The 230686-nt window shown below is 26.7% G+C and carries 167 protein-coding genes, 11 tRNA genes, 2 other RNA genes and 1 pseudogene (1 of these 181 cut by a window edge); 116 read left to right on the top strand and 65 right to left on the bottom strand.

The window, feature by feature from the left end:
* The 18 genes from glsA to hpt form a co-directional block, all read left to right on the top strand.
* A protein-coding gene (glsA, locus tag SAM46_RS03330) for a glutaminase A (RefSeq protein WP_078747100.1) crosses the window boundary here: on the top strand, window positions 1–485 show its 3' portion. It extends 451 nt beyond the left edge of the window; the window shows 485 of its 936 coding nt (coding positions 452–936); its start codon lies off the left edge, out of view; the stop codon is at window positions 483–485.
* Between the two features lie 16 nt (window positions 486–501).
* Window positions 502–1890 carry a glutamate decarboxylase gene (locus SAM46_RS03325; RefSeq protein ID WP_078747101.1) on the top strand — a complete coding sequence of 463 codons (1389 nt, stop codon included), beginning with the start codon at window positions 502–504 and terminating at the stop codon, window positions 1888–1890.
* A gap of 203 nt (window positions 1891–2093) precedes the next feature.
* Window positions 2094–2170 (top strand) — tRNA-Arg (locus tag SAM46_RS03320).
* Window positions 2171–2304: 134 nt separating this feature from the next.
* On the top strand, window positions 2305–4137 hold the full coding sequence (locus SAM46_RS03315; protein WP_078747102.1) for an ABC transporter ATP-binding protein: 1833 nt from the start codon (window positions 2305–2307) through the stop codon (window positions 4135–4137).
* 12 nt (window positions 4138–4149) lie between these two features.
* Entirely contained in the window at window positions 4150–6033 is a 1884-nt protein-coding gene (locus tag SAM46_RS03310; RefSeq protein WP_235645894.1) for an ABC transporter ATP-binding protein, read from the top strand.
* 133 nt (window positions 6034–6166) lie between these two features.
* Window positions 6167–6478, top strand: coding sequence for a hypothetical protein (locus SAM46_RS03305; protein WP_078747103.1), 312 nt, complete (start codon window positions 6167–6169; stop codon window positions 6476–6478).
* A 284-nt stretch (window positions 6479–6762) separates the two neighbouring features.
* Window positions 6763–6837 (top strand) — tRNA-Cys (locus tag SAM46_RS03300).
* Window positions 6838–6842: 5 nt separating this feature from the next.
* A tRNA-Arg gene (locus SAM46_RS03295) sits at window positions 6843–6919 on the top strand.
* Between the two features lie 79 nt (window positions 6920–6998).
* Window positions 6999–7072: transfer RNA gene (locus tag SAM46_RS03290), tRNA-Gly, on the top strand.
* 210 nt (window positions 7073–7282) lie between these two features.
* Window positions 7283–8905 carry a hypothetical protein gene (locus SAM46_RS03285; protein WP_078747104.1) on the top strand — a complete coding sequence of 541 codons (1623 nt, stop codon included), beginning with the start codon at window positions 7283–7285 and terminating at the stop codon, window positions 8903–8905.
* Window positions 8895–10046: a tRNA uracil 4-sulfurtransferase ThiI gene (thiI, locus tag SAM46_RS03280; protein WP_078747105.1), complete on the top strand. Its 1152-nt coding sequence runs from the start codon at window positions 8895–8897 to the stop codon at window positions 10044–10046. Before SAM46_RS03285 ends, thiI begins: the two co-directional genes overlap by 11 nt.
* A gap of 193 nt (window positions 10047–10239) precedes the next feature.
* Window positions 10240–11355, top strand: a complete 1116-nt coding sequence (gene mnmA / locus SAM46_RS03275) for a tRNA 2-thiouridine(34) synthase MnmA (RefSeq protein WP_078747106.1) — start codon at window positions 10240–10242, stop codon at window positions 11353–11355.
* Window positions 11356–11366: 11 nt separating this feature from the next.
* A complete protein-coding gene (alaS, locus tag SAM46_RS03270; protein WP_078747107.1) occupies window positions 11367–13991 on the top strand; it encodes an alanine--tRNA ligase in 2625 nt (874 codons plus the stop codon).
* Window positions 13979–14416, top strand: a complete 438-nt coding sequence (gene ruvX / locus SAM46_RS03265; RefSeq protein ID WP_078747108.1) for a Holliday junction resolvase RuvX — start codon at window positions 13979–13981, stop codon at window positions 14414–14416. Before alaS ends, ruvX begins: the two co-directional genes overlap by 13 nt.
* Window positions 14416–15072 (top strand): BC85_0335 family putative methyltransferase, encoded by a 657-nt coding sequence (locus tag SAM46_RS03260; RefSeq protein ID WP_078747109.1) that lies wholly within the window; start codon window positions 14416–14418, stop codon window positions 15070–15072. The genes ruvX and SAM46_RS03260 overlap by 1 nt, the downstream gene beginning before the upstream one ends.
* Window positions 15073–15113: 41 nt before the next feature.
* Window positions 15114–15611: a transcription elongation factor GreA gene (gene greA, locus SAM46_RS03255; RefSeq protein ID WP_078747110.1), complete on the top strand. Its 498-nt coding sequence runs from the start codon at window positions 15114–15116 to the stop codon at window positions 15609–15611.
* A gap of 183 nt (window positions 15612–15794) precedes the next feature.
* Window positions 15795–16451 (top strand): deoxynucleoside kinase, encoded by a 657-nt coding sequence (locus SAM46_RS03250; RefSeq protein ID WP_078747111.1) that lies wholly within the window; start codon window positions 15795–15797, stop codon window positions 16449–16451.
* Window positions 16444–17019: a hypoxanthine phosphoribosyltransferase gene (gene hpt, locus SAM46_RS03245; RefSeq protein ID WP_078747112.1), complete on the top strand. Its 576-nt coding sequence runs from the start codon at window positions 16444–16446 to the stop codon at window positions 17017–17019. Before SAM46_RS03250 ends, hpt begins: the two co-directional genes overlap by 8 nt.
* A 167-nt stretch (window positions 17020–17186) precedes the next feature.
* Here hpt and SAM46_RS03240 read toward each other — a convergent pair whose 3' ends face one another.
* Both SAM46_RS03240 and SAM46_RS03235 read right to left on the bottom strand, forming a co-directional pair.
* Window positions 17187–18836, bottom strand: coding sequence for an IS1634 family transposase (locus tag SAM46_RS03240; RefSeq protein ID WP_318635582.1), 1650 nt, complete (start codon window positions 18834–18836; stop codon window positions 17187–17189).
* Between the two features lie 162 nt (window positions 18837–18998).
* A complete protein-coding gene (locus SAM46_RS03235) occupies window positions 18999–19766 on the bottom strand; it encodes a hypothetical protein (RefSeq protein ID WP_078747294.1) in 768 nt (255 codons plus the stop codon).
* Window positions 19767–19924: 158 nt separating this feature from the next.
* On the opposite strand from SAM46_RS03235, the gene secA reads away from it, so the two are divergent.
* From secA to SAM46_RS03190, 9 genes are all read left to right on the top strand, one after another.
* Window positions 19925–22744, top strand: coding sequence for a preprotein translocase subunit SecA (gene secA / locus SAM46_RS03230; protein ID WP_078747292.1), 2820 nt, complete (start codon window positions 19925–19927; stop codon window positions 22742–22744).
* Window positions 22745–22769: 25 nt separating this feature from the next.
* Window positions 22770–23519 (top strand): hypothetical protein, encoded by a 750-nt coding sequence (locus SAM46_RS03225; RefSeq protein WP_078747290.1) that lies wholly within the window; start codon window positions 22770–22772, stop codon window positions 23517–23519.
* Between the two features lie 137 nt (window positions 23520–23656).
* The gene (locus SAM46_RS03220) at window positions 23657–25693 is read left to right on the top strand and encodes a S8 family serine peptidase (protein ID WP_078747288.1); all 2037 of its coding nucleotides are present in this window, start codon (window positions 23657–23659) and stop codon (window positions 25691–25693) included.
* Window positions 25693–26775: a hypothetical protein gene (locus SAM46_RS03215; protein ID WP_078747287.1), complete on the top strand. Its 1083-nt coding sequence runs from the start codon at window positions 25693–25695 to the stop codon at window positions 26773–26775. Before SAM46_RS03220 ends, SAM46_RS03215 begins: the two co-directional genes overlap by 1 nt.
* A 194-nt stretch (window positions 26776–26969) precedes the next feature.
* The gene (locus SAM46_RS03210) at window positions 26970–28589 is read left to right on the top strand and encodes an ABC-F family ATP-binding cassette domain-containing protein (protein WP_078747285.1); all 1620 of its coding nucleotides are present in this window, start codon (window positions 26970–26972) and stop codon (window positions 28587–28589) included.
* Window positions 28589–29269, top strand: a complete 681-nt coding sequence (locus SAM46_RS03205) for a 16S rRNA (uracil(1498)-N(3))-methyltransferase (protein ID WP_078747283.1) — start codon at window positions 28589–28591, stop codon at window positions 29267–29269. The genes SAM46_RS03210 and SAM46_RS03205 overlap by 1 nt, the downstream gene beginning before the upstream one ends.
* Window positions 29270–29454: 185 nt before the next feature.
* The gene (rplM, locus tag SAM46_RS03200) at window positions 29455–29889 is read left to right on the top strand and encodes a 50S ribosomal protein L13 (protein ID WP_078747282.1); all 435 of its coding nucleotides are present in this window, start codon (window positions 29455–29457) and stop codon (window positions 29887–29889) included.
* A 2-nt stretch (window positions 29890–29891) separates the two neighbouring features.
* Window positions 29892–30290, top strand: coding sequence for a 30S ribosomal protein S9 (rpsI, locus tag SAM46_RS03195; protein WP_078747281.1), 399 nt, complete (start codon window positions 29892–29894; stop codon window positions 30288–30290).
* A 60-nt stretch (window positions 30291–30350) separates the two neighbouring features.
* A tRNA-Ile gene (locus tag SAM46_RS03190) sits at window positions 30351–30427 on the top strand.
* A 116-nt stretch (window positions 30428–30543) separates the two neighbouring features.
* Here the strand turns inward: SAM46_RS03190 and SAM46_RS03185 are convergent.
* Window positions 30544–30687 carry a hypothetical protein gene (locus SAM46_RS03185; RefSeq protein ID WP_318635581.1) on the bottom strand — a complete coding sequence of 48 codons (144 nt, stop codon included), beginning with the start codon at window positions 30685–30687 and terminating at the stop codon, window positions 30544–30546.
* Window positions 30688–30818: 131 nt separating this feature from the next.
* On the opposite strand from SAM46_RS03185, the gene SAM46_RS03180 reads away from it, so the two are divergent.
* On the top strand, window positions 30819–32468 hold the full coding sequence (locus SAM46_RS03180) for an IS1634 family transposase (RefSeq protein WP_318635580.1): 1650 nt from the start codon (window positions 30819–30821) through the stop codon (window positions 32466–32468).
* A 161-nt stretch (window positions 32469–32629) separates the two neighbouring features.
* Here the strand turns inward: SAM46_RS03180 and SAM46_RS03175 are convergent, their stop codons facing one another.
* The 4 genes from SAM46_RS03175 to SAM46_RS03160 all read right to left on the bottom strand — a co-directional run bounded on the left by SAM46_RS03175 (window position 32630) and on the right by SAM46_RS03160 (window position 37803).
* Complete coding sequence (locus SAM46_RS03175; RefSeq protein WP_318635579.1) at window positions 32630–36064, bottom strand: SGNH/GDSL hydrolase family protein; 3435 nt, start codon at window positions 36062–36064, stop codon at window positions 32630–32632.
* 145 nt (window positions 36065–36209) lie between these two features.
* Window positions 36210–36285 (bottom strand) — tRNA-Lys (locus tag SAM46_RS03170).
* Between the two features lie 6 nt (window positions 36286–36291).
* A tRNA-Leu gene (locus tag SAM46_RS03165) sits at window positions 36292–36377 on the bottom strand.
* Window positions 36378–36588: 211 nt separating this feature from the next.
* A complete protein-coding gene (locus SAM46_RS03160) occupies window positions 36589–37803 on the bottom strand; it encodes an IS30 family transposase (RefSeq protein WP_318635578.1) in 1215 nt (404 codons plus the stop codon).
* Window positions 37804–38055: 252 nt separating this feature from the next.
* Between SAM46_RS03160 and SAM46_RS03155 the strand changes: the two genes are divergently transcribed.
* The 17 genes from SAM46_RS03155 to SAM46_RS03075 all read left to right on the top strand — a co-directional run bounded on the left by SAM46_RS03155 (window position 38056) and on the right by SAM46_RS03075 (window position 59666).
* Window positions 38056–38610 carry an inorganic diphosphatase gene (locus SAM46_RS03155; protein WP_318635577.1) on the top strand — a complete coding sequence of 185 codons (555 nt, stop codon included), beginning with the start codon at window positions 38056–38058 and terminating at the stop codon, window positions 38608–38610.
* A 262-nt stretch (window positions 38611–38872) separates the two neighbouring features.
* On the top strand, window positions 38873–39904 hold the full coding sequence (locus tag SAM46_RS03150; protein WP_318635576.1) for an IS30 family transposase: 1032 nt from the start codon (window positions 38873–38875) through the stop codon (window positions 39902–39904).
* A 401-nt stretch (window positions 39905–40305) separates the two neighbouring features.
* On the top strand, window positions 40306–41154 hold the full coding sequence (locus SAM46_RS03145; RefSeq protein WP_318635575.1) for a hypothetical protein: 849 nt from the start codon (window positions 40306–40308) through the stop codon (window positions 41152–41154).
* A gap of 109 nt (window positions 41155–41263) precedes the next feature.
* Window positions 41264–42094 carry an IS3 family transposase gene (locus tag SAM46_RS03140; RefSeq protein WP_318635574.1) on the top strand — a complete coding sequence of 277 codons (831 nt, stop codon included), beginning with the start codon at window positions 41264–41266 and terminating at the stop codon, window positions 42092–42094.
* 473 nt (window positions 42095–42567) lie between these two features.
* Entirely contained in the window at window positions 42568–42951 is a 384-nt protein-coding gene (locus SAM46_RS03135; protein WP_318635573.1) for a hypothetical protein, read from the top strand.
* Between the two features lie 47 nt (window positions 42952–42998).
* Window positions 42999–43820: an IS3 family transposase gene (locus tag SAM46_RS03130; protein WP_318635572.1), complete on the top strand. Its 822-nt coding sequence runs from the start codon at window positions 42999–43001 to the stop codon at window positions 43818–43820.
* A gap of 582 nt (window positions 43821–44402) precedes the next feature.
* The gene (locus tag SAM46_RS03125) at window positions 44403–45842 is read left to right on the top strand and encodes a BMP family ABC transporter substrate-binding protein (protein ID WP_078747048.1); all 1440 of its coding nucleotides are present in this window, start codon (window positions 44403–44405) and stop codon (window positions 45840–45842) included.
* A gap of 160 nt (window positions 45843–46002) precedes the next feature.
* Window positions 46003–48204 carry an ATP-binding cassette domain-containing protein gene (locus tag SAM46_RS03120; protein ID WP_078747049.1) on the top strand — a complete coding sequence of 734 codons (2202 nt, stop codon included), beginning with the start codon at window positions 46003–46005 and terminating at the stop codon, window positions 48202–48204.
* A 2-nt stretch (window positions 48205–48206) separates the two neighbouring features.
* Window positions 48207–50231 (top strand): ABC transporter permease, encoded by a 2025-nt coding sequence (locus SAM46_RS03115; protein WP_078747050.1) that lies wholly within the window; start codon window positions 48207–48209, stop codon window positions 50229–50231.
* Window positions 50231–51190, top strand: coding sequence for an ABC transporter permease (locus SAM46_RS03110; protein ID WP_235645891.1), 960 nt, complete (start codon window positions 50231–50233; stop codon window positions 51188–51190). Before SAM46_RS03115 ends, SAM46_RS03110 begins: the two co-directional genes overlap by 1 nt.
* Window positions 51191–51231: 41 nt before the next feature.
* Window positions 51232–52389: a hypothetical protein gene (locus SAM46_RS03105; protein ID WP_078747051.1), complete on the top strand. Its 1158-nt coding sequence runs from the start codon at window positions 51232–51234 to the stop codon at window positions 52387–52389.
* A gap of 19 nt (window positions 52390–52408) precedes the next feature.
* Window positions 52409–53377: a bifunctional oligoribonuclease/PAP phosphatase NrnA gene (locus SAM46_RS03100; RefSeq protein WP_078747052.1), complete on the top strand. Its 969-nt coding sequence runs from the start codon at window positions 52409–52411 to the stop codon at window positions 53375–53377.
* Complete coding sequence (locus tag SAM46_RS03095; protein WP_078747053.1) at window positions 53377–54351, top strand: bifunctional oligoribonuclease/PAP phosphatase NrnA; 975 nt, start codon at window positions 53377–53379, stop codon at window positions 54349–54351. Before SAM46_RS03100 ends, SAM46_RS03095 begins: the two co-directional genes overlap by 1 nt.
* Before the next feature lie 119 nt (window positions 54352–54470).
* On the top strand, window positions 54471–56351 hold the full coding sequence (locus SAM46_RS03090) for a DUF262 domain-containing protein (protein ID WP_078747054.1): 1881 nt from the start codon (window positions 54471–54473) through the stop codon (window positions 56349–56351).
* Window positions 56352–56366: 15 nt separating this feature from the next.
* Complete coding sequence (locus SAM46_RS03085; RefSeq protein WP_078747055.1) at window positions 56367–58379, top strand: MAG1210 family protein; 2013 nt, start codon at window positions 56367–56369, stop codon at window positions 58377–58379.
* Between the two features lie 8 nt (window positions 58380–58387).
* The gene (locus SAM46_RS03080; RefSeq protein WP_078747056.1) at window positions 58388–59059 is read left to right on the top strand and encodes a LemA family protein; all 672 of its coding nucleotides are present in this window, start codon (window positions 58388–58390) and stop codon (window positions 59057–59059) included.
* A 286-nt stretch (window positions 59060–59345) separates the two neighbouring features.
* Entirely contained in the window at window positions 59346–59666 is a 321-nt protein-coding gene (locus SAM46_RS03075; protein ID WP_143826113.1) for a hypothetical protein, read from the top strand.
* 74 nt (window positions 59667–59740) lie between these two features.
* On the opposite strand, the gene SAM46_RS03070 is transcribed toward SAM46_RS03075, so the two are convergent.
* The 5 genes from SAM46_RS03070 to gltX all read right to left on the bottom strand — a co-directional run bounded on the left by SAM46_RS03070 (window position 59741) and on the right by gltX (window position 66493).
* Entirely contained in the window at window positions 59741–61990 is a 2250-nt protein-coding gene (locus tag SAM46_RS03070; protein ID WP_143826114.1) for a bifunctional metallophosphatase/5'-nucleotidase, read from the bottom strand.
* Between the two features lie 225 nt (window positions 61991–62215).
* Window positions 62216–63043: a hypothetical protein gene (locus SAM46_RS03065; protein ID WP_078747058.1), complete on the bottom strand. Its 828-nt coding sequence runs from the start codon at window positions 63041–63043 to the stop codon at window positions 62216–62218.
* Window positions 63024–64559, bottom strand: a complete 1536-nt coding sequence (locus tag SAM46_RS03060; RefSeq protein WP_078747059.1) for a hypothetical protein — start codon at window positions 64557–64559, stop codon at window positions 63024–63026. Before SAM46_RS03060 ends, SAM46_RS03065 begins: the two co-directional genes overlap by 20 nt.
* An 88-nt stretch (window positions 64560–64647) precedes the next feature.
* A complete protein-coding gene (locus SAM46_RS03055) occupies window positions 64648–65082 on the bottom strand; it encodes a hypothetical protein (RefSeq protein WP_078747060.1) in 435 nt (144 codons plus the stop codon).
* Window positions 65072–66493: a glutamate--tRNA ligase gene (gltX, locus tag SAM46_RS03050; protein WP_078747061.1), complete on the bottom strand. Its 1422-nt coding sequence runs from the start codon at window positions 66491–66493 to the stop codon at window positions 65072–65074. Before gltX ends, SAM46_RS03055 begins: the two co-directional genes overlap by 11 nt.
* Before the next feature lie 168 nt (window positions 66494–66661).
* On the opposite strand from gltX, the gene SAM46_RS03045 reads away from it, so the two are divergent.
* The 4 genes from SAM46_RS03045 to SAM46_RS03030 all read left to right on the top strand — a co-directional run bounded on the left by SAM46_RS03045 (window position 66662) and on the right by SAM46_RS03030 (window position 79314).
* A tRNA-Lys gene (locus SAM46_RS03045) sits at window positions 66662–66737 on the top strand.
* A gap of 322 nt (window positions 66738–67059) precedes the next feature.
* The gene (locus SAM46_RS03040) at window positions 67060–68679 is read left to right on the top strand and encodes a YitT family protein (protein WP_235645892.1); all 1620 of its coding nucleotides are present in this window, start codon (window positions 67060–67062) and stop codon (window positions 68677–68679) included.
* 352 nt (window positions 68680–69031) lie between these two features.
* Window positions 69032–73348 carry a hypothetical protein gene (locus SAM46_RS03035; RefSeq protein ID WP_078747062.1) on the top strand — a complete coding sequence of 1439 codons (4317 nt, stop codon included), beginning with the start codon at window positions 69032–69034 and terminating at the stop codon, window positions 73346–73348.
* 254 nt (window positions 73349–73602) lie between these two features.
* The gene (locus SAM46_RS03030) at window positions 73603–79314 is read left to right on the top strand and encodes a GA module-containing protein (RefSeq protein WP_078747063.1); all 5712 of its coding nucleotides are present in this window, start codon (window positions 73603–73605) and stop codon (window positions 79312–79314) included.
* A 55-nt stretch (window positions 79315–79369) separates the two neighbouring features.
* On the opposite strand, the gene SAM46_RS03025 is transcribed toward SAM46_RS03030, so the two are convergent.
* The 10 genes from SAM46_RS03025 to SAM46_RS02980 all read right to left on the bottom strand — a co-directional run bounded on the left by SAM46_RS03025 (window position 79370) and on the right by SAM46_RS02980 (window position 87347).
* A tRNA-Thr gene (locus tag SAM46_RS03025) sits at window positions 79370–79444 on the bottom strand.
* A 1-nt stretch (window position 79445) separates the two neighbouring features.
* Window positions 79446–79817, bottom strand: a transfer-messenger RNA (tmRNA) gene (gene ssrA, locus SAM46_RS03020).
* A gap of 15 nt (window positions 79818–79832) precedes the next feature.
* Entirely contained in the window at window positions 79833–80267 is a 435-nt protein-coding gene (gene smpB / locus SAM46_RS03015; protein ID WP_078747064.1) for an SsrA-binding protein, read from the bottom strand.
* Between the two features lie 20 nt (window positions 80268–80287).
* The gene (locus SAM46_RS03010) at window positions 80288–80983 is read right to left on the bottom strand and encodes a UpaP162 family type II restriction enzyme (RefSeq protein WP_078747065.1); all 696 of its coding nucleotides are present in this window, start codon (window positions 80981–80983) and stop codon (window positions 80288–80290) included.
* Window positions 80983–81951, bottom strand: a complete 969-nt coding sequence (locus SAM46_RS03005; protein WP_078747066.1) for a DNA cytosine methyltransferase — start codon at window positions 81949–81951, stop codon at window positions 80983–80985. The genes SAM46_RS03010 and SAM46_RS03005 overlap by 1 nt, the downstream gene beginning before the upstream one ends.
* 442 nt (window positions 81952–82393) lie before the next feature.
* The gene (locus tag SAM46_RS03000) at window positions 82394–83524 is read right to left on the bottom strand and encodes an IS30 family transposase (protein WP_318635571.1); all 1131 of its coding nucleotides are present in this window, start codon (window positions 83522–83524) and stop codon (window positions 82394–82396) included.
* 427 nt (window positions 83525–83951) lie between these two features.
* Window positions 83952–84305 carry an IS30 family transposase gene (locus SAM46_RS02995; protein WP_318635570.1) on the bottom strand — a complete coding sequence of 118 codons (354 nt, stop codon included), beginning with the start codon at window positions 84303–84305 and terminating at the stop codon, window positions 83952–83954.
* A 204-nt stretch (window positions 84306–84509) separates the two neighbouring features.
* Window positions 84510–84980: a hypothetical protein gene (locus tag SAM46_RS02990; RefSeq protein ID WP_318635569.1), complete on the bottom strand. Its 471-nt coding sequence runs from the start codon at window positions 84978–84980 to the stop codon at window positions 84510–84512.
* Window positions 84981–85251: 271 nt separating this feature from the next.
* On the bottom strand, window positions 85252–87135 hold the full coding sequence (locus tag SAM46_RS02985; RefSeq protein WP_272936861.1) for a DUF262 domain-containing protein: 1884 nt from the start codon (window positions 87133–87135) through the stop codon (window positions 85252–85254).
* A gap of 11 nt (window positions 87136–87146) precedes the next feature.
* Window positions 87147–87347: a GmrSD restriction endonuclease domain-containing protein gene (locus tag SAM46_RS02980; RefSeq protein WP_143826131.1), complete on the bottom strand. Its 201-nt coding sequence runs from the start codon at window positions 87345–87347 to the stop codon at window positions 87147–87149.
* A 184-nt stretch (window positions 87348–87531) separates the two neighbouring features.
* On the opposite strand from SAM46_RS02980, the gene SAM46_RS02975 reads away from it, so the two are divergent.
* Entirely contained in the window at window positions 87532–90021 is a 2490-nt protein-coding gene (locus SAM46_RS02975; protein WP_078747199.1) for a valine--tRNA ligase, read from the top strand.
* Window positions 90009–90839 carry a bifunctional 5,10-methylenetetrahydrofolate dehydrogenase/5,10-methenyltetrahydrofolate cyclohydrolase gene (locus tag SAM46_RS02970; RefSeq protein WP_078747198.1) on the top strand — a complete coding sequence of 277 codons (831 nt, stop codon included), beginning with the start codon at window positions 90009–90011 and terminating at the stop codon, window positions 90837–90839. Before SAM46_RS02975 ends, SAM46_RS02970 begins: the two co-directional genes overlap by 13 nt.
* Window positions 90840–90883: 44 nt before the next feature.
* Here SAM46_RS02970 and SAM46_RS02965 read toward each other — a convergent pair whose 3' ends face one another.
* The 5 genes from SAM46_RS02965 to argS all read right to left on the bottom strand — a co-directional run bounded on the left by SAM46_RS02965 (window position 90884) and on the right by argS (window position 97186).
* Window positions 90884–92836 carry a DNA topoisomerase subunit B gene (locus SAM46_RS02965; protein WP_078747197.1) on the bottom strand — a complete coding sequence of 651 codons (1953 nt, stop codon included), beginning with the start codon at window positions 92834–92836 and terminating at the stop codon, window positions 90884–90886.
* Window positions 92837–92972: 136 nt separating this feature from the next.
* Window positions 92973–94307 carry a thermonuclease family protein gene (locus SAM46_RS02960; protein WP_078747196.1) on the bottom strand — a complete coding sequence of 445 codons (1335 nt, stop codon included), beginning with the start codon at window positions 94305–94307 and terminating at the stop codon, window positions 92973–92975.
* Window positions 94308–94350: 43 nt separating this feature from the next.
* Window positions 94351–95217 (bottom strand): class II fructose-1,6-bisphosphate aldolase, encoded by an 867-nt coding sequence (gene fba / locus SAM46_RS02955; RefSeq protein WP_078747195.1) that lies wholly within the window; start codon window positions 95215–95217, stop codon window positions 94351–94353.
* Between the two features lie 9 nt (window positions 95218–95226).
* The gene (gene rpoE, locus SAM46_RS02950; protein ID WP_143826130.1) at window positions 95227–95484 is read right to left on the bottom strand and encodes a DNA-directed RNA polymerase subunit delta; all 258 of its coding nucleotides are present in this window, start codon (window positions 95482–95484) and stop codon (window positions 95227–95229) included.
* Between the two features lie 46 nt (window positions 95485–95530).
* Window positions 95531–97186: an arginine--tRNA ligase gene (gene argS / locus SAM46_RS02945; protein ID WP_078747193.1), complete on the bottom strand. Its 1656-nt coding sequence runs from the start codon at window positions 97184–97186 to the stop codon at window positions 95531–95533.
* A gap of 165 nt (window positions 97187–97351) precedes the next feature.
* Between argS and SAM46_RS02940 the strand changes: the two genes are divergently transcribed.
* The 10 genes from SAM46_RS02940 (at window position 97352) to SAM46_RS02895 (ending at window position 109983) form a co-directional block, all read left to right on the top strand.
* Complete coding sequence (locus SAM46_RS02940) at window positions 97352–98581, top strand: class I tRNA ligase family protein (RefSeq protein ID WP_078747192.1); 1230 nt, start codon at window positions 97352–97354, stop codon at window positions 98579–98581.
* 7 nt (window positions 98582–98588) lie between these two features.
* Entirely contained in the window at window positions 98589–99389 is an 801-nt protein-coding gene (rlmB, locus tag SAM46_RS02935; RefSeq protein WP_078747191.1) for a 23S rRNA (guanosine(2251)-2'-O)-methyltransferase RlmB, read from the top strand.
* Between the two features lie 795 nt (window positions 99390–100184).
* The gene (locus SAM46_RS02930; RefSeq protein WP_078747190.1) at window positions 100185–100973 is read left to right on the top strand and encodes a hypothetical protein; all 789 of its coding nucleotides are present in this window, start codon (window positions 100185–100187) and stop codon (window positions 100971–100973) included.
* Window positions 100974–101039: 66 nt separating this feature from the next.
* Window positions 101040–101474, top strand: coding sequence for a hypothetical protein (locus SAM46_RS02925; protein ID WP_078747189.1), 435 nt, complete (start codon window positions 101040–101042; stop codon window positions 101472–101474).
* A 36-nt stretch (window positions 101475–101510) separates the two neighbouring features.
* Entirely contained in the window at window positions 101511–102191 is a 681-nt protein-coding gene (cmk, locus tag SAM46_RS02920; RefSeq protein WP_078747188.1) for a (d)CMP kinase, read from the top strand.
* Window positions 102191–103501, top strand: a complete 1311-nt coding sequence (gene der, locus SAM46_RS02915; RefSeq protein WP_318635568.1) for a ribosome biogenesis GTPase Der — start codon at window positions 102191–102193, stop codon at window positions 103499–103501. The genes cmk and der overlap by 1 nt, the downstream gene beginning before the upstream one ends.
* Before the next feature lie 172 nt (window positions 103502–103673).
* Window positions 103674–104351, top strand: a complete 678-nt coding sequence (locus SAM46_RS02910; protein ID WP_318635567.1) for a hypothetical protein — start codon at window positions 103674–103676, stop codon at window positions 104349–104351.
* Window positions 104352–104438: 87 nt separating this feature from the next.
* The gene (locus SAM46_RS02905) at window positions 104439–105998 is read left to right on the top strand and encodes an IS1634 family transposase (RefSeq protein WP_318635647.1); all 1560 of its coding nucleotides are present in this window, start codon (window positions 104439–104441) and stop codon (window positions 105996–105998) included.
* Window positions 105999–106208: 210 nt separating this feature from the next.
* A complete protein-coding gene (locus SAM46_RS02900; RefSeq protein ID WP_078747008.1) occupies window positions 106209–108587 on the top strand; it encodes a S8 family serine peptidase in 2379 nt (792 codons plus the stop codon).
* Window positions 108577–109983 carry a hypothetical protein gene (locus SAM46_RS02895; RefSeq protein ID WP_078747009.1) on the top strand — a complete coding sequence of 469 codons (1407 nt, stop codon included), beginning with the start codon at window positions 108577–108579 and terminating at the stop codon, window positions 109981–109983. Before SAM46_RS02900 ends, SAM46_RS02895 begins: the two co-directional genes overlap by 11 nt.
* An 86-nt stretch (window positions 109984–110069) precedes the next feature.
* Here SAM46_RS02895 and SAM46_RS02890 read toward each other — a convergent pair whose 3' ends face one another.
* From SAM46_RS02890 to SAM46_RS02860, 7 genes are all read right to left on the bottom strand, one after another.
* A complete protein-coding gene (locus SAM46_RS02890) occupies window positions 110070–110552 on the bottom strand; it encodes a hypothetical protein (protein ID WP_078747010.1) in 483 nt (160 codons plus the stop codon).
* The gene (locus tag SAM46_RS02885; RefSeq protein ID WP_078747011.1) at window positions 110545–110961 is read right to left on the bottom strand and encodes a hypothetical protein; all 417 of its coding nucleotides are present in this window, start codon (window positions 110959–110961) and stop codon (window positions 110545–110547) included. Before SAM46_RS02885 ends, SAM46_RS02890 begins: the two co-directional genes overlap by 8 nt.
* Window positions 110948–111895, bottom strand: a complete 948-nt coding sequence (locus tag SAM46_RS02880; RefSeq protein ID WP_078747012.1) for a hypothetical protein — start codon at window positions 111893–111895, stop codon at window positions 110948–110950. The genes SAM46_RS02885 and SAM46_RS02880 overlap by 14 nt, the downstream gene beginning before the upstream one ends.
* Window positions 111889–112818, bottom strand: coding sequence for a hypothetical protein (locus tag SAM46_RS02875; RefSeq protein ID WP_078747013.1), 930 nt, complete (start codon window positions 112816–112818; stop codon window positions 111889–111891). The genes SAM46_RS02880 and SAM46_RS02875 overlap by 7 nt, the downstream gene beginning before the upstream one ends.
* 108 nt (window positions 112819–112926) lie before the next feature.
* Complete coding sequence (locus tag SAM46_RS02870) at window positions 112927–113745, bottom strand: TIGR00282 family metallophosphoesterase (protein ID WP_078747014.1); 819 nt, start codon at window positions 113743–113745, stop codon at window positions 112927–112929.
* Window positions 113746–113806: 61 nt separating this feature from the next.
* Window positions 113807–114349: a hypothetical protein gene (locus SAM46_RS02865; RefSeq protein WP_143826111.1), complete on the bottom strand. Its 543-nt coding sequence runs from the start codon at window positions 114347–114349 to the stop codon at window positions 113807–113809.
* Between the two features lie 26 nt (window positions 114350–114375).
* A complete protein-coding gene (locus SAM46_RS02860) occupies window positions 114376–116973 on the bottom strand; it encodes a DNA topoisomerase IV subunit A (protein ID WP_078747016.1) in 2598 nt (865 codons plus the stop codon).
* A gap of 459 nt (window positions 116974–117432) precedes the next feature.
* Here SAM46_RS02860 and dnaX point away from each other — a divergent pair, with 459 nt between their 5' ends.
* From dnaX to rsmI, 6 genes are read left to right on the top strand one after another with little or no spacing between them, the layout of a single operon-like run.
* Window positions 117433–119688 carry a DNA polymerase III subunit gamma/tau gene (gene dnaX / locus SAM46_RS02855; protein ID WP_078747017.1) on the top strand — a complete coding sequence of 752 codons (2256 nt, stop codon included), beginning with the start codon at window positions 117433–117435 and terminating at the stop codon, window positions 119686–119688.
* Window positions 119689–119710: 22 nt separating this feature from the next.
* The gene (locus tag SAM46_RS02850; RefSeq protein WP_318024792.1) at window positions 119711–120001 is read left to right on the top strand and encodes a YbaB/EbfC family nucleoid-associated protein; all 291 of its coding nucleotides are present in this window, start codon (window positions 119711–119713) and stop codon (window positions 119999–120001) included.
* A 2-nt stretch (window positions 120002–120003) separates the two neighbouring features.
* Window positions 120004–120588 (top strand): toprim domain-containing protein, encoded by a 585-nt coding sequence (locus tag SAM46_RS02845; RefSeq protein WP_078747018.1) that lies wholly within the window; start codon window positions 120004–120006, stop codon window positions 120586–120588.
* A gap of 10 nt (window positions 120589–120598) precedes the next feature.
* Window positions 120599–121255 (top strand): dTMP kinase, encoded by a 657-nt coding sequence (gene tmk, locus SAM46_RS02840; RefSeq protein WP_078747019.1) that lies wholly within the window; start codon window positions 120599–120601, stop codon window positions 121253–121255.
* The gene (locus SAM46_RS02835) at window positions 121245–122171 is read left to right on the top strand and encodes a DNA polymerase III delta subunit-related protein (protein WP_078747020.1); all 927 of its coding nucleotides are present in this window, start codon (window positions 121245–121247) and stop codon (window positions 122169–122171) included. The genes tmk and SAM46_RS02835 overlap by 11 nt, the downstream gene beginning before the upstream one ends.
* Entirely contained in the window at window positions 122164–122871 is a 708-nt protein-coding gene (gene rsmI / locus SAM46_RS02830) for a 16S rRNA (cytidine(1402)-2'-O)-methyltransferase (protein WP_078747021.1), read from the top strand. Before SAM46_RS02835 ends, rsmI begins: the two co-directional genes overlap by 8 nt.
* Before the next feature lie 135 nt (window positions 122872–123006).
* On the opposite strand, the gene SAM46_RS02825 is transcribed toward rsmI, so the two are convergent.
* From SAM46_RS02825 to SAM46_RS02815, 3 genes are all read right to left on the bottom strand, one after another.
* The gene (locus SAM46_RS02825; protein ID WP_078747022.1) at window positions 123007–124572 is read right to left on the bottom strand and encodes a DUF2130 domain-containing protein; all 1566 of its coding nucleotides are present in this window, start codon (window positions 124570–124572) and stop codon (window positions 123007–123009) included.
* A 98-nt stretch (window positions 124573–124670) separates the two neighbouring features.
* Window positions 124671–125369 carry a ribonuclease HIII gene (locus tag SAM46_RS02820; protein WP_078747023.1) on the bottom strand — a complete coding sequence of 233 codons (699 nt, stop codon included), beginning with the start codon at window positions 125367–125369 and terminating at the stop codon, window positions 124671–124673.
* Window positions 125369–126277 carry a Cof-type HAD-IIB family hydrolase gene (locus tag SAM46_RS02815; RefSeq protein ID WP_078747024.1) on the bottom strand — a complete coding sequence of 303 codons (909 nt, stop codon included), beginning with the start codon at window positions 126275–126277 and terminating at the stop codon, window positions 125369–125371. Before SAM46_RS02815 ends, SAM46_RS02820 begins: the two co-directional genes overlap by 1 nt.
* A gap of 359 nt (window positions 126278–126636) precedes the next feature.
* Between SAM46_RS02815 and pyrH the strand changes: the two genes are divergently transcribed.
* Both pyrH and frr read left to right on the top strand, forming a co-directional pair.
* Complete coding sequence (pyrH, locus tag SAM46_RS02810; RefSeq protein WP_078747025.1) at window positions 126637–127356, top strand: UMP kinase; 720 nt, start codon at window positions 126637–126639, stop codon at window positions 127354–127356.
* On the top strand, window positions 127356–127907 hold the full coding sequence (frr, locus tag SAM46_RS02805) for a ribosome recycling factor (RefSeq protein WP_078747026.1): 552 nt from the start codon (window positions 127356–127358) through the stop codon (window positions 127905–127907). Before pyrH ends, frr begins: the two co-directional genes overlap by 1 nt.
* A 49-nt stretch (window positions 127908–127956) precedes the next feature.
* Here the strand turns inward: frr and SAM46_RS02800 are convergent, their stop codons facing one another.
* The 3 genes from SAM46_RS02800 to ftsY form a co-directional block, all read right to left on the bottom strand.
* Entirely contained in the window at window positions 127957–128382 is a 426-nt protein-coding gene (locus SAM46_RS02800; RefSeq protein WP_078747027.1) for a hypothetical protein, read from the bottom strand.
* A gap of 334 nt (window positions 128383–128716) precedes the next feature.
* Window positions 128717–128941, bottom strand: coding sequence for a sigma factor-like helix-turn-helix DNA-binding protein (locus SAM46_RS02795; RefSeq protein ID WP_078747028.1), 225 nt, complete (start codon window positions 128939–128941; stop codon window positions 128717–128719).
* Window positions 128934–129974, bottom strand: coding sequence for a signal recognition particle-docking protein FtsY (gene ftsY / locus SAM46_RS02790; protein ID WP_078747029.1), 1041 nt, complete (start codon window positions 129972–129974; stop codon window positions 128934–128936). Before ftsY ends, SAM46_RS02795 begins: the two co-directional genes overlap by 8 nt.
* A 151-nt stretch (window positions 129975–130125) precedes the next feature.
* On the opposite strand from ftsY, the gene SAM46_RS02785 reads away from it, so the two are divergent.
* Window positions 130126–130210, top strand: a tRNA-Leu gene (locus SAM46_RS02785).
* A gap of 163 nt (window positions 130211–130373) precedes the next feature.
* On the opposite strand, the gene SAM46_RS02780 is transcribed toward SAM46_RS02785, so the two are convergent.
* From SAM46_RS02780 to SAM46_RS02765, 4 genes are all read right to left on the bottom strand, one after another.
* Window positions 130374–130637, bottom strand: a complete 264-nt coding sequence (locus SAM46_RS02780; RefSeq protein ID WP_078747030.1) for an HPr family phosphocarrier protein — start codon at window positions 130635–130637, stop codon at window positions 130374–130376.
* A gap of 65 nt (window positions 130638–130702) precedes the next feature.
* On the bottom strand, window positions 130703–132217 hold the full coding sequence (locus SAM46_RS02775; protein WP_078747031.1) for a phospholipase D-like domain-containing protein: 1515 nt from the start codon (window positions 132215–132217) through the stop codon (window positions 130703–130705).
* A gap of 46 nt (window positions 132218–132263) precedes the next feature.
* Window positions 132264–132518, bottom strand: coding sequence for a DUF2188 domain-containing protein (locus SAM46_RS02770; RefSeq protein ID WP_078747032.1), 255 nt, complete (start codon window positions 132516–132518; stop codon window positions 132264–132266).
* 2 nt (window positions 132519–132520) lie between these two features.
* A complete protein-coding gene (locus SAM46_RS02765; protein ID WP_078747033.1) occupies window positions 132521–132961 on the bottom strand; it encodes an RpiB/LacA/LacB family sugar-phosphate isomerase in 441 nt (146 codons plus the stop codon).
* Window positions 132962–133055: 94 nt separating this feature from the next.
* Between SAM46_RS02765 and SAM46_RS02760 the strand changes: the two genes are divergently transcribed.
* The 12 genes from SAM46_RS02760 (at window position 133056) to SAM46_RS02705 (ending at window position 144743) form a co-directional block, all read left to right on the top strand.
* A complete protein-coding gene (locus SAM46_RS02760) occupies window positions 133056–135080 on the top strand; it encodes an Mbov_0121 family peptidase domain-containing ABC transporter (protein ID WP_078747034.1) in 2025 nt (674 codons plus the stop codon).
* Window positions 135058–135441, top strand: a complete 384-nt coding sequence (locus SAM46_RS02755; RefSeq protein ID WP_078747035.1) for an MAG1140 family protein — start codon at window positions 135058–135060, stop codon at window positions 135439–135441. The genes SAM46_RS02760 and SAM46_RS02755 overlap by 23 nt, the downstream gene beginning before the upstream one ends.
* 144 nt (window positions 135442–135585) lie before the next feature.
* Window positions 135586–135984 carry an rRNA maturation RNase YbeY gene (gene ybeY, locus SAM46_RS02750; protein WP_404824657.1) on the top strand — a complete coding sequence of 133 codons (399 nt, stop codon included), beginning with the start codon at window positions 135586–135588 and terminating at the stop codon, window positions 135982–135984.
* Window positions 135985–136023: 39 nt separating this feature from the next.
* The gene (cdd, locus tag SAM46_RS02745) at window positions 136024–136422 is read left to right on the top strand and encodes a cytidine deaminase (RefSeq protein ID WP_078747036.1); all 399 of its coding nucleotides are present in this window, start codon (window positions 136024–136026) and stop codon (window positions 136420–136422) included.
* A gap of 2 nt (window positions 136423–136424) precedes the next feature.
* Window positions 136425–137306, top strand: a complete 882-nt coding sequence (era, locus tag SAM46_RS02740; protein ID WP_078747037.1) for a GTPase Era — start codon at window positions 136425–136427, stop codon at window positions 137304–137306.
* An 89-nt stretch (window positions 137307–137395) separates the two neighbouring features.
* Complete coding sequence (locus SAM46_RS02735; RefSeq protein ID WP_078747038.1) at window positions 137396–138424, top strand: heat-inducible transcriptional repressor HrcA; 1029 nt, start codon at window positions 137396–137398, stop codon at window positions 138422–138424.
* Window positions 138425–139282: a nucleotide exchange factor GrpE gene (gene grpE, locus SAM46_RS02730; RefSeq protein ID WP_078747039.1), complete on the top strand. Its 858-nt coding sequence runs from the start codon at window positions 138425–138427 to the stop codon at window positions 139280–139282.
* 138 nt (window positions 139283–139420) lie between these two features.
* Window positions 139421–141229, top strand: a complete 1809-nt coding sequence (gene dnaK / locus SAM46_RS02725; protein WP_078747040.1) for a molecular chaperone DnaK — start codon at window positions 139421–139423, stop codon at window positions 141227–141229.
* Between the two features lie 156 nt (window positions 141230–141385).
* Window positions 141386–142681 (top strand): glucose-6-phosphate isomerase, encoded by a 1296-nt coding sequence (locus SAM46_RS02720; RefSeq protein ID WP_078747041.1) that lies wholly within the window; start codon window positions 141386–141388, stop codon window positions 142679–142681.
* The gene (locus SAM46_RS02715; RefSeq protein WP_078747042.1) at window positions 142681–143385 is read left to right on the top strand and encodes a pseudouridine synthase; all 705 of its coding nucleotides are present in this window, start codon (window positions 142681–142683) and stop codon (window positions 143383–143385) included. The genes SAM46_RS02720 and SAM46_RS02715 overlap by 1 nt, the downstream gene beginning before the upstream one ends.
* 44 nt (window positions 143386–143429) lie before the next feature.
* On the top strand, window positions 143430–144275 hold the full coding sequence (locus SAM46_RS02710) for an MAGa3780 family membrane protein (protein ID WP_078747043.1): 846 nt from the start codon (window positions 143430–143432) through the stop codon (window positions 144273–144275).
* Window positions 144276–144311: 36 nt separating this feature from the next.
* Window positions 144312–144743: a hypothetical protein gene (locus SAM46_RS02705; RefSeq protein WP_078747044.1), complete on the top strand. Its 432-nt coding sequence runs from the start codon at window positions 144312–144314 to the stop codon at window positions 144741–144743.
* A 47-nt stretch (window positions 144744–144790) separates the two neighbouring features.
* On the opposite strand, the gene SAM46_RS02700 is transcribed toward SAM46_RS02705, so the two are convergent.
* On the bottom strand, window positions 144791–145804 hold the full coding sequence (locus SAM46_RS02700; RefSeq protein WP_318635565.1) for an IS3 family transposase: 1014 nt from the start codon (window positions 145802–145804) through the stop codon (window positions 144791–144793).
* Between the two features lie 237 nt (window positions 145805–146041).
* Here SAM46_RS02700 and SAM46_RS02695 point away from each other — a divergent pair, with 237 nt between their 5' ends.
* The 6 genes from SAM46_RS02695 to SAM46_RS02670 all read left to right on the top strand — a co-directional run bounded on the left by SAM46_RS02695 (window position 146042) and on the right by SAM46_RS02670 (window position 151036).
* A complete protein-coding gene (locus SAM46_RS02695) occupies window positions 146042–147463 on the top strand; it encodes an HsdM family class I SAM-dependent methyltransferase (protein ID WP_143826144.1) in 1422 nt (473 codons plus the stop codon).
* Window positions 147456–147950 (top strand): restriction endonuclease subunit S, encoded by a 495-nt coding sequence (locus SAM46_RS02690; protein WP_159442420.1) that lies wholly within the window; start codon window positions 147456–147458, stop codon window positions 147948–147950. Before SAM46_RS02695 ends, SAM46_RS02690 begins: the two co-directional genes overlap by 8 nt.
* Window positions 147928–148482, top strand: coding sequence for a restriction endonuclease subunit S (locus SAM46_RS02685; protein ID WP_078747356.1), 555 nt, complete (start codon window positions 147928–147930; stop codon window positions 148480–148482). Before SAM46_RS02690 ends, SAM46_RS02685 begins: the two co-directional genes overlap by 23 nt.
* 108 nt (window positions 148483–148590) lie before the next feature.
* Window positions 148591–148971: a YigZ family protein gene (locus tag SAM46_RS02680; RefSeq protein ID WP_318635564.1), complete on the top strand. Its 381-nt coding sequence runs from the start codon at window positions 148591–148593 to the stop codon at window positions 148969–148971.
* A complete protein-coding gene (locus SAM46_RS02675; protein WP_078747358.1) occupies window positions 148964–150340 on the top strand; it encodes a M17 family metallopeptidase in 1377 nt (458 codons plus the stop codon). Before SAM46_RS02680 ends, SAM46_RS02675 begins: the two co-directional genes overlap by 8 nt.
* A complete protein-coding gene (locus tag SAM46_RS02670; protein ID WP_078747359.1) occupies window positions 150341–151036 on the top strand; it encodes a PQ-loop domain-containing transporter in 696 nt (231 codons plus the stop codon).
* A gap of 134 nt (window positions 151037–151170) precedes the next feature.
* Here the strand turns inward: SAM46_RS02670 and SAM46_RS02665 are convergent, their stop codons facing one another.
* Window positions 151171–152184 carry an IS3 family transposase gene (locus tag SAM46_RS02665; RefSeq protein WP_318635563.1) on the bottom strand — a complete coding sequence of 338 codons (1014 nt, stop codon included), beginning with the start codon at window positions 152182–152184 and terminating at the stop codon, window positions 151171–151173.
* Between the two features lie 332 nt (window positions 152185–152516).
* On the opposite strand from SAM46_RS02665, the gene SAM46_RS02660 reads away from it, so the two are divergent.
* From SAM46_RS02660 to SAM46_RS02645, 4 genes are all read left to right on the top strand, one after another.
* A complete protein-coding gene (locus SAM46_RS02660) occupies window positions 152517–154937 on the top strand; it encodes a S8 family serine peptidase (RefSeq protein WP_078747337.1) in 2421 nt (806 codons plus the stop codon).
* A complete protein-coding gene (locus SAM46_RS02655; protein ID WP_078747338.1) occupies window positions 154924–156366 on the top strand; it encodes a hypothetical protein in 1443 nt (480 codons plus the stop codon). The genes SAM46_RS02660 and SAM46_RS02655 overlap by 14 nt, the downstream gene beginning before the upstream one ends.
* 67 nt (window positions 156367–156433) lie before the next feature.
* Window positions 156434–158902, top strand: coding sequence for a S8 family serine peptidase (locus SAM46_RS02650; RefSeq protein ID WP_078747339.1), 2469 nt, complete (start codon window positions 156434–156436; stop codon window positions 158900–158902).
* Window position 158903: 1 nt separating this feature from the next.
* Window positions 158904–160805, top strand: coding sequence for a hypothetical protein (locus SAM46_RS02645; protein ID WP_078747340.1), 1902 nt, complete (start codon window positions 158904–158906; stop codon window positions 160803–160805).
* Between the two features lie 282 nt (window positions 160806–161087).
* On the opposite strand, the gene SAM46_RS02640 is transcribed toward SAM46_RS02645, so the two are convergent.
* Complete coding sequence (locus SAM46_RS02640; RefSeq protein WP_318635562.1) at window positions 161088–162299, bottom strand: IS30 family transposase; 1212 nt, start codon at window positions 162297–162299, stop codon at window positions 161088–161090.
* Window positions 162300–162818: 519 nt separating this feature from the next.
* Here SAM46_RS02640 and SAM46_RS02635 point away from each other — a divergent pair.
* A pseudogene (locus tag SAM46_RS02635) lies at window positions 162819–164045 on the top strand (IS256 family transposase).
* A 119-nt stretch (window positions 164046–164164) separates the two neighbouring features.
* On the opposite strand, the gene SAM46_RS02630 reads toward SAM46_RS02635, so the two are convergent.
* On the bottom strand, window positions 164165–169678 hold the full coding sequence (locus tag SAM46_RS02630) for a hypothetical protein (protein WP_078747349.1): 5514 nt from the start codon (window positions 169676–169678) through the stop codon (window positions 164165–164167).
* Between the two features lie 274 nt (window positions 169679–169952).
* Complete coding sequence (locus SAM46_RS02625) at window positions 169953–170825, bottom strand: IS3 family transposase (RefSeq protein ID WP_318635646.1); 873 nt, start codon at window positions 170823–170825, stop codon at window positions 169953–169955.
* 513 nt (window positions 170826–171338) lie between these two features.
* On the opposite strand from SAM46_RS02625, the gene SAM46_RS02620 reads away from it, so the two are divergent.
* The 3 genes from SAM46_RS02620 (at window position 171339) to SAM46_RS02610 (ending at window position 174066) form a co-directional block, all read left to right on the top strand.
* On the top strand, window positions 171339–172715 hold the full coding sequence (locus tag SAM46_RS02620) for a leucyl aminopeptidase family protein (protein WP_078747006.1): 1377 nt from the start codon (window positions 171339–171341) through the stop codon (window positions 172713–172715).
* 69 nt (window positions 172716–172784) lie between these two features.
* Window positions 172785–173108, top strand: a complete 324-nt coding sequence (locus SAM46_RS02615) for a hypothetical protein (RefSeq protein ID WP_078747005.1) — start codon at window positions 172785–172787, stop codon at window positions 173106–173108.
* Between the two features lie 10 nt (window positions 173109–173118).
* Window positions 173119–174066 (top strand): hypothetical protein, encoded by a 948-nt coding sequence (locus tag SAM46_RS02610; RefSeq protein WP_318635561.1) that lies wholly within the window; start codon window positions 173119–173121, stop codon window positions 174064–174066.
* A 77-nt stretch (window positions 174067–174143) separates the two neighbouring features.
* Here SAM46_RS02610 and SAM46_RS02605 read toward each other — a convergent pair whose 3' ends face one another.
* Complete coding sequence (locus SAM46_RS02605) at window positions 174144–175298, bottom strand: YitT family protein (RefSeq protein WP_078747003.1); 1155 nt, start codon at window positions 175296–175298, stop codon at window positions 174144–174146.
* 154 nt (window positions 175299–175452) lie between these two features.
* On the opposite strand from SAM46_RS02605, the gene mnmE reads away from it, so the two are divergent.
* Genes mnmE through rsmA form a run of 3 tightly spaced genes read left to right on the top strand, consistent with a single transcriptional unit; the run spans window position 175453 to window position 178397 of the window.
* Entirely contained in the window at window positions 175453–176811 is a 1359-nt protein-coding gene (gene mnmE / locus SAM46_RS02600; RefSeq protein ID WP_078747002.1) for a tRNA uridine-5-carboxymethylaminomethyl(34) synthesis GTPase MnmE, read from the top strand.
* 1 nt (window position 176812) lies between these two features.
* Window positions 176813–177625 carry a TatD family hydrolase gene (locus SAM46_RS02595; RefSeq protein WP_078747001.1) on the top strand — a complete coding sequence of 271 codons (813 nt, stop codon included), beginning with the start codon at window positions 176813–176815 and terminating at the stop codon, window positions 177623–177625.
* A complete protein-coding gene (gene rsmA / locus SAM46_RS02590) occupies window positions 177615–178397 on the top strand; it encodes a 16S rRNA (adenine(1518)-N(6)/adenine(1519)-N(6))-dimethyltransferase RsmA (protein WP_078747000.1) in 783 nt (260 codons plus the stop codon). The genes SAM46_RS02595 and rsmA overlap by 11 nt, the downstream gene beginning before the upstream one ends.
* An 18-nt stretch (window positions 178398–178415) precedes the next feature.
* Here rsmA and recO read toward each other — a convergent pair whose 3' ends face one another.
* Entirely contained in the window at window positions 178416–179093 is a 678-nt protein-coding gene (gene recO, locus SAM46_RS02585; RefSeq protein ID WP_078746999.1) for a DNA repair protein RecO, read from the bottom strand.
* A 132-nt stretch (window positions 179094–179225) separates the two neighbouring features.
* On the opposite strand from recO, the gene SAM46_RS02580 reads away from it, so the two are divergent.
* From SAM46_RS02580 to SAM46_RS02560, 5 genes are read left to right on the top strand one after another with little or no spacing between them, the layout of a single operon-like run.
* Window positions 179226–179549, top strand: coding sequence for a hypothetical protein (locus tag SAM46_RS02580; protein WP_078746998.1), 324 nt, complete (start codon window positions 179226–179228; stop codon window positions 179547–179549).
* Window positions 179539–181179 (top strand): DAK2 domain-containing protein, encoded by a 1641-nt coding sequence (locus tag SAM46_RS02575; RefSeq protein ID WP_078746997.1) that lies wholly within the window; start codon window positions 179539–179541, stop codon window positions 181177–181179. The genes SAM46_RS02580 and SAM46_RS02575 overlap by 11 nt, the downstream gene beginning before the upstream one ends.
* A complete protein-coding gene (gene plsX, locus SAM46_RS02570) occupies window positions 181179–182186 on the top strand; it encodes a phosphate acyltransferase PlsX (protein WP_078746996.1) in 1008 nt (335 codons plus the stop codon). Before SAM46_RS02575 ends, plsX begins: the two co-directional genes overlap by 1 nt.
* A complete protein-coding gene (rnc, locus tag SAM46_RS02565; protein WP_078746995.1) occupies window positions 182164–182871 on the top strand; it encodes a ribonuclease III in 708 nt (235 codons plus the stop codon). The genes plsX and rnc overlap by 23 nt, the downstream gene beginning before the upstream one ends.
* Before the next feature lie 9 nt (window positions 182872–182880).
* Window positions 182881–185814: an SMC hinge domain-related protein gene (locus SAM46_RS02560; RefSeq protein WP_078746994.1), complete on the top strand. Its 2934-nt coding sequence runs from the start codon at window positions 182881–182883 to the stop codon at window positions 185812–185814.
* 75 nt (window positions 185815–185889) lie between these two features.
* On the opposite strand, the gene SAM46_RS02555 is transcribed toward SAM46_RS02560, so the two are convergent.
* The 4 genes from SAM46_RS02555 to ychF form a co-directional block, all read right to left on the bottom strand.
* On the bottom strand, window positions 185890–186828 hold the full coding sequence (locus SAM46_RS02555) for an SPFH domain-containing protein (RefSeq protein ID WP_078746993.1): 939 nt from the start codon (window positions 186826–186828) through the stop codon (window positions 185890–185892).
* Between the two features lie 79 nt (window positions 186829–186907).
* A tRNA-Trp gene (locus tag SAM46_RS02550) sits at window positions 186908–186981 on the bottom strand.
* A gap of 12 nt (window positions 186982–186993) precedes the next feature.
* Window positions 186994–188265, bottom strand: coding sequence for an HNH endonuclease signature motif containing protein (locus SAM46_RS02545; protein ID WP_078746992.1), 1272 nt, complete (start codon window positions 188263–188265; stop codon window positions 186994–186996).
* Between the two features lie 687 nt (window positions 188266–188952).
* Window positions 188953–190053 carry a redox-regulated ATPase YchF gene (ychF, locus tag SAM46_RS02540; RefSeq protein WP_078746990.1) on the bottom strand — a complete coding sequence of 367 codons (1101 nt, stop codon included), beginning with the start codon at window positions 190051–190053 and terminating at the stop codon, window positions 188953–188955.
* Between the two features lie 105 nt (window positions 190054–190158).
* Between ychF and SAM46_RS02535 the strand changes: the two genes are divergently transcribed.
* The 4 genes from SAM46_RS02535 (at window position 190159) to SAM46_RS02520 (ending at window position 208664) form a co-directional block, all read left to right on the top strand.
* A complete protein-coding gene (locus SAM46_RS02535; protein ID WP_078746989.1) occupies window positions 190159–191802 on the top strand; it encodes an MAG5620 family putative phospho-sugar mutase in 1644 nt (547 codons plus the stop codon).
* A 30-nt stretch (window positions 191803–191832) separates the two neighbouring features.
* Entirely contained in the window at window positions 191833–193197 is a 1365-nt protein-coding gene (hisS, locus tag SAM46_RS02530; protein WP_078746988.1) for a histidine--tRNA ligase, read from the top strand.
* Complete coding sequence (aspS, locus tag SAM46_RS02525) at window positions 193181–194893, top strand: aspartate--tRNA ligase (RefSeq protein ID WP_078746987.1); 1713 nt, start codon at window positions 193181–193183, stop codon at window positions 194891–194893. The genes hisS and aspS overlap by 17 nt, the downstream gene beginning before the upstream one ends.
* Before the next feature lie 289 nt (window positions 194894–195182).
* Window positions 195183–208664, top strand: a complete 13482-nt coding sequence (locus tag SAM46_RS02520) for a GA module-containing protein (protein ID WP_078746986.1) — start codon at window positions 195183–195185, stop codon at window positions 208662–208664.
* Window positions 208665–208718: 54 nt separating this feature from the next.
* On the opposite strand, the gene SAM46_RS02515 is transcribed toward SAM46_RS02520, so the two are convergent.
* The 7 genes from SAM46_RS02515 to SAM46_RS02485 all read right to left on the bottom strand — a co-directional run bounded on the left by SAM46_RS02515 (window position 208719) and on the right by SAM46_RS02485 (window position 215315).
* A complete protein-coding gene (locus tag SAM46_RS02515; RefSeq protein ID WP_078746985.1) occupies window positions 208719–209219 on the bottom strand; it encodes an adenine phosphoribosyltransferase in 501 nt (166 codons plus the stop codon).
* A 2-nt stretch (window positions 209220–209221) separates the two neighbouring features.
* Complete coding sequence (gene infB / locus SAM46_RS02510) at window positions 209222–211027, bottom strand: translation initiation factor IF-2 (protein ID WP_078746984.1); 1806 nt, start codon at window positions 211025–211027, stop codon at window positions 209222–209224.
* On the bottom strand, window positions 211011–211298 hold the full coding sequence (locus SAM46_RS02505; RefSeq protein WP_078746983.1) for a YlxR family protein: 288 nt from the start codon (window positions 211296–211298) through the stop codon (window positions 211011–211013). Before SAM46_RS02505 ends, infB begins: the two co-directional genes overlap by 17 nt.
* Window positions 211285–212940 (bottom strand): NusA N-terminal domain-containing protein, encoded by a 1656-nt coding sequence (locus tag SAM46_RS02500; protein ID WP_078746982.1) that lies wholly within the window; start codon window positions 212938–212940, stop codon window positions 211285–211287. The genes SAM46_RS02505 and SAM46_RS02500 overlap by 14 nt, the downstream gene beginning before the upstream one ends.
* Before the next feature lie 9 nt (window positions 212941–212949).
* Entirely contained in the window at window positions 212950–213381 is a 432-nt protein-coding gene (locus SAM46_RS02495) for an LSm family protein (protein ID WP_078746981.1), read from the bottom strand.
* 118 nt (window positions 213382–213499) lie between these two features.
* A complete protein-coding gene (locus SAM46_RS02490; RefSeq protein WP_143826109.1) occupies window positions 213500–214051 on the bottom strand; it encodes a hypothetical protein in 552 nt (183 codons plus the stop codon).
* Window positions 214052–214286: 235 nt separating this feature from the next.
* Window positions 214287–215315, bottom strand: coding sequence for a S66 family peptidase (locus SAM46_RS02485; RefSeq protein ID WP_078746979.1), 1029 nt, complete (start codon window positions 215313–215315; stop codon window positions 214287–214289).
* A 195-nt stretch (window positions 215316–215510) separates the two neighbouring features.
* On the opposite strand from SAM46_RS02485, the gene secDF reads away from it, so the two are divergent.
* Both secDF and obgE read left to right on the top strand, forming a co-directional pair.
* Window positions 215511–218108 carry a protein translocase subunit SecDF gene (secDF, locus tag SAM46_RS02480; RefSeq protein ID WP_078746978.1) on the top strand — a complete coding sequence of 866 codons (2598 nt, stop codon included), beginning with the start codon at window positions 215511–215513 and terminating at the stop codon, window positions 218106–218108.
* Between the two features lie 91 nt (window positions 218109–218199).
* A complete protein-coding gene (gene obgE, locus SAM46_RS02475) occupies window positions 218200–219465 on the top strand; it encodes a GTPase ObgE (protein ID WP_078746977.1) in 1266 nt (421 codons plus the stop codon).
* 36 nt (window positions 219466–219501) lie between these two features.
* On the opposite strand, the gene trmB is transcribed toward obgE, so the two are convergent.
* From trmB to SAM46_RS02460, 3 genes are all read right to left on the bottom strand, one after another.
* Window positions 219502–220113 (bottom strand): tRNA (guanosine(46)-N7)-methyltransferase TrmB, encoded by a 612-nt coding sequence (gene trmB / locus SAM46_RS02470; RefSeq protein ID WP_078746976.1) that lies wholly within the window; start codon window positions 220111–220113, stop codon window positions 219502–219504.
* A 91-nt stretch (window positions 220114–220204) separates the two neighbouring features.
* Entirely contained in the window at window positions 220205–221479 is a 1275-nt protein-coding gene (locus SAM46_RS02465) for an HNH endonuclease signature motif containing protein (protein WP_078746975.1), read from the bottom strand.
* On the bottom strand, window positions 221454–222524 hold the full coding sequence (locus tag SAM46_RS02460; RefSeq protein ID WP_078746974.1) for a DNA cytosine methyltransferase: 1071 nt from the start codon (window positions 222522–222524) through the stop codon (window positions 221454–221456). The genes SAM46_RS02465 and SAM46_RS02460 overlap by 26 nt, the downstream gene beginning before the upstream one ends.
* A 111-nt stretch (window positions 222525–222635) precedes the next feature.
* Here SAM46_RS02460 and rsmD point away from each other — a divergent pair, with 111 nt between their 5' ends.
* The 6 genes from rsmD (at window position 222636) to SAM46_RS02430 (ending at window position 230665) form a co-directional block, all read left to right on the top strand.
* On the top strand, window positions 222636–223181 hold the full coding sequence (gene rsmD, locus SAM46_RS02455) for a 16S rRNA (guanine(966)-N(2))-methyltransferase RsmD (RefSeq protein ID WP_078746973.1): 546 nt from the start codon (window positions 222636–222638) through the stop codon (window positions 223179–223181).
* Window positions 223169–224482, top strand: a complete 1314-nt coding sequence (gene rlmD / locus SAM46_RS02450) for a 23S rRNA (uracil(1939)-C(5))-methyltransferase RlmD (RefSeq protein WP_078746972.1) — start codon at window positions 223169–223171, stop codon at window positions 224480–224482. The genes rsmD and rlmD overlap by 13 nt, the downstream gene beginning before the upstream one ends.
* A 39-nt stretch (window positions 224483–224521) precedes the next feature.
* An RNA gene (gene rnpB / locus SAM46_RS02445) (RNase P RNA component class B) lies at window positions 224522–224812 on the top strand.
* A 396-nt stretch (window positions 224813–225208) separates the two neighbouring features.
* Window positions 225209–226240, top strand: a complete 1032-nt coding sequence (locus SAM46_RS02440) for an IS30 family transposase (protein WP_318635560.1) — start codon at window positions 225209–225211, stop codon at window positions 226238–226240.
* Window positions 226241–226631: 391 nt separating this feature from the next.
* Window positions 226632–228335, top strand: coding sequence for a site-specific DNA-methyltransferase (locus SAM46_RS02435; RefSeq protein ID WP_078747144.1), 1704 nt, complete (start codon window positions 226632–226634; stop codon window positions 228333–228335).
* On the top strand, window positions 228329–230665 hold the full coding sequence (locus SAM46_RS02430; RefSeq protein ID WP_078747143.1) for a DEAD/DEAH box helicase family protein: 2337 nt from the start codon (window positions 228329–228331) through the stop codon (window positions 230663–230665). Before SAM46_RS02435 ends, SAM46_RS02430 begins: the two co-directional genes overlap by 7 nt.
* The last annotated feature ends 21 nt before the right edge of the window (window positions 230666–230686 follow it).

The following is a 230686-nucleotide window of genomic DNA, read 5'->3' as shown; positions in this document are numbered from 1 at the left end:
TATTATCTAATGATGTTAATACATCTGAACAGAATACTAACTTTCATAATAGAGCTATTGCATGATTGCTTTATTCAGCTGGTAACATGTATTGCGATCCAATGGAAGCTTGTGAAGTATATACACAACAATGTTCAACATTAGTGACATCAAAAGATTTAGCTATTATGGCTTCTACACTCGCAAATAAAGGTATAAATCCAGTTACTAAAGAACAAGTCATTTCAAGCAAAAATGTACCACATATTTTAGCTGAAATGACTATGGAAGGTTTATACGATAGATCAGGGGATTTTGCCTATATGGTAGGATTACCTGGAAAAAGCGGTGTTGGCGGAGGCTTAATAGCTGTAGTTCCTGGAAAATTAGGAATAGCAGTATTTTCCCCGCCATTAGATCCATATGGTAATAGTGTAAGGGGATTCAAAATTATTAAAGAATTTTGTAATAAATTGAAGCTTAACTTATATCTAGATAACGAATAAAAGGAAGGAATAAAATATGCCTTTGCATAAAACAAGACACAATGAAAAAGACAGTATTTTCGGGTCAAGATTAGCTGATATTCAGCTACCTAAATACCAAATGCCTGATGGTGAATCAGATCCTGATACTGTGCTTGAAATTGTAAAAGATGAATTGTTTTTAGATGGTAATGCAAGACAAAACTTAGCAACATTTTGTCAAACATGAGAAGAAAAACAAGTTCATGAATTAATGGATATTTCAATTAATAAAAACTTAATTGATAAAGATGAGTATCCACAAACAGCTGAAATAGAACAACGTTGTGTTTCGATGATAGCTGATTTATGGAATGCGCCAAAAGATCAAGAACCAATTGGTACTTCAGGAATCGGTTCATCTGAAGCTTGCATGCTTGGTGGTATGGCAATGCTAGAAAGATGGAAAGCAAAAAGAATTGCTGAAGGAAAAAGCACAGATAAACCCAACCTTGTATGTGGACCAGTGCAAGTTGTTTGAGAAAAATTCTGTCGTTATTGAGATATCGAAATCCGTCAAGTTCCAATGGAAGAAGATAGATTCTATATGGATGCAGAAAGTATGGTCAAATACATTGATGAAAACACTATTGGTGTTGTTTCAACATTTGGATTAACCTTTACTGGAGCATTTGAACCAATCTATGAATTATCGCAAGCACTAGATAAGCTAGAAAAAGATACAGGATTAAATGTAGATATGCATATAGATGCTGCTTCGGGAGGATTTTTAGCTCCATTTACAGCGCCTGATATCTTATGAGACTTTAGAGTCCCTAGAGTAAAATCCATTTCTGCCTCAGGACATAAATTTGGTTTAGCACCACTAGGAGCAGGATGAATTATTTGAAGAGATAAATCTGAATTACCTGAAAAATTAATTTTCCATGTTAATTACTTAGGTGGAGATATGCCTGTCTTCCAAATTAATTTCTCTCGTCCAGCTGGTCAAATTATTTCGCAATATTACTTATTCCTTAGATTAGGAAAAGACGGTTATAGAAAAATCCATATGAATTGTTATGATACAGCACAATATATTGCTAAAGAAATTGAAGCAATGGGATATTTCGGATTAATCAATGATGGTTCTCCACAACATGGTATTCCAGCAACAACTTGAAGATTTAAAAAAGGTGTTGATTTAGGTTTCAATTTATATGATTTAGCTGAAAAATTAAGAGTTCGTGGATGACAAGTCCCAGCATACTCAATGCCAGCAAATGCTCAAGATGTTATTGTGCAAAGAGTGCTAGTTCGTCAAGGATTTGGACGTGATATGGCTTCCATATTGATTAACGATATTAAAAAAGCTATTCAAGAACTTAAAGTGCATAAACCAACTGTTTCACTTGATGAAAAATCTGGTGGATTTAAACACACATAGTTCTATTTAATTCTGGTTTTAATTAACCAGAATTTTTCTTTTTAAATTTTTCAGAAGATAATAAATACTTAAAAAATCATAATAATTAACTTTTATTACTTGAAAGTAGACTTTTTAGTATTTAATAAATGAATTAAATTTTCTAAATAAAAATATAAATACAACTAGACTTTTTAAAAAAGTGTGTAAAATATATATAGCGTGGTCGCGTAGCTCAGCTGGATAGAGCACGAGCCTTCTAAGCTTGTGGTCGGAGGTTCGAATCCTCTCGTGATCGCCATTTTTTTATACCCTTTTTTTACATTCAAAAAGGAAAATTTGATAAATAATTTCATTTTCACATTAATAACATTTTTGTAAAAAATGTTATACTTTAGCATAAAATTTAATAAGTAAAAGAAAAAAGGAGAAAAGATGTGAAAAATGTTTAAGATTTTACCTAACAAAATCAAAGCACAATTTGGTATTGGTATCTTAATAGTTATCATCAATGTTGCTTTGACAATGATGCTTCCTATTTTACTTTCTCAATTCTTACCATTAGTAATTGAACCACATAGTGATGTTACTCATCCAATACAATTAAGAATCTTTGATTTTGTTGTGTATGAATCTAAAGACTGAAATCAAGTATTTACTGTGTTGCTTGTTACATTCCTGATAACATTGTTTTTAGCTGCTTCCACTTCGTTTGGATATGTGCTAATTATTATTTGAGCAGGAGAAAAAGCTTCAAACTTTTACAGAAATACATTATTTAGAAAATATCAAAAACTTAGTTTGAAAGATATTGCTCAACTTACAAACGAAAGTCTAATTACACGTATTAATGATGATGTTGCCTTATTTTGAGACTTCTTAATTGGTTCATCAATATCTTTAATTAAAGCTCCGCTATACATAATTGTTGGACTAGTGTTTGCATTTATGACTGATGTGCCTTTAACATTTTCTATTATCTCAGTTATTCCACTGTTAATTATTGTTATTGCTTACATGTTTATCAAAGTTAATCCACTAATTAAAAGAAATAGAAAAAATCTTGACTGAATTACTAAAGAAGTTGATGAATCAATAAATGGAGCAAGATTTATTAAAGCTAATAACTTACAATGAAAACAATATGAAAAATTTAATAAAGCAAATGGCGCATGATTAAAAACAGAAAAAAGAAGTTTTCAATACTTTGCGATTGGTATGCCTGCATTCTTTGTTATCATCAACATAATAGTTGTTATTATTTATGCTATCGGTAAGACACAAATGGATGCTTTAGCAGCTACTGAAGCTGGATTAAGAAGTGAAAATGGTGCACAATTAATTGCGAAGTTAAATGTTTTCATTGAGTATGAAGTTTTAATTGCTCAAGGGATTATTATGTTTTCGCAATTTCTTGGATCATTTTTCAAAGCTAAAATATCAGCCGGAAGAATTGTGGAAGTTCTTGATAAACAATATGATGATTTACATGTTGAACAAGGATTAATGATTACTGATAATAAAAATGATATTTCTCAATATTCAATTGAATTTAGAAATGTTAATTTTAAATACTTCCAAACTTCAGAAGATTATTCTGTTAAAAATCTTAACTTCAAAATTAATGGTGGAGAAACTTTAGGAATAATTGGACCTACTGGTTCAGGAAAAAGTACTATAGCTAATTTAATTGTTAATAATATGAAATATGAAGAAGGAAACATTTTAATTAATAATAAAGAAGTTAAAGATATTAATACAAAAAACCTACACGAAAGTGTTGGAATTGTATATCAAGAAGCTTTATTATATTCAGGAACAATTTTATCAAATCTAACATTTGGTAAATCTGATGCAACTGAACATGAGATAAATAAAGCTTTAAAAGCTTCTTGTTCAAATAACTTTATCATGACTTTTGAAGATAGATTAAAACACCCAGTTGTACAAAGAGGTAAAAACCTTTCAGGTGGGCAAAAACAACGTTTATCAATTGCTCGTAGTTTAATTATTGAACCTAAAATACTTATTTTAGATGATTCCACATCAGCTCTTGATAACTTAACAACTAAATCTTTAATTAAAAATATTAAAGAAGAATATTCATGTACTACAGTTATTATTTCACAAAAGATTAATTCAATTAAACATGCAGATAAAATTTTAGTAATGGATAAAGGTGAAATAATTGCTCAAGGCACTCATGATGAATTATTACAAAAATGTCAATGATACTATGACATTAATATGAATCAATTAGAACAATAGAAAGGGGGTCTTATGGATAATATGTACGAAGGTCGTCAAATAAGCAAAGAGCTTAATAAAAACAAAAAAATGAAGTCTGATGTCAAAGTTTTTCAAACATTTAAGACTCTGCTTTCTTATATTTTAAAAGATAAAAAAAGAATGGCAATTGCTTTAACATTTAGTTTTATTAACTCAATATGTTACATTGTTGGTAGCTTTATGATTGGGTTAATTGTTCAATTATACTTTTCTCCATATTTAGGAACACAAGCCACAGGAAACATAAAAGATTTTGATACAGTTGGTTTTGTAATTAGCTTACTAGCTTTAGCATTATCATTTATTTTATATGGTGTATTCCGTTACTTAGAGCAAAGAGTTTACATTAAACTTTGTTTTGAAGCAGGTGCTAGATTACGTGGACAATTAATGGGAAAACTATTTCGTTCACCAATTAGTTTTTATGATAAAAATAAAACTGGTAACTTAATTTCAACATTAGTTGTGGATATTAATAATGTGGCTAATTCATTATTTCAAATGATGGTGCAAGCTGCTACATCTACATTTAATATCTTAATTTCCATTGTTGTAATGAGTTTGGCTTCTGAACTATTAACTTTAATTGTTATCCCGGTATCATTAATAATGTTTGCTCTAGTTTTCTTACTTATTAAAAAATCACAACCTTATTTTATTAATGTACAAAATGCCTTTGGTAGATTAAATGCCTTTGTTGAAGAAATGCTAGTTAATACTAAGGTGACAAATTCATTTGATCAACAAGCTTATATATATTCAGAACTTGAAAAAATTACTAGAAACATTCGTAATTCTGCCTATAAAGGTGATATTATTGCTAAATCATTTGATACATGATATGGATTAATTTCTAACTTAATTATTTTAGCTATTTCAGCTATTGCTGCGGTATTCTACCTAAATAAAGTAAATGTATGATCATCTTTTAGCTTTATGGTTAATCAAGATGGTTCTCCGACAGCTGGTTTAATAGTGCTATACATTATGCTTAATTGAAACTTTATGGGACCATTTCAAAGTATTTTATCTTCTACATTTAATGCTCAAGTTGGAGTGGCTTCAACATCACGTATTTTCAAATTATTACAAGTAGAAGTTCCTACAAGGGAATATGAAATTATTAAAGTTGATAAAATTCAAGGTAAAATCGATTTCAATGATGTATATTTCAAATACAATCCAAATGCTTTAGAATACCAATTAAAAGCTGCGACATTTTCAGTTCAACCAGGTCAAACTGTTGCTATTGTAGGACCAACTGGTGCTGGTAAAACAACTATTATTAGTTTACTTTCAAAATACTATGATTATCAACGCGGATCAATTAAAATTGATGGTAATGAGCTAAAAAGTCTTGATGTGGTATCTCTAAGAGATAACATGACAATAGTGTTACAAGATTCATTCTTATTTAATGAAACAATTTTAGATAACTTAAGAATGACTAATCCTAATGCAACTATGGAACAAATTCAAGAAGCTGCTAAATTAACTCATGCGCATCACTTTATAATGAACATGTCAAATGGTTATGACACCATGATAGAAAATAATGGTGCCAACTTATCACAAGGACAAAAACAATTAATTTCATTAACAAGAGCGATTTTAAGTAACAAGAATTTATTAATTCTAGATGAAGCAACATCTAATATAGACTCAAGTACCGAACAAATAGTTCAAAAAGCAATGCTTAAATTAATGGAAAACAAGACCACTTTTGTTATCGCACACCGTTTAAGTACAATTAAAAACGCTGATATGATAATTGTTGTTGATAATGGATTAATTATTGAAAAAGGAACACACCAAAGCTTATTAGAGAAAAAAGGATTCTACTACAATCTTTATACATCACAATTTGATAAATAATATGCAAGCGGATATACCGCTTGTTTTCATTCAAGATATTTGCTCATAGTAAGTATCCCACAGCAAGCAGAAAAAGAATTTTCTGCTTGATTTTTTTGAAATAATAATTACAGCAAAATTCACGGAGGTATATATGGAAAAGAACAAAGCTTTACAAATATGAGAAAAATTTTATGGTAATAAAGAATCTGCAATGGACCCTTATGGATTCGAAATATATAAGGCAAATTTTATTTTAACGGTTTCAAATAACATGCCACCACATTCATGAAATATAGATCATTTAATACCACAAAGCTCAAATGGTAAAGATGAAGAATACAATCTTTATCCTATTTCTGCAAAAGTTAGTAAAAAGGAAATAAAACAGCGTTCAAAATTAATGATCAATATTATACAGTCAAAAAAATGGCAAGAATTACAAATAAGAAAGTACCAACATTAATAAAAATACATTACAAAAAAAATAACAAAGTAATAAAAGATGAATATTTTGATTTAAAAGACCATCAATGAAAAAAATACTAAATAAATATGATATTTAATGGCATCGCAAGATGTCATTTTTATTTTTATACCAGTTTATTTCTTAAGATAACATATATAAAATTAATTAAAATACCTTGTCATAGTGCTAAAAGTATTAGTTTGAAAAATAAATATTGATATTTAAAATTAACAAAAAATATTAGTAAAACAAAAAATATGTATTATAATAATAAAGCACAAGGCACCATAGCCAAATGGCCAAGGCATGAGTCTGCAAAACTTTGATTACGGGTTCGAATCCCGTTGGTGCCTCCATTAATGCGCCCGTAGCTCAACTGGACAGAGTGTTAGGTTACGGCCCTAAAGGTTGCGGGTTCGACTCCTGCCGGGCGCGCCAATGACTTGCTTTGTGTAAAAAATTAAAAAAATATTATCAAAGATTGTTATTCGTGCTATAATATTAACACAAATAACTTGCGAGTGTAGTTTAATGGCAGAACTTCAGCCTTCCAAGCTGACTATGAGGGTTCGATTCCCTTCACTCGCTCCATTTCACGCAAGTGACCTTAACTCCGAAAGGAGTTTTTCTTTTTTCTGACTTATATTGTATATTTTGATAAACTTTAATTACTATGTAATTAAAGTCATTACATGTTTATCAAATAACAATTAATGAGGTAATATGAAATTTAAAAATCGTAAAAATTCATATGTTTTAAGTTTTTACCGGAATAAAAAAAATTAGATCAGAAAGGAAGAAATGAATAACGATCAAGTAAGTTCTGCTGTGAATAGCGGAAGTAATAATCTAGCATTAATATTGTTTATTATATTTATGATCGTAGCAGTATTTTTAATACTGTTTATTTCAACAGCCCTTTTTAGAAATATATATTTTAAGAAAAATACAATTTTTCTAGAAAACCTTAAAGTTCAATTACAAAGAGATGCCACAAAAAATAAAGATGCAATTCAAAAATGTGCTATATTAGCAAAAAACGAAAAAACTTTTGAACCAATATGTGATTCATTAAAAGTTAAAAACACTGATATTACTACAATGAAAGATAATATCTTGCAACATTCATTTAAAATTAAATCTATTATTGAAGAGAAAAAATGGCTCAAAGCATTTAAAGGAAAACAAGAACTTAAAAAGCTGTTATTAGATTATTCTAAAGAAAAAGCTAACTTTAATAAAATAGCCGAACAATTTGAAATAGGTTGAAAAATTATTGATGATGTCTTTACTAACTATTTGGAAATAGTTGATTATTATAAAGATATATTAAATAAGAATAAAGTTATAACAAGTAATCTAAATGCTGAATTATTAGATAAAGTACAAAAATTAGCTAAGCGGTTAAGTGAGCTTGATAATTCAAAATACAAAGGGCAATTTTCGCAAGCTGATAAAAAAATTGATGAATTGAGAAGTAGGTTAGCCGATTTAAATAATTTAATTCTAGGAGCTAGCAGAATTGAATATTACTTATATAATTCGTTACCTAATAAATTAAATAACGCAATTAAGAAAGAAAAGCAAGATAAAATTGTTCAAGAATACAAAAAGATTAATCAAGTGTTAGACGAAGTGACTAAAAATTGAACTAATTATGATTCTGAAAAGTTAGCATCAAATATCAAATTAATCTACATGGAATATTGAAAAGTATTTCATAATGTTATCTTATTGCAAAAGATTGATAAGTTTTTAAAATCAATTGCAAAAGATTTAAATTTAGTCTATTCAAATCGAAAGAAACTATATAATGAAGTAGCAAAAGTAACATCTAAATTAAATAAAGCTTACTTTAATTTAGAAGCTAAAGCAAAAGCATTAAATAGCAATAAGATTTTAGATGTTAAGAAAAATACACAAGATTTCATTCAAGCAACTAAAGATTTTGATATAGCTTATACTAATATTAAATTAGAACTATATCGAAATGGTAAAGTTAAAATAGAAAGAGAAAATTCAATTAAAAAAGCAATTGAAATTTACTTTAATGTAGTAGAAAATGATTTTTTATATGAAGATGAAATAATCACAAGAATAAAAGCAGAAATTATAAATCAGTATGAAACTAATATTAAAAAATATAAATCTTGAGCTAAGCATGAATTAGTATGAAATGATTTTATACATAATTTAACATTCTTAACTAATGCTATTGCAACAAATGAAAAATACTATCAAATGTATTCAGAAATTTGCATTGAAGTAGCTTCAAATGAAAAATTCTTAATTACAAACGAAAAAATAAATTCATATAAGGAATATATACAACAAATAAGAATTCAAATTCAGCAAAATAACAATTATAAAGAAGCATATAACAGTCTAAAAAGATTTTTGATTAAGGAGAAATATGTACAGTAAAATCTTAATAAGATACGGGGAATTAGTACTTAAAAAGAAAAACCGTAAAACATTTATTAATACACTAGCTAATAACATTAAACACATAGTAGGTGAGGCTCCACAAGTGGAATTTGACAGAATGTATTTATCTTATTCACAACATAATATGGATAAATTACAATATGTTTTTGGAATCTCATCTTATTCACCTGTTGCAGTTGTGGATAATGAAATTGAAGTATTAAAATCAACAGCATTAAAATTAATTGATCCAATGGCTAAAACATTTAAAGTGTCTGCAAGACGTAATTTTAAAAAGTTTGAATATTCTTCAGATCAAATTAACCACATTTTAGGTGGAGAAATTTTAAAGAATTCAAATTTAAAAGTCGACGTACATAATCCTGATCAAATTTTTTATGTAGAAGTTAGAAACGGAAGAACATATATGTTTTCTCAATACTATGCTGGACTTGGTGGACTGCCAGTAGGAGTTTCTGGTAAAGTATTACATCTAATATCAGGTGGATTTGATTCACCTGTTGCTGCTTACAGTATGATGAAAAGAGGAATTAAAGTTGATTTTTTAACATTTATTACACCACCTCAAACTGATGAAAGAACTATTGAAAAAATTACTAACTTAGTTAAAGTTTTAAATCAATATCAAGTAACATCAAATTTAATAATTGCAAATTATGCAAATTTAATGAATTATATTTCGTTCGTATCTAAAGAATCATACAAAATCACATTAATGAGAAGAAGTTTTTATCGTATAGCCGATATTTTATGTGATAAATATGGTCAATTAGCAATATCTAATGGTGATAATTTAGGACAAGTAGCTTCTCAAACATTAGAATCACTTTCTACAATCGGAAATGCAACAAACAAACAAATATTAAGACCATTATTAACTTATGATAAAAATGAAATTATTAATATAGCTAAAAAGATTAATACATATGATATTAGTATTATTCAAGCAAATGAAACTTGTGAATTATTTGCACCTAAAGAACCGGTAACAAAACCATCAATTGAAGAAGCAGTGAAATTAGAATCAGAACTAAATAGAATATTTGAATTAGAAGAAGATTTAATCAAAAATAAAATCGAAATTAAAAAAATTAAGTTATCTGATACTGAAATTTAGAAATAATCAAAATGCACATTAATAAAAATAATAGAGAAAATATTTAAAGTAATACACTCTGTGTATTTCTTTTTATATCTATGACATAGTATAGAAAAATATATATAGTTTTAGTTATAAAATTCCATTAAATATGATATTGTTATAAAATTTATTTATAAATTTTACCTATAAGAAAAAAGGAGGGATATAAATGCAAAAAAGAGTAGTGATTGGTATGTCCGGTGGAGTGGATTCTTCAGTAGCTGCATACTTATTAAAACAACAGGGATATGAAGTTGTTGGTTTATTTATGAGAAATTGAGACAGTATTGTAAATAATGATATTTTAGGTAATGCTGATATTTCTCAAGATATTTGTCCGCAAGAACAAGATTATCAAGATGCATTAGCTGTAGCAAAAGCTTTAGATATTCCTCTACACAGAGTTGATTTTGTAAAAGAGTATTGAGACAATGTATTTCAAAATTTTATTGAAGAATACAAAAAAGGTCGAACACCTAATCCAGATATTTTATGCAACAAATATATAAAGTTTAATGCTTTTGCTAATTATGCATTTAATGAACTAAAAGCAGATTATATTGCTATGGGTCATTATGCAAATGTTAAAAATGGACATTTATATAGAGCAAAAGATCAAGATAAGGACCAAACTTATTTCCTTGCGCAATTAACAAATGAACAGTTATCAAAAGTTATAATGCCACTAGCTGATTTAACCAAACCACAAATTAGAGAAATAGCTGCTCAATTAAATCTGGTTACAGCAACTAAAAAAGATTCAACAGGTATTTGTTTTATTGGCGAAAGAAACTTTGGACAATTTTTACAAAACTATATCCCTGCACAAGATGGAAATACAGTAGATATAACAACAGGTAAAATCATCGGTAAACATGTGGGTTGTTTCTACTATACAATAGGACAACGTAAAGGATTAAATTTAGGCGGCATGGCTGAGCCATATTATGTATGCGGACATAATGTTAAAAAGAACATTTTATATGTTGCCCCTAATTCTAGACCCGAATATTTAATATCAAATAATTTAATTGCAAGTAATTTAACATTAAACAATAATAACTTTGATGTAAATAACTTATCTGCAAAATTCAGATATAGACAAAAAGACATCAAAGTTAATATTGAATTTTTAGATGATAAAAAAATTAGAGTATTTTACCCAGAAACAGCAAGCGCAGTAACACCTGGACAACAAGTTGTTTTATATGATGGAGATAAATGTATAGGTGGAGCAATAATTGATGAAATCTATATGGATGATATTAAAAAAGATTATATTTAAAAGAGGTTAACATGAATTCAAAAGAAATTAGAGAAAAATGATTATCATTTTTTGAATCAAAAGGGCATTTTATTGTTCCTTCAAAAAGTTTAGTTCCACAAAATGATCCATCATTACTATGAATTAATAGTGGTGTAGCTACTTTAAAAGATTATTTTGCTGGTAAAAAAGTTGCTCCAGCCAAAAGATTAACAAACTCACAAAAAGCAATTAGAACTAATGATATAGAAAATGTTGGTATTACAGCACGTCATCATACATTTTTTGAAATGTTGGGTAACTTTTCAATTGGGGATTATTTCAAAAAAGAAGCTATTGCATTTGCTTCAGAATTCTTATTAGATGTATTAAAGTTAGATAAAGAAAAATTATATTTTACTTACTACTATGAAGATTTAGATACTAAAAATGAATGAATGTCTAATGGATTTAGTGAAGATCACATGATACCAGGATCTAAAGAAACTAACTTTTGAGAAGTAGGTTCAGGTCCTTGTGGTCCAAATACTGAAATTTTCTATGACCGTGGGGAAAAATATGACAATCGTGGATTAGAGTTACTAAAAGAAGATATTGAAAATGACAGATATATTGAAATTTGAAATATTGTTTTCTCAACATATAACTCAAATGGTGAGGGACAATATACAGAATTAAAACAAAAAAATATCGATACTGGGGCCGGACTTGAAAGAATTGTTTCAATTATGCAAGATGCTCCAACTAACTTTGATACTGATTTATTCTTACCTATCATTCATGAAATTGAAAAATATACTGAATTTAAATATGATATTAATAATTACTTTACTAAAGAGCCGGAACAAATGTTTATTAACTCATGCTTCAAAGTAATTGCTGATCATATGAGAACTGTAACTAATGCAATAGCTGATGGAGCTAAGCCTTCTAATGTTGGACGTGGATACATTTTAAGAAGATTAATTCGTAGAAGTGTATATAAAGCAATGCAACTAAAAATATATGATACCTTCTTATATAAATTAGTCGGTGTGGTAAAAAATACTTTACCTTTTGAATATGATGTTGAACCTATTAAGCAAATAATTAAAGATGAAGAAATTACCTTTTCTAGAACAATTGAAAATGGTAGAAACTTACTTGAAAATTACTTAAAAGATGAAATTGCAATATTCCCTGGTGATGTAGCATTTAAATTATTTGAAACATACGGTTTCCCTGTAGAATTAACTGCTGAAATATTAGCCCAAAAGAATATTGATATTGATTATGATTGCTATGAAAAAGCTAAAAAAGAGCATGCTGATGCATCAAGAAATACAAAACTTTCTGGTATGGATAAAGTAATTAATTCATTAACTATTTTAAAATCAAAAGTAGATAAATTCGTTGGTTATGAGACAACTCATAATGTTTCTGAAATCTTATACTTATTAGATACTGAAAAAGAAATTACAAAAGGTAACGGAATTTCTTATGTTGTTTTAAAAGAAACTCCTTTTTATGCGACAAGTGGTGGACAAAAACATGATCGTGGATACATGAAACAAGGAAATAATAAAATTTTAATCCTAGATGTATTCAAAGATAAATTTGGAAACCATATTCATAAAGTTGAAGGTAATATTGAAAATGATTTACCAGTAGAATGTTTTGTCGACGAGACAATTCGTCTTGGATTAGAACGTAATCACTCAGGAACTCACTTAATGTTTTGCGCTCTAAGAACTGTGCTAGGTGATCAAATTAAACAATTGGGTTCAGATAATAATGAAGAGCGTTTAACATTTGATATGCCAGCTGATACTAAACCAACTGATGAAGAAATTAGAAGAGTTGAAAAATTAGTTAGAGAATACATTGCGAAAGATGCAAAACGTGATTATTTAAATATGACTACTGAACAAGCGAAAGAAATGGGTGCTATTATGACTTTAGAAGAGTCAGAATATATGAATCCGCAAAATGTTCGTATTGTTAAATTCGATGGAATTACAGCTGATTTATGTGGTGGAACACATTTATCAAATACTGCAAAATTAGAAAACTTTAAGATTACTAATGTTGATAAAAAAGCTGCAGGCATTTATAGAATTAGAGCTATTTCATCAAACACTTTAGTAAATGAGTACCTCGAAGAAGAAGTTGATAAATTACTTGTTGAAGTTGAAAAAATGCTTGATAAGAATGCTAAATTAAATAAAGACTATACATATGAATTAAATATTCCAGAAGATAAAGAACAAGCAATTGATTATTTAAATGCCACATTAGAAAAATTAAGAGAAGATAATAAGCAAATCCAAAAAGATTTAGCTAATAATTTTGAATTTGATTATGAAAATATTGAATTTCTTGATATTAATGGTCACAAACTTTATATAAATCAAGATGTAGATAAAGCTAATATTAAAACAGTAGCTTCTACATTAAGAGAAAAACATAATGATATTTTAGTTGTACTTACGTCAAGTGATGCAAATTCTATGCTAGTAGTAGCTTCTAAGCAATATAATTCAAATGCTATAGCACAACAATTATTCAAACATCTAAATGGTCGTGGTGGTGGAAATGCTATTTTATCAATGGGTAAAGTAGCTTCTACTAATGATTTACTTGACTTTATTCAAAATGAGTTAACATGAGAAAATTAGGACTTGATTTAGGTATTAAAAGTTGTGGATTTGCCATAACCGATGAAAGCGAAATTATTGCAACCGCTTTAGAAAACTATTTGTTCGAAGAAAATAATTTTGATTCAGCACTAGACCGAGTGAAATATTATTTAGAACAATATAAAGGTAAAATTGATGGAATTGTTTTAGGATATCCACTAAAGATCAGTGGAGACAAAAGCGAACGTACTTACATGGTTGAGAATTTTAAAACAAAATTAGAAAATGAACTTAATTTACCTGTGTTATTAGTAAATGAGCAATATTCGACTAAAAGAGCTAATGAAGCAATGATGCAAGCTGGATTAACTCAACAAAAAAGAAAAACACATAAAGATAAGCTTGCAGCTTTAATAATTTTGCAAGATTATTTAGATTACTATCGAAACAAGTGAGGTAAATAATGTCATATGAAGTTAAATTAGCATTAGGAATATCTGCTGTTATAATAGCAGTTATTGCATTTGGAATTTATATCGGAATGCAAATATGAGTTAAAAAATATCGTGCTAAAATATTGAAAAAAACTCAAGAAGAAGCAATGATACAAATTAATTCAATGAGAAATGATATTGGTGAATTACCATTTCCTGTGAAAGATTACTTAAAATCAAAAGCTAATGATATTGATGTAGAAGGTATTATTAATACTGTTTATATAAATAATTACAAAAATGTTTTAGTTATAAATAATAATGATTTATTTCCCGTAGTTGCAATTGCTTCAAAAGTTAAAGCAAATACATATGTTTACTATAATGAAACAAATTATGATCAATTACAAGATATCCAAAATCGTTTTCCAGAGCATGTACCAAATCTTATTAAAACATATGATGATAGTGTTGATTTAGATTGTTTAGTTATAATGCATTCACAAGAAGATATCAATGATATTTTTGATAGATTTAATAAATTAATGGATAAAGGTATGATTCTTGTTGCGTTTAGCAATCCTAGAAGTGAAATAAAAAGATTACTAAGCTACCTAAAAATGACAGATATAAGATATGAGGTTTCTTTCTTAAGTTCTAAATATCTTTTTGTTGTAAAAAAATAATTTAAGGTAAAATATAATAAATAATTGAAAAGAGGATTTTTATGTCAAATAATGAACAATTAAGAAAAGTTTATTTATCTCAAGAAACATTAGATAAATACAAAAAAGAATATGAATATTTAATTAATGTTGAAAGACCAGCTGTGCAAGCTGCCTTAAAAGAAGCTAGAGCACAAGGTGACTTGTCAGAAAACGCTGAATATGATGCAGCCAGAGACAAGCAAGGAGCTATTGAAGGCCGTATTTCTGAATTAGAACAAATTATTGATAATGCTGTTTTAATCGAAGGAAATGAAAGACAGCAAGCTCAAGAAGTTGTTACAATCGGATCAACTGTTGAATTCACAGTAGAAGCAACAGGTGAAAGAAAAAGAGTAACAATCATGGGTGTTCACGATGCAGATCCTTTTGATGGTAAAATTTCAAACAAAAGTCCTCTTGCGGTTGCTATGCTAGGACAAAAAGTTGGAGCTGTTGTTGAAGTAAATACAGCTACAAAATATAATATTCAAATTAATAGTGTGGAATTTAGCGTATAGCTAAATTTTTTTATTTATTAGAAAAAATCCTATTACACAAACAATTTAATTTACCTATGTCATAGTGATATTAGTATCAAAAAGCAATTCATTAATATAATCAAAATATATCTTAATTTGCTTTTTTCAAATTCAGTAAATAAAATGGTTTATAATAAGCAAAATAATAATTCAGGAGGATATATGATAATTGGAATTTCAGGAATGATAAGTAGCGGAAAAAGTACATTAACAACTAAATTACTTCAACATTACTCAAACTCAATACTATTAGAAGAATATTCAGAAAATGATGAGGTTTTTACTACAATGTTAGATTGATTTTATCAAAAGAGACCTAATTTAGATTTATCATTTCAAGCTTATGTAGTAGAAAATCACTTAGCTAATGTTGATAAAGCAATAGCAAAATTTAATGAAATGGGATTAAATGCTAAAGAAGATTTCTTATTTTTAGATCGTTTTAGTGCAGAACATTATGTTTTTGCTCTAGTTAATTTGAAAAATTTACCTAAAAAAGTAATGAAAGCATATGATGCATTGTTTAAAGCATTAGTGTCGCAAAAGGAATTGCCGGAATTTGTTATCTTCCTTGATGTTACATATGAAAACTTTGCAAAAAGATTATTTGCGCGTGGTAGAAAAGTCGAAATTGATAACTACGAGACAAATAAAGCTTATTTTAAGGAATTATACGAAGTATATAAAGATGCCTTTATTAAGATAGCTGATGCATATAATATAAAATATGCTATTATTGATACTAATAATTTAACTGAAGAACAAGTTTTTACTAAAGCGGTTAAATTAATCAAGGAGTATAAAGAAAATCATGCTTAAAATATTTAACAAAAAGAAAAATACTAAAATGCATCCAATGGTAAAAAAGGTATTATTTGACCGTGAATTTATTGAAGATAAGATTTTAGATTGTGCTAATTGAGTTAATGAAACATATAAGGAATCACAAGATTTAATCATAGTTGCATTATTAAAAGGTTCAATACCTTTTTTAGCACAATTAATCAAAGATGTTGAAGTAGATCATAAACTTGATTTTATGACGGTAAGTACTTATGCTGGTGGACATGCAAGTAGTGGTAGTGTAAAAGTCATAATGGATTTAGCAAATGATATTGAAGGAAAAGATGTCTTAATTGTTGAAGATATTATTGATAGTGGGATAACTTTACAAAAAGTATGTACAATGTTACAACATAGACATCCAAAAAGCTTAAAAGTTATTACTTTAATGGATAAACCATATAATCGTAAAGTAGATTTCGAAGCAGATTATCATGGTTTTATTGTTCCTGATGAATTCCTTGTGGGATTTGGTTTAGATTACGATGAAAAATTAAGAAACCTACCTTACATTGGAGTATTTGATCAAAGTTTTATTAAGTAAATAATGAAAAAATGAGACAGCTATGTTCTCATTTTTAATTTACTTTTATTCCTTAGAGAAAGTAGTAAACACTTATTTAGGACTATCAAATTTTCCTAAGTTTCCAAGTTATAACGGAATAAAAAACGAACATTTCTACCGTATAGACTTGTTCGTTTTTTCATGCTCTAAATTACTTGTACAAATTTATTAAATATCGTTTTTATTAGTTCAAAATCTTGTATTAATGAATTATTTTCACTATTTTTTATGTAAATTTCGTCTACAACATTACCATCTACAACTTTTACAAATTTTTGTGCAGATTTTATCGCTTCTATTGTTCTTTTATTTGTAAATTTATCTATAACACCATAATCATTTAATGATTTATTTATTGTATACAGCAAATATTTGAAAATAACTAATGAAATAAAACATAACAAGAAATGTCCATTTATATGTGCATCAGTTCATACATACATAGGTCTAACTTCAAGTGAATTTTTTAAAGTTCTAAAGTTTTCTTCTATTTGTCATTGCTTTGCATAAATTTCCACTATCTCTTGTGCTGATAAATCTCTTCTTGATGTTTCATAAATATAAAATCCATCAAATTGTTTATCTTCATTTAGCTTGATTAAATCTAATTCGTATCGTGCATCACCATTTCTTTTAAAGAATCTATATTTTTTGTGGCCTAATAACTTTGAACCTTCTACATAACCATCTTTATTTTTTAATTTATTGAAATTATTAATCAATATATCTCTATCAGCTTTATCTTTTAAAGCTCGTTTCCTGCTATATGTTATGATTTTTCTTCTCTGATGACCATTAGGTCTCTTTTTGTTATATAAAGATGCTACTGTTTGTTCCTTATATTTAAATTCTTCAGTTCCTATATAATCAGTTTCGTTTAAAACATATTCTTTAAAATCTTTTGGACCTGATTTTAATCTGTATGAAATAACATAATCTATACCTTTTTGTTCTAAAAATCTTAAATTTGCAGTTACAGACATTCCTTTGTCAGCAACTATTGTTACATTTTTTATGTTATAAATTTTGCTCATTTCTATTACAAAAGGAATAAATGTTTTTGAATCTGTTGTATTACCTTTAAATAATTTGTAATGAATCGGAATCCCATTTTCATCTGTTGCTAAACCAATAACAACTTGATCTTCTTTAAATTTACCATCTTTTGAATAACCAGGATATCTCAAACCTGTTCTTCTAAAACTTTCAAAATAAGCTGTTGAAGAATCATAAAAAACTAATTCAATATTTCTAGATGTATTCTTTGTTATTTTTTCGTTTAATTGTTTAAGAATTTTGCTTTCATTGTTGTTCAAAATATCAAGCAATGTGTAATAACTAGATTTTTTATAATCTGGTGTATTTTGGTATTGAAACTTATTTTTATATGTAGAAATTAAGCTATCTGCATTCAAAATTCTTGATGAAACTGTGTACTTTAGTAATCTGTTTAAATCTTTATGTCTTGTTTTTGGTAATGCACTAAATATTTCAAATTTATCAATTAAATCATAAAGAAGATTAATTCCGTAATTAATATTATATGTTTCAGACTTTGAACTATTTAAATCAAACATAATTGCTTGTTTAATTTTGTCTTTTGATTCACTTATTGATAAATTCTTTATTGAATTTTTAATTACATTAATAGGATTTGAATTTAATTCTTGTAATTTTTCCAATCTTCCTAATCCTATTTGATTACTATAACCTTTTCCATATCCATTTGATGTGGCTATCGAAATATATGTATGGTCTTTTCTTTTATGTTTTATGACTATAAATTTACTTTCCATACTCCTATTTTATCATATTATACAAGTAATACAAGTAAAAAAATGAATAATTTATGGGATATGAAAAATTCCATATACCAAAGGTATATGAAATCTTATTTAATTTCTAAAATCAATATTTTGAGTCCGTAACTTGGAAACTCAGGAGAAAGTAGTAAACACTTATTTAGGACTATCAAATTTTTCATCTTCAAAAGCGAATCAAAACTTGTCTTTTCAAAATGTGAAAGGAAATCTTTTGCAAAAAGCAACAAATATATTAGTTGAGGTTTTGATTTTTTCATTATGAAATTGCGCACAATAAATGTATATATTTATGATTTTGAAACTATATGATAGGACAATTAAAACAATAAATATTCCAATGAGTACGACAAAAATAGTATTGAATCTACTATTTGGCGCTTTTGTAGTCATATATCTAGAAGCTATAGCGAAAAATAGAAATAGAATTATTATTTGTAAATTATAAATTAGTCGAATTGCTAATTTGAGTTTCCAATTCTTAATATTTAAATATTGATTAGTTCTTATATATTGATCAAATGTAAAATCGTCTTGATTAGCCATAAAATATTTGTTAATGATTTTCATATCACTGTCATTTAGTTTTACATCTACTCATCGAGTTAATAAGGATCTAAACGGCTCATTCTTTTTAATAAATTTATTTAAAGCTACATACATAAACGATTCATATATTATGTAGATAGCATATGGAAATAAAATTCCAATTCATACCATTGATAAAATAAATAATACAAATAGAGTTTCATTTTCATATAAGTTAGCTTTTTCATTGCTTGATAATTGAGCAACTGGTCACAGTGAAGCAACATAAATAAAGCAAATTATAAATATCGCAAAAGCTCAATTAAGCATTTTTAATTGCTTAATTTTATTGTGTAAAATAGTCGATTTGTCTCTCATAAATATTCCTCTTGAATAAGTATTTAAATTATAAACTTTTGCTAATTTATATAACTTGAATAATGATGTATTTGAATACTACAAAAATTAATTTTCTAGCTTATTTTTGTAGTATTCTTTTTTATTTTTAATAAAAAAGCAAGTATAATTTAAAAACTATGAGTAACTTAAGTAAGATTTTTGATTTTAAAACAACAGAAATGAGAATTGCTGAAAAAGCTTTAAAGAAAATAAATCAATTAGAACCAATAGTTGAAAAAATGACTGATGAAGAATTGAAATCTAAAACTCAATTCTTTAAAGATTTATTAGCTAAAGGTTATACATTAAATGATATTCGTAATGATGCCTTCGCAGTAGCTAGAGAAGCGACAAAAAGAATACTAGGAAAACGTCCTTATGATGTTCAAATTCTAGGTGGATTACTTCTTGATTTGGGTTCTGTAGCTGAAATGAAAACAGGAGAAGGAAAAACTATTACCTCTATTGCTCCAGTTTATCTAAATGCTTTATTAGGAAAAGGAGCTATTGTTTCAACAGTTAATGAGTATCTATCAGAACGTGATGCCTTGGAAATGGGGCAAGTATTTAACTTCTTAGGATTAACAGTTGGAATTAATAAAGCTCAAATGAATCCATTTGATAAAAGAAAAGCATATGCAGCAGATATTACTTATTCTGTGCACTCTGAATTAGGATTTGATTATCTTAGAGATAATATGGTTAAAGATGGTTCAGAAAAAGTACAAAGAGGATTGCAATTTTGTTTAATTGACGAGGTCGATTCAATTTTAATTGATGAAGCTAAAACTCCTTTAATTATTTCTGGTGGAGATGCAGAAGATACATCATCATATTTTGCAGCTGACCAATTTGTTAGAACTTTAAATAAAAATGATTACTTAATTGATGAAGAATCAAAAGCAGTTACTCTAACTCATGCTGGTATTGAAAAAGCTAATAAGTTTTATCACACACCTAATTTTTACAACATTGAAAACTCTGAAACAGTTCACTTAGTGCAAAATGCTCTAAGAGCACACAAAATAATGAGAATTGATGTTGAATACATTGTTCGTGAAGGAAAAATTGAATTAGTTGATGCTTTCACTGGACGTATTATGGATGGACGTAGTTATTCAGAAGGGTTACAACAAGCTATTCAAGCTAAAGAAATGGTTGAAATCGAACCAGAAACTAAGACTCTAGCAACCATTACTTATCAAAACTTCTTCAGAATGTTCAAGAAATTATGTGGAATGACTGGAACTGGAAAAACTGAAGAACAAGAATTCATTGATATCTACAATATGCGCGTAAATGTTGTTCCAACTAATAAGCCAATTGCTAGAATTGATGAACCAGATTCAATTTTTGCTACCGCTCAAGACAAATGAAATGCTGTAGTAGAAAAAATTGTTGAACTATATCAAAAAGGTCAACCAGTGCTTGTGGGTACCGCTCAAATTGAAGATTCTGAAATAGTTCACAAAATGCTAATTAATCGTGGAATTCCACACACAGTTCTTAATGCTAAGCAAAATGCTTCTGAAGCTGAAATTATTTCGCGTGCTGGAGAAGTTGGTTCTGTAACGATAGCAACCAACATGGCCGGCCGTGGAACAGACATAAAACCAACAGACGAAGCATTGCAACGCGGTGGATTATATGTTTTAGGTACAGATAAAGCTGAGTCTCGTAGAATCGATAACCAATTAAGAGGACGTTCTGGACGTCAAGGTGATATCGGAATTAGTAAGTTTTATGTTTCAATTGATGACCAATTAATGCAAAGGTTTGCAAATTACGAAAGCTTTAGAGAAGCTTATGCAGATTCTAAAGGTAAAGAAGTTACAAATAAACAGCTTCGTTTCGCTTTCAATCATGCTCAGAAAAAAATTGAAGGATTTAATTATGATTCACGTAAATCAGTCCTTAATTATGATGATGTTATTAGACAACAACGTGATTTAATATATGCTCAACGTGACTTAATTTTATATAGTAAAGATATTATTTTCATTGTGCAAAGAATGATAGCTTCGGCAGCTAGAAGTATTGTACGTAGAGGTGAATATAGATTACATAATAATACATATAATTACAATGCACTTGTTACTTTCTTAAACGAGAACATCGGAAGTTTAATTAAATTTAATTTTGACTTACATGAAATATCAAAAGTACATGAAAGTGACTTACCTGAATATATTGCTAACATAGTTTTAACAGTATATAAACAATGACAAGAAAATGCTTTTGAAAACTCAAGTGAAACAGAAATTTTAACATTATTAAAAAATACTATATTACAAACACTTGATGAAAAATGACAATACCATATCAATAAAATGGATAAGTTACGTTCAAATGTTAATTTAGTGCAATATTCACAAAAGAATCCATATCAAATTTACACTGAAGAAGGGACTAAAGCTTTCGATGCAATGGTAGATGATATAGCATATGGTGTTTTATTAAGAATATTTTCAAACAGAATCGGAATGAAATCATTGATTACAAAAGAAATGAGATCAGACCCTATATTCCAACAAGTTATATCAACTATTCCGATGGATCCGTTCCGTTCAATAGAAGAGCAAGAACAAACATTAATTGATGTTTATAATTCAATTAAACGTAGATTAGAAGAGATTGAAAAAGAAAAAGAATTAGAAATGCAAGCAATGCAACAAGCAATGCAAGATGCAGAGATAGAATTGCAAAATGCATCCCAAGAAACAAGCTTTTTAGAACAAGATATTAATAATAATATCTCGGTAAAATCTCTTGATGAAGCTAGTTTAAAATCAAATAATTTTGTAAATAAAAACATGGAAAAAACATATAATTTATATATGGAAAACTCCATAAAAAAGGATAATCAGCACAAGATAAATCGTGCCAATGTACTTTATCCTAATAGACGGTTTGCTCGCAGACCTAGAAAATTTATAATTAAATATGTAACTCAATAATAGAGTTATTTAGAATGGAGAAATAATGAAAAGATGTCTTAGATGTTCAAGAAATTTCAGAAACTGTAAGCACGTTAGACAATGAGGCTTAACAGAAGAAGAATTTCAATTATTCAACCAAGTCCCAGTACACGAAAGTGTCTCAGAGGATGTAATTATTGAAAAAATCAAACAAAATGAACCAATTAACATTGATGAATTAATCGAAAAAATAGAATGTAAAGCACAATGTGAAACAAGTTGTACATGTGAAAACAAAGAAGAATGTACATGTAATTGTGATAATAAATGTGGTTGTGAAGAAGAAAAAGAAGAAGAAATGGTGCAAGATTATCTAGGAACAAAAGAAATGGAAGATGTTGTAGAAAAAGTTGTTGAAGATAATCATGATGAATTCTTATCTATGGAAACAAGAGAAGAAAATGTTATGGAACCAATTGGTGGAGCATGTTGTGGTGGTAACTGTAAAGCAAATGAAAATGCTAATACAGTTAAAAGACATGTTGATGCTAAGAAATCACAATGTGCAATTCTTGCTTATCAACAAAAATTAGCTCAAGAAGAAGCTTGCAACGAAAAATGCCCGAAAGAAGAGATGTGTGGAGAATCATGCGACACAAAAGAAGAAGTTTGTGATGGAACATGTCCTTCAAAAGAAGCAGAATGCACAGTCGAAAATGTAGCAGTAGATACAAAAGAATGTGAATGCTACACATTACACAAAGTTGCTCTTGACTATGTTGATTACTTTGTAGAATTCAAAAACAGATTATAGTAAAAAAGAAAGATTCGTCCTTGCGACGAATTTTTTGTTCCAGATTTGTTCCACATTTTGATAGCATATTGCAAAAATCAAAATAAAAATTAATATAATTTTTATATATAAATAAAAATAAAAACGAGGTAAATAAAATGAAAAACAAATTAAAAAAGAAATTTTTATTCACTGCAATAGGTGTTATGCCACCAATTGCTTTAACCACACCAATGGTGGCTGCCGCAAGCAACGTATCTACTACAATTAAATTAAATAAAAATTCAAATTTATCAATGGATGAAAATTTGTACAATGAATTGACTAATATGTATAAAGCATATTATCATCGATTAGGTATAGATGAACAAGAAAATATCACATATAAATCAGAAAAATCTGATAGTGATAAAGTTGGAATTATTGAAGTAAATGATATTGATGAAAACTTATTAATGTCTAAAAATCCTAATTTTACTTTTAATAAAATGCAAAAAAATTACTTCAAAAAAGATTATCATGCAGCTTCTGTTGCATCAATTATTGGAACAGATATGGGTATAAATCCTAATGCTAATATATATTTTGCTGCACTAAACTATAAGGATCATACGAAAGATAATTTAGATAAATTAGTAGAATCTATTGAATATATGAAAGAAAACAATGTAAAAATTGTTAATTTAAGTCTCGGATTATTTTCTGAAGTTCTATTACCATTAATGTTTAGTGAATATGAAGTTGAGGATATGGAAAATAATGCATATGAGGATTTTGTGTTTGATTTATTTCGAGCTATTAATTTCATAAAAAAAATTAATACAAATGAATCTGTTTTGGAAGAAGTTTTTTCAAGATTTAGCAGAATTTTTCATAAGTATATTATAGAAGATGACATGATTTTTGTTATTTCAGCGGGAAATGATGAAATGTTATTAGAAGATTTTATTGGATATCCTAAAGATTGATATAGATACTTTATCTCGGATTATGAAGCTGATATGTTTCAAAAATCTGATATAGATCATTTTGTATATGATAATTTCGGAATAATATGAGAATTGTATACAAAAAAAGGTGCGTTTTTAGATAAAGTAAAAAATGCATTTAATAAATATATTGATTATAAGGACTATGGAAACATAATATTTGTCGGTTCAGTAACATATGAAAATAAAGCCTCTGCATTCAGCTCACATGGTTTAGAATCAGAAACATTACCATTAATTAGTGCATATGGAGATTCATACATAAATGATGACAAAAATATAAAAGACCATAAAAGAATGGATGTATTTAATAAAACAGCAAATTTTGCACCGAATAAAGCGTTTGTTGAATATTTAAGAGATTTTCAAGGAACAAGTATGTCTGCTCCAATGATAACTGGTTTATTATCATTATTGCAATCAAATAAATCAAAATCTCTATCAAACACTGAAGCATCAGCATTACTAGTAGCAAGCGCAGGGAAAACATGAGAGACTGATAACGGTTCAAAACACAGTAATGGAGCAAAAGTAAAAATAGGTTTTGGTGTTCCTAATTATAGAACAATGTCATATTACTCAGATAATTGATATATTACAAAATTTAAAGATAAAATGTATGCAGAAGATATTTTCTATAATGATGAAACAATAGATTTATCAGAAAATCCGAAACGTTTATGACATGAAACAGATTTCACAAACCAAGTAGTAATAGCATTTAAACATTTTACTTATGAAATGTTTATTGAAAAATTAAAAAATAAAAAAATGGATAATGATGTATCAGTTGCATTAATATCTTACTTTTCAAGCAAAAAAGAAAAAATGATGAGAAACAACATTTTTGATTTACATGTGCAAGCAGATATTGAATTTAGGTATCCATTCTATCATACATATAACTACTTTTATATTTATACAAGAGACTACAAAAAGAATTTAGTTTCTAATTCCGATAACTCATATATTGAGAAAGTTGAATTTGATTTATATTCAGATTATGTTTATAATGAAGATGAAGTATTAAAGGATGTTCGAATAACAATAAAGCTTCCACAATTAAAAGAGCTTAGAGAATTTATTGAAAAAATATTCAATTTTAAATCAGCAGATGATAGATGAAAAATATATCAGAATGCTGCTGAACTATATATTCAATGCATCAAGGAAACAGATCCTGTAATGATAGCAGGAGGTAAATAATGAAAAAATGAATATTGTTATCATCGTCTTTAATTACAACATTACCTTTAATTGCTTCACAGTGTAGCAATTCACAGCACAATGAGAAATCACAACCAGATGAAATCACAAAAGTTGGTGAATCAAATATTCAACCTTATTTACGTGCATATATCAATAAGGATAATATAAGCAAAAGAGTTGATGATGTCGAGTATTACAGCAAAGTATTAAATGAATTTATAAATTCAATGTTTAATACATCGACTAAGAAAAATATTGATGAATTACTTAAAGAAGTTTCTACAAATATATTAGAAAACAGTGATGTCGAATTATTATTAACTATTTTTAAAAAACCATCATCAATAAACAAACTAATAAATAATTCTCTTAAGGGACATGAATTATCTATTGGCATAAGTAATAATAGCACAATAACAGGGGTTCAAAAACTATTACAACAAGATAAAATCACTACCTTGGAATTATTAACATTAAAGTTTATGATGAAAAATATAAACTCATTAAAAACAAATTACAATAGCGATCAACCAATCTTATATACAGATATATTTAATAAATTTAATGTCATTACATTTGATGATGAAAATGTGCAAAAAATGTGAGAAATCATTTCATTATTGCTTATAGCTTCAAAGAACAAAAAATTTTTTGAAATAGACAACGATCAACCACAAACTATTTACATAAATAATACCCCTCCTTTATTCTATCCTTATCAATCTATCTTATATGAGAAACCAGATGATTATGATCTTGCACCAAATAAATATACAAAAATGACATTTAAAAATAAAATTATTTTATTACCTCATTTAGGAATGGTTCATGTAAATAGTTATAATAATATGTATCAAATATTAAGTGCTTTAATGAGTTTTTATTCAATAAATAAATATGGTGATATCAAAATCATATATTCACGAGATAATGATGCATTTCAATTATTAGATAAATCATTAAATGATTTTGAGCATTGATTTAATAAAAGAGGCAATGTATATTACACCTTTAAGGTTTTATCTCGAGATATGAAAGAAAAAAAACCTGATTTATACAATGCAATATTCATTTATTAATAAAAAAATCTTATATTACTAATTTTTAGTACCATAAATAAATTAAATATAAAAAAACTCGTGTTATAATATAACCGAGCCGACATCGAGAGTGAGTAACTCATGATGTTATCGCCTTCATTATTGAAGGTTTTTTTAATATTATGGCTATTTTCAATTATAATAAAGCAACTATTTAATAACATGGAGGACAAATGATCGAAGTACAAAATTTAAGCAAAATCTTTAGTGACAAAAAACTTTTTGAAAATGTTAACTTAAAATTTACTGAAGGTAATACATATGGAATTATCGGAGCAAATGGTGCTGGTAAATCAACATTTTTAAAAATCATCGCGGGAGATATTGAAGCATCAGGTGGAAATATATTAATAGAGAAAAATAAACGTATTTCTGTTTTATCACAGGATCATAATGCATATGATGATATGAATGTAACTGAAGTTGTAATTATGGGTAATACTGATTTATATAAAATTAAAGAAGAAAAAGATGCGATTTATATGAATCCAGATGCTACAGATAAAGATTATGAAAGAGCAGCAGATTTAGAAGAGAAATTTGGAATGCTCGGTGGATGAACTGCAGAAAACGATGCACAAGAATTACTAGCTAATTTACATATACCAAAAGATAAATGAGAAGTTCCAATGAGAGAATTAACAGCTAATCAAAAAATTAAAGTTTTATTAGCTAAAGCACTATTTGGAAATCCTGACATTTTAATAATGGATGAGCCAACTAATCACTTAGATCTTAGAAGTATTAGATGATTAGAAAACTTCTTAATTGATTATCCAAATGTAGTTATTGTTGTATCTCACGATAGTGATTTTTTAGATGCAATTTGCACTCATATTGTTGATATTGATTACAATGAAGCAAAAATTTATACCGGAAATTACAGTTTCTGAAAACAAAGTTCTGAATTAGCTCGTGAAATGATGAAGCAATCCAACCTGAAAAAAGAAGCTCAAATTGAAAAACTTAAAGAATTTATTGCTCGTTTCTCTGCTAATGCATCAAAATCACGTCAAGCTACATCTCGTAAAAAAGCATTAGAAAAAATTTCATTAGATGAAATCAAACCATCTAATAGAAAATACCCATTTGTTCGTTGAGAAATGAACCGTGATCACGGTAAGCAAATTTTAAATGTTGAAGATTTAACATATGTAAATGAAAAAGGCGAAACTGTATTTGAAAAAGTTTCATTCTCATTAAAACCAGGTGAAAAAATGGTTATAGTTGGAGAAGACGACATTCAAAAAACTAAATTACTAGAATGTTTATTAGGAATAGCACAACCAACTAGTGGAACTGTTGAATGAGGTCAAACAATAACTCCATCATATTTTCCTAATGAAAACTCTAAGTATTTTGATACTGATGAAACAATTCTTGAATGAATATCAAAATGACCTTTAGAAAATAAAGAAAAAGAAAATCGTGAAAACGATGATGCAAGAATGCGTGGATTTTTAGGTCGTATGTTATTTAACAATGATTCTGTATTTAAAAAAGTTAAAGTAACAAGTGGTGGAGAAAAAGCTAGATTAATGTTTTCTCGTATGATGTTACTTGAATCTAATTTCATTATTTTAGACCAACCATTAGATCACCTTGATGCAGAAAGTATTGACTCTGTAATTGAAGGTGTAAAAAATTTCAAAGGTGGAGCAATTTTTACCACATATAACCGTGCATTTGTCAATCAATGTGCTGATGTTATTTTAGAACTTCAATCACCAACAAAAAGTTTCTTATTTAGAGGAACTCTTGAAGATTACGAAGCTATTATGAATGAGGATTAATGAATCGTTTCTTTGTAAATGAAAAAGTAAATAATTATTTTATTTTAGATAAAGATACTTTAAAACATTTAAAAGTAATCCGTGCAAACGATAAAGAATTTATTTGTGTTTATAATAATGAATTTTATAAATGCATTTTGCAAGATGATAAAGCTTTAATAATTGAAAAGATAAATCAAAATCATGAATTAAATATTGAAGTTGTCCTAGCAATTAGTGTTATTAAATGAGAAAGATTTGAATGAGCTTTACAAAAAGCAACCGAATTAGGAGTAAGTAAAATTATTCCAATCATTACTCAGTATACTCAGCATGATTTAGTTAGATTTAATAAATTTGATGCTAAATTAGATAGATTGAAATCTATTGTAAAAAGTGCGGCCGAACAATCATTTAGAAATAATATTCCTGAAATCTCGCCATTAACTAAATTTAAAGATGTATTGAAATACAATATTGAAAATAAATTTATAGCCCATGAACAAATTACTACATCAGTTTCTTTGCCCCAGCCAATAAATGAAAATGTTTTATTTATCGTTGGACCTGAAGGGGGATTTAGTCAGGAAGAAATTTTACTTGCAACGGAAAATAATGTATCTGCTGTATCTTTAGGAAGTAGAATATTAAGAGCTGAAACAGCTGCTATATACCTGTTAAGTCAAATAAAAATTCAATAGTGTTTTATTATTAATTACTTTAATGAATAAGCATAAAAACAATAATAATTAACAAAAATAACTTATTTATAGTATTTTTATAACTTCAAAAATTGTATAGCTTATTAAATATTGTGTGTTATAATTAATAAGCAATTTAAAAAATTAACCGAACCATATATTTATATTAACGTAGGAGGATTAGCATGAGACAAACTACAATAGTAAATACTCAACAAGCTAACAAAAAATGATATGTTGTTGATGCTGAAGGTCAAGTACTTGGTCGTTTAGCAGCACAAGTAGCATCAGTATTAAGAGGAAAAAACAAACCAACATTTACACCTAACTCAGACATGGGAGATAATGTTATTATTATCAATGCTGAAAAAGTTGTTCTAACAGGAAACAAAGAAGAAAACAAAATCTACTACTCACACTCAGGATATCCTGGTGGATTAAAATCAATTCAAGCAGCAAAATTAAGAGTTAAAAGACCAACCGCTTTAATTGAAAAAGCTGTTTCAGGTATGTTACCACATACAAAATTAGGGAACAAACAACGTAGAAACTTATTTGTATATGCTGGACCAGAACACAAACATGCAGCACAAAACCCAGAAAGATTAGAGGTTAAATAATTATGGCTAACAACAATGTAATGTACCGTGGTTTAGGTAGAAGAAAATCATCAGTTGCTCGTGTTAGATTAACACCAGGAACAGGTAAATTCACAATTAACAACCGTGATGCTCGTGCTTACTTAACATCTGATATTTATTTACAAGATGCAAATCAACCATTTGTTTTAACAGACACAATGGGAACATTTGATGTTAGTGTAAACGTAACTGGTGGAGGACTTAGCGGGCAAGCTGGAGCAATTAGATTAGGTATTGCTCGTGCATTATTAGAAGCTAATGTTGATTACCGTGCCGCTCTTAAAGCAGCTGGAATGCTTACAAGAGATGCTCGTGCTAAAGAACGTAAAAAACCAGGTTTACGTGCAGCACGTCGTGCAAGACAATTCTCAAAACGTTAATAAACTTAATAATTTTTGTATGCATATACCTATTGTGTGGTATAATATGCATACATACTTGCGAGCGTAGCTCAGCTGGTTAGAGCACACGACTGATAATCGTGAGGTCGATGGTTCAAGTCCATTCGTTCGCACCATTTCATTTTTATGACCTTTATTATTGCTTATGCTTATGCATAAGCTTTTTTCTCACTTTTATAAGCTAATTGAATAAATATGAGTTAAAATAAAATGCGTATCTAAGATACACAAATTACTTTAATAATAATTTCTTTTTAATGATGCTTTTATCACCTTCTAAATATCCTTTTTCTAGAGAATTAAGTAAGACTTCTACCATTAAATTACCGCTGTATTTATCTATTGTTCACCCATTAATAGTAACTTTATTATTCACAAATTCCTGAGTTTCCAAGTTGGAAGCTCTTTTTATTTAATTTTCGACGCCTTTTATACATAGTATAAAACAACAAAAAAATTTTTACTTTTTATATATTCATTACATTCATAAAGTGGTATAATAATTATATGGAAAGTAAAGCTAAGTTACATATAATGAAAAGTAAAAACAAAGACAAAATATATTTATCAGTTTGTAAAACTTTAGGTTTTGGAAAAGGATATAAAAGAATTGTTGGTTTAGGATATTTGGAAGAACTTGAGAAATTAAATCCTAATGCATTGGATATATTAAAGCAAAATGCAAAGGTGATTCCGATTGACTCTGAAAAAGAATATGTAAAAGAACAATTAATTAATTCTTTAAATAATGGATATTTTGAAAATAGATTAGTTAACTATGGCATTCAAAACTTATATTCAGTTATAAAAGAATTAGAAATACTTAATTCACTACCTAAAACCAAGCATAAACAGCTAGAACAATTATTGGAATATTTTATTTCCTCAAGAATCATACAAGCTGACAGCATTATTCAGACATTCAATAAAAAGATGATTTCATCAGTGAAATCAAGCTTAAAAAAAAGTAGTTTTTATAATGTTTTAGATTTACTCGATGATTATAAAGTCGACATTTTAAAAAGAGTTAACAAAGTTATTTCTGAAAAGACAAAAAGAGAAATTGAATTAGTATTTTATGATTCATCAACTGTATATTTTGAAACTTTCAAAAGAGATGGTTTAAGATTTCCGGGTTATTCTAAAGATGGAAAAAATCAAAGAGGATTAAGTTGTATTAGGCATGGCAACAGATTCAAATGGTATTCCTATACATTTTTGAGCTTTTCAAAGGTAATACAATGGATGCTTCAACTATGATTCCATTTATCATTAAAATGACTCAAACTTATGATGTTAAAAAATATCACCATCATAGCTGATAGAGGTATGTCTTCAAACAGAAACATCAGATTTTTAGAGCAATTAGGAATTGATTTTATAATTTCATATTGTGCAAAAGCTGGCTCAAATCAATTTAAAGAATATATTTTTAATGAAAGTGATTGAATTGAAAATGGTGAATTTAAATATAAAGAACAAGAATATGCGTCAATGTGAAATAAAAAGAGATTAAATGGACATAAAAGAAGAAGAATTGTAACTTTCAGTGAAAAAGAGCTAAAAAAGATAAAGCTGACAGAGATGTTTTTAATTAATAACTTCATTAAAAAACAAAACAAAAATGGTGTTGTTAAAGGTGAAGATTTAATAGGAATTAAAAAATATAAGTTCTTTAAAACAAATGACTCTATAAATTTTGTTCTTAATTATGAAAAGATTGAACAAGATAAGAAATTTGATGGTATTTATGTATATGAAACTTCAAGAATGGACTTATCACCTGAGGAAATAAAAAATATTTATCATAAACAATGACAAATAGAAGAAAACTTCAGAACATTAAAAGCTCACTTGATGTTAGACCAATTTATGTGTGAAGCGATAAACATATTCGAGGACACTTTGTATTATGTTTTTTTAGCTCTAGTAGTTTTAAAATACTCTTTATATAAAGTTAATGAATATTTACATAAATATGGAGTAATTGATAAATTTACAAATAATAGATTAATTGAATCAATAAAATCAGCTGTTATGGTTGAAGAATTGGTAAATAATCAAATTGTTAGAAAAACATTTATAAATAAAAGCTCTGATAATAAATCAGATTATGAAATTGTAAACAAAGCATTAAATAATATTTTATGTATGTAATTTTTATGATTAAAAAATCATACAGCTCTATTTTGTAGGGTTGTATGATTTTTAATATTATTTAACTTGGAAACTCAGGAAATGCGTATCTAAGATACACAAATTACTTTAATAATAATTTCTTTTTAATGATGCTTTTATCACCTTCTAAATATCCTTTTCTAAGAATTAAGTAAGACTTCTACCATTAAATTACCGCTGTATTTATCTATTGTTCACCCATTAATAGTAACTTTATTATTCACAAATTGTTTATTGTAATGTAAGTATGCTAGTAGTTGATCTGGTCAATAATTCTTGTATGTAGTTCATGTTGAACGATTACCGGTAATAAATTCAAAATTATAACTTTTTGAATTATATTTTGCCCCACAAGCGAATTTAGAATCATTATTTAGGGTATCAAATATATGATTAAATTTATTTAATGCATTATTAAATCCGATTTCAGTTCCGTCTAAAAAGATTTTTTCTAGATTAAAACTAGAGGCATTTCAGAATAAATAGCGATTATTAATTTTATCTTTTAATATTCAAAGTATAGTTGTGGTAAATCTATATAAAGCTTTATATCCATCTGTATTTTTGTAATTAATAATATCTTGATTATTTATTGTCTTATTTTGTTTAATTAAATTGATAAATAATGGTTCAAATATTACTCCCATAAATTTCTTTAATTTAGGAATAATTTTATAAACAGGAACATCTATTACAATATGTGAATTAAGTTCCATAACTTTTTTAATTTTATTTTGAGCTAAAGAAACTTTCTGCTTAATACTAAATTTTGTTTCTGTATTAGCATTCGGATGATAATTATCTGGAAGAGATAAGATGAGATTTAATATTGCATAAATACCGCTCATTTGTTCCTTATTAGACACTTCGAATAACCTATTAATAAATCTTGCATATAGTTGAGGTTCAATATTATTTAATATCTTTTTAATAAAAATAGTTTTGTTAAAAATTTCATTAACTGAGATTTTGCCTTCTTTATCAGTTAAAATGCTAAAGAAGGATTTAACTAATAGATTTATTATTAACATTAACTTATTAGGTGATTGAGAAAAGTCTGTATTTGTTATTAATTTAACTGATTTTTCAATTATTATTTGTAACTCTTGAGTATTTTTTATTGATTTTAGTACAGCTTTAATTGCTTCATTAAATAAATCATAATCAGAATCTTGATTAAATTTAAATCCTAATTCTTCATTTAATTGATCAATTAAAATAACAGATGCTGATTTTGATACAACCTCACCATAGTTGGATAAGCAGATATTTATATATTTTTCAAGTATAGCAGGTAAATTTTCGTGTTTAATTGGAATAAAGTTGGTAAATTCATCAATTAGGCTACCATTTGAAGTTTTATTTAAGATATTACGAACTAATTGTCTAAAAAATATCTTGTTATTATAAATAACCTTGCTACCTGCTGTTTTCTTAATAATATTATCTTTTGAAAATTTTTCATCTACACTAGTATTATTTTCAAGATATTCAAATATTAGAATAATACTTTCGATAAAAGCTTTTTCAAAATTTTCAATACCATATTTATTTAAGTTGAAAATAAAACTTTTTAGAAATGTTGATGTAACCTCTTTGAACATTGCGCTTTTTATGAAGCTTAAATCTTCGGAAATTTCAACCATAACTTTTTCTAATTGTTCTTTAGAAATATTATTTTGATAATTATTTTCAGTTAAAATATTTCAGAAAATATCAGTAATTATATTTTTAGTTGTATGATTATTTAACACTTCATAAATTAATTCTGATAAGATGTTAGCTATTTTCTTAATAGTTTCTTCATCGTAAATAAAAACATTAACTAATTCATCATATGATTTAACATTTTTTAAATTATCAGAATTATCAACAAATAAATTAACTGTAATATGTGCTATTTGAATGAATCGTTCATTAGGAATAATTAAAGCTAATAACTTTTTAATATTATTGCTTTTAATACCAAGATGTTTTGCAAAAGGAGAAATAAATAATGTAATTCAATTAATAACAGTAGTGGTATTTTCTTTAAATAATTTATTAACAATTTTTGCTAATATAATTTTAAGTTCACGATAATTTTTCTCTAAAAAGTTACTTCCAGATACTAGTCTAATAGAATTAAAGAAGTTCTCACTTTTTAATAATGATTTTTTTAATGCATATTTAAAATTTCATATTTCAAGTTGATCTTTTTGTTCTAATTTAACTAATTCCTTTTGGAAATCAGCTAATAAGTTTTGTATTAATCCTGAATTTACGACTTTTTCCATATCATTATTTAATAAATCATCTTCGTTTTTTAAAATTAAGTCTTTTAATTCAAAATTAGGATCTATTTTTGCAAATGATTGATTTGTAGTTAAACCAATCATAACTTCTTTTGTAATGTTTTTAAATGTTTGTGAAAGACGTATTAATCTTTCTCCATAATTTTTTAAATTCCTTGTACGATCTATTTTAGCGACAAATGGAATATATTTATGTAAATAATCATCGGTAGTTTTACCTAGCACTATATCATTATCTTCATTAGCTTGAATTTCTCAATTTAAATTCAAGTCAGAGTCTAGATATTGCTGTGTAAAATCGATATAAGGATAATAATTAGAAACATTTCTTGATGGAGTTACCAACTTAAGATATATATCCATAGCCATTTTCTTATAACCAATTGTATTAGGATGTACATCAAAATAAAAGCTTGTTAGTTTGGTTGAATTTTGCACTCAGTATTGCTCATTGTAAGGGTTTATGACAGTTAAACTAAGCTCGGATGCTACTTTATACATAACACCATTTAATTGATTAAAAATAATTTGAATTGGATTTTTATTTTCACAGCTTAATACTGAAGAAAAGAAATCATCTAGTGCTGGTTTAAGCACACTTAAGGACATAGGATAAGCAATAATATTAATATTAGCTACTGGAGCAAAATCTCTAATTTTTGATAATAAAGCATATAATCTTTTCTCAATTTCAGGAATTATAGATTTTGAAATATCAACAATATAATCACATATTTTTTGATAATCAGGTGATTTATTATTTAATTCTTGTATTAATTCAAATGGCTTTGATTTAGCAGCTGCTTTAAAGAATAAATAGAAGAAATCATTAGCACCAATTAATATAGTTACTAAATTAGCTTGTTTTAATTCTTTTATTGCGCTTGCTACAATTTGTTTAGCTCCGCCTTTATTAACTCTAAATGCTCTATCTACATCATCTCAATCAGGTAAATCATTGTTTGAATTATCATAATTAAGTTCAAGCATTTTAATTCAATCAGCAATTCTACTTCCTGATGCTGAATAGTTAATAAAAGCTTCGACACGATTATCTTGATTTAGTAATCTAGCTAAAAATGCAGGATAAGAAATACCAATAATTTCATCATTTTGCATTTCTCCTGGATAATCACGTGCAAGTGTTCCATCAAATCCAGCAGTAACTGAATCACCAATAGCTACATATTTAATTTTTTTAGTTTTATCAATAAAAAATGGTGATTTATTTTTCATGTAATTATTAATTATTGTTGTTGATAATGTTTTATTTTGTTCCATAAATGCCCTTATAAGTTATATTTAATGTATTATATCATATTGCATTATTCATATTTTGAATCAAGTAATCGAATGATAAAGAAGTTTAAAATTTTATAAAAAAAAGTTCTGATATAAATCAGAACTTTTGGTCAATTTCTTGAAATGGTACGCCCTAGAGGATTCGAACCTCTGACCCAATGGTTAAAAGCCATTTGCTCTACCTGCTGAGCTAAGGGCGCAGATATTGGTGCCCAGGACTGGACTTGAACCAGCACGGTATTGCTACCGAGGGATTTTAAGTCCCTTGTGTCTACCATTCCACCACCTGGGCAACAGCTTGTTTGTGTTTGTTGCTTAAGTATTATAACATAAGAATTTTTTTTCAAATAATTTTTTTATATTTTTTTAATGTATTAATTAAAAAGTTGAAAGTCCACCTAAGTGGTAAATTGAGTAGTTCCTCAATATTGCTGTATAAATTTTACAAAAATGTTCCAAAAGCGTGAAGAAAAATAAAGCCTGAGCTTAAAATTCTTTGTTATTTAGACGAAACTGTTGAAATATTTAGAAGTTTTTAACCTGATTATTCTGCCTGTTTTATCATCAATAAAATCACGATATTGATCATTTATTGCGTTGAACATTTGTGAAATATATTCAAAATTAACATATCTCGGAAACTTGCCTTTTGGTAGAAAGTTTCTGATTTTTTTATGAGCATTTTCTATGCTTCCTTTTTGTCATGATGAATATGTATCGCACTTGTAAATAACAGGAATTTCTCTTATTTCATTTAACTTCACATTTTCCGAACCATTGTCTATGGTTAGAGATAAAATGGTTAAATTGTGATGATTAATCAATTTAAGAAGTGATTCTTTTATTGAATCTGCATCTCGCCGAGTTAATATCCCAAATAACATTCTTGTCTTTCTTTCTAGCAAGGTAAGAATGCAATATTTAGCTCTTAAATTAAGAATTACTGTGTCCATTTCATAATGTCCAAATTCTTCTCTGTTTCTAATTGTTAATGGTGCGAGATGAATAGAAATACCAAAGTTAATTTTCTTAGATTGCACTCCTTTAGGCTTTTTTCTTCTTGCCACGTAGTTTATCTCAATTAGATTTTTGAAATACCTCTTTTGATTTCAAAATAAAAATAGAGAAATCAACATCTTTAACATATTCTTAATCCATAAAGTAATAAAAAGCTTGTGGCGTAGGTATAAAGCATTTTTATCCTTCAATTGTTCTTTATAGTAATCCAAGAATGTCGTTACTGATATTAGTGGTTCAAATTTCTTTTCATTATCTGAAAGTAAAATACCTTTAGATAATTTTCTCTTAACGATTCTGTGTTGTTTACTTCAAAACCTTCAGAAGCGAACAATATCATCTCATTTTGAAATTGTGTTTTCATGAATTTGTTGAACTGGATTTTGAACATTTTGCATTTTGAGCTGAACTCATTCACGATGTGAAACTTTAAAAATTGTTGTTAGTCTATTTTTACAATTACTGCAAAATTTGTATGAGTCTTCTGCTGTGTCATCTCACATAGCTAGTTTTAAATTTTGCTTGAGAACTTTAGCTGATACGTTCATTGTTTTTGAAATATCATTCAGTGTTTCATGTGTTGCGAAATTTTTAAACATAATAGCTAGCTTTTCGATGTTGAAATGAGTTATATTTTGCTCTCTGAGTTTGTTTATGTCCTTATGGATTTTGTTTATTTCGTTATCATTTAGTGAATCCATTATTGCAAAATGATAATATGCTTCTCTTTGAGTTTTTGATATAACCGTTTGATATACTTTTTCCTCAATTTTTATGCAAAATACTCTTTTTTGTTATACTTCAAATCTATTAACATTATAATTAAGTTAGTTCCTTCCTTTAGATTTGCAATTTTATTATACAAGGAACTAAAAAAAAGCTGTTAGCTCACGATTAGGTGGATTGACAGCTTTTTAATTTATAATATTTTTTTAATGTGCTACTATATTAGTATGAAAAAAGAAATCCAAGTAAAAATTGAAATACAAAAAAATTCTAGAATTAAATACGAATATAACAGAAAAACAAAACAAATTGAGGTAGACAGAATACTAAGAGGAGATTTTGTTTATCCATGCAACTATGGTTTTGTTCCTAATGCTCTTGACTGAGATGGTGATGAACTTGATGTTTTATTATATTCAGAAGAGACATTTATGCCAGGAGTATCATTAAATGCTCGTATTATCGGTGCAATGAAAATGATTGATGACGGAGAAACAGATACAAAATTAATCGCAGTGCATGCTGATGATTATAGATTAGATTACATTCAATCATTAAAAGATTTACCATTACCTTTCTTAGATACTGTTAAAACATTTTTCTCAACATATAAAAATTGAAAAAGAGAAGGTATTACTTCTGTTGATGGTTTCGAAGATGTTCAATGAGCAATGAATGAATATGATGAATGTGTTGAATTAATGAATACATATGGTGATATGGATAAAAAAGAATTCATTAAATTAATGCAGGAAAAACATCCTGAAAAATACAGATTTTAATTAGCTTTGATATCAAGATAGCTTATGTCTTGATATTTTTATAAATTAAAAAGCTGTCAATCCACCTAATCGTGAGCTAACAGCTTTTTTTGAGTTCCTTGTATAATAAAATTGCAAATCTAAAGGAAGGAACTAACTTAATTATAATGTTAATAGATTTGAAGTATAACAAAAAAGAGTATTTTGCATAAAAATTGAGGAAAAAGTATATCAAACGGTTATATCAAAAACTCAAAGAGAAGCATATTATCATTTTGCAATAATGGATTCACTAAATGATAACGAAATAAACAAAATCCATAAGGACATAAACAAACTCAGAGAGCAAAATATAACTCATTTCAACATGGAAAAGCTAGCTATTATGTTTAAAAATTTCGCAACACATGAAACACTGAATGATATTTCAAAAACAATGAACGTATCAGCTAAAGTTCTCAAGCAAAATTTAAAACTAGCTATGTGAGATTACACAGCAGAAGACTCATACAAATTTTGCAGTAATTGTAAAAATAGACTAACAACAATTTTTAAAGTTTCACATCGTGAATGAGTTCAGCTCAAAATGCAAAATGTTCAAAATCCAGTTCAACAAATTCATGAAAACACAATTTCAAAATGAGATGATATTGTTCGCTTCTGAAGGTTTTGAAGTAAACAACACAGAATCGTTAAGAGAAAATTATCTAAAGGTATTTTACTTTCAGATAATGAAAAGAAATTTGAACCACTAATATCAGTAACGACATTCTTGGATTACTATAAAGAACAATTGAAGGATAAAAATGCTTTTATACCTACGCCACAAGCTTTTATTACTTTATGGATTAAGAATATGTTAAAGATGTTGATTTCTCTATTTTTATTTTGAAATCAAAAGAGGTATTTCAAAAATCTAATTGAGATAAACTACGTGGCAAGAAGAAAAAGCCTAAAGGAGTGCAATCTAAGAAAAATTAACTTTGGTATTTCTATTCATCTCGCACCATTAACAATTAGAAACAGAGAAGAATTTGGACATTATGAAATGGACACAGTAATTCTTAATTTAAGAGCTAAATATTGCATTCTTACCTTGCTAGAAAGAAAGACAAGAATGTTATTTGGGATATTAACTCGGCGAGATGCAGATTCAATAAAAGAATCACTTCTTAAATTGATTAATCATCACAATTTAACCATTTTATCTCTAACCATAGACAATGGTTCGGAAAATGTGAAGTTAAATGAAATAAGAGAAATTCCTGTTATTTACAAGTGCGATACATATTCATCATTACAAAAGGAAGCATAGAAAATGCTCATAAAAAATCAGAAACTTTCTACCAAAAGGCAAGTTTCCGAGATATGTTAATTTTGAATATATTTCACAAATGTTCAACGCAATAAATGATCAATATCGTGATTTTATTGATGATAAAACAGGCAGAATAATCAGGTTAAAAACTTCTAAATATTTCAACAGTTTCGTCTAAATAACAAAGAATTTTAAGCTTAGGCTTTATTTTTCTTCACGCTTTTGGAACATTTTTGTAAAATTTATACAGCAATATTGAGGAACTACTCAATTTACCACTTAGGTGGACTTTCAACTTTTTAATTAATAGTCTTGATATTTTTTACATTTATATTATTCAATAAGTAATTTTTTAATAAAATATTTAGACATAATTAAATAAGCTATAAAGGAGAAATATGAAAGTACCAACAATAAATATTCATCGATGAAGTTATAAAGAAACTGGATATATTGAAAATGATTGAAGAGCTAATTTAAGAAACTGATTTGCGATTTTTCTTTCTTTAGTAGCAATAGTATGCGCTTGTATACAAATAACATACACCAAAGACATTAAAACATGATTTATTACTATTCCGATATTATGATTAATAAGTTCTATTGTTGCTCTTGTTATTAGTGCACTTGGATTAAAATTTAATTATCATTGAGAAAATACTATTTCAAGAAGAACACTTGCAAGTGCTTCGTTTGCGAGTTTTTGAATATCAATTGCTTGCATAATTCTGTTTATAGTTTATTTATTTTTACCTTTTACAAATTCAACAAATGTTCCGACTGATAATAATTATTTACCTCCACGTCCTAATGATTGAACGATTCGTGATCGTTTATGATGAAACGATTTAGAATATTATCATCCTAAAAGAGATGATAATACAATATCTGGATATAGTCAAATTTTTAATCATTCAGTTTTTTCATCAACATTTTCAATAGTTAAACTAGGACATATTATTTGGACACATAAAAATAATATGTTAATAATCAATAATATTGAAAATTACTGATTAAAAATTAAGAGATGTAAATATGCAATTGAACTTTTAGAAAATTGTTCATTGTCATATGAGAAATTTATAAATGTATTTAAATTAATAACAAATTGCACCATAAGTAAGCAAAACTTATATCAAGTAATTGTTAAAATAAAACAATATAATTTAAATACTATGTATAATAAAATTGAAACTGTAAAATTTGCAAAAGATAATCGCGGAAGAAAAGAAAAAATAATAAAGTAAACTGAGATAAAGTATCTAAAGAAGATATGATTCAAATATTAGAAATCTGACAAAATACGGTGAAATAACAAAAGAAATTCCTACAGATATATTAAAGAAAATCAAAGAAATGAAATCATGTAAGAAAGAAGTTGCTAAAGCTTTTAATATGTCTAAAAGTACATTTTATAATCTTATGAATAAAGAAAAGCCATCTGAAAAAGAAATCCAATATGCTGAGGAAATCAAGACTTTACATAATAAATATAATCAAACATATGGCAGAGCTAGAATAGCTATTATGCTATTGAAAGAATATAATATAACTCTATCTAGTAGAACTGTTGGTAGAAAATTGAATAAGTTAAATTTATTTTGCAAAGTAAGACAAAAGACTAGAGTTAGAGAACTTAAAAATACAAACTTTGATGCTAAAGATTCAGTTAAAAGGGATTATAACGATGTTAATGGAAGAAATATTGTGGCTACTGATGTAACTTATATTCCAGCACCATTTGATTTGAAGAAATATTTCAATCATATATTTTTATCTATAGCTATTGAGCACAGAACAAAACGAATTATAAATTACAATATTTCAACGAGAAATGATAATGACTTAGTGATATCACATATAAAAGATATTAAATTCAATACAAGTTGAATTATTCATTGGATTAATGGTTATCAATATACATCAAATTTATATAATGAAATAATAGCTCAAAATAACGGTATTGTTTCAATGAGTAGAGTTGGTAATTCATTAGATAATAGAGAAGCAGAATATTTCTTTTCGATATTAAAATCAGAATGTTTGAAATTTGTAAATTTTAACAACATAACATTTGATGAATTAAAATCAATTATTGACACATTCATTCAATTTTATAATAGCGAAAGAATTCAATCTAACTTAGGTTGATTATCACCTAACCAATATGCAAATTTAATTGCATAAAAAAACACATTCATTTGGAGGGAAGTGTCCAAATAATGTGTCCATGTTATAGTTACTATTGTAAGTTTCTTATTATCTGGAATATTAACTTTTGCGATTTATTTTACTAGAACATTAAAACCAGATTATTTTGTAACTTGAGAAATATTAAACGGAATCAGAGTTATCTTATATGTATTAGGGATGATACTTTTATACTTAATAATAATTCCATTATTTATAGCTAGCATATTTTTTGGTAATGATTAAATATAGTGAATATTAGTTACCTAAAAATGTTATTTCCATAAATAACCAATGAATTTTAATTAAAATTTTGCTTTTATGCCTATGCAGTGCGCCCCAAAACCTGAACCAAAATGGAAAGGTTTTATTATGGTACAAAAACACAAATTAATTGAAACTATTGAATGTTATTTAAACTCTAATGAAAAATTTAATTCATTCATTAGAAAAAATAAGTTAAGAACCATATGCAATTGCATTATGTAAGATACTACCTTCAACATAAAAGTGCAGATGAATATTTAAAAACAAAAGCACTTAAATCGGTTGAAAATAGTCTCATTAGTAAAGAAATTGATGAAGTTCTTAGAAATAAGAAATCTTGCTTCCAATCAGCTGTAGATTTAAATCTTGAATCAGCCTCATCATTTATGATGAAAGTAGTTAATGCTCGTAAAAATCTCTATAATGTAAATATGAAGAGAAAAAGAGTTGTAACAAAAGATTCAGATACAAAGAAATACATTCGTGAACTCGAAGAAAGAGTAGAACTATTAGAAGCTACTATTGCTTTCAACGAAGAACTAAAACAAAGAGTTAACTTCCGACTGAAGCAACAAAAGAAGAAATAGTTCGAACCATCGAGTCATTAAGAGAACGATTTAAATTAAGAATTCTATTGCAAGTTGCTTCTATACCTAAATCAACATATGAATACCAAGTAAATGCTATTCATAAAATGGAAGAAAAGTTAAAAGAACTATATGCTGTTATGAATGAAATTTTTACAAATTCAAATCAAACATATGGTTACAGAAGAATGCAAATAGAACTTAAAAATCGCGGTTATTTCTTCAATCGTAAGAAAGTAAGAAAACTTATGAAAAGATGTGTATTTAAAGTAGAACAAAAATCAAAACGCAAATATAGTTCATACAAAGGCGAGATAGGAAAAGTTGCAGAAAATCTAATAAACAGAAACTTCTTAGCAAGTCTTCCTTTGCAAAAACTTTATACAGATATTACTGAATTTAAGTTAAAAACAGATGTTAAACTATATTTTTCAGCTATAGTTGATGGTTTCAATTCTGAAATTGTTTCTTGAGCCATTTCTGCAAGTCCAAACCTACAACTTATTAAAAACACATTAGAACCTTTATTACCTAAATTAAAGGGTATGAAAGGAAGTATAATGCATTCCGATCAAGGCTGACATTATCAACATAAATACTTTATCGAGACATTGAAAAAACACAATATAACACAAAGTATGTCTAGAAAAGGTAATAGTCCAGACAATGGATTAGTCGAATCTTGTTTCGGCGTTATCAAAACTGAATTCTTTTATCCAAATAGAAAACGTTTTGATTCAATAGAACAATTCATTAGTGAACTAAACGGATATATTTGATATTACAACAACAAAAGAATCAAGTTGAGACTAAAAAGTAATCCAGTTGATTACAGAAATTCTTTTGATTCAAATTTGGTCCAACTTTAGGGTTCACTACAGACTTGCATTTTATGTCATAATATTCCCAATTGGATATATTGTAATTTATAAACAAATTAAAAAGTTATCTATAAGTGAAATCAATGTATATAAAGTAATTAAGATTCAATCTGATAACAAAAATCAAAATTATCAAGAAAACAAATTTTGAGAAAAACTATAAGGATTTAAATGCACGAACTAACCACTATAATACTTATCAATAAAATAAGTTTTAATACTAAAATATAAGTGTATTTATATATTGGTAATAATTACATATTTTTAAATTAAATATGAAATTAAATAAAATATTTAATTATTAATTAAATAACATTGATATTTCTTAATAATATATTAAGAAATAGTAGGTTAAAAACCTAAATATAATAATCAAAAAGCTTAAAATTGCTTATTTTTTAAAAATGTGGAACAAAATGCTAAGTGTTCCACATTTTTACATAGTGATAAGTGTATTTTTATATAATACTAATGAACAAATTAGTACTAATAAAATTTATTTGTTCAAAAATATAGTTATAAACACTATATATTATTAATATTAATATTAAATTTATATTTCGGAGAATTATGAAAAAATTTAAATCATTATTAATGGCTTTTGCTGGAGTTACAGCTGCTACATTACCTATTGTTGCTGCTTCATGTGGTAATTCAGGATATATTGAAAAGAAAGATCGTGTAGGGGTTGTTACAACAGATAATAAAGTTACTTATGAAGCTTTACAAACAGCTGCTAATAAAAACAAGGATAAAAAACTTCTATCAGTTAAAGTTGTTACAGATACAGGTTTCGTTACAGATAGATCATTTAACCAATCATCATGAGAAGGTGCTTTAACATTAGCTGATCAAATCCAAGAAATTAATGATAAAGCTAAAAAAGCAGCTCAAGAAGCCGGAAAAGAATTCACACCTATTGAATTAGATTATTCAAAACTTGAACCAGGTAAAGGTGGAGCTAACGAAAACACATTAAAAACACTTGTTGCTTCAGGAACAAATGTATTCATATTGTCTGGTTTTACATGACAAAGTCCTTTAGCTAGTTTCTTATCAGATAAAAATAATGTAAACACATTAAACGAAAATAATATTACATTAATTGGTGTAGACTTTGCTTTATCCGAAAAACAAGCAAACGGATTTAAAAACTTTATTGGTTTAACATATAATGCGGGACAAGCTGCATATGTTGTAGGGCAATCAGTTGCTGAATTATACACAACACAAAGTGATATTACTAATAAAAAAGTTGCTGCATTCGGCGGACTAGATATACCTCCAGTAGATACATTTATTATCGGATATCTACAAGGTATATTAAATTACAATACAACAAATAGTAAAAAAGATGTTCAAGTAGCAGTCCCTTCAGGAACACATAAAGTAAATTTAGGAGCTACATTCCAACCTGACCAAACAATGCAAGGTGTTGTCAACGAAACAATTAACCTAGGAAGTAGTTCAATTATGCCAGTTGCTGGTGTTGCTACTTCAATGTTAATCGATGCATTAGTATCAGGAAACTATCCTCAAACTGTTATTGGTGTTGATACAAACCAAGCTAATGCATTCCCAACACAAGCAGGTAGATTTATATCTTCTGTAACTAAAAATATTACACAATCAGTTTATGATACATTACTATATGTTGTTTTAGGAATAAACGATAAAGGGATTTACACTAACAATGCAGACGGAAAACCAGTAAATATTTCTGGTACACTTCAAATGGATTGAGTAGGTGCTTCACAAAGTACTCTAAGCAATACAACACATAAAGATGCTATGAATGCATCAATAGCTAAATATACTAAAGCATTCAAAGAAGGAAATCAAGAAGATTTAGCATATATAGGTTCATTTAAAGCAACTAAAGATGGACAAGCATATTCAGAAGGAAGTGGAACAATTGCTAAATTAGTTGATTTAATCAATGGAACAAATTATTCTGAACAAAAAACACCATCAACAGATGTTCCAGCAACAAATAACACACAAAAATAGTCTTAAAACACTTTAGGACAAAAAAATTTAATAAAAATATAGCTATGCTATATTTTTATTTTACTTTTAAAGCAAAATAATGTAAAATATAGGCATTACCAAATTTAGTAATGAAACTATTTTCATATACTAAAAATATTGAAAGTGATAGAAGGAAAATATGCAAAACAATAAAGACAATGCAATTGAATTTATTAATATTTCCAAATCTTTCGGTTCAATAAAAGCTAACCAAAACATAAGTTTTGATGTTAAAAAAGGTACCATCCATGCCTTAATAGGTGAAAACGGGGCTGGTAAAAGTACATTGATGTCAATCTTATTTGGTCTTTATGAACCTGATGAGGGGATTATTAAAGTCAATAACAAAGAAGTTTTGATTAAAGGACCTAACGATGCTAATAAATTAGGTATTGGTATGGTTCACCAACACTTTAAACTTGTTGATGTCTATACAAACTTAGAAAATATCGTCCTAGGTGATGAAGATTATCGTAAATATTCAAGAGTTATTGATTACAAACAAGCAATAAAAAAGATTAAAACTATTCAAGAAACATTTGAATTGCATTTTGATCTAAATAGACTAACTGGAAAAGAAACAGTTGCAACACAACAAAAAGTCGAAATTATGAAGATGCTTTATCGTGATTCAGAAATTTTGATTTTTGACGAACCAACAGCTGTTTTAACCGACCAAGAAATACAAGGTTTATTAAATACATTTAAACTTTTCAGAGATCAAGGTAAAACTATTTTATTCATTTCCCATAAATTAGCTGAAATAAAAGAAGTTGCGGATAATGCAACTGTTCTAAGATATGGAAAAGTTACAGGTAATTTTAAAGTAGCTGATGTTTCAATAGAAGAAATGGCTAACAGAATGGTTGGTGGAGAAATTGAAATCGCTAGAAACGAATACACCGACACATCAAACAATCCAGTTATTTTTAAATTAGAAAATATTACAACAAACGGTGAAAAACCACTTAAAAATGTTTCATTAGATATTAGAGAAGGTGAAATTGTCGCTATTGCTGGTGTTGAAGGAAATGGTCAATCTGATTTAGAAAAAGTTGTTGCCGGAATGATAAAACCAATTACCGGTGATGTATTGTTCAAAAAAACTGATTTAGTTAAAAGTCGTTATGAATCTGTGTCTAAAGAACAAAAAATCAAAAATATCTCTTTAACTTTATTTACAATATTATTTGTTTATATATCAATAATTTTATATAGCATACCAGCTAGCACAGTTGATAGGTCAGCTATATTTATGATATTGGGAATATGTTTTGATTTATTTGCAGTAACTTCATTAGTTGTTCTAATAAATTCATTATACGGATCAAAAATTAGAAAATATATTATTAGTCATCGTGAACCGATGAAGAAAGAGTTTTCTAAAAAAGCTAAAAAATGATTGAAAACAATTTCAATTATTATGTTAGTTGTGAATATTTTAATTTTTGGACTCTCATTTACACAAATGGATACATGACAATATGTTTCTATAGCTGCATTAGTAATAAGCTTTATATCAGTATCTACTGGTTTAACCGTTGCTAGAAAATCATTAAAACAATTATTTGCTAAGAATAATGAAAATAGAGTAAGAAACATCTTAACTACAATCTCATTAACTGTTACATTTATCATGACAATTGTTTCACTTGCTGTATTTATGTGACCAACAGCATTAGTTGCTTTATTACTATTATTAATTTCGTATTTAGTATTTTTCGCTACAACAACACCTGAAAAAGAAAAAGTTGAAGATTTTGATGATAGTTTCATAAAATTAAACAATTTAAGTGTTTATGAAATTTCAAAACTCGGATTATCATTTATCCCTAGTGATAGACATAAACATGGTTTAGTGTTAGATTATTCAATTAAAAATAACACTGTATTAAGAAGATTATGAGATAAAACTTATCAATCATTCGGTATATTTAAGAATAAAAATATTACAAAAGAAAATAATGAAATTATTGAAAAATATGATGTCAGAGGAGCACGTAAAGGTAGCTCAATGGCACGTTCATTATCAGGTGGTAACCAACAAAAATTTATAGTAGGGCGTGAAATGAATGCACCGCATGATTTCATCTTAATTCTGCAACCTACACGTGGACTCGATGTTGGTGCTATTAAGAATATTCATGAAAGAATATTAGAAGAGAAAAAACAAGGAAAAGCTATTCTATTAATTTCATATGAACTTGATGAAGTATTAGCACTAGCAGATAGAATCGCAGTTATTAATACTGGTGAAATTTTAACTGTTAAAGAAGCTAAAAACTTATCAAGAACAGAAATTGGTATGTATATGGCACATAAAGAAAAAGGAGGTGAATAGTAATGTCTGAAGACTCAAAAACAAAAAAAGAATCTGCATTTGTTAAAAAAACAGTTCAATCATTTGACTCTGTCAAAAAATATTTAATGGCTGATGACAAAAGAACAACAAGAAGAAAATTATATTCTTCAATATGAGCAGTTGTTTTCGGGCTTATATTTGCTTCTATTATTTATATGATTTTAGGAGCTGCACAAGGACACGGTGTAGGAGCCTTTGATTTTATAAAAAATGTTTTTAAGTTCAGTTTTGATTCAAATAAACAAGACAGTACAGCAATATTATTTATATTTTTTGGATTTGCTGGTTTAGCAGTAGCTATTGGCTTTAAATCCGGACTTTTCAATATTGGTATTTCCGGACAAATGACTATGCCTGCAATATTATTCTTTGCAATCTTAGTTATTTCTGGACAAGATTTAAAATCTATTTCAGAATCATATTTTATAGGAATGTTTTTCGTATTTATTCTAGGTGGTGCATTAGTTGCTGCTTTATCCGGTATTTTAAAAGCATTCTTTAATGTTCATGAAGTTATTTCAACAATCTTCCTAAACTGAATTATTGTATTTATTTACGCAACATTATTTGATACTACTAGAGGTACATTCTCTCAAGAACACTTAAAAGTACTTCAAGAAAATGGTTCAATTATTAATGGTCAATTAATTGAAATAATAATACCTGAAGCTTTTAAATGAAAATTTATATATTTCGGAATTGCACTATTTTTTATAGTTGCAATCGGAATGTGATTTGTTTATTCTAGAACTACACTAGGATATAAAATTAAAATGATAGGTCTTAATAAAACAAATTCAAAATATGTTGGTATTAATGAAAAAGTTACTACTATTTTAATTATGTTCCTTTCAGGAGCACTAGCTGGAATAGCTGGATTCTTCTACATTGTTTTCTGACTTAAGGCTCCGAGCTTGCAAACTGTACCTGTTGCAATCGGATTCGAATCTATTGCTGTTGCTCTTATTGCTTTAAATAGTCCTATTGGTGTTATACCATCAGCAGCTTTATATGGTATTTTATACTCATCACAAGATTTATTCTCGGTCGGAAGAGATGGAACTCCTCAATTAGACAGTAAATATTTCCCAATTGTAACTGGTGTTATTATCTTCATGACTGCACTTTCAATTATTTTCTACAAATTTAGAATTATTGATGCAACAAGAAAATATGCTGTATTATTCTGTCATAAAGAATATTGAATTAATTTTAAAAATCACCATAAATTAACATTTAAAAATAGAACTCATAAAACATGAGATAAAGAAGAAAATAGATTTAGAAGTGAATGACTTGAAAATCACTCTAATGATGAAAAATCATTGCTTTCAAATCAATATAAACTTGCTTTAAGTAAATTTAAAAAGCAATGATTTATTGATTATAAATTAGCTAAGAAACAAAATGCTGTTGAAATAGCTAATCTAAAAAATAAATATAAAGAAAACTTGAAAAATCTAAAAGCTCAATTAGCTAATGATTCAGCTAATATAAAAGATAAGAAAAATGATGATACTTATTATGCTTTATACATTAAGCATTTACAAGAAACAAATAACTTATCAGATGAATTTAATAAACAATACATTGATTTATACAATAAGTACAATGTACTATCATACAGACAAGAATTGAGATTGATAAAGAGATCTCAAAAACCTCGTTTAAAAGAATTCTCATATTATCAAAAGAAATACGATACGACTGTATCTAAATTAATTTTAGAAAATGCAAAAGCAGATACTAAACAATTAATGAATATGTATGATGAAATTTCTAAATTAAAATTTGAACTTCAGAGAAAAAGAATTGATTTAGGTTTAGGAACATACCAAGACTTAGTTAATAAACATAAAGCTCAAAGAAGAAATACAAAACTTATTTATAAATCAGTTAAAAATGAAATATTCGAAAACTTTGAAATTAAATACTTCAAAAAACCTTATAAAGATTTAGTTGTTAGATATACTCCAATACTAGATGAGAAAGGAGAAAATATATAATGATAGTTTCACAATTAGAACCAATTATTACATTTGCTATCTTCTATTTCTCTATTCTAGTTTTAGGATCTATTTCAGGTATCTTTTCTGAAAGAGCAGGTATAGTTAACATTGCTATCGCAGGATTTATGGTATTTGGTGCAACTATGTATATGTTATTTAGTTACATTCTTACAGTTATCATTCTAGGTGGTCATGGTGGATCAATTTGATTCCAAATACCTTTAACAATTATTGCTGTCTTATGTTCTGGCGTATTCTCATTACTATTTGGATATGCAACAATTAAATTGAAATCAGATCAAACAATTTCAGGTTTTGCTATTAACATTCTTTCAACAGGAATAGCAACACTATTGGTATTCGTTTTAGTTACATTACAAAACTCTTCAACATTCCAATTTTACAATCGTACAGAATTAGCATTATCAGGTTCTTTATTAAAATATCAAAATATTCTTTCATTTAGAACTGTGATGACTGTTACAATAATAATAAGTTCTTGATTTGTAATCAGAAAAACACGTTGAGGATTAAGATTTAGATCGATTGGTGAAAACCCACAAGCAGCTGACGTTGCTGGTATTAATGTTAATAAAGTTAAATGACAAGCTGTTATTACAGCAGGTATGATAGCTGGTATTGCGGGTGCTTTCTTTGCTCAAGCACAACCGGCAGTATTCTCAAATACATATGATACTAATGGATTCGGATTCTTAGCTCTTGCTATTATGATTACAGCAAGATGAAGAGTTACACTATCTGTTATTATTTCATTATTCTTCTCAATTTTATTATCAATATCATTCAATGGAACAGGCTTAACATCTGACCAAGCATTATTAGGATACTTAAGATCTTTACCATATATTGTTACTCTTATTATCATGATGCTTACAGCCAAAAATTCAGCAGGACCTGCTGCAGCTGGTGTGCCTTATGACAAATCAAAAAGATAATCGCTTCGGCGATTTTTCTTATTTTCTAATATAATTCTATTATGCTTAAAAAACTAAAAACAATTTTATTTTCAGCTGGTGCTTTAAGTGTGATTTCATTGCCTATGATGTCACTTGCTTGCACTCCAAGAGATCAATATTTAGATGCTTTAGCTAGTTGAAATAAAGAACTTAAAATGTATGAAGATAAGTTAAAAGTTCCTAATGGAGAAAAATATAAATATTTAGTAGTTGCTATGCAAAATGCTTCTAAATTTTATAATACTGGTAATTTATTATCAGATGAAGCAGGCGGACATTATTCAGGGAATACTTATTTTAATTTAGTTGCTCAACTTGAATCAAAACAACAATTAGCTACTTATCTAGCACAGCAAATTGAAACATATCCTGATTTTTATAATTCAACTACATTAGATGTATTATCTCAATATAGATTAATTTATACTGCAGATATAGACGGAACAATAGCTCCTTTAAATGCAATTGATTCAGTGTATAAAACAATTAATAATTTATGAGGAATTAATAGTTTTGCTGGTATTAGAGGGTTAATCAATAATAGAAAGCAAACTTATGTTGAAATATTTAATAAAATAAATCAATTTGCTCAAGAAAATAATTCTTTATTTATTAATGAACAAATTAGTTTAATATCACAAACTGCTAGATTATTAAATAACAAAGCTCTTTGAGAACAAATTGATTCAGTTGCTGAATTTTTAACTAAGTTAAATAATATTATTGCTATATTTAGTTCATTAGATACAAGTAAACAAAATAGCAATGTTGTTTCTGAGTATAATGTCATTAGAAATGATTTAATTATTAAAAAGCATATGCAATATTATATTCAATTAGATTTAATTGCTTTAAATAATCTAACATATGCATTTAAAGATATCTATTTAAAAATATTAGCTACCTTTTATCAAACTGAAAAATTTTCTTCAGTTTTAGATACATCTTTAATTAATGAAATCCTAACTGATATGAAGAAATTGGATAATAAATATCAAATAATTATTAATGAATTAGATCAAAATAATTTAAGTAATATAGATGGTTTAATATCCGAATTAAATGATATTTCACTAGCAAATATTGTCCTAAAAGATAGCAATATTAAATTATCAGACGAAATAAATGATAAAATTAAAGAGTATATATTATCAATCACATCCAAAAACAATAATTAATAATTAGAAAGAGAGATATATGATTATAGGAAATTCAAAAGTTGCTATTGAAGCAATTGAAAAATACGACAACATTGTTATTTTTCACCACATTAGACCAGATGGAGACTGTTTAGGTTCGCAGGCTGGATTAGCTGAATTAATTAGAACAAATTATCCAGATAAAAAAGTCTTTACCCCTGGAAATAACTTACATTTATTTGACTTCATGGGATATCATTTTGATAAATATGAAGATATTGATTTTACCAATTCGCTAGCTATCGTAGTAGATGCTTCTAGTGGAGATAGAATTGAATGTTCAGATTTATTATATGAAAACAGAACAACAGCAAAATTAAGAATTGATCACCACCCAAATGGAGCTGACATTGATTATGATTACAACTGAATCGATGAACACTATGTAGCGGCAGCTGAAATGATAGCTCAAATTGCTTATGATGCTAACTGGACAGTAAGTGCCAAGGCTGCTTCGCATATTTATTTAGGAATTAATACTGATTCAGGAAGATTTTTATATCCAGATACATCAGCGAGAACTCATAAATTAGTTGCCTTTTTAATGGAACAAGGACATTTCCACCCATCTGAAATTTTAAGAGAATTATCAAAACGTACTTTCAAATCAATTAAATTTGTTGGAAAAATCCTTTCAGACTTTAAAAAAGATGGAAGAGTCTTATACTACGAAATTGATGCTAAAACATTAGCAGATTACCAAATGGATTCATTTGAAGCTGCTCAATATGTAAATGAATTAGCCAATATTGAAGATAACTCATGTTGAGCTTTATTCATTCAACTAGAAGATGGAACAGTACGTGGTCGTTTAAGATCAAATGGTCCACTTGTTAATAAAGTAGCTAACCAATTTGGTGGTGGGGGGCATGATAATGCCGCTGGAATTACCATTCAATCTTGAGAAGAAGTTCCAACTGTATTAAAAGCTTTAAATGATGCTATCGTTGAATGAGAGGCTAAATAATGCTTATAGGGAATAAAGAATTAGTCACAGCCCAATTATATAAATATGATTCAATTGTTATTTTTCACCACATTAGACCTGATGGAGATTGTTTAGGGTCACAATTTGGTTTAAAAGAATTACTTGAAACTAATTTCCCAAATAAAAAAGTTTATGCAATTGGGGATGCTAAAGGCTCATTTCCATTTTTAGATATCAAAATGGATGAAATTCCAAGCGATGAAATTCTAGCTAAATCACTTGGAGTAGTAGTTGATGCTAACTTTAAAGAAAGAATTGAGTGTCGCGAAGTATTAGACAAAAACTTATTTGCTCAAGTAATCAGAATTGATCACCATCCAAATGAAGATGATTTAGGGGAAAATTGCATTCGTTGAATTAATTCTTCATATATAGCAGCTGATGAAATGATTACTGATTTAGCTGTTGCAAATGAATGAAAAATCACACCTAAAGCGGCAGATTTCTTATATTTAGGAATTAATACCGATTCAGGAAGATTCTTATTTGATAAAACATCAGCTAGAACATTGAAACTAGCTTCAAAATTATATGAATCAGGACTAAGAGCTGATTATATATTACAAAACTTAGCTAAAGTAACTTTAGATGATTTAAAATACAATGCTTGATTAATGTCAACATTAAAAACCCGTGATGGAGTAGCTTACATTCAAAATGATTTAGAATCAACTAAAGCATTAGGCAAAACACCACAACAATCAGTTCGTGTAAATGCAATTGCTAACATTGATGGATATCCAATGTGGGTACAATTTACCGAAGAAGAAGATCACAGAGTTCGTGTAGAATTTAGATCAAATGGACCAATTGTACGTAATGTTGCAATTAAATGAGGTGGCGGAGGTCACGAAAGAGCTTCGGGAGCTATTATAGATTCACTTGATTTAGTCGAATCTGTCATTGATGATTGTATTGCTGAAGTTAAAAGATATCAATCTGAAAACAAATAAAATTTTAAATTTTTACAAAATAATTACCTAAATTTGTGGAAGTAAATGGAAAATTGTTCCATTTGCTTCTGTTTTTTTTTTTTTTGTAAAAATAATAATAGAAAGGTGAATTATAACAAATGAACGATTTTAAAATTAAGAGAAGTGATTTAGAAGAAATATTTAGAAATATACGCTATGTAATTCCTTCATATCAACGACCATATGTATGAAAAGAAGAACAAATTACTACATTATTGGATGATTTAATTGATTTCTTTGATAATGAAATCAAAAATGAAAATTCTGATAATCAATATTTTCTTGGCTCAATTATTTTGTGTAAAGTTGGAGATTTTAGTGATAAATATTATATCTTAGACGGACAGCAAAGATTAATAACATTGTACTTAATTTGATTATGTATGCTAGATCTAATTTGAAAGAAATATAGAGAAAATAAAGATTTATTAGAAAAAATATCTGGTACATTTCCTCATCTAGTATTCCCATTTTTTGGTCTTAATAGAAGATACATTCCAAAAATATCATTCGAAACTAGAAGTGGAATTGGGATAATGTTATCAGATTTGATTAAAGCATCATATAACGGTAAAATAGACGAATTATTAGATAGTAAAGAATTTAAAAGAACTATTAAGAATGATGAAACGAAGAAATCGATATTACATGCTATTAATTGTATAAGGGACTATATTAGTTCTCATATCTCTAATAATGGTAAGGACAGCATTTTTAATCAACCAACACTATTAGGTGAATTTATTAACAATTTTTATAAATCAAAAATTGTGTTTGCAAAAATTGAAACAGATACAATAAGTGATGCTTATAACTTATTTAATATTATTAATAATCGTGGTGTTAAGTTATCAAATTCAGATATATTAAAGACTGTTAATTTACAACATATCGCATTAAAAGAACAAAACCCTTATTTAGAAGATTATGCTAAAGAATGAGAAAATATTGAGAACTCATTTAGAATCAATGACAAGAAACAAAAAGTAGACTTTGATATATTTCTTGAATTAATCAGAGCTATTTATATTAAAAAATCAGGTTCAAAATCATTATTTGCATGATTTGAGGAAGATATTTTTAAATTAAAAAATACAAGTGACAAAAAACCTTTAATTAAGCCAGGTGTCGAATTTATAAATAAGTTATCCACATTATTTGATGTTTATAAAAATGATATTGATATAACTTCAATTTCAAATCAAAATGATATTAAATATATTAACACACTTAAAATAATGTCTAGATATATACCAGATACTCAATGAATATCTCCTGTTCTGATGTTTAATGATAAATTTAGTGATCAATTAAGTAAAGATGTTAGCTTAAAGACAAAATTCATCCTTAAGTTTGAAAATTATTATACATATTATTGAATTACAAGTATGACTCGTTCTAGAATCTTTACTAAACTTGCTGATATATTAAATCTAATAGAAAAATCTAATACTGTACAAGAAGTATTAGATAGCGATATTTGAACTCGAGATTTTAATGCAAAAATGTTAGAAGATAAGTTAAAAGAAGATATATACACACAAAGATTTAATAATTATATATTACATAGATGTGAAAAGATTTTATGTGATGAACAATCACTAACCGAAACACAAGATAAAATAACAATTGAACACATTTTGCCACAAAAAATGGAAGGTGATTGATTTGAAATATTTAGTGCAGAAAAGCATAAAGAGCTTATGCATAAAATAGGTAATTTAACACTAATAACCAAAAAGAATAACTCAAAGATTTCAAATAAGAGTATTAATGAGAAATTAAATACTATAGATACAATGTATAAAGATTTCTTAATTACTAAAAATCTTATTAATTTTATTAAGCAACAAAATAATGAATCAAATTTAATCTCTGATAATGGAAATCATCAATATCAATGAAATGAAGATTTAATTAATAAACGTGGTGAACAAATAATTAAATTAATTATTGATGATTATAAACAGGAACCTTAAAACAAAGGATTTTATATGGAAACAGAAAACATTTTAGATAATTACCAATCGGTTTATAAACCAAAAATGAAAGAAGAAGTTGCTAACTTCTTCAATATGTTGACTGAAAAGTCAAAAATAGATTTAACACAAGCTGAAGAACTGGAAACAAAGTTCAATACAGCAGATAAAAAGAAAAAAAGTATTGAATTTAAATTAAGAATCAGCAGAAACGCGAGACAATCATTTGTTATACAAATAGTCTTCAGCATTATATTTACACTTATATCAATATATTATGTATATTTTACTACTACATATAGAGCTCAAGTAGCTCTTGATAGTAGTAATACTAGTACGGGTACTGTTTTGTATTTATTCCTAGCTCTTAATGTTATACTTGCATTAGTTTTATTTGTAGGAATAATAGTTGTTCCAATAATAAGAGCATTAAAAGCTTCGTATCAGAAATATAGTATGAGTAATGTAAAGGGTATTCTTGCTAATGAAATTTCTAACCTTGTATTAGCACTGGGTACAACATTAACTTTTATATTTTTAAGTATAGTCCCAAATTCTAACCAATATTACGGACTTTATATAGCCTCAATAGTTTGATTAACATTTTGATCTTTAATGATTTTTGTTGATATAGCTCTTTTCATTTACTTTTTAATAATTAATAAAAATATTAATCAACACTTAGAAATGGCTAATAGTGAGCTAAAAAGCATAGGGGATGAAGTTAAAGAAAATTTAGATCCACTTTATAAAATTTGTTGTCTTGAAGGTATTAAAGAAATTTTAGTTGATAAAATTTTTCCATTTATAAAACTAAACTTCAAAACCAGTCAAGAACTCATGGAAATTGCTGATATTAGGGATCAGAAAGATTATCTTTTAAATAATGAAAATGAAAGAATGTCTATTAAACGTGTTCAATCAGGATTCCTAAATAATGCTCCATTTGTTTCTATCATACGAAATCATAGAAGATATGTGAATGAAACATATGTTGGTTCAACAACAGTTGAATATGAAAAAGTAAGATTCAAATATGTAAATGGAAGACAAGTTAAGGAAAAATATATGCATACTGAAACATTAACAGCATCATATAGAGCACCTAAACCCTACTATTATGATACTAGCGAACTTATTTACTACAATGATTTAATGCCTCAGTTAGAATTTAAATGTTCTCCAGATTATGTTGGTAATTTAAATAAAAAACAACTAGATAAATTGATTGCAAAACAAAGTAAAATGATTAGAAAATTAGCAAATGATAATATAAATTATCAACCAATAATGGGTAATTTAACATTCGAATCATTATTTAACTGCAAAAAAAGAAATAATGAAAAAGAATTTAGAATGCTATTTACTCCTCTAGCTCAAAAGCAATATGAAAAATTATTAACATCAAGAGAAATTTCTAATGATCATAATTTCGATTTAGCAAAATTAGGTAAGTTACATATATTAAAAGAACAAAATTTATTTGCGTTATTAACATATGAGAGAAACTTGCATCAAAAATTATCTCCATATTGAAACACGGGTGTTACATATACTAATTTAAAAAATTCATTTATTCATACTTATGTTTCAGGGTTTGATGAATTATTCAAAACATTAGCTCCATTTATAGCTATACCAATGTATATGGAACAAGAAATCAATTATAAATTTAATAATGATTGACAAAATAACCTTGCAGCTGAGGAAATTGAATCATTACTTAATCGAAATATTAGTTTACGGGATGGCTTAAAACACCCAGAGGCTAGTGATTATGGGTTAATTTTTGATGTTACTAAAAAATCACAAAACGGAGATAAAGTACATTTTACAGTAACAACTTATGGTTATAAACAAATAGAACATACAGAATATATTTCGGTAAAAGCTGGAGATAATAATAGATATGATGTACCTGTTAATTGAATTGAATACCAAGAAGTTAAAAAAATATCAAATTTAACCTTAACTGTAGATAATATATCTCCAATCGATGAATTTTTACAAAACACAAATAGTAAATAAGGAAATATATGGCAAATGAACTAGATGAATTAAATGTTGTAGTTAATGAAAAAGGCAATGATATAAATGTAATTAATAAACAATTACCTGTAAAAGTTGGATTTGGTTCACTAATATTTGAAATATTCTTATGATTCCCATTAATAATTCCTGGTTTAATTTTCTTATTTATGAAAATTAGTGCTGGAAATGAATTTAGAAGAATACAACAACAAATACAACACAATGCTTCACAAGTAGATAATTACATTGAACAAAGAGTTATAATTTTACAAAATGCAGTAAGTATTGTTAATAAAGCAATTTGTTTAGACAAAGAAGTTATGACTGAAGTAGCTAAATTACGTGCTGGAGCAAAAGCACATAACGAAGCAGAAAGAACCCAAATTAATCAAAATATTGATCGTATGTTTAGAGATATTAATTTGCAAGTTGAACAATATCCAGAATTAAAAGCTCATAATGCTTTAGCTGAAGCAATGAAGCAAAATAGTTATCTACAAAGAGAAATTACAGCTGCCAGAGAAATTTATAATGATTCTATACTATTATGAAATAGTGAAATATTTAGATGGCCAACAAAAATGATTGTAGCTGCTAGAGCTCATTATACAACTAGAATACCTTTTTATACTTCAAGTGAAATTAAAGCTCAAGCTAGAAAAAACTTTTTTGAATAAGATTTAATATACATTAAAAACATCAGTTATACATTTCATTGGAATGCTGATGTTTTTGTTTATAACTTTATTTTCTGCTTCCGTTTTTTTGAAAAAATATTATTGGGTGCGAATTTTATAGCAATAATCTTATAGTTAAGGCCTATTATATGTGCTCTAATTATTCATTTAATTAATGAGAAAAATGTTTATAAAGGAAAGGTTTAGCAAATATCAAAATATAGCTAATGCAATATCTTTGTGTTTTAGTGTGATAGGATTCATTTCATTATTCACATATATTGGTTTGTTTTCCAAACTTGACAACATAAATGAAAATTATAGCAATGTAAGTCTTGCATTTTTTAAAGTTAATGAAAAAGTATATAAATGAATTTCGATAGTATATAAAATAATCAAATACTTATTAATGTTATTTCTATTTATTATTGCTATTGGTTATTGCATATATTATGGTTATGTTGTAAATATAAATGCAGGAGAACAATTTAGTAAGGTTTGATTCTCATTTTTCACAGCAACAATAATTATGTTGCAATTATTCTTAATAACTGTTTGAGATATTATTAAACTTAGTAATTACATTATCCAACAACATAAAAATTAGTTTTAAAATTGTCAAGTTAATCTTGGCGATTTTTTGATCAAAAAATGAAGGCATAAACCTCCATTTAATAATTGTTATTTAGTTTCAGCAGTTGGTACTTCTTTATTACCGGCATCAGCAGGAATAACTACTACTTGGTGAGCAATAGTTTCTGGTTTTGCATACTCTTCAAGTTTTAATTCAAACTTGTTTTTATCTAAAACAGCATCTTGTTTTTGGACATAATTTACATAAGCGATAGCTTCAGTAATTAAACTTTGTCCTTCACGCATTTGAGTTACTTCTTGTGGTTTATCTGTATAGTTTAGCATTGTGTAACCATCTCCACCTGCGGCTAAGTAGTCATTTGTTGAAATGTAGTAGTATTTGTTAGGATCAATTGCTTTACCATTAATTTTAATTGAACCTTCCTTAGCTTCTCACATGTATTCTTCTTTTTCGGTCTTACTATTTAATTTCTTAGTAATATTAGTTTCATATGAAACATTAGTTGAAAGTTGTGCGAATCCACCTGAACGAGCTTTAGAAATACCATATTTAATAGCAGCTAAAGCATCAGAACCTTTAACTTTAACTGTTACAGGTCTATTTCCAAATGGTGAAATAGCTCTAATGTCACCATATTTAACATCACCTGCAGCTAGATTAGCTCTAAGTCCTCCACCATTCATTAATCCAAATGTATTATCAATTGTACCTGCTTCAGAACCAGCAATGGTTTTTCAAGCTTTAGTTTGTAAGAAGTTTCATACTCCAGCGTTTGCAAATAAAGCTCCTAATCCAGTAGCTTGTACTCTACCTTTTCAATATGGTGTTCCATCAATATTTACTGATGAAATGTGGTCAAATGAAACGGGTGAGTTAAATGCTAATTTATCATTTTCAGCTGAATAAATTTCTTTTAATTTCTTTAATAATACTTCATTTGGTGATTGTGGATCAACTGTTTCTAGCAATGTAGCAGCTTCGATTTGGTAAATATCTCTGAGTGTTTGTCTTTGACCAACTATTTTACCTGTTGTTGTATCAAATTCAATTTCGATATCTCCAAGATATTTAGTATAAGCTTCAGTTTGTGTTACATAAATGTTAGGATCTTCACTATTGTGAATTTTTACTAATGTATGTGAGTGTCCATCAATAATTAAATCAAGTTCATTTTTAGCATTTTGAGCAAGGTATTCTGATGTTCAAGCAGCATTTGAACGTCCTGTTCCTAAGTGAGTAATTGCTATAATGAAATTAATATCTGGATGTTGTTCTCTAATTTCAGCAACTAGTTTTTTAGTTTCTTCAAGTGGCTCAGTAAATTTAACCAATTTAGAGTTTCTTGGGTGTGAAGTATAAGCTGTATCTGGTGTTGTTAATCCAAAGATAGCAACTTTCATTCCGCTTTCTAATGTTTTAATAATATAAGGTTTAAATGCACGTTGTCCAACTTTGGAAGCATCATATTCTAATTCTTCAGGTTTAATTTGAGCTTGTTCTTCAGGAGTTAATTCTTTGTAGTAAATATTTGCTGATAAAAATGGCATAGTTTCTGCATCTTTATTTAGCTCTTTGTTTAAATCAAGAACGTGTTTTAGTCCATAGTCAAATTCATGGTTACCTACAGCAACAGCTTGATATCCAATATTTTTTGCCATTTTAGCAATAGTTGCTCCTTTATCTGTATCAGATAATGGTAAACCTTGAATCATATCACCAGCTGATAATAACAAGTCATATGTTTTATCTGATAAATATGTACCAGTTCTTAACATACCTGAGTATAGGTTGTATTTTCCGTCATCAAATTCAATTCTACCGTGTTCATCGTTAGAATGATAAATCCGAATTGTTCTGATTTTTGAATTAGCTTCTTTTTCTGTTTTTCTTAATAAAGCAAATAATGCATTTTGTTTATGCATTAAAGGTTTAAGTTCATTTTGAACCTTAACTTTAACTGCATTTATTGCTTCTTCTTTTTTCGTTGCATCTTTTTCTGATTTAGCTTTTTTAAGTTCAACAGCTAATTCTTTAAGCTTTGTATCATATTTTGTGTAAACATCTTTATATTCTTTTCTAGTTGCCAAAACAATTGCATCTAATTTAGAATCAACTTTAGCTTTATCTTGTTTTACTTTGTCTAATTCAGCTTGTGAACTTGTTTTATCAGATTCTAGTGTAGCAATTTTTGCTTCAAGATCAGCTTTTTGTTTTTGTAGTTCAGTTATTTTCTTTTCTGCTTCAGGGTTAGAACATGAAGCCGCAATCATAGGCATTGTAATCACAGCGGCCCCTAAAGGCATAAAACTTAATATTCATTTTGTTCTAGTTTTCATAAATCTCCAATTTAAATAGTGTGTGATAAAGGTATTTATACCTATTTAATATTACAATTATTACAGCTAATATGAATAAAAATCATGATTTTTGTGGAACTAATTCCATTTTTTTCACATTTTGCAAGATAAACTAATTAATTGCATGAAATTATGAAAAAATTCCATTTTGATGTATTTATGTATGAGATAAAAAAACAAATACCTAGTAGTATTTGTTAGTGATTATTTATCAGTAATAATATGATTTTGCAATCTAATCTTTCGATTACGAATAATAATGAAATCAATAAACTCTTGCTTTTTAACAGTTCGATTGTATACATTAAGGCTTTGATTTCATCAATATGCTGACTCAAAATAAGCTAATTTCGTATTATGGTCAACATCAGGAATTCTATTAAGAGTTATTTCATACATTAAAGAAGACATATAAAAGTATAAAGATAAAGTATAAATTAGAGATATAAAACAAACTAATGCTACAGGTAAAAATACTCAAGGACCTGTAGTTTTTTCAAAATTAAATACTCACACCGGTATCATTAGTGAAAATAGTATGCTCATACCTATTCCTGAAGGAAAAGCAATCATGTATGCGAAGCATGTCAGTTTTTTACAATTTTTAAAATCTTTATAATCTAAATAATCATTTAGTTGTTGTTCAGATACATTATTTCATCGAGTTAAATCATATTCTTCGACTTCAAAGCAATTTTGCACCGGATTAAGCGAACCCATTAAAAGATATAAATTTACAATATATCTCAATGGACGATAAAAGGGATGCATTAGCATTGATTCTCTATTATTGAATTTATATTCGATATTATCTATCTTGAATATATCTTTATAATTGGCTAATCAATTTATAATAAATATTATTAATGGTAATACAACAAGTACTAAAAATAAATAAAATAATGTATTACTTAATGAGGAATGATAATATTTATTTACATAATAAGTTACACATAATGAAACTAAAAAGAATCCTGATGCAAATAATGAATAATAAGGTATTCAATAAAATTTAATATTCCATGATTTCATTATTATATCTCTCCATTAAACGATTGAATACAATATCAAGCGGTATATCAACTAATGAAATAATTCCTGAACCTAGATTTGCGATATTTGTAACCATAGACATTCTTTTAGTTATATTAAGAATTTTACTAATTTCAAGCACTGAATTCATGAATGTATTTTTAATATTTTTTGCTAATAAATTCTTTATACTAAACAGTTCCTTACCTGCTAGAACGCCTTTTCCAAGTTTATTTTCAGCAGCAATTATTGATTGTGTTTCTCTACCATTACCGATTGCTAGTTTCTTAGCTAATTTTAATGATATGCTAGCTAGTTTATTTACTATCTTTTCTTTTATATGGGTAAAGAAGTCGACAACATCAGCACTTAATTCTATTTTTTCTAATACATCTATAGGATATAAATTAACAATATCCTTTATGTTAGGATATGATGCAACTTTGGAGTAAAAATCGTGTACATTACGAATATTTAATAGTTCCTTGATATCATGTAATTCTGACGAAAAATCTTTTAGAATTTTAATATTGTCTTGTAATTCATTTCTAATATTTTTAATTTCTACTAATGTTGTTGTACCATTTATAGAATCTGCTATTGACATTGACATCTGAACAGATAATGCTCCGTATGAAGCGACATCCGCAATTATCCAACCGATTGAACATAGTCAAGAAATAACATTAGTAGTAATTTTTCCGGCTTCTATTGAATATAATTTATTATCAAAATCAGTTAAAAAATCTCTTATATCAGTATATGACTTTATATAATTTTGTATTTTATTTTTAACATCATAAACAAAGTCTTCTTTTGCTTCTTGAATTTGGATTTTATTTTGCTCACAGTGTCATTTAGCAACATTTGCTAAATAAACATTGTTTTTGTCATATTCATCTATATACATTAGATTCTTTTTATCTTTATAATATTTTTTAACAACTTTGTATGTTTCCTTCATTTTAACTAAATTTGATGTTATGTAGTCTGTTATTCACAAATCATATACTTGAAGTATATAAGGTGAAATCAAATGAGCATTAATTCATTTATTCCATTCTAGATTTATAAAACGATTGATATAAATATATGTTAGTTTTTCATCTAATAACTCTGAAATTCAAAATGAATTTTTACTATATTCTGATTTAGGGTTTTCAAGAAAAATATAAATTGAATAATATATAAAGTCATGTTTTCTTTTGTCGTTAGTAAATCATAAATTATACTTTGAGATAAATTCTTCTATTATTTTATGTTTATTTTCGTATTGAAGCAAATGTTGATTACATCAATCATATGCCTCAATATAATCTCATCGTCCTGTATTTTTTAAGTCTTCTATAATTGTAGTAGATTTAATTCTATCTAAATCAGTTATAGCATGTATTGGTCTAACTTTATTTCAGTCAATCTCTCTAATTTGGAATGATGGCACATTATCTATTGGTATAGAGGGTTGTGCAGCTGATAAACATGATGCAATGTTTATCATTGTATTTATTGCTTTCATAAGTGCCCCTTAAGTTTACCTTATCATACACTAATAAATGTAGCTTTATAATTAATAGTAAAAAAGCAGCTAAAATAGCCGCTGAATTTTACTCTGATATTTTAAGATTTAGTTCTAGATAACTAATTGGTTTATCATCAGTTTCTGAACAAATAAAATAATTAAATTTATATGAATTTTCTTCTTTAACCATTGCTTTGCAAAATGTACGCATGTTAATTTCAACAATTTGTTTAGATTGTGGATTTAAAAATGATACATTAGCAATACCGAAGTCTTCTTTTTTAATTTGAACTGTTGTTTCTTTCGTGTATACCCAAGCTTCATTTTCATAAATATCAATACGATTAGTATCGTTGTATTTTGGCTCTTTAAATACTAATTCAAGAGCTTGTTCTTCTTCATTTCATCTTTTTGTTAGTGGGGCATCAAATTGAATTTCTTGGATTGCGTCCACATCTAAGACTTCAACATCTTCTTCGAAATGAACTGGTGTAATTATTGATTTAAAATTAATTTTCATATTGGTCTAGTCTTTCTTTGACAACTTTAGAACCAAATAACCAAATAGCTTTAGCTAATTCTGGCCCATGAGCAACACAAGTAGCACTTAGTCTAATAGGCATAAATAAGTTTTTACCCTTAACTCCAAGAGCTTTTTGTGTGTTATTAATAGCTTCTTGTACACTTTGAATAGTAAAAATACCTTGTGATAAATCATCATATAGATATTTCTTAAACATGCTTACAGTTTTCGAATCAGCTTCAGAAAGTTCTTGTTTGTCAAAAGCAGGATTTAAATATAAATCTAAATGGGATTTTAATTCTGAAGTTGTAATTGCACTTTGTTTAAATGTTTCTACAAAGATTTCTAATCATTCTGCATCAAACATTGCTGTCTCTAGATTCATTAATTTAATTAATTTATCATTTGGTTCATTCTTTAAATATTGTTTAGAGAATCAATCCATTTTATTGATATCAAACTTAGATGGACTTTTTGATAATCTAGCTGGATCAAATTTTTCAATAATTTCAGCTTGCGACATAACTTCGCTAGCATCAGCAGAAGTTCATCCGAGTAATGCAAGGAAGTTAAAAATAGCTTCCGGAATATAACCTTCATTACGGTAATCCTCAATAAATTGTTTGGTTTCTAAATCACGTTTTGAAAGTTTTTTTCCATCCATATTAGTAATAATAGTCATGTGTCCAAATTCAGGCGCTTGTCATCCTAGAGCCTTATAAAGAGCTAATTGTTTTGGTGTATTTCCGATATGTTCCTCACCACGAAGAATATGAGTAATTTCCATATCGTAATCATCAACTACTACGGCAAAATTATAAGTCGGATATCCGTCAGATTTAAAAATAACTCAATCTGCAATTTCATCCGAATTAAATGCTATTTTCCCTCTAACAATATCATTTCATGATAATTCGATATTTTTAGGCATTACTAAGCGATATGAGTATTGCCCTAAAGCATCTCTTTTCATTTTTTCTTCATCAGATATTTTTAATCATTCCTTGTTATATCTAAAACTTGGTATACCTTTGGCATCTGATTGTGCTTTTTGTTCTTCTAGTTCTTCTGTTGTATCATAAGCTTTATAAGCTAAGCCTTTTTCAAGTAATTGATTTAAAACTTCATTATATCTATCAAGTTTTTCACTTTGACGGTATTTTCCGTATTTAGGATTTGTATGTAGTGGACTTTCATCAGGTACAATTCCTAATCAAGCTAAATTATGTAATTGTGATTCCTCACCACCTGGTACATTTCTTTTAACATCAGTATCTTCTAATCTAAAAATAAAATCACCATTAAAATGTTTTGCAAATAAGTAGCAAAATAAGGCAGTTCTTGCTCCACCAATGTGTAAATATCCAGTTGGACTAGGTGCATAACGTGTTCTAACTTTTGTTGTCATAATAACTCCTTTAAGTTATTAAATTATAAAACTTAATTAAAGTGCGATAAGTTTAAAAATTAATTTTTAAACTATCTAACTAAATATAGTTAAATTTTATCAAATTGCACATAGAGAAAAAAACAAAATAATATATATACATAAATCAAAAAGTTTTATAATAATACTGCATCGTTAGCTCAGTCGGTAGAGCAGCTGGCTCTTAACCAGCGGGTCGCAGGTTCGAACCCTGTACGATGTACCATTTCATTTATATGGCCTTTTATGAATCGTTACTAGATGTAGCGATTTTTTTATTGAAAAAAGTGCAACAAATTTGCACTCATTATTCATTATTTAACTTAATATTATTATCTTGCTCTTTTCAATTTTTAAATATTTGTTCTCGCCTTTCTTGTGATGTAAAATCACTTAATATTGAAGTATTAAATATATCCTTATCATTAAAATATTTAGGATGAAAATTAAAAATAAAACATCTTTTAAAAAGTAGTAAAATAAAAATAGATTATTAGCTCTTGCTAATACTGTTTTTTATTTTTTTATTATTCTGAAAGGAGGGAACAATGAAATACTTTGAAAAAATCAAACAAATATTTTCAAGAAAAAAAGATGCTGAACCACAAGCTGATGAGCAATTAAATATAGTTAAATTAATTGAATCATATGATGAAAGCGGTAAAGATCAACTAATTCAATCAGTTGATCAAAGTAATAGAGTTCATATTAGAAAACGTAATACTCTGTATAAAAGAACTAGAATGTCTAATTTTGGGTTAAAACTAAATCGTTTTTATTCACAAATGCCAATGTGAAAAATAGTAACAATAACTATAGTAACAGCGCTTATTTTTGGTGTTATCAGTGTTTTCTTTGTTAAAAACGTTGGTATTTATAACTTTGGTTTAGCAGCTTTTGGACAATCCGCTGCAAAAATCATTGTTGTTAATCTAACACAGAAACAAGTTTCGGCAGAAGTTAGAAACTTGATCGACCAATTTATCTTCTGAATTGCTTATATTATCTTAAGTATTCCTATATTTGTCTTCGGTTACAGAAGAGTTGGTAAAGTATTTACAAATATAACTATTTTATTTTTAGCAGTTTCATCATTAGTGTCATTTGGAATCGGACTTATTCCTGGTGCTAATAATATTTATATCATTGGAAATTACTCTAATACAAATGTGCAAAGTTTCTTATCTGATTATAAGAAACCATTAAGTAACATTATTCCATTACAATGAACAGGAGCTGATGCTGGAAATACCATCGCTTTAATGTTATATTCAATTGTTTATGGATATATGCTTGCTTACATATTTGCTATTATCCAAATTATTGGTGGTACAGCAGGGGTTACTGGTGTTATTGGTGAATGATATGCAAACGCAAAACAAAAATCATTTGGTGCAATTTCTGGTTATATGAATATCATAATTGTCTTTATTGCAGTTGCGATCGGTTCATGATTACCAGGTTCATTACTTCTTCAAGATGCTAAAGTAAATATGGAAGCGGCCCAAAAATCATGAGATGCAGGCTTAAACGATATACAACACACTGCTAATTTAACTGCTGATGATGTTGTTGATAAAGTTAAAAATTTAGCTAACAAAATATATGAGGCAAAGGGTATTAAAATTTCTGAATTCGTTGGATTTAAAAATATAGATTGACATAACGCATTTACATTTTTACCTAAACCTGAAGCCGTACCTAATACTGATCCGGTAATTTATCGCTATCTTGATTTTGCAAATAATGTATCTTTAAGTAAAGACTTTGCCACTGCACAACAATTATTTACTAAAGCATGATCATTTGAACTTTACTTATCTCCTAACTTTATAGCAACAATACTTGTTAACGTTGTGTACATTATGATGCTTGATAAGTTATATCCTAAATTTAAACTTGTACGTGTTCAAATATTTACACAAAATGCTGAAAAAATTAGAAATATGATTAATAATGATAATAAGATTATTACTGGAATGACTATTTTCCCAGCTAAAGGTGGATATAGAGGTCAAGATGTACAAGTAATAACATCTATTGCATTATTTAGACATGTGCTTCGTATTATTAAAGATGTTCGTAGTTGTGATGAAGATGCATTTATCTCAATTTCAGACATTAAAAGTATTGATGGAAATATTTATCTTCCTGAAGACAAATTCTAATAATTTTGACTACCATTTGGTAGTCATTTTATTTAATTTTAGTTTGATATATGACTAAAAATTCAATAAATGAATATTAAAGCTTATGTAAAAGAGATAAAAATATTAATAAAATGGTTATAGTTTTCAAGGTTTGTTAGAATATATCTATTTATAATGGTTCATTTATACCTAGAATATAGAGCTAAATATAATTGCTAATAATTTAGCAATATCTTAAAAAGTAAAAAAAAAAGTATAAAATTTAGTTATAAAATAAATCTATCTATCTAAAAATAACATTTTTAGACTCTAGAAAATAGCTAATACTAGTTTTTAGTCAAGATAGTAAACAATAAACAAAGGAATTAATATGTCAAAAGTCGGAAAATTTATTTTAGTTGTAACAGGTGGTTTAGCCATCGGAGCAGCTGCTGTTGCTGTACCATCTGTTCTTATCTCAAATGCTAAGAAAAATCAAGCTGCTAGAGATGCTAATAAAGCATTAGTGGCTCAAAATGATGCTTTATTAAAACAAATTGATGATGCTATTGCTAAAATTAATAATGCAAAACTTGGATATGAGTTAGAATGAATGAAAAATCCAAGTGTTACAAACTCTGCTGCTTCATTAAAAGAACAAAATACTGTTTACGATAAAGAAGGAAAGTTACTTGCTAAAGATAAATATGCTGAAATTAAATCTAAAGCACAAGATTTGCTTGATAAATTATCTGTATCAGTAAACAACTTACCTACATTACAAAACATTAATGAAGTAGATAGATTACTAGCTCAATTAGAAGCTTTAATCAAAGAAGCAAAAACAGGATATGAACCATTAATTACTGAAGCAAACAATGTTAAAGAAGATCAAAAACTATCACTTGATTTAAGTGAATTTTTAGCTGTAAAATCACAAATTGAAAAAGAATTACAAAAGGAATTAGATAGATTAAATCAATTTAAACAAGATGCTTCAACTAATAGCACATTAATAACACAAGGTAAAGAAAATAAAACCATTTCTCGTTTAGACTCTTCTAAAGTTAAAGATGAAGTTTCTAAATTACAACAATTATTACTAGAAGCAAATATAAACACAGTAAATAAATTTAAAGAATCAGTTGCAAACAAATACAATAAAATAAATTCTGAATCACTAAAAGAATTAAAAGAACAAATCGAGCAAGCTAAAGCTAAATATCCTAATGCTGAAAGAATAGCTCAATTTGAAGAACAATATACTCAATTAGAAGCTTTACAAAAAGACAAATATACAGTGGCTTCAAAAGAAGGATTTAACTCAGCTGAATTCTTAAATGAATTTAATAATAAGGTTAAATCTCAATTAGGTTACTTACAAGCATTCTTAGAAAAAGAAGATGCTAAAGTTACACTAAATGCATACAACACAGCATTAGCTGAAACTAAAGCATTACTTGAAGCTGCTAAAACTAAAGTGGCTGAAACACAATTTGCTGATTCGAAATATGGAACTGTACTCAACCAATTTGTCTCAGATGAAATTCCAACTTCATTTAGTAACAGATTAAGCAGTATTGAAAGCAGTATTGCGGAAATTTTAGGTTCAGTTTCAAAAGCTTTAAGCGAACAAAATCCAACATTAGCACCTTCTAAAGATAGCTTAAAATACATTACTGAAGCAACAGAAAAATTAGCTACATTAGCGGAATCGTTAAAACAATTCCCAACTATTATTGATAAATATATCAAGCAAGATAAAATTGAGGCTGAAACAAAACGTATTGTTGAACAAAAAGCACATGCAAAAGAAACATACGAAGTAATTAAGAAATCATATGATGATCTTAAATTTAAAGAATTATTAGCTAAAGCAAAAGAAGCTATTGAAAACTTCGGTAAAGTTGAAGAAAAAGAAAATGAAAATCCTGAAGATAGACCAGAACCAAAAGTTCTTAATGAATCAACTAAGGCTATTTTAAATAATGTATTAAAAGTATACGAACAACAATATCAAGGTGTTGAAGATAAATTTAAAGTAGTAGAAGCTTTAGTGCTAAAAGCTCTTAACCCTGAAAGTCCATACATTACACCAGGTGTACAAAACTTATATGACTTGAGTGAATATGTTAAGGAAATGAAAGAATTCGAAGCTAAAGTAAAAGACTTTGAAAACTATGTTGCCGGAGCTTACCAAAGACAACAAAAACTTAAAGCTCAAAAAGTATTAGCTAAATATGATGATGTAGTAGCACAATTAGCTAAAATGCAAAAAGATGCTTTAAAAGCTATTAAAGATGCTAAATTATCTAAAGAATTAACAAAAGTCTTAAATGATATTATTAATAATTATGTAGCACAAGCTAAAGCTGCTCAAGATGGTTTAGTAGACAAAGTTGCCACATTAAGATTGGGTTCATTAGAAGATAGAACACAATACACACCACAAAATATGGTTATGGATATTGTAAATAAAGGTATTGAAAAACTTCAAAGCATTTTAGATAAGATGTCTCAATACCCTAATGGAATAACTCAAGCTAAAATTAATGAAGCTTCAAAAGCTAAAGCTGATTTTACTAAACAATGAGAAAATGTTAATAACTTATATCAAGAATTTGGAAAAGTAATGACTTTAGATGAAGCTAAAGTTGCTGAATTTGAAAAACTTTACCCAATTGATAAATCATATAATCAAACTTGAAAGAAAGCAATTGATGAATTAAAAGATGTTGTACCTACAATGAGTACACCAGAATATGAAATCAATGCTAAAAACGTTGATGACGTTACTAAAGTAGCTAAGAAATTAGCTGATTTAGATACTAGAATTACAAAAAGACATGATTATATCATTAAAGATTTTGCTAAGAAATCAACTGAGTTATTAAAACCTTTAGAAGTAAAAATCAATGCATTCAAAACATTAGCAAAAGAAAATGGATTAGATACAAATGGATTTGACTTTACAGCTATTGATGCTAAAGTAACAGAATTAAAAGCTGAATTAAATCCAGCTACTTTATTAAATGCATTTAACAAATACAATGAATTAGTTACTTTAGACAACTACATGGCTCAAAGAAACATTGAACTTCAAGACATTGTTAAAGAATTTAATAAATCAAAAGATACATATGCAAAAAATTCAGCATATAATGAAAAAACAGCAAAAGAAAAAATATCTCAAGCATTAAACAAAATTTCAAAATTAAGTAATCCTAGTCAAAATGAAATTACACAAATTTTTGATAGATTAAAAGCTTACTTTGAAAAACTTGATGATGTTGTTGCATTAAATAAAATTAATAAAGAATTTGAATTTAGTAAAAACTTAATTAAAGAAGCAAGAGAAGAACTTAAGAAAGCTAATTTAGTTGATCCTGCTGAAAAATTACTAAGCAGATTAATTGATAAATATGCAGCTAATATAGAAGGTGTTAGAGATCTAAATGCTGAACATTTATGATTATTAAATAAATATGCTAATGAAGAAAACTCTTCCGTACATTCAACTAAAGTAACTAATCCAGATGGAACAATTAGCAATCCATTCTTAGAAGATTTAACAGGTGATATTAGAGACGCTCTAGCTAAGATTAATTATGATATTGCAGGATTAATTAAAGTTTTAATCCCTCAAGCAGTAGAAAAATATGGAACTAAAAAAGTAGAAGTTTCTGAAGAAAAACCATCAGTTTCTACTCCTGCTCCAGAATCTAAACCTACTGAAGAAATTCCTTCTGCGGATCAACCAGCAGACCAACCAGCTACTCCAGCTGAAGGAAAAGAATCAGAAAGCGAAACCACTTCTCAACCAGCAGTAAGTACTCCAGAAGAAAACAATAAGAAGGATTCAGAAGTAACAAGTTCAACAACAGATTCTAAAGAAACTGAAACTAATGGTGGTTCAACTGTATCAAAACCATCAGATACAAAACCAGCAGACAGTAATTCAGATAATGAGGTTGTTACTCAACCTGAAAAAACTGATCAAGGTACATCAGCACCTGCAACTACTCCAGATGAAAAAGAGTTGAAAGCAGGCGAAACAACTACAACAACAGGTGATACATCAGATAAAGAAGAATCTAAACCGGTTGTAGGTGGAATGGACAATCCTGGTAATACAGAAAAACAACCAGTAACTGAACCAACAAATAATCCAAGTGTAGAAGCATCATCTGACCCTTCAGAAAATAAAGAACCATCTCAACCAATTACAACATCAAATACTGGACAACCAACAGCCCCATCAGGTGGTAATGAAGAAAAAACTACAACTGATGAACATACTAAACCTGAAGCTATTCCATCATTAGAAGAACAATTAGCTAATTCTCCATTTGAAGCTGGCGGTATGGATAATTCAGCTGAAAAATTCGATCAAATATCAGAGACAGCTAAAGCTAAAGCTAAAAAATTATCAAAAGGATTCTTCCAACTATATAAAAATGGTAATTGAATAGGTGTTTCATCAGGTAGAACTGGAAATAATAATAAAATTTTTAAATTAAGAGACGATGTTGAAATAGATAAGAATATTTCTCCTACAATCAAAAAAGATGGTAGCACAATAAAATGAAAAGGTTCAATTGATAATGAAAATAGAACATTAACAATTGAATATAAAGAAGTTTCAACTAATGAAGTACATACATTAACAATCAAATTCGAAAAAGCTACAGAATCTAAGGAAGCCTAAAATAAATAAAAATAATTTGCCTAGAATACTTAAATTCTAGGCTTTTGTATATTAATGGAAGCTTTAATATAACTCATTATTAGTTGAAATTTGCAATAATATAAATAAAAGCAGTAAAAAGGAATTTTTAAAGCCAAAAACTAGATAAATAATGACTTTTTGAATTTTTAGTTTTTGTGTTATGATATGTTAAATTTCTTATGTTAAATAAATATAAATATAAAATATTTATATAAATTCATTGAAAGGAAAAGATGAAAAAGAAAATAATAATTCCATTAGCTAGCACTCTAGGAGCCGCAACTGCATCATTAACTGTTTTATCAGCTAGCCCTGAAGTTGAAGCTAATAATACAGATCAGAATGTATCTGCTGTAAATTACACTGAACAAAATATAAATGATTTAATTCAACAATACACATTCCAATATGGTATTGGTGGATTAAGAAATGATCAAATAAATAAGTTTAAGGAAAAATTACAGGCTGTAAAAGAACAACAATCAGCTTTAAATGATTTACACAAAGAAATAACTGATACTTATAACTTAATGGTTAAATGGTATAATGCTCTTTGAGTTAATTCATTAGGTGATCCAAAATACTATTTAAATGCTACAGATAAAAGTGGGGCACAAAACATGTATGCACCTGGCCCATGAGGACAACATAATACAGATGAAAATAATAAAAACACAATGTATTATCATGCTTACAAAGCATTTGAAACAAACTTTTGACCAGAAGCAACTGTAGAAGCCACAGAATCTAATTTCCAAAAAGCAGTTTTAGAACTTAAGGATTTCTTTATTTCTAAAATGGGTGGTTATGCTGATGTAATAAACTTGCTATGAAATATCAATAGTGATTACTCAACCGATAGCACAGAGATTGATACAATATATCACACAACATCAGGACCTGTAGTTGAATATTTATTAGCTGCAATTGGTATTCAAGGTAATGTAGGTGGAGCAACTGCTCAAAATAATTTTGATCCAACTAATCAAAAAGCATTTATTAATGGTACAAACTCTTATAAAAAGATTTTCAAAAAAATCAATACTGAACTTGGCGGATTCAACGAAGAGAAATATACACAAAGCAATTTCTATAACAACTTAAAAACACAAGATGAAATTAATACATTAAAAAATATTATTCAATCATATATTGACTTTATTGAAAAAACATCAAATGTTAAAAATCTAGATTTTGGTGATTATAGATTAACAAATGGTACAGGAAAAATCAATTGACTTATGGTTCTTTTATTCGGAAATGGACAAGTTCCATCAAGTAATGGAACAGCTTCAATTGGAACAAAATGGCCTGGAATTGAAACACAATTTACTCAATTAGAAGCACAAGGTTTAGAAAATTACAATAATATCAAACAACAATTAGCTGATAGTCCATTTTCAGCATTACCACAAGAAGCAGTTGCTTCAGATAAAGCATATGGAGCAAGCTTACCTAACTATAATAATGTTAATGCTGTTTACCTAAAAGCTGTGGCTCTAAATGATATTTATACTCCTTTAGTAGAACAATACAAAAAACTAAGTTCTGTAATGAGTTCAACCGCATATACATCAGCCTCAACAGAAACTCAAGAAGCTTATAAAGCTACATGAGAAAAACTTAATAAATATCTTGATACAACTAATCAAGAAGCTCCAGTAGCTAAAGGTATTACATATAATAATGAACAACCAGGAAACTTTACAATTGCTCCTGATTTAAATATTACATCACAACAAGTTACTGAAATAAATAGCAATCTTGATACAGCTTATGCTAATTTAAATGGATTACAAAATGAAGCCATTAAGCAATTAAAAGTCATTACTAAACCATCTGCTTTAACTCAAGAACAAATTCAATCATTCCAAAATCAAATTAATGAAATTAAAAATGATGTTGATACTCAAACTAAATTAGGTGTAATTTTAAAGAAAGCACAATTACAAGCTGATGTTAATTGAGCACAAGAACAAGTTACACAAGCTGTTAATACAGAATTAGTAGGAAGATTAAATAACTACATTCAAACAGCTCAAAATACAATTGCTTCAACTTCTATTACTGATCCAAATGATGAATCATTAAACTCAGAAACATTTATTCAACATATTAATGCTGAAATTACAGAAAATAATGCAATTAGAGATAAATTTACTGGTGCATTAGCAAAAATGAATAATTTACCTGCTGATGTTGTATCTGAAATCGTTGAAACCGCTAAAGGAATTACTAATGGTAATGACTTTAATAATTATGTAAGAACAGCTTCACAATTAAATAATGCTGTAACATTTGCTTCTGAAATAGCTGCTAATGTGCAACAAGGAAATATTCCAGTTTCAGCGCAACAACAAGAAGCGTTACAAAAATTAGTTAATACTACATTTAATAATGCTTTTGAAAATGCATCTTTAGCTAAAGCGAGTGATTTAGCTAATTTAATGAATAATTATTCAGATGAAAAGAATAATGAAGAATTCAATCAATTAAAAACTATTGGTTCAAATAGTATTGACGATTACATTAAAGAAGCTAATACTCCTGCAACAGTTGAATTACTAAATACATTAAAATCACAATTAGCTGAAGTAAATGGAACACAAAATGTAGAAAATGTAGCTAACATTTTAGCTCAAGCTAAAGCTATTAGTTATACAGATTGATTACAATATACTAAAAACTCAATTCAAGAACTTAATAAAGCTGGTTTAGGTGATGGAATTGATACAACAAGCTTTTTACAAAATGTTGATAATTTATTAAACACAGCACAAGGTGCAGAGGGAGATTTCGCCCTATTAGGTGCAATGAATAAAGAAGAATTAGTTAAAGAATTTGACAAAATTATTGATCAATATAAAACTGCTACAGCAAATAAAATAACAAGTACATTATCTCAACCTTTAGTAGCTAAAACAGGACAAGAATTAGCTAAACCTATTGCATCGCAAGATAGTAAAACATTTATTACTGGATATTCAAATACTTTAGCTAATGCAAATGCAATTGAAACTAATGAACAATTATTACAAAAATATTTAAACAGATTTGATTTCACAGCGGATAGTAAAACATCAACAACTACTGAATTAATTAAAGAAGCTTACACAGTATCAACTCCTGAAGCACAAAATGCATTTATGGAAGTTTATAAGCAAGTTAAAGCATTCTTTGATAATAGTGATCAAGTTGTAACAGCTGATGCTATAAAAGAACAAATTAATAAGTTACAAGATGCATATAATAATTTGGATGGTAAAGCTTTAATTCTAGAAACTAATAAAGACTTAAAAGCTCTACCTACAACTACTGAATTACGCGATAATTTACAAGAAGAAGTGTATTCCGCACAAAGTAGAGAAGCTTTACTAGCTACACAAGCTAAAATTAAATCATTACAAACATTGTCAAATAATGTTGCTACAGCATTATTAAAAGATAATGATAATAGAAATACTAATGAAGAATTAGAAAGCATTGTAAATCAAAATAATACAGAAAAAACAATTGTTACAAGTGATGAATTAACGCAAATACAACAACTTGAAAAATCTAGTCCTATTTATCAAAATGTAGTTGCTAAATATAATGCACTTATGGATGATGTTAAAGCAGTTGGAACAATTGATAAAGACAAAATGCAATTTGTTATTAGCTCACAAGAACCACAAGCTACAGCTAAAATTCAAAATCTAGCTCAAGATTTAAATAATTTATTAAATGAAGTAACACAACAAGTTTCTGACGCTTGAAACATTGATAAGAGCTCATATGAAACATTAAAATCATATGTAGGTGATAACAAGGAACAAAGTGTAGTTGAAGCAATGCAAAAATTACAAAATGAATCAAATGACTTAGGTAACAATATTTCAGCTACTCAATTATTAAGCCAAGTTAAATTCCAAAATGATTTAATTAATACTACAAAAGATTCATTTAAAACTATTCAAGGTAGTCAAAATCCTGCCTTAAGCTCTGATGTTATAGCTACAATCGCAAATAAATTTACTTTATCCCCAAATAATTTAAATGATTTAAAATCACAAGCTGATCAATTAAATACTTCAGCTAGTCAATTAAATGATTCGATGCAAGGAGCTCAAGCAGTATTAAAAGATCCGGCTTATGCTAATTTATCTCAAGATTTAAAAGATAAACTTACACAAGCATTAAATAATGTAACACCGTTATATACTGATAATAAATTAAATGATGCAACTAAAACTCCAGAAGAATTAAATGAGTTAAATAAAGCTTTATCTGATGCATTAGCAAATGTAAATCAAGCTATTTTAAATAATGCTAAAGCAAATGCTCTTGAAGAAATTAATAAATTAGCTAATTTAACAGATTCTCAAAAACAAGCTGCAATTGCTAAAGTAAATGAAGCAAGTGATGTAGCAAATGTTACTCAAGCATTAAATTCAGCTAATGATTTAAATACAGCAGTAGGAAGCTTGAAACAAGCTTTAGAAACTGTAAAAAATACTCCAGAAAGCATTAATTACCAATTTGCTGATAAAGACTTGCAAACTGCTTTTGATACAGCATTAACAAATGCAAATGATGCAGTAAATGACCAATACAATGGATTAGATGCTCAACAAGTTAATGCTTTAGCACAAGCTTTAACAAAAGCAAATAGTGATTTAAATGGAAATGATAATTATGCAAAACAATTTGCTGATGCTAAAGCAAAAGCTTTAGAATCAATTAAAAATAATGCTGCATTAACAGAACCACAAAAACAACTTCTAAATCAAGAAGTAAATGATGCTACAACATTAGAACAAATTGCTGCTGCTGTAACTCATGCAAATAATTATGCAGATGCTAATAATGCTTTAAATGAAGCAATTTCAAATGCTCTTGGTGCTCAAAAAGGTGAAACATATAAAGATTCTACTGCGCAATCACAACAAGCTTTAAATGATTTATTGCAAGCTGATCAAGCATTAGTTAAAAATGGATTATCAGGCAAAAGTGTTGATGAAATAAATGCTTTAGCTGAAGCATTAAATAACCAAATTAGATCATTAGATGGATATCAAATTCAACAAGCTAAAGCTAATGCAATTGATACAATTAATGCATTACAAAATATAACACCTGAACAAAAAGCACAATACATTCAACAAGTTAATGATGCAAAAGATTTACCAAGTATTGCACAAGTTGTATCTAATGCAAGTGATTTAGATAAAGCTATTAAAGGATTAAAAGAAAAATTAGCTTCTGTTGCTAATGTTTCTCAAACACCTAACTATCTAGATGCAACTAAAGAATTACAAGATGAATTTAATAATGCCATTACAGCTGGCCAAAATGCATTAAAAGATTTAAATTCATTATCAGCAAGCGATATTACAAAATTAACAAATAATATTGATACAGCAAATAATGCTTTAAATGGTGATGAAAGAAATGCTCAAGCTTTAGCAAATGCTAAAACTAGAGCAATTGCTTCAGTAAATAATTTATCATACTTAACTCCACAACAAAAAGCCAACTTCATTGATCAAATTAATAATGCTAAAGTTCTAGACCAATTACAACCAATATTAGATGTTGCTTCAAATACAAATAATGCAATGGATGAATTAATTAAAGCAATGGATCAAGCAAATGAAGCAAAAAATACAGATAATTTCAAATATGCTTCATTAAGCAATCAAAAAGATCTTGTTATGCAATTAACAAGTGACGAAACACAAATGACACAAGGAATGGAAGAATTATCTCCAAGTGATATTACTACTTTAGCTAATAATTTAACTAAAGCTATTGCACAATTAAACGGTGAACAAAATATCAAAGATGGAAAAGCTTCAAACCTTAAATATTGAATTGCTTTAACTATTCTAGGTGCCTTAATATTCCTTGGTGGAATTGGACTATATGGAGCTGCAAGATTAAAGAAGAAATCAGATAAATAAGAAAAAAGATAGCATAATAGCTATCTTTTTTTTGGCATTGCATAACAATAAATAATGGTGCCCCTTATGAGAATCGAACTCATGATGGTTGGTTACGAGTCAACTGTTTTACCACTAGAACTAAAAGGGCATGGTGGAGATAAGGGGAATCGAACCCCTGTCCACACTACATCGCAACTTATTACATCTACAGTTTATTTTGCTTTTTGTAACATTACAAAACTAAAGCAAACGAAAAAGTTTTGTAATGTGTGACAAATTTCACATAAGTTTGTCAACACTTATGCTATCCTTTAGACCAACTTATAGAACCAAGGAATTTCTATAAGCCACTAGGTTTGCTATTAAGCGAAAGCTAGATTTGCATTGTTGTAAGCGAAAACCATTGGGTTAACGCTTGTTTCTTTTTTATCGTTTCCGTTTAAAAAAGTCTAGAAGTATTATAGTCTACCAAACTACTGCAATAATAAGAGAACATAATATGTCGAGACCATTATATCCCCATTAGATATATTTTATTAAAATAGTAGAGTTTTAGCAATTTTTTTATTAACTTCTTCCTTAATGATTTTAGCACGCTTATCATATTTTTTAAGTCCACGAGCTAGAGCTATTTCTACTTTAACACATGATTGATGATTGAAATAAATCTTCAGTGGAATAATTGTTAATCTTTGTGTATCTTCTTTAAAACCTATTTTTCTAATTTCATTTTTATGAAGTAATAATTTGCGTTCACGAGTTTCATCACATTTTACTTGCATATATTGCTTGAAATAAGCTTCTTTAAGATACATTTCGCCTTTATAAATTGAACAATAAGCATTAGATAAATCAATGCTAGAAGCTCTAGCTGATTTAACTTCTCAACCCATAAGTTCAATTCCGGCTTCATATTTTTCAATTATTTCATAATCACGATAAGCTTTTTTATTATTTGCTACTATTTTCATAAAATATAATCCTTATTTATTTAATTAAACATTTTCTCAATAGATATTAATGTTTTTAAACTAGATAATTCATCATTATCGTTTAATTTATGCTGTTCATAAAATTTATTAGTAACAATTAATCTACCTGATTCATTTTTGAATTCACGTGATCAATTTCTATAATCTTGCATATGACCACTAGAAAAATCTATTTCTTCTAAAGCATATGAAGATATGGATGTTATATGGATTTTGTCATAGAATTTTTCTATATTGTTTTTCTTATCTTTGTCATCAATTTCGTATCTAATTTTTAAGACAATAAAATAGAAATCTCTTCCTTTATTATAATAGTTATTATAATCACTATATAACTTCTTTATAGCTGAAACAGCATTATTATGACTACCATTTATTTCAGTTTTGATATTCACTAAAACATCATAAGTTTTTGTTGAGTAAATAAAGTCAAAAGATGAATTTTGTGTACTTACACCAGAACGGTGAATCGACTTTGAAATATCAAATTTAATAATATTTTTGAGTTTTTGATATACAAATTCTTCTATTATATATCCAATTGCTGTTGAAGAACGAATACAACTATTTTCTGATTTTAATAAATTCAAATCTTCTGCTTTAATTTCGATTTCATATCCATATACTTTAAATATATTTTCAACTTCACTTTCCAGGCATTTTTTACTTTTATTTAAATCGTTTCAATTTATCATTAATAAAAAATCTCCATTATTATTTTTACAATTTCTTCTGAAAGTTTAGGAGGAACAGCATTGCCAATTTGCTTTAATATATTTGTTTTCGTTGATGTAAAGATGAAATCATCTGGAAAAGATTGTAATCTAGCTAATTCACGTGGTGTCATAACTCTATGTTTCGTAGGGTGCACATGAACTCCACCGTGATTTTCTTTTACTGTTGTTGATGGTTTATCATAAAATTGCTTTCTAAAAGCATCTGAATATCCCTTCATAACACTTTTACCTTCTGGTGTTTGTTTTATTTTTTCAATCATTTCAGGTGTATGTTTAGAAAAAATGTGATTAAATCCTTTATTTTCTTCAATATTCTCTAAATCTTCAATTGCATCTCTAACGGTCACAACAGGTAATTTGGTTTCACTTAATCTTTCTATAACATCATCAACTTTTTTCTTCTGACTTTTTCTAGAACCGATGAAAATTACTCTTTCTCTTTTTTGTGGAACACCAAAATTCGATGCATCTAAAAGTATATATTTAGAATAATATCCAATATCATTAAGCATTGAAATTATTTTATCTATTACTAATACACCATCGTTTTCTCTAAATGAAAGAATACCTTTTACATTTTCTAAAACAAATAGTTTAGGTTCAACTTTTTTAATAATATCAATTGTATATTTATATAATTGATTTCTCTCATCATTGGGATCGCGTCTACCGGCCATTGAATAACCTTGACAAGGGAAACCACCGATAACAATGTCAATTTTTTTATGGTATTTATTTTTAATATTATCGATAACTTCAGGATCTGTAATATCTTTAACTATTTCGTTTTTATGATAATTTAAATTATAAGTATCAAGTGCTGGTTTTCAATGTTCGACACTTTCTACAATATCAAATCCATTTTTATAAAATCCATAGGTTAAACCGCCACAACCAGAAAAAAGGTCAATTATTTTTTTGCTCATTGGTGTTCCTTTCTTTTAACATTTGTATATCTTTTAAATTATTATTTTTAATTATATTTAAATATTTATTTATCTTATTAATAAATTGCATAATATTTAAACTTATTAATTAAAAAGTTGAAAGTCCACCTAAGTGGTAAATTGAGTAGTTCCTCAATATTGCTGTATAAATTTTACAAAAATGTTCCAAAAGCGTGAAGAAAAATAAAGCCTGAGCTTAAAATTTATTAATTAAAAAGTTGAAAGTCCACCTAAGTGGTAAATTGAGTAGTTCCTCAATATTGCTGTATAAATTTTACAAAAATGTTCCAAAAGCGTGAAGAAAAATAAAGCCTGAGCTTAAAATTCTTTGTTATTTAGACGAAACTGTTGAAATATTTAGAAGTTTTTAACCTGATTATTCTGCCTGTTTTATCATCAATAAAATCACGATATTAATCATTTATTGCGTTGAACATTTGTGAAATATATTCAAAATTAACATATCTCGGAAACTTGCCTTTTGGTAGAAAGTTTCTGATTTTTTATGAGCATTTTCTATGCTTCCTTTTTGTAATGATGAATATGTATCGCACTTGTAAATAACAGGAATTTCTCTTATTTCATTTAACTTCACATTTTCCGAACCATTGTCTATGGTTAGAGATAAAATGGTTAAATTGTGATGATTAATCAATTTAAGAAGTGATTCTTTTATTGAATCTGCATCTCGCCGAGTTAATATCCCAAATAACATTCTTGTCTTTCTTTCTAGCAAGGTAAGAATGCAATATTTAGCTCTTAAATTAAGAATTACTGTGTCCATTTCATAATGTCCAAATTCTTCTCTGTTTCTAATTGTTAATGGTGCGAGATGAATAGAAATACCAAAGTTAATTTTTCTTAGATTGCACTCCTTTAGGCTTTTTCTTCTTGCCACGTAGTTTATCTCAATTAGATTTTGAAATACCTCTTTTTGATTTCAAAATAAAAATAGAGAAATCAACATCTTTAACATATTCTTAATCCATAAAGTAATAAAAAAAGCTTGTGGCGTAGGTATAAAAGCATTTTTATCCTTCAATTGTTCTTTATAGTAATCCAAGAATGTCGTTACTGATATTAGTGGTTCAAATTTCTTTTCATTATCTGAAAGTAAAATACCTTTAGATAATTTTCTCTTAACGATTCTGTGTTGTTTACTTCAAAACCTTCAGAAGCGAACAATATCATCTCATTTTGAAATTGTGTTTTCATGAATTTGTTGAACTGGATTTTGAACATTTTGCATTTTGAGCTGAACTCATTCACGATGTGAAACTTTAAAAATTGTTGTTAGTCTATTTTTTACAATTACTGCAAAATTTGTATGAGTCTTCTGCTGTGTAATTCACATAGCTAGTTTTAAATTTTGCTTGAGAACTTTAGCTGATACGTTCATTGTTTTTGAAATATCATTCAGTGTTTCATGTGTTGCGAAATTTTTAAACATAATAGCTAGCTTTTCCATGTTGAAATGAGTTATATTTTGCTCTCTGAGTTTGTTTATGTCCTTATGGATTTTGTTTATTTCGTTATCATTTAGTGAATCCATTATTGCAAAATGATAATATGCTTCTCTTTGAGTTTTTGATATAACCGTTTGATATACTTTTTCCTCAATTTTTATGCAAAATACTCTTTTTTTGTTATACTTCAAATCTATTAACATTATAATTAAGTTAGTTCCTTCCTTTAGATTTGCAATTTTATTATACAAGGAACTACAAAAAAGCTGTTAGCTCACGATTAGGTGGATTGACAGCTTTTAATTTATACTGAGCTTAAAATTCTTTGTTATTTAGACGAAACTGTTGAAATATTTAGAAGTTTTTAACCTGATTATTCTGCCTGTTTTATCATCAATAAAATCACGATATTGATCATTTATTGCGTTGAACATTTGTGAAATATATTCAAAATTAACATATCTCGGAAACTTGCCTTTTGGTAGAAAGTTTCTGATTTTTTATGAGCATTTTCTATGCTTCCTTTTGTAATGATGAATATGTATCGCACTTGTAAATAACAGGAATTTCTCTTATTTCATTTAACTTCACATTTTCCGAACCATTGTCTATGGTTAGAGATAAAATGGTTAAATTGTGATGATTAATCAATTTAAGAAGTGATTCTTTTATTGAATCTGCATCTCGCCGAGTTAATATCCCAAATAACATTCTTGTCTTTCTTTCTAGCAAGGTAAGAATGCAATATTTAGCTCTTAAATTAAGAATTACTGTGTCCATTTCATAATGTCCAAATTCTTCTCTGTTTCTAATTGTTAATGGTGCGAGATGAATAGAAATACCAAAGTTAATTTTCTTAGATTGCACTCCTTTAGGCTTTTCTTCTTGCCACGTAGTTTATCTCAATTAGATTTTGAAATACCTCTTTTGATTTCAAAATAAAAATAGAGAAATCAACATCTTTAACATATTCTTAATCCATAAAGTAATAAAAAGCTTGTGGCGTAGGTATAAAAGCATTTTTATCCTTCAATTGTTCTTTATAGTAATCCAAGAATGTCGTTACTGATATTAGTGGTTCAAATTTCTTTTCATTATCTGAAAGTAAAATACCTTTAGATAATTTTCTCTTAACGATTCTGTGTTGTTTACTTCAAAACCTTCAGAAGCGAACAATATCATCTCATTTTGAAATTGTGTTTCATGAATTTGTTGAACTGGATTTTGAACATTTTGCATTTTGAGCTGAACTCATTCACGATGTGAAACTTTAAAAATTGTTGTTAGTCTATTTTTACAATTACTGCAAAATTTGTATGAGTCTTCTGCTGTGTGATCTCACATAGCTAGTTTTAAATTTTGCTTGAGAACTTTAGCTGATACGTTCATTGTTTTTGAAATATCATTCAGTGTTTCATGTGTTGCGAAATTTTTAAACATAATAGCTAGCTTTTCCATGTTGAAATGAGTTATATTTTGCTCTCTGAGTTTGTTTATGTCCTTATGGATTTTGTTTATTTCGTTATCATTTAGTGAATCCATTATTGCAAAATGATAATATGCTTCTCTTTGAGTTTTTGATATAACCGTTTGATATACTTTTTCCTCAATTTTTATGCAAAATACTCTTTTTTGTTATACTTCAAATCTATTAACATTATAATTAAGTTAGTTCCTTCCTTTAGATTTGCAATTTTATTATACAAGGAACTAAAAAAAAGCTGTTAGCTCACGATTAGGTGGATTGACAGCTTTTTAATTTATATAATATTTAAACTTCAGTGATGTTGCTAAACAAAAAATCTTGATAAAACTAGATTAATTTTCGTTTTTCATTATAAGAGTTTTCAATATATTTCAAGATACTATCAAATTCAGATGGTGTTTCAACGTATGCTCTAACTTGGGATGGAAAAATAACTTTACCTTTACTTGATACATCATAAAATTTTTCTACATCTGCTTCTTCAATATCATTAATTGATGTATCCAAGTATATGTTCACACCTTGTTTTCTAAATTTAATGCCAACAACAAGTTTTTTATTAATAATATATGTTATATAAGTGTTTTGGATATTGCACTTAATATCATTAGCGATTGATAATACTTTTTGATCAATGTATTCAAAGATGTTATTATTGGTTTCATTTCAATTAACTACATTCTGAACACTTAATGTCGGTTTTTCTTTAATATAAAGTGATAATTCATTATCAGAAATGTTAGGATATGGTCAAATTTTTAAAGCTTTACTTGTTAATTTTTTTGATCTTTGTTGAATCGTTTCATCATTTCAAAGTGTCATATCAGGAGTAAAAAATTCATTATTTAACTCAATGTGAGTATTTAATATACCCTTATTGTGATGAAGTTTAAAAGAGAAGGAATTATTACTTAATTCTGAATTGTAATTTGTTAATGTTAAATTACCAATTCTGTGGACATATTTCTCTTGAATTTCTTTAGCTCTTTCAAGTGAACCACCTAAATCTGTAATTCACTCGCTATTTAAACTTCCTTGTGGTAATATGTGTTCAATTGTCATTTTATCTGTAATAATGATATTTTTGCTATTTCAGTTATTTAGCATACTTAAAATATATCTACAATATGTTTGTCTTTCATATATATCTGACTCGATAAACATTTTATAAAACTCTTTATCATTAGGAAAACGACTGTCTTTAGTAAGCAATTTCAAATGGGCTTTAAATGCTGTACAGTAATTTTTATCATCTATTTTTGTTGCATTAATAAACACAGGAATAAGTGCATTACTAGGTATTTTGCATATATATCTTCTTAATATATAACTAATTGATAAATTAATCATTTCAATTGCTTCGTCTCTAGAGATAATGTTATTTTGAAATTTATTTAAAATCTTCATAAAAAATGGATAAGCAACTGTTAATTCCAACTTGCCTAATGATTTAAATATATTATTAATTTTTTCATCATTATATTTACCGAGAACAATTTGGGAATAAATTTTTACATAATTATATAAATCCTTTGAAATTGATTTAGCAAGTTCAAAGCTTGTTAATGAATTCTGCAATGCATATTGATCATAAAATAACTTAAATTCTTCATATATATTGTCTTGTTTGATATTTTTCTTTAATTTAAGTGTCAAATAATGTCTAAAAAACTTATCGTGTATATTATTTGAAAATAATGGGTCCGATAAAATACGTTCAATATGAAGTCAAATATTGTCATATAAGATATTTTGCTCATTTACATTTAAGTTCATTAAAACAAAATTTCTGATTAAATCAGCTTTTGACAAAGCTTTTCCTGTTGAATTAATCGTTTCAAAAATTTCTTGTGCATTATCATGATGTCTATCTAAGGTAATAGTGACAACATAAAGATTTTTAATGGCTTCGAATAATTGATCTTTATCAAGTGAAGAACTTTTGATTTTTTCATAAAAAAACTTATATGCATCGATGATTTTAGAATTGTTAGATGATGGGTTCATTTCATTAATTATTTGTTCATAAATTTCTTTATCTTCAGCTACTGAATCAACCTTAATGTTGTTCTTATATTTATTAATTAAGTAATATTCATTAATTTCATTAGCGCGTTCTCTATTATTATCTTGCATATATAAATCGCGTAATGCTGCTAGCAATAAAGACACTGTTATCAATCTTTGTTGTCCATCAACAACAACAAAAATCTTTGAATTTTTTAAATCTGATCATTCGCACTAGCAACTATTGAACCTAAAAAATGACTTGCCTTATTATATTTATTAATATTTAAAAGGTCGTTTCATAATCTATTGTATTGAGATAGATCTCAACTATATCTTCTTTGATAAACTGGAATAATAAATTGTCTATCTGGAATACCTATGAACTCTGTAATTTTTTTGTTATCTGTAGTCATATGTAAATTATATTAATAATTTATCTGAATATTGCAAAATATTTAAATAGTAGAGATAAAAAATAATTTTAAAAAAATTTTTGCTTTTAAATTTAAAACTGTATAATAATGCGATTTTTTGCAAAATATTATATAATTGTAATAGTCTTTATAAATTATTTAATTTATAAACTTTAGGAGTATCATGGATAAATCATATAATCATAAATTAGTTGAAGCAGGAATTGATCAAAAATGGCAAGAAAAGAAATATTTTCAAACTCATGATGAGACTAAAAAACCATTTACAATTTTGCTACCGCCACCAAATGTAACAGGGAAATTGCATTTAGGCCATGCATTAGATGTATATATACAAGACACAATAATTAGATACAAAAAATTAAATGGTTTTGATGTTTTATGACTTCCTGGAATGGATCATGCTGGAATAGCCACTCAATCTAAAGTTGAAGACGAAATTTATAAAGCAGAAGGTTTAAATCGTCATGATTTAGGCCGTGAAGAGTTTATTCGTCGTGTGTGAGAATGAAAAGTTCAATATGCTGAATTATTCAGAAAGCAATGATCAACAATTGGATTAGCTCTTGATTATTCTAGTGAACGTTTTACTTTAGATGAAAAAGCTAATCAAGCAGTGCAAAAAGTTTTTGTTGATTTATATAACAAAGGATTTATTTATAAAGGTGTTAAAGCAATTAACTGGGATGTTAAATTGCAAACTGCATTATCTAATATTGAAGTAAATAATGAACCAACTGAACAAAAAATGTATTACATTAAATATCCGGTTGAAAATTCAAATGACTATTTAGTTATAGCTACTGTTAGAACAGAAACATTGCTAAGTGATGTGGCTGTAGTATATAATCCAAATGATGAAAGATATCAACATTTAGCTGGTAAATATGTAATTCACCCAGTTACTGGAAAAAGATTGCCAATCATTGCTGATGAATATGTTGAAATCGGATTTGGTTCAGGATTAATGAAACTAAGTGCTCATGCTGAGGCTGATATTGATATTATGAAAAAACTTGGTTTTGAAATATTAGAAACTATTGATAAACAAGGTTATATTAATTATCAAGAATTACCTCAATTCCATAAAATGGAACGTTTCCAAGCTCGTGAAGCAATTGCAAAATATTTAGAGCAAAATAACTTATTAGAAAAAGTTGAGACAACAATTTCAAATGTAGGAATTTCAGATCGTTCAAAAACTCCTGTGGAAATATTGGTTCTGCCTCAATGATTCGTAAAAATGGATCATTTTAGAGATTTAATTATCAATGATTTAAATTCAGGAAATGGTGTTGAATTTTTCCCTAAACGTTTTGAAAACACAATGAGACAATGAATGGAAAATGTTTACGATTGAACTATTTCGAGACAATTATGATGAGGACATAGAATTCCTGCTTGATATAATGCAAACGGCGAAATGAAAGTTCAAATTCAATGTCCTGGTGGCGGATGAATTCAAGATCCTGATGTACTAGATACTTGATTTTCATCAGGTTTAGCACCTTTTGTCTTTCTAGGATGACCACAAGAAGATAAATTAGTTAAAAGATATTATCCTTCTTCTTTATTGGTTACAGGATACGATATTATATTTTTCTGAGTAGCTAGAATGTATTTCTTCGGATTAGAATTCATGGGACAAAAACCTTTTAATGAATTATTACTACATGGATTAATTCGTGATGCACAAGGTAGAAAAATGTCTAAATCATTAAATAACGGTGTTGATCCAATGGATATGGTTGATAAATACGGTTCAGATGCTTTAAGATGATTCTTAATAACTAATACTACACCAGGATTAGATATTAAATTTAGCGATGAAAAAGTGGAAGCAGCTTGAAGAGTAAATAATAAATTATGAAATATCGCTAAATACATTAGTGATTTACCTCAAAATGATGTACAAGAAACTGACGCTGATAAATGAATTATGGAAAAATTAGCAAATTTAGAAAGCAAAATTTCACATCATATGAAATCTTATGATTTTGCAGTATTAGGAACTGAAATTTATCGTTATTTATTTAATGATTTATCAGGATGATATGTTGAATTTCTTAAGACAGCTTACAGTAAGAAATCAGCAATGGAAGTATTAAAAAAATCACTTGTTATACTTCATCCGTTCTTACCATTTATAACTGATAGATTATTTAGTGAAATTTTTAATGAAGAATTATTAGAACAACAATGGCCTTTATTTAATACACAAACAGAAGCTTCATATATAAATGATGTTATTTCTGTAGTAACAGAAATAAGAAAATATCGTGAAGAAAATTCTATTTCTAAAAAAGAAGTTATTTTATATTCATTAGTAAATAAGTTAAATGATAATGCTATTGCAATGATTAATAAAATGGCTTATGCTGATATAGAAGCAAATGAAGATTACTTAATAGCTTTAGAAAATAATACTTTATACATCAAGCAATCACAAGAAACTAAAGCAAAAAATAAAGAGCTATTAGAACAAAAAATAGCATTTGTAAAAAGCGAAATAGCTCGTGCCAAAGGTATTTTAAGCAATGAAAAATTCGTAGCGAAAGCACCTAGAGATAAAGTCGAAGCTGAAGAAAATAAACTAAAAAAATATAGTGAAGAACTCGCACAATACGAGGAGGAATTAAGATGCAAATATTAAATGGAAAAGAACTTGCTAAAGCTGAATTAGCGAAATTAAAACAAGAATTAATTGAACTTGAATTGCCAAGAGCCTTAACTATGGCAATTATTCAAGTTGGAGATAATGAAGCATCGAATAAATATATTAAGCATAAGTTAAGAGTTGCTGAAGATTTAGGAATTGAAGCAACTTTATACAAATTCCCTGAAGATATTTCTCAAGATAGATTACTCAAAAGAATGGATAGAATTAATGAAAAACATGATGGTATTATCGTGCAATTACCATTGCCTAAACATTTACCAACACAAGTAATCCTTGATGCTGTTCCATATGATAAAGATATTGATGGATTAACAAGCAAAAATGAATTTAGACTTTATAATGATCAACCTGAAAAACACTTTGTTCCTGCTACAGCTCGTGGAGTTTTAGAGTTAATGGAATACTACAATATTGATGTTAGGGATAAAAAAGTTTGTGTTGTAGGTCGTTCACATGTTGTTGGAAAACCACTAGCTCACATTATTAAAAGAATGGGAGCAACTGTAGCTACATATAATGAAACAACAGGTATTAAAGGTGTTGAATCAGGAGATATTGTAATTGTTGCTATTGGTGTAGCTAAATATGTCAAAGCTAATAACATAAAAGATGGAGCTATTGTTATTGATGTAGGAACTAATTTAGATGATCAATTAACTAATGAATTATGTGGTGATGTTGATTATGAATCGGTTAAAGAAAAAGCTTCTGCTATTACTCCTGTACCAGGTGGAGTTGGCCCTATGACAGTTGTTTCATTAATGAAGAATTTAGTTGATATTATCCGTTAATAAAGCAAAATAAAATCCAGAGATTGAATTCTCTGGAATTTTTATTATAAGTCAATGTTCTTAACATATTTAGCATTAGCTTGAATGAATTCGCGTCTAGGTTCAACGCGTTCACCCATAAGTGTTTCAAATACTTGATCAGCTTTATAAGCATCTTCAATTTGCACTTGAAGCATTTTTCTATTTTCAGGATCCATTGTTGTCTCTCATAATTGTTCTGGGTCCATTTCTCCAAGTCCTTTGTAACGTTGAATAGTAATTTTAGTATTTGGATTTAAATCAGCTAATATTGCATCTTTTTGTGCATCATTGAAAGCATATGCAACAAATTTATTTTGTTGAATTTTGTAAAGAGGTGGTTGAGCAATGTAAATAAATCCATGCTCAATTAAAGGCTTAAAATATCTATAGAAGAATGTTAAAAGTAAAGTTCTAATGTGAGCACCATCAACATCGGCATCAGTCATAATAACTATTTTATGATATCTTAATTTATTAATATTAAAGTTATCGCCCAATCCGGTTCCAAGTGCTGTAATTAGAGAAAGAATTTCTTCATTAGCAAGCACTTTTTCTTGACGTGATTTTTCGACATTAATTATTTTCCCTCTTAATGGTAAAATAGCTTGTGTTTTACGGTCACGTCCCATTTTAGCACTACCACCAGCTGAGTTCCCTTCGACAATATAAAGTTCTGAAATTTCAGCATTTTTTGAACTACAGTCTGAAAGTTTACCAGGTAATCCACCACTTTCGAAAACATTTTTTCTTCTAGCATTTTCTCTAGCAGCATTTGATGCTAAACGACCTTTACGAGCTGTTGTAGCTATTTCTAATATTTTCTTAGCTAAATCTGGATTTTCATTTAGAAATCTTTCAAGTATAGGGCTAAATACTTTATTTACAGCTTGACGGGCATCCTTAGAACCAAGTTTTCCTTTTGTTTGACCTTCAAATTCAGGATCTGGGTGTTTAATTGAAATAACTGCTGTTACCCCTTCTAATAAATCATCACGAGTAAATTTTTCAGCATCTGTTTTAATTATTCCGTGCTCAATACCATAGTTGTTTACTAGCCTCATTAAAGCATCATAGAATCCCGAAACATGTGATCCGCCTTCATGAGTTGAAATATTATTGGTATATGAAATGATATTACCACGATATAAATCAGAGAGATATTGCATTGCAACTTCTACTCCGATAGCAACATCATCTCCTTTAAGATTCTTAGTCGTATATTCACCTTCAGCATAAATAACTGGTGTAACTGGTTTATATCCTTCATTAAGTTCATTTACATAGTCAATAATTCCATTATCATATTGGAATTCAACTTGAGTATTATCTCTTAAATCTGTTACTGATACATAAAGTCCCTTATTAAGGTGAGCAATTTGTTTAGCATGGTCTATAATTAATTCTTTATCAAAAGGAAGTTGTTCCATTACTAAATAGTCAGGATGGAATTGAATTTTAGTTCCTGTCTCATTTTCATCACAAGTTCCAATAATGTGTGTTGATTGAATAGTTTTTCCACCGTTAGCAAATTCAGCGAAATAAATGTTTCCGTTTCTTTTTACTCATGCTTTAAATGAATCAGATAAAGCATTAACAACTGAAGCACCAACACCATGTAATCCACCTGATACTTTATAAGCATTTGATTCGAATTTACCACCAGCATTAAGTTTAGTTAATACAACTTCTAATGCTGATATCTTAAATCTTTCATGAGTGTCTACAGGAATACCACGACCATTATCTTCAACTATGATAGAGTTATCTGGAGCAATAGTAATATCAATTCGAGAAGCAAAACCCGCCATACATTCATCAACTGAGTTGTCAACAATTTCTCATACAAGATGATGAAGTCCTGATTTTGATGTAGAACCAATATACATTCCAGGTCTTTTTCTAACGTGTTCTAAACCTTCTAGAAACTGAATATTACTTGCATTATAATTATTATTTTGTTGTTTTTGGTCAGACATTTTAACTCCAATTCTTATAAATATTTATATTTATAAGAATTATACCAAATTTAGGTATTTTTGAAATATATGCAAATGTACTATGTAATAATTTTAATGACTATGAGGTAGATAAAAAAGTACCTAAGCTAGGTACTTATCCAACATGGAATACATCTTTAATATTTTCTTTTCAAAATCCAACTTTTTCTTTCATAGCTTTCTGTTGTACTTGTAATACAAATTTATAGTATTCTTTTTCTAAAGGTGTGTTTGTATAGAAAAGTTTATTAGGATTTTTATCCTGAATGTATTGAACTTGTGCAAGTCCAGCTGCAACTTGTTGTACACCAAATTCTTCTGCTAGTTTCATTGATGAATCTGGGAAAAAGAATGAAATTCATCTTCCATATTTATCTTCTGTAGTTTTCTTAAGGTAAAATATTCCGTATTCATCTTCAACTATTTTTCGTAAATTTTCTTTTGCTAATTGTGCATATTCGTTTTCTTTTGGTGCTAATTTAGCATTCTTGTCTGGTCGAGTTGGTTTAAATGTTTCGGGTGTATCTACACCTCTAAATCTAATGCCTAATAATTTATTTTTATCTTTTGAACTAAGTGCTGGGAAATATTGTGCCGTTATATCTTGACCTGCAAATTGTGGAATACCAATGATTACACCATATATAGTATCACCATCTACGACATCATTAATATTTTCTAATACTGCATAATTTGTAGGTAAATGACCTTTCATAAAATCTTTATAATCTCTTATTATATTTTGATTTAATTCGACAAAATTTGTAGGTGATTGATTGTTAGAAATAAAGGTATATCTTTCAGATGAGTAATTTCTATTTAAATTATTAATAAAATCTTTATATTTTGCCTTACTTTCTTCAAAAATCAAGTCATGATCTTTTATATGAAGAGCTTTAGACACGATTTTGCTATAAGCTGTATTAAATTTAATTCATTCAGATTTAACTTTCTTATTTAATTCATCTTCACTTGTAAATGTTTGATAAATCTTATCTAAATTAAGCGCTTCATTAGTTAGTTTAGATGATAATTCTGGTAATTGTTCAATATTTATTGTTGAATTTTGTAATTTATCAAGCTCTGATACTTTAGTATCTAAATACGAAACGAAATCTTTATCATTTTTAATCTCTGCTAATGATAATAATTGAGTAGTTATTACATTAGTTATTTGCTTACTTAATAATTTAATTGCTTGAGCAGGATCGCTAATTGGGGGGGTGATAGCAGGGTCGCCTGAAGGTGGTTTAGGATCTGTTTCAGGTGGTGTAACAGGATCTTCAGACGGCGGTTCGATAGGAACTGCAACTGGTGGATTATCTATTGGATCACTAGTTTTTTCAGGTTCTTTTTGATTTTGATCATTTCAGCAAGAAGCCGCTATGATAGGAAATGTACTTACAGTAATGCCTGCAAGAGCTAATAATATTGTCTTAAATTTTTTCATATTATAATTTTACTAAAATTAAAAATCCATAATAAAAAAAGGCTTATGCCTTTTCTTGCGATCCGAATTCTAGAATTTTTTCTTTAATTACCTTGCACATAGCTTCATATCCTGGTTTATAAAGCTTACGTGGGTCATAATTTTTACCTTCTAAATCTTTTCCTGAAATGATAAATTCTCTGATAGCATCATGGTTAGCTAATTGTAATTCAGTATTAACATTAATTTTAGTTACTCCTAATGAAATAGCTTTTTGAATTTGATCTTTCGGGATTCCGCTACCACCATGAAGTACAATTCCTAATCTGGTCTCGGTAGCTAATTCTGATAAAACATCAAAATTTAATCCTTTTCATTCTTTAGGATAAATTCCATGTATATTACCAATACCCGCAGCTAAAACTGTAATACCTTGACGAGCTAGTGAAACAGCTTGTTTAACATCAGCAATTTCTCCCTCACCAATGATTCCATCTTCTTCTCCACCAATTGAACCAACTTCAGCTTCAACAGACATATTTCTTGAATTAGCTAAAAAGACTAATTCTTGTGTCATTTCTTTATTTTTATCAAATGGTAGATGCGATCCATCAAACATAATTGATGTAAAAGCTTCTGAATTAATAGCTTGTACACATCCATCAAATGAACCATGATCTAGGTGTAAAGCAACAGGAATTGTGATTTTAAAATCTTTAATCATTCCTAGTACCATTCCTGAAACTGTAGCAAATCCACCCATGTATTTTAAAGCACCTTCTGAAACACCAAGAATAACAGGTGATTTCATTTCTTCACAAGTAAGTAAAATTGCTTTAGTTCATTCTAAATTATTGATATTAAAATGAGGAACAGCATATTTTCCTTTTCTTGCTCTTTTAAGCATATCTCTTGCATTGACTAAAGCCATAAATACCTTCTAAAAATCTGTGTTTTTTCCTTCTCAATTTTCATCAGCAGTTCTTTGGAATCTTTTATCAACTGTTAATAAACGATATAATTCACCCATTTTTGTTTCACGAACTTTTTCATATGGTTTATCTTCTGAAACAAAACGAACTTCTCATTCTGGTTTTAGTTCGTTTTCAACAGCATCAAATAATTCGAAGAATGTAAATTCTACTCCTGGATTTTGATTAACTTTATTAATTGCGATTTCTAACATTGTTCTTGACATAATTATCCCCTTTGAAATTGTTTTTATTATACTTTATTATTTGAAATTACATTGATTTAGGAGCAGAAACACCGATAAGATTTAGTCCTAATTGTAAAATAATTTGTACAGCTTGCACTAAGTAAGCATATGTACTTTGATCTGGGTGATCAAGTAATTTGGTTTCTGCATAGAAACTATTGAATAATTTAGCTAAATTAATTAAGTATTGAGTCATTAAATTAACCTTAGTTGTTGTTATGATGGTTTTAATAAGCTCATCAAAATTATCTAATTCAACAATTAGTTTTTTAGCTTTATCTGTAAATTGGATATCTTGATTAATTTGGTCCTGAGAAATTCTATCTAATAATGATACAGCACGTGAATGAGCATATTGGACGATAAATACTGGGTTTTTAGAATCTTTTGAGTTAGCAAAATCGATATCAAAGTCAAACTTATTATTAATTTCTCTAGTTAACATCATAAATCTAATTGCATCTGTAGAAGAAACATCCATTAAATCAGCTAAAGTAACTGAAGTTCCTGCACGCTTAGACATTTTAAATTCTTGACCATCTTTAATTAAACGAACTAATTGAATGGTTAAAATATCTAAATCATCTGGATTAAATCCTAAATATTGCATAGCAATTTTCATTCTTTGAATATAACCTGAATGATCGGCACCAAAAATATTAATTAACTTATTGCATTTTGAAAACTTATATTGGTGATATGAAATATCAGGTAAGAAATATGTGTAATCACCGTTTGATTTAACTAAAACACGATCTTTATCATCTCCGAGTGTTTCAGTTTTTAAGAATAAAGCACCATCTTGTTCGTATGTATTTGGTTTTAATGTTTCTAGTGTTTTTTCAATATATCCACTTTCTTTAATTGCTTTTTCACTTGAAAAAGTATTGAATGAAACATTAAATTGATTTAAATCTTCTTTGATTTTATCAAGCATTATTTCAGTTGCAATATTTGCTAGTTTAGCTCTTTTTTCTTCAGTTAATTCAAGGAATTGGTCGCCGTAATTATCTCTGACTAATTGTGCGGCTCAAATGATATCATTTCCTCTATAGCAATCTTCTGGCATTGTATGATTAATTCCAAATAATTCACTATATCTTACTCATAATGAATTAGTTAATACATTAATTTGATTTCCTGCATCATTAACATAATATTCAGCTTCAACTAAATATCCAGCATGTCTCATTATTCTAACTAATGAATCTCCGAAAGCCGCCCCTCTAGCATGACCAACATGGAGAAATCCAGTTGGATTAGCTGAAACAAATTCAACATTTAATTTTTCGTTTTTAATATAGTTTCCACCAAAAGATGATTTTTGTTCTAAAACTTCACTAATTACATCTAAAAAGACATTATCAGATAAAATGAAATTAATAAATCCTGGTTTAGCTATATCAATTTGTTTAAAAATCTTATCTTGTTTTAATAAGCCAACTATTTTTTCAGCTATAGCTAAAGGATTTTTTACTTCAGCATATTGCTTAACAACAAATGCAATATTTGTTGAAAAATCATATTGTAATTGTTCTACATTTAGATTTTCAGGTACATTAGGTTGAACAACATTAAAATTTAATGTTTCAATATCTAATTCACTAGTAAAAAAACCTTCAGATTGTAAATTAATAAGTGATTTAACAATGACACTTTTTACTCTTTGTTTTAATGACATCATACTCCTTAAAATATAGGTAATGTAATAATTTTTTATATTATATAAAATTATTAATTTTATATACCTTTTAATACTTATTTTTAGATAGCTTGCTTATAGTAATTTTTGCAATATTTACTTGCTAATATAATATAATTACAAAAATAAAGAAAGGTGCTTAAGATGACTAAAATTTATACTTGCGGACCCACTGTTTATAATGATGTTCATATTGGTAATTTAAGACCAATTGTTACTATGGATTTAATTCTAAAAGCATATCGTGCATTAGGTAAAGAATTTAAATTTGTTCATAATATTACCGATATTGATGACAAAATAATAAATAAAGCTTTTCAAACTGGAAGAAGTGAAAGCGAAATAGCTAAAGAATACGCTAATAAGTATCTTGATATCTTAAATAAATTTAATGTGGATACAATAACAAATCTCGAATATGTGACTGAAAATTTAGATTTAATTATTAAATTTATTAGTAATTTAATCAATATTGGAGCAGCATATCAAGATGCAGAGGGTAATGTATGATTTGATGTTTTAAAATACCAAGATAAATATGGCACTGTATCAAATCAAAAACTTCAAAATATGGTTTCGGAAGAATCTGAATTTAGTTCATTGAAAAAATCACCTTTTGATTTTGCTCTATGAAAGAAAACAAAAGTCGGAGTTACGCATCCATCGCCTTTTTCTAATGGTCGTCCAGGTTGACATACCGAATGTGCTGTTTTAATTAATAAACATTTTGAAAATGATGGTGTTGATATTCATAGTGGTGGAATGGATTTAACATTTCCACATCATGAAAATGAAAATATTCAATTTTTAGCTTTAACAGGTAATAATATAGCTAAAAATTGACTTCGTACAGGACAAATTAATTTAAATGGAATTAAGATGTCAAAATCATTACAAAATGTTATTTTACCTAAAGATTTCTTAAATACTTATAGTGCAGATGTACTAAAAACAATATTTTTACAAAATGGTTTTACAAGTGAAATTAATATCGATGAAGATTCATTAAAATCAGTAACTACATTTTTAAATAAAATTAAAAGAATTTATTTCACAGCATATTTAAATCAATTTAATGAAAATAACTTTGACAAGGAGTTATTTACTCAAGCTATGCAATCAGTTGCTGATATGAAATTTTCTAATTTCAACAAATTAGTCAATGATTTAATCAAGCAAGCTAATAAATCCAAAGAAGAAAAATATTTTGCAACAATAATAATGATATTTAATTCATTAGGTTACGAATTTAATAAGATTGATTTTAAACATTATGAAAAAATCTATAACAATTGACAAGCACAATTACAAACTAAAAATTATCAAGAAGCGGATAAATTAAGAGCTGAATTAACAAATAATAATTTAATCTAAGGAACCTATGTATAAAAAACAAAATAAAGACATTTCACAGAAATATCCTAAAAATAAGATAGAAACCAAAAAAGTTGTATCAAAAGACAATAAAGTTGATACAGCCAATAAAGAAACATTAATCTGAGGTAAAAATTCAGTTCTAGATGCAATAAATAGTAATTTAAATATTTCTAAAATATATATTAATGAAAATTTTAAAAAAATAAAAATAAAGCAAAATATTCCTGTTGAATATGTATCTAAAGCAATATTAGATCAAATGTCAAATAATGCTAACCATCAAGGCTATATAGTTGCAATAAAATCAATTAATTATTCTAATATAGAACAATTAATTAAAGCAAAACCAAATATAGTATTAGCTTTGGATCATATAGTTGATCCGCAAAATTTAGGTGCTATTATTCGTACAGCAAATGCAGCTGGAGTAAAGCATATTTTACTACCTAAAGATAATAGTGCAGAAGTTAATTCGACAGCTTTAAAAGTTGCTTCTGGTGGATTTGTTGGAATAAATTTTTATAAAGTTAGTTCTATGTCAGCTACATTAACCAAACTTAAAAATAATGATTACTGGATTTATGCAACTACATTGCACGATAATTCAGTAAATTATGCTTCAGTATCATATCCAATGCATACTGTTATTGTTATGGGTAATGAAGGTAGCGGAGTATCCAAAAGTGTTCTGGCAGTTTCAGATCAATATATTCACATTAATCAATATGGAACAGTGCAATCGTTAAATGTTTCAGTAGCAACCGGAATTGTGCTATTTGGTTATTTAAATAATTTTAAGAAATAAAAAACCTGTTTTTTCACAAAAACAGGCGTTTTTTATTATTATTTGAATAAGATAGGTATGTTGTCTTTAAAAGTTAAGGGCAATTAAAGAAGAGAATACAGATTATACCTAATACATTATATTAAGAAAGGAGAATTCCTAGATAAATCAATACAAGGAGTATAAAATGTTAATAATTTTAGTCAGTAATATACCTATGAAAGACTAATAAAGGAGGTCCTATATAAAAAGAAACATATTTGAAAAACGATTTATAATAAAACAAATAAATAAATATGATTTTACTATAAAGAAATAGGTTATATAATGTTAAGACTCACTATTGGATAAATAACAGAGAATAAATAATTATAGTAAGCACGAGATACATTCAAATAGAAAATAAAAATAGAAAGATTGTAAAAATTAATAAAACTTACAAAATATAAATAAATATCTAATAGCTTGATATATTTTAAAACGATATGGATATGTCTATTTTGTCTATGAGCATTTCTTATTTTTTATTACGAAATAGAATATATATAAATTTAATAAGGGTTTTGAGATTTTTTGTTAATTAATGATTATTATTTTGTGTGGTAAGTAATTTGTACTTACCACATTTTTATTTTAACAAATTACACATATAAATTCATAAGGTGGAAATGTTCCACATTTTGCTATTTAGTTCTATTTAATAGTGATATTTACATAATTTTTAGCACCTAAAATAAATTATATTTTTACTATGTTTAGTTAAAAATAAAAAAACAAAAAAATCAGTATTATTTCAATATTTAGTAAAATAAATTTATGAATTTAAATTGATTATATGTAATGGTTGTTATATTAGCATCCTTACTATTTTATGCATTATTAAAAATGTATGGATATTTTAATTTTGTTAAAGCTGGTTTTAAGTTAAATTGAGTGCAAACTCAAACATATTGAAAATTAGGTTTTTCATTATTTTATATAAGTTTAGTTACTTTATTATTAGTACTTTATGCAACAAATGTAATTCATATTTATACTTTAGCCGAGAAAAATGAACATAAAGATGTTGCTTTTTCTCCACTAGGAGCTTTTGCAATGATTGCATACTTTTGTTACATATTTATGACTGGAATTATTGGGTTTGCAATATATGTTTTAATTAAAAATAAAAATCGTATTTCTATTTCAGCAGATGATTTTGATAATTTTGATATTGAAAAATACAATTTTGATATTGATAAAAGTTATATTAAGGATAGAAAAAATTACACAATGTTTCGTGATTACATCACAAACTCTATGATGTTTAAGAAGCATCCAAAAATTTATGCTACCAAAGTTGTCTATTATTCATTAATGTTTATTTATTCAACACCAGTTTATGATCAAAGTATAAATGAACAAGAAATTGATCCTAGTAAATTGAAAAACATAAGTGAAGAATTTCATAGTTTATTGACAAATAGAAAACCAATTGCAGAATTATTCCAAGATAATAAAGAATATATCACATTTGTATTAAAGACAGCTTATCAAAAAGTTAATTCAATATATCCGCTTGATGAGCAAATTTATAAAAATGCCGTTTTAAAAGCTTGCAAATAAGCTTTTTTCTTTAAATTTTCATTAATTTATTAAAAATAAATTAATTTATTATAGTAAAATAGAGCTATGGGTAAATTAGGTTATAAATCTAAGTATTCAACTAACGAAATTCCATCATTTGAAAGATTAAAAATTCTGGCCTTACAAGACAATAATGAGCTGGAAAATGAAATCAATTGGATGAAGAAGTTCTTTGGTACTGAATTAGTAAAAATAGAAAAAATCAACCTACAAGCTCCACAGGAATGATGTGATGAGCAGTCTTTTATAACCGACATTAAACCAATTAATCGTATAGAAAAAGAATTAGATAAATTAGAAGTAGACTACTTGAATTTAACAAATTGTTTTATGGATAATTATTCCTTTTATCAAACTAATGATAAAGATAAATGGATATTAGAAATGATTAATTCACAACCAAGTGTTACTCAAGTAGATGATATGAAAAGTAAAAGCACAAATACTACTCGAGTAAAAATAAATAAACTCGAAATATAATTTTGTGCATTTTTATTTATTATTTATGGAGGAATTATGAAAGTGAATATAGCTATAGATGGACCTAGTGGTGCTGGTAAATCAACCATCTCAAAAGAATTAGCTAAACGTTTGGGATATACTTTTATTAATAGTGGAAGTGTATACCGTGCTATTGCTTATAATGCGAATAAAAAAGGAATTGAATCGCATGATACTGTTAATATAATTGATTCTTTAGAAAAAGGGATGATTAAATTAATGCCTAATGATATCACTTTATTAAGAGGTGTTGATATATCACATGATATAAGAGCTGATTATATTTCAAAAATAACTCCTACGGTAGCTAAAATACCAGAAGTAAGAGAATTTGCAGTTGATTTTATCCAACATATGACGAGAAAACATAAGGGTTACATTATTGATGGGCGTGATACAACTTTTAAAATTATGCCACATGCTGAGGTAAAAATATTTCTATGAGCTAGTGAAGAAGAAAGAGCTAGAAGAAGATTAGAACAAAATCAAGCTTTAGGATACAACACCAATTTTGAAGAAGTGCTTTATGAAGTTAAATTAAGAGATGCGCAAGATATGAATCGTGCCATTGACCCACTTCATAAAACAGCTGATGCAATATTGGTTGATTGTACAGAAATGACTCCTGAAGAAGTTATAAATCATATATTAGATATTGTTGCTAATAAAATAAAACAGCTGGAAGGAAATAAATAATGAAAAATACAGTTGCAATAATTGGAAAACCAAATGTAGGAAAAAGCACATTTTTCAACAAGCTAATAGGTAAAAAAGTTTCTATCGTGCATGATGAGCCAGGAGTTACTCGTGATAGATTATATGAAAAAATTCATTGAGCAGGCAAAGAACTTAAAATAATAGATACTGGTGGAATAGAAATAGAAAATAGACCATTTCAAGAGCAAATTCAAATACAAGCAAAAATAGCGATTGAAGAAGCTGATGTAATTATTTTCCTATTTGATGGTACAAGTGAAATTACTAATGATGATATGTTTATTATGAATATTTTAAGAAAATCAAATAAACCTATTATTGCTGTTGCTAATAAATTAGAGGATAATCAACAATTTGACTATTCATGATATAAATTAGGAGTGAAACATATTTTTCCGATTTCAGCACTTCATGGAGAAGGAATTGGTGATGTTTTAAATAGATGTATAGAAGATTTAGATTTCACAGAAGAAGAATCAATTGAAACATTTAATTTGGCTATTATTGGAAAACCAAATGCAGGAAAAAGCTCGCTTTTAAATAATCTAGCTAAAGAAGAACGTTCAATAGTTTCACCAATTCCTGGAACTACTCGTGATAGCGTTAAATCATTAGTAACAATTGATGATAAAGTTTACAATGTTATTGATACAGCTGGAATAACAAAAAAATCCAAACTAGTTGAATCAGTTGATCATTATGCTTTAATGAGAGCAATGAATTCATTAGCTGAAGCTGATTTATCATTAATAGTTATTGATGCAACTCAAGAAGAAGTTTCTCATTTTGACTCACGTATAATTGGATATGCTTTAGAACATGAAAAACCAGTTATTATTGTTATAAATAAGTGAGACCTTGTGGAAAAAGAAACAAATACAATGGCACAATACGAAAAGAAACTAAGAAATAAATTCCACTTTGTACCATGAGTTCCATTTGTATTTATTTCAGCTAAATATAATCAAAGACTTAATAAATTGTACGATACCATTAATATGGTTAGAACTAATTTAGAAAGAGAAATTAAACCAGCAATGCTTTCTAATCTGATAATGGATATTCAAATGATTCAACCTGCTGTTCCATTTAATGGTGGTAGATTAAATATTTACTTTGTTCGTCAAGAAAAAGGTAAAATTCCTACTTTTACATTCTTTGTTAATAATAAAAAATACTTACACTTTTCATATCAACGTTTCCTTGAAAATCAATTAAGAGAGACATTTGATTTTCGTGGATGTCCTATTAAAATGAATTTCAAAAACAAGCAAAATGCAATTGAATAAAAATAATGGCTAATCCTAAAGAGAGCCATTTTTTAATGCTCTTATCCTATGTTTCCAAGTTAGGACCTATTTTTTCAATCAGTTAATGTCTTCTTATACATAGTATAAGGAGATAATTTTTTTATCTTTTTTATTACATAATTACACAGAAAAATGGTAAAATATTAGTGATATGAAGAAGTGATTAGTTACAAAAACAAAGAAAAAAGATGATTACTATGTTGGATTAGCGATATCAGCCGGTTATGGTAAAGGATACGATAAAAGCATAAGTATTGGTTCATTATCAAAATTATCTACAAAACACAATAATCCTATTTCTATACTTAAGAAAATTGCTGAAAGTTTACCACTAGATGCTGATAAAAACTATGTGAAGAATAAAGTTGCTGAATATTTTGAAACATCTAAAATAGAAATCGGAACATATAATGTAGGGATTGAATTACTTTACAAAGTAATTGATGAAATCAACTTATTTAAGGATATCAATACGGGTAAAGAAAAGAATGTGAACAAATATTTAAGTTTTTTAATAGCAAAAAGAATATTAGAACCCGGGAGTTTAATTCGTAGTTTCAATCTGAAAGATAAATATGTAAATGAAATAAACATTCAAAAATCAACAGTTTACAACTTTTTGGACTTTGTTGCAGATAACAAACAAAAACTAGTAGCGAACATAAATGAAAAAATGAATGTATCAACTAAGAGAGAAGCAAATTTGATATTTTTGGATGCTACAACTCTATATTTTGAAACATTTGTTAATGGTAACGAGAATTTGAAAGAAAAGTTTTCATTAAAAAGAGCTGGATATTCTAAAGATGGTAAATTTAAAGAAAATTAAGTAGTTTTAGGTATGGTAACAGACACAAACGGAATACCATTAAATTTTGTTTTATTACCAGGTAATATAGCTAATTAAAAAACTTTTATCCCTACAATTCATGAATTAAGTGAAATATACAATTTACAAAATGTAACTGTTGTTGCAGACAAAGGAATGAATTCGGCACAAAATAAGGATTATGTAAAGTATCAAAATATGCATTATATTTTTCCCATTAGATTGAAAGGCGAATCACACAAATTCAAGCAATATGTAGTTAGTGAAACTGATTACCAAAAAGTTGATGGTTTATTATATAAAGAAATTCAACAAGTAGATGATAGAGAAGAAAATAGAATAAAATATAGAAGAATTGTTATATATGACACTTGAAAAGCTAAAAGAGACAAGATATTAAGAAAAGAAGTGCTCGATAGATTTGACAAAATCAAAGGAAAAGACGGTACTGCAACAGCAAAAGCATGATTTCCTATAAGAAATATAAATTCTTCAAAGAAATTCAAGAATCAAAAGATTGCAATAGATGAAGAAATGCTAAAAGAAGATGCTAAACTTGATGGTTATGTCGCATTCGAAACAACTAGATATGACCTAACCGCAAGAGAAATAGTTGATATATACAAAAAACAATGAACAATTGAGAGAAAATTTCAGAATCTTAAATCAACATTAGATGCTAGACCAATGTATGTAAGAACAGATAATCACATTTTTGGACATATAACCATTTGTTTTTTAGGATTAGTTGTATTAAATTATTTAACTTGATATATAAATCATAAGCAAAAAGATAAATGAGGTGTTTTAGATAGAGTTACTCCATCTCAAATAATTGAATCAATAAAAGTAGCTAAAATAAACTTCACTAAAGTTGATGGCAAAATTACTTATTCATCTTCATGAGATAATGAGATATTTAGAAATGAAATTGAGTTATACAGAGAAATAAAAATGCTTGTATCTGATGGTTTTTTCTGTGTAATTTTCACTATGTCAAAAAATATAGCCCTACGCTGTAGAGCTATTTATTTTTTCACTTTGTTAACTTGGAAACATAGGTTAATGAGAGCAATGAATTCATTAGCTGAAGCTGATTTATCATTAATAGTTATTGATGCAACTCAAGAAGAAGTTTCTCATTTTGACTCACGTATAATTGGATATGCTTTAGAACATGAAAAACCAGTTATTATTGTTATAAATAAGTGAGACCTTGTGGAAAAAGAAACAAATACAATGGCACAATACGAAAAGAAACTAAGAAATAAATTCCACTTTGTACCATGAGTTCCATTTGTATTTATTTCAGCTAAATATAATCAAAGACTTAATAAATTGTACGACACCATTAATATGGTTAGAACTAATTTAGAAAGAGAAATTAAACCAGCAATGCTTTCTAATCTGATAATGGATATTCAAATGATTCAACCTGCTGTTCCATTTAATGGTGGTAGATTAAATATTTACTTTGTTCGTCAAGAAAAAGGTAAAATTCCTACATTCACATTCTTTGTTAATAATAAAAAATACTTACACTTTTCATATCAACGTTTCCTTGAAAATCAATTAAGAGAGACATTTGATTTTCGTGGATGTCCTATTAAAATGAATTTCAAAAACAAGCAAAATGCAATTGAATAAAAATAATGGCTAATCCTAAAGAGAGCCATTTTTTAATGCTCTTATTTGACATATATCAGTTGTTCGGCTATATTATATTAATTTTTTTGTATCTATTGTACACTAGTGAAAATATAAAATGTGGAAAATTGTGGAACAAATTCGAACAAAAATTTCAATATTAATATTTAATATAATTTTTATATAGATAAATATTTTAAGGAGATATATATGAAACTTCAAAAAATATTGAAATTATTTCCGTTAGGTATTGTACCACTTATTAGCTTAACATCATTTGTTAGTGCTAGTGCAAATAATGAAATCAATAATGCTGAGAAATATTATGATTTATTTAAAAAACTAAATATTATTGATGATATAAGATCCTTACCTAAACAAAAAACTCCATCAATTGGGATAATTGATGGTGATTATGTTGATCATAGTGTTTATTATACTCATTCTTTTAGTGGCAAGGGAACTCTATATACTTTTAATGATAATGTATTTGCAGACAATATTAATAAATATAATATAGATGATTATTTTCAATTATCCATTAGTGACAAAAATAAAAGTGATAATGGTGCTAAATGGTATGGTGAACATGCAAATACAATTGTGGATTTAATGGCTGGAATTAACGGAATTTCTAGATATTCTGATATATATTCAGCAAGAGTAGGATGAAATATACCAGATTATCCAAGTAATTCAAATTTAACAAAATTTGAATGAGAAACTTATCATTGAAATAAACAATTAGTAAAAATTCTACGTGGTATGTTGTATAACAATGTTAGTGTTGTTAATATGAGTTTAGGTTTTCAAACACCATTCGAGATATTTAATCGAGTTAAATGATATAGGTCAATTTCAAAATTTGAAAAATATATTAACCATCTTAGTTTTATTTCGAAACTAGAACAGAAAAATATTTGAGATGAAACAGAAGAATGGTGAAAGAATAAATTATCAAAATATCAACTAATTATTGAAGATATAAGTGTACAGAGCTATAAAATGCAGGCTTTATATATTTTGAATTTCTATTATAGAATAATGGCATCAAGTGAATTATATTTATCTTTCTGAAATATATTTATTGATAGCGACTCCTCTTCGAATAAACTAGTAATTAATGAGTATTCTAGAATAAATGATGTTTTTGATATACCAGAAAATGTTAAAGATGAATTTAATAAATTAAATAAAAATATCGAAGCAAATTTCTTTGAAACTTGATTAACATCATATATTAAATACTTATGATCTGATGTAATTACAAAAGGTGAAACAGAATTTGAACAAGTTGAATTCAACAAAAATATAAACAAATTTTATAATAAATTTTATCTATTAAATTCATTTTCGGAAATCATAGACTCATATGCTAATTTATATAATATGAAAATTGTTATTTCAGCTGGTAACAGTGAAGGTAACTTACATATATTGCGTTATTTATCTAAATATGTTAAAGAACTTCAAAACAAAAACAACAAATACACAAATACAGAATTTGATATTTTAAATAATACTCAACCAGGCAAAAATTCAAAAAATGCTATTTATGTGGGTTCAGTGAATCCTTGGGGTTACCCATCTAATTTTTCTACACAAGGCGAATTATTCAGAGAAGACTATCCATTAGTTTCGAGTTCAGGCGAAACTAAATGAAATTTCAATGGTAATAATGAAAAAATCGGACTGGAAAAAGAATTAATAGGGACAAGTTTTGCAGCTCCAACTATCGCTGGATTTATAACACTTTTAGAAGCAAAATTAAATAGAAGAATATCTATACCAGAAATTAAATCTGCATTAGCTACATATTCTAAACAATATGCTTTGGGCGGAAATGATGTGTATTATTATTTTGGCGATAAAGGTGGCACTTTAAATGGTGCAGAATATCAAGGAATACATGAAAATAATGCATTACATTTATCAGGATATGGGGTACCAGATTTTAAAAAAGTCTTGGCTTCTTTAAAAAATCATTCTGATTACTGAATTAATATAGATTTCAAACAAAGTAATAGCGATTTTCTTCACAATAATAAAATAATAAGACATAATGCTAATAGCAAAAATGCTACATATACAATACATTTTAACTCTTCAGAAGTAGATGAAATCTTAAAAAGATTAGTATCTGCAGAAAACATAAAGATTCCAATAATTCAATATACCAATCAACAATATAAAACAACAAAGACATCACTTGCTTGGTCAAATCATTTGTATAAGTCATTTTGAAATAATATCAATAATGATGATAAGGATATTGTTTATAATCAAGAACTAAAAAATATATTCATTCAAGTTGCGGATGTTTTTGATTTATATGTACAGAAGCCATATCAAACCGAAAAAGATGTTCATACAAAAAAATTATTTAGTAACGGAAGAAACACGACAGTGGAACAAATAGTAATTACACAAAGAGATAGAAATGATTATTTAATAAATGACAAATTGTATTTAGAAATAAAAATGCCAAATATAAAATCTAAATATAAAGAGATGTTTATTAAGCAATTAAAGAAATTCCTTTTAAAAAATACATTGGCTGTATCAACTGAGGTTACAAATGAGAAATAAAAAACTATTATTAACTTTTTTAATTATTACAAGTATTACATTACCATTAATTAGTTCTTCATGCTATAAATCTAATGTAAATGATGGCAAACCAGCAGTAATTAATGAAAATGAATTAAAAAAACAAAAAAGAAGAACTATAAAAATAATTAAAGAGAAAATAAAAGATGCAATTATCAAAAATGATGATCAAGCATCTGAAGAAATAGTCAATTTATTTTCTAAATATAAAAATGATGATAATTATTTATTGAATCAAAACTTTGTTAATGAATTAAAATCCATAATCATCAGTCAATACAACGAATTCCCTTCAGCAATAAAGAAGTTTGAAATTAGACCTTTAGATATTACCGAATTAAAAATATCTAGCAAATTTCATAATCCATTAGTTCCGATTTCAAAAAATATGATAGTTGATAATTTTGAGCAGTTTAGTTCACTTTATTATATATACTCAATTAATAGAGCAAAAAATGACAGTACTACAAATCAACATAATTTTAAATTTACAGATGATATAACAAGGCTATTAGATTTTTCTAGCAATAACTTTATTGATAATCTAAACAACTTATATAGCTTTTATTCATTAATTTTATATTTATCTACATATATGTATGCTAGAGTATCAGATAAACCTTTATTCACAGATACAAGAGACATTGTTCCTAATCCAAATGACCCTTCTACATGACTATGAATTTTTGATAGTGATACAATTTGACAATGATACATTATAAAAAATGCTCCGGAATTTGAAACACCATATATAACTGGAATAAATGATATTAATATCCCATCAGAATATCTTAAATTTGATTTATTATCGATCAATTTATTTGAAAGAAAAAGCATATTGACAATTAATAATGATAATAAAAGCAAGCTAAACGACATTATAAAATCAATGTATTGAACATTATATGAAATGAGATCGGGAACATATAATTTTAATATTCCTAATTATGATTTGACTTCATTGATCAAAAATAATGAGTTAAAAACTAATTTGTTTGATGCATATAATTTTATAAAGCAAAATAATCATGAGTTATTAAATTACTTTCAAGTATATCAAATTGAGGATATTTTGTGTGCTACATTAAACAATTCTAATGATTTAAAACTCAAATATATGTACAATTTCAAAACTATACTTATTTATACAAATTGATTAATTGATTATATTTCACATAATGATTCATATTTCGCAGAATCATTGAATAAAGCAGTAGCTAATATTTGAATGAATTTCTCAAATATTGACCTAGGCATAAGCTCTATTGATAAATATTTTGAAAAATTTCATAGTGAGCAAAAGCAAAAAGTATTATCTCTATTAAATAAAATAAAAAATCATGTAAGCGATGTAGTTGAACAACTCAATAAGTAATCTTTACTACAATATTTAATATAATTTACAGAATAAAAGAACGACTAGTCGATTAAACCGATTAGTCGCTTTTAATTCTTAATATTTTATTCAATGTTTTGCTTATTATCATCAACATTATCTAGATGATTATTTATATACCTAGCTATAAAATAAGGATAATAGCTTCAGCTTACTGTAAATTTCAATAGAAGTAAATAAGTAACCTTGAAAAATAATGTATTAGATAATAAATAACCTAAAATAATATCATCTGAGCTAGCACATGGGAATAATGCATTCTTGACTTTTTCTTGTAATGATTTAAATACTATGAAAATTGAACTTACTATTAATTCAATTATTATTAAAATTAAATAAGAAATTCAAGAATAAACAAAGTCTGTTTCATCAAATGGTTCAATAACAAACATTTCAAATGTTATCATTGAACATATATTTAAACAGAAGAAAAACATTATAACCAAAAGTGATGTTCGTAATGCTACAAAGTTGTTATATGACAAATTGTAATAATCCTCTATGACTATTTTATGTGGTTTAACAATTAAAGATTGTTGTTTAGTCATTTGTTTCCTTAATAACAATGAATTTATTTAATTCTTTTTTGAAAGAAAATGGATATATACATCTAGCATATCGATATATGACTTTATTCATTTTAAATGTTTTAGATTCTAAATACATTTGCATAACTAAATCACGATGTGCTTTTGAGGATGCTCCCATAATATAAGCTATTATAGTTGGAATTATCAGCAATGATAAAAGACCAAGTGGTAAGAATATTGATGCATATAACAAACGAAATTGAGCAGGTTTATCAATTACTGGTTCTCCTATAAAATGTATCATAGTTCAAATGATATCGATTATTAAAACAAAAATAAAAGTTCATAATAATAAATCAAATGATATTTTAACTAATGTTGCATTTCTTATAACTTTCTGTTTTTCTTTATTATTAATATGGATCATAATAATCTCCTACAATTGGATTATAGTATCAAGCAGTATGGTTTTCTTTATCTCATCTAGTCATTTTAGATGATGGTTCTATTTCTGTATCATAATCAAGTGGTTTCTTTGCTTCATTTGCATCAATTAATATATCTAAAAATTTTGCATATCTATCAAGCATATTCTCGAATGTGAATGGATTATTAGGCAGGTTCTTTATTATTGTTGATAGAGTCATCAATTGACTTCTTAATAACAAGAAGAATTCATTTTGATATTCTATATCTTGAATGGAAAGTTTATTGTGTTTTAAAACATCTTCTATTTTCTCTTTCAAATAAGGAATTAGTTTTCTTATACTTGAAGCAAGTTCTTTAACCATATCACTAGTGATATCAAATTTTTGTTTATGCTTTTCTTTTAATGTGTTAATTGTATTGTTTATTGATTTTATACCTTTATAAACACCATAACTACCTAAAATAGTTTCAGCTACATAATCTGGAGTTGGACGAAATGTAATAATTGGTTTTAATACTCTAAATAGTCCTCAAATTAATTGAAATGAAAGAGCAATATCATTTGGATATCCTTGTGATTCTGGAAAATTTTTATTGTACATTATCAACATATCAAATCTACCACGCTCAATATATCATAATGCATCTTCGATATAATAAATTAATTTTCGAAGGAAACTTTTATCTCTACCATTAATAGCTTTTGTTTTATGATTAAGAATATTATAGGGTAAATTCTTTTTAACATCATCAATGTTAAATGATTTATATAAATCTTCATATAACTGATGTAATTTTTCATTCTGACCTGAGTTCTTAAATGAATAATTATCATTATTGAAAATATCTACTAATTGTAATAAAAATATATTTAGTTCTTTTGAATATTCAAAATCTTTTATGTTATTTACATTATCAGAATGAATTATCATAATATCTCCTTGTGTAAATATCTATCTTTAATTGGTTGAAAAATCGAACCAAAATCTAGAATAAATTTATCATTATGATATTTGATGAGTTTATTAATATTGATATCGTTTATGTTTTGATTAAATAAGAATAGTAATTGTTCTAAAACATCATTTAAGGTATTAATATAAAACATTAAACCATAATTGTTTTTATGTTTATAAAAAGTTTCTAAAAATCTTATAAATATTCGATGCAGTTTAGACAGCTCAAACATTATTTCCGCATTTAGAATTTCTTTTGTTAAATAAACAAATAATATTACAAATGAATTATTTTCCTTATAAGAAGATATAAATTCTGATAATTCTTTATGTAAAGAAATATCACAATATGGAAGCTCACGATATAAGCAGAAATCAAAATCTAAGTTGATCAATATACATTGAATTCAAATTAAATACAATGATTTATTATTTATTTGTAATTCATCATTTAAAAAGATTAAATCATCAATAATTTTGTAAATGTTATCTGCAGAGCACTTATTATTTTTAAATTTTATATATTGTGAAAATAATTGACATAATTTAAAACCATAAATATATTTTGCTTTTAATAAATCTGCATTATTATGATAGAAATACATATAAGAAGGAATATTTTTAAATACCATAAAATCTACATCAATTTCATTATTATATTTAGTAAATGTCATAAATTCATTTCTTTTTATGACATTAAAATTACTATTATGCTGAAGAAATTTATCAATTATTTGATTTTTATCGTATAAATCATATTCTTTTGAAATTAAAACATCCATATCATTAAAATCGCGGTTTAATAAACCTTGTAAATGTAAGGCGTATGCACCATGAATAATAAATTTATTTTCATTTTGTAATAAATTTACAATGATTTGAAGTTTATTATTTTTCATATGTATAAATTATACTTTTTATTCAATAAGAAAAGTTAATTTTCTAAAAATAATTTTCGCAAAATATAAATCCACAAACTAAACTTGTGGATTTATTATTAATTGAAATTAGTTATCTATAGAGATATTAGCAATATTAATTAATTCAATAGAATTACCATTTTGTTTATCTAATTTTATCAGCACCCCATTTAATTGAGTATTATTGGTGCTAACTTTAAAACGTTCATGAGCATCAAATCTCATCTTGTGGTAAACTTCATCAAAATTTGCTCCAATAGCCGAATTCATTGGCCCTGTCATACCTGCATCAGTCACATAACATGTACCATTTGGTAATATTCTTGCGTCATTAGTTTGCACATGAGTATGAGTTCCACAAATTGCATCAACTTTTCCATCTAAATAAAGAGCAAAAACATTTTTTTCACTTGTAGTTTCGGCATGAAAGTCAACAAAATGAAAATCAGTTTTAGGGAAATTTTGAATTAAGTCATCCATCGCATCAAAGAAATTATTAGCATGTGTTTCCTTTCAAGGAGACATTAATTCATTAAATGTAATACCCATAATTGAAGTAACTCTCAATGTTGAATTTTTAACATTAAATAACTTACTTCCTTGGCCTGGATAATCTAAATTAATATTAAATGGTCTAATTACATTACTATTGTCAATAAAATTTTCTATATCACTATTTGCTCAAACATGGTTTCCCATTGTAAAAGCATTGACACCAGCTTGTGAAAGTCTATCATAATCGTTTTTATCTAATCCTTTTCTACCAGTAACATTTTCGCCTTGTGCTATAGTGAAATCTACTGAAAAATCTTTGATTAGTGATGGTAGATATTTTTCTACTGTCTTCACACCTGGTTCACCAAAAATATCTCCTAAAAATAAGATATTAATTGATTTATTTTTCATACTGCTATATTATAACAACCTTGTCTAAATAGCAAAATAAAAGTTCCGCAAGGAACTAATATTAAAATAAACTATTTATATCTGCTCTTTCTGAAGGTGTAAGAGTTTCTAATTGTCTGTGAGTTTTAATTTGATTATTGATTTTATGCAATAGCATACTTAAATAAACTATATTAACTATATTTGCTATAACAATAGGAACAATTTGTAATCAATAAGATATTTGAACTCCCATTGTATATTTAACTACTTCTGTATCATTATCATACTTAGATGAAATTCCGCATAAAGGTACAATAAATAAAGTACTTACTCATAATATAAATAAAATTGGAGATAAGAGTCATATATTAATAACTAATACAGTAACTAGATAATTTATTTCATCAGGTGTAAGCATTTTATTAATAGAATCATTTGCATAAAATCCATAAATATTATATGGTGAATCATTATTACCTAAATTACTAATATTTGTATAATCCAGATTAATTGAATAAGACGTTATTAAACCAATAATTGTAAGAAAGCAAATAATTCACAATATCATTAATATAGTCATTATTACTTCTAGAGTTAAACCGGCAATTAAAAATTTTTTCATTATTTTATTTCTTCTCATAAGAATACCTATTTATCTTTTTTAAAGTCAGCCTCAAGGTTTTTATTTATTTTTTCCATTAATTTATTAATTGCTTCAGTTGCTGAATCTTGTAGTATTTTTACTTGTTCTAATGTTTTAGCTTCAGTTTGTACACGTTCCTTACTAAATATCATTTCACCAGCTTTAAATTCTTGAGCATAATATTTAACGTTGAAAGCTGTTTTTTCACAATTAGCAGTTCCAATATGATAAACACGTGGAGATTCATTAGAAATTGGATATGATTTAGCATCATCAATAAAACTACGTTCTAATACATCACGAGTTAGAATTTGAGTTTCATCATTAATTTGAGCCATATTATTAGCACTAAATTTCTTAATATCTTTTAGAAGTGGTTTACCTTTAATAGTTTTTGGAACAAATGGTAATTTATCAGCTTTAATTTTAATAATTTGACCATCATTAGACATCATTCCAACAATTCCACTAGTATCTACGGTTGTAAAAGATTTAACCTTATCATTTAGTGAAAGATATATTCCTTTATTACCTTTCGCTTTAGTTCCATATTGAGCTAAATCATTTTCACTATATCTTGACACAAAACCATTTTCGGTAACAATAACAATATCTCTAGAACCATTACATATTGTTGCATTTAGTAAAAAGTCACCTTTTTCCATTCCGATGGCTGTATAAGATTTATTAATTCTAGAAACAGAGAAATCTTGTAATAATGTCTTTTTAAAATATCCATTTTTAGTGCCAAGAGCAATATAAACAAGTGAATCTCAATTATTAATTTCAAAGATTGATACAACTTCTTCAGCTAACAAGAAGTCAGCAAAATTAGATAAATGGAAACCTAAATCTTTTCATTTAGATTCTTGAATTTTATAAGCTGGAATAATTAAATAATTACCAAGAGATGTAAAAATTAAAAGATTATTAATTGAATTAACTTTTCCGAAGTAAATTAAATTATCTCCATCTTTTAGATTATAAGTTTCAAAATTATTAGAATCAACAACTCTTTGTGATAGACGTTTTATATATCCGCCACGAGAAAGTCCGATATTTAACATTTCTTCTTTTATTAAATCGGTTTCATTGTAGCTGAAATCAAATTCCTCATCTAAAATTTGAGTTTTTCTTGGTTTAGCAAATAATAATTTGAGTTGTGATAATTGATCAATAATAAAACTATTAAATTCATTATCATCGCTAAGTAATAGATTAATATGTTTGATTTCTTTTAATAAATCTGCCTTTTCTTTTAAGTAAGCTTCTTTATCAGTTTTACTTAAACGATAAAGTCTTAATTCAGCTATTGCAGTTGCTTGATTTTTAGTAAAGTCAAAAACATTGATCAAGTTTTCAATTACTCCTGATTTAGAACCTTCTGTTTTTCGAATAACTTCAATTACTTTGTCTGTTATTTCAGAAACTTTAATAAATCCTTCAACAATTTCTAAACGAAGTTTATATTTTTCTAAATCATAAATTAATGTTTTGGTTTTAATATCTTTAACATGATTTATATAACAATCAATAAGTTGAATAATACCTAATGTTTTTGGAGAATTTTGAACAATGCAAGTATTATTGTATGAATATGTAACTTGTAAATCTGTCTTTTGGAATAAGTAGGTTAAAATACTGTTTTCACTAGCATCAGCATCAAGAGTAATTAAAATATTTATTCCTTCACGGTCTGATTGATCTTTAATTTCTAAAATACCATCAATATCTTTATTATTAATAATATTATCAATATCATAAACTAATTTGGATTTAACGACACCATAAGGAATTTCGGTAATTTCAATATATTTAAATTTGTCTTTTGAATACACATTATATTTAGCAAATAATCTAATTTTATCTTTTTGATTTCTCCCGGTATCAAATGCTTCAATAATTCCTTTAGTTCCGCGTATTACTCCGCCAGTTGGGAAATCAGGTCCTTTTATAAATTTAATAACATCATAAAATTGTGCATAAGGATTTAAAATACGATAAATTGTTGCATCAATTATTTCTCCTAAATTATGTGGTGGCATATCTGTTGCCATACCAATTGCAATCCCCATTGAACCATTTACAAGTAAGTTAGGAAAAATTGAAGGTAATACAGTTGGCTCAATTTCCGAGTCATCAAAGTTCGGTGCAAATTTAACAGTTTCTTTTTTAATATCACCAATAATATACTCAGATATTTTAGATAGTCTAACTTCAGTATAACGCATAGCGGCAGCCGGGTCATTATCAATTGAACCAACATTTCCATGCATATCTAAAAGAGGGATATTCATTTTTCATCATTGTGACATATTAACCATAGCTTCATAAACTGATGAATCACCATGGGGGTGGTATTTACCAATAACATCCCCTACAACTCTGGCTGATTTTTTATATTGCTTATCACTAAATAAACCTAGTCCAAACATTGCATATAGAATTCTACGTTGTACAGGTTTTAATCCATCTCTAACATCAGGAAGAGCTCTTTGTTGGATAACATATTTTGAATATCTTCCAAAACGGTCTGCCATTATTCGATCTAGTGTTTCGTTAATTATTTTCTCTGTTACTAATTTCTCTTTTTCTTTTTTCATACAATAGCTCCTAATTAGATATTTATATCTAATAATTCATATACTAATTATTATAATTTATTTAAAAATTATCTAAAAAAATATAAAAGCATTTATATAATGTAGCAAAAATTAATTTCTAAAAGTAGCATTTTATAGTAAAATAAATTCATAATTATTAATAATTAACAGAAAAGGATTTTTTATGCGTAAAGTAGTTAGATTAAAGAACAAATTACGTGCTGAAGCTCGTACAAAGAAACTTCAAAAAGAACAAGCTAAAGCAGAAAGAAAAGCTCAAGAAGCAGCTAAATAATTCAAGTCCAAAGTGACTTTTTTTATGCTTTTATGAAAAAATATGGAAATAATTTTTTATATCTAGAATATAGAGCTATTAGTAAATAAATTAAATATTTTAATTTATTTATATTAGCTATTTTTTTAATTGTTTATAATATTAAAACTATAACAAGGAGCAAAATGAGTTACAAGACATTATATCGAAAATATCGTCCCAAAACTTTTGAAGAAGTTGTTGGTCAAAACCATGTAGTAAAAACATTGCAAAATATCATTGCTACAAATAAAATCGGACATGCTTATTTATTTTGTGGGCCAAAAGGTACAGGAAAAACTTCTGTAGCTAAAATTTTTGCTAATGTTTTAAATTGCTCCCATAAGAATAATGCAACAAAAGCTTGTGATTTATGTTTACAAAATTTTAATGATAGTCTAGATATTATTGAAATGGATGCAGCATCAAATAATGGTGTTGATGAAATAAGAGATTTAAAAGAGAAAATCGAACAAGCTCCAATTAATTCTAAATATAAAATTTACATAATTGATGAGGTTCACATGTTAACCAAAAGTGCTTTTAATGCACTTTTAAAAACATTAGAAGAACCTCCAATGCATTCGATATTTATTTTAGCAACAACTGATGTACAAAAAGTACCCTTAACCATTCGTTCTAGAGTTCAATCATTTAATTTTAATCGGATGAGTGATAAAGATATCATTACTCATGTAGGACAAATATTAGATGCAGAAGGTATTAAATATGAACTAGAAGCTCTAAGAATAATTGCGAGATTATCAAGTGGTGGAATGAGAGATGGTTTATCAATTGCTGATCAAGCATCGGCTTTCAACAGTGGAAATATAACAGCTGATTCTTTATATTCAAACTTCGGAATTATTTCAACAAATGAAACAGTTAATTTAATGCAATTAATAATTAGTGCTAATGCTTATGATTTAGTTGCTAAATTAAACGATTTAGAGAAAAAAGGAATTGATCCTAATCAATTAACCTTATCTCTTATTTCATTTGTTAAAGAGAAAATTTTATATTTAAAAACTAAATCAAAAGATTTATTATCAACTTATAATGAAAATGAATTAAATTTAATTAATATTAAGTTAAGTAATTGTTTTTCATTAGCGGATGCTTTATATGATATCTTTGTAAAGATTCAAAAAAGTTCATTTCCATTTGAAATTATTCAGTTAGGGCTTTTAAAAGCATTACAAGAATTTGATAATACACCAGAAATAGTAACTGAAAAAGTTGTGCATAATATTACTTCAAATAATAATCAAAATATTATTATTGACACAGCACCGATAATAAATAATGTTGCACCAGCTCCTAATGTTGAAGAAAAAATAATTGAAACTGTTGAAGAATTAGAAAACGATAATGATGCTTTAGATTTAAATAAAGAACCTGAAATAAATATACAGCAACATACAACTGAAAGTATTTTAAATTTAGTTTCTTCTAGCTTCAAATTCGATGTAAAACCAGTAATAGATATTGATTTAGTTGGAGAAAATAAAGAAGAAGAAATTATTCAAACTACTGATAATAATAAGCTTACTGATTTAGTAGATGAAAAAGTGCATGCATTTTTAAATGCACCAAACGAAGATACTTTTTTAGCTGATAAGCTAATTAAACAAGATAATGATGAATCATTTGCACAAATGGATTTATCTTATAATTCTACAATTGAAAATAATAATAAAGCTAAAACAATGGTTAATGAAATGCTAAACCAAACTAGAGAATTTTTACTTCATAACAATGATTATGAGGGTGATGTAAAAGATGTTGATGCTGAAATTATTAATGAGCAATTGCAAACAGGCGAAAAAGAAAATCTTATCTCAACTAGAGAAATTGACATAAACAAACTACAAGATTTTAGCTCTATTGAGTCAAATGAAGATACACCATTACCAACTAAAATACCTTATAAAGAGTATTTAGCTAAAAGAACCATTGAAGAATATGTTAATGATGCAAGGTGGATTCAAAGTAATCCAACACAAAATTTAACTGCATTATTTAGAAATAATTTAAATAATATTGATTCAATTCTATATTCAAAACCTGAATTTAATGAGCAAGCTGCTTTATTTAAACAGATTAAAATTATGTTCGGGTCAGAACGTTTTATTGTAGTAACTTCTAACAAACAAAATGTACTTGATGAGATAGCAGAAAAAGGTGATAGTGAATGAATGCAAAATTTCATTACATATCTTTTTGGTCAACCATATAAACATATTTATCCAATTTCATATGGTCAAGTACAAGCAATACAAGAATATATCAAAAACAATAAGGATAATTTACCACCAATTGTAGAACCAGATACATTAGATGAATTAGCTAGAGAAAATAATGATGAATGATTTATAAAAAGAGCTAATTTATTTAGATAATTAAATAATTAAAGGAGAAAAAATGAATATATCACCAGATTTTTTAAGAAGAGTTAAAACAATGCAAAAAGAACTCGAAATTAAACAAAAGGAATTAGAAGAAAAAGAATTTACAGTTGAAAAACAAGGAATCACAGTTGTAATGAAAGGTGATTACACACTTGTTAAAATTGATGTAGATGATTTACTTGTAGATCCTGAAGATAAAGAATTAATGCAAGATTTAATTGTTATAGCAATCAATGAAGTTGTTGATATGATTAAAGAAGAAACTGAAAAACTAGTTCCAGCTACACCTGGAATGCCATTTTAATAATGTTTTATACTGACGATATCAACACTTTCATAGCTAAAGCTAAGAAAATACCAGGTATCAGTAAAAAGCAAGCTGAGAAAATCGTATATTGAATTCTTGAGTCAGAGCAAAATGATGTTTTTGAATTAAGTAAATTAATTCAAGATATCAAAATAGAAACTAAATTTTGTCCTATATGCACAAACTTAATGCACGAGGATAAATGTAGTATCTGTGATAATCCTGAACGTAGTAATTCACTATTTGTTATCGAAAACTTGCAAGCAATGAAAAAGATTGAAGATGCCAATTTCTATAATGGAAAATACTATATCTTACCTTTCATGATTGAAAAAGAAAGAGATGTAGTCAAATATCAAAATGAAATCAATGAGTTTGTAAAATATGCAAGCTCTTTTGATGAAATAATTCTAGGAATTTCTCCAACATTAAAGGGTGAAATTACTAATAAATATCTTAAAGTAGCATTACAAAATGCTAATTTAAATGTAACTAAATTAGCCATTGGAGTTCCGCTTGGTTCTTCATTAGACTATATGGATGAAATTACCATTAAATTCGCATTAAATAATAGACAAAAATAAAGGAGTTGCAATGTTTATATCATTTGAAGGTTTAGATGGATCAGGAAAAACAACAATTACACAGAAATTGGTTGCTAAATTAAATGAAATGCACCCTGGATTAAATGCTTTATGAACAAGGGAACCAGGTGGAAGAGATATTCGTGAAGCTGAAAAAATAAGAGAAATTATTTTAGACAAAGCTTCAGAACTTTCACCTGTTGCCGAGGCATTACTATATACAACTAGCCGTAGAATCCACCTTGAAAAAGTTATATGACCAGCATTAGAAAGAAAACAAATTGTCATTTGTGATAGATATGTTGACAGTTTTTATGCTTATCAAGGTTATGCAAGAGAATTAGGAATTGAATTTGTTAAAGCAATAACAAATATCGTGATAAATAACACAATGCCTGATATTACTGTATTTCTAAATTTAACACCTGAACAATCTAAACAAAGACGTGAAAGTACAAGACTAGTTGAAGACAGAATGGAACAAGAAAAAGTTGAATTTCACAATCTTGTTTACAAAGGATATTGAACATTAATAAAAGAAGATGCTAAACGTTTTATGATAATAGATGCAATGCAAAGCGAAGAAGAAGTTTTACAAGATATAATTAACCAGCTTCATCAGCACCCTAAGTTTTTAGCATACTTGGAGAAACATTATGCTAAATAGCAAAAAAATTAAAAATATTAATGAATTGGCTAAGATTAATAAGCTTAGTCATTTGTTTTTATTACAAGGAGAACAGCATTATAATTTTGATAATGATTTAATATCTTTGATAAATGTAATTAATGATTCAAATGATGTGACTTCATTGGAATGTTTAACACCAAATGTAACTATTATTAGTGGAGAAAGTGAAAGTATTAAAAAAGATGATTTAGAAAATGCATTTTATTCCTTATCTTTTTCTAGTACTACAAATGATTTATATAAGTATTCACTACTAATTATTAAAAACATTGATAATTGTTCCATAAATGGTCTAAATGCTATATTAAAATCTATAGAAGAACCTAGTGAAGGTTTAATTATAATTCTAACTACTAATAATATAAATGCTGTACTTGAAACAATTATTTCCCGTGCACAAGTTATTAAAGTTGACAATAGATCAACTGATGAAATTTATTCTGCATTAGAGCAAAAAATCAAAGATATAAATGTATCCATTTTATTGGCTGATATATTTAAAAGTGAAGGCATTTTCCAAGAGTTTGAAACTGTTGAAAAATATCAAATTGAAACAAACTTCTTAATAAATGCTATTACAAGCTCACTTAAAAAACCAGAAGAATTATTTATTTATCTTGATACTAGAATAAAAAAAGATGATAGTGAATTATCTTATTTTATATTAACCTTAATTAAAAATGTCTTGCTAGGCAAAATTGATTCATTGCAACCACAAAATAATTTAACTAATTTACTTATAAAAATTAGAGGTGAATGAGTTAAGAAAGCACCAAAAATTATTTCTTTTGTACTTGATATTGATAAATTCATTTATTGTACAAGTAAACAAATGATTTATGAATTACAAAAACAACTAATGTTGAATAAATTATTGGAGTATTATGGCTAAATTATATATTGTAGGAACACCAATTGGAAATCTAGAAGATATCACATTAAGAGCACTTCGTGTTTTAAGAGAAGTTAATTATATAGCATGTGAAGATACTCGTGTAACTCACAAATTATTAGAAAAATATGAAATAACTAACAAGAAGTTATTAACATATAACAACTTCACTGAAAAAAGTTCATCAAAAGGAATTATTGATTTAATTAAAAATGGAAATGATGTTGCTTTAGTTTCTGATGCCGGGATGCCTGTAGTTTCAGATCCTGGATTTGAAGTTATTTCTCAAGCAAAAGCAAATGATATAGAAATTGAAATTATACCTGGAGTAAATGCGGCTATTACAGCTTTTGTAGGATCTAATTTTTCGAACGATTTTACTTTCTTAGGTTTTATTAAAGATAAATCACAACAAAGAATAAATCAACTTTCAACACTTGAAATTGGAACATATATTTTTTATGTATCTCCACATAAATTATTATCAACTCTGCAAGATATAAATACAGTTTTTCTCGGTAAAGAAAAAGTGTGTTTAGCTAAAGAATTAACTAAAATGCATGAAACATGATTTTTTGGTACAGCTGAAGAATTATATGAACAATTTAATGCTTTAGATAGTATTAAAGGTGAATTTACCATGGTGCTAAATATCCCAAAAATCAAAAGAGTTAAAGTTAATAAGTATAAGAAAGATTAATAATAAACATAAATACATGTAGGAATTCCCTACATTTTTATTTTGGCATTACCACATGACTCGAATTGCATAGCGGAATATGACCACTAAAATGTATAACAAAAACACTTCACATTATGCAAAGTGTTATTAATATTATTGTTCATCAATTATTTCAACATCTTGAATATTTTCAATACTTTTAACTTTATTTTCTAAAGCAGGATGAACTTCTAAGTCCTCATCGTCATTAATGTTTTTAAATTCCTTTTGTAAAGAAAATGATTCTATTTTCTTAACCAGTCTTTCGTAACGTTTTTTTAGTTCGTTATCAATATATTCTCTTAATTTATCTAAAGCAATAGACATATTATCTACTTGTTTCATCATATTATCAATTGTTTCTCCAAATAATCTTGCTTTAGTATCTATTAGCTCTCTTTTAAAATCATCAAATTTTGCAAGTAATTTGGCTTTAGATTCTAAATTAATATCCAGTCTATGAAGTTTAGCTCTTTCATTAAAAAATCTATGTCATATATTTATCATTTGAGGAATAGCTTCAAATCTCATTTGATAGACACTTGGATAATCTTTAATATTTTTTACAAAATAGGATTCATGTGGTTCTAGTGTAGTTACTAAAAATGCTATTTCAGCCTTAAATTTAGATCTTTCTTTATCTAATTTTTTATAGAATGATTTATTTTTTTGGTTTCCTTGAAGTGAAGCTTGATTCTTGGCTTCAATTATTATACATCCTACTACTTCATCATTTCTACCATCTTGGGTATTGTAAAATGTAATCTTAAAGTCAGGTTTAGAACCCTCACCTTTTTCGTTTGTGTTTTTACCTTCACTATTTTTAGACTCAGTCGTTCTTTCACATATGATATAAGGATTTACACCATATAATTCATCTAAATAGTTTTCGATTGAATCTTCAAAGTTTTCTCCAACCTCTTTAGTTGACATCATGTATTTAGCTTGAGTTAATTTGATGTTTTCGTTCTTTAATGATAAAACTTCGTTTTTTAATTCTTCAATCTTACTGCTGTATATTTCTTTATCTTTATTTGCCAACTCTTCATCTTGTTGCTTTTGTTCTGCTTTTGATTTAACAACTACTTTTTCAATTTCTTGATTCAGCTTATCATTAAACTCTTTTTTAATTTTTTCTTTTTCAGAAGCTAGAGTATTCTGGATACTTAAAGCTTTATTTTCTTCAATAGCTTCTAATTTAGCTTGGTGTTGTTTTCTTAATAATTCGATTTGATTATTTAAACTTTTAATTTGTGTTTCATACTCAGAATTAATTTTTATTAAGGCATTTTCAATTTCTAGCTTACTTTGTTCATTAGCTGTTTGAAGTTTAGTATTTAAAACATCAATTTGATTTTTTTGTTCATTTAATTTATCTATATTCTCATTTATTTGTTGATCTTTTTCATTGAGTTTTTTTACGAATCATTCTTTTTTATTGTTGAGTAATTCAATTACTTCATCTCGCTTCTCAAGATCCTTGATGTATTCTTCTACACCTTGTTGTTTGATTTTAGAAATAAAAGCTGAACTTTGTTCCTTATATTTATCAAATAATACTGAAATATTATCTGGCCCTAAATCTAATAGTGAAACATAATCACCTTTAAATGCATTAGATAATAATTCGATTTCTAATGAATCAAAATCTTTAATTTTAATATTAATTTTATTACTCATATATCCTACTTTCTGTGTTTATTTTCTTATTTTAATTTTATTAAATAATGCATTATATTTGCTGAAAAAGTCAAAATAAAATTGTGCCAAAGCACAAATTATTTAATTTTAAAATTAAGTTTGCAAACTTCATTTAATTTTGATTCTCCATAAGTTAAGGCAAAATCTCTAACTTGTTCTTTAACCTTTTTACTAGCTCCTAATGAAAAGTTGAAGTTTCATTCTTTGCATTGATTTTGCATATATTGCAACAATTTATATCTTGCTATTATAGAAGCACATGCAACTGAAATATGCACATCTTCAGCTTTTTCAATAAGTAAAGTTGGTAAGGAGAATTCATATAAGTTTGCTCAGTTATTGTCAAAAACTTTTGAATGATATTTTAATATTGCATTTGTTGTTGAATATTTATCAATAATAATTAAATTAGCATTTTCAATATCCTTTGCTTTATGGTTATGTAAATTTGATAATGCACTAGCATGAGCAAAGAATTTTAATTCATTATTATTGTAGTCTTTAGATAATTTATTAAATCCTGGTTGAGATAGTATGTAAGTAGAATAAGGGATAATTTCCATTAGTTTAGGAGCAATTTGCATGATTCTAGTATCACTTATTTTCTTAGAATCCTTTACTCCTAAATCCATTAGAAACTTTATATATTTATTCGGTACATAGGCAGCACAAGCAACTAATGGGGTAAAATAATCCCCTACACCAGTTTCATCAACCCCTATAACTTCATTAAAGACTAATTTAGAAACTAAAATATCATCCTCTAAGAATTTCATTATTCTTCCTCAACAGCTTGAATTTTTCTTTTTCTAGCATTTGATTTATCGATTTCAGCTTGTGGATTGTCTAGGAATTTGTGAATGTATTCACCCACACCACCTTCTTTATTTGTTTTGCTACATCTAATTGAAGCATATTTCTTAACATCTTTAGATGCATTGTTCATTGCAACTGAAACATTAGCAATTTTAAACATAGGTACATCATTAAATCCATCACCTAATGCAATTGTGTTTTCGATTTTAATATCGTAGTAACGAATTAATAAACTTAATGCTTTCCCTTTGTTAGCTTGAGTATTTGTAATATCAAACACAGGTGTTAGCCCTTCACCTTTTGATCAGTATGAAAATTCTGCTAAGTCTCCATAACGTACTTTAAGATATTTTCTTAATGAAGCAACATCTGTAGTTGGCTTAACATCAAAAATAACTCCAGTTGGCATTAAAGGTAATTTGTGGTAATCTAATCCAATTTGAAGTTTTGAACTTGTAGTAAATCCAAATACCTTTTCTAATTCTTCATCTCTGTGATCTAATTGAACTCAATCAGGTCCTTCAATTGCTAAGTTAGTAATTTCTTTTTGTACTAGTGGGTCCCCAACAATATATAGTGCTTCATTTAAGTTAAGGTATTTAATGTAAGGAATAAATTCTTGGTTGTATGGATGGTGAATGTGAGCACCATTGAAGTTCGAAACAACAGTATTTAATCCAAGTGAATCATAAATAAACTTAGTACTTCTTCAAGGTCTACCTGTTAAAATACATACAATATGTCCTTCTTCAGTAGCTCTTTTAATAGCACTTACAGTTCTATCATGAATAACTCCTGTTGCACTTGATTGTAGTGTTGTACCATCTAAATCGATAGCAAATAAGTATCTTTCTTTTTCTTTCGCCATAATAATTCCTTTCAATAATTATTTAAAAAATAAAATATGAATTGAAACAGTATAAAATATCATAATTTTATAATGTTATAAAATTATAAATGTTTTTCAAAAAAGCACAAAAAATATAGAAAAGTTTCCACATTTGTTTCATGTTAGTTTTATAGCTAGAAAATAGAATAATTCACTTTAAATGTATTGTGATTTATATATTTATCTCCTTATAGCGATTATAATTAATTATCATAAGTCAATAGCATAACTAAAAAAATCATTTAGCACTATGAAAAAGACTAAAAAATAATGTAGATGTGATATATATATACTTATTTTTAATATAAAATATAAACAATACTAAACGAGGTTAAAAAATGATTAAATACAAAAGAATTTTAATTAAACTTTCTGGTGAGGGATTTGCTAATAAAGAAAAACACCTAGCAATTGATTATGATTTAGTATCTAATATTGCACACCAGTTAAAAGATGTAGTATCTCAAGGAGTTCAAGTTTCTATAGTGATTGGTGGAGGGAACTTCTGAAGAGGAGCTTCTGCTGAAAAGAATGGAATCAATAGAAATAGAGCTGATTACATAGGGATGTTAGCAACTATTATGAATGGTCTTGCATTATGTAGTGGTTTTGAACACATTGGACTAAAAGCACGTGTTCAGAGTTCTTTAAACATTGACCAAAGAGTTGCAGAAAATTATGTTAATGAAAAAACATTAAGATATTTAGAACAAGGCGAAGTTGTTATCTTTGCAGGTGGTACTGGAAGACCATTTTTCACAACTGATACAGCTGCAACATTATATGCTTCAGAAATTGGAGCTGATGTTATTTTAATGGGAAAAAATGGAACTGATGGTGTTTACGATTCAGATCCTAAGAAAAATCCTAATGCACATCGTTATGACCATATTACATATGATGAAATACTTGAAAAGAAATTACAAGTTATGGATTTAACTGCTACAAGTATGGCAAGAGATAATAATATCAATCTAATTGTTTTCAATCTCCTTGAAGAAAATTCTATTTTAAGAGCTCTTGAAGGAACTATTACTCATACGGAGGTAACTAAATAATGGAAATAGAAATGTATTTAATGGAACTTGAAGAAAAATGTGATAAGGCTATTTCACATTATCGTTTCGAATTATCAAAAATATCTACAGGAAGAGCTAATCCACAAATTATTAAAGGTATTAGAGTAAATTACTATGATACTATGACACCATTGGAAGAATTAGCAAATATTTCAGTTCCTGAGCCACAACAATTATTAATTAAACCTTATGATATAACTTCAGTAAGAGAAATTAATAAAGCGCTTGAAAAAGCTAATTTAGGAATTTTACCGGTAGATGAAGGAAGTCAAATTAGATTAACATTCCCAGCATTAACTACTGAAAGACGTAAAGAAATGACAAAATCCTTAGCTAAGTTAACTGAAGCTGCTAAAGTTGGTGTAAGAAATGCTCGTCAAGATGTTAATAAAGCCATTAAAGCAGATGAAGAATTATCTGAAGACTTACAAAAGAATTATTTAGATAGAATTCAAAAAGAAGTAGATAAAGAAATAGCTAAAATTGATGAAATCACTAAAGAAAAACAAGATGAATTAATGAATAAATAATTAAATTAAAAGCCACCTTATGAAATACATAAGATGGTTTTTATTAACTTTAATTTACTTTTACTATTTTATTAATATGAACATAGTAGATAATATAACATATTAATGAATATATAAAATATACGATACTAATTGTTAGTAGAGGAATAAAGTATAAATTATTTTCAAATACCATAAATACAAAATCAGCAATATAAACTGTTAAACATAAAATCATTACAATACTAATAACTATATTTCATGATGTAATTTGCTTCTTATCTAATGATGATAGTTTGATATCTTGCACAAATAAAAATGGTAATAATGCAATAATAAATGAATTCTTGTTTTTAAGTAAGAAAGCAAATATTGTTCAGTATGTTAATAATGCTGTAAAGAATAAAGCTACTTGACCTATAAAATAACCAGCAATAATTTGGTCTCCACTTAAAATTTGAGATTGTTTAACATTAATAGGTTTAGCTGATTTCATTTAGTTTAACGTTGATTTGATATTATGCTGACTTTCAATTATTTGTAATATGGTAAAATAACAAAAACAGCAATAGCTAATAATATTATTATGCCTAGTTGACTGTAAGCTAGCAATTTTTTCATTCTTTTATTATCCATAATTTGATTATATCATTTAGAGATAACAATAATTAAATGTGAAAATTTTATGGAAGACTAAAACACACTAATATCACTAAATTTAAGGTGATTTTGTAAATTTTTGTGATATTTTTAAATTATTTATAAAATATTTGTCTTATTAACAAAGCAAATATAAAAAATACAGAAAATTTATTCTGTATTGAAATTAATTATCCTAATTGTTTCTCGTATTTTAATAAGTTTTTAATAGCTTTATTTAAAGTATCGTAAGCTGCTGAACGTGTTGTTGCAAGTATTTCAGCAACTTCGGCATATGATAAGTCTTGTTCATAATATAACTTAAATACTTGTTGTTGATTTTGAGTTAGTAAGTTACCGTATTTATCAAATAAAGCGGTATATTTTTCGATATTTTCAAGTGACTTATTATTCATGAATTAAATCCTTGGTCATTTGGTAAATAAACATTTCAAGATCGAATTCTTGTAAGTCATCTAGTTTTTCGCCTAATCCAACAAATTTAACATCAATATCATATTCATCTTTAATTGAAAGAACAATACCACCTTTAGATGTTCCATCCATCTTAGTTAATATAATACCTGTTAAATCAGCAATATCTTTAAAGTTTTTAGCTTGAGATAGCCCATTTTGTCCAGTAGTTGCATCTAAAACTAAAAGTGATTCATGCGGAGCTGATGGTTCAAATTTTTGAATAACTCCAATCATTTTTTCAAGCTCTTTCATTAAATTAACTTTATTTTGTAATCTACCTGCTGTATCAATAATTAATAAATCATAATGTTCATTTTTAGCTTTTTCCATTGCTTTATAAACTACACTAGAAGGATCTGCTCCTTCTTTATCAGGTTTAACTATTTCAGCACCGATACGTTGTGCTCAAACTCCAAGTTGATTAACAGCTCCAGCTCTAAAAGTATCAGCGGCTGCAATTAAAACTTTTTTACCCTCTTTAATATATTTATGAGCTATTTTAGCAATTGAAGTTGTTTTACCTGAACCATTAACACCAACAAATATAAAGACATTTAATCGATCGTCTTCATAGTTTAAATTAGTATTTACAATAGAATTATTAGCATAAATTGAAAACATAATATCAGCAACATATTCTCCAATTAGCTTTGGATCATTGATATTATTAGTTCTAATTTCTTGTTTGATTTTTTCAATCATAACATCAACTAATTGAGCATTAATATCAGACATAATTAATAATTCTTCAAAATCATCAAAAAAATCTTCATCAATTTTGACATGTCTATTTTGTATTTCTAATAGTTTCTTACCAAATGATGATGCAGAATTTAATCCTGTTTCATATTTTTTGAACTTATCAGATGAAATGATTTCTTTAGTTTCTTTTGCATCTAATTCTTTATTAATTGTTTCAATATCTTTTTTCTTGCCGAAAACTTTTTCTTTTAATTTATTAAAAAATCCCATATATGTATTTTACAAGGTTAATAAAAAATATTATTAATAAATTTTAATTTATTAATAAGTCTTTTATTCCTTATTTTTAGATTTAAAAAAATACCAATGGACATATAAAATCATTACCAAAAAAACTGTTTTAAGTTATAATATTATAGATGCCCGAGTGGTGAAATTGGCAGACACGCTAGACTAAGGATCTAGTGGAGCAATCCATGCAGGTTCAAGTCCTGTCTTGGGCACCATATGCCTAGTTTTACTAGGCGACCTAATTTTATTAAGCAAAAAATTAATACCTATTAATATAATAGGTATCTGTAAATTAATCGTCGTTCAAGCAACGGCGATTTTCTTTATCCATTGAATTAAAGCAAATAAAAATCGTCACTAAGTGACGAATATTATATATTAGATTAATCCATTTGATTCAAGTGCAGTTTTAATTGCTTCTATAGCTTTTTCTTCATCATCACCAGAAACTTTAATAGTGATTTCGGCACCGTGTTTAACACCTAATGCCATAATGTTCATAATTGATTTTAAATTTGCTTCTCTACCATTGTACACTAGTTTTGAATCAGATTTAAATTTTGTAGCTGTAGAAACGATTAATGTTGCTGGTCTGGCGTGTAACCCAATTGGATCAACAATCTTACATGAAAATTCTTTCATTAGACTCCTTCCTATAGGATTTACATGTTTTCGTTTATAAACTTTATTCTTTTCGTATGTTATTATTATATCAATGGTTTAGAGATATCGTATAGAAATTTTTCAATAACGGTTGGTTTTTTCTCAAATTGTGGAAAGTTTTCCACATTTTGACATTTTTGCTCATAATCTGAGAAAATTTCATTTAATTTTGCAATACTTTTACCTTCAAAAATATCCATTGTTTCATATTGTGAATACATACTACGTGAGTCTCAATTATTAGTACCCACTCATCCATATTTATCATCAATCAATCCTGCTTTAGTATGTAAGAAATGATCTTCATAAATTAATATTTTTAATCCATGTTGTTGTAATTTTGATAACTGATATAGACCAATTTTATACACCAATTTCTTATCAGGCAATCCAGGGAAAAAGATAGTAACTTCTACACCACTTTTAAGAGCAAGTATGAGTTGCTTTTTTAAAGCACGAGAAACAGAGAAATATGGTGTAGCTATCTTAATACTTTTTTTAGCATTCGGAATCATTTTTAGGAAAAATAATTCAGATTCTGAATATGTATAAGAAGGTGAATCTGTTACTAATAAAGCTTGATTATGATACTTGGTTAAATCATTATCAATAAATAATGATGAATGCACATCAATATCTTTTTTAGCAATAAATTTTCAGTATTTAATAAAATGAATAATATAAGAATTAATATATGGTCCAGTGATACGATAGTTTAAGTCGATTCAGTGACCATATTTTTTTGACATTGATGAATATTCATCAGATATATTATTTCCGCCTGAAAAGACAACTTTATTATCAATAATGATAAATTTTTCATGATTACGTGAAAATGATGCAGCATTGATAAATGGATAATATATTTTACCAATTAGCTTGATTTCGATATTAGGGTGTTTATCTAACCTACGAAGTTGTTTCTTTTGTGATAGCATAGCACCGAAATCATCTACTAGTCATTTGATTTTTACACCGTTATTTGCTTTTTGTTCTAATGTATCTAAAAATTCTGTAGTTATTTCTGATTTTTTAATTATATAGGTAACAATATAAATGGTTTTTTGCGCTTTTTTTAATGAAGCAAATAAATCATCATAAAATCTATATCCTTCAGCAAAAAAATCAAAATTTGCTGGTAGCAATATATTTTGATTAATATTTTGAATTTGCTTTAAATCATTATATGGTTTTAATTTATTATTACCTAATATTTCGTTTTTATAAGTAAGCAATTGATATTTAGAATCATTATTAATTTCTAATTCAAAATTATTTCTAAATATCAGTCCATAACCAATAAAAATAGCATGACCAATAATAGGAATTAGCATAACTAGATAAATTCAGCTTAATTTAGCTTCTTGCTCTCTATTCTGTGCATAGATTATGAATACAAATATTACATTTAGTACATATAAAAGCACTAGAGCTAAATATGCATAAGCTTTATTAACATTAAGGAAAAGTATCACTACTCCTGCTAAAAATCCTATAAATAAGATAAATTGAATGAAGAAAATAACAATTTGTCTTAAACTGATTTTATGTTTATTCATAATTAAATTTTATATTAATAAAAATAACGCTTTAGCGTTATTTAAATTATTTGTCTTTGAAGCTTTGACCAGCTCTAATTTTTCCTTTTTGGCTGTGGATTAAATATCTACCTTCGTTATTTTTAGCAAGTTGTTTTGCATATTCGATTGCTTCTTTTTGAGTATCGAATGTTTTGATAGCTTTAACTCCACCTTGTCTTATAACTTTTCATCCATCTGGATGTTGAGATACATGTCAAACTGCAGCTAGTTCTTTCGCTTCTTTGTCTTTAACTTCTAATACTTTTTCTTTTTCTGCCATAATTATTCATCCAATTGATTAATTCTAGCTTGGTGACGTCCACCTTCAAATTGAGTGTTCATGTATTCGTCTACCATTGCTTTAGCTTCGTCAAAAGTAACTTGACGTCCACCAAAGACTAAAACATTTGCATTATTGTGTTGTTTAGCTAGGTGAGCATCTTCTACTGATGTAACTCTAGCTGCTCTAATGTGTTTGTGTCTGTTTAAAGCATATGAAATACCTAAACCTGTTCCACAAACTCCGATTCCGAAAGCTGGCTTAGCTTCGTCAACATAGTTAGCTAATTCTTTTCCCATTTCTGCATATGATACTGAAACAGCATCTGTAGAAGGACCTAAGTCAACGATATCGAAACCTTTGTCTCTTAAATATGTTGCTAGTTCATCTTTTAATTTGTAACCTGCATGGTCACTTGCAAGTGCAACTACTTTGTTATCCATGATAATCTCCTTTCAATATATTTAAATTATATAGAAAAAAAGCTTTTTTGTTCATTTTTAGTTCTATCTCATAGTAAGAATATATTTATATTGTATGAGTGTAAAACAAGTAGATACTAGAGATTGTTCATTATATGTTTTAAAATGGTTTTATGATCGTAACTACATATCACCAATTAATATAAATGAATTAAAATTAAATGCTAAATATACCGAAAAAGGGATCTCGATTCCAGATTTTGAAACAATTTGTAATTCATATAATTTTGATATCGAAATATACAATTGTGAAAAAACATTATTACCTGAATTAGATAGAAATGAATTACCGGTAGGAACCTTAATTTCTATGAATGATAATACTCATATGGTTGTAATAAAGAAAATATCTAGCAAATATATTTATGTTTATGATCCGGTAATCGGAAACACAAAATATCGTCATAAGGATTTTTTAGAAAAATTTTCTGGTTTGTTAATTAAATTTACACATAAAAGAGATGATTTTAAAAGTAAAAAAACTATAAGCAAGAATAATTGATTATTATTTGATAAGTTTTCACTTTTCTACTTAATTTCATTAATTAGTGAAACATTAATTCTCTTTTCACTTCCTTATTTCAATAAGATTATTCTAGAAAAAATCATTCCAAATAAATTAAATATCCATCTACTATATTTAGGAATAATATTTGTATTCATAATACTGCTGAATTTTTCTCTTAAAAATTTAAGTCAGAAAATACTTCAAAAATTACTAGCTCAACGAAGAGAAAGCCAAATACTTAATTTCATTGCACACTTAAAATTTAATAACTATAAAGTTATCGATAAATTAACACCATTAGAAATTAAGAATCGAGTCTCAGTATTTGATAATTTAATAGAGTTCCAAATCATTTTTCTTCCTGAAATATTATCTGGAATATTAACTATATTATTAGCATTAATATTACTGTGAAATATTAATATTTATTTAATGATAATAATTTTAACTTACTCTATTTTAAATTTAATCTTGAGTTTTTTTACAAAGTCAATATATGAGAAAAATCTTCCCAAACTATTGCAACAAAATATTCAATGTGATAATGCATTTAATAATTACATTAATCATATTATGCATATTCACAATTATTTTCTAGAAGAAAAATTGCAAAATGAGTTGTCAAGAGAATATCAAAATTTAAATGATGCAGTATTGAGATTTAAAATTAAGAATACTACATTAAATACCCTTCAATCAAGTTTAGATATTATTGCTCCATTATGTATTCTGATTTTAGGTTCATATCAAATTTGAGGAAATAAACTTAACACAATTAATTTAATATTCTTTATAACTGGTGCATCATTATTTACTAAGCCGATTAAAAATATTGTTCCATTGACTAATTTGTATTCAGAATATACAAAATCATTTGCAATGCTAAAGATATTTAATATTAATGATTCTGCAATAAAAGAAACTGAATTATTAAAGGATAAAATACAAGAAATAGCATTATTATCTGTTTCATATTCTTATACTGAATCAAAACTTAACAATGCTTTAAACATCAGACGATTAAAATTAAGTGATAAACATAAATTAAAAGGAAAAAACGGTTCTGGAAAAACAACACTGTGTGCCTTGTTAAATGGATCAAAACAAGCTGATAGTGGCGAAATATTAATTAATGGAGAAAAAATAAATTTATTCCTAGACAAAAAATATAAACAAAAAGTTATTTATATTGGTAAGGACAATAATTTAAATATTTCGGTCTTAGATTATTTATGTATATACAACATTAAGCAGTTTAATGAATTAATTGATCATTTTGGATTACAAGAATGTATATCACATCTAAATATCAATCTAACCAGAAATATCAGTATATCATCTCTTTCGTCAGGACAAAAGCAGTTTATCTCTCTATTATCTTTATTCTTACTATCTTATGATGTAGTACTACTAGATGAGGCGTTTGAGAACTTAGATAATTTTGTATTTATGCAATTAAAAAATAAATTACAAAAAATATTGAACAATAGCATTGTTATTGAAATCAGTCATAATAATAAATATATATTTGACCAAAGTAAGGAAATAGATGTACAAGAAATTAATTCATAATTATTTATTAGAAATAGTATTAGGATTCATTATTTTTCTATTGTTCATTTTAATTATTTATATTGTTTTAAATGTGAATATCCATGATTATAAGGAAGGGATATTGCGATATGAAGGTGATGATTTAAATTTATATAACATTAAACCAAGTGATATTAAAACAAATGAAATTGAATTAAATATTAATTATGACAATTCTTTATATACCTACAAAGTAGTATTAAAAGAAAAAAGTGTTATAAATATCACTATTGATAGCGAAACATTAAAATATTTCTTACATAGACATAATATTGCTGAAGTCAAAGTAAGTTTAAAACTACAAGATATCAGTATATTTGAATACATTTTTGGTTTATAAATAAGTATTTATAAACAATCATTTTGTTCTATAAATAAGTATAATAATGTTATGAATAGTTTAAATGAAAACCCTTTAATGGGTAAAAAAGATATTATTACAATTCATACAAGAATTAAAAGAGCTGTTATTTTTGAAGATGAAATGAATCAAATAGTAGCTAATTTAAAAAAATATTTCAAGATTAAAAAACCTATTGTATTAGATGTAACTATAGTATCTCCTAACAAAATTAAAGAATTAAATACTGAATATCGTGGCAAAGATTATGTAACTGATATCTTATCATTTGATTTTGGCTACAATGAATTCTTTGATAATATGCCATTTATGCATTTAGGAGAATTAGTTATTTGTTGAGATAAAGTAGAAAAGCAAGCTAAAGAATTTGGACATTCTGTTCGTAGAGAATTTTGTTACTTATTCACACATGGATTAGTCCACTTAATGGGTTATGATCATGAAATAGAAGAAGAACGTGTAGAAATGAATGCAATAGTAGATAAAATCTTTAAACCATTAAAAATAACAAGAGAAGAATAAAATATTACAAATTTCAATGTAATTAGTCAGGAGAAAATTATGACTTTTGAAAAATTAAGAGACTTATTAAAATTTTCATACGCACCATATTCAAAATTTCCAGTAGCAGCCATTGCTATTGATGAAGATGGAAAAGAATATTATGGTGTTAATGTTGAAAATGCAGCTTATCCATCAGGTTTATGTGCTGAAAGAAGTGCTTTATTTGGTTCAGTAGCTTATGGTGGTAAAGTTGGTAAATTTAAAGAAATCCATATTATTAGTGGAAAAAATGAAATCATTAGCCCTTGTGCTGGATGTCGTCAAGTTATGACTGAATTTATGCCTCTAGATGCTAAAGTTTATCAATATAGTAATGACGGTCAAGGATTAAGAGTTAATACAGTTGAAGAACTTGTGCCTTACAGCATTAGAGTAGAGGAAATTACAATTAAATAATTATGAAAATTTGTTTTGCAAGTATTCTTGGTAGACCTAACGTTGGAAAAAGTAGTTTATTAAATGCTATATTAGGTTACAATGTAGCGATTGTAACTGATACAGCACAGACCACTAGAGACCAAATTACTGGTATTTATACTGATGAAGATACCCAAATTATTTTTACTGATACACCCGGTATTCATAAACCACTTAATAAATTAGGTGAGGCATTAAACAAAAATGCATACGATGCTGCTAAAGATGTCGATGTTTTATTATTTTTATCACCAGCTGATGAAAAACTTGGTAAAGGTGACGAAATGATATTGGAAAAAATCCAAAATAATAAAAATAAAATTGCAGTTGTTTCAAAAATTGACAAAATCAGAAGTAAGCCAGAATTATTAGTAGAAAAAATAGCTGAATTACAAGCTCATGGATTTAGTACTATTCTTGCTACTGATGTAAATGATTTTAGATCAATTGAAGCTTTAATAGATGAAATTAAAAAATATGCATATGATGGTGAGCCACAATATGATCCTGAATATTTAACTGATAAATCAATGAGATTTTTAGCAAAGGAAATAATTAGAGAATCAGCTATAAATGCCTTATATGAAGAATTACCACATTCGATTGCTGTTGAAGTTTCCGAATTTATTGAAGAAGAAGATAGAATAACAATTGATGCAATTATTTATGTAAAGAAAGCTTCACAAAAAGGCATGGTTATTGGTAAAGGCGGAGAAAAAATCAAACAAATTGGTAAAAATGCTAGAATGAAAATAGCACACCAATTCGATATGCCTACTACTCTAACACTTAAGGTTAAAATTGCTAAGAAATGAATAGATGACCCAGAAGCTTTAGAAAAATTTGGGTACTCAAGTAAATAATCACTTATATAGTGATTTTTCTTTTAGCAAGCTATTAGCAAAAGAATATATTATTTGCTAAAAAATTAAAACTGTGATAAAATTAGTCTATGAAAACATTACAAAAATTAAGTGATAAATATGAACCAGTACTTAAATATACAGTTCAAACATATATTGAAACTGGAGAACCTGTATCTTCATCTCAACTACTAAATAAATATGGATCAAGTCATCCAGAAGTAAATTTCTCAAGTGCAAAAATGCGCTATATAATGAGTGATTTAGAAGAAATGGGATATTTAAAAAAGGAAGCACATACTAGTGGAAGAATTCCTACTTTAGATGGATTAAATTATTACGCTAAATATTTAAGTTCGACAGTATCGACTAGATTCGAAGATAAGCTAAATGCTATTCTAGCTAACAAAAACACTAGCATTGATAATACAGTAGATCAAGCAGCTCAAATAATTGCTGACATGACTGGATTAACAATGGTAACAACTGAATCAGATCAAAATGATATGGAACTAAAAAGCATTGAGTTAGTAGCTTTATCTGATACAAAAGCAACAATAGTAATGGTTATTTCATCAGGCGAGGTATTTTCTAAAATATTAAATATAAGTGATAAAAGCTTCAAAATGAACGATGTTAGAATCGCTATTAAAATATTTAAAGAAAGATTGATTAATACTCCATTAAATGAAATACCTGCTAGATTATTACTGCTAAAAGATGTGCTAGCTGAATCAGTTAAGAAATATCAAGAATTGATTAATTCGTTTGTTGAAGACGTATTCCACAATATTGGCATTAGAACTAAAGGCAGAAATAATGTGTATGGTAAAAATAATATTATCTTAAGTCCTAAAATTGATCGTAATAATTTAAATAAAATGATTGAATTAATTGAAAATCATTCAGTATGAGAAAGTATTGAAGCTGAAATAGATGAAGATGAAAAAATTAAAATAATGATTGATGAATCTGGAACATATATGTCTAAAAAAATTGAAACAGGAGACAAAGTTACTGAAATATCAGTAGTAGGAGCTACAAACTCTAACTATGATATGATGCGTTCTGCTATTAAAATATTAGACAATTACTTAAATAGAAAGAAGGAAGATTAAATGAATAGTTCAAAATTAAATTTAGGAGATACATTATCTGGAAATTTCACTTTATTCATAGATGATAAAATTGTTAAAGAATATACAAAACAGTTGGAAATTAAATTAGGTAAAGAACAATATCTTCCTAATTTTGACCAATATTTAGTAAATAGAAAAGTAAAATCAAACTTAGAAGTTAAACTAAGTTTCCCTAAAAATTATGAAATTGAAGAATTAGGTGGTAAAAAAGCTAAAGTCGTTATCGAAGAAATTAAGGTTAAACATACAACACATGATAAACATGAAGAACATAATAAAAATGAACATGTGCATAATACAAGAATTACTGAATTAGAAAAAGAAGTAGCTGATCTAAAAGCTAAACTATTTGAAAAAGATCACAAAATGCTAATTCAAGAATATGCATTTAAAGAAAAACTTGAAAGTATTCAATCTAAAGCAAAAGAAAAACTTGAAGCGGAACAAGCTCATATGCACCAAAAATTAAAGAATGAAAAAAATGAAATCAAAAAATATGCATTACAAAGTTTCTTTGAAGATTTCATTGAACCTTTTAATAATTTATTAGCGGCTACAAATGCTGGTATTTCATCGGACAATGAAGTTGTTAAAAACTATTGCTATGGATTTAGTATTGTAGTTAAACAATTTACTAATTTACTTGAAGAAAATGGAGCTTTAATTATTCAACCTGAAATAGGACAAGAATTTAATCCGGAAAAAGAAGAAGTTATTGATTTTGTTAAAGATGAAACTAAAGCTAATAATACTATTATAAGAGTAGTTCGTCTAGGGTTATCAATTGATTCTAGATTAGTAAAACCAGCAGGTGTAGTAGTAGTTAAAAATGATTAAAAAAATATTTTAAAAAATTTAGCAAATAATTATTATGTTTGCTAAATTGGTGGTATAATATTATCAGTTCAAGGGATTATCTTAATAAGTAATTACCTAAACTTAGAAGTTATTTATTATATTTTAGGAGGCTAAATTATGGCTAAAGAAATAGTATTAGGAATTGACTTAGGAACAACAAACTCTGTTGTTACAGTTATGGAAAATAAACAACCAGTTGTGTTAGAAAACCCAAATGGTAAAAGAACAACTCCATCAGTAGTTGCGTTTAAAGGGGATGAAATTATTGTTGGGGATGCTGCAAAAAGACAAGTTGAAACAAATCCAAATACAGTTGTATCAATTAAAAGATTAATGGGTACAGATAAAGTTGTACATGTAAATGGTAAAGATTATAAACCAGAAGAAATTTCAGCAATGATTCTTTCATACATGAAGGATTATGCAGAAGCTAAACTTGGTAAAAAAGTTACTAAAGCAGTTATTACAGTTCCAGCTTACTTTGACAATGCTCAACGTGAAGCAACAAAAATTGCTGGTAAAATTGCAGGACTTGATGTATTAAGAATTATTAACGAACCAACAGCTGCTGCTCTTGCATTCGGCTTAGAAAAAACACATAAATCAATGAAAGTGTTAGTATATGACCTTGGTGGTGGTACATTTGACGTTTCAGTTCTTGAATTAGAAAATGGAACATTCGAAGTGCTTTCAACAAGTGGAGATAACCACTTAGGTGGAGACGATTGAGATCACGAAATTGTTCAATGATTAATTAAGAAAATAAAAGATCAATACAACTACGATGTTAAATCAGACAAAATGGCTATGGCTAGATTAAAAGAAGCTGCTGAAAAAGCAAAAATCGATTTATCTAACCAATCAACAGCTACAATTAATTTACCATTCTTAGCTGTTACAGCAAATGGACCATTAAGTGTTGAATTAGAATTAAAACGTAGTGAATTCGAAGCTATGACATCACACTTATTAGATAGAACAAGAAAACCAATTGAAGATGCTTTAAAAGAAGCTGGAATTACAGCTAAAGATCTTGATGAAGTATTATTAGTTGGTGGTTCAACAAGAATGCCTGCTGTTCAAGAAATGGTACGTTTAACATTAGGTAAAGAACCTAACCGTTCAATTAATCCTGATGAAGTTGTATCAATCGGAGCAGCTATCCAAGGTGCCGTGCTAGCTGGAGATATTAATGATATCTTATTACTTGATGTTACTCCATTAACATTAGGAATTGAAACTCTTGGAGGAATCTCAACACCTTTAATTCCAAGAAACACAACAATTCCTGTAACCAAATCACAAATTTTCTCAACAGCTGCTGATAATCAAACAGAAGTTACAATCCGTGTAGTTCAAGGTGAAAGAGAAATGGCAAATGATAACAAACTACTTGGGCAATTCAATTTAACAGGAATTGAAGCAGCTCCACGTGGTGTTCCACAAATCGAAGTAAGTTTCTCAATTGATGTTAACGGTATTACAACAGTTACAGCTAAAGATGTTAAAACAAATAAAGAACAATCAATCACAATTCAAAACTCTTCAAAACTTTCAGAAGAAGAAATTGAAAAAATGATTAAAGAAGCTGAAATTAACAAAGAAGCTGACAAAAAACGTAAAGAAGAAGCAGAAACAATCGTTCGTGCTGAATCTCTAATTGACCAAATTAAGAAAGCTAATGCTGAACAAGGTGACAAAATGGATGCTAAAGCAAAAGAAGAATCAGATAAACTTGTTAAAGAATTAGAAGACTTAATTGCTAAGAAAGACATCGAAACATTAAAAACAAAACTTGACCAAGTTGAAGAAGTAATTAAAAACTTTGCTAATGCAGCTGCTCAAGCAAATGCTCAACAAACTAACTCAAATTCAGCTAACCAAGCAAGTGCTGACGAAGATGTTGCTGAAGTTGTTGAAGAATAATTTAATATTGCATACAATTAATTCAAATAATAATATTAAAACTTCATATAGTAATATATGGAGTTTTTATTTTTGCTATTACATAAAAGCAAATAATATAAAATTAAATTAATAATAATATCAATGTAATTGATTGCATCAAATTAGGAGAATATAATGAATTTTTCCCCATTAGAAATTAATATAAATGATCTTTCATCAGCTAGAAAAGATAAGAAATTTAACCTTGGATTAAATAAGATGCAAGGTATATTTCAATATCTTAGGTCACAAAATGAAGATTATGATATTAATATTGAACAATATATAAATGAATATTGAGCAAAAAATAAACGTGATTTTACTACCGCTGTGACTTATTTAAAAAATAATGATGTTAAGAAAATGATAATTATTGCTGATGGAGAATCATATATTTTAACTAAAGCCATATATGATGTTTACTACAATAAGTTTTCTAAACAAAAACCAGATATTGAATTAATTTTTACTCAAGGAAATATAAATCCGGAAGAACTAGTTGCTTCATTATATTCACTAAAAGATGAAATATTTGCAATTAATTATATTTCGCATTCTGCTATTTCACTTGAAAGTTCAATTGCATTTCGTGAATATCGAAAGTTATTAATTGATAATTTGAAAAAGCAAAATATTGAATCTTCAAAAATAGCTGATTTAATCTATATAACAACAGATGAATTTGAAAATACTTTAAATAAAATGGCTAATTTTCAAAAATATACCTTATTTATCAATAGCATTCATTTACCAACTAGATTTAGTTCCCTATTTGAAGCTACTAGCATTTTCCCATTATTAGCAAGTGGAATAAATGTAATGGAATTGTTAAACTCTTATTTAAAAATGTATGAAAAAATAACTGTTACTGAAGAAATAAATAATAATGCTATTTTAATGCTAGCAATTTATATTCATTATATTGCTAGAGTACAAAATTTAAATATTAATTATGTTTTACTGGGAGATGAGAAATTACAATCATTAGGTAGTTATATTCAATTATTAATTAATACAACTTTAAATAAAAACCAAAAAGGAATTAGTTGTATTTCTGAATTATATGATTACTCATCCTTAAAAAATATTTCTAATTCAAATAATAATTTTATCTTTAGTACTTTTTTAGGTAAGAAATTAGAAGAACAACATACTCAATTAAATATGGTATCTCAGCAATATGATGTACTTGATTTTTTAGGTCAAAAAGACTTAAATAAAAGTAATAAAGATAATGAAACTATCAGAGAAAAAGATGTTTTTAATATTGAAATATTAATAAATGATTATTCAGAAGTATCTTTAGGTTCTTTAATTATTTCACTACAAGTTTTAGTAATAGCTATAGCATTTTTATATGATTTTGATCCGTTTTCACAACCAGGAGTCGAAGTATATAAACGTAATTTATACAATATACTTCTTAAATAATGAAAAAAATTCGTTTAGATAAATTTATAGCTCAAAAGTTATATTTAACTCGCTCGCAAGCTAGTAAATTACTTAAAAGTAAAAGCATTAAGGTTAATAATATTATCATTACTCACAATATAGATATTGATCAAAATGATATAGTGAAATATAATGATGAAATAATTGAGTTTAAAGATAAATACATTTATTTAGCATTAAATAAACCACAAGGTTATATTTGTGCTAATCATGATAAAAATAATGCAACTGTATTTGATTTATTACCAGAAAAATATTCTCGTATTAAAGATATTCATACAGTTGGTAGATTGGATAAAGATACCACTGGATTATTGTTAATAACTAATGATGGTGAACTAACTCATGAATTACTAGCTCCAAAAAAACATGTTGTTAAAACTTATTTAGTTACTGTTGATAAACCATTACAAAATCATTTAGTGCCAATATTTGCAAATGGTTTTGATATAGATAATGATGAAAAAGTAAAACCATCTAAATTAGAAATACTATCTCCTTATCAAGCTAGATTACAAATTACTGAAGGAAAATATCATCAAGTTAAGCGAATGTTTGCTAGACATAATTATGAAGTAGTTCAATTACATCGTGAATCATTTGGTTATTTAACTTTAGAGAAGTTAAATTTAGAAATAGGACAATACAAAGAAATATCAAAAGATGAAATACTAGGTCATTAAAGCTTTTTATTCATAAAATCTAATTAAACATATATAATTTTTTTATGAAAAATCAAGTTATAAAAAAAACAACATTTCACACTTGAAGTAACTTAAGAAAAGCTACTTTATATGCAGGAATTGCTATATTATTACTTGTTTTCATCACTACATTGTGAAGATGAGGAATAATAACTCACCAAATACAAAATGCATTATCTAAAATGACTGAAACTGAAAAACAACATATGTTAGATAATGGATTAAATCCAGTTATTTTACCTAACTTTTGAGCAATAACAGGAACATTTACTTGAATAAGTAATTTAGCAATCGGAATTGCTTTAATTCTTTTTGCTATTTATCCAAAAAGCTGATTAGCACAAAGGGGATTGTTTTTAGCTAATACTTATATCACTATTACGTTTATAGTATTTTGAACACTAATTTTCCCAGCTAGTTTGAAAAACTTTCATCCAAACCTATTTTTCAATAGTTTTGTAGTACACTTTTTAAATCCATTTATTTGCATGATATTTGTATTTCTCAATCGTAAAAATTTAAGCATTACAAAAGCTACTATTTGATTATCTTCAGTTGTAATGGTAGCATACTGATTCTTCGCATTATTATTATTTTTTATCGGAGAACCAATATATAATGATTTTACAAATGGATTAACAAATACTAAAAATATAAATTTATACAAACAAATGGGACTAGTGGTATATGATTTCTTAAACTTTAAACAACCACTATTTTACAAAGGTGGAAATATAGTAATTGTTATAGTGCTTAACTTAGTGATATTTGTTGTAGGATTTTTCCTTACACCAGCTCTAGGATTTGGTTGAAAATATGGATTAAAAATTAAATACGATACAGTAACAAAATCTTGAGATGTGAGATAGTAATCTCACTTTAATTATAAAATTAGGAGGTTTATAATGACTGAGAATAAAATTAAAATAATAAAAATTGTTGGTGAACAATATTTTGATTGAAATGTTGAAAATGATGAATTTAGTTATAAAGGCAAGAATAAAGACATTTTGACGGACGAAGAGTATTGAGATATTTTAAAATTAAATTATTTTAAAGATAGATCAAGAAACTACAGAACATTAGATATGAGATTTCAAGATGATGATTTATCTGTCTTGATAGAATTAAAAAACAAACCTTTTGAAGATGAGGATTTTTCTCAGTTACAGGCCTACGTGCTTTTCGAAAAAAAATATAAACCAAACAATAAAATTATTGCTATTTTACATAATAAGTTTGATGAAGTTACATATGTTTATAAATCTGATTTAGATGGGAATTTATTAATTAATGATAAATATATTTTAAATAATGAAAAAACAATAAGAAGTTAAACATGGACACATTATTTGGACACTTCCCTCCAAATGAATGTGTTTTTTTATGCAATTAAATTTGCATATTGGTTAGGTGATAATCAACCTAAGTTAGATTGAATTCTTTCGCTATTATAAAATTGAATGAATGTGTCAATAATTGATTTTAATTCATCAAATGTTATGTTGTTAAAATTTACAAATTTCAAACATTCTGATTTTAATATCGAAAAGAAATATTCTGCTTCTCTATTATCTAATGAATTACCAACTCTACTCATTGAAACAATACCGTTATTTTGAGCTATTATTTCATTATATAAATTTGATGTATATTGATAACCATTATTCGAATGAATAATTCAACTTGTATTGAATTTAATATCTTTTATATGTGATATCACTAAGTCATTATCATTTCTCGTTGAAATATTGTAATTTATAATTCGTTTTGTTCTGTGCTCAATAGCTATAGATAAAAATATATGATTGAAATATTTCTTCAAATCAAATGGTGCTGGAATATAAGTTACATCAGTAGCCACAATATTTCTTCCATTAACATCGTTATAATCCCTTTTAACTGAATCTTTAGCATCAAAGTTTGTATTTTTAAGTTCTCTAACTCTAGTCTTTTGTCTTACTTTGCAAAATAAATTTAACTTATTCAATTTTCTACCAACAGTTCTACTAGATAGAGTTATATTATATTCTTTCAATAGCATAATAGCTATTCTAGCCTTGCCATATGTTTGATTATATTTATTATGTAAAGTCTTGATTTCCTCAGCATATTGGATTTCTTTTTCAGATGGCTTTTCTTTATTCATAAGATTATAAAATGTACTTTTAGACATATTAAAAGCTTTAGCAACTTCTTTCTTACATGATTTCATTTCTTTGATTTTCTTTAATATATCTGTAGGAATTTCTTTTGTTATTTCACCGTATTTTTGTCAGATTTCTAATATTTGAATCATATCTTCTTTAGATACTTTATCTCAGTTTACTTTATTATTTTTTTCTTTTCTTCCGCGATTATCTTTTGCAAATTTTACAGTTTCAATTTTATTATACATAGTATTTAAATTATATTGTTTTATTTTAACAATTACTTGATATAAGTTTTGCTTACTTATGGTGCAATTTGTTATTAATTTAAATACATTTATAAATTTCTCATATGACAATGAACAATTTTCTAAAAGTTCAATTGCATATTTACATCTCTTAATTTGTTAATTAGTAATTTCAATATTATTGATTATTAACATATTATTTTTTATGTGTCCAAATAATATGTCCTAGTTTAAAGTATGGAATATTACAGAGATTTATTTCAAAATAAGAAAAACGAAAAAGAATTAGTAATGAAAAATACTTATGAATTAAATGAATTACTTCATAAGTATGGCATAAGAGAAGATTTGAGAAGTCAATTTATAGGAACTTGTCTTCTTGCTTTAAAATCAGGCTTAATGTATGATGAACGAATGGAAACATCACAAATAATTTCAGGAATAGAAGATAAATTGTCCATTTTATTAAAAGACACATTTAATAAGGCAGAAAAAGTAATTATTTTAAATAAAAAAGTGCTAGATATTCAAGATATAAAATCATTAGAATCTAAAAACTTAATAAACATACTTAATTTTGTTAAAGAGAAAATTTTGCCTTTCATAAATGATAGAAGTAAGGCAGGACAAGATATTTTAAATTTATTTTTTACGACTTTTAACAAATATGTAGGAAAAAAAGATAAAAATCAAGCTTTTACACCAGACCATATAGTTCATTTTATGTCGCAAATATGTGAAATTAATAGAAATTCAAGAGTTTTAGATCCGTGCTGTGGAAGTGGAGCTTTTCTAGTTAGAGCTATGGTTGATGCTATAAATGATTGCGAAAACGACCAATGCATAGCAAACATCAAAAAAGAACAAATTTATGGTATCGAATATGAAGAAAAAGCATTTGGATTAGCAACTACAAATATGTTAATTCATGGTGATGGTAATTCTAATATTTATCAAAAAAACTGTTTTGATGTATCTGATGATGAATGAAAAAAATGAGATATAAATGTCGTGCTAATGAATCCGCCATATAATGCACAGAAAAAACATTCATATCCTATATATGCTAAAACATGAGACTCAAATAAAAAACAAGACCCGTCAAAAGGATTTCATTTTGTTGAATTCATAGCATCTAAGGTTAATAAAGGAATTATGGCTGTATTGTTACCTACCGCATGTGCTATCGGCGGAAAAAACAAGGATATTTTGAAATATAAGAAAAAAATGCTTGAAAATCATACCTTAAAAGCAGTATTTTCTTTACCACAGGAGATTTTTTATCCAGGTGCTTCTGCAAGTGCATGCTGTATGGTTTTCGAATTAGGAAAACCACACAAAAGCAGAAAAATAAAAGAAACATTTTTCGGCTATTACAAAGATGATGGTTTTACCAAGAAGAAAAATATAGGAAGAGTTGAAAAAATTATTGATGGCAAAAGTGCTTGAGATTCTATTGAAAAAGAGTGACTGGATTTATATTTTAGAAACGAAGAAGTTCCTGGACTATCTATTATAAAAGAAGTAGATTATAATGATGAATGATTAGCTGAAGCATATATGGAAACCGATTATTCAAAATTAACAGAGAATGATTTCATTAAAACAATCAGAGATTTTATTTCATTTAAAATCAAAAATGGAGAACTTGATGAGTAAATTAATAAATGAAAATAATTTGAATTATTTTAAATTATCAGATATTTTTGAAATTAAAAAAACTAAGAATATAAATTCAGACGATCTAGAAAATGGGAATATACCTTATATAACTAGAACAGCATTAAATAATGGTGTATCTAAATTTGTTGATAGTGAAGGATATGAAAAGTACAATGGAAATTGCATTATTATTGGTGGTGAAAGCGCATTAGCTTTCTATCAGTCTAATTCATTTTTAACCGGTAATAATATAACAATGCTAAGAAATGATAAACATTTAAATAGAAATATAGGACTTTATATTGTAACAATTTTAAATAAAGAAAATTTTAGATATTCATATGGAAGAGCTTGAAATAAGACAAATATAGATAATACAAAGATAAAATTGCCATCAAAAATTGAGAAAAATAAAATAGTTCCCGATTGAGATTTTATGAATAATTATATAAATAATTTATATGATAGAGAGAGAGAGAGATAGAGTTGCTCAATCAAAAGAAAATGCATTAATTAAAATACTAAATACCGATTTATGAAAATATTTTAAAATAAAAGATTTATTTACAATAAAAACAGGAAAGGATTTAATATATTCAGATATTGATATTGATCCTAATAAACAATTTTTTAATATTATTAGTCATTCAACAGAAAATAATGGTGTTATTACACAAGCAAATAAATTGGAAAATTATGATTTACAACAAGGTGATACATTATCATTATCACATATAGGTGTATTATGAGCATTTCTTCAATATAAAGAATATTATCTAGGCACGAGAACAAAATCTTTAATTCCAAAATTCAAATCTAATAGATATATTCTTTTATTTATAGCTGTAATGATAAATAAAGAAAGTTATAGATTTTCATATGGTCGTGTAGGAAGAGATAAAATACCTAATTTAAAAATAAAACTACCAGCAACAATAAAGAATGGTAAAGTGTTACCAGATTTTCAATATATGGATAATTTTATTAAATCACTTCCTTATAGTAAATACATTTAATAATAATCATTAATAAATAATAATTGAAATAAGTAGGTCAATAAAAAGCCTACTTTTTTGGTTATTTAATGTATAAAATACTAATTTATTTTATAATTTATCTAAATTATGACTACAGAAGAATTAATTGTTAAAAAATCCACATTTCTCGGTTATGTTTATGATATTTCATCTAAAGATGAAGTTAAACAAATTCTAGCTAATTTAAAGAAACAACATAAGAAAGCTAGACACATTTGTTATGCTTATTTAATTAAACAAAATGGTGTTGAAACTGCTGGGTTTTCTGATGATGGAGAACCTAAAGGAACAGCTGGAAAACCAATTTATGATTTAATAAATCTTAAAGGTGTTTCTAATGTGCTAGTAGTAGTGGTTCGTTATTTTGGCGGCATACTACTAGGAGCTGGTGGATTAATCAGAGCGTATCGAGATAGCGCTTCTATAACAATTAATAAATTTCTGCATGAAAAGGAGAATAATGATTAAAGTTAACTATAATAATAAATCTTCTGCTTTAGTTTTAAAAGCAGCTTATGAAGGAATTGTATTTCCTAACTGAGTAGGAAAAAAACAAGGAAAAATTACAACTAATTTAGCTCAAAATGAAGCTTATATATTTTTTGATGAAAAACATCAATCACTTGATGAAATTAAAAGCTATTTTAAATCATTACCCGAAAGTGTAAATTACTCATATCAAGTTGATGTAGCTTCATTTGTTCATCCACAAGTTGGAAATTATAATGAAGTACTAAAAGCTATATATTGTTCATTAGCTTTTGGTTCAGCTAAATTATTCAAGAAAACAAATCAAAAAGAAGAAAAGAATAAGACTGAAGTTTCACTTTATTTAGATAGAAATGATAAAGAAATAAAACAAGAAGTTAAAAAACTTGAAATTTTAACTAAAGCAATAAATGACACAAGAAATTTACAAATTATGCCTGAGAATTTCTTAAATTCAGAACAACTAGCATCAGCAATTGCTTCAGATTTTAGTTCTATTCCTAATTTGGATGTTAAGGTTCTTACTAAAAAAGAAATTGAACAATTAAACATGGGATTACTTCTTTCGGTTAACAAAGGTTCAACACACGAACCGCGTGTTGTGATAGTTACATATAATGGAAACAAAATGCATAAAAAAGACCATATTGCTATAGTTGGTAAAGGTATTACTTTTGATACTGGAGGTGTTAATACTAAAGGATATCATATGGAAGGAATGAAATATGATATGTCTGGTTCAGTAATAGCTGCTTATGTTGTAAAAGCACTAGCACAAATGAAAGCTAAAGTAAATGCTTCAGCTATTATGTGCATTACCGATAATAGAATCAATGCTGATGCTTCACTTCCAGAAAATGTATATCAATCTATGAGTGGAAAATGAGTTGAAGTAGTTGATACAGATGCTGAAGGTAGATTAGTTTTAGCTGATGGTATCTTTTATGCTGCTGAAAAATTAAAACCAAGTACTATTATTGATGTTGCTACTTTAACAGGATCTATTATAGTAGCATTAGGAAATACATATAGCGGTATATGATCGACAAATGATGATAAATTTAAAGTATTTGCTCAAGCTGCACAAAATGCACAAGAAAAAGTTTGAAGAATGCCATTACATGAAGATTACAACAAAGGAAATAAAGGATCAAAAGTTGCTGATTTAGCATCATGGTCATCTAGAGTTAGAGTTGATTCATCACAAGCTGCTATGTTTTTAAAAGAATTTACTAAAGACATAGACTTCATTCATTGTGATGTAGCGGGAACAGCTGATGTAGCAGGAGAACCACAAGGAGTTTTAGTAGCAACTCTTGTAGAGTATGCATTACTAAATCAAAAATAGATGGCAGTTTTTGAAATTATATTAGGAGTTTTAGCTTCACTACCAGTCTGGTTTGGTGTAGCTAGATTAATAAAAACTAAAAAAGTTGATGGGTTTGCTGTTAGCAGCATTATGGTATCTGAAACTGGTTCTTGATGTTATAGTATTTGAGGATTTAATCAAGGATTTGACCGTTTAGCTATATTAGTTTCAGGTGCAGCTAATTATTTAGCTAATGTTATTTTAATGAGTGTGTATTTCTATTACAGCCGAAAAGAAATAAACGTTAAAGGATTAAAACTTTCGCATTTACATCAACTTATTTTAAATGCTACATTTTGAGTAAGTATTTATATTATAGGAGCTTTAATATTTTCGCTAGTTCCATTCCGGTCAAAAGAATTTGATGCAACAATGTCATTTTTAGCTCCGATGTTAATAGCTGTAGCTGTATCACCACAAATAATTAAGACAATTATTACCAAAGATGTTAAAAACCTCTCATTAATAATGTTTTTAATACATCAAACATTATGTACATGTTGATTAACATATTGAGCAATAGAAACATCAAAAGATGCTTCAGCTGCTAATATTATTGGATTAGTAGCACAAATATTCTTCTTTATTATTAATGCAATACAAGTATTTCTTATTATTTGAAACAGATATGTTAAGAAAGATAAAGATATTGTATATAGTAAAATTGAACAATAAAATACTTCCAGTCTATATTTGACTGGATTTTTAATTTATTTAAAATAATTTGAAAAAGTTAAAAAAATAACTATTTTTGACAATTAAACATGGACACATTATTTGGACACTTCCCTCCAAATGAATGTGTTTTTTTATGCAATTAAATTTGCATATTGGTTAGGTGATAATCAACCTAAGTTAGATTGAATTCTTTCACTATTATAAAATTGAATGAATGTATCAATAATTGATTTTAATTCATCAAATGTTATGTTGTTAAAATTTACAAATTTCAAACATTCTGATTTTAATATCGAAAAGAAATATTCTGCTTCTCTATTATCTAATGAATTACCAACTCTACTCATTGAAACAATACTGTTATTTTGAGCAATTATTTCATTATATAAATTTGATGTATATTGATAACCATGATCTGAATGAATAATTAAACTTGTATTGAATTTAATATCTTTTATATGTGATATCACTAAGTCATTATCATTTCTCGTTGAAATATTGTAATTTATAATTCGCTTTGTTCTGTGTTCAATAGCTATAGATAAAAATATATGATTGAAATATTTCTTCAAATCAAATGGTGCTGGAATATAAGTTACATCAGTAGCCACAATATTTCTTCCATTAACATCGTTATAATCCCTTTTAACTGAATCTTTAGCATCAAAGTTTGTATTTTTAAGTTCTCTAACTCTAGTCTTTTGTCTTACTTTGCAAAATAAATTTAACTTATTCAATTTTCTACCAACAGTTCTACTAGATAGAGTTATATTATATTCTTTCAATAGCATAATAGCTATTCTAGCTCTGCCATATGTTTGATTATATTTATTATGTAAAGTCTTGATTTCCTCAGCATATTGGATTTCTTTTTCAGATGGCTTTTCTTTATTCATAAGATTATAAAATGTACTTTTAGACATATTAAAAGCTTTAGCAACTTCTTTCTTACATGATTTCATTTCTTTGATTTTCTTCAATATATCTGTAGGAATTTCTTTTGTTATTTCACCGTATTTTTGTCAGATTTCTAATATTTGAATCATATCTTCTTTAGATACTTTATCTCAGTTTACTTTATTATTTTTTTCTTTTCTTCCGCGATTATCTTTTGCAAATTTTACAGTTTCAATTTTATTATACATAGTATTTAAATTATATTGTTTTATTTTAACAATTACTTGATATAAGTTTTGCTTACTTATGGTGCAATTTGTTATTAATTTAAATACATTTATAAATTTCTCATATGACAATGAACAATTTTCTAAAAGTTCAATTGCATATTTACATCTCTTAATTTGTTAATTAGTAATTTCAATATTATTGATTATTAACATATTATTTTTTATGTGTCCAAATAATATGTCCTAGTTTAAATATGGAACAAAATGTGGAAATAATATCATTTAATTATTCATTACTATAAAACAATATAATAATAATATATTAAATAATTACAATTAGGCGGTATTAAATGAATTTTAAAAAAATATTTAAAACATTATCTATTTTATGCGGTACATCCATCGTAGCATTGCCGTTTATCAGTGCTAATACATCAAGGTACAAAAATTATGTAAATCAAAAATATAGTTATTATTTTGATAAATTAAATTTATTAGATGATATTCATAATCAAGATCAATATCAAAATAAACCAATAGGTATTATAGATAGTCAATATGTGGATTATGAAACATTTAATAATAAAATTAAATACAAAAATCAAAATATTTTTTATATGAACCCTAATGTTTTGACTGAAAATAAAATAACACAGAAACCAAGTGATTTTTTTATTCGTGGAGAACACACAATGGAAAGAATTACAAATGATGACAAAAAATCTCAAGGTATTTTAGATGGATCAGAACACCCAAACACAATAGCAGATATGATGACTGGGAAAAATGGTATATCAAAGAAATCAGATATTTATTCTGCAAGATACCTTATTAATTATAATGAATTAAAAGGTAATAAATGATATGCATATCAGAAAGAACAAAATAAACAACTAGTTAAAATTTTAAATGGTTTTTTAGTCAATGATGTTAAGACTGTAAATATTAGTTTAGGTAATAAAGCAATTTTTCATCAATTTTATCTTTATGAGTTTTATCCAAGATTAGAAGCCTTTACTAAATTTATCGAAAAGAGTGAACAGAATCTTTGAAATAATGATAATGAATATTGGAAACAATTATTAATAACAAATTCCATTATTGATAAAGACATAACAAATAATTCCATTAATTTTAAGGAGCTAGCACTATATTATTTAGTTGCATATGAATATATATTTAAAGATAATAATACTGGCACAGAAATGTTTAATTTTTGAAAAACTTATATGGATTATGATTTTGCTGATGCACAATTATTTATTACTAAATATGACATCAATATTACAAGCAAATATAAATTCCCTAATGAATTAATTGAAAGTTTTAATCAAAATACAACTGATTATAAATTAAAATTCTTTGAACAAATTGCTACATATTTTGTTAAGTATATATGAACTAATATTTTTGAGGAAAAATCAGAATTTAATTCAATTATATTTAATAAAAAACTTAATGATTTTTATCGGGATAATTTCTTATTTAATTCATTCTCAAGTATTATTGACTCATATGCTTCGAGATATAATATAAAATTTGTAATTTCTGCTGGTAATAGTGAAGAGTTTTTATCTGTTATGCGTTTTATAGCTAATACACTTAAAAAGAATAATATAAAAAATAAATTTATAGATACAAATTATGATATATTAAATCATCATCAACCTAATAAAAATTCAAAAAATGCAATTTATGTAGGTGCGATTGCTCCATTTGGATATACAACTAGATACTCAACACAAGGAGAAGCAAAAAGAGACGATTATCCACTAGTAGTGGCACCTGGTAAATATAATCCAGATTTGAAACTGATCTATGAAAAAGGAATATCTACAGAATTTAGTGGTACAAGTTTTGCTGCACCAATGTTATCTGGTTTTATAAATTTATTAGAAAGAAAATTAGGAAGAACATTAAGTGTAGCTGAACTAAAAGCTACTTTAGCTTCTAATTCAAGACATTTATCACCCTATAATAATGGAACATATTATTATTTTGAAAATGATAATGACACTTTTAATGGAGCAGAATATGAAGCGATTCATGAAAATAATGCATTGCATCTATCAGGATATGGAACTCCAGACTTTAAAAAGGTTTTTAATTCATTAAAAAATACAAAAAGCACTCAAATAAAACTTAAAAAATATGAAGATAATTTATATGTTACACATAAAGTATTTGAAAATAAAGTTATAGCACATAATGAAAATATTCAATTACACGATGCACAAAAAAACAAATCTGAAAATATAGCTTTATCACTTAATGAAAATGATATAGAAGAAATTTTTAAATTCTTCGAGGAAAATACTACATATGATAAATTATTTATTCCTATTTTAGATTTAATCAATATATCAAAATTCGGAAACAAGCTTAATAATATTAAAGTATCAATCGCTTGAAATAATAATATGACCAAATCATTTTGAAATAATCTTAAAGAAAATAATATTAGCTTAAGAGACGACTTTATAGAATCTATAAACATTTTTGATCTTCAGATTGAAACAAAATTTGGTATTAAAAAAGAGCTTCAAACTAAACCATTATATAGTGATGGAAGAAACTCAGTAGTGGAACAAATATATCTTACTAAGGATTTAATTGATAGATATTTATCTGTCCCAAAAATATATTTAGTTGTAAATAAACCAAAAATATCAGATCAAAATCTTAAGGCTTTCAAGCAATTAATGATTAACTATTTCAAAACAAATAAAATATATTTAAGTTCGGAGGTTACTGTTTATGAAAATAAATAAAAATATTTTATTATTATCTTCATTTGTTTTATTAAGTAGCATCCCATTATCTATTTCATGTGAAACAAAAACTACTAAACAACCGCCATATAAATCTAGACTTGAATTAAAAAAAGAATATATCTCATTGTTAAAAAGCAAGATTAATGAAATATTAAAAAATGATGATTATCAAGCTGCAAATAAATTAGTTGAAATATCAAATAACCGTTCATATATTTTAGAACAAAAAATAAATGAACTTAATAAAATCAATGTTATTAAAAATGAATCAAAAATATCAAATTTAAATATCAAGATTCCAAAATTTAATGATGAATATATTAAAATTGGTAATAAATATTTATCATCTTTTGATAAAAAACACAATTTAGCAAATAACAGTGAAAATATAAATTCTTTATTATATTTATTATTGCTTAATTCTAAGACACTAAATCATTATTTTAATAATAGTAATAATGAAAATGCAGATAAATTGCCTTCGATGAGATTTTCTGAATATCAAATGACGATAAATGACGTGGGAAATGAAACAATAACAAGAACTCTCAACTTTAACAAAATGCTTGACATCATTAATTATTTAGCCTTTTATCTATACACAAGAGAAAATATATATGAAACAACTCCCATTGGTGAAAAGATAGTTAATAAAATAGAAAAAATTAAAATTCGTCCAATTGACCTTCAACTAAGAGGAATTGAAATTGAACCAAAAGGTGCTCCAGCTGATTTTGCTAAATATTGGGAATATTTAATAAATAACAATGGGGAGATTATTGAAAATTGAAATATTTTAGATAATGAACCAGTAAGGACAAAAATTGACTACAAAGAATTAAAATATTTAAGTGATCCAATGGCCTTAAATTATTTCATGAGTAATCAGCAGTATAATGCAGATATTTATTCAAATATAAAATTAATTACTACATTCGGTGCAATATTTTTAAAACCAAAATATTGATTTTTAATAAGTCCGTTTGATACTTTTGATTATCAGACTCAAGGAAATTATCCAATTTCACTTTACAATAAAGATGACTTAAAGCCAAGTCTAAATATTCCATTATTTAAAACATTAAATAAAATAAATGAGATTGATTTTAATTATGTTCCTAATAACGATGTTAAAAAATATGAAATTTTAGATATGGATACTTATAAAAATTATTTTAAATCATTAATTGAGTTATACCCAAATGTTGTTTTAAAGAGAAATCTCGAAATTTCGATAAGCTATACAAAAAAATTGAAAAAATATATTGAAGAAAATGATTCAGAGTTTGCAAAAATAATAAACACAGCCTTGGCTAAGAAATTAAATATTGTTGATAATGATTTTCATTTAAAACAAAGAGAAAAAACAATTCAATTACTCAACTATTTAGTCGCATTTGCTGATGAATTAATCAAACAACTTTAAGACCATATAAAAGCATATAAGTTTTTATACTGAAAATATATAAAAAATTTCAAGTTAAGAGGTATATATGAAATGAAAATTCTTTACTCCTATAATGGGAAGTTTAATCATCTTGCCATCATTTGCATTGGTATCAGCTAATACTAATGATGAAAAACAAGATTTACAATTTATTAACAATATTGTTGATATTAAATTAACAAATGAACAAATAAATGTTTTTCGCAATTTATTTCAACATTATTATCAAAAATTAGGTGTTTCAGAGTGAAACAGAAATTTTTCTGCTGATGAAATAGATTACAATTCACCATATAATAAAGTTGGCATTTTAGAAGTTAATAATGAAAAAATGGATTATTTGCTTTCTAACAAAAAGAACTTTAAAATTAATTATTACAATTATCCAATTACTAGTAATAAGTTACATGGTGCAGGTGTAACATCAATTATAGGTACAGATACCGGTATCAACCCAGATGCAAATATTTATTATGCTTCTTTTTATCTAAATAATAAGGAATCGCCAAAAAATAATCTTCGTGGAATTTTTGAATGATTTAGAAAAAATGGTGTTAATATCGTGAACTCTAGTACTGGACCAAGCTTTGAAGTGAAACCAAATATCGAAATACTTCAAGAGAGAAATAAATGAATGAAACATCAATCAAAAATAAGTAAGTATGAAATAACAAAAGATAATGATGATAAAGAATTAGCTGATGAATGAGATTATGTAGTGGACTATGATACAAGAACAGATGCTGCAGCAAAATTTAATAATCCAGAGCATTATCAAGAATTAATTGAACATTTAGAATCACTTGCTTATTTAATGGAATTTTATAAATTTATTCAATCCAATAAACCAAAAGAAAAAACAGAATTTGAAAGGCTGATCGATGAATATACAACAAAATATAATATGATTTTTATTCGAAGCTCATCAAATAGAAATACTGATAAAGAAAAATTATTTTTTCTTCTAGAAAACTTTACTAATAATTACAAGAATATAAAAGATCACATAATTTCATATCAAAGATTTATAAATGATAAAACATGAATGGGATATTTAAATTATTATAATATCAATAATTCAAATAAATATAACACTGAACAAATTCAACAAAACAAGACAAATTTAAATCACATTATTAATTTAGTTAATTATTTATTTAATCATAACAAAATGCTTTATTCACTAAAATTAAGATATAGTGATAAGTATAGCAATAAATTTGCTCCTTGAAATTTTAGTGATGATTTTGATAAATATCATTTCGGTAGTGGAACAAGTAATGCGATTTATGTTGGAGCATTAAATTATAATAACCAGCCGACTAGATTTAGTTCATTTCTTAATAAAAAAGATTATTACCCTTTAATTTCTGCATATGGCTTGTTTGGCGAATACTATAACCCTAAAAATGTTTATGGTATTGAGCCATATATAAAATATGTTGATGATGATAAAAAGCAAAAAGTTGTCTTGGATGATGATTTAATTGGTTATAAAAATAAATATCTAGAAAAACGCAGTATCAAATCAGAATTTATAAAAAAATATTCTAAAAATGATAAAAACTCTAATTTAACTGAAGTAGAAGAAGAATTCAACAATTATGTGGAATATTTAAGTTATTTTAGTGGTACAAGTATGTCATCACCGATGATTGCTGGATTATTATCATTGTTTCAAACAAAATATAAGGTTATATTAACACCAGAGGAAGCAAGGTTATTACTTGTTAATTCATCTAATTATGCAAGCACTTCGATTGAAAAAGTGTATATAAGAGAACTTGATTATGAAATAAATAAAGAATTCTGAAAAGCAAATCATAGTAAAAATAAGACTGGTTATGGAATTCCTAAATTCTTTAAAATGAAAGAAATATATGATGCATCAATTAAATCATTAGTAAGCAATGGGCAAAAAGTTAGTGATTTATTAGGAAGTGGTTTCAACGAATATGTTATAAAACAAGAATTTAATGATTTAGGAATAAAAGATCTAGATAGATTAAAATATACAGCATCATTTAATAATGTTTCATATGATGAGTTGATTAATAATTACTTTATGAAATGGGCGAATAATAATTTTGATAGAAAAATATTAAATGCAGTTTATAAACATTTAAAATGACACGAAGAAAATAAAGGATATTATCAATCAAGTAATGTTGTGGATCTTGAAGCTATTGTTAAATTTATCGATAATGAAGGACATATATTTAAAAGATACAAATGAAGTAATTCTTCAAATGCTAATGTTGAACAAATTTATTTTGGAAAATATAGAAATAAAGACTATCCTGAACTCACAATAAATATTATATTTAGACAATTTTTAGATATTATTTCATCAATAACTGAATCGTATCGTTCTAGACATTTCAAAGAGGAAAATTATGTTTTTATGTTTGATGGTATCGAATTAAAAGATGTTAAAAATTTACTCAGAAAATTATATAAAAGATTTGTAGATGAACATTTAAATTACAAGTATATTTTGGAGGTTAATAAATAATATGACTAAAAAAATGCGAAATTTAGCTATCATATTTGGTACATTGACTGCGACATCAATTATTGCTATAACAACAGGAGTTGTGATATCTGTTGAAAAAACTTCTAAAAATAAGAATAAAAAAATCTCTGAAATCAATCAATTATTAAGTAATTTAAAAATACAAAAGAGAGTTCGTAATGATACTTCAAATCTTTACGACATGGATACATTTAAATCTGTTTTAGAAGATTTATGAGATAGAACAAAAAACAATTATTTTCCACCAATAGATTTAGGATTTATTAATATAGTTATTGAAAATATGGTTACAAAGAATAATGTTTTCCAAAACGGTTCCAAGAACGATAAAATAAAAGCATGAGCAAATATCAATATAACAAATAATATAATTAATGATTTAAGCAATCCATCAGCTGGACTATTAATCGATATTGTTCCAGCACAGCAAATTGACCTTAAAGATTATTTATCCCTAGTGAATAAAGTGACACCAATTGACGCAACTAAACATTCAGAATTTATTGAGTTAGCACCAACATTGCAAACAATTAATACAGAAACAGAAACTAACGATTTCAAACGAGATCCAAAGAATTTAGAAACTATTCTTTATTATCTAAAAAATAGCATTATTAAAAACCATCCAGAAATGCAATTAAATATGTTGAATACTCTTGACTTAAATTATCTGATTAATAAACCTAAAAATGTTAAATATGATACTAAATGATGAGAAGCTGAAAATTTATTTTATGTAAATAAATATAAAAATCGGAACATAGACAAAAAAGCAAATTTTCCAGATTTTACATCAGGATACCAGATATTTGACAATTTAATAAGAGAAAATAATCAAATTTATTCTCCTAAAAAGTTTTTGGATGAAAATAAAGAACCTATAAACCCGATAAAAGATATTGAAATGGTAGAAGTGAAGCTTCCATATAATACATTAGGAGAAGTATTAAATAGTAATATCGATTCAGATATTAAGAAATCAGTATCTAATTTTGTTGTAAATGCACTTAATTCATATCATTTGAATTTTCAAATAATCTCACAAGATAATGATGAAAGATTATACAACTCTCCTATTTTTGATGATTATGTATCTAAAAATAGTAATCAAAAAATTAAGTTTTACAAAATAAAAATTCCATTATATGCAGATTATGGTAAACCTAAATTGCAAACAATTTTTAGAAAGCCTAATACAATATTATTAAATTACTTTCCAGTTGAATATGATGAACATAATATGTATAAAATTCAGCACATGGATATAATAGAGAGATATTATGAATTTGTAAAATGAGCAACACCTATTTTTGAAAAACAAGCCCAAAGAGTTCTTGATAGTGAAAATTTAGATCGTTATCAATATCTAGAAGTACTAAAACAAGCTAATGATGATGTTTTTAAAGTTAAACGTAATATTCCTGCAACTATTAACAAAAATCAACCAGTTAAAACTGTTGAATATATTGTTCCTATTTTTGATAATGGAAACGGTCTTGAACTATTGGTAAATACTCGCAATGATTTTAATTATCTTTGAGTTGATATTTATAATATGCATAAAAGAGTATTAAGAAATTTCCAAAGCAGTCCTCAATCATTTTTATCTTCTTCTAATTATCAGCTTGACGAAAATAATTCTGATATATTATCAAATAATAGAATAGTTTTAGATGAAATTAGACGTAAATTTGGTGATTTAAGTTCATTAAGTACATTAAACTTATCAACATTAACAGATTTTTCTGATGAAGAGTACTTAAAATATTTTATGTCTCAAATTAAGGAACAAAATATTGATATTAATACAAATTTAATTGATTGGAAATCAATTAAGAAATATGATCCACCATTAGGTAATAAACAAGATTGAAGTAAATAAAATTTTAAATTATAAGGCTAATGTAATATTGGTTTTTATAATAATTAACAAAATAAAATAATTAGAATCCGTGAAAAATAAGTATGTAGCTATTAGCCACCTCAATTAAATTCTACAATAATTTTCCATCTTGTATCACAAAAAAATCATTTATTAATTAAAAAGTTGAAAGTCCACCTAAGTGGTAAATTGAGTAGTTCCTCAATATTGCTGTATAAATTTTACAAAAATGTTCCAAAAGCGTGAAGAAAAATAAAGCCTGAGCTTAAAATTCTTTGTTATTTAGACGAAACTGTTGAAATATTTAGAAGTTTTTAACCTGATTATTCTGCCTGTTTTATCATCAATAAAATCACGATATTGATCATTTATTGCGTTGAACATTTGTGAAATATATTCAAAATTAACATATCTCGGAAACTTGCCTTTTGGTAGAAAGTTTCTGATTTTTTTATGAGCATTTTCTATGCTTCCTTTTTGTCATGATGAATATGTATCGCACTTGTAAATAACAGGAATTTCTCTTATTTCATTTAACTTCACATTTTCCGAACCATTGTCTATGGTTAGAGATAAAATGGTTAAATTGTGATGATTAATCAATTTAAGAAGTGATTCTTTTATTGAATCTGCATCTCGCCGAGTTAATATCCCAAATAACATTCTTGTCTTTCTTTCTAGCAAGGTAAGAATGCAATATTTAGCTCTTAAATTAAGAATTACTGTGTCCATTTCATAATGTCCAAATTCTTCTCTGTTTCTAATTGTTAATGGTGCGAGATGAATAGAAATACCAAAGTTAATTTTCTTAGATTGCACTCCTTTAGGCTTTTCTCTTGCCACGTAGTTTATCTCAATTAGATTTTGAAATACCTCTTTTGATTTCAAAATAAAAATAGAGAAATCAACATCTTTAAATATTCTTAATTCATAAAGTAATAAAAAAGCTTGTGGCGTAGGTATAAAAGCATTTTTATCCTTCAATTGTTCTTTATAGTAATCCAAGAATGTCGTTACTGATATTAGTGGTTCAAATTTCTTTTCATTATCTGAAAGTAAAATACCTTTAGATAATTTTCTCTTAACGATTCTGTGTTGTTTACTTCAAAACCTTCAGAAGCGAACAATATCATCTCATTTTGAAATTGTGTTTTCATGAATTTGTTGAACTGGATTTTGAACATTTTGCATTTTGAGCTGAACTCATTCACGATGTGAAACTTTAAAAATTGTTGTTAGTCTATTTTTACAATTACTGCAAAATTTGTATGAGTCTTCTGCTGTGTCATTTCACATAGCTAGTTTTAAATTTTGCTTGAGAACTTTAGCTGATACGTTCATTGTTTTTGAAATATCATTCAGTGTTTCATGTGTTGCGAAATTTTTAAACATAATAGCTAGCTTTTCCATGTTGAAATGAGTTATATTTTGCTCTCTGAGTTTGTTTATGTCCTTATGGATTTTGTTTATTTCGTTATCATTTAGTGAATCCATTATTGCAAAATGATAATATGCTTCTCTTTGAGTTTTTGATATAACCGTTTGATATACTTTTTCCTCAATTTTTATGCAAAATACTCTTTTTTTGTTATACTTCAAATCTATTAACATTATAATTAAGTTAGTTCCTTCCTTTAGATTTGCAATTTTATTATACAAGGAACACAAAAAAAGCTGTTAGCTCACGATTAGGTGGATTGACAGCTTTTTAATTTATACCACACACCAATTTTTCACAGTTCCAATAATTAAATAAATACTCGATTTAAAAATGTAAAATATAGACAATATTTATTTAAGGAGAAAAAATATCCTGTGTTTCCAAGTTGCAAATGTTAAAAAATATATAGCCCTACTGTATAGAGTTATATTTTTTTACACACTTAAAATTACACAGAAAAACCATCTGATATTAATGTTTTTATTTCTCTATATAAATCTATTTCACTTCTAAATCGGGAGTAGTTCAAAAGTTGTGTAATCACTCTAAAAATAAAGGAGTGATTTTTTGTTATGATTTTTAAAAGAAACAAATTATTAAGAAATGAATTTTATAAATGAGGTAATGATATGAGAGAACTTAGTTATCTTATCAATACAAATATTGAACAAATTTCAAATATGATGCAAAAAAGTATTATTGAAGAAATTGATGCATATATTGAACATACAAAACAATATACATCGACACCAATATACAAGAATGGTTACACAACTCGCTCGATTTACACATTAAATGGTGAAATCACATTAGAAGTTCCTAGATTAAGAAATGATAAAAGATTTTGTTCACAAATATTAAGTAAGTATCAAAAATGTCATAAAGATTTTGAACATTTAATTGCTGTTCTTTTATCACATTTTAATTCTTATGATTTCATTATTAATATAATTTATCAATTAACTGGAATCAAAATAGGTCATTCAATAATTGCAAGAATATCAAAAAGACTAAAAGAAAAATATTTAGAAACATATGAATTTCAAATTGAATCAGACATTTATGCTTTATTTGTCGATGCTTCATATCATAAAGTAAAGAGATGATACAACCTAAAGACCGGAGAATACAAATTGGAACTTTGTTAAACAGATAATATTAATGAATGAGTTCAACAAAGTATCAAATTAGCCTTATACATAGCAATTTCCATTGATTCAAATGGTAGGAAACAACTATTAGCAATTGATACATCTACTGTTGAGTCTAGTAAAAATTGATTTGACTTTTTAATGAGAATCAAAGAACGCGGATCTAATGATCCAAAAATTCTTATATGCGATGATTTTAGCGGAATCAATAATGTATTTGGTTCAGTTTTTCCTACAACATTGGTGCAAAAATGCAATTTTCACAAAATACAAAATGCTCTTAATGAAGTTCCGAGAAAAGAAAGAAAAATCATTGCTCCAAAAATTAAAATGATATATGAAGCAAAAGATATAAACGAAGCATACAGAAACTTTGTTTTGTTTCAAAATGAATATGCTAAGAAATATAAAAGAGTGATTAAAGCGATTGAAAATTCATTAGATGAGATGCTTACATTTTTCGATTTACCTAAAGGTTTAAGAAAGCATATCTATACAAATAACATATGTGAAAATTTTAATTCAGCACTCAGAAAATACGTAAAAGAAAAAAGCTCACATTACGATGCCAAATCTCTTAAAATGTTAGCAATCTTAGCAAGCTTTCTCATAACGCGCACTTGAGAGAACAGAAGAATAATCTTCTAATAAGTGCTTATATATTATATAATTTTATCAACTAGTTCGAGTGTAATTACACAAAATTTGGACTACTGCCGATTTTTTAGATTAAATTGAAAAACTATTAAAGTAAATTATTCAGTATCTTACAATGATGTAAATAGTTCTTCTATTAGAATATTAAATTCTTTAGAATTGATTTTTGAATATGAATCTTTGTCGAATAAAAAGCTTGGTTCAGAATTAATAGTATAAGTTTTATTTGCATCGGCATCTTTTAAATTATATTCCACTCAGTATATACCTGAAATATCGCTAGTTGGAATATCATATGCAACATTTCATTTATTAATTGAATTACTTAAAGTTACTGAATGAAGAACTTTATTTTCTTTTGTTTTGAAGTTAAGGAAGTGTATTTTTGCTGTACCTTCAAAATTTGAATCTGACTCGAATACAAAATTTCAATTTAATGATAGACGTTTTGAATAATCTCAATCATCTTCATTCAATGTAGCATTTGTGTTGTTATTATTTATTAATAAAGGATTGATACTTGGAGATAATCCGTTTTCAGCAACATTTAATTGCATTATATTTGAATTAACTTCCAAATTAGTTGATTCATTTTTTATTTTAATAAAGAAATAACCATGTGGATTATTAACGATTGATTTATTGATTTTTAAAGCATCTAAATAAACATTATCTAGTATTTTTTGTCATTTATTTGAATTTTGATCTAGCAATGTATCTGAAAAATATAAATCAGCTTTTAATGATTTGGTACCACCTTCAAATAATTGTTTGAAATTATTTAGTAATGATATTTTAAATGTATATCCATAGTTGTCATAAATACCTTTTGTTATTCTTTCATAAGGTGGTAATTTACGTAGTCATATCACTTTATTAGCTTTAGAAATCATCTTATGATTAATAAGTTCATTATAAGATTTTTTAACAAGAGCAATTTTTTCTTTATATCAATTAGTAGTTTGTTTAGTATGTAACTCTTGTATAACTTGTTCTAATATATTAAAGAAATCATCTTTATTTTTCTTAGTAATTGTATATGGTAAATCATCTTCACTAACTGTTACTGAGTTTGTTAATATAGAATAGTAATTAATTTCATTATCTAAATCTTGATATGTGTAAATAGTATTAGATTCAAAAAACTTACTAATTTCATTATTGTTTATTTGAGTTTCTATATCCTTATTGTCATCTCAAGTTACATAAAGATTGTTATTTTTAATATTGAAATTATATAATTCTTTATTTTTAGAATTATCTATATAAAATTCCTTATTAGTATTGGTATTGAAATCATGTACTATAATTCCGTAACCTTTTTGTTGATTGTAAAATGGAAAGATAATGAAATTATGAGTGGTAAAGAATTTAACCGAGTTACCCACATTTCTTTTATTACCGGGAGTAACTTTGTCAATTGCATTTTTAATAGAATTTAATAGCGATTCACTTAAGCCTAAATTGTCAATTTGATATGTTGAATCAGTAAATTTTTGCTTAATAATTTTAATTTCTGATGGTAATAAGTTAGAATAATTACTGCTTCAATGTCTTTGAGTATATTCGATACCATATCATAAACCATTTACAAATTGGAATCTAGGTACAATTTGAATCTTTTTAACTCTTTGTTCAGTTCCCATAATAGTTGCTTTATTAAGATATAAACGCTCACTATTATAAACTACATCACCTTCCATATAGATACCATTATATGGTATTCCATATAAGTTATTAAATGTATAGGTAGAATCTCATGATTCGTTTTTTTCAAATTGACTAGCAGATGGTGAGGTAATAGCATCTGCATAATAACCTGTATTGTCAAATGACAATAAATATTTATTTGAGATTGTATTTTGAGTATAGTTAACATCAGAATCGAATCATTTGTATTTGTTAGAACCAGGTGATGGTAAATTATTATCATCAACTGGTAACTTCATTCACACAACCATATGTGCATCTGTGTGACCTTGTTTATCTGTTACTTCGGTTCTTCCAGTAGGTCAAGCGAAAGCAGTAATATTGGCCGCATTTAATAAGAATGAATATGATGTTGCTATATCTTTACATACCCCAAAATGTATTGTGATTTTTTTATCAAGTGTTGTGTTATTACCTTTATATGAGAATCAAGTTCTAACATATTTAAATAGGGCTCAAGCTTTATCCCATTCACTCATTCCATCATTCAATTGTGCTAAACCATCATGTAAAAATCTTGATACTTCATCACGATATTGGCTTGGTATGGTTCATTCATCCATTCAATTTAAGTTAAATTGTGTTTGTACTTCATTAATATACCATGTACGGTTATTAATATATTCTTCGGTATTATCAAACTTAGTTACATCATAAACTGTTCCATCTTGATCTTTATAGTTCATTGTAAAGTAATTAGATGAAACATTGAAATTAGGATAGTAAATATTTCTTGTTGAAAGTCATTCGATTCAAGCATCACCAAATAGTCTTGTTGTTATAAAACGGTTACCAAAATTAAATTTCTTTACTTTATCTCTTGCAAAAATATCAAACATATCAAGTAAATCTTGTTTTGTTATTTCGCTATCCGGTTTTTGAACTAAAGGTGCACTTCCTCAATCGAATTTTGGTTCGTCATTTGGTTCGACTTTCGAATTATTTTTTATGTTTTCATCTAAAATGGCTTTATTTATTTGATTTTGATATATTTCTGTAGCTACTACAAGAATTTTGATAATATCTGAAATTTCTTTAGATGTTTTATGCGATATATCTTGATTTAATAAATTAATTTTTGCATCAATATCATTTGTTTCTAATTTTCATCTAATAAATTCATTTTTTAATTGATTTAGTTTAGGTTTGTAATCATTTAATTTTGTTATTTGTAGCTTTTTATTATAAAGTTCATTTTGAATTTCTATTTTTGTTGCATTTGCATCAATAATTCATTGATTTAAATTTGAATATCTGTTTACATTAAATGAAATTTTACTTCTTAATAAATTAATATAATCATTTATTTGCTTATTTACTGATAATAATTCATTATTTGATGAAATTCAGGACGTTAGCTCATTTACAATATTATTTATTTCTTTTGTTTTATTAGCTATAGCTAAATTATATGCTTTCAATACATTATCAAAATCAGTGTCAAATTCAGAGTATAAGATTTTTATCTTATTTAATTCACTTAATTCTACTAATGTTAAATCGTTAATAGTATTAAAACTATTAGTTATATTTGTGTATTTATTTTTAATATTAATAATTTCTTGATAATTATCATCAGGTAGATTTAGTATTTGGTTATCAACTTTATTTTTATAACTAATTGTTTCTTCCAATGATAATTTGAAATCAGATATTTTTTTATAAATATCCTCTAAACTTTTTAAATCTTCACTTATTTGAGGAATTGTTTTTTCATCATAAGAATTCAATTTCGTTAGGGTATTTTTTATTTGATTATCAAAACGATCAAAATTAAGTTTGTTTGTTCTATATACTGAATTTAGTGAAATGATTAATTGATTTATATTATTAACAACTGATTTATTATTCGCAATACTATTTTGAAACATTTTTTCAAAATCATTTGCAATAGTAGTTATTTTATTTGAAAAACTATTTAATTTCTCGTTTAATTGGGTGGATGATAATAAATCATTATGAGAAGTTAAATTGCCTAATTCATTTTGTAATTTGTTGCTATATTGATTTTTATTAAGTTTATCTAACAATAAATTAGCTTTCGCAACTTCTGAAGTAATTTTTTCAAAAGCTGATTTTTTACTTTGAAATTCAGGATTAACAATATTTGTTTTATAGTTTATTAATTCGGTAGCTGCGCTAGAAATTTTAGCAATATCGGCTTGTAAATTAATGTTATTAAATTCTTTGATTTTTTCATTTATATTATTTTTGATATTTGAGAATTTTTGATCAAGTCCTTTGTTAAAGTTATCAAGCTGATCAAGAATATTTCTGAATCTTTTAAAAGTTGATTCTTTATCTCCTTTTACTATTTCTATCTTGCTTTCTAAATCATTAATTAATAATTCTAAATCTTCATATAATTGTTTTAATACAGGTATTGTTGTATCGTTATCAATCTTTGATACTTTGCTTATCAATACGTTTAGTTTATCTAAATTAATGTTTAATTGGTTTGTTGATATTTCGGTGCTTAATGTATTTGCTACTGCTTTATATTCGTTAATTTTGTCTTTTAGATTTCTAATTTCGTTGTCAATACTTATATTATTTTTAGATATTTCGTTTTTTAATTGACTAATTAAGGTTAATATTTCATCATTAGAGAATGTAGTAATGTTATTTTCTAGCTTAGACAATAAATTACTAATATTATTAGTATCTAAATTATGCATCACTAATTTATTAATGTTTTCTTGGGCGATACTTTTAATTTCGCTATAATCAGCAAAAATTCTATCTTTTGCTCTAATTAGTTGTTGTCAATAATTTATTTTTGAATTTAAATTTTGAATATTTTGATCTATCAAAGCTATACTGTTATATTCAGTTTGTAAGTTTGTTACATAATCAACTATCTCTTCATTTATTTTTATAAGATATTTCTTTTTACTTGATTCTTCTGAAATTTTGTTAGCCTGTTGAATTAGAATACTTAAATCATTATTTTTCTCTGTTTTAATGATTGAAACTTCATTATTAATTTTTTCTATAAGTGTGCTAATTTTTGCAGATAAATTATCAATTTTACTTAATTCATAATTAGTCGGAATATTTGAAATTAATTTAGATGAATTAATTAATGCATTAGCTTCTTTATCAATATTGGTCTTATCGGTTAAAAATGAAAAATTTTCATTTTTAAGTAAATTAACGATAATATTTGTTTCACTCAATAAATTATCAATTAATGTATTTCTTACATTGGTTGATATATTTGATAATTCTGAAATAATATTATTTATTTTAGTAACAGAGCTAGATGAAATTGTATTTTGTTTTAAATCAGTTTCAATTTTTAAAATTTCATCTTTATGTAGATTATATTTATTTAAATTAATTGATGTTTCTTCTAAACTTTTGATAATTGAATTAGCTTTTTTAATTTGTTCAACTATTTGTAATTTTAAATTTTTATTATTGTTTTCAGTTTCTTGAATTCCTTTTATTTTATCATCAATATTTTGAAGAATTTTTTTCAAATCAGATTGGCTAGATAAATAATTATTAAAAACTGTATTTTTCATATTACGAATATAATTTAATACATCATTACTATTTTGATCATTAAGCATCTTATTTAATTGATTTAGTTTATTATCAATTGACTTAAAATAGCTAATATTATCAAGCACATTATTTATTTCTGCAATATTTTTATTGAGTAATTCTGTACTAAAATCATTTGTATTTTTTAAATATTTATCACTTAATATTTTGCTTAAATCCAGCAATGATTTTGATGAATTATTAGATTTTATTATTTCTACTTCTTTTTTAAGATTGGATTTAGCAATATCTAATTTATTTATTAAATCATTATTTTTGGTATATTGGCAAGCTGTCAATATCGATGTGGTAGTTAAAAGTGCAATACCACCAAATATTAAATTAATTTTTTTATTTTTCATTTTGCACTCCTTGTTAAAAAGAACTTAAACTAATTTTTTAATTGTATTAATTTATTGATTCTTTCTATATTTCGAAGCTTGATTTTTTTGTTTCTTAGTCAACTTAGAGCAATGGTATAAAATTAGTAAAATATGCATTTTAAGCATATATTAGTTCCATTTTGCTGTATTTTGTAAAAAACATAAGTTAGGTTAATATATTTTTCTTTACTCATTTATATTATATTATTTTTGTATATATATAGTCAGAAAAATTTATAGTTGTAGTGAACCCCTAAAGTTGGGCCAAATTTGAATCAAAAGAATTTCTGTAATCAACTGGACTACTTTTTAGTCTCAACTTGATTCTTTTGTTGTTGTAATATCAAATATATCCGTTTAGTTCACTAATGAATTGTTCTATTGAATCAAAACGTTTTCTATTTGGATAAAAGAATTCAGTTTTGATAACGCCGAAACAAGATTCGACTAATCCATTGTCTGGACTATTACCTTTTCTAGACATACTTTGTGTTATATTGTGTTTTTTCAATGTCTCGATAAAGTATTTATGTTGATAATGTCAACCTTGATTGGAATGCATTATACTTCCTTTCATACCTTTTAATTTAGGTAATAAAGGTTCTAATGTATTTTTAATAAGTTGTAGGTTCGGACTTGTAGAAATAGCTCAAGAAACAATTTCAGAATTGAAGCCGTCAACTATAGCTGAAAAATATAGTTTAACATCTGTTTTTAACTTAAATTCAGTAATATCTGTATAAAGTTTTTGTAGAGGAAGGCTTGATAAGAAGTTTCTGTTTATTAGATTTTCTGCAACTTTTCCTATCTCGCCTTTGTATGAACTATATTTGCGTTTTGATTTTTGTTCTACTTTAAATCCAAATCTTTTCATAAGCTTTCTTACTTTCTTACGATTAAAGAAATAACCGCGATTTTTAAGTTCTATTTGCATTCTTCTGTAACCATATGTTTGATTTGAATTTGTAAAAATTTCATTCATAACAGCATATAGTTCTTTTAGCTTTTCTTCCATTTTATGAATAGCATTTACTTGGTATTCATATGTTGATTTAGGTATAGAAGCAACTTGCAATAGAATTCTTAATTTAAATCGTTCTCTTAATGACTCGATGGTTCGAACTATTTCTTCTTTTGTTGCTTCAGTCGGAAGTTAACTCTTTGTTTTAGTTCTTCGTTGAAAGCAATAGTAGCTTCTAATAGTTCTACTCTTTCTTCGAGTTCGTTGTGAACCCAAAAATTTGTACAATTTGCTCTAATTGGTATTAATCACTATGGCAAGAGAAGTTATTATTTAAAATATGTATGAATTTCAAGTATCAAATTTAAATTTATGTGAATTCATATAAGTAAGAAAACTAAAAAATCTAATCATTTAGTATTATGTAAATTATTACTTAAGTCAAAAACAATAGATATATTATGAAAAAATAGACACTTTATGAATATTTAATGAAATGTTTATTACAACCAAACAATCTCAGTCTATGGTTTGCTAAATAAATAAATAAATGCTAACAAATAAAAGTAAGCCGTCTTTTATTTGTTAAACTCACTAATCCAAATTATGATAATTTAGATAAAAATACTTTATTAAAAATGTAAAATATAAACAATATTTATATTTAAGGAGAAAAATATGTTTATTAGAAATATTGATAAATCTAGAAATAATTCAATGTTACTTAAAGCTGTTTTTAAGGGTGATTCATATGATAAAACTCTAGTTGAAAAAAACAATGTAGTAACAGATTACTTTGATAAAAATGAATCTCTTGTGTATTTAGGAGAAGAAAAAAATTATAAATACGATTCATTATTCGCATTTGCTAAAGGATTCTTTGCTTCTCAAGCAAGAGAATATCAAATTGATTTAGATACCTTTGTTAAAGGTGAATTAAAGTTAGCATTAGTTGTGAAAGCATTTGTGGAAGCTTATAATTATGTTAATGCTGATATTTATTCAGCTAAAACAACCAAAAAAGATGAAAAATATGCCGTTTCATTACTATCACTAGCATCTGAAAATGAATATAAGGACGAATTAAATAAAGCTGTTGTTTTATCTGAAGCTGTTAATTTTGCAAGAAATCTACAAGTTACACCACCAAATATTTGTAATTCAGAATGATTGGCTGAACAAGTTGTTGCTGATTTAGCTAAATATGATAATTTAAAAGTTACTGTATTAGATAAAAAAGCTATTGAAGAAAACAAAATGGGATTATTACTTTCAGTAAACCGCGGAAGTATGTATGAACCTCGTGTTGTTGTTATTGAATATAATGGTAATCCAAATTCTAAAGAAAAAACTGTTTATGTTGGAAAAGGAATTACATTTGACTCAGGTGGATACAACATTAAAACTGGTAGAAATATGCTAGGTATGAAATATGATATGTCAGGTTCAGTATTTGTTGCTTCAGCTCTTAAAGCTATTGCACAAATGAAACCAAAAGCTAATGTTGCTGCTATTATGTGTATTACAGATAACAGAGTTAATGGAGATGCATCATTACCAGATTCAGTATGAACAAGTATGAATGGAAAAACTGTAGAAATCAACAATACAGATGCTGAAGGACGTTTAGTAATGGCTGATGGTTTAACATATGGTATTAGAAAACTAAATGCTACAAGATTAGTTGATGTTGCAACTCTTACTGGAGCAATTTTAGTGGCTCTAGGACAAACATATACAGGTGTATGAGCAACAAGTGAAAAAGCTTGAGAAGAACTTTCTACAGCTGCTAAAGAATCAAATGAATTAGTATGAAGAATGCCTTTAGATGAAGCTTTTGCAAAAGAAATTAGAAATTCAGTTGTAGCTGATTTAAAAAATACAGATTTAAGCGGAATTGGTGGTGGTTCTTCATCTGCTGCAATGTTTTTAAAAGAATTTACAGAAGGTGTAGAATACATTCACTTAGACGTAGCAGGAACAGCTGATATTGGTTCTAAACCAACAGGAGTTATGGTTAAAACTTTAACTCAATTAGCATTAAACAATAAATAAAATAGTTAAAATAATAAGCAAATTTTAACGATTTGCTTATTTTTTTTAACTTTTACCAAGGAGAAAAAAATGAATTTAGACAAAGCAAATATAACATTAACAAATTTTTTCACAAAGAATCTAAGCAAAAAATTTATTAACAATTTAATAACTAAAGTAAATATTTGAAAAAGATCTTTAAATATACTTGCTGAAACGATGACTGTAGAAAATATTGTTACTAAAGTAGCAACGATACTAAATCCTATTGGAAAAATACTTACTATATTAGATTTAATTAATAGTGGTGTAGGATTAGCATATATATTTATTGAAAATGGTGATTTAGAACAAATGGATATTACTATCCGAAAGGAATTTAATTCCTTTATTAATCATGTTAACAATTTATAATAAAAAATTATTGCATATTAAAACATTACTATTTTTTGATGTTGCATCATGAATATTAATATCATTATTAGGTTGTTTTTTTATTCCGGATATTAGATGAATGGCAATATTTTTTGTTTTTAACCCAATATCATGAATTATTTTTTTAATAGTTATTATTAAATATATAAGTCTAAAAATTAAATACAGAAATTTTGATAATAAAATAATACAATATGATAATTTAAATGAAATAGTTAGGCATATTTGAAGAACCAAGAGCAAAAATAATATATCAACTCCTTTAGCTATATTAAATAGTGCATTTTATTCACATTTTAATATCGAATATAAATCAAATAATAAAACAACGAGATATATCTTCAAAAATCAGTTTTTTACTGTTGAAAATAATAAAGTTTTTAATGATTTCACAATGATAAATAAAATGAATTATTATCAATGAGAGTATTTTTTAGACAATATTTATACTACTAAAATCTATAAAGCACTTGTAAGAAGATGATTACTAAATAACATATTATTAATTTTAGCTGCCGCATTAGTCCCATTTATGTTCTTTATATATTATGCTATTGGCAGGTCAGCACATGGTATTGCTGGAACTAGAACTAAAATAGTATCATACCATTTAGAGAACACTTTTACTCATACATATTTGATTTCAATATTTATTATATTTATAATATCACTAGGCTTACTATTCACAATTGATTATGTATTTCTGAAGAATGAAGAAATACTAAAAATATTAACGACTAAATATTGTGATACAAAGTGAAAAATAAATCAAATATTTAAGTGAGACAAAAAGTTATTTAGAAAATATAATAAATTTATTAAGAAAAATAAAATTCAATTTCCATTCTCTGTTTATAGTTACGATAATTCACACCTAGATAATTGGTATGAAGATATGAAACAAAATTTACATTTGTACAATATAAATGATGACTAGAGCTCTATTAATCAATTCTATAATAATACAATTTTAATATTTAAAAACATCTCAGAGCGACGAGATGTTTTTAAATATTACTTTTCTATAAACATATATCCATCACCTTTTTTCAGGTCCAGTATAGATATAAATAGTTCTTTATTAATTTTTTTAGTTACAATAAATAAGTCAGCAGCATCGAGATATTGAGTGTTAGTTGTTAGCATATATTTTTTCTTGCGTGAATATCCACCAATAATTTCAACAACAGAAAATGTATATGTTCGATTTGACATTTTGTTAATATCTTCGATTAATTCAAATGGTCTATCACAGTAAATTTGTGTTTGAACTAGTTTATTTTTTGGATATGTAATGTTAACTATAAAAGCATTAATAAGTAACATAAAAAAACCCGAAACATAGTTAACATTAAAAAACATATTTAATTCTCAAGGATGATTATTAATTAAAACCTTAGAGCTAGCTACTTCATTAGATAAAGCCAATGATGCAGGAATATAAGAACCCATAATATTAGCAATAGTTAATGAAATAAAATTTAGAAATAGAAAAACTGTCCCAATATCTTTTAGTTTAGTTTTAGCTATATACATACCATAGATATCAAATCCACCAGTTGAAGATCCAATAATTATGCAAGAAACAGCTGCAATGCCTTGAAGCATACCTCAACATAATGAATATAAGAATATTGCCATATGTTTTACTGAGTCTTTATCTCAGTTTCATAATACTACTTGAACATCGTTGCTTGTAAATACTTCAGGTGAACCTTGAGTTAAATTAGTAAATAAGTAAACATGATTCATCCCTGGTAATTCACCAAAAATAACTCCAGCAATTGAAAATATAGCTAAATAATATCCTGTATATAAAGTAAAAGATTTAGAAATCTTTTTTCACGATAATATCAATAAAGGTATATTGAGTACAAAATAAATTAATCAGAAACATAAGTTATACACGGTATAAGCGGTTTCATGATTTACTCCATTTGATTTCAATACATATAAAAGTAAAGAACCAACTCCTTGCCCAAAAGCTTCTAATCCTAATGCATATAGACCCGTATTTTGAAGTAATAAAACTCCAAAAAATCCCATAACAATACCAATAATACTCATCACTAAGATTTTTTGTCAGTTTTTCTTGACATTGTATAAGAATCCAAAAGTTAGAATTGTTCCTTTAACACGCTGTCTAATATATTCTTTTTTATGTGACATTCATACCCCTTATTGATAATAAAAACTAAAAAATAATTAGTGTTTTAATTATATAACTAAGTATGAAATTTATACCTATATTTTAGAGAAATATAACTTATTTTAACAAATAAAAAATATTAATTTTATATCATAATTGCTATAAAATATAACTATGTATGATAATATAGCAGCAATTAGTTCTGGTTCTCATATTAATCAGCCAATTTCAATTGTGCGGTTATCTGGTCCAGATGCAAAAGAAATAATTTCAAAAATTTATAGAGGTAAACTTGGTTCAGATCATAATATTACTTATGGTAATATTTATGATGGAGATAATTTAGTTGATGAAGTATTAGTAATGTGGTTTTTAGGCAAACAAAATCCTGACGGTACTGTTATATATAACAACTATGTTGGTGAACCTTTAATCGAGATTAATTGTCATGGTGGAATTATAGTTACTAATAAAGTATTAGAACTATTGTTACAAAATGGAGCTAGACTAGCAGATAAAGGTGAATTTACACGGAGAGCATTTTTAAATGGAAAAATGGATTTAGTTAAAGCTGAAGCAATTCATGATTTAATTATGGCTCAAACCACATCACAAGCTAGTGCTTCTGTTAATAAGTTCAAAGGTAAGACTTCGCATATGATTGATGATTTCTTAAAAGAAATTGCTTTATTAATTGGAATTTGCGAAGTGAATATTGATTATCCTGAATATGAAGATATTGAGCAAATTGATAATGATGTAATGATTAATAAACTTGATGTCTTAATTAAGAAATTAAGTGAAATAGTTAAGGTTTCAGAAGATTCTAGATATGTATTCGAAGGAGTAAAAGTTGCATTTTTAGGAAAACCTAATGTTGGTAAAAGCAGTATCTTAAATAGTCTTTTATCTGAAGATAAAGCTATTGTTACAGATATTGCAGGAACCACTCGGGATTTAGTCGAAGCCACTTATAAAATCAATGATATGTTATTCAAACTAGTTGATACAGCTGGATTAAGAAAAACTGATGAAAAAATTGAACAAATAGGTATTAAAAAATCCTTAGAGCAAATTGAAAAATCTGATTTGGTAGTCCATGTAACAGATACTGTGCAAGGTGAGGATGAGTTTGATAAAAAAGTTGAACAAAAAGCCAAGAAACTAGGAAAATTCTATATCAAAGTGTTGAATAAAATCGATTTAGATGATAGCAATACAGATGAAAATATAGTAAAAATTTCCGCTAAATTAGATAATATATCAGCACTAGAACAAGCTTTAGTATCTAACTTTGCTAATATTAATATTTTTGATGAAAGAATTTTTTCAAATACAAGACAATTATCATTAATAAAACAATCTTTAGATTCTTTAAATAATGCGAAAAATTCATTGTTAAATTACTACACATTTGATGTCGTAATAATTGATTTATATGCTGCATGAGATTCACTTCAAAATATAAAAGGTAATGTAAACAGAGAAGATTTATTAGATGTTATGTTTAGTAACTTCTGTTTAGGAAAATAATATGAGTAAAAAAAGAAATAAATTTGTAGATGCACATAATCATTTATCGATAAATTACTATAAAAATGAAGATATTATCGATATGATATGCGAACAAGCCATAGCAAATCGTATTGAATTTTTTATTGTAAATGGCGGGCATCCAGAAGAAAATGTTGAAGTTTTACAATTAGCTCAAAAATATCATCCATTAATTAAACCATGTATTGGAATTCATCCTGAATCAGGAATTGATGGAGATGATTACAAAAGAATTGAAAATTTAATTGATGACAGTGTTGTTGGAATAGGAGAAATTGGATTAGATTATTATTATCCTGATGGTCCAAGTCGTGAAAATCAAATTGCTTCAATGAAAAACCAAATAATACTTGCTAATAACCATAATCTTCCAGTAGTAATTCATATTAGAGATAAAGATGATTGTTATTTAGCATATCAAGATGTCTATGAAATGCTACTGGAATTTCCTAAAATCAAATGTATGTTGCATACTTTTGCTGGTAATTTGCAATGAGCTAAGAAATTTATGGAATTTGAAAACTTATACTTTTCTTTTAGTGGTTCAGTTACTTATGGAACAACTAATAAAACAAGAGAAGTGATTCAATTTTTACCATTAGAAAGAATTTTAACTGAAACTGATTCTCCTTATCTAAGAGTACATCCATATACAGGAGAAATGAATGAACCAAATTCTGTACTTTTTGTTGCATACTATATTGCGGGTTTAAAAAATGTTGGTATGGACAAATTTGCTGATAGAGTGAATCGTAATTTAAGGAACTTATTTAATTTAAAAGATGAAAACTAATACAAAAGAAATATATGCAAAAAAGAAGTTTGGACAAAACTTCTTAAAAGATCAAAATATACTAAATAAAATAGTCAATGTATTTGATATTAATAATCAAGATGTTATCGAAATTGGGCCTGGACGTGGTGCATTAACAAAACAATTACTTAATAAAGTTAATCATTTAACTGCTTTTGAAATTGATCAAGATATGATAGATGTTTTAAATAGTGAAATCCATGATAACAAACTTACATTAATTCATAAAGATTTTTTAGAAGCTGATTTATCTGATTTTAATAATGTTTATTTGATAGCAAATATTCCTTATTACATTACAACTGATATTTTGTTTAAAATATTTGATTATAAAGACAAATTCCAAGGCATTTTAATAATGGTGCAAAAAGAAGTTGCTCAAAGAATATGTGCTAAGAAAAACACCAAAGAATATTCAAAGCTATCTGTAACGGCACAGTATTTAGCTGATTGCAAATTAGAATTTATAGTTCCAAGAAATTGTTTTTCTCCTGCTCCAAAAGTTGATTCAGCTATCATTTCACTAGTATTTAAACCGGATATTGATAATAATGAATGAAACAAATTAAAAGATTTTTTCAAATTATGTTTTGCTAATAAACGCAAAAAATTATCTTATTCATTAAAAGAAAAATATCCTGCTACAAAAGTGTTTGAATCAATTACTGCCTTAGGATACGATGATAATATTCGAATTCAACAATTAGATATTGATGAAATTATTACTTTATATAAATTATTAGAAAAATAATCACTACATAGTGATTTTTTATTTTTCAATGTATATACCTTGGGTATAGAGAAATTTAACATAATTATTTAAAATAAATTTATTAATAACATTATTAGCTTGATACATATAAGAATTAAAACTATGAAAAGATGATCAAATACATTGTAATGTAGGTATATCAATATCAGTTTCAATACCATCATGTTTTATACAAATAAATCCACCATATTGAATATCAAATGAAGCAAAATTACGTGTACTTCCACACACTCTACATTTATTAAAATAATTACAATATCCAAGTACAACTAGTAATTGAGCTACAAAATAAGTCAAAATGTAATCGTTATTATGTTTACCAATTTCATAAAAATATCTATCGTATTCAGTAAATAAGTGATTAGGAATTTTGATATTCTGAAAGACTGTTTTTAATTTATTAAAAAATAAATTATTTCCAACATTAGTTGTATCAAATAACTTAGCAACAGAAGCTTTTTTTAATTTTCCTACTTTAGTATCAAAACGAGCTCTAAAATATTCTAGTTCTACAATTGAGCCAATTATTAAATTATTGCGGTTTTTAGAATATGGTTTATCAAGTCCTTGAGCATAAAGTGAAAAAGCACCTCTTTGACTAAAAAAAGTGACTAAAAACTTATTATCTTCATATTCTTTGATATCTAAAACAACAGCTCGTTCTATACTAACCATAACATTAAAATTATAGTATTTGATACTTAAAAAATTATAATTTTTATGTAATTTTGTACCTTAATATATACATAGTATATATTCAAAAATAAGGTAAAATATACATACTTATAAAAATTGGAGAGTTAAACTATGGAAATTTCAGAAATTAGACAATTATGTATTGACTCATTATCTGCAGTTCCTGGTATTGTTAAATTACATAAGCCTTCTATTGATTTAGACAAACCATGTTCTGATGCAGAAGAATGTTCAGTACTATTACCAGACTTAATTAATGTCTCACAATCATCATCCGGATTATCTATACAATTAGCTATTACCACATTAGATGGTGTTCCGACTAAATTCATTATTTCACAATTATTCAAACAATTAGATTTCTTATTGAAAAAGAAAAAACTTAAATTAAGCAATTTAACAGTTATTGTTAAAGGAGTAACTAATGCAGGATAAAAAAATATTAACAGGTGAAATTTTAGCTAATGCTTTAATTTCAGGAGCTAATGCTTTAATAAATGCTAAAAACCGAATCGATGCGCTAAATGTTTTCCCTGTTCCTGATGGAGACACAGGGACTAACATGGCTTCAACTATTTCAGCAACCATTAGTAATTTAGAAAATAATAAAGATCAAGATGTTTCTACAATTTTAAGTACAATGGCACACGATATGATTTATGAAGCTCGCGGAAACTCAGGGGTTATTTTATCTCAAATTTTCAAAGGTTTCGCATTAGGAACAACTGATAAAAAAGATTTAAATACAGCAGATTTAATTAAAGCTTTTGAAGGTGCAACGGCTAGAGCTTATAAATCAGTATTTAAACCTGTTGAAGGTACTATTTTAACTGTAATTCGTGAAACTACAGAATATTTAAAAGAAGAATTTAAAAATAAAGAAGTTTCATATACAGAATTCTTTGATAAAGTACTGCAATTTGCTCGTAAAAGTTGTGATGAAACACCTAATAAACTTAAAACATTAAGAGAAGTTGGAGTTACTGACAGTGGTGGTGAGGGACTTTACACTATTTTTTGAGGAGTAAATGAAGCTTTAAATGATCGCTTCGTTGAAATATCAGAAAGTACAGGTGATATTAATAATTTCATTAGCGAAACTGAAGTTTATGAAGGTGAATTTGGATATTGTACTGAGGTATTAATTGATTTAGATTATCCTGAAAAGTTTGATAAGGAAAGTTTTACAAAAAGATTAGAAAAAATCGCTAATTCATTAGTTGTGGTTAATGATGATAATTTAGTTAAAGTACACGGACATGCAGTTAAACCTGGTAAATTATTAAACTTAGCTCAAGAATATGGTGAATTTATCAAAATTAAATCTGAAAACATGACTTTACAAGCTAACTATTCAAAAGCAAATGCTGAAAAAATGAAGCAAGAGTCACAAGATAATGCTGAAAGAAGATTATGTGGAGTGGTTTCATGTAATTTAGGTAGTGGTATTGTAAATAAAATGAAAGAGTTAGGGTGTGATTTTGTTGTTGAATCTGGTCAAACACAAAATCCATCAGCACAAGATTTAATTAATGCAATTGATAATGTTAATGCAGAAACTGTCTTTATTCTGACAAATAATTCAAATATTATCTTAGTTGCTCAACAAGTTGCTCAAGTAGTTGATAATAAAAATATTGTAGTAGTTCCTACTAAATCACAAATGCAAGGAATTACAGCAATGATTAATTTCAACCATGATATTTCTGCTGAAGAAAACTTAGAAATGATCGAGGAATCAATTGAAACAGTAGTTACAGGTGAGGTAACTAAAGCGATAAGAAACACAACACTTAATGGTGTAAAAATTAGAAATGGTTCATATTTAGCAATTGTGGATGGAAAAATTATTTCATCACATTCATCAGTTAAAACAGCTGTTAAGGCAATTCTAAAAGCTACTGTGAAACCTTCAACTGAATTAGTATCTTTATACTATGGAGATGAAAGTTCACAAAATGAAGCTGAAGAAATATCTAACTACATAGATGCTGCATATAATTGTGAGGTTGAAATTGTTGAAGGAAATCAGCCAACATATCAATTATTGATAGGAATAGAATAATGAGTTATAAATATACAATCGCATTTGATGCAAATGGAAATGATAAAGGTGTTATGGAATGTTTTCTAGCTGCTCAAAGATTTGCTAGTGAAAATCCTGATACCTTAATCAAATTGGTTGGTGATATTGCAGAACTAAGTGAGCTAAACAATAATACTAATTTAGAATTAATTGAAAATAAAAATAAACCTAGTGATCCTAGAAATATCAGAAAATCAATGCATGAGAATACTTCAATGAATCAATCTATTGCTCTCGTGCTTGATAATCAAGCTGATGCTGTTATTTCGAGCGGAGATAGTGGAACATATATTTCAGCTTTAACTTTAAAAGCAAAAAGACTTAACGGAGTATCTCGTCCAGCATTTATGCCAGTAGCTACAGCTGCTAATGAACGTAAGTTTGTTATGCTTGATGTTGGTGCTAATTTAGAAACTAAAACCGAATATTATGTTGAGTGAGCATCATTAGCTTCAACATTTTACTCAGCAATGTTTAATAAACAATTACCTCAAGTAGCTTTAATTAATATTGGAACTGAAGACTATAAGGGTTCTCAAACTACTCAAGAAGCACATCAATTATTAAAAGAACATAAAGAATTTGAATATTTAGGTTTTATGGAACCCAAAACTTTATTTGATGGAAAATGTGATGTTGTAGTAACTGATGGATATGCAGGTAATATCATGATCAAAAGTTATGAAGGAGCTATTGAGACTTTTACCGGATTATTGAAAAAAGAAGTTAAAAATAGTTTTCTAGCAAAAATTGGTGGTTTATTTATGAAACCATCATTTAGAAATGTTGCTAAAAAACTTGATTATCGCTCAATTGGAAGTGCTTGAGTTATTGGTGTAAATGCTTTAGCTTTAAAAGCTCATGGAAGTAGTGATAATTTTGCATATTACAATGCTTTAAGAAATATTAAGCAAGCTTTAGAAGTTAATTTACTTGCTAAATTACAAGAAGCTATGGAGAAAGATGCAGTTCAAGAAGACAACTAATTTAAATGATTTCTTAAAGGAACATAATATAGAACCTAAATCATTGGAACCTTATATTCTTGCTACAACACATCCAAGTTACAACCGTAAAGAGTTTGATAATTACGAAAGATTAGAGTTTCTAGGTGATGCTGTGTTGCAATTTCTTAGTTCAATTTTTATGTATAAAGCATATCCTAATTTAACTCAAGGTCCTTTAACTAGATTAAGATCGCAAGCAGTTGGAACTGATTACTTATCTCATATTTCTAAAGAAATTGGTCTAGTTGATATTTTAAGAACAGGACCTGGAAAAATGAGAGATGCAGTTACGGCTAGTCCAAAAGTTCAAGCTGATATTTTTGAATCAATGGTGGGAGCTATTTACATTGATCAAGGATTACAAAAAACAGCTGACTTTGTCTATCGTTATATAAAAGAACAGATTATTAAGCTACATGATGGAGATAATAAGGATCCAAAAGGTATCTTGCAAGAATATTTCCAAAGTATGTCAAAAGAAAGTATTACATACAATACTATTCAACTTACACAAGTTGATGAAAACAATCCTCATCCACTATTTCAAGCTCAAGCAATACACGATAATGTTATTTATGGTGTAGGAACTGGAAATAGTAAAAAAGAAGCAGAAACCAATGCTGCTCTTGATGCTTTAAACAAATTAAAGGATGATATTATATAAGGAGTTGGTATGAAATTAATTAAAATCGAAGCACATGGTTTTAAATCATTCGCGGAACCAGTTATTTTACGTTTCGATGGAGGAGTTGCTGGAATTATCGGACCAAATGGTTCTGGTAAAAGTAATATTAATGATGCTATCAAATGAGTTTTAGGAGAACAAAGTTCTAAAGAAATGCGTGGAGATTCAATGCAAGATTTAATTTTTGCCGGATCAAAAACAGCTAAACCAATGGATTTTGCTCGTGTTACTTTAACATTTGATAACAAAGATTCAGATAACTCAATTGATGAAGATACTGTAGTTATTACTCGTGAATTATTCCGTGGTAAAGGAATTAATAATTATTATCTAAATGGTAAACCATGTCGTTTTAAAGATATTAAATCTATTGCTATGGAAACAGGAATTGGAAAAAGTTCTTTAGCTATTATTTCACAAGGTACTGTTTCAGATATAGCCGAATCTTCTGATGATGATCGTAGAGGAATTTTTGAAGAAGCAGCTGGAGTTTCTAAATTTAAATTTAAGAAAACAGAATCACTTAGATTGCTGCAAAGTGCTGATGCTTCAATTGCTAAACTTGAACCAACAATTAATGAACTTGAAAAACAATTAATTCCGCTTAGAAAACAAGCTGAAAAAGCTCTTATTTATAGAGATAAAAGTAGAGAACTTAAGAAAGTTGAAGTTGCTTATTTAGCTCATGAAATTAGAGCAAATGAAAAAATTTATGAGGAACTTTCAAAAGAACTTAGTGGTGTTGAAGAAACTAAGGATTCATATTCATTACAAATTGCTAAGTACAATAGACAAATTGGTGAAAAAAGAATTGAGAAAAATGATTTAACTAAAGAAATTGCTGCACTTAGAGGTAAGCAAACTGGAATTAAATCACGTTTAGAAAATCTTGATGTTGTTATTGCTAAACAAAATGCTCGTATGGAATTAATTGCTAGTGGTGAAATGCAAGTAGGCAATGAAGAAATGGCTAAAGCATATGCAACTAAGATTATTGAATTAGAACAAAATATTAAATACCATAAAGAAACTTCTGTTTCATTAAGTGATAAAGTTACTCAAGAAGAAAATAAATTAAGTGAATTATCATCAAAAGTTAACTCATTACAATTTGAATTAAACAATGCTAAAACAAAATATACTGAAGTTAATACTAATTTGCAAATATTAAATGAGACTAAAAATAAGAAAACAAACTTGTTTAAAGGAACAAGAACAATAGTTGAAAACTCTGCTAACTTTAGAGGTTATAAAGGTCTAGTAAGAGATTTAATTAAAGTGCAACCTGATTATGTTACCGCAATTGAAGCTATATTAGCAAATGCTTCACAACATATTGTTGTTGATATTCCAAATACAGCTGTTAAAGCAGTTGAATTCCTTAAGAAGAATAAAGGTGGTAGAGCTACATTTATTCCACTTACATCAATTAAAGAAAAATTTATTCGTGATGATTATTTATTAGTGGCTTCTAATCATGCTGGATTTATTGGTGTAGCAAACGAATTAGTTGAATATGATCCACAATATGATGTTTTAGCTAAATTCTTACTAGGAAATGTTGTAGTTGTGCAAGATATCGAAACAGCTAACCAAATTTCTAATATTTTAGAACGTAAATATATGGTTGTAACTCTTGACGGAGATATCATCCGTGTTGGTGGTGTTATTGTTGGGGGAACTGCTCAAGAAAGTGATAATATCATTGGTCTTGACGATAAGATTGAAAAATTACAACAATTACTACCTTCATTATCAGGCATTATTCAAAATAATGAAAACTTGATTGAAAAATATAACACTGAAATATCAAGAGCAAATGCTGCTTTAAACGAATATAGATGAGAACAACGTCAAGAAGTATTAACTATTTCACAATTAGAATCTCAACTTGATGAATTTAAATCAAAAGCTGATATTGCTAATATTAATAAGGATGATGTTACACCTTCAGTGCTAACTGGAGAAAGAAATGAATTATTAAAGGAATATACTATCGTTAAAAATGATTTAACAATTAAAACACAATTCCTTGAAACATTAGAAGCTGAATTAGTTCACTTAACTGATGTGTTAAATCAAACTCAAACTACATTAAATGAGTTAAATAATACATTTACTAACAAGATTGCTTTATACAAAAACTCAGAAATCAATTTACGTAATTACCGTGAAAGATTAGCTACACAATATTCATACACAATTGAATATGCTGAAGAAAACTACAAACTTGAAATACCTGTAGAAAAAGCTAGAGAATTGGTAGCTGAATTACGCGAACAAATTGCTGATTTAGGTGCTGTTAACCAAGAAGCTATCGAACAACTTGAAAGTGTTGAAGAACGTTATGATAGATATGTATCTGATCGTGATGAATTGGTTTCTACAAGAAACATTTTAATGGAAGCTATTTCTGAATTAGACAAGATTATTGTTACTAGATTAACAAATGTAGTAAATGATGTAAATAGAGAATTTAATTCTGTATTTAAATCAATGTTTGGTGGTGGTTCAGCTGAAGTTAGATTTGTTGAACCAAACAATGTACTTGAATCAGGAATTACTATTTTTGCTCAACCACCAGGAAAAAGTATTAAGAACTTAAGACTATTTTCAGGTGGAGAAAAAGCTCTTATTGCTATTTCATTATTATTTGCTATTTTAAGAGCTCGTCCATTACCATTATGTATTTTAGATGAAGTTGAAGCAGCTCTTGATGAAGCTAATGTTATTAGATATGCTGAATACTTACAAGAACTTAAAAAACAAACACAATTTATTGTAATTACACACCGTACAGGAACAATGTCTAAAGTTGATTCATTATTTGCTGCTACAATGCAAACTCGTGGTGTTACAAGCTTCTTCAGTGTACATCTAAAAGATGCTGCTAAATATATTGATGAGCCTGAAACTGTATAATATCAATACTCCTGCGGGAGTATTTTATTATCCTACAAAGGGAAAATAAAAGTGCATATTGCTATGCACAAATTTCTATTTTCGTTTCTTATCATCCATTGATTTAAATACTTCAGTTCCAGCAGCTACCACACTAGCTACATCAGCTAGATTTGGTGGTAAGATAATTTTTGTTGCTGTACCATTAGCAATTGTTGTTCATTCTTGAATTGATTTCAATCTTAAGAATGATTCATTAATTCCTGCTGAATTAATTAATTCAATTGCTTCTTTTTCCCCTTGAGCTTCAAGGATACGTTTTTGTCTTTCGGCTTCAGCTTCTAGAATCTTTTGTTGTTTAGAAGCTTCAGCATTTAAAATTGTACTTTCTTTTTCCCCTTGAGCCTTTAATATTTGGCTTTGTCTAATACCTTCTGCTTCAAGAATATTTGCACGCTTATTACGTTCAGCTTGCATTTGACGTATCATAGCTTCTTGTACTTCGCGTGGCGGAATAATATCTTGAATTTCAATTCTATTAACTTTAATTCCTCATGGATCACTTGCTATATCAAGTATTTTAGTTAACTTAGCATTTATAATTTCTCGAGATGTTAAAGATTCATCTAATTCAATTTCACCAATTAAGTTACGTAATGTAGTAGCTGTTAAGCTTTCAATTGCCAAATATGGTCTTTCAGCTCCATATGCAAATAATTGAGCATCTACAATTTTAAGATAAACAACTGTATCGACTTTAATTGTTGCATTATCTTTTGTAATAACACTTTGAGCTGGGAAATCCATAACTTTTTCTTTAAAGTTTTCAACTAAAGCTTTTTCATCAATAAAGGGAACAATAAAATGTAATCCTTTATGTAATGTTTTACGATATTTTCCAAATCTTTGAATAATAACAAAATTTGTTTCAGGAACAATAACAATTGATTTAACAATAGCAGCTATCAATAAACCTAAAAAGATAACTCCAAATATTGAACCAATTACAATTCCTGCAATAGTACCACCGCTCATTTTGCCTCCTAATTTTTTAATACTTATATTTTATCAAATTTGCTACAAAAAAACTAGGTATGCCCTAGCTTTCTTGAAATGGCGGAGGTTAAAGGAATCGAACCCTTATCATTAGTTTTGGAGACTACTATACTACCATTGTACTAAACCTCCAATTAAAGAGTTCTAAATATAATGAACTCTTTTTTGGTGTTTTTTAACATTCCCTAAAAATAAGTCAGTTTTATCAATTTTATTAAAATCAATAGGTAATAAACTTGTTTCTATAAATATTGTTGTTTCTTCTAATTCATTTATTTTATTATTAGGAATAAATGTATTCATATTATAATCAAAAATTAATAATCCCTTCTCAAATTCTTTATCATGATTAGGACATAATAATAAACCATTTTCACCAGATAATGCATTTTCCTTAGCTTCATCCAATGATATTATATTTTGCTGTAACTCATATTTAATATCTGAGAATCTATGAATATGAGCAGCGATTAAATTCTCTTCTATAGGATATGAACAGGCGAAACAATGTAATTTACTTTCATTATCAAATATATTAAAATATTTTTTGATTATATTAGCCTTAAATACAGCTTGATTTCTTTTTAAGAAGATAGAAATATTATTATCGTTTATGATTGGCTCAAACTCATGATATGCATTAGCTTTCTGGCTAACAACGATATATCCAATTTCACTTAATTCTTTAATTTTTGTTTCATTCATATCGCTATCAGTTAAGTTGAAAAAATAAAAATATTTGTAGTTTGAATTAACATTTTTAAGTGATAGTCCTAATGATAATGTATCAGCATAATTTGCACCATCTGTTTTACCATATAAATAAATTGCTTGATTATCATTATCTTTTCATATATATGTAGAATTGTTACCTTTATTTCTGCTTTTAAGGCTACTACGAAGATTAATTATTTCGTCAATATCTTTATAATTATCTATCTCGTTATAATAGTTTAGTGATTCATTAATTTGAAAGCCAATTGTCTTAAGCTGTCTAAATGAATTTAAAATAGAGTCGGCATTAGGACAAGGTTTACCAATATCAAATGGATTTAATGAAATACTCTTTATAAGATTTAATATTTTTGCTTGTTTCATTACAGGTTTAAAATTTTGCAAAATATAAGTATTACGAGATCTTGCTTTATTATCTAACGATAGCATCTGTGTAAACAATATAATCTCATCATTGTCTAAAATAATTCCGTAAAATCTACTATTTATGATTTTGAATTCGCAATCATTAAATGTGGTATCTATTAGATGTTTATCAACTTTTATAATCTTGAATATACTTTTATAAATTTCTTGGTTAGATATTATTTTATTTTGATCATTATAAAAATATTTTTTTGTAGTCTTTAAATAACTTACAGAAACACTTATTGTATGTTTAACAGTATTCTTTGGTGTCATTTTTATAATTAACACCCTTTCATACTTGTATATCTTTTTTAAATAAATTATTGCATACTCACATTGATGCAAAAGATGGTCTCTGCAAATTTAGAACATCGTAATTTAAATGATCTTTTGTAAAACACATTCTTCTTTTTAGATGAACATATTGTGGTCTTTTGAATTTTTGTAAGAAATCACAAAATTTCTCACTATTTAGACATTGAATACCAAATATCAAGGCTCATTGTTTATCATTCCCAAAAGAAAGTAATCTTTCCAATAACTTATGTTTATTTCTGAATGGTGGATTAGAAATAATAATATCCCAATGTTGACCTGGTTCATAAGTATAAAAATCTTTTCCATCTGCGATATGTGATGCTATTACCTTATATCCATTATTTCTGAATATGGTAACAAAATTTGAACTATCTAAATCAAAAGGACATCATATGATTTTATCTTTTGAAATTTTTGCATTATCAATAAAATGCTGAACATCCTCTTTGGTTGTATATCATTCATCATCATTTGCATAATTAAATGCATTTGTTATTTTATTCTTTGTTCTAGCTTTTGAAGAAGCTAAATATTCATTGTAGAACTCTAATGCTTTATTATAATTACTATCAATGTTATTATTTGTAATTAATAAGCTATCAGACTTCTCTCTCTCTCTCTCATTTTAGTTAAACTCCTTTATTATTTTCCAAACTTAAAGTGGCAAATATCACCATCTTTCATTACATAGTTTTTTCCTTCAGAACGAAGTTTACCGGCATTTTTAGCACCTAATTCGCCACCATATGTAATGAAGTCTTCATATGATATAACATCTGCTTTAATAAATTTTTTCTCAAAGTCAGTATGAATAACCCCTGCACATTTTGGAGCTAATCATCCTTTATGGTATACTCAAGCTCTTGCTTCAACTTTTCCGGCTGTAAAATAAGTTTCAAGATTTAATAAATCAAATGCTTCACGAGTTAATACATCTAAACCACTAATTTCAATACCATACATAGTAAGTAATTCTTTCTTTTCGTCTTCATTTTCAACAGAAATTAATTCACTTTCTAATTGAACACAAATTGGAATTAATTTTTCATTTGGTTTTAATGAAGATTTTAATGCTGAATAGTTTTTGTCTTCATGATAATTAGCAAATTGTTCATTACTTAAGTTGGCAACATAAATAATTGGTTTAAATGTAAGTAAGTGATAACCCTTGATGAATTTGGCTTCTTTTTCATCAAGTTCAACATCTCTAGCTGGAATATTATTTTCTAATGCTTGTTTGATTTTATTAGCTGCATTAAATTCAATGATTCCATCTTTATCACCTGACTTAGCTTTTTTAGTTACACGATTAATAACATTATTTATTGTTTCTAAATCAGCTAGCATTAATTCATAATTGATTACATCTTTATCACGAACTGGATTAACAGAATTAGCCACATGGACAATATTTTTGTCTTCAAAACATCTAACAACATGTATAATCGCATCTACTTCTCTAATGTTAGCTAGAAATTTATTTCCTAGTCCTTCGCCTTTTGAAGCTCCTTGTACTAATCCAGCAATATCAACAAAATCAAAAGTTGCTCACACTATTTTATCTGGATTAACAATTTGTGCAATTTTAACTAATCTAGGATCAATTAAAGGAACTGATGAAATATTAGGTTCAATAGTAGTGAAAGCATAATTTGATGATTCAACTTGTTTCTTTGTAATAGCACTAAAAAGTGTGCTTTTTCCTACATTAGGTAACCCTACAATTCCGGCTTTTAATGACATATTATCTCCTTGAAAATTATTTGTAAAATATCTTATATTTTACATTAATTACCACGATAGCATGTTTTTAATTTGATAAAATTAAAGCAACTAGCAAAGGATAATATGCAACAAACAGAACACAAATTAACACCTTGATATAACTTATATTCTAATCAAAAATTAATTGATTTTAGTTTTGAACATTTTGTGCGTGAAATTGATAATTTATTTCCTGATAACACATTTTACACTCGTCCTAAATCAACAATTTATGGATTAGAATTTAATTCATTAAATCAATACGGATATGGTAATTTAAATATTTATACATTGTTAAATATCATTGATATTTTTGAATCTTTAGCATATAACAATACCTTTTTTAAAAAGAAAGCTAGAATATTACTTGCAACTTCTAATGATGAATTATTTTCAGAAGTCTTAAGAGAACATTTAGTAAGATTTTTGAAGAATAAAAAACATTTTTTATACGGTTTTAATGTAACAAAAGTTAATAATTATGTTTTTCACTCAGCAATTGATTCACTTGATATTGATTTTGCTATTTATTTAACTCATAATGAGGCTAATAATAAGTATTACTTAAAGATTTATCATGGTAAAGAATTAATTTCCTTGCAGCATCAGGAAGAAATAATTGATCATTTATATACATGAAAGAAACATTTGATGTTTCATGAATCAAAAGAAATAATTCCGCTTAATATTAATAAAGTTATTGATACCAATATTAAAAATATTTTGGCTAGATATGTTAACAGGGAAAATAAATTAGATTATTATTCTTCATTATCTATTTATTTAATGCTAGAAGATCAAAATGATGAATATATTCTTGATCGATTCTTTAAACAAATCAATGTTAAATATTCAAAATTAAATCCTTTGCTTAATAAAGATTTATTATCAACTTCTCCAATTGTGTTTTGGAGATGATTAAGAACAGCAAATTACAAAGCAGATTTAATCATTATTTTGAATAAAAACAATTATTTAAGATTAATTGCTAGAACTAAAGAAGGTTATGTTAACTTACATAATGATGAAGTTGCTTTCTTATATATTAATAGTCAATATCTTTATTGAAAAGAAAATAATTTATTAGATAACCATCAAATATATTTGCCGATGGATGCTTCAGAATTTATTCTTTCTAATCTAGAAAATTATAAAATCGCTTATCACTATGAAAACGAAATATCAAATCCAAATGATGTGTTATTTGCTTATGCACAAGGATTTTCAAATAGTTTAGATATGAAATTAAATTTTGATAATTTAGAGTTTTTATTTAACTTTTGCTTTATGCTTTTAAACTATAAAGAAAACAATAATTTGTTTACTTTCAAGTATAAAAAAATGACTGAAGCTAGTCATTCAACATATTTAACTACTTACAATTTAAAGAAAAATAAACAGGATTTTGATGATTTATTTGAATATTTACTTTCATATCCAGATGCTTTTGGTAAATATAAAATCAAATCATTAAGATCTATTAATTTTAATAATACAAAAGTACATTATTTATTTAATTTAAAACTAAAATCAAAACATAATGATAACAATATTTACATTTCTTATAATATGTTTACCAAGCAAATTGAAGCTAAATTTGAATCTACTACTAATTTATATCAAATCAATCAATTTATTGAGAAATGGTACATTATTAGTGTGCAAAAAAAGATTGTTAGAAGATTAAATCATTTAGTTAATAAACTAAATAAGCTAAAAAATAAATAATATATAATTACAAAAGCAAAAGAGGTAAAAATGATAAATAAAATCAAAGGAACTAAAGATTTTTCAGTCACTGAAATGATGCTAAAAGACTTTATCTTAACATCTTTTGAAAATGTAGTTACAAAACATGAATTCAAAATGGTGGAAACACCAATTTTAGAACAAACATCATTATTTAAAAGATCTGTAGGTGAAAGTGAAATAGCTAAAAAAGAAATGTATGAATTTATGGATAAAGGAGATAGAGAAATCTGTCTTCGTCCTGAAGGAACTGCATCATTTGTTAGGGCTTACATTGAAAATAAATGATATGCTGATGATTTCGATCGTTTTGCATACTTTGGACCTATGTTTAGATATGAACAACCACAAAAGGGTAGATATAGACAATTTTATCAAGCGGGTGTGGAATTTGTTGGTGGTAAAAATTATTTAAGAGATGCTGAAGTTATTCTAACAGCTGTTGATTTACTTGATTTATTCAATGTTGAGTATGAATTAAAAATTAATTCAATTGGAGATACACAAAGTAGAGCTAACTATGAGCAGGCTTTATATGATTATTTAATTCAATATAAAGATCAATTATCAGAAATTTCACAAGAACGTTTAGCTAATAAAAAGGTTCTTAGAATACTTGATGATAAAAACGATGCTAAAAAAGACTTTATGAAAAACATTCCACTAATTCAAGATTACTTGTCTGAAGAATCTAAGCAATATTTTGAAAATGTATTAAAAACTCTAGCTAATAGTGATGTTAAATTTAGCATTTCTAATGAATTAGTGAGAGGACTAGATTATTATGATGAAGTTGTGTTTGAATTTGCATCAAAAGATAAAAATGCTGGTTCACAAGCAACTTTAATAGGCGGCGGAAGATATTCTAATTTAATTCATGAATTAGGTGGACCAAAAGTATCTAGTGTTGGATTTGGCTTTGGTGTTGATCGTTTAATCGATTTAATTAAAGATGAATTTAATGAAGTTACTCATATTGAACAAGAAGCAAGACATACCGATATTTATATTGCAATGAGTGAAGATGCTAAAAACATTGATTATGCATTTTGATTAGCGAATAATCACTTAAGAAATTTCTTTACTGTTGAAGTTGAATATGAATTAATTAAATCTAAGAAATTAATGGATAAAGCTTATAAACATACATCTCAATTTATTATTTATGATGATAAAATGGCTGGAGATGATTTATTAACTGTTAAATCACTAGTTAATAAGGATAAAATATCATTTGGTAAAAATATTCATGGAATTGCAGATTTATTTACATTCTTAATTGAAAATGTAGATGAAAATGCTGAAGTTGATATAAATGAAATTGAGGAATATTTATCAGAAGAATTAATGGAGAAAAATGAAAAAGACAATTAAAAATAACCAGCTTAGAATACAAAATGCTGGTGAGGTTGTTACATTATATGGATGAGTAGCAAATAAACGTAAATTTGGTGAAATTAGTTTCGTTGATTTAAGAGATAAATTCGGTATTACTCAATTAGTTTTTAATCAGCCAATTACTTTTACCAAAGAATCTGTATTAGAAGTTACTGGAGTAGTTAGAGAAAGAAAAGACAAAAATCATGATTTACCTACAGGTGATATTGAAATTGCGGTTAGTGAATATAGAGTTTTATCACAATCAAAAGAACAATTACCATTTCAAATAAGAGATGATATTGAAGTTAAAGAAGAATTAAGACTTGAATATAAATTTTTAGATTTAAGACGTCCGGTAATGCAAAAAACTCTTAAATTAAGAAATGATATTTTATTTGCAATGCGTGAATATCTTCAATCTCAAGAATTTACTGAAGTAGAAACACCTATTTTATCAAAAGCTACACCAGAAGGTGCCAGAGACTTTTTAGTTCCAACTCGTAATAAACCTAATGCTTTTTATGCTTTACCTCAAAGTCCTCAATTATTTAAACAATTATTAATGATTTCTTCATTAGAAAAATACTATCAAATTGCAAGATGTTTTAGAGATGAAGACTCAAGAAAAGATAGACAACCTGAGTTTACTCAATTAGATATTGAAGTAAGTTTCATGGATGTTGAATCATTCCAAGGTTATATTGAAAAATTATTCCAATATTTCATGAAAAAAGTAATGCATGTAGATATCAAAGTTCCTTTTGAACGTGTGAAATACGATGAATGTATTGAAAAATACGGAACTGATAAACCTGATTTTAGATATGCAAATGAAATAGTATCTATTCCTGATTTTTGTAATCAATCAGATTTTAATATTATTAAGCAAGCTCCAAGCAAACGTTTACTAAAAATTGATGAGCAAATTAATAAGAAAGAGTATAAGAAATTAGAAGAAATAGCTAAGAAAAACAAAGTTAAAGCACTATTTTACTTTGTTGTAAATAATAATGAAGTAGTTGAATCTAATTTTGCTTCAAAAGTTCCTGCGATTGAAATTGAAAAATTAATTTCACAACAAGTAAATCCAAATGGAACATATTTAATTTGCGCTGATAAGTATGAAAATGCTTCTCAAGCTCTAGGAGCTCTTCGTGTTGAATTAAATTCATGATATTCATGAGCAAAAGATGAATTTAATTTCAAATGAATTATTGATTGACCTATGTTTGAATATGATGAAGAAACAAATTCATGAGCTGCAGCACACCACCCATTTACTCAATTTGATAATACATTAGAAGAATTAGATACCTTACCTAAAGAAAAAATTAGAGCTAAAAGTTACGATTTAGTTTTAAATGGATATGAATTAGGTTCAGGTTCAGCTAGAATTTATGATGAAGCTATGCAAGAAAAAATGTTTGAAATGATTGGCCTTTCAAAAGAACAACAAAGCAATAAATTTGGTTTCTTCCTTAAAGCTTTTGAATATGGTGTACCGCCACATTGCGGTATCGGATTAGGAATTGATCGTTTAGTAATGATTTTAAGTAATCATAAAACAATTAGAGATGTAATAGCATTCCCAAAAAATTCAAAGAATGAAGATTTAATGACACAAGCTCCTTCACAAGTTGAAGAAGAACAATTAAAAGATATTTATCTTGAAGTCAAGAATAATAAATAACATTTGATCACACCAAAAATGGTGTGATTTTTTGATTCAAGTGGTAATAGAGAAACAAAGATTATCGGCGAAATAAATGTGGAATGAAAACATTTCCAAAATATCAAAATCCAAGATTTTTTTTTTTATAATTTATGAATTTATTTCATTTAAGCCTATATTATAGTGCTATACAATGTTGTATGGTATAAATAAAATAATATAATTTTGTAAACATAAAAAAATCTACTAAAAATATTTTAAATTTATTGCTTTTTAACTTAAGTTAAAAAGTAGAATAGGAGAAAATATGTCTAAAAATTCAAGAAGTAATAAAACTAGAAAAACATTAGTGACTGTTGCTGCTTTATCAGGCTCTGTTTTATTACCATTAACTACATTATCGAATGCTGATAATGTTTTAACAGAAGAAAACATGGAAGTATTTTTGCCTAATAAAATTATTGATGTTAATCAATATCAAAATAGGAAAGAATACGAAAATATAGAAAATGTTAATTTTGGGTATGCTAAATATGTTGATGTGACTATGAATAAGCAAAATGCTGAAAGATTAGTTAAATTTACCAAAGTGCCAACTGAAGAACAATGAAATGCAGGCAAACAAACATGAGAATTAATTTATGAATCAGGAACTCTTGATAATAATTATTATGATTTAGGTCACTTTTGAAAGAATGAATATCCATTCGGACAAAGAACATACGGTTTTGCATTATCAAATGACTTAGAATTAATACCTGGAACATTATCTATTAAAATGGAATATATGGGAGTAGAAGATAATGACCATATAGTTAAGAATGAAGCTGACCGCCGTAGAGTTATGTCTTACTCTATTACTGGTGATAATCCTAATACCAAAAATGATCCAAGTATCACTGATAATGGTATTCAACCTCAAGATCAACCCACTTATTTATGAGATAAATATGGAACATATATTAGATTTGTTGATAATAATGGATATTTCGATAATAGTGCTGATCAAGATTTTAATTCACCTAATGCAAAATATAATGATATCAATAGCTTCTGAGTAAGAAGTGTTAAATTTGATATGGAAAATGGACGCCATCGTAAGGGAAATTGAATGTATGACTGAAATCATGTAGATAGCGAAGGTAATAAGGGACTTGAACCATGAAAACTTAACATAATTCCTGAATACGAAAATTTAAGTGATTATAGACCTGCTATTAATGGTATTGAATACATTACAACTGATGTTAGAAATAAAAATTCTTATGATGGAGTTTTATCACCAAATAAAATTGATATTTTACTTTCATTAACACAATCACCAGACGAAAAAAAGCAATATGGATATGCTAGATATTTTGGTATTGGTTTAGATACAGACAAATATCATAATGAGTTAAAAAGTCACAATGCTGATACTAATAATTTTAAAGCAAATACCGGTACTTTATTTCTATTTCACTATGAAACCGCTTTAGATAAAAATAGATACGATACAAATAAAAGACCAATCCCTATGGTTACAATTAAATTTCAAACTAGAAAGAAATACAGTAATGCAATAACTAGACTAGATGATGATAATGATATAGAAGCAAATACCTTTGTTGATAATAGAATTAATTATAATTCTTTTGTTTCTGGTTTATACCACAGTGATAAAGATATAATCCGTGATTGACCTTGAACTGACAATAGATGAGCATTTAACAAAACTATTGCAAATACTGGGTTATCTTTCGATGAATTCAGAAATAAATATTTAACTCCATCATATCTTGGTGTTACAAGAAACCAATATACTGGTGCAGCTATTTCATATGCTTCAAGAACAAAAGATAGACAAATCAATATCAATCTAACTGAAAAAATGGAACAGTACAATGATCAATATCATGATTATCCAGAAATTACAGGATTTAATATTTATCAAAATGGTAAACTAATTGATAAATTTAATATTCCATGAGATATAACAAAAAACAGTCTAAATTTCAAAACCAATGGATATAGAACACAATTCAACAACTTTAAGATTGATACAACAAAACTTAATGGATTTGATGGAATAACATTAGAACCAATTACTAAAACTCAAGAAGGAAGCTTTAAATTCGATACTAAATCTAATATATTTGAATGAAATCCTTTTGACGGTACTTTTAGTGGTACAATTTCATACCATATTTCTCAAGAATATAAGAATAAAGAAGCTTTATTAGCGAAATTAGAAAAAAATCCACTAGAAAGTGAATTATTATATAAAAATGAACCATTGTTAGACACCCAATTAATCAAAATTAAATCAACAATAAAACAAGATTTCTGAAGAAAACGTTTTGATGGCAAAACAGTACTTAATGTTGAAACTCCAGAAACTTCGTTATACACAAATTATTGAACAGATTTTGTTAAAAATATAAGTAAATTAAATTATGACAAAAAAGCTTTTGATAAAATTGATTTAAATGTTTTAAATACTGTTAATTATAGATTATCAGATAATAAAGAACAAATTGATTTAGTTGTTCCTAGAATTAAGGAAACAATGAAAAAAGATTTCACTATTCTAAAAATGGGAATTAATGAAAATGACGGTGAAATTATATTTGATACCCCTAACGATAATCCTAGAATGGCTCATTATGATAGATTACTAGAAAGATTTAATACATTAGTTGCTCAAATGAATGGAGAGCAAGTATATAATAAACTAGTAAATGATATTGATTCTGAACTAAGCATATTTAAAAAGAAAAATCAATTATATCAATTAGCTAAATATTTAAATAACAATGCAAACTCTGAAATCGAAATTAATAACCTAAATACTGTATTAAGTAATTTTGAATTATTAAAGAAATATTTAAAAGATACAGTCACAACTGAAACATTAGATGAATTTAAAAATGCTTACCAAGAATATTTAAATAATGTTCCTAAATACACAATATTAGAAAAATTGGTTACAACTTTAGGCGACGAATCAAATCCTGAATTTATTAAATTAAGTAAGTGATTTGGATACAAAGATAGCTATGATGCTAAGGTTATGACTCCTGAAAAAGCTAAAGAATTTAAAAATAACATTTTAGACAATTACAATATAAATCATTTAGTAGATGAAATTTTATCAAGTAAAAATACAACTGAAAATATTAAGAACCTTAAAAATGCAGTTTACTTTATTAAATCATTTGATGAATTTAATAATATGCCACATTGATATGATTTAAACGGTACAGAATTACCTGCATTGCAAAATTCATCATTTAAATATGAATTATCTGAAGATGCCAGAAGTTATTTAGCAACAGAATCAAAAACATTAGCTAAATACGAAGATAATGGATTTAAGAGTAATATTTATAACTTTATTAAAAATAAAAATAGAGTTAATAAAGAATTAAGTGAAAAATTAAATCAAGTATTAGGACAAAATGGATTTAAATTAAATGATGTATTAAAATCATTTATTAGTAAAAACTTCCCTAATGCTTTAAGTGATGATGAAATTAATAGATACTTAAGTCCTATTTTAAATCTTAATCTAGCTCCAACATTTGAAAATTTAGGATTAATTCAAGATGCTGGATTAGCTGATGCTTTATATTCATATTTAATTAATGCTTTATTGGCAAAAATTAATAAGTATGCAATAACATCTGAAGCAATTTTACAAGCTGGAAATAACTTAAGATTTTCTAAATTAGAAGCCCTTGCACAAGGATTAACATCTATTAATAAAAAGAATGGCTTTACTACTGGTAATCTTATTGATAATAATAATTATGATGAATTCTTAAATTCAATTATTAAATCAAAAATTGCATTTAAAGAAACTTATTCACCTTTAAAAGAAATTTTAGAAACTTCAAAAGGTGAAAAAAATGCAAAATTAGATGATTTAAAAATAATGTTTGATTCAAGTTTCTATCATTCAATTTTTAAATCTTTAGTAGTGGAATTAAAAGAAAAAGTTAAGTCATTAAATAATATTCAAAATCAAGCTCTTAAAAATGATTTTGTTTCAAACATTGAGAAAACAATTGCTAGATATGATTTTACAGAAGAAAGATTGAGCAATAATAAATTCCCAACATTTTGAGAATCAGATGAAAAAGTAAAAAGTGACTGAGATACATATGGAAACTTCTTTACTTGAAACGAAGCTTTAACTCCTGAAAATTATGCAAAAATCACTAAAGACCTTATTTCATCTCCAAAAGCTAATGTTGATCAATATTACTACGATGAATATCAAAAACTAGTGGAATTAAATGATGCTATTGGTAAATTTAAAGAAAAAGTTGATAAAACAACCTTATCAAATACATTAAAAGATAGTTTAAAAACTCTAGCAGGAAATGCAACAAGCAAACAATTTGTAAATGATTTAAGTAATAAGTTAGATGATGTAGTTTTAACATATGATACTATGAATACTAATATTACAAAAGCTGAAGGATTAAAAGTAAAATCAAGCAATAATATTCCATATAGATTTGCTTCTGATGAAATTAAAAATAAATTTAATTCTAAATTAGAAGAATTAAAAACGGCTAAAAGTAATTTAGACAATATGCAAATTACAGCTACTAGCCAATTAGATACCTTTATTGAATCAAGTAAACAACTTTCAAGTGATATTACAGATTCGATTAGTAAATTAGATGGTCAAAAGAATTTAATTGATTTATTAAATAAAGTAGATCAAGCTAATTTAACTATTTACACTCAAGAACAAAAAGAACAACTAAAGAATAATTTAAAAAACAAGGATGATTTAGCTTCAGCAAAAGCTGCTGAATTATCATTTGAAGAATTAGGAAAATTACAAAAACAAGCTAGTGTTTACAATAACATTATCCAAAGTCCAAGAAATATTAAATCAAATCAGAAATACTTAGATGCTGATGAAAAACTTCGTACAGCTTATGATGCTTCTGAAGTAAAAGTTGTTAATATAGCAACTAAATTAGGAGAAACATTATCTGAATTAGCTAAAAATGATAATAGTGAAGGAAAAATTTCTTGGCCTGATAAAATTGCTGAATTAAATGCTCAATATGCAAAAGATATTGATAAATATAAAGAAGATTTCAAAGCTTTAAATGGTGATACTAAATTAGTTAAATTAAAAGAAGAATTAACTAATAAGGTTAGAACACAATTTAATAATGTTTCTGATCAAATTAAGCAATCATATATTGATGACATTGAAAATACAAATTCAATTAAAGAAGCCAATGAAACATTTGAAACTAAAAAAGATATTGATACTGAATTTGGCACAGCTAGAACAAAATTAAATGAATTAAATGATTTAATTGCAAATACTGCTAAAGATAATAAATTCCATGCTTTAGATAATGATTCGAATAAACAAAATGTACTTGATGCACAAACCAATGCTAAAGCTAAATTTAATAATGATAATAAAGCTATTGAAAATGTTGATATTGCAAAAGCTAAAGAATTAACAAAATCAATTACTGATGCAATTAAAACAATTAATGATAAATATCAAAAGCTTCTTGATAATAAAGCTCAAAAAGCTAAAGAAATAGCTAATTTACCACATCTAAATCAAAATCAAAAAACTAAACTAGCTGAAGAAATTAATAATAAAGATACATATAATAATGAATTATTAAATGCAGTAGTTACTAAAGCAAATGATTTAGATGGGAAAATGGCTTTACTTGAAAAAGAATTTACAAATGCATCAAAAGCTAAATCAAGCAATAATTACATTTATGCTACAAGTGAACCAAAGAATAAATTTGATGAATTATTTGGTAACAATGCAACATATTTAACTAATGCTAATAATGCTACAACTCCAGGTGAAGTTGAAGCATTAGTAAATAATGCAAAACAAGTAATAAGTTCTTTAGATGGTGATGCGGAATTTGCAAAATTACAAAAAACAGCTAAAGATTCAATTGATCAATTAAAACAAATTACTCCAGAACAAAAACAACACTTCAAAGATTTGGTACAAAGTGCTACAACAAAAGATGCAATTGATAGAATCACAAAACTTGCTAAAACTCTTGATGATAAGATTAAAGATTTAAACGAAACATTAACAAATGCTAATAATACTAAATCAACTGTTAAATATACTCAAGCGGATTTAGATAAGCAAGAAGAATTCAATACAGCAATTACAAACTTGATTAATGAATTAGATAAATTAAAACAAAATAATGAAATTGTAGCTTCAAACTTAACCGAAGCATTAAAAGATGTTAATGAAGCTTCACAAGCTTTAAGTACAGCAAATAATGCTTTAAATGGTGAGTTGAATTTATCAAATGCTAAATCTGAAGCAAATGGTGCGATTGAAGTATTAAATAATTTAAATGATCAAGTAAAAGATAATTTAAAACAACAAGTAGCTAATGCAAATACCGTTAGTGATGTAAATGCAATTAAGCAAAAAGCTATAAAAACAGATACTAAAGCAGGCGAATTAATTGCTAAAGTTACTGAAGCTAATGCATATGAAAAGAATGTTGATGTTATTGCTATATCAACAGAACAACAAAAACAAGCTTTAAGCAATGCAATTAATGATGTGAAAAATAATATATTAGATTCATCTAATAAGATGAAACCTAATGAATTTGCTGATCAATTAGAAGCTAAAAAACAAGCAATTGATAATGCAATGCAAACAATAGCAAATCAAATTTCTGAAGTGAAAAAAGCTAGAGAACAAGCAATTAATACAATTAATTCATCATTAACAAACCTAACAGATGTGCAAAAGAATGAGCTTGCTACTGAAGTAAATAATGCTAATACTATTCAAGATATTAATAAAGTATCTTCAAAAGCTACAACCTTAAATACTGCTACTGGTGAATTTAATACAGCAAAAACTAATGCTGAAAAAGTACAAAAAACAGATAATGCTTATGCTTTAGCTGATAAAAATAAACAAGAAGCATTTGATAAAGTTATTCAAGAAGCTAAAGTTGCATACGAAGCTAAATTAAGTCATAAAACAGCTGAAGAAATTCAAAAATTAACCAAAGATTTAAATGATGGTAAGAATAATTTAAATGGTGATAATAATTTACAAGCATTAAAAGATCAAGTTATTAAAGCTATTAATGAAAATGAAAAATTATCAGCAAAACAAAAAGAAAATATTGCTAATAGTATTCAAACTTCTAATAAAGCTGATGATATTAATTCATTAAAACAAGCTGCTAAATCATTAAATGATGCCTTAAGTGAAGCTGAAAAAATCTTAACTGATAATAATGCTGAAAAAGTAAAACCAAATTACTTAGAAGCTGATAATGAGAAAAAACAAGATTTCAATTCAAAAGATACATTGTTAAATTCAAAAGTAGAAAGCATCAAACAAGATGATGTATTTGATTCTCTTGATGAAATTAATAAATATGTCAGTGAATTAGCAGATCAAGGTAATAAAGCTAAAGAAGCTAGAACCAATTTAAATGGTCAAGATTTATTAGACAAAGCAAAAGCTAAAGGTACAGGTACTATTGAAGCACTTGAGCATTTATCACAACCATATAAACAAAATTTTGAAAATCAAGTTACTAATAAAACAACAATAAATGATGTAAACGAAGTTGTTACTAATGCAAATGAATTAAATCAAGCAACAAAAACATTAAAAGATAATATAGCTAAACTTGAAGGTAAAACTACAGAACCTAGTTATGAAGGTATTTCAGCGCCAACTAAAGAAAAAGTTAATAATGCTTTAAGTGATGCTAAAAAACTTCTTACAGATAACTTATTAAATGATTCTGTAAGCAAAGAAGATATTACACAAGCAAATCAAAAGATATCTCGTGCTCTAGAAGCTATTAAAAGTGATGCATTAGATTTAGAAACTTTAAGAACTAAAAAAGCAGCTGACATTGATACAATGGACAACTTATCACGAACACAAAAAGATGCATTAAAAGGTCAAGTTAATAAAGCTGCAACTAAAGAAGAAATTCATGACATAATGAATACAGCTAACAACTTATCAGATGCAATGAAGAAATTAGCTGATGCAATTACAAGTGTTCAAGATATTAAATCTAAACCACAATACACACAAGCTTCAGTTGATAAAAAAGCAGCTCTTGATACAGTTGCTTCAGATAAGAAATTAGAAGAATTAGCAAAAGACAAACAATCAAGTTTAGATGCATCTGACATCTTAGCTAAAGCTAATACAATTACCACACCATTAGAACAACTTGATGGTGATGCTAATGTAGCAAAAGCTAAAGAAAAAGCTAATACAACTATTTATTCAAAATTACATCTAGATAATGAACAAAAGAAAGCTTTAAGTAATGAAGCTAATGGTAAAAATACAATTTCTGAAATAAATGAAGTAGTGAAAAAAGCAACAGATTTAGATGATGCAATTAAAGCTCTAAAAGCTTCAGCTGATAAAATTAATAAAGATAATAATACTGAACCGGCTAAATATAACTATTTAAATGCTTCAGAAGAAAAACAACAAGCTTTAGATAAAGAACTAGAAAATTCAACCCAAGCAATACAAGATGCTAAAGCAATTACATCTACAGATAAAGTTGATGAAATGTTTAAAAAATTACAAGAAGCTAAGAAAGCATTAGATGAAGCTAATAATAATCTTGATGGAAATGGTAATCTAGCAAAAGCTAAAGAACAAGCTAATAGTAATATTGAACAATTGCAAAATCTTTCAGATCAACATAAAACAGCTGATAAAAATGATATAAATTCAACTAACTTAGTAACTGATGTAAATAATAAAGTACAAAAGGTTAGTGAGTTAGATAAAGGTACAAATGATTTAGTTGAACAATTAATTAAAGCTACAGAATTAAATAGTTCTGATAATGTAAATAAAGTTTCACAAGACAATAAAAATGCTTTAGTAAGTGCTATCACTAATGCAAATAATGTATTAGATAATAATAAACTAAAAGCCGGTGATACTACAGCTCAAGACTTAAATACATTAAAAGAAGCTTTACAAAGAGCTATTACTAATGCAAATAATGATATTAAAGTAGTATCTCAAGCAGCACAAAATGCAAAAGATGCTATAGATAAGCTTACCAACTTAACTCAAAAACAAAAAGATGCTTTAAAAACTGAAGTTGATGCTAAAACAAATAAAGCAGATATTAAATCTGTTGTTGAGAAAGCAAAAACCTTAGATGAAACAACTAAGAAACTTAATGAAGCAATCAAAACAACCGAAGAACTTAATAAACAAGATGTTGCATATAAAGAAGCTGATAAAGATAAACAAGATCAATTTAATAATGCTTTAGATGAAGCTAAAAAAGCTAAAGACGATAATTATGCAAATAAAACATCAGATGAATTAAATAAATTACTAAGTAATCTAAATAATGCTAAAGATGGCTTAAATGGAGCTAAAAATTTTGAAACAGCTCAAAATAATGCGAAAGCTGATATTGAACAATTAAATAATTTAAGTAAAGAACAAAAAGATAAATTAAAAGACAAGATTAATAATGCATCAGATTCAGCTAAAGCTAAAGAAATTGCTTCAAAAGCTAGTGCATTAGATAAAGCAATTAAAAATGCTCAAGATACTAAAGATAAGCATGATAAAGTGCTTAATACACCAGCTTATTCTCAAGCTGATGATAAATTAAAAGAAAATCTAGATAATAATGAAAAATTATTAGAACAAGATTTAGCGAAAGCTAAAGAGTTAAATGATTTTGATAATAATGAAAATCTAGATAAAGTAATTAAAGATTTAACTAATAAAACCACAGAAGTAAATAACAATATTAAAGCATTAAATGGTGATAGTAATTTAACTAAAGCAATTAGTAATGCAACTGATGAAATAAATAAATTAGAAAACTTATCTGATGAATTAAAAGAACAACTTAATGAAAAAGTCAACAATGCAAAAACAATTGCTGATGCAAATGATATTGTTTCTGTAGCTAAAGAATTAGATAAAGTAGTTAAAAATCTTAATGAAGCAATTAAAGCGCTTGATGATGTTAATAAGTTTGAAGCAAAAGATTCAATCTCTGCAGAACTTAAAGATGCAATTACTAATGAATTAGCTAAAGCTAATAAATTATTAGATAATTCAAAACTTAAAGCTAATAATGATAATAATTCAGTAACTAATGCAACAAAAGCTTTAAAAGATATTCTAGAAAAAGTAAATAAAGAACTTGAAGCTTTAACCAAAACTAAAGAAGATGCTAAAGATGAAATTGGAAAATTAGCTCATTTATCAGACTTGCAAAAAGGTAAATTAAATGAAGATATCACTAAGGCTAAAAATTCTAAAGAAATTCAAGATATTATTACAAAAGCAAATGAATTAGATAAAGCAATGGAAACATTGCAAAATAAAGTTAACGAATTAGCTAAAGTTAAAGATTCTAAGAATTACAAATTAGCTGATGCTAATAATCAAGATTTAATTAATAATCTAACTACAGATCAAGTATTACCTACATTGCAAAAAGATGCAATTACTTCAACTAATGTAAATGATATTAATGATTTAATTAGCAATATTAATAAAGCTAATGAAAAACTTAATGGAAATAATAATTTAACTAAAGCATTAGAAAATGTTGATAAATTACATAACTTAAATGAAAAACAAATTGCTAAAGCTAAAGAAGAATTAAACAAACAAAATACTAAAGAAGACTTAGATGCTAAATTAGAAAATATAGTTGCTTTAAATACTAATATCGGAAGCTTAAAGAACAAGATTCAAGATTTAGATAATTTAATTACAAGATTTAGCAAACCAGATAATATTAGTCTTGATCAATTAGCACAATATAATTATTTAATTAATAAATTAGTTAAAGATAAAGATGCTTTAGTTGAACAAAAAACTACAATTACAAATGCTTTAAATACTGATTCTTTAAGCAATGATGATATTGAAACATATATTACAAATGTAGATAAGTTAATTACCAGTGTAAATGCTGAAATTCAAGCTGTAAAAGCTGTGGGAAATGATGCTATTACTTATGCTAACAAAGATAATATGTTCAATGATGATAATAAATATAATGTTGCTAATATGAGTGAAAAATTATCAGAAGCTAATATTAATTTATACAAAGCATTAAAAGATGCTAGATTAATTGAACAATTAAAAGCAAAAGATGAATATAACAAGTTTAATACTCAATTAAGTAATGAACTTAAAGAATCAAAAGCATTTGCTCTTGCTCTAGATGGTGCTGCAGAAGAATTAAATGCTTCAACTTCAAGAACTCAAGATGCACAAGTTTTAGACAAGATTAATCATCAAGTATTAAAAGAAAATCTAGTATTAGCATATGATAAAGCAAATGATTTAAGAAATGATGAATTCTGAAGCAAAGAAGCAACACCAATTTTAGATCATGCATTAGAAATTATTAAGTATCCAAATACTAATATGCAAAATACTAAAGAATTCTATGATAATGAAGCTGCTAAATTAAATTGATTCAATAAGGCAAGAGAACTTAAAGATACAATTGATATAGCTAATAATTCAAAAGATAAATCTGAAGACTTAGTTTCATTGTTAAATGAAGCTTCTAAAGCTATTAAAACACCAAATACAACTACTATAGACAAACTTAATGAGTTAAATGATAAGCTTAAACATTTAGCTGCTAAAGATATTCTTGTAAAAGCAATACAAGAAGCTACAATATTAAATGAAGAACTTAAAGAAGCTCAAAAAGTTAAAGATAGCAAAACTAGAGAAAATGTAATTGGTAAGTTAAATAAAGCAATTAATGATGCTAAAAATATTGCTAAACTTGATGATCAACCAAGTAAAGTTTATAATAGACAAGCTAGTGATTTAAATAATGCTTTAGCTGATAGTAAAAAAGCTTTAGCAGAACCAAAAGAAAAATTGCAAAAAGCTATAACTAAGGCTCAAGAAATTAAGGATAAATCAAATAATCTTGCAAATCAAGAAGCTAAAGCAATTGAAATGAATCAAAACATTGATAATGTTGATTTAGCTGATGTAGAAAAACAAGTTGTTGATTTAAATAAAGCAATTAAAACTAATGATTTAGAAATAGCAATAGCCAAAGCTCCTGAAATTAAAACAGGTGAATATGATTCGGTAATTGTTCCTGAAACACCAAATTCTATCGCTCTAGTTAATAAACCTGATGTTACTGAAAATGAAATTAAATCACAAGCAGATAAACAATTACTAAATAATGCTCAAATTAATGCTATTAATAATGTTTATAATTTAACTGATTTAAATAAAGAACAAAAAGATAAATATGTATCTGATGTTGCTAAAGCTAAAACACCTAAAGATGTAGAAGCATTAAGTAACAATGTTAGTGAACTTAATAAAGGAATGAAAGCATTAAAAAATACATATAATAATATTCCTAATGAACTAAAAGAAGTTCCTGTTGTTTCATACGATTACTTATTATCTAGTGAAGAAGAAAAAGCTAGTCTTGATAAAGCTATTTCTGAAGCAAAAGGAATTATTCCTCAAAATGGAACAGTTTACAAGAATAATAATGCTAGTGAAGTAAATGATTTAAATAAAGCATTACAACAAGCTTATGATAATTTATCTGGAAGAGATAAATCACAAAAAGTTGCTTCAGATATTAAAGATGATAAAGATTCATTAAATAAATCAATTCAAAATGTTAATGCTAATAAGTTATTTAATGCTCCTAAAGCACTTCAAGATAAATACAATAATAACAAGAAGATTGCTGAAGAATTACTTGATTTATACAACAGTAATCCAGTTGAATTCATTAATAAAGGTGGAATTAGCCAAGTTAATAAAGCTGTAGAAAATGTTTCACAAGCTAGTGGTGAAATTGATAAATTCTCAGATAAAGAATTTAAAAATATAAATAACGAAAGAATTACTCAAGCAAATGATTTTGTTGCTAATAATTCAGAATTCATTGATAAGAAAGCTAGTGATAAAGCATTAGAAGAATTTGATAAACAAGTAACTTATCAAGGTGCTATAGATAAAATTAATAACATTCAGTTAGCTAATGAAGCAATTAAACAAGGCATTCAATCAGCAATTAAAGTTCTTGATGCTAAGATGGATAATGATACTACTAAACAAAATGTAAGTGATTTATTTGCTCCATTTATGTCTATTGTTAATAAAGACAAAATTAATCCATTATTAGAATTAGATGATTCAGTAAATCAATTAAATGTCAATAAGACACAATTTAATGAATTACTAAAACAAAAAGCTACTGATAAAGCATTTGATAATAATATTGCTCATACAGTAAGCAAAGCAAATAACATTAGTAATATTGTAAATAATCCATATGTTGAATTACAAAGTAAAGCTAATGAAAAGATTAATGCTCATAAGAATAATGTAAATAAATTTAATGATATTATTACTGCATTAAAAACAAATGATAAGGAAAAATTACATATAGCATCACAAGGATTAGGAAGCGAAATGCAAAATGATAAAGCATTTGCTCAAGCACTTGCAAGTAAAAACCTTCCTGAAATTCTTGATCGAAATAAGAAATTAACACTTACTCCAGATGATTTAAATGTAATCAATAACTTAAAGAACTCTTCTGAATACCAAAAAGCATCTCCTGCCTTAAAATCATTTATTGAACAAGATTTTAAAGTTAGAAATAAATTACTTTGATGACCTATTCTTGTTGCAATATCTGCATTAGCATTTATTACAGGATTAAGTACAGCTGTATTTAAGAGAAACAAAAATAAATAAAATAAAATAGCAACCACTAACAAGTGATTGCTGTTTTTTATGTAATTAATCAGTTTACATAATAGAATGAATTTTAATATTTCCAAGCTTAGATTCAGCATCTAAACCAGGAATAACGAATAAAACTACTAAATCAGTTACTGTTATTCCTTGATTTCTTAATAAATCAATTATTGCTTTAGTAGTACCGCCAGTTGCTAAAATATCATCAACAATAACGGCTTTTAGACCAGGTTTGATAACATCAGCTTGTATTTCTAATGTATTATTTCCATATTCTAAATCGTAATTTTGTTTAATGGTATTTCCTGGTAATTTACCAGCTTTTCTAACCATAACAAAAGGTTTTTTGGTTTTATAAGCTACTGGTGTACCAAAAATAAATCCTCTAGCATCAGGTGCTACAATGATATCGGCATCAGCAATATATTTACTCATCTCATCAATTACATAATTGAAAGCTTCGGGTGAGTTTAATAATGGTGCGATATCTTTAAATATAATTCCTTTTTTAGGAAAATCTGGAACATTTTTAATGTATTTGTTTAAATCCATGTTTAATTAACCCTTACATCTTCATAGAATTCTAAAACGTCGTCTTCTTGTATATCATTAAATCCTTTGATATGTGTACCAAAGTCTTTACCTTTGACAACTTCTTTAGTGTCATTTTTATCACGTTTAAGTGAATCAATAACACCTTCATATATACTTTTTCCTGCTCTAATAACTTTTACTTTACTATTAGATTTTACAACTCCGGAATCACACATACATCCTGCAATTTTACCAACTTTAGAATAGTAAAATACTTTCATAATGTGTGCCTCTCCGATTTTTTGTTCTTCATAAATTGGAGCTTTTTCTCCATCAAGCATTTTTTGACAATCTTCAATAATTTTATAAATAACATTATGCACGATTAATGATACACCTGCTGTAGCAGCGTTTTGTTTAATGTTTGGATTAACTTTTAAGTTAAAACAGAAAATAGTTGCATTTGAAGCTTTAGCTAAAAGTAAATCTGTTTCATTAACATTACCAGCTCCTGCTGAAATAACTTTGATAATAGCATCGTCATTTTCAAGCATATTAATTTGGTCTTTAATAGCTTGTGAAGTTCCGTAAACGTCAGATTTAACTATGATGTTTATAACTTTTTTACCATCAACATTATCTTCAACATTGCATTGAGTGTATAATAGGTCCATTTTATCTGCATTAGCTTTTTCTTGGGCTAATTTCTTAGCAAATTTTTCATCATTAAACCCAATGAAACGATCTCCGGCATCAGGTACATAGTTAAGTCCTGAAATAATTGCTGGAGCTCCTGAAACAACTTTATCAATTGTGTTTCCGTTAGCATCATAAATCATTCTTACTCTACCATAACGAGAACCAGCAACTAAGAAATCACCTTTATATAATGTACCATTTTCAACGATAATAGTTGAAACTGAACCGATTCCTCTATCAATACGTGATTCAATAACTGTACCAATTGGATATCTTTTTGGATTAGCTTTTAAATCAAGCATATCAGCAAGTAGCATAATAGCATCAAATAATTCGTTTAATCCATCACCATTCATAGCTGAACCATAAACTATTTGAGTGTCCCCACCATATTCTTCGATAAGCAAGTCATTTTCAGCAAGTTCACCTTTTAATCTGTCTAAATCTTTATTTGGTTTATCCATCTTGTTAACAAACACAATGATAGGAACCCCTGCTGCTTTTGAGTGTTCAATAGCTTCTTTTGTTTGAGGCATAACACCATCGTCAGCTGCAACAACTAAAATAACAATATCAGTAACTTTAGCTCCACGAGCACGCATTTGTGTGAAGGCTTCATGACCTGGGGTATCTAGGAAAGTAATTTTATTTCCTTTATATTCAATTTGATAAGCACCTGTATGTTGTGTAATACCACTGCTTTCAGTTGCGACAACATTTGAATGTCTAATTTTATCAATTAACGTTGTTTTACCGTGGTCAACGTGACCCATAACTGTAATAATAGGTGATCTTTTCACAAGATCTTTTTCATCATCAACAAAACATACTTCATCTAAGAAGTTTGATCCATCGATGTTAGTTTCTTTTTGGAAATCGTATCCATAATCTAAACAAATTTCAGCAATTTGTTCTTCATCAAGAATTGTGTTTAATGTACACATTTTTCCTTGCATAAACATTTTCTTGATAATATCGTTTGCTGATACTTTAATTTTTTCTGCAAAGTCAGCAATTGTCATTTTTTCTGTAAAAATGAAAACTCCATCTTTAAGTTCAGTTTTTGTATTTGATAACTGTTCCTTGATTTCGTCTATGTTTGAAATTCTATTATTTTTCTTTGCCATAAAGTACCTCCTTTAATTCTGCCTCAATATTACTATAAGTTTCAGGTTTAATATTTGTTCTAAAAACACGATTGAGGGCTTTGGTTTTCTTTATGCTATTTCAATTTTCGATTGAAGGAATGAAATATGCTCCTCTTTTTTTCTTATTATGATTTAAATCTAATTCAACTTCGCTTGATTCTTTATCGAAACTAAATCTAATTAATTGTGATATATCTACTATTTGATTAGTAGCTATACATTTTCTAGTTCAAGTTTTATTCTCAATCATCGCTAGCTAAATCATCAACATTTAATGCATCAGATAAACCATAAGAAGCTAAATCATCATCAACCTTAAAGTCTTTCAATTCAACTTTAGTATTTTTGAATTCTTTAAGAACTTTTTTAGCTTTTGCTTCTTTTTCAGCATCACTTTGTTCATCATCTAATTCTGATTCATCATCTTTGTCAAATTCATCATCATATTTTTCGATTTCACTAATGAAATCATAATCAGTTAATGATTCTAAATTTGCATTTGCTTTAATTGCATCTTCATCAAATAATGAATCAAGGTCTTGTAGATTAATTTGTTTTTTCTTAGGACTTTTAGCCTTAGGTTTATTTTCAGCAACAACTTCATTTCCGAATTCATCTAATTCGTTGTTAAAGTCATTAAATAATGCATCTGTATCGATAAATAAATCAATATTTTTAAGTGTTCTAGTTGTTTTTGATGTTTTATTTCTTTCAGTTGATTTAAAGTAATGTTTATCAAATTCTTCAGCTTTTCTAAATGATAATCCTTTAGCAATAGCATCAGAAGCTTTTAATACAGTAATTTTGCTTCCTGTTAATCTTGAAGCTAAATCGATATTAACACCTTTTTTACCAATAGCTATATTAATATCACTATCTCTTGAAATAGCATATATTTTTTCAACACCTTCTTCAGTAACTGAAATTACATCAAGTAATTTAGCAGGAGCTAAAGCATTTTTAATGTATTCAAGTTTATTATCAGCATATTTGATTAAATCGATTTTTTCACCACCTAGTGTTTCAGAAATTGCATTTAATCTAGAAGCATATTCTCCTAATACTGTACCGATGATATCGAAATCAATTTTTCTATCAGGATTTGCTTTTAAAGCAACTTTTGCTCTAAGACCAGCAACACGTTGAATTCCTACGATTAATAAATCACCGTTTTGGATTTCTGGGATTTCGGTAAATAATAAATCGTGTAATTCAGTATTTGATGTGGTTGTTACTGAAATAATACTTAATTTAGAATCTTCATCAATTGCTTCGATATAAACAGGAATAAACTTTCCTGGTTGTAAATTAAGTTTTTCGTTAACTTTATTAGCTGGTAAAAATGCTGTAACTTGATCTTCAAATGCTACATTGTATGAACCATTTTTATTTCTTGTAAGAACTTTAGCATCAACTTTTTGTCCAATCATTTGAGCATATTTAGCTACAATTTTATCTTTTTGTTTAGCTTTTAATTCTTGCTTATAATCATTTAATACTGCTACATTAATTTTGTTTGGTAAATCGGCAAATGTAAATGGTATATCAATTTGATCTGATAACATAGCATGGTCATTAAGTTTTCTAGCATCTGATATAGTAATATAGATTAATTTTTCTTCGGGTGTTTCTTCATTGAATTCAAAATCATCTTCTACAACCTCACCTGTTGTGTTGAACATTTTTACAACTTTATTTTCAAAGTTAGGAACTAAAACAATTTCAGCACTTTTATCAATGTTTTTAACAAAAGCTCTTTCTGTTGCTTGTCTGAAAATTTCCATAACATCTTCAAATTTAAAGTCGTTGTTTGTGGCAACTTCTTCAATTAATCTAAATAATTGAAACTCTTGTGAGTCATTAACTTCTATTTGTTTTTTTCTAATAGCCATATAATCCTCTTAAAATTTTATATATTCACTAATTTCAGATATATTAGACTTATCAATTTTGATTTTTCTAATTCTACCTTTTTGGTTTCATTCTAAATTAATGAAATCATCTTCAATTGATATTAATTTAGCGATTAATTCGTTTAAACCATCAAATGATTTTAATAGTTTAATATCTAAATATTTATCAATATATTGATCTATATTATCAAAGGTAACTGTTAAATCAGTTCCTTTTGATAATACTTCTAATGCAAAATCATCACCAAATCACTGTTGAGATTCTAAATATAATGAAAGTTGTTTTGAAATCTTTTCAACTTCTGATAAATCTCTAGTATCAACAGTAACTGAAAGTGTTTTACCAAACACTTCATCATTTGTTATTTTTGCACTTAAAATACTAGGAAATTGTTGTTTTAATAATTCTTCATTAAACATTTTTCCTCCTATGTAAATGATAAAGAGTTGCCGCTAAGCAACTCCTTTCTCTAACAATTTAATTTATGTATATATAATACAACATTATTAATTTTTATCATAAAGTATTTTTATTTTTTTATCACTTATCTATGGTTATTTTTCTAAAATTTACATATTTTTTATAAGCATCTTGAAACATTTGCGGCATAACAAGTTGAGAAAATCTAATTGTAATATCATAATTTAGAACCATAAGTGTATATACACAAATATCTCTATGATGTTTTTTTAAATATGCAGAAGGTTTTATTCAGGATCCATGTCCATACTTATATATTTTAATTTTCTTTTCCATCATGAGTTCAATTTGTTTAGGATAAGAAACTTTCATGAATTGTTTCTCGTATTTAAGATTTATTTGTCGTTCTTCGACTTTAGAAAATATAACACTATCTAAATCTTTTTTAGAACTTAGTAAATTATTATATTTTCTTCATTTTTTTAATGTGAAGTAAGTGAGGAGATATAACAATGAAATAAAGAAAGGAAGTATGAATGAAAAAATGTCAAACATTAAAAGAAGTTCGATTTTCAACCTAAAGTCTAAATATCATCCTTCTGATAATTTTGAAAAATTTAATTCAAGAACAATTGGAGTAATAGGAAATAATAATGCTATACCTATCAAGATAATAAAATAAAGGAGCGTTTCTTTTAAAGCAATGAAAAATATTTATCATTAATTTTTATTTCGTTTTTAATATAGTAATCCTTACACATAAGTGCTTGAATTTAATAAATTTTTCTTCTACTGAAAAGCAACATTCATAAAGAAGTAATGAAAGAAATAGAAATTAACATATTTTTAATCCTAGATTATCTTCTCTTATTTTTAGATTCATAAACATTTAGTCATTTTCTCCTTATTTATCTAAATCAAATTTAATTGTTTGGTTTATAGCATTAACTAGTGCATTTTTCCCTAATGGAATAATGCAATGTGGGTATGCATGACCTACATTTATGTTATAAACAATAGGCACATTTGATGGTAATTTTTCTTTTAATATATCTTGGTATTCATTGAAATAAATATTATCTTGTGGTTTACCTACTAAAACCCCTGATATTACATCAAAAATTCCGTATTGACTTAAAGCATGTAACATTGTTGCAAATAATTCTGGACTTGATTTAGATTCAGAAGTTTCTAATAATAATATTTTGTCTTTTCATTGTTCAAGAGATGGAAATATTTGATATTTATTTGTAATAGCATAAGCTTCTGAATCAGGATTTAGGAAATTCTTATATATAGATTCAATACATCCACCTAGTATTTCACCTTGAAATATTGGATTTCCTTGTAGTAAAATAAATCCTTCATTAGAATATATTTCTCTTTGGGTCCCCAAAGCATTAGGAGAAAAATCATTTCTTTCTTTATATCAGTATTTTGATGGTTTTATTTCCTTAATATTTCCAGTAGTGATAAGTTCATTAAAATACTTGTATGAATACGGTAGCATTTCATTTGATAATTCACAAATATCGGTTAAAAAAGCTTGACCGTAAAAAGTTTTTAAGCCTAGTTTATAAAGCATAAAATGATTAACAGTTGTATCTGAATAACCGAGAAAAACTTTATTTTTTGTAACTTTTTTTAATCTATCATTTTCAAATAAATAAGGAATTAATTTATATGTATCATTACCACCAATAGCACATAGTATAAGGTCTATATTATCATTCTTAAAAGCATCTATTAAATCTTGTGCTCGTTCTTGTGGATTATTACTAAGATGTTTTATACCTTTTAATGAATTAGGCATAATAGTTGTTTGCATTCCAAATTCACTAAGTCGTTGGAATCCTAAATGCAATTCATGCTTAACAAAATCCTCTCCTAATGCTCCACTAGATAGCGAAATTAAGCCACAATGTTTTAACATATATTCTCCATATTCTTAATATTTATCATCATATAAAAATTATATTTAATTTGATTAAGAATTTAATCAATTTAACTATATTTTAAATGCAAAAATGTACTTATTTATTATCTGTATTACTGTGCAGTGTTACGATTTGTATATCTCTTATATTCAATATGAATATAAGTTTTTTTTGCTAAAATATATAAAGTTATGAAAAATAGATGAAAGAAATTTTTAAAATTAAATAATTGAAAAAGATTTGTCATCGGTTTCATCACAATTATCTCAGCAATTATTGCTATTGTACTTGGAAGTACGCTGTATATCAGCAAAAATGTCAATAAGTCCATTGAGTATGGTGGTGGAGTCGAAGTCCTTGTTCAAGTTAAAAAAGACGGTAAAGATGCAGATAAGCAATTAACCGAGCAGGTTAATAAATCATTATTCGAAAGGCTGACTGGCGGAACTGGTTTAAATGGAATAACTGTTTCTTCAGAAGGTGATGGTAAGATTAGAATCACAAAAAGTGGTGCTATTACAGACTCGCAAAGAATTGAATTCGAAAAAGAGATTGTAGATAAACCTATTTTAACCATTACAAATGCTGAATTGCAACCATTATTCTATGATGGAAATTTCAAAATTGGTAATTCAATTAATACTACACCTGTAGATGAATTAAAACCAAATAATTGAATTCCGCCATTTAAACAAAATTCAGCTAGTGTATCTTCTAATACACAAGATGGTAAAACATCAGTTTCACTAAAATTAGAAAATAATGATGCTGTATTACAATGAACAAAAGCAACAGAATATGTATCAAGTCAGCAAGATCACAGAATGTTAATGTGATTAAACATAGAAAAACTTCTTAAACTTGCTCAAAATAGATATCCTGATGATTGAGAAGCTTCTGGTCATAATTTATGAAACTTTATTCATGTAGGTAATCAAGCTACAAGTATTGAATATAGTCCAAATGGTCAGCCGAAATACACATATAATGCATTAAAAACACACCAATTTAATGCTAGAGAATATTTAATTTCGGATGCTAATGTTAATGGACCATTAAACACAGCTGATGTACAAATTACAGGTAATTTCACACCACAAGAAGCAAGTGAATTAGCTAATAAAATTAATTTTGGTTTAAGTGATTATGAATTAAGTGTTTTATCTAATATTTATTTAAATCCAAATTTAAATGCTAATGCATTTGATTATGCAATGTATGCTGGGATTGTTATTTTTACGTTAATCTCATTATTTATGTTAGTTAACTACGGGTTACTAGGGGCATTAAGTACAATATCAATTGCCTTATATATTTTCTTAACACTACTTATTTTCACAGTACTTCGTGGAGAATATTCACCAGCTACAATAGCTGCTTTAATCATTGGTATTGGAATTAGTGTGGATGCAAATGTTATTACTTATGAAAGATTAAAACGGCAAGTATACACTGGTGATTCACTGAAGAAGTCCTTCAGGAATGCTAATAAGCTTTCCCTTTCATCTATTTTAGATGCCAATGTAACTACTATAATTGTTGGGTTTATCCTATTTTACTTCGGAACAAAAGAAGTAAGAGGATTCTCGGTTACATTAGTACTTTCTATCTTATTTACTCTTTTAATCATGTTAGTATTTTCTAGATTTTTAGCTACTATGTTAGTTAACTCTGGATTACTAGATGATAAGTTATATCTTTTAGGAATTAGAAAAAGATATATTAACCATAAAACTAAACTTGGTATCGCTGTTGAAAACAATAATTATTTAAAACAAGCAAAATGATTCGCACTAGGTTCACTAATTTTCGTGCTAATAGGAATAATTGTATTTGCTTCAATTTCAGGAGCTAAAGGACAATTTTGAGGCGGATTTAATTTAGCTCTTGAATTTAGCGGTGGAACTAATATTACTATTACAGCTGATGTTGGTGCACAATTAACTAATGCTCAAGCTTTAGAAATTAAAAATGATTTAATTGCAAATGCACAAAAAGTTGGAGTAGTTGATATGGATTCAATTATTTCAATTAGTAGAGTAAGTTCTTCAAGTGATAATTGAGCTATTTCAATTAAAACACCTCAAACATTAAATGTAGTACAATTACAACAAATTAAAGATATAGTCTTACAACACGAATCACTTCTTAAAGTTATTGATTATTCAATTTCTTCCCTTGAAGCTCAAAAACTTGTATTAAATGCAGTTATAGCAACAGCAATAGCATTTGCTGGTATCATTCTATACTTACTATTTAGAATGAGTTGAACATATTCTCTAGCTGCTATTATTGGATTGTTACATGACTTCTTAATGGTTATGGCTTTTATTGTTATAACAAGATTACAAGTTTCAACCATTATTGTAGCCGCAATGCTTTCAATACTTGGATTAAGTATTAATGATACTGTGGTTACATTTGATAAGATTAGAGAAACAATTAAAACACAATATATTAATAAAATTTTAGATAAGCAAGATATTGACCACATCGTTAATAGCTCAATAGCGGAAACATTAAAGAGAAGTTTATACACTTCAGGAACAACAATTCTAGCTATTTTAGTTCTATTATGTTTCAACAATGCAACTGATTTCTCATTTAACATTGTTATGTTATTTGGTATTTCAATTGGAGTTTATTCATCTATTTACATTTGTTCATGAGTATGATCAAAACTTGAATTACATCGTCAAGGAGTTATTGCACGTAGAATTAAAACCGGATACTGAGATATCAATCATCCTGATGAACAAACATTTGTTGGAATTAATGACTATATTTAATATTTATTAAAAACAGCATCTTTTACTTGCTGTTTTTATAATAATGTTAAAAAACTAATATAATTTAAATATCAAAAAATAAGGAGACAATATGGCTAAATTTATAGATGAAGTTTATGTAAATATTCAAGCTGGCCGTGGTGGAGATGGAATGGTTTCATTCCGCCGTGAAGCTCACGTAGATAAAGGTGGGCCTGATGGTGGAGACGGTGGACGTGGAGGTAATGTTTACTTCGTTGGAGATACCGGAAAAAACACTTTACTAGCTTTTTATAAAAATAAACATATCGTAGCAAAAGATGGTATTAAAGGTGGACCTAAAAACCTTTATGGTGCTAATGCTGAAGATACTTACATTAAAGTTCCAGTTGGTACTTTAGTATACAATGGTAAAAAATTAATTGCTGATGTAATTGAACCAGATGTACCATATTTAATTGCTAAAGGTGGAAAAGGTGGTCGTGGTAATACTAAATTTAAAACAGCTAGAAATACTGCACCTAGAATTAGTGAAAACGGAATGCCGGGTGAAAAATTTGAAGCTCATATTGTTTTAAAAATTTTATCTGATGTTGGTGTAGTAGGAAAACCTTCTGCAGGTAAATCAACCTTTTTAAATGCTATTTCAAATGCTAAAGCTAAAGTAGCTGATTATGAATTCACAACACTAGTACCACAATTAGGAATGGTTAAATTCCACGATGATTCTTTCACGGTAGCAGATTTACCTGGATTAATTAAAGGTGCTTCATTAGGTAAAGGACTTGGAATTCAATTCCTAAAACACATTGAACGTTGTAGAGTTATAGCTCATATTATTGATTTTGGTTCAGAAGAAAAAGATCCAATTGAAGATTATGAAATCATTAATAATGAACTTAAATCATATAATTTAAAACTTGAAAATAAGCCACAATTAGTTATTGCTAATAAATCAGATTTAGATGATTTCCAAGAACATTTAGCACAATTTAAATTAAAATATCCTGATGTGCAAGTAGTATGTATATCAGCTATTCATCGTGATAATTTAGATGAAGTTAAAGCTAAATTGTGAGATATGATAACTAAACATAATTTAGAAGCTGTTGAAGAAGAGCAAGAAGAAGAAACAGTTATTGAATACGAACCTGATTATGTAATCAAAAATCCATACAAAGGATACTTTGAAATCGAAGGTAAAAAGATTGAAGAACTTTACCATAGAATCCCAATTAATACCTTTGATAACTTATTAAGATTTAATAATATCTTAAAGAAAATGGGAGTTTGAGAAGAACTTGTTCGTATGGGAATTGAAATCGGAGATACTGTAAGTATTTATGGTTTCCAATTTGAATGAACGGATGAAAAATAGTATAAAAAATTACCGAAATTATCCTTCGGTATTTTTTTATCTAGGTTTAGCTATTAAAAAGTTAATATTCTTGCCTTTGGCAGATCATTTTTCTTCATATCCAGTACGAACATTATTTTCATTATATTTTGAATTATGTAAATCACGAGTGAAATCAATAATATCTCAATTATTATTTGCTAAAGATTCTAGTGAATAATCAAATAACTTATCATTATCAGTTTTAAATAATAACTTGCCTACTTGTGGAGTTAATAATTCTTTATATTGTGCTAAAAAAGTTTTGTATGTTAATCTTCTTTTCTCATGAGCATTTTTAGGTCATGGATCTGAAAAAGTAAGTCAGATTGTATCAATATTTCCGCTAAATAATTCATTTAAATTAGCAGCATCTTTAGTAACAATAAAAAGATTATTAGTACCTAATTCATTAATCTTTTTAAGGATTTTATTAGCTACTGTAGGATATTTTTCAAAAGCTATATATCTAATGTTTGGATTATTTTTAGCAAGTTGAGCAATCATTTCACCTTTTCCAGCACCTATTTCTAAAACATCATTATGATTTAAATGAAAAGGGAATTCCTTAATTAGGAATTGTGATACATTTAAATTTGCTTCTGCATTTTTGTCAAATCTTAATCTCATAGTTTCATTATTATAAATGATATTTTTAATTTAATAAATAAAAGGTTTTCAATAGCATGCTGTATTAATTTAATCCATGTTTAAATGTTTATTAAATAGTAACTGAATCTTTATAGTAAAAGTCTTTTAACTTATCTATAGTTATAAAAGTTCATTTATTAATTAATAAATGATTAATTAAATATGGAATAAAAACTTCAATTTCTTGACTTGTTCCGAAAGTAAGAATTCTATGACAATTTGAACATAATGGAATGAGATTTTCAAGTGAATCTACATTTTTATCATTTTGTTTACAAAATAAATCGGCATTTGAAAAAGGTAATATATGATGAGCTTCAAAATAGTATTTATTGTTTCTTGTAATAAAAGTATCATGATGAAGTTCAAAAACTTTATTATTATGTTTTATATTTGAAACCTTATCACTAAAATAGCATTTATCTACATTTTCTAGGACTAATTGTTTTATTAATTGATTTCTAATTCGTTTAATAGGTTCATTGATATTATTATCTACATCGGACGGAATAAATAAATCGTTTTCAATATTGATATTCGAAATATATTTATCAATTATATGTTGATAAGTGGGATTTATAATTAATTGTTTTTTATCCTCTAATAAAAGATTTATCGCTTTAAATGAACATATGCATCATGAATAAAATTTTAATCTAGCATTATCTTTGGTTGTTGATTCTTTATTTTTAGCATTATCCTTTGTAATATTGTTGTAATATTCTTCCTTAAATATCTCAATATCTGTGATATCAATCATTGTATTACTGATAAATTTTTTATTTATATGTTGAAATTTATCAAGCATTACAAAGAAAATTCTAAAAGGATATAAATGCATATTATCAGTAACTTTATAAAGTGAATTAGATGGATATTTAACATCTAATAATAGTCTTACAAAAGAATCAATTAAATTAGATAGTAACTCATTTGATTTTGTAGTTAAATAATTATTTCATTTCTCATAAAAATCAACACCTGCAAAAGTAATCCGCATTTTCTTAATGTTTCCGTCATCATATATTTGCAGTAATTTATAGAAAACTAATGATTTTATTAAGTGTCCTTTAACAGTATTTGTGTCATAAATAATATGGTATTGTGTTAATTTAGCTTGTAAATAATCAAATAATTCTTGTAATGTTACATTATTGTATATAAAATCTTTATCCTTATTATTCATAAAATATTGTAATGTGTGATAAGAATAAAAATTGCAAATATATTTAATATTGCGTTCTTCTACTACAGGAATTACATTGCTTAATTCACCATCAAATATTCTTTTATTACCTGGAGCTCGTCAAAATTGTCTTTTATTTATTGAATTTCTTCAAGACATCTTTATTTTCCTTTAAAAATAAGTAAAAGATTTTTGGTGGAACAGATTCTCCAATAATTTGACGGACTAAATTTTCGCTAGCCCATTCAGGTACTTGGAATGTGTCATCTAATCCAGTTAATAAAAAGATTTCTTTTAGTGTTAGAACTCTAGCATCAGAATATGTTCCATCAGGATTTAATCTTCCTGGATGAACATTATTTTGACTTGAAATAGAACCATTAGCCATTGTAATTGTTGGAGATGGTTTATCTCATTCTATTCTTTTGTATGTTGTTGCAAATCCTTTGATTCTTTGACCATCAGTTTTTACTGGGTAATTTGTTTCATTATGTAAAGCAGATTTTCCAGTTGGTGTATTTCTCATTCAACTAATTTGTCTATCACTATGTGTTTTTGCATTATGATAAGGAATAGAAGAACATTGACCAGGTTCGAGTGAAGGTAGATGTTCAATCGCATCACGAACAGAGGTTATAGGTGTGGGTTGTGACATTTTGAATTTTTCATTTGAAATAATAACTAATGCTCTTTTGCGGTCTTGCGGTGTATCAAATTCTTTAGAATTAACTGTATAAAAATCAATGTGTTTATATAAAGAAGATAATTCTTTAATAATGTAATCCTTTATTAAGATTAATTCATTGTTAACAAATATTTTTGTCTTGTAAAGTTGCACAACATTTTCAATCATAATTAATTTAGGTTTAGTTAATTTAATGAATTCTACTACTTGTACAATTAGTAAATTTCTGACATCATTTGGATCATTTTTACCAGCTACACTCATACCTTGACATGGTGGAGTAGCGATAAGTATTTCATTACCTAATTCTTTATGTTTGTTAATTAGAGTATTAAAAATCTTTTCATCTGTAATATCACCAGCAATTGATAAACAATTTGGATATAAGAAAGAATGATATTGAGCTCTTTTAAGTAATAATTCATTTGATAATGATAAATTTAGATCAAGTTTATCAAGATAAAATGTTCCAATTCCTGCACTAGAAAATAATGAAGTTACACCAATTTTTTTATTCATGTTTACCACCTTTTATTTGTAAATTAATTTTAGCAAAAAGGAGATTAATTTTATTAAATAGATTAAAAATCTATTTAAAGTTTATGTTGTTTAATTTGGTAAAATAAACACATGTTAAGAATAGTTGCAGGTAAATATAAAGGGCTTAAAATCGAACAACCAGATTCAAAATTTACACGTCCTACTACAGATAAAGTTCGTGAGGCTGTGTTTTCATCTTTACAATTTAAACTTGAAAATACCACTTGTTTAGATCTTTTTGCTGGATCCGGAGCTTGGAGTATTGAGTCTATTTCAAGAGGAGCTATTAAAGTGGATAGTGTAGAAAAAAACAAGGTTGTTTATAAAATAATTCAACAAAATATCGCTAAATTACCAGATAAAAATAGCATTAATTTAATCAATAATGATGCTTTAATGTTCTTGGATAAAACAAAAAATACTTATGATTTTGTCTTTATTGATGCACCTTTTATTCAATATGATTTAGTTTCAAAATGTTTAGCTAAATTAGTGCAAAATAATTTATTAAAAGAAGATTTTGAAATCATATTGGAAACTGATAATTTTAGTAACATTATTCTTCCGAAAGAATTAAAAGTTTATAAAAATAAGAAATATGGAAAGATTGAGATTTTATACTTATGTCAGAATTAAAAAAATATCAAGTTGGTGATAAATTAATAATAAATTGTAGTGATATTAGTTATGAAGGACTAGGAGTTAGTCGATTAAATAATTATGCTATATTTACCTCTAATTTATTTCCTGATGAACAAGCTCAAGTTACTTTAAGTAAAGTAACAAGTAAATATGCTTTTGCTACTGTGGATAAATTAATTAAAGTATCTCCATATAGAAATAAGAATCAATATGATTGTTATAATTCAGCTCCTTTAATTAATTTAAATTATCAGCAACAAATTGAATTCAAGAATAATTATTTTAAAACTTTATTATCGTGAAATCTAGGCAATGAAATATTACAAGTTTATAAGGATTTTTCTCCTTCTTTAGTAATTACTAATTATCGTAATAAAGTTCGTTATCCATTGATAAAACAAGATCATAAATTAGTGCTTGGAGAATATGATATCAAGTCAAATGATTTACATATAGCTAATAATTACATTCAAAATATGCATATTATTAATCAATGTTTAGATGAGGTTCTCGCTATTGTAAATAATTATCTAGAATCAAATAAAAAGAAAAATGCTATTAATTTTTATAATGAAATAATAATTAGAGCTAATCAGGATAATAAAGTTTCTTTAGCTATGGATATACATTCTGATTATGATATTCCTAATTCGATAATTGAATCTATTAAAGATATTGAATATATTGTTGATTTTAATATTATTAAAAAACATAAAGTAAAAAATATTTTTACTAAAGAAGAATTTGTAATGCAAATAGCAAATAAAGAATTTATTTGCAATATAAATTCTTTTTTCCAAATTAATATTAATGTAGCTCAAAATATCTTTAAGCAAATTAAAGAATATATTTCTAAATCTTTCGAAAACATTATTCTAGATGCTTATTGTGGAGTAGGAACAATCGGACAATTAGTAGCTAGTGATCATAAAGTTATTGGTAGTGATATCGTTCAATCAGCTATTATTAATGCTAATAGAAATAAAGAAATAAATCAAGTGCAAGCTAGTTATTTTGTAGGGGATTCTGCAACCATATTTAAAAAACAAATTAAAGATTTAACCAATACATTTTTAATTCTAGATCCACCACGTAGCGGAATAACACCGCAATTTATTCATTGAATTAAACAAAATAAAATTAAAAATATTATTTATATGTCTTGTGATGTTAAAACCTTAGTAAGAGATTTAAAAGAATTAAATGATTTATATGAAATTAAATCAATTCAAGGATTTGATATGTTCCCAAATACTGCACATATTGAAGCTTTAAGCATATTAAAAATTAAATAAAATACTTAATTTTTTACTCATTAATGTTATTATATATAAGCATATAGCTGACAGCTGCTTATAAAGTAGAGGAAAGTCCGTGCTAGCACCACCTGCAATGGTGGTAGTGATTGCGCTTAGCCCAATAAGCTATGGATATAAGGAAACTTATAGACGACTAGTGCCACAGAGACGAGAGAAATGAAACGGGTAAACTCCGCAAGCTAGAAACTCAAATTTTGGTAGAGGAATTCAAGCTAAGAACTCAATGAAGCTTGGAAATATCTATTTATAGATATTAGATAAATTGTCAGCACTGTAGTAATACAGAACAGAACACGGCTTATGATGCAACGCTCATTACGAGCGTTTTTATTTGCTTGTTTTGTATATAAGGGAATTATGATGATTAGGTAATTGATTGATATCATTAAGTTTTCTATATCTATGTATTAGAAGTTTTAGAAAATAATTATTAATTATTTATTATGTATTAATGATTAATTAAGGAATATAGAAAGATTTATAAATTAAAAAGCTGTCAATCCACCTAATCGTGAGCTAACAGCTTTTTTTGTGTTCCTTGTATAATAAAATTGCAAATCTAAAGGAAGGAACTAACTTAATTATAATGTTAATAGATTTGAAGTATAACAAAAAAGAGTATTTTGCATAAAAATTGAGGAAAAAGTATATCAAACGGTTATATCAAAAACTCAAAGAGAAGCATATTATCATTTTGCAATAATGGATTCACTAAATGATAACGAAATAAACAAAATCCATAAGGACATAAACAAACTCAGAGAGCAAAATATAACTCATTTCAACATGGAAAAGCTAGCTATTATGTTTAAAAATTTCGCAACACATGAAACACTGAATGATATTTCAAAAACAATGAACGTATCAGCTAAAGTTCTCAAGCAAAATTTAAAACTAGCTATGTGAGATTACACAGCAGAAGACTCATACAAATTTTGCAGTAATTGTAAAAATAGACTAACAACAATTTTTAAAGTTTCACATCGTGAATGAGTTCAGCTCAAAATGCAAAATGTTCAAAATCCAGTTCAACAAATTCATGAAAACACAATTTCAAAATGAGATGATATTGTTCGCTTCTGAAGGTTTTGAAGTAAACAACACAGAATCGTTAAGAGAAAATTATCTAAAGGTATTTTACTTTCAGATAATGAAAAGAAATTTGAACCACTAATATCAGTAACGACATTCTTGGATTACTATAAAGAACAATTGAAGGATAAAAATGCTTTTATACCTACGCCACAAGCTTTTTTTATTACTTTATGGATTAAGAATATGTTAAAGATGTTGATTTCTCTATTTTTATTTTTGAAATCAAAAGAGGTATTTCAAAATCTAATTGAGATAAACTACGTGGCAAGAGAAAAGCCTAAAGGAGTGCAATCTAAGAAAATTAACTTTGGTATTTCTATTCATCTCGCACCATTAACAATTAGAAACAGAGAAGAATTTGGACATTATGAAATGGACACAGTAATTCTTAATTTAAGAGCTAAATATTGCATTCTTACCTTGCTAGAAAGAAAGACAAGAATGTTATTTGGGATATTAACTCGGCGAGATGCAGATTCAATAAAAGAATCACTTCTTAAATTGATTAATCATCACAATTTAACCATTTTATCTCTAACCATAGACAATGGTTCGGAAAATGTGAAGTTAAATGAAATAAGAGAAATTCCTGTTATTTACAAGTGCGATACATATTCATCATGACAAAAGGAAGCATAGAAAATGCTCATAAAAAATCAGAAACTTTCTACCAAAAGGCAAGTTTCCGAGATATGTTAATTTTGAATATATTTCACAAATGTTCAACGCAATAAATGATCAATATCGTGATTTTATTGATGATAAAACAGGCAGAATAATCAGGTTAAAAACTTCTAAATATTTCAACAGTTTCGTCTAAATAACAAAGAATTTTAAGCTCAGGCTTTATTTTTCTTCACGCTTTTGGAACATTTTTGTAAAATTTATACAGCAATATTGAGGAACTACTCAATTTACCACTTAGGTGGACTTTCAACTTTTTAATTAATAATATAGAAAGATTAAATATTTCTATATGAATATTAATAATTTAATAAAATTAAATTATTAAAAGATACAAGGAGTTAGGATGAATAAAACAAAAAAGCAATTAGTATTAAATTGAATCAAGGAACAAGAATTAAATAGTAATTTATCTCAAGAACAAAGAGATATTTTTGCTATTATTCGTGAAGCTATTAATACTAAGAAATATGGATTAGTATTCGAAGAAAAAGATGAAGATATTGTTACCAAAGAACAAAATAGTATTATAACTTTAGAAAAAATAGATCAAATAATAACTGATAAAAATAAAGATCTAAATTTCTTAATTGAAGGAGACAATTATTTAGCATTAAAACTGCTGCAAAAAACTCATAAAAATAGAATTGATGTTATTTATATTGATCCGCCTTATAATACTGGAAACAAGACTGGTGGTGGAGGTTTCTTCTATAATGATAATTTTGTAGATAAAGATGATAGTTTTAAGCATTCTAAATGATTGTCATTTATGCAAAGAAGACTTCTACTAGCGAAAACATTATTAAGCGACAATGGAGTAATTTTTATTTCAATAGATGATCACGAGCAAGCTCAACTAAAAATTTTATGTGATGAAATATTCGGCGAATCAAATTTTGTAGGTCAAATTTCAAGAGCAACAGGAACCACAACAGGACAAGATGCTAATAAAATAGGTAGTTCTCTTGACTATTGCTTAGTATATAGACAATCAGAAAACTTCATACTTAAAGGTATTGAAATGGACGATAATGATAAAAAGAGATTTAATGACTCTGATGAAAAAGGTTTATTTTCAAAATTACAATTAAGAAAAACCGGCGCAAATGATAGAAGAGAAAATCGTCCAAATCTTTTTTACCCACTAATTGCTCCTGATGGTACAGAAGTGTATCCTATTGGACCAACTGACTACTTAAGCTGTTGACGTTGAGGGGCCTCTACTTATAAAGAAGCTGTTAAGGATAACTTAATTATTTGAGTTAGAAATGAAAAAACTGAAGAAAAAATAATTGATGGATATAAAAAATCTAAATGAGCTCCTTATGTTAAATATTATCTTGAAGGTAGAACTAAAAAAATATCTAACTTACTAGTAAAAATTGATGGAAATAAAAAAGCATCATTGGAACTAAAAAATATTATAGGTGTTGTGGATTCGTTTAATAATCCCAAACCATTGGAATTTGTCAAACTATTAATAGAAATATCATCACAAAAAAATTCAATCATCCTTGACTTCTTTGCGGGTTCTGGAACCACTGGTCACGCTGTTGCTCAGCTAAATGCTGAAGATGGTGGAAATAGAAAATACATCTTATGTACTTTAGATAAAGAATATGACACAAAAGAAAAGAAATGAAACTACATTGCTAAAGATGTAACATTCAAACGTTTATCTAAAATACAAGAAGAATTACCACATAATGTTATTTATCAAAAAATCAATACTATTAATAAAAATGAAATTATTGAATCTAACTATGATAACAAATACTTTGATGAAATAATGAATTCATGTGTTGAATTAATTCAATTTCAATTAGGCAAATTAATTGATAATTCAGATGTTTTATTAGCATTAAATAAGGAACAATTTGATTCATATTCTGATACACAACTTCTTAACTCTAAATTAATCTTTATTAATGAAAATGAAGTAGATTACATTTCACATCCTTTAATTGAAGAAATTAAAGATAAAATTATTATTCTTCCAAATAAATACTATGAAAACGAACTTAAAGAAATAGGATATTTATGATAACAAATATTAAATTTAAAAAATTCCAACAAAGAGTAATTGAATCATTAACAAATTTTATTCTTGATAAAAATACAAGTGAATTAAATAACGCTTTAATATTAAAATCACCAACAGGATCAGGAAAAACATTAATGTTATTGCAAAGTATTGTTAATGCTATTAACAATAGTAATAATGAAAATTTGGTTTTTGTTTGAATTACACCTGGTAAAGGTGATTTAGAACAACAATCATATGAAAAAATGATTAAATTTTATCCTGAATATTCATGTGCAATGTTAGATGATGCTTTAAATAATGGTTTCCAACCAAATACAACTTATTTTATCAATTGAGAAAAAATAACTAAATCAGGAAATAAAGCAACTAGAGATGGAGAAGTTTTAAACATTCATGATCAAGCTTTTATAGCGAGAGAAAATAATAATTATCAATTTATTGCAATTATTGATGAGGAACATTACAACAACACTAAAAAAGCTTATGATTTCTTAAATGATCACATTAAACCATATAAAACAATTAAAGCTTCTGCTACTACAATATCGAAGAAGAAAAATATTAACTTTATTGAAGTTAGTGATCGTGAAGTAATTGACGAAGAATTAATTACTCGTTCTATCTTTATTAATCCAGAAGTTAAAACAAAAGAGACTTTAGAAGATTTTGAAAACGAAGCTTTAATTCTTATTAATACAGCTGAAAATAAAAGAGTGCAAATTGCTGATCAATATGAAAAAATAAATTCACAATATCAAATTAATCCGCTTGTATTAATCCAAATGCCAAATAAATCTGATGAATATATTGAATATATTAAAGAAGATGTACTTAGACCACTTGATATAACAACAGATAATGGAAAATTAGCTATTTGATTAGATAAAACAAAGATTAATTTAGATGATATAGAAAATAATAATTCACCAGTACAATATTTAATCTTTAAACAATCAATGGCAACAGGGTGAGATTGTCCTAGATCTAAAATTCTAATTAAGTTAAGAGACAATATGTCAGAGGATTTTGAAATCCAAACTATTGGTCGTATTCGTAGAATGCCACATCAAAAACATTTTGATAATGATTTATTAGATAATTGTTTCTTATATACTTTTGATGCTAAGTTTAAAGATTCAGTTATCCAGCAAACTTCTGGAGTTGAAGTTACTATGTTATCATTAAAAAGCGGATTTAGTGATTTCAAACTTCCGAAAGAAGAAAGAAATGATAACCAAACAATTTTTGACCATGCTAAATGAAAAGAAACTCTTGAATCATTTTATGATTATATGGTTAAGAAATATGACCTTAAAAAAGGTGATTTCATTGGTAATTTAGCTAAATTAGAAATGAATGGATATAATCCTGATTTCAGTTATTTACATGATGATTTATTGCAAGGACAAAGTGATAGCATTTCACCAGATTTACAAGATAAATTAATTGTTAGAGATATTTCTTACAATTTTAACCTTAAAGCTCATCATAATGATGAAGGACACACAATTGATAAGTTAAGAAAAATACTAGGGATTAACAGAGAACAATTAGCTGAAATGTTTAATGCTTTATGAACTTCAACTCGTGCTAAAACATATTTTAGAAGATATCAAATTATTGATATAGCTAATAATCGTCCTTCGATTTTTATGATTAATAATCGAGAACAATTAGCTGAAGAATTTAGAAACTTTTTAGCTTCAGTTAAAGTGGAGATAAATCATTCTTTATTCCCTGAAGATAAAATTAAAAGAACTCTTTGATATATTCCTTTCCAAGATTTAATTCCTTATGATTCGGCAATTAAAAAATCTAAACCTTTAGACAAAAATGTTTATAAAGGTTATGATACTTCAATGATAACTACAGCAAATAAAATCCATTCATGATCAGAAAAACTATTTGAAGAAAAAATAAATAAAGCTCAAAACGTTAAATGATATTACAAAAATGGGGATAAAGGAAAATCATACTTCTCTATTATGATTCGTAGAGAAGTAGCAAACAAACAGCAATTATTTTATCCTGATTACATCTTACAAGATACTGATGATAACATTTGAATCATTGAAACTAAAGGTGGAATTGATTTCAAAGATCAATCTAAAGATGTTGATAAATTCAGTGAGCAAAAATATGAATCATTAAAAATGTATGTTGATTTTTATAATCATGAATATAGTGAAAAGAAATACAATTTAAAATTTGCTTTTGGCAGAGATCATGAATCTATACCGGGTGAATTGTTCTTATTACCAAATCATGATAAATATATAGATAATTTAAATTCAAAAGAATGAATACCAATGGAAGAAATATTTAAATAAACAAAATACATAGTTTTATGT

Source organism: Mycoplasmopsis verecunda, from assembly GCF_033546915.1.
In the GTDB taxonomy this organism is placed as follows: Bacteria; Bacillota_I; Bacilli_A; order Mycoplasmatales; family Metamycoplasmataceae; genus Mycoplasmopsis; species Mycoplasmopsis verecunda.
This window is presented reverse-complemented; position numbering and strand designations above follow the sequence as displayed.